Origin of the sequence: Tsukamurella pulmonis (genome assembly GCF_900103175.1) — a bacterium.
Classification (GTDB): domain Bacteria; phylum Actinomycetota; class Actinomycetes; order Mycobacteriales; family Mycobacteriaceae; genus Tsukamurella; species Tsukamurella pulmonis.
In genome coordinates this window covers 4111896-4333150 of sequence record NZ_FNLF01000002.1, presented here as the reverse complement: position 1 = coordinate 4333150, position 221255 = coordinate 4111896, and the positions used below count along the sequence as shown (strand labels likewise).

Annotated in this window: 233 protein-coding genes, 4 pseudogenes and 1 riboswitch (2 of these 238 cut by a window edge); of the genes and pseudogenes, 146 read left to right on the top strand and 91 right to left on the bottom strand. The window is 71.5% G+C overall.

Going from position 1 to position 221255, the window contains the following annotated elements:
* A protein-coding gene (locus BLQ62_RS21435) for a (Fe-S)-binding protein (RefSeq protein ID WP_082756192.1) crosses the window boundary here: on the bottom strand, positions 1–1477 show its 5' end (the start). Its footprint begins 1994 nt before the window's first position; 1477 of the gene's 3471 nt are visible here — the first part of the coding sequence; its start codon is at positions 1475–1477; its stop codon lies off the left edge, out of view.
* Positions 1478–1648: 171 nt separating this feature from the next.
* Here BLQ62_RS21435 and BLQ62_RS21430 point away from each other — a divergent pair, with 171 nt between their 5' ends.
* Together BLQ62_RS21430 and BLQ62_RS21425 are read left to right on the top strand one after the other, a co-directional pair.
* Complete coding sequence (locus tag BLQ62_RS21430; RefSeq protein WP_139184273.1) at positions 1649–2224, top strand: SanA/YdcF family protein; 576 nt, start codon at positions 1649–1651, stop codon at positions 2222–2224.
* A 43-nt stretch (positions 2225–2267) separates the two neighbouring features.
* Entirely contained in the window at positions 2268–2681 is a 414-nt protein-coding gene (locus BLQ62_RS21425) for a hypothetical protein (protein WP_068564108.1), read from the top strand.
* Between the two features lie 10 nt (positions 2682–2691).
* On the opposite strand, the gene BLQ62_RS21420 is transcribed toward BLQ62_RS21425, so the two are convergent.
* Both BLQ62_RS21420 and BLQ62_RS21415 read right to left on the bottom strand, forming a co-directional pair.
* Entirely contained in the window at positions 2692–3738 is a 1047-nt protein-coding gene (locus BLQ62_RS21420) for a DUF6670 family protein (RefSeq protein ID WP_068564110.1), read from the bottom strand.
* Positions 3735–4361 carry a TetR/AcrR family transcriptional regulator gene (locus tag BLQ62_RS21415; RefSeq protein WP_068564112.1) on the bottom strand — a complete coding sequence of 209 codons (627 nt, stop codon included), beginning with the start codon at positions 4359–4361 and terminating at the stop codon, positions 3735–3737. The genes BLQ62_RS21420 and BLQ62_RS21415 overlap by 4 nt, the downstream gene beginning before the upstream one ends.
* A gap of 453 nt (positions 4362–4814) precedes the next feature.
* Between BLQ62_RS21415 and BLQ62_RS21410 the strand changes: the two genes are divergently transcribed.
* Positions 4815–5309, top strand: a complete 495-nt coding sequence (locus tag BLQ62_RS21410) for an FBP domain-containing protein (RefSeq protein ID WP_068531101.1) — start codon at positions 4815–4817, stop codon at positions 5307–5309.
* 12 nt (positions 5310–5321) lie between these two features.
* Here the strand turns inward: BLQ62_RS21410 and BLQ62_RS21405 are convergent, their stop codons facing one another.
* Together BLQ62_RS21405 and BLQ62_RS21400 are read right to left on the bottom strand one after the other, a co-directional pair.
* Positions 5322–6578 carry an oxygenase MpaB family protein gene (locus BLQ62_RS21405; protein WP_231857526.1) on the bottom strand — a complete coding sequence of 419 codons (1257 nt, stop codon included), beginning with the start codon at positions 6576–6578 and terminating at the stop codon, positions 5322–5324.
* 65 nt (positions 6579–6643) lie between these two features.
* The gene (locus tag BLQ62_RS21400; RefSeq protein WP_068564114.1) at positions 6644–7513 is read right to left on the bottom strand and encodes an exodeoxyribonuclease III; all 870 of its coding nucleotides are present in this window, start codon (positions 7511–7513) and stop codon (positions 6644–6646) included.
* A gap of 59 nt (positions 7514–7572) precedes the next feature.
* Between BLQ62_RS21400 and BLQ62_RS21395 the strand changes: the two genes are divergently transcribed.
* The 3 genes from BLQ62_RS21395 to BLQ62_RS21385 all read left to right on the top strand — a co-directional run bounded on the left by BLQ62_RS21395 (position 7573) and on the right by BLQ62_RS21385 (position 9901).
* Positions 7573–8388: a phytoene/squalene synthase family protein gene (locus BLQ62_RS21395; RefSeq protein WP_068564116.1), complete on the top strand. Its 816-nt coding sequence runs from the start codon at positions 7573–7575 to the stop codon at positions 8386–8388.
* A 182-nt stretch (positions 8389–8570) separates the two neighbouring features.
* Positions 8571–9578: a hypothetical protein gene (locus BLQ62_RS21390; RefSeq protein WP_139184272.1), complete on the top strand. Its 1008-nt coding sequence runs from the start codon at positions 8571–8573 to the stop codon at positions 9576–9578.
* Positions 9575–9901 carry a PadR family transcriptional regulator gene (locus BLQ62_RS21385; protein ID WP_068564120.1) on the top strand — a complete coding sequence of 109 codons (327 nt, stop codon included), beginning with the start codon at positions 9575–9577 and terminating at the stop codon, positions 9899–9901. Before BLQ62_RS21390 ends, BLQ62_RS21385 begins: the two co-directional genes overlap by 4 nt.
* 259 nt (positions 9902–10160) lie before the next feature.
* On the opposite strand, the gene BLQ62_RS21380 is transcribed toward BLQ62_RS21385, so the two are convergent.
* The 4 genes from BLQ62_RS21380 to BLQ62_RS21365 are packed head-to-tail and all read right to left on the bottom strand — an operon-like array spanning position 10161 to position 13966.
* Complete coding sequence (locus tag BLQ62_RS21380) at positions 10161–11033, bottom strand: alpha/beta fold hydrolase (RefSeq protein WP_068564122.1); 873 nt, start codon at positions 11031–11033, stop codon at positions 10161–10163.
* Positions 11030–11926, bottom strand: a complete 897-nt coding sequence (locus tag BLQ62_RS21375) for an alpha/beta fold hydrolase (RefSeq protein WP_068531120.1) — start codon at positions 11924–11926, stop codon at positions 11030–11032. Before BLQ62_RS21375 ends, BLQ62_RS21380 begins: the two co-directional genes overlap by 4 nt.
* 10 nt (positions 11927–11936) lie before the next feature.
* Positions 11937–13073 (bottom strand): PDR/VanB family oxidoreductase, encoded by a 1137-nt coding sequence (locus BLQ62_RS21370; RefSeq protein WP_068531122.1) that lies wholly within the window; start codon positions 13071–13073, stop codon positions 11937–11939.
* Positions 13070–13966, bottom strand: coding sequence for a metal-dependent hydrolase (locus BLQ62_RS21365; protein WP_068531125.1), 897 nt, complete (start codon positions 13964–13966; stop codon positions 13070–13072). The genes BLQ62_RS21370 and BLQ62_RS21365 overlap by 4 nt, the downstream gene beginning before the upstream one ends.
* A gap of 156 nt (positions 13967–14122) precedes the next feature.
* Here BLQ62_RS21365 and BLQ62_RS21360 point away from each other — a divergent pair, with 156 nt between their 5' ends.
* The 5 genes and pseudogenes from BLQ62_RS21360 to BLQ62_RS21345 all read left to right on the top strand — a co-directional run bounded on the left by BLQ62_RS21360 (position 14123) and on the right by BLQ62_RS21345 (position 18473).
* Positions 14123–14461, top strand: a complete 339-nt coding sequence (locus BLQ62_RS21360; protein WP_170842928.1) for an ArsR/SmtB family transcription factor — start codon at positions 14123–14125, stop codon at positions 14459–14461.
* An 11-nt stretch (positions 14462–14472) separates the two neighbouring features.
* Positions 14473–14952 carry an SRPBCC family protein gene (locus tag BLQ62_RS21355; RefSeq protein WP_068531128.1) on the top strand — a complete coding sequence of 160 codons (480 nt, stop codon included), beginning with the start codon at positions 14473–14475 and terminating at the stop codon, positions 14950–14952.
* Between the two features lie 135 nt (positions 14953–15087).
* Positions 15088–15633, top strand: a pseudogene (locus BLQ62_RS24260) (3' terminal RNA ribose 2'-O-methyltransferase Hen1); the annotation flags it as partial.
* Between the two features lie 58 nt (positions 15634–15691).
* Positions 15692–16969 carry a hypothetical protein gene (locus BLQ62_RS24255; RefSeq protein ID WP_231857527.1) on the top strand — a complete coding sequence of 426 codons (1278 nt, stop codon included), beginning with the start codon at positions 15692–15694 and terminating at the stop codon, positions 16967–16969.
* Between the two features lie 160 nt (positions 16970–17129).
* Positions 17130–18473, top strand: a complete 1344-nt coding sequence (locus tag BLQ62_RS21345) for a DHA2 family efflux MFS transporter permease subunit (RefSeq protein ID WP_139184271.1) — start codon at positions 17130–17132, stop codon at positions 18471–18473.
* Positions 18474–18535: 62 nt separating this feature from the next.
* Here the strand turns inward: BLQ62_RS21345 and crtI are convergent, their stop codons facing one another.
* Positions 18536–20017: a phytoene desaturase family protein gene (crtI, locus tag BLQ62_RS21340; RefSeq protein WP_068564126.1), complete on the bottom strand. Its 1482-nt coding sequence runs from the start codon at positions 20015–20017 to the stop codon at positions 18536–18538.
* A 68-nt stretch (positions 20018–20085) separates the two neighbouring features.
* On the opposite strand from crtI, the gene BLQ62_RS21335 reads away from it, so the two are divergent.
* The 6 genes from BLQ62_RS21335 (at position 20086) to BLQ62_RS21310 (ending at position 29187) form a co-directional block, all read left to right on the top strand.
* Entirely contained in the window at positions 20086–22098 is a 2013-nt protein-coding gene (locus BLQ62_RS21335) for a heavy metal translocating P-type ATPase (protein ID WP_068531134.1), read from the top strand.
* Between the two features lie 191 nt (positions 22099–22289).
* Complete coding sequence (lon, locus tag BLQ62_RS21330; protein WP_068531137.1) at positions 22290–24620, top strand: endopeptidase La; 2331 nt, start codon at positions 22290–22292, stop codon at positions 24618–24620.
* Positions 24621–25122: 502 nt separating this feature from the next.
* Positions 25123–26976, top strand: a complete 1854-nt coding sequence (dnaK, locus tag BLQ62_RS21325; RefSeq protein WP_068564128.1) for a molecular chaperone DnaK — start codon at positions 25123–25125, stop codon at positions 26974–26976.
* The gene (grpE, locus tag BLQ62_RS21320) at positions 26976–27554 is read left to right on the top strand and encodes a nucleotide exchange factor GrpE (protein WP_068531142.1); all 579 of its coding nucleotides are present in this window, start codon (positions 26976–26978) and stop codon (positions 27552–27554) included. The genes dnaK and grpE overlap by 1 nt, the downstream gene beginning before the upstream one ends.
* 17 nt (positions 27555–27571) lie before the next feature.
* A complete protein-coding gene (gene dnaJ, locus BLQ62_RS21315; RefSeq protein ID WP_068531146.1) occupies positions 27572–28795 on the top strand; it encodes a molecular chaperone DnaJ in 1224 nt (407 codons plus the stop codon).
* Positions 28792–29187 carry a heat shock protein transcriptional repressor HspR gene (locus BLQ62_RS21310; RefSeq protein WP_068531149.1) on the top strand — a complete coding sequence of 132 codons (396 nt, stop codon included), beginning with the start codon at positions 28792–28794 and terminating at the stop codon, positions 29185–29187. Before dnaJ ends, BLQ62_RS21310 begins: the two co-directional genes overlap by 4 nt.
* 24 nt (positions 29188–29211) lie before the next feature.
* Here the strand turns inward: BLQ62_RS21310 and BLQ62_RS23570 are convergent, their stop codons facing one another.
* Positions 29212–30306, bottom strand: a complete 1095-nt coding sequence (locus tag BLQ62_RS23570; RefSeq protein ID WP_139184270.1) for an FAD-binding oxidoreductase — start codon at positions 30304–30306, stop codon at positions 29212–29214.
* 221 nt (positions 30307–30527) lie between these two features.
* Between BLQ62_RS23570 and BLQ62_RS21290 the strand changes: the two genes are divergently transcribed.
* The 4 genes from BLQ62_RS21290 to clpB all read left to right on the top strand — a co-directional run bounded on the left by BLQ62_RS21290 (position 30528) and on the right by clpB (position 35199).
* Positions 30528–31571: an SGNH/GDSL hydrolase family protein gene (locus BLQ62_RS21290; RefSeq protein ID WP_068564130.1), complete on the top strand. Its 1044-nt coding sequence runs from the start codon at positions 30528–30530 to the stop codon at positions 31569–31571.
* An 89-nt stretch (positions 31572–31660) separates the two neighbouring features.
* Positions 31661–32305 (top strand): SGNH/GDSL hydrolase family protein, encoded by a 645-nt coding sequence (locus BLQ62_RS21285; protein ID WP_160126295.1) that lies wholly within the window; start codon positions 31661–31663, stop codon positions 32303–32305.
* 70 nt (positions 32306–32375) lie between these two features.
* Complete coding sequence (locus tag BLQ62_RS23940; RefSeq protein ID WP_156483174.1) at positions 32376–32540, top strand: hypothetical protein; 165 nt, start codon at positions 32376–32378, stop codon at positions 32538–32540.
* A 106-nt stretch (positions 32541–32646) separates the two neighbouring features.
* Entirely contained in the window at positions 32647–35199 is a 2553-nt protein-coding gene (clpB, locus tag BLQ62_RS21280; protein WP_068564134.1) for an ATP-dependent chaperone ClpB, read from the top strand.
* A gap of 55 nt (positions 35200–35254) precedes the next feature.
* On the opposite strand, the gene BLQ62_RS21275 is transcribed toward clpB, so the two are convergent.
* Positions 35255–36715 carry an FAD-dependent oxidoreductase gene (locus BLQ62_RS21275; protein WP_068564135.1) on the bottom strand — a complete coding sequence of 487 codons (1461 nt, stop codon included), beginning with the start codon at positions 36713–36715 and terminating at the stop codon, positions 35255–35257.
* A 104-nt stretch (positions 36716–36819) separates the two neighbouring features.
* On the opposite strand from BLQ62_RS21275, the gene BLQ62_RS21270 reads away from it, so the two are divergent.
* Together BLQ62_RS21270 and BLQ62_RS21265 are read left to right on the top strand one after the other, a co-directional pair.
* The gene (locus BLQ62_RS21270; protein WP_068564137.1) at positions 36820–37848 is read left to right on the top strand and encodes an alpha/beta fold hydrolase; all 1029 of its coding nucleotides are present in this window, start codon (positions 36820–36822) and stop codon (positions 37846–37848) included.
* A complete protein-coding gene (locus tag BLQ62_RS21265; protein ID WP_068531169.1) occupies positions 37845–38219 on the top strand; it encodes a PPOX class F420-dependent oxidoreductase in 375 nt (124 codons plus the stop codon). The genes BLQ62_RS21270 and BLQ62_RS21265 overlap by 4 nt, the downstream gene beginning before the upstream one ends.
* A gap of 72 nt (positions 38220–38291) precedes the next feature.
* Here BLQ62_RS21265 and BLQ62_RS21260 read toward each other — a convergent pair whose 3' ends face one another.
* From BLQ62_RS21260 to BLQ62_RS21250, 3 genes are all read right to left on the bottom strand, one after another.
* Complete coding sequence (locus tag BLQ62_RS21260; protein ID WP_068531426.1) at positions 38292–39206, bottom strand: aminoglycoside phosphotransferase/kinase family protein; 915 nt, start codon at positions 39204–39206, stop codon at positions 38292–38294.
* 67 nt (positions 39207–39273) lie between these two features.
* Entirely contained in the window at positions 39274–39534 is a 261-nt protein-coding gene (locus BLQ62_RS21255; RefSeq protein WP_068531171.1) for a DUF202 domain-containing protein, read from the bottom strand.
* A complete protein-coding gene (locus BLQ62_RS21250) occupies positions 39531–39917 on the bottom strand; it encodes a YidH family protein (RefSeq protein ID WP_068531174.1) in 387 nt (128 codons plus the stop codon). The genes BLQ62_RS21255 and BLQ62_RS21250 overlap by 4 nt, the downstream gene beginning before the upstream one ends.
* A gap of 115 nt (positions 39918–40032) precedes the next feature.
* Here BLQ62_RS21250 and BLQ62_RS21245 point away from each other — a divergent pair, with 115 nt between their 5' ends.
* From BLQ62_RS21245 to BLQ62_RS24250, 7 genes are read left to right on the top strand one after another with little or no spacing between them, the layout of a single operon-like run.
* Positions 40033–40473, top strand: coding sequence for a hypothetical protein (locus tag BLQ62_RS21245; RefSeq protein WP_133298735.1), 441 nt, complete (start codon positions 40033–40035; stop codon positions 40471–40473).
* Positions 40474–40505: 32 nt separating this feature from the next.
* On the top strand, positions 40506–41201 hold the full coding sequence (locus BLQ62_RS21240) for a type III secretion system chaperone family protein (RefSeq protein WP_133298736.1): 696 nt from the start codon (positions 40506–40508) through the stop codon (positions 41199–41201).
* Positions 41198–41761: an orotate phosphoribosyltransferase gene (gene pyrE / locus BLQ62_RS21235; RefSeq protein WP_068531183.1), complete on the top strand. Its 564-nt coding sequence runs from the start codon at positions 41198–41200 to the stop codon at positions 41759–41761. Before BLQ62_RS21240 ends, pyrE begins: the two co-directional genes overlap by 4 nt.
* On the top strand, positions 41758–42453 hold the full coding sequence (locus tag BLQ62_RS21230; RefSeq protein WP_068531186.1) for a TrmH family RNA methyltransferase: 696 nt from the start codon (positions 41758–41760) through the stop codon (positions 42451–42453). Before pyrE ends, BLQ62_RS21230 begins: the two co-directional genes overlap by 4 nt.
* Before the next feature lie 57 nt (positions 42454–42510).
* On the top strand, positions 42511–43626 hold the full coding sequence (locus tag BLQ62_RS21225) for a glycoside hydrolase family 76 protein (protein ID WP_068564141.1): 1116 nt from the start codon (positions 42511–42513) through the stop codon (positions 43624–43626).
* A gap of 7 nt (positions 43627–43633) precedes the next feature.
* A complete protein-coding gene (locus BLQ62_RS21220) occupies positions 43634–44296 on the top strand; it encodes an alpha/beta fold hydrolase (RefSeq protein WP_231857528.1) in 663 nt (220 codons plus the stop codon).
* Entirely contained in the window at positions 44293–44478 is a 186-nt protein-coding gene (locus BLQ62_RS24250) for an alpha/beta fold hydrolase (RefSeq protein WP_231857529.1), read from the top strand. Before BLQ62_RS21220 ends, BLQ62_RS24250 begins: the two co-directional genes overlap by 4 nt.
* A 6-nt stretch (positions 44479–44484) precedes the next feature.
* Here BLQ62_RS24250 and BLQ62_RS21215 read toward each other — a convergent pair whose 3' ends face one another.
* Positions 44485–45018 (bottom strand): PadR family transcriptional regulator, encoded by a 534-nt coding sequence (locus BLQ62_RS21215; RefSeq protein WP_068564143.1) that lies wholly within the window; start codon positions 45016–45018, stop codon positions 44485–44487.
* A gap of 100 nt (positions 45019–45118) precedes the next feature.
* Here BLQ62_RS21215 and BLQ62_RS21210 point away from each other — a divergent pair, with 100 nt between their 5' ends.
* Positions 45119–45598: a sigma factor-like helix-turn-helix DNA-binding protein gene (locus BLQ62_RS21210; RefSeq protein WP_068564145.1), complete on the top strand. Its 480-nt coding sequence runs from the start codon at positions 45119–45121 to the stop codon at positions 45596–45598.
* Positions 45599–45674: 76 nt separating this feature from the next.
* Here BLQ62_RS21210 and BLQ62_RS21205 read toward each other — a convergent pair whose 3' ends face one another.
* Entirely contained in the window at positions 45675–46592 is a 918-nt protein-coding gene (locus BLQ62_RS21205) for an oxygenase MpaB family protein (protein ID WP_068564147.1), read from the bottom strand.
* A gap of 134 nt (positions 46593–46726) precedes the next feature.
* On the opposite strand from BLQ62_RS21205, the gene BLQ62_RS21200 reads away from it, so the two are divergent.
* Together BLQ62_RS21200 and BLQ62_RS21195 are read left to right on the top strand one after the other, a co-directional pair.
* A complete protein-coding gene (locus BLQ62_RS21200) occupies positions 46727–46960 on the top strand; it encodes a type II toxin-antitoxin system ParD family antitoxin (protein ID WP_068564149.1) in 234 nt (77 codons plus the stop codon).
* On the top strand, positions 46957–47247 hold the full coding sequence (locus tag BLQ62_RS21195) for a type II toxin-antitoxin system RelE/ParE family toxin (protein ID WP_068564151.1): 291 nt from the start codon (positions 46957–46959) through the stop codon (positions 47245–47247). The genes BLQ62_RS21200 and BLQ62_RS21195 overlap by 4 nt, the downstream gene beginning before the upstream one ends.
* Before the next feature lie 6 nt (positions 47248–47253).
* Here the strand turns inward: BLQ62_RS21195 and BLQ62_RS21190 are convergent.
* From BLQ62_RS21190 to BLQ62_RS21175, 4 genes and pseudogenes are all read right to left on the bottom strand, one after another.
* Positions 47254–48917 (bottom strand): annotated as a pseudogene (locus BLQ62_RS21190) (ABC-F family ATP-binding cassette domain-containing protein).
* 1 nt (position 48918) lies between these two features.
* Entirely contained in the window at positions 48919–49554 is a 636-nt protein-coding gene (locus BLQ62_RS21185; protein ID WP_170842927.1) for a DedA family protein, read from the bottom strand.
* An 8-nt stretch (positions 49555–49562) separates the two neighbouring features.
* Positions 49563–50258, bottom strand: coding sequence for a DedA family protein (locus BLQ62_RS21180; RefSeq protein ID WP_068564665.1), 696 nt, complete (start codon positions 50256–50258; stop codon positions 49563–49565).
* A 57-nt stretch (positions 50259–50315) separates the two neighbouring features.
* Positions 50316–52187 (bottom strand): Na+/H+ antiporter, encoded by a 1872-nt coding sequence (locus BLQ62_RS21175; RefSeq protein ID WP_068531214.1) that lies wholly within the window; start codon positions 52185–52187, stop codon positions 50316–50318.
* A gap of 49 nt (positions 52188–52236) precedes the next feature.
* Here BLQ62_RS21175 and fbaA point away from each other — a divergent pair, with 49 nt between their 5' ends.
* On the top strand, positions 52237–53265 hold the full coding sequence (fbaA, locus tag BLQ62_RS21170) for a class II fructose-bisphosphate aldolase (protein ID WP_068531217.1): 1029 nt from the start codon (positions 52237–52239) through the stop codon (positions 53263–53265).
* On the opposite strand, the gene BLQ62_RS21165 is transcribed toward fbaA, so the two are convergent.
* Both BLQ62_RS21165 and BLQ62_RS21160 read right to left on the bottom strand, forming a co-directional pair.
* Entirely contained in the window at positions 53266–53778 is a 513-nt protein-coding gene (locus BLQ62_RS21165; RefSeq protein WP_115391312.1) for a hypothetical protein, read from the bottom strand.
* The gene (locus tag BLQ62_RS21160) at positions 53775–56099 is read right to left on the bottom strand and encodes an Rv0361 family membrane protein (RefSeq protein WP_068564154.1); all 2325 of its coding nucleotides are present in this window, start codon (positions 56097–56099) and stop codon (positions 53775–53777) included. The genes BLQ62_RS21165 and BLQ62_RS21160 overlap by 4 nt, the downstream gene beginning before the upstream one ends.
* 98 nt (positions 56100–56197) lie before the next feature.
* Between BLQ62_RS21160 and BLQ62_RS21155 the strand changes: the two genes are divergently transcribed.
* A complete protein-coding gene (locus BLQ62_RS21155; RefSeq protein WP_068564156.1) occupies positions 56198–56617 on the top strand; it encodes a DUF3151 domain-containing protein in 420 nt (139 codons plus the stop codon).
* 34 nt (positions 56618–56651) lie between these two features.
* Complete coding sequence (locus tag BLQ62_RS21150) at positions 56652–57815, top strand: FUSC family protein (protein WP_231857531.1); 1164 nt, start codon at positions 56652–56654, stop codon at positions 57813–57815.
* Here BLQ62_RS21150 and BLQ62_RS21145 read toward each other — a convergent pair.
* Positions 57808–58443, bottom strand: a complete 636-nt coding sequence (locus tag BLQ62_RS21145; protein WP_068564157.1) for a hypothetical protein — start codon at positions 58441–58443, stop codon at positions 57808–57810. The genes BLQ62_RS21150 and BLQ62_RS21145 overlap by 8 nt on opposite strands.
* An 85-nt stretch (positions 58444–58528) precedes the next feature.
* Here BLQ62_RS21145 and BLQ62_RS21140 point away from each other — a divergent pair, with 85 nt between their 5' ends.
* The gene (locus tag BLQ62_RS21140) at positions 58529–59815 is read left to right on the top strand and encodes an adenylosuccinate synthase (protein WP_068564159.1); all 1287 of its coding nucleotides are present in this window, start codon (positions 58529–58531) and stop codon (positions 59813–59815) included.
* Positions 59816–59834: 19 nt separating this feature from the next.
* Here the strand turns inward: BLQ62_RS21140 and BLQ62_RS21135 are convergent, their stop codons facing one another.
* From BLQ62_RS21135 to BLQ62_RS21125, 3 genes are all read right to left on the bottom strand, one after another.
* Positions 59835–60281 carry a hypothetical protein gene (locus BLQ62_RS21135; protein ID WP_068531231.1) on the bottom strand — a complete coding sequence of 149 codons (447 nt, stop codon included), beginning with the start codon at positions 60279–60281 and terminating at the stop codon, positions 59835–59837.
* Positions 60282–60515: 234 nt separating this feature from the next.
* Positions 60516–61466: a PfkB family carbohydrate kinase gene (locus BLQ62_RS21130; RefSeq protein WP_068564160.1), complete on the bottom strand. Its 951-nt coding sequence runs from the start codon at positions 61464–61466 to the stop codon at positions 60516–60518.
* Position 61467: 1 nt separating this feature from the next.
* Positions 61468–62856 (bottom strand): sugar porter family MFS transporter, encoded by a 1389-nt coding sequence (locus BLQ62_RS21125; RefSeq protein ID WP_068531237.1) that lies wholly within the window; start codon positions 62854–62856, stop codon positions 61468–61470.
* Between the two features lie 129 nt (positions 62857–62985).
* Between BLQ62_RS21125 and purT the strand changes: the two genes are divergently transcribed.
* Entirely contained in the window at positions 62986–64839 is a 1854-nt protein-coding gene (gene purT / locus BLQ62_RS21120; protein ID WP_068564162.1) for a formate-dependent phosphoribosylglycinamide formyltransferase, read from the top strand.
* Between the two features lie 40 nt (positions 64840–64879).
* Here the strand turns inward: purT and BLQ62_RS21115 are convergent, their stop codons facing one another.
* From BLQ62_RS21115 to BLQ62_RS21100, 4 genes are all read right to left on the bottom strand, one after another.
* Positions 64880–65545 carry a hypothetical protein gene (locus BLQ62_RS21115; RefSeq protein WP_139184269.1) on the bottom strand — a complete coding sequence of 222 codons (666 nt, stop codon included), beginning with the start codon at positions 65543–65545 and terminating at the stop codon, positions 64880–64882.
* Positions 65542–65901, bottom strand: a complete 360-nt coding sequence (locus tag BLQ62_RS21110; RefSeq protein ID WP_068564666.1) for a PadR family transcriptional regulator — start codon at positions 65899–65901, stop codon at positions 65542–65544. The genes BLQ62_RS21115 and BLQ62_RS21110 overlap by 4 nt, the downstream gene beginning before the upstream one ends.
* 37 nt (positions 65902–65938) lie before the next feature.
* A complete protein-coding gene (gene erm / locus BLQ62_RS21105) occupies positions 65939–66709 on the bottom strand; it encodes a 23S ribosomal RNA methyltransferase Erm (protein WP_068564165.1) in 771 nt (256 codons plus the stop codon).
* Between the two features lie 206 nt (positions 66710–66915).
* Entirely contained in the window at positions 66916–67638 is a 723-nt protein-coding gene (locus tag BLQ62_RS21100) for a siderophore-interacting protein (protein ID WP_068564167.1), read from the bottom strand.
* A 133-nt stretch (positions 67639–67771) separates the two neighbouring features.
* On the opposite strand from BLQ62_RS21100, the gene BLQ62_RS21095 reads away from it, so the two are divergent.
* On the top strand, positions 67772–68164 hold the full coding sequence (locus tag BLQ62_RS21095) for a hypothetical protein (RefSeq protein ID WP_139184268.1): 393 nt from the start codon (positions 67772–67774) through the stop codon (positions 68162–68164).
* Between the two features lie 164 nt (positions 68165–68328).
* On the opposite strand, the gene BLQ62_RS21090 is transcribed toward BLQ62_RS21095, so the two are convergent.
* A complete protein-coding gene (locus BLQ62_RS21090) occupies positions 68329–69717 on the bottom strand; it encodes an FAD-dependent oxidoreductase (protein ID WP_068531265.1) in 1389 nt (462 codons plus the stop codon).
* 147 nt (positions 69718–69864) lie between these two features.
* Here BLQ62_RS21090 and BLQ62_RS21085 point away from each other — a divergent pair, with 147 nt between their 5' ends.
* From BLQ62_RS21085 to BLQ62_RS21070, 4 genes are read left to right on the top strand one after another with little or no spacing between them, the layout of a single operon-like run.
* Complete coding sequence (locus BLQ62_RS21085) at positions 69865–70332, top strand: Rv0361 family membrane protein (protein WP_068564170.1); 468 nt, start codon at positions 69865–69867, stop codon at positions 70330–70332.
* Positions 70329–70742, top strand: coding sequence for a rhodanese-like domain-containing protein (locus tag BLQ62_RS21080; protein ID WP_068531272.1), 414 nt, complete (start codon positions 70329–70331; stop codon positions 70740–70742). Before BLQ62_RS21085 ends, BLQ62_RS21080 begins: the two co-directional genes overlap by 4 nt.
* A 9-nt stretch (positions 70743–70751) precedes the next feature.
* The gene (locus BLQ62_RS21075; protein WP_068564172.1) at positions 70752–71957 is read left to right on the top strand and encodes an O-succinylhomoserine sulfhydrylase; all 1206 of its coding nucleotides are present in this window, start codon (positions 70752–70754) and stop codon (positions 71955–71957) included.
* A gap of 7 nt (positions 71958–71964) precedes the next feature.
* Positions 71965–72501: a GNAT family N-acetyltransferase gene (locus BLQ62_RS21070; RefSeq protein WP_068564174.1), complete on the top strand. Its 537-nt coding sequence runs from the start codon at positions 71965–71967 to the stop codon at positions 72499–72501.
* Between the two features lie 52 nt (positions 72502–72553).
* On the opposite strand, the gene BLQ62_RS21065 is transcribed toward BLQ62_RS21070, so the two are convergent.
* Positions 72554–73228 carry a copper homeostasis protein CutC gene (locus tag BLQ62_RS21065; RefSeq protein ID WP_068564176.1) on the bottom strand — a complete coding sequence of 225 codons (675 nt, stop codon included), beginning with the start codon at positions 73226–73228 and terminating at the stop codon, positions 72554–72556.
* Between the two features lie 288 nt (positions 73229–73516).
* Between BLQ62_RS21065 and BLQ62_RS21060 the strand changes: the two genes are divergently transcribed.
* The gene (locus BLQ62_RS21060) at positions 73517–74683 is read left to right on the top strand and encodes an RtcB family protein (protein WP_068564178.1); all 1167 of its coding nucleotides are present in this window, start codon (positions 73517–73519) and stop codon (positions 74681–74683) included.
* A gap of 53 nt (positions 74684–74736) precedes the next feature.
* Here the strand turns inward: BLQ62_RS21060 and BLQ62_RS21055 are convergent, their stop codons facing one another.
* On the bottom strand, positions 74737–75522 hold the full coding sequence (locus BLQ62_RS21055) for an HAD-IIA family hydrolase (protein ID WP_068531286.1): 786 nt from the start codon (positions 75520–75522) through the stop codon (positions 74737–74739).
* An 84-nt stretch (positions 75523–75606) separates the two neighbouring features.
* Positions 75607–75719, top strand: a riboswitch (SAM riboswitch).
* Positions 75720–75771: 52 nt separating this feature from the next.
* On the opposite strand from BLQ62_RS21055, the gene BLQ62_RS21050 reads away from it, so the two are divergent.
* From BLQ62_RS21050 to BLQ62_RS21025, 7 genes and pseudogenes are all read left to right on the top strand, one after another.
* Positions 75772–77055: an aminotransferase class V-fold PLP-dependent enzyme gene (locus BLQ62_RS21050; RefSeq protein WP_068564180.1), complete on the top strand. Its 1284-nt coding sequence runs from the start codon at positions 75772–75774 to the stop codon at positions 77053–77055.
* A gap of 14 nt (positions 77056–77069) precedes the next feature.
* The gene (locus BLQ62_RS21045) at positions 77070–77453 is read left to right on the top strand and encodes a hypothetical protein (RefSeq protein WP_068564182.1); all 384 of its coding nucleotides are present in this window, start codon (positions 77070–77072) and stop codon (positions 77451–77453) included.
* 34 nt (positions 77454–77487) lie between these two features.
* Positions 77488–77970: a YbaK/EbsC family protein gene (locus tag BLQ62_RS21040; RefSeq protein ID WP_068531299.1), complete on the top strand. Its 483-nt coding sequence runs from the start codon at positions 77488–77490 to the stop codon at positions 77968–77970.
* Positions 77971–78069: 99 nt separating this feature from the next.
* Positions 78070–78546 (top strand): MarR family winged helix-turn-helix transcriptional regulator, encoded by a 477-nt coding sequence (locus tag BLQ62_RS21035; RefSeq protein WP_068531302.1) that lies wholly within the window; start codon positions 78070–78072, stop codon positions 78544–78546.
* Positions 78543–80213 (top strand): annotated as a pseudogene (locus tag BLQ62_RS24245) (MDR family MFS transporter); the annotation flags it as partial. The gene BLQ62_RS21035 and the pseudogene BLQ62_RS24245, both read left to right, overlap by 4 nt.
* A gap of 54 nt (positions 80214–80267) precedes the next feature.
* On the top strand, positions 80268–81686 hold the full coding sequence (locus BLQ62_RS24240) for a tRNA-guanine transglycosylase (RefSeq protein WP_280138111.1): 1419 nt from the start codon (positions 80268–80270) through the stop codon (positions 81684–81686).
* 34 nt (positions 81687–81720) lie between these two features.
* Complete coding sequence (locus BLQ62_RS21025) at positions 81721–82395, top strand: hypothetical protein (RefSeq protein ID WP_068564184.1); 675 nt, start codon at positions 81721–81723, stop codon at positions 82393–82395.
* A gap of 88 nt (positions 82396–82483) precedes the next feature.
* Here BLQ62_RS21025 and BLQ62_RS21020 read toward each other — a convergent pair whose 3' ends face one another.
* Positions 82484–82987, bottom strand: a complete 504-nt coding sequence (locus tag BLQ62_RS21020) for an inorganic diphosphatase (protein ID WP_068531311.1) — start codon at positions 82985–82987, stop codon at positions 82484–82486.
* Positions 82988–83057: 70 nt separating this feature from the next.
* Here BLQ62_RS21020 and dacB point away from each other — a divergent pair, with 70 nt between their 5' ends.
* Genes dacB through BLQ62_RS20995 form a run of 5 tightly spaced genes read left to right on the top strand, consistent with a single transcriptional unit; the run spans position 83058 to position 88291 of the window.
* Positions 83058–84428, top strand: coding sequence for a D-alanyl-D-alanine carboxypeptidase/D-alanyl-D-alanine endopeptidase (gene dacB, locus BLQ62_RS21015; RefSeq protein WP_068564186.1), 1371 nt, complete (start codon positions 83058–83060; stop codon positions 84426–84428).
* Entirely contained in the window at positions 84419–85480 is a 1062-nt protein-coding gene (locus tag BLQ62_RS21010; RefSeq protein WP_331711103.1) for a zinc-dependent metalloprotease, read from the top strand. The genes dacB and BLQ62_RS21010 overlap by 10 nt, the downstream gene beginning before the upstream one ends.
* A complete protein-coding gene (tilS, locus tag BLQ62_RS21005; protein ID WP_068564188.1) occupies positions 85477–86415 on the top strand; it encodes a tRNA lysidine(34) synthetase TilS in 939 nt (312 codons plus the stop codon). Before BLQ62_RS21010 ends, tilS begins: the two co-directional genes overlap by 4 nt.
* Positions 86412–86984: a hypoxanthine phosphoribosyltransferase gene (hpt, locus tag BLQ62_RS21000; protein WP_068531442.1), complete on the top strand. Its 573-nt coding sequence runs from the start codon at positions 86412–86414 to the stop codon at positions 86982–86984. The genes tilS and hpt overlap by 4 nt, the downstream gene beginning before the upstream one ends.
* The gene (locus tag BLQ62_RS20995; RefSeq protein WP_068564190.1) at positions 86981–88291 is read left to right on the top strand and encodes an amidase; all 1311 of its coding nucleotides are present in this window, start codon (positions 86981–86983) and stop codon (positions 88289–88291) included. The genes hpt and BLQ62_RS20995 overlap by 4 nt, the downstream gene beginning before the upstream one ends.
* A 75-nt stretch (positions 88292–88366) precedes the next feature.
* Here BLQ62_RS20995 and BLQ62_RS20990 read toward each other — a convergent pair whose 3' ends face one another.
* Positions 88367–88948 carry a DUF2628 domain-containing protein gene (locus BLQ62_RS20990; protein WP_231857532.1) on the bottom strand — a complete coding sequence of 194 codons (582 nt, stop codon included), beginning with the start codon at positions 88946–88948 and terminating at the stop codon, positions 88367–88369.
* 159 nt (positions 88949–89107) lie between these two features.
* On the opposite strand from BLQ62_RS20990, the gene ftsH reads away from it, so the two are divergent.
* The 16 genes from ftsH to BLQ62_RS20910 all read left to right on the top strand — a co-directional run bounded on the left by ftsH (position 89108) and on the right by BLQ62_RS20910 (position 106354).
* Positions 89108–91561, top strand: a complete 2454-nt coding sequence (ftsH, locus tag BLQ62_RS20985) for an ATP-dependent zinc metalloprotease FtsH (RefSeq protein WP_068531323.1) — start codon at positions 89108–89110, stop codon at positions 91559–91561.
* Positions 91561–92157 (top strand): GTP cyclohydrolase I FolE, encoded by a 597-nt coding sequence (gene folE / locus BLQ62_RS20980; RefSeq protein ID WP_068531325.1) that lies wholly within the window; start codon positions 91561–91563, stop codon positions 92155–92157. The genes ftsH and folE overlap by 1 nt, the downstream gene beginning before the upstream one ends.
* A 26-nt stretch (positions 92158–92183) precedes the next feature.
* Positions 92184–92993, top strand: a complete 810-nt coding sequence (gene folP / locus BLQ62_RS20975; protein WP_068531450.1) for a dihydropteroate synthase — start codon at positions 92184–92186, stop codon at positions 92991–92993.
* Positions 92993–93373 (top strand): dihydroneopterin aldolase, encoded by a 381-nt coding sequence (gene folB, locus BLQ62_RS20970; protein WP_068531327.1) that lies wholly within the window; start codon positions 92993–92995, stop codon positions 93371–93373. The genes folP and folB overlap by 1 nt, the downstream gene beginning before the upstream one ends.
* Positions 93370–93858, top strand: a complete 489-nt coding sequence (folK, locus tag BLQ62_RS20965) for a 2-amino-4-hydroxy-6-hydroxymethyldihydropteridine diphosphokinase (RefSeq protein ID WP_068564192.1) — start codon at positions 93370–93372, stop codon at positions 93856–93858. Before folB ends, folK begins: the two co-directional genes overlap by 4 nt.
* A complete protein-coding gene (locus BLQ62_RS20960) occupies positions 93855–94382 on the top strand; it encodes a DUF3180 domain-containing protein (protein ID WP_068531332.1) in 528 nt (175 codons plus the stop codon). Before folK ends, BLQ62_RS20960 begins: the two co-directional genes overlap by 4 nt.
* Positions 94383–94487: 105 nt before the next feature.
* Positions 94488–95618 (top strand): DUF6779 domain-containing protein, encoded by a 1131-nt coding sequence (locus BLQ62_RS20955; RefSeq protein ID WP_068564194.1) that lies wholly within the window; start codon positions 94488–94490, stop codon positions 95616–95618.
* A gap of 110 nt (positions 95619–95728) precedes the next feature.
* Positions 95729–96691, top strand: coding sequence for a Rossmann-like and DUF2520 domain-containing protein (locus BLQ62_RS20950; RefSeq protein WP_082756198.1), 963 nt, complete (start codon positions 95729–95731; stop codon positions 96689–96691).
* Positions 96688–97581 carry a pantoate--beta-alanine ligase gene (gene panC / locus BLQ62_RS20945; protein WP_068564195.1) on the top strand — a complete coding sequence of 298 codons (894 nt, stop codon included), beginning with the start codon at positions 96688–96690 and terminating at the stop codon, positions 97579–97581. Before BLQ62_RS20950 ends, panC begins: the two co-directional genes overlap by 4 nt.
* Before the next feature lie 2 nt (positions 97582–97583).
* Positions 97584–97991 carry an aspartate 1-decarboxylase gene (panD, locus tag BLQ62_RS20940; protein WP_068564197.1) on the top strand — a complete coding sequence of 136 codons (408 nt, stop codon included), beginning with the start codon at positions 97584–97586 and terminating at the stop codon, positions 97989–97991.
* Positions 97991–98824 carry a type III pantothenate kinase gene (locus BLQ62_RS20935; protein WP_068564199.1) on the top strand — a complete coding sequence of 278 codons (834 nt, stop codon included), beginning with the start codon at positions 97991–97993 and terminating at the stop codon, positions 98822–98824. Before panD ends, BLQ62_RS20935 begins: the two co-directional genes overlap by 1 nt.
* 157 nt (positions 98825–98981) lie before the next feature.
* Positions 98982–99356 (top strand): rhodanese-like domain-containing protein, encoded by a 375-nt coding sequence (locus tag BLQ62_RS20930; protein ID WP_068531342.1) that lies wholly within the window; start codon positions 98982–98984, stop codon positions 99354–99356.
* 66 nt (positions 99357–99422) lie between these two features.
* The gene (gene lysS / locus BLQ62_RS20925) at positions 99423–101198 is read left to right on the top strand and encodes a lysine--tRNA ligase (protein ID WP_082756199.1); all 1776 of its coding nucleotides are present in this window, start codon (positions 99423–99425) and stop codon (positions 101196–101198) included.
* A 186-nt stretch (positions 101199–101384) separates the two neighbouring features.
* Positions 101385–101729 carry a histone-like nucleoid-structuring protein Lsr2 gene (locus tag BLQ62_RS20920; protein ID WP_068531344.1) on the top strand — a complete coding sequence of 115 codons (345 nt, stop codon included), beginning with the start codon at positions 101385–101387 and terminating at the stop codon, positions 101727–101729.
* A gap of 285 nt (positions 101730–102014) precedes the next feature.
* A complete protein-coding gene (locus tag BLQ62_RS20915) occupies positions 102015–104585 on the top strand; it encodes an ATP-dependent Clp protease ATP-binding subunit (RefSeq protein ID WP_068531346.1) in 2571 nt (856 codons plus the stop codon).
* Between the two features lie 98 nt (positions 104586–104683).
* Entirely contained in the window at positions 104684–106354 is a 1671-nt protein-coding gene (locus BLQ62_RS20910) for a serine/threonine-protein kinase (RefSeq protein ID WP_231857533.1), read from the top strand.
* On the opposite strand, the gene BLQ62_RS20905 is transcribed toward BLQ62_RS20910, so the two are convergent.
* On the bottom strand, positions 106334–107092 hold the full coding sequence (locus BLQ62_RS20905) for a potassium channel family protein (RefSeq protein WP_068564204.1): 759 nt from the start codon (positions 107090–107092) through the stop codon (positions 106334–106336). The two genes, BLQ62_RS20910 and BLQ62_RS20905, sit on opposite strands and share 21 nt — an antisense overlap.
* Positions 107093–107199: 107 nt before the next feature.
* Between BLQ62_RS20905 and BLQ62_RS20900 the strand changes: the two genes are divergently transcribed.
* From BLQ62_RS20900 to BLQ62_RS20885, 4 genes are all read left to right on the top strand, one after another.
* Positions 107200–107787 carry a hypothetical protein gene (locus tag BLQ62_RS20900; RefSeq protein WP_068531351.1) on the top strand — a complete coding sequence of 196 codons (588 nt, stop codon included), beginning with the start codon at positions 107200–107202 and terminating at the stop codon, positions 107785–107787.
* 51 nt (positions 107788–107838) lie between these two features.
* Positions 107839–108627 (top strand): phytanoyl-CoA dioxygenase family protein, encoded by a 789-nt coding sequence (locus tag BLQ62_RS20895; RefSeq protein WP_197467274.1) that lies wholly within the window; start codon positions 107839–107841, stop codon positions 108625–108627.
* Positions 108628–108754: 127 nt separating this feature from the next.
* Positions 108755–109306, top strand: a complete 552-nt coding sequence (hsaB, locus tag BLQ62_RS20890) for a 3-hydroxy-9,10-secoandrosta-1,3,5(10)-triene-9,17-dione monooxygenase reductase subunit (protein ID WP_068531355.1) — start codon at positions 108755–108757, stop codon at positions 109304–109306.
* A 42-nt stretch (positions 109307–109348) separates the two neighbouring features.
* Positions 109349–109900: a hypothetical protein gene (locus tag BLQ62_RS20885; protein ID WP_139184267.1), complete on the top strand. Its 552-nt coding sequence runs from the start codon at positions 109349–109351 to the stop codon at positions 109898–109900.
* A gap of 3 nt (positions 109901–109903) precedes the next feature.
* On the opposite strand, the gene BLQ62_RS20880 is transcribed toward BLQ62_RS20885, so the two are convergent.
* The gene (locus BLQ62_RS20880; RefSeq protein WP_231857535.1) at positions 109904–110173 is read right to left on the bottom strand and encodes a hypothetical protein; all 270 of its coding nucleotides are present in this window, start codon (positions 110171–110173) and stop codon (positions 109904–109906) included.
* 98 nt (positions 110174–110271) lie between these two features.
* Positions 110272–110607 (bottom strand): antibiotic biosynthesis monooxygenase family protein, encoded by a 336-nt coding sequence (locus tag BLQ62_RS20875; RefSeq protein ID WP_068531359.1) that lies wholly within the window; start codon positions 110605–110607, stop codon positions 110272–110274.
* Positions 110608–110660: 53 nt separating this feature from the next.
* On the opposite strand from BLQ62_RS20875, the gene BLQ62_RS20870 reads away from it, so the two are divergent.
* The 4 genes from BLQ62_RS20870 to BLQ62_RS20855 all read left to right on the top strand — a co-directional run bounded on the left by BLQ62_RS20870 (position 110661) and on the right by BLQ62_RS20855 (position 113774).
* A complete protein-coding gene (locus tag BLQ62_RS20870; protein WP_231857536.1) occupies positions 110661–111419 on the top strand; it encodes an alpha/beta fold hydrolase in 759 nt (252 codons plus the stop codon).
* Between the two features lie 2 nt (positions 111420–111421).
* Positions 111422–112213 carry a DNA-formamidopyrimidine glycosylase family protein gene (locus tag BLQ62_RS20865; RefSeq protein ID WP_068564210.1) on the top strand — a complete coding sequence of 264 codons (792 nt, stop codon included), beginning with the start codon at positions 111422–111424 and terminating at the stop codon, positions 112211–112213.
* 75 nt (positions 112214–112288) lie between these two features.
* Complete coding sequence (locus BLQ62_RS20860; RefSeq protein WP_068564212.1) at positions 112289–113221, top strand: SDR family oxidoreductase; 933 nt, start codon at positions 112289–112291, stop codon at positions 113219–113221.
* Complete coding sequence (locus BLQ62_RS20855; protein WP_068527494.1) at positions 113205–113774, top strand: TetR/AcrR family transcriptional regulator; 570 nt, start codon at positions 113205–113207, stop codon at positions 113772–113774. The genes BLQ62_RS20860 and BLQ62_RS20855 overlap by 17 nt, the downstream gene beginning before the upstream one ends.
* Before the next feature lie 6 nt (positions 113775–113780).
* Here the strand turns inward: BLQ62_RS20855 and BLQ62_RS20850 are convergent, their stop codons facing one another.
* Genes BLQ62_RS20850 through BLQ62_RS20835 form a run of 4 tightly spaced genes read right to left on the bottom strand, consistent with a single transcriptional unit; the run spans position 113781 to position 117228 of the window.
* Positions 113781–114488, bottom strand: coding sequence for a DsbA family oxidoreductase (locus BLQ62_RS20850; protein ID WP_068527497.1), 708 nt, complete (start codon positions 114486–114488; stop codon positions 113781–113783).
* A 41-nt stretch (positions 114489–114529) separates the two neighbouring features.
* Entirely contained in the window at positions 114530–115369 is an 840-nt protein-coding gene (locus tag BLQ62_RS20845; RefSeq protein ID WP_068527502.1) for an SDR family NAD(P)-dependent oxidoreductase, read from the bottom strand.
* Positions 115370–115379: 10 nt separating this feature from the next.
* Positions 115380–116309: an oxygenase MpaB family protein gene (locus BLQ62_RS20840; protein WP_068564214.1), complete on the bottom strand. Its 930-nt coding sequence runs from the start codon at positions 116307–116309 to the stop codon at positions 115380–115382.
* A 43-nt stretch (positions 116310–116352) separates the two neighbouring features.
* Positions 116353–117228: an HhH-GPD family protein gene (locus BLQ62_RS20835; RefSeq protein ID WP_068564216.1), complete on the bottom strand. Its 876-nt coding sequence runs from the start codon at positions 117226–117228 to the stop codon at positions 116353–116355.
* Positions 117229–117283: 55 nt separating this feature from the next.
* Between BLQ62_RS20835 and BLQ62_RS20830 the strand changes: the two genes are divergently transcribed.
* Together BLQ62_RS20830 and BLQ62_RS20825 are read left to right on the top strand one after the other, a co-directional pair.
* Entirely contained in the window at positions 117284–117937 is a 654-nt protein-coding gene (locus BLQ62_RS20830) for a carbonic anhydrase (RefSeq protein WP_068527507.1), read from the top strand.
* Between the two features lie 69 nt (positions 117938–118006).
* Entirely contained in the window at positions 118007–118801 is a 795-nt protein-coding gene (locus tag BLQ62_RS20825; protein WP_068527509.1) for a BsuPI-related putative proteinase inhibitor, read from the top strand.
* Positions 118802–118804: 3 nt separating this feature from the next.
* Here BLQ62_RS20825 and disA read toward each other — a convergent pair whose 3' ends face one another.
* From disA to BLQ62_RS20810, 3 genes are read right to left on the bottom strand one after another with little or no spacing between them, the layout of a single operon-like run.
* Positions 118805–119890 (bottom strand): DNA integrity scanning diadenylate cyclase DisA, encoded by a 1086-nt coding sequence (gene disA / locus BLQ62_RS20820; RefSeq protein WP_068527510.1) that lies wholly within the window; start codon positions 119888–119890, stop codon positions 118805–118807.
* Positions 119891–119899: 9 nt separating this feature from the next.
* Positions 119900–121297 (bottom strand): DNA repair protein RadA, encoded by a 1398-nt coding sequence (gene radA, locus BLQ62_RS20815; protein WP_068564219.1) that lies wholly within the window; start codon positions 121295–121297, stop codon positions 119900–119902.
* Positions 121298–121304: 7 nt separating this feature from the next.
* Positions 121305–121895: a copper chaperone PCu(A)C domain-containing protein gene (locus BLQ62_RS20810; RefSeq protein ID WP_068564221.1), complete on the bottom strand. Its 591-nt coding sequence runs from the start codon at positions 121893–121895 to the stop codon at positions 121305–121307.
* A 271-nt stretch (positions 121896–122166) separates the two neighbouring features.
* Here BLQ62_RS20810 and BLQ62_RS20805 point away from each other — a divergent pair, with 271 nt between their 5' ends.
* The 3 genes from BLQ62_RS20805 to ispF are packed head-to-tail and all read left to right on the top strand — an operon-like array spanning position 122167 to position 123784.
* A complete protein-coding gene (locus BLQ62_RS20805) occupies positions 122167–122655 on the top strand; it encodes a CarD family transcriptional regulator (protein WP_068527521.1) in 489 nt (162 codons plus the stop codon).
* Positions 122652–123308: a 2-C-methyl-D-erythritol 4-phosphate cytidylyltransferase gene (gene ispD, locus BLQ62_RS20800; RefSeq protein WP_082756201.1), complete on the top strand. Its 657-nt coding sequence runs from the start codon at positions 122652–122654 to the stop codon at positions 123306–123308. Before BLQ62_RS20805 ends, ispD begins: the two co-directional genes overlap by 4 nt.
* A 2-nt stretch (positions 123309–123310) precedes the next feature.
* Positions 123311–123784 carry a 2-C-methyl-D-erythritol 2,4-cyclodiphosphate synthase gene (ispF, locus tag BLQ62_RS20795; protein WP_068527525.1) on the top strand — a complete coding sequence of 158 codons (474 nt, stop codon included), beginning with the start codon at positions 123311–123313 and terminating at the stop codon, positions 123782–123784.
* A 122-nt stretch (positions 123785–123906) separates the two neighbouring features.
* Here the strand turns inward: ispF and rarD are convergent, their stop codons facing one another.
* Positions 123907–124830, bottom strand: coding sequence for an EamA family transporter RarD (gene rarD / locus BLQ62_RS20790; protein WP_082756202.1), 924 nt, complete (start codon positions 124828–124830; stop codon positions 123907–123909).
* A gap of 85 nt (positions 124831–124915) precedes the next feature.
* On the opposite strand from rarD, the gene cysS reads away from it, so the two are divergent.
* Genes cysS through BLQ62_RS20775 form a run of 3 tightly spaced genes read left to right on the top strand, consistent with a single transcriptional unit; the run spans position 124916 to position 127939 of the window.
* A complete protein-coding gene (gene cysS / locus BLQ62_RS20785; protein WP_068527528.1) occupies positions 124916–126322 on the top strand; it encodes a cysteine--tRNA ligase in 1407 nt (468 codons plus the stop codon).
* 11 nt (positions 126323–126333) lie between these two features.
* A complete protein-coding gene (gene rlmB / locus BLQ62_RS20780) occupies positions 126334–127302 on the top strand; it encodes a 23S rRNA (guanosine(2251)-2'-O)-methyltransferase RlmB (RefSeq protein ID WP_068564225.1) in 969 nt (322 codons plus the stop codon).
* Positions 127303–127327: 25 nt separating this feature from the next.
* Positions 127328–127939 carry a TetR/AcrR family transcriptional regulator gene (locus BLQ62_RS20775; protein WP_068527533.1) on the top strand — a complete coding sequence of 204 codons (612 nt, stop codon included), beginning with the start codon at positions 127328–127330 and terminating at the stop codon, positions 127937–127939.
* Between the two features lie 4 nt (positions 127940–127943).
* Here the strand turns inward: BLQ62_RS20775 and BLQ62_RS20770 are convergent, their stop codons facing one another.
* The 5 genes from BLQ62_RS20770 to BLQ62_RS20750 form a co-directional block, all read right to left on the bottom strand.
* Positions 127944–128702 carry a LamB/YcsF family protein gene (locus BLQ62_RS20770; RefSeq protein ID WP_068564230.1) on the bottom strand — a complete coding sequence of 253 codons (759 nt, stop codon included), beginning with the start codon at positions 128700–128702 and terminating at the stop codon, positions 127944–127946.
* The gene (locus tag BLQ62_RS20765) at positions 128699–129601 is read right to left on the bottom strand and encodes a metal ABC transporter permease (RefSeq protein WP_068564232.1); all 903 of its coding nucleotides are present in this window, start codon (positions 129599–129601) and stop codon (positions 128699–128701) included. The genes BLQ62_RS20770 and BLQ62_RS20765 overlap by 4 nt, the downstream gene beginning before the upstream one ends.
* Complete coding sequence (locus tag BLQ62_RS20760; RefSeq protein WP_068564234.1) at positions 129601–130377, bottom strand: metal ABC transporter ATP-binding protein; 777 nt, start codon at positions 130375–130377, stop codon at positions 129601–129603. The genes BLQ62_RS20765 and BLQ62_RS20760 overlap by 1 nt, the downstream gene beginning before the upstream one ends.
* A complete protein-coding gene (locus BLQ62_RS20755; protein WP_068564236.1) occupies positions 130374–131315 on the bottom strand; it encodes a metal ABC transporter solute-binding protein, Zn/Mn family in 942 nt (313 codons plus the stop codon). The genes BLQ62_RS20760 and BLQ62_RS20755 overlap by 4 nt, the downstream gene beginning before the upstream one ends.
* A gap of 102 nt (positions 131316–131417) precedes the next feature.
* A complete protein-coding gene (locus BLQ62_RS20750) occupies positions 131418–131828 on the bottom strand; it encodes a nuclear transport factor 2 family protein (protein WP_068564238.1) in 411 nt (136 codons plus the stop codon).
* Between the two features lie 70 nt (positions 131829–131898).
* Between BLQ62_RS20750 and BLQ62_RS20745 the strand changes: the two genes are divergently transcribed.
* Positions 131899–132459 carry a PadR family transcriptional regulator gene (locus tag BLQ62_RS20745; RefSeq protein ID WP_068564240.1) on the top strand — a complete coding sequence of 187 codons (561 nt, stop codon included), beginning with the start codon at positions 131899–131901 and terminating at the stop codon, positions 132457–132459.
* 278 nt (positions 132460–132737) lie between these two features.
* Here BLQ62_RS20745 and BLQ62_RS20740 read toward each other — a convergent pair whose 3' ends face one another.
* Positions 132738–133709, bottom strand: a complete 972-nt coding sequence (locus BLQ62_RS20740) for a pirin family protein (RefSeq protein WP_068564241.1) — start codon at positions 133707–133709, stop codon at positions 132738–132740.
* 125 nt (positions 133710–133834) lie between these two features.
* Here BLQ62_RS20740 and BLQ62_RS20735 point away from each other — a divergent pair, with 125 nt between their 5' ends.
* The 3 genes from BLQ62_RS20735 to BLQ62_RS20725 are packed head-to-tail and all read left to right on the top strand — an operon-like array spanning position 133835 to position 136569.
* Positions 133835–134677 (top strand): alpha/beta fold hydrolase, encoded by an 843-nt coding sequence (locus BLQ62_RS20735; protein ID WP_082756203.1) that lies wholly within the window; start codon positions 133835–133837, stop codon positions 134675–134677.
* A gap of 10 nt (positions 134678–134687) precedes the next feature.
* Positions 134688–136004, top strand: a complete 1317-nt coding sequence (gene mshA / locus BLQ62_RS20730; RefSeq protein ID WP_068564245.1) for a D-inositol-3-phosphate glycosyltransferase — start codon at positions 134688–134690, stop codon at positions 136002–136004.
* Positions 136005–136062: 58 nt separating this feature from the next.
* Positions 136063–136569 carry a type III secretion system chaperone family protein gene (locus BLQ62_RS20725; RefSeq protein WP_414929904.1) on the top strand — a complete coding sequence of 169 codons (507 nt, stop codon included), beginning with the start codon at positions 136063–136065 and terminating at the stop codon, positions 136567–136569.
* Here the strand turns inward: BLQ62_RS20725 and BLQ62_RS20720 are convergent.
* Positions 136517–138004 (bottom strand): MFS transporter, encoded by a 1488-nt coding sequence (locus tag BLQ62_RS20720; protein ID WP_068564247.1) that lies wholly within the window; start codon positions 138002–138004, stop codon positions 136517–136519. The two genes, BLQ62_RS20725 and BLQ62_RS20720, sit on opposite strands and share 53 nt — an antisense overlap.
* A 178-nt stretch (positions 138005–138182) precedes the next feature.
* Here BLQ62_RS20720 and BLQ62_RS20715 point away from each other — a divergent pair, with 178 nt between their 5' ends.
* Both BLQ62_RS20715 and nagB read left to right on the top strand, forming a co-directional pair.
* Positions 138183–138683: a hypothetical protein gene (locus tag BLQ62_RS20715; protein WP_068564250.1), complete on the top strand. Its 501-nt coding sequence runs from the start codon at positions 138183–138185 to the stop codon at positions 138681–138683.
* 66 nt (positions 138684–138749) lie between these two features.
* A complete protein-coding gene (gene nagB / locus BLQ62_RS20710) occupies positions 138750–139529 on the top strand; it encodes a glucosamine-6-phosphate deaminase (protein WP_068564673.1) in 780 nt (259 codons plus the stop codon).
* On the opposite strand, the gene BLQ62_RS20705 is transcribed toward nagB, so the two are convergent.
* On the bottom strand, positions 139526–140185 hold the full coding sequence (locus BLQ62_RS20705; RefSeq protein ID WP_082756204.1) for a TetR/AcrR family transcriptional regulator: 660 nt from the start codon (positions 140183–140185) through the stop codon (positions 139526–139528). The genes nagB and BLQ62_RS20705 overlap by 4 nt on opposite strands.
* 60 nt (positions 140186–140245) lie before the next feature.
* Between BLQ62_RS20705 and BLQ62_RS20700 the strand changes: the two genes are divergently transcribed.
* From BLQ62_RS20700 to BLQ62_RS20680, 5 genes are read left to right on the top strand one after another with little or no spacing between them, the layout of a single operon-like run.
* Positions 140246–141628 carry an MFS transporter gene (locus BLQ62_RS20700; RefSeq protein WP_068564251.1) on the top strand — a complete coding sequence of 461 codons (1383 nt, stop codon included), beginning with the start codon at positions 140246–140248 and terminating at the stop codon, positions 141626–141628.
* 9 nt (positions 141629–141637) lie between these two features.
* Positions 141638–142762 (top strand): YbfB/YjiJ family MFS transporter, encoded by a 1125-nt coding sequence (locus tag BLQ62_RS20695; protein ID WP_115391315.1) that lies wholly within the window; start codon positions 141638–141640, stop codon positions 142760–142762.
* A gap of 32 nt (positions 142763–142794) precedes the next feature.
* Positions 142795–143256, top strand: coding sequence for a VOC family protein (locus BLQ62_RS20690; RefSeq protein WP_068564253.1), 462 nt, complete (start codon positions 142795–142797; stop codon positions 143254–143256).
* On the top strand, positions 143253–143582 hold the full coding sequence (locus BLQ62_RS20685) for an ArsR/SmtB family transcription factor (protein WP_115391316.1): 330 nt from the start codon (positions 143253–143255) through the stop codon (positions 143580–143582). Before BLQ62_RS20690 ends, BLQ62_RS20685 begins: the two co-directional genes overlap by 4 nt.
* A complete protein-coding gene (locus BLQ62_RS20680) occupies positions 143579–144067 on the top strand; it encodes an SRPBCC domain-containing protein (RefSeq protein WP_068564255.1) in 489 nt (162 codons plus the stop codon). The genes BLQ62_RS20685 and BLQ62_RS20680 overlap by 4 nt, the downstream gene beginning before the upstream one ends.
* Before the next feature lie 11 nt (positions 144068–144078).
* Here BLQ62_RS20680 and BLQ62_RS20675 read toward each other — a convergent pair whose 3' ends face one another.
* The 4 genes from BLQ62_RS20675 to BLQ62_RS20660 all read right to left on the bottom strand — a co-directional run bounded on the left by BLQ62_RS20675 (position 144079) and on the right by BLQ62_RS20660 (position 146707).
* Entirely contained in the window at positions 144079–144480 is a 402-nt protein-coding gene (locus BLQ62_RS20675) for a hypothetical protein (RefSeq protein WP_068564257.1), read from the bottom strand.
* Positions 144481–144594: 114 nt separating this feature from the next.
* A complete protein-coding gene (locus tag BLQ62_RS20670; protein WP_068564259.1) occupies positions 144595–145578 on the bottom strand; it encodes an aldo/keto reductase in 984 nt (327 codons plus the stop codon).
* A gap of 1 nt (position 145579) precedes the next feature.
* The gene (locus BLQ62_RS20665; RefSeq protein ID WP_068564261.1) at positions 145580–146080 is read right to left on the bottom strand and encodes a MerR family transcriptional regulator; all 501 of its coding nucleotides are present in this window, start codon (positions 146078–146080) and stop codon (positions 145580–145582) included.
* A 45-nt stretch (positions 146081–146125) separates the two neighbouring features.
* A complete protein-coding gene (locus BLQ62_RS20660) occupies positions 146126–146707 on the bottom strand; it encodes a mycothiol transferase (protein WP_068564263.1) in 582 nt (193 codons plus the stop codon).
* Positions 146708–146844: 137 nt separating this feature from the next.
* On the opposite strand from BLQ62_RS20660, the gene BLQ62_RS20655 reads away from it, so the two are divergent.
* On the top strand, positions 146845–148614 hold the full coding sequence (locus BLQ62_RS20655) for an HNH endonuclease signature motif containing protein (protein WP_068564265.1): 1770 nt from the start codon (positions 146845–146847) through the stop codon (positions 148612–148614).
* Positions 148615–148648: 34 nt separating this feature from the next.
* Here BLQ62_RS20655 and BLQ62_RS20650 read toward each other — a convergent pair whose 3' ends face one another.
* On the bottom strand, positions 148649–149446 hold the full coding sequence (locus BLQ62_RS20650) for an ABC transporter ATP-binding protein (protein WP_068564267.1): 798 nt from the start codon (positions 149444–149446) through the stop codon (positions 148649–148651).
* Between the two features lie 36 nt (positions 149447–149482).
* Here BLQ62_RS20650 and BLQ62_RS20645 point away from each other — a divergent pair, with 36 nt between their 5' ends.
* Positions 149483–150241, top strand: coding sequence for a methyltransferase domain-containing protein (locus BLQ62_RS20645; protein ID WP_068564269.1), 759 nt, complete (start codon positions 149483–149485; stop codon positions 150239–150241).
* A 4-nt stretch (positions 150242–150245) separates the two neighbouring features.
* On the opposite strand, the gene BLQ62_RS20640 is transcribed toward BLQ62_RS20645, so the two are convergent.
* Positions 150246–151151 carry a LysR family transcriptional regulator gene (locus BLQ62_RS20640; RefSeq protein WP_068564271.1) on the bottom strand — a complete coding sequence of 302 codons (906 nt, stop codon included), beginning with the start codon at positions 151149–151151 and terminating at the stop codon, positions 150246–150248.
* A 70-nt stretch (positions 151152–151221) separates the two neighbouring features.
* Here BLQ62_RS20640 and BLQ62_RS20635 point away from each other — a divergent pair, with 70 nt between their 5' ends.
* A complete protein-coding gene (locus BLQ62_RS20635; RefSeq protein WP_068564273.1) occupies positions 151222–152448 on the top strand; it encodes an MFS transporter in 1227 nt (408 codons plus the stop codon).
* Positions 152449–152462: 14 nt separating this feature from the next.
* Positions 152463–153239 (top strand): LLM class F420-dependent oxidoreductase, encoded by a 777-nt coding sequence (locus BLQ62_RS20630; protein ID WP_068564274.1) that lies wholly within the window; start codon positions 152463–152465, stop codon positions 153237–153239.
* Here BLQ62_RS20630 and BLQ62_RS20625 read toward each other — a convergent pair.
* The 6 genes from BLQ62_RS20625 to BLQ62_RS20600 form a co-directional block, all read right to left on the bottom strand.
* On the bottom strand, positions 153205–154443 hold the full coding sequence (locus BLQ62_RS20625; protein WP_068564276.1) for a DUF418 domain-containing protein: 1239 nt from the start codon (positions 154441–154443) through the stop codon (positions 153205–153207). The two genes, BLQ62_RS20630 and BLQ62_RS20625, sit on opposite strands and share 35 nt — an antisense overlap.
* A 64-nt stretch (positions 154444–154507) precedes the next feature.
* Entirely contained in the window at positions 154508–155803 is a 1296-nt protein-coding gene (locus BLQ62_RS20620) for an FtsX-like permease family protein (protein ID WP_139184266.1), read from the bottom strand.
* On the bottom strand, positions 155800–156585 hold the full coding sequence (locus BLQ62_RS20615) for an ABC transporter ATP-binding protein (RefSeq protein ID WP_068564681.1): 786 nt from the start codon (positions 156583–156585) through the stop codon (positions 155800–155802). The genes BLQ62_RS20620 and BLQ62_RS20615 overlap by 4 nt, the downstream gene beginning before the upstream one ends.
* 114 nt (positions 156586–156699) lie before the next feature.
* Positions 156700–157338 carry a response regulator gene (locus BLQ62_RS20610; protein WP_068564280.1) on the bottom strand — a complete coding sequence of 213 codons (639 nt, stop codon included), beginning with the start codon at positions 157336–157338 and terminating at the stop codon, positions 156700–156702.
* Positions 157335–158585, bottom strand: a complete 1251-nt coding sequence (locus BLQ62_RS20605; RefSeq protein WP_068564283.1) for a sensor histidine kinase — start codon at positions 158583–158585, stop codon at positions 157335–157337. Before BLQ62_RS20605 ends, BLQ62_RS20610 begins: the two co-directional genes overlap by 4 nt.
* A gap of 62 nt (positions 158586–158647) precedes the next feature.
* Positions 158648–159499 (bottom strand): class I SAM-dependent methyltransferase, encoded by an 852-nt coding sequence (locus tag BLQ62_RS20600; RefSeq protein ID WP_068564285.1) that lies wholly within the window; start codon positions 159497–159499, stop codon positions 158648–158650.
* 136 nt (positions 159500–159635) lie between these two features.
* On the opposite strand from BLQ62_RS20600, the gene BLQ62_RS20595 reads away from it, so the two are divergent.
* From BLQ62_RS20595 to BLQ62_RS20570, 6 genes are all read left to right on the top strand, one after another.
* Positions 159636–160220 carry a TetR/AcrR family transcriptional regulator gene (locus tag BLQ62_RS20595; RefSeq protein WP_068564288.1) on the top strand — a complete coding sequence of 195 codons (585 nt, stop codon included), beginning with the start codon at positions 159636–159638 and terminating at the stop codon, positions 160218–160220.
* Entirely contained in the window at positions 160217–160963 is a 747-nt protein-coding gene (locus BLQ62_RS20590) for a phosphoglyceromutase (RefSeq protein WP_068527621.1), read from the top strand. The genes BLQ62_RS20595 and BLQ62_RS20590 overlap by 4 nt, the downstream gene beginning before the upstream one ends.
* Before the next feature lie 97 nt (positions 160964–161060).
* Positions 161061–161357 carry a GNAT family N-acetyltransferase gene (locus BLQ62_RS20585; RefSeq protein WP_068564290.1) on the top strand — a complete coding sequence of 99 codons (297 nt, stop codon included), beginning with the start codon at positions 161061–161063 and terminating at the stop codon, positions 161355–161357.
* A gap of 63 nt (positions 161358–161420) precedes the next feature.
* Positions 161421–162608 carry a sensor histidine kinase gene (locus BLQ62_RS20580; protein ID WP_068564292.1) on the top strand — a complete coding sequence of 396 codons (1188 nt, stop codon included), beginning with the start codon at positions 161421–161423 and terminating at the stop codon, positions 162606–162608.
* Positions 162605–163294: a response regulator transcription factor gene (locus BLQ62_RS20575; protein ID WP_068527631.1), complete on the top strand. Its 690-nt coding sequence runs from the start codon at positions 162605–162607 to the stop codon at positions 163292–163294. The genes BLQ62_RS20580 and BLQ62_RS20575 overlap by 4 nt, the downstream gene beginning before the upstream one ends.
* 58 nt (positions 163295–163352) lie before the next feature.
* Positions 163353–164369 carry an NAD-dependent epimerase/dehydratase family protein gene (locus BLQ62_RS20570; RefSeq protein ID WP_068564294.1) on the top strand — a complete coding sequence of 339 codons (1017 nt, stop codon included), beginning with the start codon at positions 163353–163355 and terminating at the stop codon, positions 164367–164369.
* 127 nt (positions 164370–164496) lie between these two features.
* Here the strand turns inward: BLQ62_RS20570 and BLQ62_RS20565 are convergent, their stop codons facing one another.
* Positions 164497–165312, bottom strand: a complete 816-nt coding sequence (locus BLQ62_RS20565) for a DUF3109 family protein (RefSeq protein WP_068564682.1) — start codon at positions 165310–165312, stop codon at positions 164497–164499.
* Between the two features lie 48 nt (positions 165313–165360).
* Here BLQ62_RS20565 and BLQ62_RS20560 point away from each other — a divergent pair, with 48 nt between their 5' ends.
* The 10 genes from BLQ62_RS20560 to BLQ62_RS20515 all read left to right on the top strand — a co-directional run bounded on the left by BLQ62_RS20560 (position 165361) and on the right by BLQ62_RS20515 (position 174310).
* Positions 165361–166320 carry a Ppx/GppA family phosphatase gene (locus tag BLQ62_RS20560; RefSeq protein WP_068527636.1) on the top strand — a complete coding sequence of 320 codons (960 nt, stop codon included), beginning with the start codon at positions 165361–165363 and terminating at the stop codon, positions 166318–166320.
* Positions 166321–166482: 162 nt separating this feature from the next.
* Complete coding sequence (locus tag BLQ62_RS20555; protein ID WP_068564296.1) at positions 166483–167736, top strand: hypothetical protein; 1254 nt, start codon at positions 166483–166485, stop codon at positions 167734–167736.
* Positions 167737–167750: 14 nt separating this feature from the next.
* Positions 167751–168596: a sugar phosphate isomerase/epimerase family protein gene (locus BLQ62_RS20550; protein ID WP_068527642.1), complete on the top strand. Its 846-nt coding sequence runs from the start codon at positions 167751–167753 to the stop codon at positions 168594–168596.
* Positions 168597–168639: 43 nt separating this feature from the next.
* Positions 168640–169467, top strand: a complete 828-nt coding sequence (locus BLQ62_RS20545; protein WP_068564298.1) for a thioesterase family protein — start codon at positions 168640–168642, stop codon at positions 169465–169467.
* A 16-nt stretch (positions 169468–169483) separates the two neighbouring features.
* Positions 169484–170293, top strand: coding sequence for a pyrroline-5-carboxylate reductase (gene proC / locus BLQ62_RS20540; protein ID WP_068564300.1), 810 nt, complete (start codon positions 169484–169486; stop codon positions 170291–170293).
* A 128-nt stretch (positions 170294–170421) separates the two neighbouring features.
* Positions 170422–170667: a helix-turn-helix domain-containing protein gene (locus tag BLQ62_RS20535; protein ID WP_068523814.1), complete on the top strand. Its 246-nt coding sequence runs from the start codon at positions 170422–170424 to the stop codon at positions 170665–170667.
* A 162-nt stretch (positions 170668–170829) separates the two neighbouring features.
* Positions 170830–170931 carry a 30S ribosomal protein bS22 gene (locus tag BLQ62_RS20530; protein WP_003402602.1) on the top strand — a complete coding sequence of 34 codons (102 nt, stop codon included), beginning with the start codon at positions 170830–170832 and terminating at the stop codon, positions 170929–170931.
* A gap of 75 nt (positions 170932–171006) precedes the next feature.
* The gene (locus BLQ62_RS20525) at positions 171007–172098 is read left to right on the top strand and encodes an NAD-dependent epimerase/dehydratase family protein (protein WP_068527651.1); all 1092 of its coding nucleotides are present in this window, start codon (positions 171007–171009) and stop codon (positions 172096–172098) included.
* Positions 172095–173162 (top strand): lysophospholipid acyltransferase family protein, encoded by a 1068-nt coding sequence (locus BLQ62_RS20520; RefSeq protein WP_068527654.1) that lies wholly within the window; start codon positions 172095–172097, stop codon positions 173160–173162. The genes BLQ62_RS20525 and BLQ62_RS20520 overlap by 4 nt, the downstream gene beginning before the upstream one ends.
* A gap of 224 nt (positions 173163–173386) precedes the next feature.
* Positions 173387–174310 (top strand): hypothetical protein, encoded by a 924-nt coding sequence (locus BLQ62_RS20515; protein ID WP_068564302.1) that lies wholly within the window; start codon positions 173387–173389, stop codon positions 174308–174310.
* 153 nt (positions 174311–174463) lie between these two features.
* Here the strand turns inward: BLQ62_RS20515 and BLQ62_RS20510 are convergent, their stop codons facing one another.
* Positions 174464–175351: an HAD family hydrolase gene (locus BLQ62_RS20510; RefSeq protein ID WP_114652720.1), complete on the bottom strand. Its 888-nt coding sequence runs from the start codon at positions 175349–175351 to the stop codon at positions 174464–174466.
* A 74-nt stretch (positions 175352–175425) separates the two neighbouring features.
* Here BLQ62_RS20510 and BLQ62_RS20505 point away from each other — a divergent pair, with 74 nt between their 5' ends.
* From BLQ62_RS20505 to BLQ62_RS20475, 7 genes are all read left to right on the top strand, one after another.
* Positions 175426–175683, top strand: coding sequence for a glutaredoxin family protein (locus tag BLQ62_RS20505; RefSeq protein WP_068527660.1), 258 nt, complete (start codon positions 175426–175428; stop codon positions 175681–175683).
* A 147-nt stretch (positions 175684–175830) separates the two neighbouring features.
* Positions 175831–177168, top strand: coding sequence for a glutamyl-tRNA reductase (locus tag BLQ62_RS20500; RefSeq protein WP_068527663.1), 1338 nt, complete (start codon positions 175831–175833; stop codon positions 177166–177168).
* 1 nt (position 177169) lies between these two features.
* A complete protein-coding gene (gene hemC / locus BLQ62_RS20495) occupies positions 177170–178111 on the top strand; it encodes a hydroxymethylbilane synthase (RefSeq protein ID WP_068527667.1) in 942 nt (313 codons plus the stop codon).
* A 26-nt stretch (positions 178112–178137) separates the two neighbouring features.
* The gene (locus BLQ62_RS20490; RefSeq protein WP_231857537.1) at positions 178138–179850 is read left to right on the top strand and encodes a bifunctional uroporphyrinogen-III C-methyltransferase/uroporphyrinogen-III synthase; all 1713 of its coding nucleotides are present in this window, start codon (positions 178138–178140) and stop codon (positions 179848–179850) included.
* Between the two features lie 37 nt (positions 179851–179887).
* Positions 179888–180880: a porphobilinogen synthase gene (hemB, locus tag BLQ62_RS20485; RefSeq protein WP_068527670.1), complete on the top strand. Its 993-nt coding sequence runs from the start codon at positions 179888–179890 to the stop codon at positions 180878–180880.
* 55 nt (positions 180881–180935) lie between these two features.
* Entirely contained in the window at positions 180936–181514 is a 579-nt protein-coding gene (locus BLQ62_RS20480) for a hypothetical protein (protein ID WP_139184265.1), read from the top strand.
* Positions 181511–181984: a DUF3093 family protein gene (locus BLQ62_RS20475; RefSeq protein WP_068527676.1), complete on the top strand. Its 474-nt coding sequence runs from the start codon at positions 181511–181513 to the stop codon at positions 181982–181984. Before BLQ62_RS20480 ends, BLQ62_RS20475 begins: the two co-directional genes overlap by 4 nt.
* 72 nt (positions 181985–182056) lie before the next feature.
* Here BLQ62_RS20475 and BLQ62_RS20470 read toward each other — a convergent pair whose 3' ends face one another.
* Both BLQ62_RS20470 and BLQ62_RS20465 read right to left on the bottom strand, forming a co-directional pair.
* On the bottom strand, positions 182057–182911 hold the full coding sequence (locus BLQ62_RS20470; RefSeq protein ID WP_068564306.1) for a type IV toxin-antitoxin system AbiEi family antitoxin domain-containing protein: 855 nt from the start codon (positions 182909–182911) through the stop codon (positions 182057–182059).
* 177 nt (positions 182912–183088) lie between these two features.
* Positions 183089–183565 carry an NUDIX hydrolase gene (locus tag BLQ62_RS20465; RefSeq protein ID WP_068564308.1) on the bottom strand — a complete coding sequence of 159 codons (477 nt, stop codon included), beginning with the start codon at positions 183563–183565 and terminating at the stop codon, positions 183089–183091.
* A 100-nt stretch (positions 183566–183665) separates the two neighbouring features.
* On the opposite strand from BLQ62_RS20465, the gene BLQ62_RS20460 reads away from it, so the two are divergent.
* The 4 genes and pseudogenes from BLQ62_RS20460 to BLQ62_RS20445 all read left to right on the top strand — a co-directional run bounded on the left by BLQ62_RS20460 (position 183666) and on the right by BLQ62_RS20445 (position 187508).
* Positions 183666–183872 (top strand): heavy-metal-associated domain-containing protein, encoded by a 207-nt coding sequence (locus BLQ62_RS20460; RefSeq protein WP_068527686.1) that lies wholly within the window; start codon positions 183666–183668, stop codon positions 183870–183872.
* A gap of 49 nt (positions 183873–183921) precedes the next feature.
* A pseudogene (locus tag BLQ62_RS20455) lies at positions 183922–184539 on the top strand (CYTH domain-containing protein); the annotation flags it as partial.
* A gap of 103 nt (positions 184540–184642) precedes the next feature.
* Complete coding sequence (locus BLQ62_RS20450; RefSeq protein WP_068564312.1) at positions 184643–186808, top strand: MMPL family transporter; 2166 nt, start codon at positions 184643–184645, stop codon at positions 186806–186808.
* Positions 186809–186812: 4 nt separating this feature from the next.
* A complete protein-coding gene (locus BLQ62_RS20445) occupies positions 186813–187508 on the top strand; it encodes a TetR/AcrR family transcriptional regulator (protein ID WP_068527695.1) in 696 nt (231 codons plus the stop codon).
* A 3-nt stretch (positions 187509–187511) separates the two neighbouring features.
* On the opposite strand, the gene BLQ62_RS20440 is transcribed toward BLQ62_RS20445, so the two are convergent.
* Together BLQ62_RS20440 and BLQ62_RS20435 are read right to left on the bottom strand one after the other, a co-directional pair.
* Positions 187512–189485: an acyl-CoA dehydrogenase family protein gene (locus BLQ62_RS20440; RefSeq protein ID WP_068564313.1), complete on the bottom strand. Its 1974-nt coding sequence runs from the start codon at positions 189483–189485 to the stop codon at positions 187512–187514.
* A gap of 51 nt (positions 189486–189536) precedes the next feature.
* A complete protein-coding gene (locus tag BLQ62_RS20435) occupies positions 189537–190163 on the bottom strand; it encodes a pyridoxamine 5'-phosphate oxidase family protein (RefSeq protein ID WP_068564315.1) in 627 nt (208 codons plus the stop codon).
* Positions 190164–190240: 77 nt separating this feature from the next.
* Here BLQ62_RS20435 and BLQ62_RS20430 point away from each other — a divergent pair, with 77 nt between their 5' ends.
* Positions 190241–191617 carry an aminotransferase-like domain-containing protein gene (locus tag BLQ62_RS20430; RefSeq protein ID WP_068564317.1) on the top strand — a complete coding sequence of 459 codons (1377 nt, stop codon included), beginning with the start codon at positions 190241–190243 and terminating at the stop codon, positions 191615–191617.
* 32 nt (positions 191618–191649) lie between these two features.
* Here the strand turns inward: BLQ62_RS20430 and BLQ62_RS20425 are convergent, their stop codons facing one another.
* Both BLQ62_RS20425 and BLQ62_RS20420 read right to left on the bottom strand, forming a co-directional pair.
* Positions 191650–192363 (bottom strand): response regulator, encoded by a 714-nt coding sequence (locus tag BLQ62_RS20425; RefSeq protein ID WP_212733347.1) that lies wholly within the window; start codon positions 192361–192363, stop codon positions 191650–191652.
* The gene (locus tag BLQ62_RS20420; protein ID WP_068564321.1) at positions 192321–193115 is read right to left on the bottom strand and encodes a sensor histidine kinase; all 795 of its coding nucleotides are present in this window, start codon (positions 193113–193115) and stop codon (positions 192321–192323) included. Before BLQ62_RS20420 ends, BLQ62_RS20425 begins: the two co-directional genes overlap by 43 nt.
* Before the next feature lie 218 nt (positions 193116–193333).
* Here BLQ62_RS20420 and BLQ62_RS20415 point away from each other — a divergent pair, with 218 nt between their 5' ends.
* From BLQ62_RS20415 to BLQ62_RS20405, 3 genes are read left to right on the top strand one after another with little or no spacing between them, the layout of a single operon-like run.
* Positions 193334–194032, top strand: a complete 699-nt coding sequence (locus BLQ62_RS20415; protein ID WP_082756212.1) for an ABC transporter ATP-binding protein — start codon at positions 193334–193336, stop codon at positions 194030–194032.
* Positions 194029–194766, top strand: coding sequence for an ABC transporter permease (locus BLQ62_RS20410; protein ID WP_068564323.1), 738 nt, complete (start codon positions 194029–194031; stop codon positions 194764–194766). The genes BLQ62_RS20415 and BLQ62_RS20410 overlap by 4 nt, the downstream gene beginning before the upstream one ends.
* Entirely contained in the window at positions 194763–195479 is a 717-nt protein-coding gene (locus BLQ62_RS20405; protein WP_068564325.1) for a hypothetical protein, read from the top strand. The genes BLQ62_RS20410 and BLQ62_RS20405 overlap by 4 nt, the downstream gene beginning before the upstream one ends.
* Positions 195480–195563: 84 nt before the next feature.
* Here the strand turns inward: BLQ62_RS20405 and BLQ62_RS20400 are convergent, their stop codons facing one another.
* Complete coding sequence (locus BLQ62_RS20400; RefSeq protein ID WP_068564327.1) at positions 195564–197060, bottom strand: carboxylesterase/lipase family protein; 1497 nt, start codon at positions 197058–197060, stop codon at positions 195564–195566.
* Positions 197057–198472: a WS/DGAT/MGAT family O-acyltransferase gene (locus BLQ62_RS20395; RefSeq protein WP_068564329.1), complete on the bottom strand. Its 1416-nt coding sequence runs from the start codon at positions 198470–198472 to the stop codon at positions 197057–197059. The genes BLQ62_RS20400 and BLQ62_RS20395 overlap by 4 nt, the downstream gene beginning before the upstream one ends.
* Positions 198473–198755: 283 nt before the next feature.
* Here BLQ62_RS20395 and hemL point away from each other — a divergent pair, with 283 nt between their 5' ends.
* From hemL to ccsB, 6 genes are read left to right on the top strand one after another with little or no spacing between them, the layout of a single operon-like run.
* Positions 198756–200060, top strand: a complete 1305-nt coding sequence (hemL, locus tag BLQ62_RS20390) for a glutamate-1-semialdehyde 2,1-aminomutase (protein ID WP_414929902.1) — start codon at positions 198756–198758, stop codon at positions 200058–200060.
* 9 nt (positions 200061–200069) lie between these two features.
* Entirely contained in the window at positions 200070–200711 is a 642-nt protein-coding gene (locus BLQ62_RS20385; RefSeq protein WP_068564331.1) for a histidine phosphatase family protein, read from the top strand.
* Positions 200708–201298: a TlpA family protein disulfide reductase gene (locus tag BLQ62_RS20380; RefSeq protein WP_068527713.1), complete on the top strand. Its 591-nt coding sequence runs from the start codon at positions 200708–200710 to the stop codon at positions 201296–201298. The genes BLQ62_RS20385 and BLQ62_RS20380 overlap by 4 nt, the downstream gene beginning before the upstream one ends.
* Positions 201298–202083 (top strand): cytochrome c biogenesis CcdA family protein, encoded by a 786-nt coding sequence (locus tag BLQ62_RS20375; protein ID WP_068527714.1) that lies wholly within the window; start codon positions 201298–201300, stop codon positions 202081–202083. Before BLQ62_RS20380 ends, BLQ62_RS20375 begins: the two co-directional genes overlap by 1 nt.
* Positions 202083–203675, top strand: a complete 1593-nt coding sequence (gene resB, locus BLQ62_RS20370; protein WP_068564333.1) for a cytochrome c biogenesis protein ResB — start codon at positions 202083–202085, stop codon at positions 203673–203675. Before BLQ62_RS20375 ends, resB begins: the two co-directional genes overlap by 1 nt.
* Positions 203676–203677: 2 nt before the next feature.
* Entirely contained in the window at positions 203678–204676 is a 999-nt protein-coding gene (ccsB, locus tag BLQ62_RS20365; RefSeq protein WP_068527721.1) for a c-type cytochrome biogenesis protein CcsB, read from the top strand.
* 82 nt (positions 204677–204758) lie between these two features.
* On the opposite strand, the gene BLQ62_RS20360 is transcribed toward ccsB, so the two are convergent.
* Positions 204759–204920 (bottom strand): BldC family transcriptional regulator, encoded by a 162-nt coding sequence (locus BLQ62_RS20360; RefSeq protein WP_074850913.1) that lies wholly within the window; start codon positions 204918–204920, stop codon positions 204759–204761.
* 176 nt (positions 204921–205096) lie between these two features.
* Here BLQ62_RS20360 and BLQ62_RS20355 point away from each other — a divergent pair, with 176 nt between their 5' ends.
* Positions 205097–205396 (top strand): DUF4229 domain-containing protein, encoded by a 300-nt coding sequence (locus BLQ62_RS20355; RefSeq protein ID WP_068530215.1) that lies wholly within the window; start codon positions 205097–205099, stop codon positions 205394–205396.
* Positions 205393–206499: an L-cysteine desulfhydrase Cds1 gene (gene cds1, locus BLQ62_RS20350; protein WP_068564338.1), complete on the top strand. Its 1107-nt coding sequence runs from the start codon at positions 205393–205395 to the stop codon at positions 206497–206499. The genes BLQ62_RS20355 and cds1 overlap by 4 nt, the downstream gene beginning before the upstream one ends.
* Positions 206500–206674: 175 nt before the next feature.
* On the opposite strand, the gene BLQ62_RS20345 is transcribed toward cds1, so the two are convergent.
* The 9 genes from BLQ62_RS20345 to BLQ62_RS20305 form a co-directional block, all read right to left on the bottom strand.
* Positions 206675–207226, bottom strand: coding sequence for a helix-turn-helix domain-containing protein (locus BLQ62_RS20345; RefSeq protein ID WP_068564340.1), 552 nt, complete (start codon positions 207224–207226; stop codon positions 206675–206677).
* 207 nt (positions 207227–207433) lie between these two features.
* On the bottom strand, positions 207434–208309 hold the full coding sequence (locus BLQ62_RS20340) for a 1,4-dihydroxy-2-naphthoate polyprenyltransferase (RefSeq protein ID WP_068564342.1): 876 nt from the start codon (positions 208307–208309) through the stop codon (positions 207434–207436).
* Between the two features lie 20 nt (positions 208310–208329).
* Positions 208330–210123 carry an acyl-CoA dehydrogenase gene (locus BLQ62_RS20335; RefSeq protein WP_082756215.1) on the bottom strand — a complete coding sequence of 598 codons (1794 nt, stop codon included), beginning with the start codon at positions 210121–210123 and terminating at the stop codon, positions 208330–208332.
* A 71-nt stretch (positions 210124–210194) separates the two neighbouring features.
* Entirely contained in the window at positions 210195–211340 is a 1146-nt protein-coding gene (locus tag BLQ62_RS20330; protein WP_068564344.1) for a DUF3089 domain-containing protein, read from the bottom strand.
* A gap of 34 nt (positions 211341–211374) precedes the next feature.
* On the bottom strand, positions 211375–212520 hold the full coding sequence (gene menE / locus BLQ62_RS20325; RefSeq protein WP_068564346.1) for an o-succinylbenzoate--CoA ligase: 1146 nt from the start codon (positions 212518–212520) through the stop codon (positions 211375–211377).
* A gap of 10 nt (positions 212521–212530) precedes the next feature.
* Entirely contained in the window at positions 212531–212881 is a 351-nt protein-coding gene (locus BLQ62_RS20320) for a DUF3349 domain-containing protein (protein WP_068564348.1), read from the bottom strand.
* Positions 212882–213025: 144 nt separating this feature from the next.
* Complete coding sequence (locus BLQ62_RS20315) at positions 213026–213337, bottom strand: DUF3349 domain-containing protein (protein ID WP_068527744.1); 312 nt, start codon at positions 213335–213337, stop codon at positions 213026–213028.
* A gap of 10 nt (positions 213338–213347) precedes the next feature.
* Positions 213348–213650, bottom strand: a complete 303-nt coding sequence (locus BLQ62_RS20310; protein WP_068527750.1) for a hypothetical protein — start codon at positions 213648–213650, stop codon at positions 213348–213350.
* Between the two features lie 3 nt (positions 213651–213653).
* A complete protein-coding gene (locus BLQ62_RS20305; RefSeq protein ID WP_068564350.1) occupies positions 213654–214913 on the bottom strand; it encodes an inorganic phosphate transporter in 1260 nt (419 codons plus the stop codon).
* Between the two features lie 218 nt (positions 214914–215131).
* Here BLQ62_RS20305 and BLQ62_RS20300 point away from each other — a divergent pair, with 218 nt between their 5' ends.
* The 3 genes from BLQ62_RS20300 to BLQ62_RS20290 all read left to right on the top strand — a co-directional run bounded on the left by BLQ62_RS20300 (position 215132) and on the right by BLQ62_RS20290 (position 217153).
* Positions 215132–216268, top strand: coding sequence for a BTAD domain-containing putative transcriptional regulator (locus BLQ62_RS20300; protein ID WP_068564352.1), 1137 nt, complete (start codon positions 215132–215134; stop codon positions 216266–216268).
* A gap of 1 nt (position 216269) precedes the next feature.
* Positions 216270–216722 carry a VOC family protein gene (locus BLQ62_RS20295; protein WP_068564353.1) on the top strand — a complete coding sequence of 151 codons (453 nt, stop codon included), beginning with the start codon at positions 216270–216272 and terminating at the stop codon, positions 216720–216722.
* An 86-nt stretch (positions 216723–216808) separates the two neighbouring features.
* A complete protein-coding gene (locus BLQ62_RS20290; RefSeq protein WP_068527762.1) occupies positions 216809–217153 on the top strand; it encodes a VOC family protein in 345 nt (114 codons plus the stop codon).
* A 45-nt stretch (positions 217154–217198) separates the two neighbouring features.
* Here BLQ62_RS20290 and BLQ62_RS20285 read toward each other — a convergent pair whose 3' ends face one another.
* The 3 genes from BLQ62_RS20285 to BLQ62_RS20275 all read right to left on the bottom strand — a co-directional run bounded on the left by BLQ62_RS20285 (position 217199) and on the right by BLQ62_RS20275 (position 218627).
* The gene (locus tag BLQ62_RS20285; protein ID WP_068564355.1) at positions 217199–217642 is read right to left on the bottom strand and encodes a hypothetical protein; all 444 of its coding nucleotides are present in this window, start codon (positions 217640–217642) and stop codon (positions 217199–217201) included.
* 91 nt (positions 217643–217733) lie between these two features.
* Complete coding sequence (locus tag BLQ62_RS20280) at positions 217734–218174, bottom strand: SRPBCC family protein (protein ID WP_068564356.1); 441 nt, start codon at positions 218172–218174, stop codon at positions 217734–217736.
* Between the two features lie 33 nt (positions 218175–218207).
* Positions 218208–218627: an HIT family protein gene (locus BLQ62_RS20275; protein WP_068527771.1), complete on the bottom strand. Its 420-nt coding sequence runs from the start codon at positions 218625–218627 to the stop codon at positions 218208–218210.
* A gap of 672 nt (positions 218628–219299) precedes the next feature.
* On the opposite strand from BLQ62_RS20275, the gene BLQ62_RS23560 reads away from it, so the two are divergent.
* Positions 219300–219707: a hypothetical protein gene (locus tag BLQ62_RS23560; protein WP_170842926.1), complete on the top strand. Its 408-nt coding sequence runs from the start codon at positions 219300–219302 to the stop codon at positions 219705–219707.
* 718 nt (positions 219708–220425) lie between these two features.
* Here BLQ62_RS23560 and BLQ62_RS20270 read toward each other — a convergent pair.
* A protein-coding gene (locus BLQ62_RS20270; RefSeq protein WP_068564358.1) for a 1,4-dihydroxy-2-naphthoyl-CoA synthase crosses the window boundary here: on the bottom strand, positions 220426–221255 show its 3' portion. It continues 97 nt past the right edge of the window; 830 of the gene's 927 nt are visible here — the last part of the coding sequence; its start codon lies off the right edge, out of view; the stop codon is at positions 220426–220428.

Below are 221255 nucleotides of genomic sequence, written 5' to 3'. Positions count from 1 at the left end.
ACTCGAAGCCCTCGAACGTCTCGACGTCCTGGCCGTAGACCGGGATCTCGATGTCCATCTCGTCGATCCAGGCGGTGCGCTGGCTGGCGCTCTGGCCCCAGGGGTTGCCCTTGTTCTCGAGGTTCTTGAACAGGCCCGCGAGCTCGTGCGGGAACTCCGACTCGATGAGCACCTGGTAGCGGCGCATATCGACGATGTGGTCGACGTGCTCGATGTCGACGGGGCACTGCTCCACGCACGCACCACAGGTGGTGCAGGACCACAGCACCTCGGGGTCGATGACGCCGCCCAGGGCGCCGTCCTCACCCGCGGGGCCGACGAGCGAGCGCTCGGCCTCGGCGCGGGCCTCGGCGGGGATCTTGTCCAGCTTGGCCTGGTCGATCTCGCCGTCCTTGCCGACGAGGCCGATCTCCTCGCCCGCCGGGTCGGTGCGGCCGCCGGCCAGCAGGTACGGCGCCTTGGCGTAACCGTGATCGCGCAGGCCCATGATGAGCAGCTTCGGGCTCAGCGGCTTGCCGGTGTTCCAGGCGGGGCACTGGCTCTGGCAGCGACCGCACTCGGTGCAGGTCGTGAAGTCCAGCCAGCCCTTCCAGGAGAAGTCCTCGATCTTGCCGGCGCCGAGGTTGTCGACGTCGGGGTCGGTGTTCTCCATGGTCAGCGCCTTGCCGTTGGAGACCATCTCCTTGGCGGCGCCCAGCGCGCGGCGGCTGCCCAGCTCGCGCTTGAAGTAGATGTTGAAGAAGGCCGAGAAGCGGTGCCACGCGACGCCCCAGGTGAGGTTGCTGCCCACCAGGATGAGGAACATGACGCCCGACATCAGCTTGATGAAGGCGAAGATCGTGACCATCGTGGGGCTCGCGGGGAGCAGCGTCGCGACCTGGCGGGTGAAGAAGTCGGTGACGGGGTCGGACTCGCCGTAGGTGGCGATCTTGCCGGCCTTCACCATGATCATGCCGATGCCCTCGAAGAAGACGATGGCCTCGATGGTGTACGCGGGCAGGAACTTGCTGCCGGCGAAGCGCGAGAACAGCGCGGGGTTGCGCGGGTGCTTGATCTGACGGATCACGATGAGCACGGTGATGCCGACCACGGTGCCGATGCCGAGCAGCTCGTCCATCAGGTGGTAGACCGGCCAGGAGCCGATGACCGGCCAGTGGAAGGCGGGGTCGAAGGTCTGCGGCAGCGCCTCGAACCAGAGGATCGCGCCCGCGAGGAAGCCGACCATGACGAACCAGTGGGCGATGCCCACGGTCCGGTTCTTGATCATCTTGGTGTGGGCGAGGAACTCGACCACGACCTCCGCGGCGCGGGGGATGAAGGGGAGCCACCGGTCCTTGGCGGACTGACCCTGCGCGATGATCCGCACCATGCGGAGTGCACCGCGGAAGAAGATCGCCCAGCCCAGCGCGAATGCGACCGCGCCGATCGTGCCGAGGGTGATGTTCAGCGGGGTGATGTCGGACTCGGCGGCGGCCATCAATGTCTGGTCCACGTCGTGCACCTTTCTGCCTCGCGGGCTGGGTAGCCACTCATGTTACTCGCCAGTAACATGAGTGCGAAACCACTGCGTCTGGCATAACGGTAGATCGCGGATCAGGGGGCCTTCGCGCGAAGGTTCACCTAACTACCTGCTGGGTAAGGTGTGTTCATGCGTTCCCTCGCCCCCGCGCACGCGCGCTCCGCCTCGCGGCTGCGCTCCGTCGTGACGGGCATCACGGGCGCCGGCCCCCTGTACTCGCCCGCGACGGCACCGCCCGCGCCCGTGGCGATCGCCTTCGGTGCGTCGGTGCGAGGCGGCCGCCCGGGCTCCTTCGTCGAGGGCCGGCTCGAGGCATCCCTGCAGCTCCTGCGACTGGGGAAGGTCGAGAAGATCCTCGTCTCCGGCAACGCGGGCGGCACGTCCGGCGACGAGATCGCCGTCATGACGGCGTGGCTCCGCGGGCGGGGCGTGCCGGATTCCTCCCTGCTCACCGACGGTGCCGGCTTCGACACCTACCTCTCCTGCCTGCGCGCGCGCGACGAGTTCGGTGTGGGGCGCGTCCTGCTCGTCTCCCAGGGCTTCCATGCCCGACGGGCCGCCGCCCTCGCCCGCCACCTCGGGCTCGACGCCGACGCCGTCCGCGCCGAGTGCGGCTGCACCCGTCGCGCCTGGGTCCGCAACCTCGCCCGCGAGTACGTGCTCTCCCGCCCCAAGGCCGCCCTGGACATCGCCCGCCGCCGCTGATCCACTCAATCGATTCGCGCGTGCACTTCGCTACATTGGTGGTATGTCGACTGTCCCGCAGGAGCCCGTCCCGCGCACGAGCTCGCGCGGCCGAGAGTTCGCCGGCAACGGCGCGCGGCTGGTGGGTTTCTGCGCGGTGCTCGTCGGGGGTGGCGCGGTCGGGTACTGGTCGTGGGGCCGCATGCACCTCGTCGCGATCGACGTCTGCGGCATCGGGGTCGGCGTCAGCGGCCGGATCGGGATCAACGTCGTCGGCCTGCTCTGGCTGGGCTGCTCCGTGATCCTCGGCGGCGCTGCGGGGGCGGGACTCGTGTACGGGTCGACGCGGAGGATGCGGCTGTTCGGCGCCGCGATGCTGGCGCTCCTCCTCGGCGGCACCCTGGCGCTCCAGCTCTGGAACGCCTCGTCCTTCGACTCCTACTGCGGCGGCCGGGACTGGGGTCCGCCGGGACGCTGACCGGCGACGGTCAGCCCCGGGTGTCGATCCACTCCAGGTACGCGCTGCCGGCGACGGGCTCGTCGCGGTAGCTGCCGATGTAGGTGTACGCGCCCACGTAGCCGCGCCCGTGGCCGTACCGCAGCGGGCTGTCGACGGAACCGTCGATGGTCAGCACCTCGGCGTCGCCGTCGCGGACCGTCCACCGGAGCAGGACGGGCACCGTCATCGCGCGGCCCCGGTCGTCGACGAGCTCGCGCGATTCGAGCACCTCCATCCGCACGTCCTCGTAGACCTCCGCCGGCTCGCCGAGGCGGCGCACGTGCGCGAGACGGCAGGCGGTGCGGCCGCGCGCGCGGACGTCGGTGAGCAGGATCTGCGTCTGCGGATCGATGTCGATGATCTGGTACGTGAAGAAGTCGATCGGCAGCTTGAGCGGGCCGGGCACGGGCCGGCGGGAGAGCGCCTGGTGGCTGCGGATCCGCGCGTACTCGAACGTGCCCACGCCCTCGACCCGGTCACCGTCGACGGTGCCGGTGTACGGCGCGAGCAGGCTGAGGTGGTCGTAGACCGGAGTCTTGACGAAGTACGAGACCTGTTCCTCGACTTCCAGTTCCAGGTCGACGTCGAATCCCGGGTAGCGGCCGCGCACCGTCACCCGGGGCAGGTCCACGTCGATAGCCAGCTCGTCGCCCCAACGCAACGCGGAACCGTCTGCGGCGAATGAGCATTCGGTCGAGGCGTCGTAGGCGCGGTAGAAGTGCTGATCGCCGTACGCGGTGGAGGAGAGCACGGTGGTGGTGTCGCGGGCGTCGGTGGCGGCCAGGTGATCCTGGTCGAAGAGCTCAGCCCCCGCCGCGCCGATCAGCGTCATCGTGTTCACGTAGCGATAGGGCTCGGGCAGATCGGGCACGAAGACGCCGAAGTGCGTGGTGGACCACACCTTCGACGTCGTGTGCGGGCGCAGGATCTCCGCCTGCTCGAACGGCCGCCGCGACGCCGCGATACGGCTGTCGAGCAGCGGCAGAGCGGTGTCAACGACGGCGCGGGACAGCAGGGTGGACACGAGGCGGCTCATGGCGTCTCCGTTTCGAGAGCGATCGGTGGGGCCGGGAACGAGAAGGCGGTGAGGATGCGGCCGGCGGTGGCGGAGACCTCCGCCGCGGACAGTGCGGGGTTCAGGCGCCACCAGTGCATGGCCGCCGAGACCATCGACTCCCAGATGAGGACGGCGGCGGCGCTGTCGCCGGGGTCAGTGAGCCCGGCGGTGCGCAGCACGTCGGCGACGGTGCGCGAGGACTGATCCCGCAGCCGGTGTCGTTGTGCGCGAGCCGATTCCCTCCCGATGCCGGCGGGGAGTGTCCGGTCGTACAACAGTGCCCAGTAGCCGGTTCGGCCCTCCAGGGCGGTGAACAGCGAGGTCAGGACCGCGCTCGCCGATCGGCTGAACAGCGAGACTCCCGGGGTCGACGGTGCGGGGGCGGCAGTCGCTGCGGCGACGGCGTCGAAGACGATCGGGCCGGCCTTCTCCACGCACGCGACGTACAGCTTCTCCTTGGAGCAGAAGTACGCCAGCACCAGCGCTTTCGATACGCCGGCGCGCGCGGCGATGGCGGTCAGCTGCGCCTGCGCGTACCCGACCGCACCGAACTCCTGTGCGGCGGCCTCGAGTATTGCCGCAGCGCGGATCGGGCGAGGCATTCCGCGGCTGCCCGAGCGGCCGGGTGTCATCGACGCTCGCACGTGCCCCCCTGTGCTGCTCCCGGCTCGGGCCGTGTGCCCGCGCGGATATGACTCGTCGGTCACATTAGGTCGTGGCCCAGGCGCGGTCAATGGGCGCGGCGCCCGTGTTGCACGACGAACGTCGTTCACCGACGCCCGAGGCGACCTGGGCCGAGCTCGCGCGCCGTTTCGAAACCGGGTGAATTCCGGCTCAGGCCGTGCCATATCGATCCTGACCCGAAAAACGCCTGGTTTCGGACCGGACCGGGCGCGTAGGGTGGGCCGCATGAACCGAGGAGGAGTGTCCGGCGCCCTGCGCCACGGCAGATGACCCCCGCCCCGCAGCCGATCCACCGGACCGGCTGCGTCGCTCTGCCCTCACACTCCACACCCCGCGTCCGATCGCGGGGCTCCTGAAAGACGGTTCACCTCATGGATCCCGTATCCCAGCAGCAGATCATCGACGCTTTCCGCGGCGCCACCAAGAGCGAGGTCAAGCGGGTCACGTTCCCGCCGGACTTCGACGACCTCGACTTCCCGAACCTCGAGTTCGTCGGCTGGCGCGACAAGAAGATCCCGCGCCGCGCCTACGTCGCCGTGCCCACCGAGGACGGGCTGGTGACGATCCTGCTCACCCAGGCCGAGACCAAGCCCAAGGCGAAGGCCATGTGCACCTGGTGCCGCGACGTCAACATCACCAGCCAGGCGGTGTTGTACTCGGTGCGACGCGGTGGCCCCGCCGGCCGCAAGGGCGACACCCTCGGCGTCCTCGTGTGCGAGGACTTCCGGTGCGCCGCGAACGCGCGCAAACTGCCGCCCGCGTTCCACAAGGGCACCGACGTCGAGCAGATCCGTGAGCAGAATCTCGCCGACCTGCGGCGCCGGGTGAACGGCTTCGTCGCCGAGGTGCTCAGCACGGAGGAGTAGCGACCGGCGCGATCACTTGTACAGCGGCTTACCGTAATTCGGGTTGTTGCCGGTGGGGATCTCGATGTTGATCGGGCGGAACTCGCCGAGGTACACGAGCTCCAGGGTGTTGGCGAGCTGATCGAACTGGTGGTAGATCTCCGGCGGCATGGCGGTCTGCGTGAGAACGCCCTCGCGGATCGCCACGTACGTCGGCCAGCCGGCCTCCAGCAACCCCTGCAGGATGGGCTGCCGGGGTAGCTGCATCCAGTCGGTCAGCTTGTCGCCCAGCGAGTACCGGGTGAAGGCCTCGAGCGCGGGGCGGGAGAGGATCGTGCCGTCGACGGACCGGCCCAGGTCCATCAGCATGCTCGCGATCTTCACCCCCTCGGGTGTCGGGCCCATGATCGAATCGAGGTCCACCTGTGCCTGCTTCTCGGCCTGGTCCCAGCTCGACGGGATGTAGGCGTCGTCGATGCCCAGCATGTGTCCGTTCACCTGCCACGAGTGCAGCAGGCCGTCCACCTCGTCCTGCGGCAGGTGAACGCCCCAGGTGCGCATGATCCGCATGCCCATGGTCGCCAGCGAGTGCCAGGTGACCATCATGTCGGCCTGCGAGATGGGCATGGGCTGCTTGTTCACCCGGCGCCAGTGCGGCGACTGCGGCAGTAGGTGCCGCACGGCGCTGTGGGTCAGTCGCACCTTGACCGCCGTCGTCGCCGCGCGCCCGCTCGGAGCGTAGGCGCCGACGGCGATCTGGTCGTAGACGAGCCGATAGGTCTTGGCGATGCGGTCCTTCATGTCCGCGCCGCCCGCCGACCAGTACACCGCCTGCGATTCGCGCGGGATCACCGACATCATCACGCCGCCCGAGAAGCCGATGATGACCGAGAGGTACAGGCTGCGGGAGGTGTAGAACTTGTCCGCGCCCTTCATCAACCGCCAGTCGATCCAGTCGGGGAGCCTGCGCGCCTCCTCGATGAAGTCCCGCACGTCGGCCGGCATCCCGGCGGGCACGGCCTGACTGTTCGTCTCCCACTGCGCGAGCGCACGGTTGACCTTGGCCGCATCGCCCCGTTCGAGCACCGACTTCATCAGTCGATCGCACTCGGGGTCCCAGGTCCGTTGCGGATCGGGCGTGCCGTCCGCGCGGATCCCCGGCGCCGCCGAGGCGAGGCCGGTGCCCAGCGTGCCGGCCAACGCCGCCACTCCGGCGCCCGCCGCGCCCACGCCCGCGGCGCGCAGCGCCGTCCGACGGGTGATCCCGCCCTGCTCCCCGATGCCGCCCACGCCCACTCCCTCTCGCCCGGTATCGGCGTAGGTTAGCGAGTGCGACGTTGCTATTGCAACAAACGTCAGTCTTTCGCCTGGGGCAGCTTCGCCCCCTTGGGGGAGACCCGCCCGGCGGAGGGCGGCGGCACCATCGGGCCGATGTCACCGTCGGGGGCGGTGTCCAGGTCGAGCATGACGGGAGCGTGATCCGACGGTCCCTTGCCCTTGCGCGCCAGCCGGTCGATCCAGGCCGCCGCGGTGCGGTCGGCGACCTCGCCGCTCGCGAGGATGAGGTCGATCCGCATGCCCAGGTTCTTGCTGAACATCCCGGCGCGGTAGTCCCAGTACGAGAAGACCTGCTCGTGCGGCCAGCGCTCGCGCACCACGTCCCGTAGGCCGAGGTCCTCGAGCGCCGCGATCGCCGCGCGCTCGGGCGCCGTGACGTGGGTGTGGCCGACGAACGCCGCCGGATCGAAGACGTCCTCGTCGGTGGGCGCGATGTTCATGTCACCGCAGACCAGCTGGGGAACGGAGTCGGCCTTGACCTGCTCGGTGAGCGCGGCCAGCCATTCGAGCTTGTAGGCGTAGTGGTCGGAGTCGATCTCGCGCCCGTTGGGCGTGTACAGCGAGTGCACGCGGATGCCGTTGCACACCGCGGAGACGGCCCGGCCCTCGACGGTTCCGTCGTAGGCGGGGGCGCCGGGGATGCCGACCACGACGTCCTGCAGGCCCACCTTCGAGAGCACGGCCGAGCCGTTCCACGCGGGCTGGCCGGCGGTGGCGAACTCGTAGCCGCGCTCGGTCAGGTCCGGTCCGACGAGGGTGGCGAAGGCGTCGTCGGTCATCTTCAGTTCCTGCAGGCAGACGACGTCCGGCCGGCGCGAGTCCAGCCATTCCAGCAGTCGTCCGTGCCGCTGCTTGACCGAGTTCACATTCCAGGTGGCGACGCGCATGCGTCCACCGTATCGGGGTGCCCTGACAGTGCCCGCCGGGCGGTCGGGACACTGGTGGCATGGATTCGAGCGAGCGATACCTGCATGCCGCGGTCGCGGCCTCCGCGGTGGTGATCCGCGAGTACTCGACGTCGTTCTCGCTCGCGGCCCGTCTGATGCCGCGCCGCGTCCGCGACCACATCACGTCGATCTACGGGCTCGTCCGCGTCGCCGACGAGGTCGTCGACGGTGCCTGCCCCACTGACCCGCGCGCCCACCTCGACGAGCTCGAGCGGACCGTCGAGCGTGCGATGGCAGACGGGTTCAGCGCGAACCTGGTGGTGCACGCCTTCGCGGCGACCGCCCGCGCCACGGGCTTCGGCACCGAGCTGACCAGGCCGTTCTTCGCCTCGATGCGCGCCGATCTCACGCCCGCCCCGCACACAGCGGACTCGCTCGCGGCCTACATCCACGGCTCGGCGGAGGTCGTCGGGCTGATGTGCCTGCGCGCCTATCTGGTGGGGGTCGCGGAGGCCGACTACGACCGCCTCGCGCCCGATGCCCTGCGCCTCGGCTCCGCCTTCCAGAAGGCCAATTTCCTGCGTGACCTCACCGACGACGAGCTGCGGCTCGGGCGCGCCTACCTGCCCGAGCTCACGCAGCGCGCCTTCGACGATGCCCTCGACGACGCCGCCGCCGACCTCGCCGCCGGGCGCGCCGGTATCGCGCGGCTGCCGCAGGATGTCCAGCGCGGCGTCCGGGTCGCCGCCGACCTGTATGCGGAGCTCCTGCGCCGCCTCCGTGCCGCCGGCCTCGACGGTGCGCGATCCGGTCGCGTGCGCGTCCCCACACCGGCGAAGATCCGTGTGGTGGCGCGGAGCGTGCGCGGCGACTGACTGCCGCCGGCAAGAGCCGTGCGTCCCGCGCATGGCCCCGTTCGTGCATGGAGCAGCCGTGCACGCCGATGTAGCCATGCGCGCCACGCATGACCGGCGATGCAGCTCTGCTGATTGACCATTGCCGATCGTCGACCTGCCTGGTATACCTAGGTAAGAATTCAACCTAGGTAGGAGTTGTGATGGCGCTGGACGACTGGCCCGAGCGGGATCGTCGGTGGGCGGCGCGCTACATCCTGTGCCTGGCGAAGGAGGGCGTCACGCTTGAGGCGAGCGACGCCCGGCAGTCCGAACTGATCGCCGCCGCCGAGGCGGCCGGGGCGCCCGCCGCCGATGTCTTCGGCGACCCCGACGAACTGGCCGCGGAAGACGCTAAGGACTTTGCCGACGCCGACGTGGTAGCGATGGCCGAAGACGGGTTCGGCCTGCGCGAAGCGTTGGCCTACGCAGGTGTCGCTCTTGTGTTTCTCGGAGCTATCGCGGGCGTCTTCGTCCTCGCGAAAGGTGCCACCGACCGTGTCGACATCACCGCGGGGCCGGTGGTGCTGATGGTCGGTATCGCTGTCGCGCTCGTCGCGGGGAGCGCCGCCTCGATGTTCTTCAGCACCGGCAGGCTCCGCGCCGCATGCGGGTGGGCAGCGGTCGCGGTCGTGGGCGTGCTCGTGGGCGGCTCGCAGGTGTCGTGGTCCGGGCGTCATGCCGTGCTCGTCGCAGGCGTCCCCAGGTGGTCGATCATTGCTGCGCTCCTGGTCCCCGGCCTCCTCTCAATTCTCCTTTCTCGAGCGATCCCCGAGCGGTCCTCGCAGGACGCATGGACCGACGAAGCGTGGTTCATCCGGTTCCGCGGCGTCCTCGTCTCGAAAGGAGTTCCGTCCGTCGCTGTTCGCGAGCACGAGCGGTCATTGCGGGAGGGACTGACCGGCACGTCCGCGTTCGCCGAGTACGGGCGCCCTGATGCGCTCGGCCATCGTCTGGCCGCCGAAGATCCGGCGGCAGCGGGGCGCCGAATCTGGTGGGGAGCGGTGGGCTGGTTCGCGTTCGCGCTCCTGCACGCGTCGTTCATTCCCGGTGAGACCGGTGCGTGGCTCGTCTTTCGGCTGGTGGTCACGGCCGGATTGGTCTGGCTCGGTGTGCGGAGCGCACTCCGAGCACGGCACGCGCAGTCGACTTCATCCAAGGCTGTCGCGTGAGTGCCGCCGCGTGGCAGCGGGCGACCTTGCCGCTCTTGATCTTCGGCGTCCTGGAGTCGGCGCCGCGACACGGGTACGGGATCTCGGCGGCGCTGGTCGACGCCGGCCTGCAGCCGATCAAGGGTGCGCAGCTGTATCCCGCGCTGGTGAAGATGGAGAACGACGGTCTCATCGCCGCGAGGTGGGAGCAGGGCGAATCCGGCCCCGCCCGCAAGGTCTACGAGCTCACCGACGCCGGCCGCACCGAAGTGGCGCGCCTCCGCGAGGAGTGGCGCGCGTTCACCGCGGCGGCTGCCGCGCTCGGAGCTGTGCCTGCCCGCTGAGCCGGCGCGACTCTCCTTCCCGCTAACGTTTCCGCTTCTTCCTATCGTTGCAACGGTATGAAGAAGCACAAAGGGGCTGAGGACTGCGGTCCGGCCTGGTGCAGTTGACGCACGTCGTGCGCGCGGCCTGCACCAGGGGGATGCGCGGGACGCATCGCCTGCGTCGGGAAAGTGCCTCTGAACTGCGAAAACGGAGGGTATGCGCGGAACGCATACCCTCCGTGAACGACCACGACCTCGCAGCGGAGGCGGCGATGAACTACTGCGACGCGGCCCGCGGCAGTTCGGCCACGGGATTCCGCTGCAGGAACGAGGTGATCAGCGCGGCGAACTCGCGCGTGCACTCGATCTGCGGCATGTGGCCGACCCCGGGGATCAGGTGGGTCTCGGCGTGCGGGATCAGCGTCCGCGCAGTGTCGAGGTGCCGGGGTGGCAGCACCTTGTCGCGGTCTCCCCACAGCACCAGCGTGGGCCGCGGCGTCGCGGCGATGGTGCGGTGCAAGTCGTCGCGCCACTCCTGGCGCACGCCGCCCAGCACCGAGCCCAGCGAATCCGCGGTCTTCCAGGCGGTCAGCCCGGCGTCGGTCTCGCGGGCGATCGCCATCGCGTGGTCGATCCGCGCGCGGGTGGCGTAGGACTTGTTCGCGAAGATCAGCCGCTCCTGGATGATCGCGGACGGCCGGCTCGCCGTGGTGGCGATCAGCTTGCCCAGGACGGGGATTCCGAGCAGGCGCAGCAGTGGAGTCACTTCCTTGCCGAAGCCGGCGGGATCGACGAGGGTCATCGTCGCGACGAGCTCGGGGCGCTGCGCGAGCAGCATCATCGTGACCGCGCCGCCCAGCGAGTTGCCGGCCACGTGCACCGGTTCGGTGATCTCCAACGCGTCCAGCAGCTCCGCCACGCCGCGGGCCAGGGCGGGCAACCCTGCGCCGTCGGGGTGTGGCGCCGACCAGCCGTAGCCGGACAGGTCGGGCGCGATCAGCCGGTACTCGCCCTCGAGCGCCTCGAAGGTCGCGTCCCAGTCCTCGAGGCTGCGCGTGATGCCGTGCAGCAGAAGCAGGGTGGGCAGCGTGTCGTCGCCCGACTCGCGCACGCGCACCCAGCGACCGCGCACGGGGATGCTGCGGATCATCGGTTGGCCTCGACCCACTCGAAGGTCGCCTCGGCCAGGGGGCCGGGGTTCTGCGCCACCACCCAGTGCCCGCCGGGCACCGAGACGTGCCGCGACTTCGGCGACTTCTCGAGCCCCGCCAGCTGCAGCGGCGGCGTCACGAACAGGTCACCCTCGGGCGTGATCACCTGCACGGGCACCGACGTGGTGGCGTCCGCCGGCTTCAGGAACGGCGCGGGCATGTTGGCGCGGTACAGGTTCAGGCCGTTGGTGAAGTCGCGGTCGCTGCGCGTGTAGCCCTCGGCGACCTTGCCGCCGGTGCCGCGCTTCTCCAGCGTCTCGATCAGCTTCTGGCCCCAGCCGCGCTTGTACAGCGAATCCGCCAGTCCCGGAACGAGGAAGAACGGGATGTACGTCGAACCCGCCGCCTGGCGCAGCCGCGCCGGCAGGTCCTTCGCGCTCCGCACCCCCTGCAGGTACTCGCCCGCGTGGTTGAGGTTCGGCCCGGACACCGAGGTGTACGAGGCGGTCTTGTCCGCCACCGCGGGATCGACGACGGCGTGCCAGCCCTGGATCGAGCCCCAGTCGTGGCCGATCAGGTGCACCTTCGAGCGATCGCCGCTGACCTCGCGCACCGCGTCGATCACCCGCGAGACGTCGGAGATGAGGCGGTCGAAGCGGTAGCCGGCCTTGCCCGCCGGTGCCTCCGACTCGCCCGCGCCGCGCACGTCGTAGGTGTAGACGTTCGCGCGACCGTCGAGCGCTGCGGCCACGCCGTCCCACACGTGGTGGTTGTCCGGGTAACCGTGGATGGCGAGCACGGTGGGCCGCGCCGCGTCGTGGTTGCCGTAGCGGAAGCCCGCCAGGGTGAGGCCGTCCGACGTGGTGACGTCGAACCGGTGCTGATCAGTCATGGTGTGGGCCTTAGAGATCGATGGTCAGGTGGTCGCCCGCGGCGCGCGAGACGCAGGTCAGCATCTGGCCCTGCTCCCGCTCGAAGGGCGTCAGGGTCTTATCGCGGTGGTCGACGGTGCCCTCGGTCACCGTCATCCGGCAGGTGCCGCAGAAGCCCTGCTTGCACGAGTACGGCGCGTCCGGGCGGGCCTTGAGGATCGCGGCCAGCAGCGTCTCGTCGGCGGCCACGTCCAGGGTCTGTCCGGACTGGGCCAGGGTGGCGGTGAACGGCTTACCGTCGACCACCGGCGGCGCGGAGAAGCGCTCGTAGTGCAGCTCCACATCGGTGCGGCCGATCAGGCCCACGCGCAGCGATTCGAGCATCGGGATCGGGCCGCACGCGTACAGCGCCGTCGGCCCGGGGGTCTCGCCGATGAGGACGTCGGCGGTCGGGATGCCGTGCTCGTCGTCGGTGCGGACCTCGACCTTGTCGCCGAAGCGCGCCACCTCGGCGATGAACGGGATCGTGTCGGTGGAGCGGCCGGTGTAGAGCATCGACCAGCTCAGGCCCAGGCGCTCGGCGGCGATCATCATCGGCAGGATCGGCGTGATGCCGATGCCGCCGGCGACGAAGCGCAGGTGCTCGGCCGCGGAGCCGTACCCGGGCACGGCCATGGGCATGCCGTTGCGGGGTCCCTTGACCGTCACCGTCGAACCGACCTGCAGGGTCTCGTGCACCTCGACGGAACCGCCTCCGCCGCCGGGGATCCGGCGCACCGCGATGCGGTAGGTCTCCGAGTCGGCGGGATCGCCGCACAGCGAGTACTCGCGCATGCGGCCGGAGGGCAGCAGTAGGTCCAGGTGCGCGCCGGGGGTCCAGCGGGGGAGCGGGGTGTCGTCGGCGGAGACGAAAGTCAGTGCGACGACGTCCTTGTCGTGCGCGACGATCTCCCGCGAGACCACCCGCAGGTCGCGGCTGGTGCTGGGCTCGGCCAGGTTGCGCGGCTTCATCAGGTGCGCGAAGGCCGGGATGGTCACGCCGAAGAAGGCGTTGGCGAAGCGCAGCAGCGGATCCCGCTTCCAGCGACCGTACAGGTGCGGAGGGATCTCGGTGACGGGCTCGCCCCAGGGCCGGAAGACCGACGGTGCCTTGCGGTCCCCGGTCATCCGTTCGCCGCCCGAGCCGCCGGCGACTTCGCGAGGTACGCCACGGCCTGCGCGGTCGATCCGATCGAGGCGGGATCGAAGCTGGGCTTGAAGTAGATCAGCGTGAACTTCACGACGTCACGCAGCTTGGGCAGGATGTTCTTGCGCGAGCCCTTGAGGTACTCCCACCACAGTCGCGGGTAGGAGTAGCTGAAGTTCGGGTCCTTGCGCAGCATGTACCCCGACGTGCGGTGCAGCGCCAGGATCAGGAAGACGATGCCGACGATCATCGCGCGACAGCGGTGGAAGTAGCTGGGGTCGAAGTAGTTCGCCACGTCGTGCGCGACGGAGCGGTGCTCGACCTCCTCGGCACCGTGCCAGCGGCAGATGTCCGCCATCGTGGGATCGACGTCGAAGTCGTCCCAGGCGTTGTTGAGTGCGAAGACCCCGAGGATCGCGGTGTAGTGCTCGACCGCGGCGATGAGCCAGAGGCGTTGCACCATGTCGTTGTACTGCGCGCGATCGGAGTGGTAGGTCCGCGGCGCGAGGATCTTGCGGAAGATGTACTCGAACTGCCGGGCGACGGGTGCGGTGTCGATGCCGCACCGCTCCAGGTACTCCGAGAGGGCCCGGTCGTGCGACTCGGCGTGCATGGCCTCCTGGCCGATGAAGCCGCGCATCGTGCGGGCCAGGTTCTCGTCCTTCACGAAGGGGAGTGCCTCGGTGTAGACCTCGCAGAACCAGCGCTCGCCCTCGGGCAGCACCGAGTGCAGGATGCTGCTGATGATGTCGCTGGCCACGGGCTCGCCGGGGATCCATTCGAGCGGGACGTTCTCCCAGTCGAACTCCACGTTGCGCGCGTGGATCTCGACCTCGGCGGGCTCGTGCTGCTGAGCCGATGTACGCGAACTCATGGTCCGACTCCTTCCACGGGGTGTCTTGACATTCAACACCCTGATGTCCAGTGTGCGCCACCGCGGGTGAGAGCGCTCGGGTCGAAACCTATCACTTTCGGCAGGTCGTGCCGAAGTCCTTGCGGCCCGGATGTGACGGCCGTAACGTACAACCTGATGGTTGTAGATGAACTGGCGCCCGACGAGGCCGATCGCCTCTTCCACGCCCTCGCGGATCGCACCCGGCGCGACATCGTCGTCCGGGTGATCGAGCGGGAGTGTTCCGTGTCGGAGCTCGCCCGCGGGTACGAGATGAGCTTCGCGGCGGTGCAGAAGCACGTGGCGGTGCTGGAGCGGGCGAGCCTGGTCGTCAAGACCCGGCGCGGCCGCGAGGTCATGGTCGGCCCGGACGTCGAGACCATCGCGCGCGGCAGCGCCCTGCTGCGCGCCTACGAGGAACTGTGGCGGGGGCGCGTCGCGCGCATGGACGCGCTGCTCGACCCGCCCGTCGACTGAGGAGGACCGTCATGCCCGTGCTCACGACCGGCGCCGATCGCGAGGCGCTCACCTTCACCCTCGAGGCCGAGTTCGCCGCCCCGCCGGAGCGGATCTGGCAACTCTGGGAGGACCCGCGGCTGCTGGAGAAGTGGTGGGGCCCGCCCACGTGGCCCGCGACCTTCGTTCGCCACGAGCTGCGCCCCGGCGGCGAGTCCCGCTACTACATGACCGGCCCGGACGGCACCAGGGCCGGCGGCTGGTTCGCGACGGTCTCCACCGACGCACCGTCGACCTTCACCTTCCGCGACGGCTTCGCGGGCGACGACGGCGAGCCGGTCGACCCGGAGGACTACTCCACGACCACCGTCGTCATCACGGCCGACGGCGCGCGCACCCACATGACCGTCACCGCCGCCCACCGCTCGCTCGAACAGCTCGAGCGCGTGCTGGAAATGGGTATGGCCGAGGGCATGACCGAGGCGATGAACCAGATCGACGCCCTGCTCTGACGCCTGCGCCGGATGGTGTTCGCTCAGCGGGCGCCGTCCGGCACAGAGCGGCCCCGGTCGGTGCCCCGGAGCCGAGCGAATGTGCTCCCCTGAATTTCGGTTGGTGACCGATGCGCTGTACCGCAGAATGACGGGGTGTATCTGACCGTCTCCACCACGCACGTACCGGCCACCGATCTGGGCTTCCTCCTGCACAAGCACCCCGACCGGGTGTAGGAGTTCGCCCAGCCCTTCGGCACGACCACCGTGTCCTACCCGGAGGCGAGCGAGACCCGCTGCACCGCGGCGCTCCTGCTGGAAGTGGATCCGATCGCGCTCGCGCGCCGCCGCCGGTCCAGCCCCGACTTCGCGCTCGCGCAGTACGTCAACGACCGTCCGTACGCGGCCACGTCGCTGCTCGCGGTGGCGCTCGCGGACGTCTTCCGCAGCGCGCGGGGCGGCCGCGGCGGGAGCCGCCAGGACGTCGCCGACCGCGCGATCCCGCTCGAGATCGAGATCCCGGTGCTGCCGTGCCGCGGCGGCCCGGACGTGGCCGCGCGGCTCTTCGGCCCGCTCGGCTGGACCGTCGAGGTGGAGAGCGCCCCGCTCGATGCGGAGATCACCGAGTGGGGCGATTCGCGGTACCTCCGGCTCCGCCTCACCGGCGACGTGCGGCTCGCCGACGCTCTCAACCACCTCTACGTCCTGCTTCCCGTACTCGACGAGTCGAAGCACTACTGGCAGGGGCCCGACGAGGTCCGTGCCCGCACAGTCGCAGTGGTACGCGCCGGCCCGGCCGGCGGTGGCGGCACCGTCGGACGACCGGGCCGACTCCGTGCTGCGGTACGACGACGTGGCCGGCACCCGCTGGCTGTCGACCCGCACGGCGGGCCGCGTGAAGGTCGAGGGCGAGAACGCGGCCGCGGCGCTCGAGGTGATGAGCCGGTTCGCCGTGGACCCGCGGTGGCTGGTGTACCTGCCGCCCACCATGTCACCGGCGTCGGTGGCGCGGGAGGACGGTTTCCTCGAGCACCCGGAGCGGGCGTTCGAGGACTTCGCGGGCTGGGGCGTGGAGCGGGTGATCTGCGAGGAGAAGCACATGGGATCGCGGGCCGTCGCGGTGCTCGCGCGCGATTCCGCCGCGGCGGCAAGGCGATTCGGCATCGCCGACGGGAGCACCGGCGCGGTGTACACGCGCACCGGCCGGGCGTTCTTCGACGACGTCGAGCCGCTGGTGGACCGCCTCCGGCGGGCCGTGGCCCCGCTGTTCGACCGGTTGGAGACCGACTGGCTCGCGCTGGACTGCGAGCTGCTGCCCTGGTCCGCGAAGGCCGGCGAGCTGATCCGGTCGCAGTACGCGTCCGTGGGCGCGGCGGCACGCGAGGCCTTCCCGGCCGCGCTCGCGGGGCTCGACGCCGCCGCGGCCCGCGGCCTCGAGGTGGCGGACCTCCGGGAGCGAACGGCCCGACGGGCGGTGAACGCGAACGCCTTCCGCGACGCCTACGCGCGGTACTACCGGCTGTCGGATGGGCTCGACGGGGTGACCGTCGCGCCCTTCCAGGTGCTGGCGGCGGAGGGGCGAGTGCTCGCCGAGGAGTCGCACGAGTGGCACCTGGCGGTGGTCGGCGAGCTCACCGACCCGTTCCTGACGCCGACGCGGCACCGCGTCGTCGACCTGGCCTCGGCGGCGGACCGGGCGGCGGCGACGCGGTGGTGGACCGAGCTCACGGACGCCGGCGGCGAGGGCATGGTGGTCAAGCCGCTGGGCGCCGCCGGCGCGGGCCGGAAGGTGCAGCCGGGCCTCAAGGTCCGCGGACGCGAGTACCTGCGCATCATTTACGGCCCGGACTACCTCGACTCGCTCGACGTGCTGCGCGACCGGAACCTCGGCCGCAAGCGCAAGATGGCGCTCGCCGAGCACGCTCTCGGCCGGGATGCGCTGGCGGCGTTCGTCGCGGGCGAGCCGCTGTGGCGGGTGCACCAGTCGGTGTTCGCGGTGCTCGCCTCGGAGTCGGAGCCGGTGGACCCGCGCCTGTAGGCGTGCGGCCCCGTCGCCGCGGCGGGGCCGGTAAACCGCTTGACCCGATGCGCAGGACGCGGGATAAGCTGTCGCTCATGATCTCTTGACGCGTGTCGGCGCGCTGTGCGGCGCCGACGGATGCCTCCCATCCTTGCCTCCCGTGTCAGGAGTCTCTTCCTTGCGTACCTCTACGCCCGTCACCACCCCCGTCTCCGCTGATCGGTGGCCCGCGCTGGGCGCGCTCGCCCTCGGCTACGTCATGATCCTGGTCGACGCGACGGCGCTGTCCGTCGTCACCGTCCGTCTCATGGAGGGTCTGCACACCGACGTTCGGTCGGTGCTGTGGGTCTCGTCCGCGTACCTCCTCGCCTTCGCCGTCCCGATGCTGCTGTGCGGCCGCCTCGGCGACCGCTTCGGGCACCGCCGGATGTACCTGCTCGGCCTCACCGTCTTCGTGCTCGCCTCCCTGGCCTGCGGTCTCGCGCCGACTCTCGGCGTGTTGGTGGCACTGCGCGTCGTCCAGGGGTTCGGCGCTGCGCTCATGACGCCGCAGGTCATGGCGATCATCACTCTCGTCTTCCCGATGGAGACCCGCGGCGCCGCCCTCGGCGTGTGGGGCGCGATCACCGGCATCGCGACGCTCGCCGGCCCGCTCCTCGGCGGCGTGCTCACCGAGTTCGCGAGCTGGCGGTGGGTGTTCTGGCTCAACGTCCCCGTCGGCCTCGCCGGCATCGTGATGACTCTGCGCTACGTGCCCCGATCGGTCACGACGTCGCGCCGCCTCGACCTGCCGGGATCCGTGCTGTCGGCGGCTGCGGTCCTCGGGCTGATCCTGGGCCTGCAGGAGTCGGGGCGACCCGGCGCGGCGCCGTGGCTGGCGCTGGCGGCGGGAGGAACGGGCACCGTCGTCTTCCTGGTGTGGCAGCGTCGGCGCGGCGACGGCGCACTGGTGCCGCTGCGGCTCTTCCGCATCCGCAGCTTCGCCGCGTCGTCGGGCGTCAACCTGCTCGCGGGCGCATGGGTCACCGCTTATGTCTTCCCGGCGACGCTGTACGCGCAGGCCCGGCACGGCGTCTCCCCGGGCGGCGCCGCGCTGCTGCTGGCGCCGACGGCCCTCGTGTCCGCTCTGCTCGCGCCACGAGTCGGACGTTCGCTGCGCAGGCGCGACCCGCGCGGCGTGCTGTCGACGGGGCTCGCCGTCTGCGGCCTCGGGCTCGGGCTGTTCGTCGTGGTCGTGGCTGCGGAGATGCCGCCCGGGTGGCTGGTCCTGCCGGCCTCCGTGGTCGGCGTGGGCAGCGCGATGATGTGGGGCCCGCTGTCCTTGCTCGCCACGTCCGAGCTGCCGCGCGACCTGGTCGGAGCCGGCGCGGGGGCCTTCAACACGGCGCGGCAGCTGGGCTCGGCGTTCGGTGCGGCCGCGGTCGCTGCGGTGCTCGCGCACGGCGCGCTGTCCGGGGCCCTGGCGCTCGCGGCGGGCATCTGCCTGGCCGCCCTGGCCGCCGCGGCGGCGCTGCGCTCGTGAAACCGGCCGAATTCTTCGTCACGAAGCCGAATCGTCCCTCGTGAACGAGAATTCGGCCGGTTTCACGAGGAACCGAGCGCCTGCGCCGCCAACCGGCCGGAGATCAATGCGGGCGGGACGCCGACACCGGGATGCGTCATCGACCCGGCCAGCACCGCGTTCTCGAGCCCCGGAACGCGCTGCGGGCGCCGCAGCGGGCCGGTCTGGGTGAGCGTGTGCGCCGCGGCGAACGGGGTGCCCGCGGACATCCCCTGTCGTGCCCAGTCCGCCGGCGTGTCCAGCCGTAGCACCTCGGCGGAGTCGATCCCGCGGTAGCCGCGGCCGGCCAGCGTCCGCAGTACGTCGCGCAGGTAGTCCCCGCCGATCGCGTCCCACTCCAGGGGCGCGGACTCCAGGTTGGGGCAGGGCGCGAGCACGCTCACCGGGCCGGGCTCGCCCGTGGTGATCGACGGTCGCGTGATCAGGAACGACGGGTCGCTCATGAGCCGCCCGCGGCCCCGCGTCGCGGTGATCTCGGCGAAGGTCCGCTCCCACGCGACACCGAAGTCCAGCGTGTGGTGCGCCTGCGTCGGCCAGTGCTCCTGCAGGTCCGGATCCACGTCGAGGTGCGCGACCACCGCCGACGGTGACAGCCGCACCCGCCGCGGCGCCCGTCCGCCCAGCGGAGCGATCAGTCGGTCGGTGATCGGGGCGTCCGCGGTCAGGACGACGCCGTCGAGCGCGAGCTGCCGCACGCCGTCCGCCGAGCGGGCCCGCAGGCCCGTCACGTGTCCGCGACGGCCGTCGAGGCCGAGGACCTCGTGCCCGAGCAGGACGGTGCCGCCGCCCCGCTCGACCTGTCGCGCCATCACCTCTGCGACCCGGCCCATGCCGGCGCGCGGGTACCAGACGCCCAGGCCGACGTCCATGTGCGAGATCACCGCGTACACCGCCCGCGCGGCCGACGGGGCGACGCCCGCGTAGAGCGCCTGGAAGGTGAGCATGCGGCGGGCGCGGACGTCGTCGACGCGGCGATCCACCTGGTGCTGCATCGAGCGCAGTGCGCCGAGCCGCACCAGCCGGCCCAACGCCGCGAGGTCGCGCGGGTTCGCGTACGAGCGCCACGCGGCATCGCCGCCGATGAACCGCTCGTAGGCCGCGTCGAACATCGCCTCCTGCCAGCGCATGTGCTCGTCCACGGCGAGGTCGTCCGGCACGTGCAGCACGCTCGGCGGCATTCCGTCGCGATCGGACCCACTCGTTCCGCTCCCGGCGTCGAGCGCAGGGAAGCGGCCCGCGTAGGCGGGCGTCACCGGGAGCAGGTCCAGCTCGTCGTCGGCGGCCGCCCGCTCGAGGCCGCCGGCCGCGAGCGCGTCGAAGACCAGCTCCGGCATGGTCAGCACGCTGGCGCCCGGATCGACGAGGTGCCCGCCCACGACGACGGTCCCGGCACGCCCGCCGACCTGCACCGACCGCTCCACGACCGTGACCCGATGGCCCGCGCCGAGTAGATGCAGCGCCGCCGACAGCCCGGACAGACCCGCCCCGATGATTCCGATGTGCACGGGATGAGTCTAGGAACTCCGTGGAACAACATATTGCAATGTATGCATATGTGACATACGCTCAGGCCATGAGCGCAGAACACGACCACGAATCCGGCCACTCGGCGCGGTGGGAGATCGGCTTCGCCATCGCCTCGGGCGTCACCTACACCGCGGGCATGATCGCCGAGTACGCCTTGAAGCTGCCCGACGTCGGCACCGCCCTCTTCCTCGCCACCTACTTCTTCGGCGGCTTCTTCACCATCCGCTCCGCGATCAAATCCACGCTGAACGGCAAGTTCGAGGTCGACTTCCTCATGCTGGTCGCGGCGATCGGCGCCGCCTCCATCGGACGGTTCGCCGAAGGCGCGGTGCTGCTGTTCCTGTTCAGCCTCGGCCACGCGCTGGAGGAGTTCGCGCTGGCCCGCGCGTCCAAGTCGATCGAAGCCCTCGCCGGCCTCGCGCCCCGCACCGCGCTGGTGCACGTCGGCGGACCGTCGACCACCGCGGGCGAGTACGTCGACCGGCAGGTGGAGGACGTCGCCGTCGGCGACCTCGTACTGATCCGCCCCAACGCGCGCGTCAGCTCCGACGGGGTGGTCGTCGACGGGCGCTCCGCGATCGACCAGAGCGCGGTCACCGGCGAGTCGATGCCGGTGGAGAAGGAGCCGCTCGACCCCGCCCGCACCGGCCGCGTCGCCGACGAGAACAAGGTCTTCGCGGGCACGGTCAACGGTTCCGGCGCGCTCGTCGTGGAGGTCACCGCGCTCGCCAAGGACTCGACGCTGAGCAAGGTCGTCGAGCTCGTCGCGTCCACCGACCAGGCGAAGTCGCCCACGCAGCGCTTCCTCGACAAGTTCCAGCGGATCTACGTCCCGGCGGTGATCGCCTTCGTCATCGGCGTCTTCGCTGTCGGCTTCTTCGCGCTCGGCAACCCCTTCGACGACGCCTTCTACCTCGCGATGGCGGTCCTCGTCGCCGCGAGCCCCTGCGCGCTCGCGCTCGCCACCCCGTCGGCCGTGCTGGCCGGCGTCGCGCGCGCCGCCCGCGCCGGCGTGCTGGTCAAGGGCGGCGCGCCGCTCGAGACGCTCGGCCGCGTCACGTCGATCGCCTTCGACAAGACCGGCACCCTGACCTGGGGCGAGCCGCGGGTCACCGACACCGTCGCCGCGCCCGGCGTCGAGCTCGACGAGCTGCTCGCGACCACGCTCGCCGTCGAGAAGCTCTCCGACCACCCCCTCGCGGCCGCCGTCGCCGAGGCCGTCGCCGCCCGCACGTCGACGGTGCTCGTCGCCTCCGACCTGCAGTCCGTCACCGGTCGCGGCATCCGCGCCCTGGTCGACGGGGACGGCGTCGAGATCGGCAACGAGCGCCTCTTCACCGACGCGGGCATCGCGCTCGAGGGCGCGGTCGCCGCGGACGTCGAGCGGCTGCAGGCCGCCGGCCGCACGCTGATGATCGTGCGCCGCGGCGGCCGGTTCCTCGGCGTGATCGGCGTGATGGACACGCCCCGCCGGGAGGCCGGCCAGGTACTCGACCGGCTGCGTGAAACCGGCATGTCCGACATCGTGATGATCTCCGGCGACCACCAGCAGGTGGCGGAGGCGGTGGGCCGCGAGGTCGGCGTCGACCGCGCGCTCGGCGGCCTGCTCCCGGAGGACAAGGTGACCCAGGTGCGCGGGCTCTCCGGCTCCGATGCCCGACGGTGCGCCATGGTCGGCGACGGCGTCAACGACGCGCCCGCGATGGCGCAGGCCGACGTCGGGATCGCCATGGGCGCCGCCGGTTCCGCCGTCGCGCTGGAGACCGCCGACGTCGCGCTGATGAGCGACGACCTGGGGCGCCTGCCCTTCGCAGTGCGGCTGAGCCGGCAGACCAGCCGGATCATCCGGCAGAACCTCATCGCCGCGCTCGGCATCGTCGTCTTCCTGGTGATCGTCACCTTCCTCGGGATGCCGATGGGGCCTGTGGTCTTCATCCACGAGGGCTCGACTCTGATCGTCGTGGCGAACGCCCTGCGGCTGCTGCGGTTCGAGGTGGGGAAGGAGCACGACGGGGTGGAGCACGAGGCGCGCCCGGCACGAGAGGCCGCCGTCGCTTGATCGACGCCAGACGTTCGGTCATTCGTCTTCACGATCGTGGGGACGGATGACCGAACTTCTCGTCCATGCCCCACCGTGTGGCGGGCGATCTGAAACCGGCTGTCGCGGTCGGCTTTCGCTGACGGCGAACGGCCGGAACAACCGGGCTAGGCGTCGACGTTGAGCGGGACAGACTGAACTTCGGAGGTCCCATGTCTGAGCAGATCTCACTGCCCGTTCTCTTCGTCCCCGATCTCGTGGTGCTCCCCGGCATGGTCGTGCCGATCACCCTCGACGACGCCGCGCAGGCCGCGGTCGACGCCGGCCGCAGCAGCGAGCGCGGCAAGCTCCTCATCGCCCCGCGCCTGGACGACCGCTACCCGACGCACGGCGTCGTGGCGTCGATCGTGCAGGTCGGGCGCGTGCCCGGCCAGTCCGAGTACGTCGCGGTGCTCCGCGGCGAGCAGCGCGCCCACATCGGTTCCGGCACCACCGGACCGGGTGCGGCGCTGTGGGTCGAGGTCGACCTGGTCGACGAGACTCCGGTCACCGAGCGCACCCGCGAGCTGGCCGCCGAGTACAAGAAGGTCGTGCTCGCGATGCTGCAGCGCCGCGAGGCGTGGCAGGTCATCGACGCCGTCAACAAGCTCACCGATCCCGCCGCGCTGGCGGACACGTCGGGCTACTCGTCGTGGCTGACGAACGAGCAGAAGCGCGAGCTGCTCGAGACCGCCGACGTCGACGCACGGCTGCAGCTGCTCGTCGACTGGACCGGTGCGCACCTCGCGGAGACCGAGGTGAGCGACAAGATCGCCTCCGACGTCCGCGACGGAATGGAGAAGCAGCAGAAGGAGTTCCTGCTCCGCCAACAGCTGGCCGCCATCCGCAAGGAGCTGGGCGAGGGGGAGCCCGAGGGCTCCGACGACTACCGTGCGCGCGTCGAGGCCGCCGACCTTCCGTCGACGGTCCGCGAGGCCGCGCTGCGCGAGGTGGGCAAGCTCGAGCGCGGCACCGACCAGAGCCCCGAGGCGGGCTGGATCCGCACCTGGCTCGACACCGTGCTCGACCTGCCGTGGAACGTCACGACCGAGGACTCGGACGATCTGCCCGGTGCGCGGGCGATCCTCGACGCAGACCATCACGGTCTCGAGGATGTGAAGGACCGCATCGTCGAGTACCTGGCCGTGCGGTCGCGCCGGTCGCAGCGCGGGATGTCGCTGGTCGGCGGACGCGGCTCGGGCGCCGTGATGGTGCTCGCCGGCCCTCCCGGCGTGGGCAAGACCTCGCTGGGCGAGTCCGTCGCCCGCGCGCTGGGGCGCAAGTTCGTGCGCGTGGCCCTCGGCGGCGTGCGTGACGAGGCGGAGATCCGCGGGCACCGGCGCACCTACGTCGGCGCGCTGCCGGGGCGGATCGTGCGCGCGATCGGCGAGGCCGGGTCGATGAATCCTGTTGTGCTGCTCGACGAGATCGACAAGGTGGGCTCCGACTACCGCGGCGATCCCGCGGCGGCGCTGCTCGAGGTGCTCGATCCCGCGCAGAACCACACCTTCCGCGATCACTACCTCGACCTCGATCTGGACCTGTCCGACGTGGTCTTCCTCGCGACGGCCAATGTGGTGGAGAACATCCCGTCGGCGCTGCTCGACCGCATGGAGCTGGTCACCCTCGACGGGTACACCGAGGACGACAAGGTCGCCATCGCCCGGGACTACCTGGTCCCGAGGCAGCGCGAGCGGGCGGCGCTGACCGCCGACGAGGTGACCGTCACCGACGAGGCGCTGCGCGAGATCGCCGCGAACTACACCCGCGAGCCGGGCGTGCGGCAGTTCGAGCGGCTGCTCGCCAAGGCGCTGCGCAAGGTCGCGGTGGAGCAGTCCTCCGGCGAGGCGGCCACCGTCGTGGGCGTCGACGACTTGCAGGGCTACCTGGGCCGGCCCCGGTTCACCCCGGAGACGGCCGAGCGGACCGAGGTGCCCGGTGTCGCAACGGGTCTGGCCGTGACGGGCATGGGCGGCGACGTCCTGTTCATCGAGGCGCTGCACACGCCCGGCGAGGGCGGGCCCGAGCTCAAGCTCACCGGCCAGCTCGGCGACGTGATGAAGGAGTCGGCGCAGATCGCCCTGTCGTACGTGCAGGCGCACGCCGCGGACTTCGGTATCGACGCCGATGCCCTCAACGGGACGGTGCACATCCACTTCCCGGCCGGCGCCGTCCCCAAGGACGGGCCGTCGGCGGGCGTCACGATGGTCACCGCGCTGGTGTCGATGCTGACGGGGCGGCGCGTGCGCAGTGACGTCGGCATGACCGGCGAGGTCACGCTGAACGGCCGGGTGCTGCCCATCGGCGGCGTCAAGCAGAAGCTGCTGGCCGCACAGCGCAACGGTCTGGCCACGGTGTTCATCCCGCAGCGCAACGAGCCCGACCTGGACGACGTCCCGGCCGAGGTGCTGGACGCGCTCGAGGTGAAGCCGATGGTCGACGTGGCGGAGATCGTCGCGCAGGCGCTCGAGCCGGTGACGGAGAGCGCTCAGGTCGCGGCCTAGCGGGTTCGACGGTGCGGGCGGGTCGCTTCGGCGGCCCGCCCGCTCGGCGTTTCACGTAAGAGAGACGGCGTCGGGCGGGGAGAGCCGGCGTGCGGGACGAGCTTTCTGCCCGGCGTGCCCGCGCGTGCTCGGCCGCGGTCAGCTCGACGCGGCTGCGAGCGCAGTGAGGAGGAATCCAGTCCACTCGCTGTCGGCGCCCTGCGGATCCGTGGAACTACCCAGTCGAACCCGGGGATTCCCCCGCGGTGCGGCGGGGCACCGTCGCGGGGGACGTACCGGATGTCACCGGCACCGTCAGGCGACGTGACCAGGGAGAACGAGCCTTGAGTGACACGCGCTCAACTTTTTCCCGAATCCGGGAACATTCCCGTCCGGTCGCCCGTTGGACATGACGTACTACTTGAGCGCAGCACACTCAATGAGGTAGAACGGAGTCGTTCGCCCCTTGAGTCGGGGGCGCTGAAGTCTGATCTGTAGCAGAACTATCAGGAGGCAAATCAATATGGGACGTGCAGTAGGCATCGACCTCGGCACCACCAACTCGTGCGTCGCTGTCCTCGAGGGCGGCGACCCGGTCGTGATCGCGAACGCCGAGGGCTCGCGGACCACCCCCTCGGTGGTGGCCTTCGCGCGCAACGGTGAGGTCCTGGTGGGTCAGCCCGCCAAGAATCAGGCCGTCACGAACGTCGACCGCACCATCCGCTCGGTCAAGCGCCACATCGGCACCGACTGGACGCAGAAGATCGACGACAAGGACTACACCAGCCAGGAGATCAGCGCCCGCACGCTGATGAAGCTCAAGCGCGACGCCGAGGCCTACCTGGGCGAGGACGTCACCGACGCCGTCGTCACGGTCCCCGCGTACTTCAACGACGCGCAGCGCCAGGCCACCAAGGAGGCCGGCCAGATCGCGGGCCTGAACGTGCTCCGCATCGTCAACGAGCCCACCGCCGCCGCGCTCGCGTACGGCCTGGACAAGGGCGAGAAGGAGCAGACCATCCTGGTCTTCGACCTCGGTGGCGGTACCTTCGACGTCTCGCTGCTGGAGATCGGCGACGGTGTCGTCGAGGTCCGCGCGACCTCGGGCGACAACGAGCTCGGCGGTGACGACTGGGATCAGCGCGTCGTCGACTGGCTCGTCGAGAAGTTCAAGGCGCAGCACGGCATCGACCTCACCAAGGACAAGATGGCCATGCAGCGTCTGCGCGAGGCCGCGGAGAAGGCGAAGATCGAGCTGAGCTCGGGCCAGAGCACCTCGATCAACCTGCCCTACATCACGGTCGACGCGGACAAGAACCCGCTCTTCCTGGATGAGAACCTCTCGCGCAGCGAGTTCCAGAAGATCACGGGCGACCTGCTCGAGCGCACCCGCAAGCCCTTCCAGGCGGTCATCAAGGACGCCGGCATCTCCGTGAGCGACATCGACCACGTCGTGCTCGTCGGTGGTTCCACCCGTATGCCCGCCGTGACCGAGCTGGTCAAGGAGCTCACCGGCGGCCAGGAGCCCAACAAGGGCGTCAACCCGGACGAGGTCGTCGCCGTCGGCGCCGCCCTGCAGGCCGGCGTGCTGCGCGGCGAGGTCAAGGACGTGCTGCTGCTCGACGTCACCCCGCTGTCCCTCGGCATCGAGACCAAGGGCGGCGTGATGACCAAGCTCATCGAGCGCAACACCACCATCCCCACCAAGCGGTCCGAGACCTTCACCACGGCCGACGACAACCAGCCGTCCGTGCAGATCCAGGTCTTCCAGGGCGAGCGTGAGATCGCCGCGCACAACAAGCTGCTCGGCAGCTTCGAGCTGACCGGCATCGCGCCGGCGCCGCGCGGCGTGCCGCAGATCGAGGTCACCTTCGACATCGACGCCAACGGCATCGTGCACGTGACCGCGAAGGACAAGGGCACGGGCAAGGAGAACACCATCAAGATCTCCGACGGCAGCGGTCTGTCGCAGGAGGAGATCGATCGGATGATCAAGGACGCCGAGGCGCACGCCTCGGAGGACAAGGCTCGCCGCGAGGAGGCGGAGACCCGCAACCAGGCCGAGTCGCTGGTCAACCAGACCGAGAAGTTCCTCAAGGAGAACGAGGACAAGGTCCCGGCCGAGAACAAGGAGAAGGTGGAGGCCGCCATCAAGGAGGCGAACGAGGCCCTGCAGGGCACCGACATCGCCGCCGTGAAGGCCGCCGTCGAGAAGCTCTCCACCGAGTCGCAGGAGCTGGGCCAGGCGCTGTACGCGCAGGCCGGTGCCGCTGAGGCCGGCGCTCCGGGGGCCGACGGTGCCGAGGCCGGCGCCCAGCAGGACGACGGCGTCGTGGACGCCGAGGTCGTCGACGAGGACACGAAGGACGCCAAGTAATGACGAGCCCCGAGAATCCGGTGGAGCCGGATGAGGTGAGCCCGGAGTCGGAGGTCGCGGCGGAGGATTCCGCCGCGGCCCCGGCCGGGCCGGACGACACGGCCGAAGCCGAGGTCGTCGAGGACGGGGCGTCGAGCAAGGAGGCGGAACTGACCGCCGATCTGCAGCGCGTCTCGGCCGAGTTCGCCAACTACCGCAAGCGCACGGCGCGCGACGTCGTGGACGCCCGCGCCGCGGGCAAGGCGTTCGTGGTGGGCGAGCTGCTGGTGGTCCTGGACGATCTGGACCGGGCGCGCAGCCACGGCGATCTCGAGGCCGGGCCGCTGAAGTCCGTGTCCGACAAGCTCGACGGCGTGCTCAAGGCCCTGGGCCTGGAGTCCTTCGGCGTGGAGGGCGACGAGTTCGACCCCGCCATCCACGAGGCCGTGCAGCATGAGGGCGACGGTGCCGATCCCGTTCTGGGAACGGTTCTGCGCCAGGGATATCAGATCGATGGCAAGGTGATCCGTAACGCGATGGTCGCCGTCAAGGATCGCCCGGCGGATGCACAGGGTGAATCCGCGCAGGACGAGACATAGAAAGGAGGTGATGCCCAGTGGCACAGAGGGAATGGGTTGAACAGGACTTCTACAAGGAGCTGGGCGTCAGCTCCAGTGCGAGTGCCGACGAGATCAAGAAGGCCTACCGCAAGCTGGCCCGTGAGCTGCATCCGGACGCCAATCCGGGCAACACGCAGGCCGAGGAGCGGTTCAAGCGGGTCTCCGAGGCGCACGCCGTGCTCTCCGATCCGGCCAAGCGCAAGGAGTACGACGAGACGCGGCGCCTGTTCGGCGGCGGTCGCTTCGGCTCCGGCGCCCCGGGTGGCGGCGGCTTCGGCGGTGGTGGCGGCTTCGGCAACACCGGCGGCGGTTCGGGCGGGTTCTCGTTCTCGGACATCTTCGACGGTGCGGCCGCCGGCAACGGTGGTGGTGGCGGCTTCGGGGACATCTTCGAGGGTCTGTTCAACCGTGGCGGCGCGGGACAGGGCCCCGGCCCGCAGCCCACGCGGCCGCGCCGCGGCAGCGACCTGGAGTCCGAGCTGACGCTCGGCTTCCGCGACGCCACGCTGGGCGTGACCACGCCGATCACGCTGACCTCGCCGTCCCCGTGCACCACCTGCCACGGGTCCGGCGCCAAGCCGGGCACCAGCCCGCGGGTGTGCCAGTCGTGCAACGGTTCCGGGCTCGTGAGCCGGAACCAGGGCGCGTTCAGCTTCTCCGAGCCGTGCCCGGACTGCCGCGGCAGCGGCTCGGTGATCGACGATCCCTGCACCGACTGCAACGGCACCGGCGTCACCGTGCGCACCCGCACGGTGAACGTGAAGATCCCGCCCGGCGTCAAGGACGGCCAGCGCATCCGCCTGGCCGGCCAGGGGCAGGCGGGGATGCGCGGGGCGCCCTCGGGCGACCTGTTCGTCACCGTGCACGTCAGCGCCGACGAGGTCTTCACCCGCAACGGCGACGACCTGCTCGTCACCCTGCCCGTCAGCTTCTCGGAGCTGGCGCTGGGCGCCACCGTCACCGTCCCCACGCTGGGACAGCCGGTGGGCGTGAAGATCCCGGCCGGCACCACCGACGGGCGCACCCTGCGGGTGCGCGGCCGCGGAGTGCCGAAGCGGGCGGGCGGTCACGGCGACCTGCTCGTCAAGGTGCAGGTCGCGGTGCCGGGCACGCTCGACGAGCGGGCCCAGGAGGCGCTGCGCGCCTACGCCGAGGCCGAGCGCGCCGCGGGCTTCGATCCGCGGAGCGGCTGGGCCGGAAGCGGTGCGGTGCAGCGATGAACGGCGACCAGCAGTTCCCCGACGATCCGGACGCCCACGTGTTCATGATCTCGGTGGCTGCGCAGCTCGCGGGGATGCATGCGCAGACCCTCCGCACGTACGACCGGCTCGGGCTCGTGACGCCCGAGCGGTCGGCGGGCGGGGGTCGGCGCTACTCCTCGCGCGACGTCGACCTGCTGCGCGAGGTGCAGCGCCTCTCGCAGGACGAGGGCGTCAACCTCGCCGGCATCAAGCGGATCATCGACCTGACGAACCAGGTCGACGCCCTGCAGCGCCGGGTCGAGGAACTCTCGGCGCAGGTCGAGAACGTCCGCCGCGGTGGCGAACTCGTGCATGTGCCGAAGTCCTCCGCCATGGTCGTCTGGCAGCCCCGTACGCGCCGCCGCCCCTGATCGGCGCGGCGCGCCCGCGAGGGTTCAGAGCGGGTCGTGCACCACGTCCTGCGGATCGGCGCCCCGCGCCACCGCGGCCTCGCGGGCGGCGCGCAGCAGGCCCTTCGGCCCCGCGATCAGCACCCGGTGTCCGGTGAGATCCAGGTCGGACATCGCATCGACCAGCGATCCGTGCCGCAGCGGCAGGGCGCGGTGGCCGGTGGCGGGCCGCTTGAGCCACCACGGATCCTGCCGCGCATCCGTCACCTGCGTCACCCGCAGCCACGGGTTCGTGGCCGCGAGCGGCGCCAGCGAATCCGAGTCGTAGAGCAACCCCGGCGATCGCGCCCCCACCAGGAGGTGCACGTCGGGGTTGTTCGCGTTCATGGCCATGGCCAGCAGGATCGACTTCATCGGGGCCAGGCCGGTGCCGCCGGCGATCATCGTGAGGGGACGGTCACCGTCGGGCCGCAGGAGCCCGTGGACCTGCCCGAACTTCCACACGTCGCCCGCGCGGGTCTCGCCGAAGACGGTGCTCGAGAGGTAGCCGCCCGGCACCGCGCGGATGTGGAACTCCAACTGCCCCTGCGTGTTCGGCGGCATCGCCAGCGACAGCGGGCGCCACATCCGCGGCATCTGCGGGATCTGGGTCTCGACGTACTGGCCGGGCCGGAACAGCAGGGGCTCATCGGCGACGAGCCGCACCACCGACAGGCCCGGGTGCGGCCGCAGCACGTCGACGACGGTGGCCGTGCGGAGGGCCGGCGTGGGATCGGAGTGGGCGCCGCCGCGCATGACCCCGGTGAGCAACTGCACGCCGTGTTCGAGCACCGCGGCGTCGTCCTCGTCGAGCCCGCCGTGGGGCTCGTACACCGCGTGCACCTCGGCCACGATCGCCGCCGACATCGTCGCGTAGTGCTCCTCGGTGACGCCGTACTTGCGGTGATCGCGTCCGAGCTGGGCCAGGAACTCGATCAGCTCGTCGTGCCCCTCGGTCTTGGGGATCGAGGTGAAGACGTGGTCGAGCACGCGCAGGAAGGTGGCGCGATGGCCCGCCATGTTCGCGGGGAAGAGATCGCGCAGGGACGGGTCCATCGCGAACAGTCGCGCGAAGAGCCCCTTGGTGAAGTCGTCGGCCACGGGCCTGAGATCGGCCGCGATCTGGGCAAGACCGTGCCGCGCGTGCGCACCCACTGCCGCTCTGCTCCCGCCTCGTCGAACCCTGCTTCGGACCGCTCCATGGTACGTCGCGTTGCGATGGCAGAGGGGACGCGGAACCCGCGGGTCGGTCGGCCGGGCCGGCGGGTGGTTCGAGTAGATTCCTCCTCGGAGCCCGCGGCATCGCGCCGCGGGTTCGTCCTGTGCATTCCGCGACCGTCGGCGTGCCGCCCGTGCTCCACCTCGATCCGAGAGAGGTCCGTCTGATGGTCGCCCCGCGGAACAGTCGCCACCTGCGTCGATGGGGGCTCGGGATCGCCCTGGGGGCGGGCATCGCCTGCGCACCGTTCGCGATCGCCGCGGCCTCCGCCGATCCCGGCACGGGCGCCGCGCAGCCCGGCGCCGCGATCCCCGTCGCGCACGCACAGTCGTCCGCGGGCGCACCCACTGTTGTGAAGCGCGTCGCCGCACCCGTTGTTGTGAAGCCCGCCGCCCGCGGGCCCGTCGCCGCCGAACGCGTCGCCGCCGCCCCCGGAACCGCGGTCGCCCAGACGCCTGCGCCCGCCGCCCGGCCGGCGCCCGCCGTCCGGCCGGCGCCTGCCACCCGGCCCGCCGCGATCCACCGCGCCGCGGCACCCGTCGCAGCGGTGCGGCCCGGCGTGCGCGTGGCCGAGGCCCGCCGCGCCGTCGCGCCCAAGCCCGCGCCCCGGGGCGGGACCCGCACCGACCGGCGCAGCGTCGTGGTGATCGGGGCCTCCGTCTCCTCGGGCAAGGCCGTCTCCGCGCCCGCCGCCTACCCGCGCCAGGTGGGCGCGATGTCCGGCCGCAACGTCTACGTCAGCGCCCGCGTGGGCGCCGGATACGCCGACGGTTCCATGGGCCGCCTCACGCGGGCGGCGGACCTGCCGGCGCGCAACCCGTCGCTGGTGGTGCTGCAGGCGGGCACCAACGACGTCGGTGCGTCGCCGACGGTGATCGCGGGCCAGGTCCGGCAGGTCGTCGGGACGGTGCGCCGACAGGCCCCGAACGCGAAGATCGCCGTGGTCACCGTCTTCCCGTCGATCCACCGCGGCACCGCGGCCCACGCCACGGATACGGCGATCATCGACGCCGCCCGCTCGGTGGACCCCGGCGTCGTCGTCATCTCGCCGCTCGACGAGGGCTGGACCTACCGCGCCGCGAGCGACGGGCACCCCGGCGCCGCGGCCCACGAGCGGCTCGCGGAGCGCATCGCAGGCATCGGCTGATCGCCGCACATCGACGTTTCCCCTGTTGCATCCGTGATGAAAGATCACGGAAGTTACTCATGTGACGAATGGTGTGTCAAGATGTCGGCATGAGCGTGTCGCGTTTCGGGGTATTGGCCGGAATCGGAGCCGTGGTGATCGCGTCGGTCGGGGCGGGCGCCGTCGCCGCCGAGCCCGCGTCCGCCCCGCGGGAGTCCGACGGCCGGCCCATCGTCGTGATCGGGGCCTCGATCTCGACGGGCTACGAGGTCGCCGGCGTCGTGGCCTACCCGCGGATGATCAGCGCCATCGAGCGCCGCTCGGTCTACCTCAGCGCCCGCAGCGGCGCGGGCTACGCCGACGGCTCCATCGCCGGGCTGACGCAGGCCGCGAAGCTGACTGAGCGCAACCCCGCACTCGTCGTGGTGCAGGCGGGCTCGAACGACGTGGGCGCGTCCACCTCCGCGATCGACACCCGCGCGCGACAGGTGATCACGACGGTGCGCCAGCAGGCGCCGAACGCCAGGATCGCGCTCATCACCGTCTTCCCGACGGTGCACGGCAGCGGCCCCGACGCCCGCGCCACCGAGGCCGCCATCGTGGGCGCCGCCCGCGCCGTCGATCCCTCGGTCTCCGTCATCTCCCCGCTCAGCGAGGGCTGGGTCTACGGATCGAGCAGTGACGGGCACCCCGACGCCGCGACCCACCAGAAGCTCGCCGAGCGCGTCGCGGCGCTCGCCGACGCCGCGGGGTAGAGCTGGGACCACCCCCGGAACGGGTGCGCGCGTCAGGGCGGAGGCCCCGCCCGCCGCATACGGTTCTCCCGTGAACCTCACCCGGCGGCGCACGGCCGCGACCCTGGCGGCCCTGATGGTCGTGCTCCCGGCGCCCGCCGTGGCCCACGCCGCCGTCGAGCTGCCGCTGTTCGGGCAGGGTGCGGCGCGCATGGTCGGGGCTGTGATGGCGGTCATGCATCTCCGAACGAGTTGAGCGGAACAGACTCAAGGTTCTGCGCGTTGAAGGACTCAGAAGGCATACTTGAGCGCAGATGGCTCAGGTTGCTTGAGAAGTGTTCGAGACGTCCAGGAGGAAGTACGTGGATTCGTTCCAGCCCACCACCAAGACGCAGGCCGCGCTGACCTCGGCCCTGCAGGCGGCGTCCGCCGCGGGGAACCCGGAGATCTCTCCGGCGCACCTGCTGGTGGCGCTGCTCGACCAGACCGACGGCATCGCCGCCCCGCTGCTCAAGGCGGTCGGCGTCGATCCCGTCACCGTGCGCAACCGTGCGCAGGAGAACGTGGACCGCAAGCCGAAGGCCAGCGGCTCCACCACCACGCCGCAGCTGAGCCGCGAGTCCATCGCGTCGATCAGTGAGGCGCAGAAGCTCGCCACCGAGATGGGCGATCAGTTCGTCTCGACCGAGCACGTGCTCTACGGGCTGTCGAAGGCCGGCGGCGAGGCCGCGCAGGTCCTCACCTCCGCGGGTGCGTCACCGGAGGCGATCCGCGAGGCCTTCACGGCCGTCCGCGGCAGCGCGAAGGTCACGTCGCAGGATCCCGAGGGCCAGTACCAGGCGCTCGAGAAGTACTCGACCGACCTCACCGCGCGGGCCCGCGAGGGCAAGCTCGACCCGGTCATCGGGCGCGACAACGAGATCCGTCGCGTCGTCCAGGTGCTGAGCCGTCGCACGAAGAACAACCCGGTGCTCATCGGCGAGCCCGGCGTCGGCAAGACGGCGATCGTGGAGGGCCTGGCCCAGCGCGTCGTCGACGGTGACGTGCCGGAGTCGTTGCGCGACAAGACCGTCGTCTCGCTCGACCTCGGCTCCATGGTCGCCGGCGCGAAGTACCGCGGCGAGTTCGAGGAGCGGCTCAAGGCCGTGCTCGACGAGATCAAGGCCAGCTCCGGGCAGATCATCACCTTCATCGACGAGTTGCACACCATCGTGGGCGCCGGCGCCACCGGCGATTCGGCGATGGACGCGGGCAACATGATCAAGCCGATGCTGGCGCGCGGCGAGCTGCGGCTCGTGGGCGCCACCACGCTCGACGAGTACCGCCAGTACATCGAGAAGGACGCCGCGCTCGAGCGCCGCTTCCAGCAGGTGCTGGTCGGCGAGCCGAGCGTGGAGGACACCGTCGGCATCCTGCGCGGCCTCAAGGAGCGCTACGAGGTGCACCACGGCGTGCGCATCACCGACTCCGCGCTGGTCGCCGCAGCGTCGCTGTCGGACCGCTACATCACCTCGCGCTTCCTGCCGGACAAGGCGATCGACCTCGTCGACGAGGCCGCCTCGCGCCTGCGGATGGAGATCGACTCGCGCCCCGAGGAGATCGACGCGGAGGAGCGGCTGGTCCGTCGCCTCGAGATCGAGGAGATGGCGCTGTCCAAGGAGTCCGACGACGCGTCGAAGGACCGCCTGGAGAAGCTGCGCGGCGAGCTCGCCGACCACAAGGAGAAGCTGGCCCAGCTCACCTCGCGCTGGCAGAACGAGAAGGGCGCCATCGATTCGGTGCGCTCGCTCAAGGAGCAGCTCGAGACGCTGAAGGGCGAGTCGGAGCGCGCCGAGCGCGACGGCGACCTCGGTAAGGCCGCGGAGCTGCGCTACGGGCAGATCCCCGCGCTGGAGAAGCAGCTCGACGAGGCCGTCGCCACGTCGGGTGCCGCCTCCGACGGCGAGGTCATGCTCAAGGAGGAGGTCGGCCCCGACGACGTGGCCGACGTGGTCTCCGCCTGGACCGGCGTCCCCGCCGGCCGCATGCTCGAGGGCGAGACGGCGAAGCTGCTGCGCATGGAGTCGGAGATCGGCAAGCGCGTCATCGGCCAGGAGGCCGCGGTCACCGCGGTCTCGGATGCGGTGCGCCGCACCCGCGCCGGCGTCGCGGACCCGAACCGGCCCACGGGCTCGTTCCTGTTCCTCGGCCCCACGGGCGTGGGTAAGACGGAGCTGGCGAAGGGCCTCGCGGAGTTCCTCTTCGACGACGAGCGCGCGATGGTGCGCATCGACATGTCCGAGTACGGCGAGAAGCACTCCGTCGCACGGCTCGTCGGCGCGCCTCCCGGGTACGTCGGCTACGAGGCCGGCGGCCAGCTGACCGAGGCCGTGCGGCGCCGCCCCTACACGGTGGTGCTGTTCGACGAGGTCGAGAAGGCGCACCCGGACGTCTTCGACGTGCTGCTGCAGGTGCTCGACGAGGGTCGCCTGACGGACGGTCAGGGCCGCACGGTGGACTTCCGCAACACCATCCTGATCCTCACGTCGAACCTCGGCGCGGGCGGCACGCCCGAGCAGGTGATGGCCGCGGTGCGCGCGAAGTTCAAGCCGGAGTTCATCAACCGGCTCGACGACGTGCTGATCTTCGATGCGCTGAGCTCGGACCAGCTGACCGGCATCGTCGACATCCAGCTCGACCAGCTGCGCAAGCGTCTGTCCCAGCGGCGGCTCGAGCTCGAGGTCTCCGACGAGGCCAAGGGCTGGCTCGCGGAGCGCGGTTTCGACCCGCTCTACGGCGCCCGGCCGCTGCGCCGCCTGGTGCAGCAGGCCATCGGCGACCAGCTCGCCAAGGCGCTGCTCGCGGGCGACGTCCGCGACGGCGACACGGTGAAGGTCACCCTCTCGCCCGACGGCGACCGGCTGATCATCGCCTAGTCCCACCCGACGAGAGCGGGCGCGACCACCACGGTCGCGCCCGCTTTCGTGTTTCTCACTCCGCGGTCAGCAGACCCTCGTGGAAGTCGGTGACCACCGCGTCGACGGTGCCGCGGGCGTCGTAGCGGTTCGTCCCGATCACGCCGGTGGCGCCGCGCTTGATCCAGCCGGAGGCGTACACGCCGGGCAGCGGCGCACCGTCGTCGCCCAGGACCCGCCCGTCGGCGTTGGGGATGACCCCGCCCGCCTCGTCGAAGGGCAGTCCGGGAACGGCGGTGCCGCGCAGGCCGATCGCCGCGAGCACCTGGCCGCAGTCGAGGCTCGACTCCGTGCCGTGGTCGTCGAAGGCGACGGACGCGCCGTCGTCGGTGGCGGTGATCGCCGTGGGCCGCGTGCCGAACCGCAGCACCACCCGGCGGCCTTCGGCCGGGCTCGTCCCGGCGAGGCCGCGCAGCAGCGCCAGCTTCTGCCGGACATAATGCGCCGCTTGCGGATCCGCGGGCTCGGCGTCGAGGTTCTCGAGGTCGGAGGGATCCACCACCACCGGCACCGCGCGGGCCAAGCCCACCAGCTCGGGCGCGGTGAAGGCGGCGTGGTCCGGTCCCCGTCGGGCGAGGACGACCACCTCCCGCACGTGCGAGGCGCGCAGGGCCTCGACGGCCTCGTCGGACATGTCCGTGCCGACGAAGACCTCGGGGTCGGCGGTGAGTACCCGCGCGACGTCGAGCGCGACGTTGCCGTTGCCCAGCACCACGACCCGCTCGTGGGACAGGTCGAAGCGGCGACCCGCGAGATCGGGATGGCCGTTGTACCAGGCCACGAAGTCGGCGGCGGCCGCGACGACCGGAAGGCCGCCGCCGGGCAGCGGCAGCGGCCGCCCGTGCAGCGCACCGACCGCGTAGATCACGGCGTGGTGCGTGCGGGCCAGCTCTTCGTGGGTGACGTCCTCGCCGACCGCCACCCCGAGGTGCACGCTGACGTCGTTGCGGCCCCGCGCGGCGGCGAACTGCTCCTGCACCTTCTTGGTGGACGCGTGGTCGGGGGCCACGCCGAAGCGCACCAGGCCGCCGGGTTCCGGCAGGCGCTCGTAGACGTCGATCTCGCACCGCACGTCGATGCGGTTCTGCAGTTCGCTCACCGCGTAGTGCCCCGCCGCGCCCGCGCCCACCACCGCGACCCGCAGCGTCTCGGCACCGTCGGGCGGGCGGCGCCGGCCGAGCTGCGGATCGGTGTAGGGGTGGTCCAGGTCGGCCGCCGAACCGACTGCCCGGTAGTAGTCGGCGTTGATCTCCTCGAAGGGCGCCATCTCCTCCGTGAGCTCGTAGTCCGTCGTGATCGCCGAGACCGGACAGGCGTCGATGCAGGCGCCGCAGTCGATGCACACGTCGGGATCGATGTAGAGCATCTCGGCGGTGGCGAAGCCGGGCTCCTCGGGCGTCGGGTGGATGCAGTCCACCGGGCACTCCGGCACGCACGAGGCGTCGTTGCAGCAGTTCTGGACGATCACGTGGGGCATGTCTCGATACTGTGCCGCCGACGGCGCGGGGGCAAGGGGCCCGCGCCGTGTGGATCAGGCCCGCTTCCTCCGCTCCCGGTGCCGCGACGTGTCAGGGTGGAGTCATGACGACCCTGACGCCGCACGTCGTGCGGACCGCTCGGCACACCACCTCCTACCTCGTCTCCGGCCCGGCCGACGGTCCGCTGCTGGTCTTCGTGCACGGCTGGCCCGAGCTGGGCCACACCTGGCGGCACCAGCTGCGGGCGCTCGGCGCCCTCGGCTTCCGGTGCGTCGCGCCGGACATGCGCGGCTACGGATCGTCGACGGTGCATCCCGAGAAGTCGGACTACCGGCGCGAGGAGGCCGTGACCGACATGCTGGAGCTGCTCGCCGGGCTCGGCCGGGAGAGTGCGATCTGGATCGGGCACGACTGGGGCGGGCCCGTGGTGTGGAACATCGCGACCCACCATCCCGAGGTCGTCGATGCCGTCGCCGCGCTCAACGTGCCGCACTTCCCGTCGGGCGGGCCGACGCCCTTCGACCTCATCGACCGCGACAAGTACCCCGCCGACGAGTACCCGTACGGCCAGTGGGACTACCAGGTGCACTACCTCAAGTCCTTCGACGAGGCCACCGCCCAGTTCGAGAGCGACCTGTCCGGCCTGGTCGCGGCGCTGTTCCGCAGCGGCGACCCGCGCCACCTCGAGGGCCCGGCGCCCACCGCGCTGGTCACCCGCAACGGCGGCTGGTTCGGCGGCGGCCCCGTTCCGCGGCTGCCGCTGGACCCGGCGGTGCTCACGCCCGAGGACCACGCCGTCTACGTCGCGGCCTTCGAGCGGAACGGCATGGCCGGCCCCAACTCCTGGTACGTCAACAGCCCCGCCGATGCCGAGTACGCGAAGACCGAGCTGAACGACGGCCGGATCGATGTGCCCGCGCTGTTCCTGCACGGCCGCTACGACGCGACGCTCGACACCGTGGGCACGCGCCTCGCCGAGCCCATGCGCGCGGCGTGCACCGACCTCACCGAGGTGATCGTCGACTCCGGGCACTGGATGGGGGAGGAGAAGCCCGCCGAGGTCAGCGCCGCGATCGCGGGCTGGATCGCCCGCAGCGTCCCCGCGTCCTACCCGGTTACGCTGGGGCTATGACCTCCGTCGCCGACGTCGCCGATGCCAAGTACGTCCTGCTGACCACCTTCCGCAAGGACGGCACCCCCGTCGCCACCCCGCTGTGGGCCGTCCGCGACGGCGCCGATCTCGTGGTGTGGACCGTCGCCGACTCCTGGAAGGTCAAGCGGCTGCGGCGCAACCCGTCGGTGCTGGTCCAGGCCTGCGACGCCCGCGGGAAGAAGACCACCGGCCCCGAGGTCGCCGGCACCGGCGAGATCGTCGACGGCGGCGAGGCCGGGTCGAAGATCGCGAAGAAGTACGGCGTGCTGGGCCGGCTCACCGTCACCGGGTCCAAGATCCGCCGCGGCGCGGGCGGCACCGTCGGGATCCGGGTGCGCGACGCCGCATGACGTCCGAAACCGCGCCGATTCTCGATCAGGATGGCGCATATCGATCCTGATCGAGAATCGGCCCGGTTTCGGTCAGCGCATACCGCGCCACTGCTCCACGACGGGCTGCAGGTAGCCGGCCAGCTCCGGCAGCTGCGGGACCAGGGCCAGCGCGGTGATCGCGCGCAGCATCCCGACGGCGTCCACGAACTCCAGCACGTCGGGGCGCAGGCCGCGGACACCGGCGGCGGCTGCGCCGCGGTCGTAGGCGGCCGCCAGCTCGGGCCCGAGCGTCGCCAGATCCCACTCGACGGGGCCGAGGGTGATCAGCTCGAAGTCCGCGTACCGCAGGCCGTCGACGCCGGTGAACATGTTGGCCGGCGGGCAGTCGCCGTGCACGGGCTGCAGCTCCACGCCCGGGAAGCGGGCCTCGAACGCGGCGCGGGAACGGACCGCCGGTGCGAGCCCGGCCCACTGCTCCCGAGCGCGGGCCACGTCCTCGGCGGGCAACAGGTCGGGGCGGCCGGCGAGGAGATCGAGATGCGCGTCGACGCCGTCCGGATCGGCCGTCGCGAGGAAGCCCAGTTCGCCCGGGTACTCGCGCAGCGCCGTGTGCAGGGCGGCGGTGCGTTCGGCGTTCGCCGCGTAGTCGGGCTCGGCGGCGGCCTCCTCGACGTACGCCCAGAAAGTCATCGAGAACCCGTCGCGCTGCACCGGCCGCGCCGGGACCAGCGGCGACGGCTCCAACACCGGCACCCCGCGTTCGGCGAGCCAGGCGGTCACCGCCAGCTCGTCGGACTGCCGGCGCGCGAGGGATGCGAGGGTCTCGGTCGCCGGCAGCACCGTCGGCATGCGGACCACGACGGGTGCCGGCTCCAGGCGCACCACCACGGAGAACAGGTCGTGCAGCACCGCCGCGTCGGTGACCTCGAGGCCCAGCTCCCGAGCTGCCGCGACAGCGGCGTCGACGGCGGAGGCGGTGCGGGCGGCGCGGGCGGCGTCGGTCATCTCGTTCACGCGGGCCATGATGTCCGATTCCTCGCGGGATGTCGAAGGAAATGCCGGGGCGCAGGACTCACGGCGCGACGGTGAGCAGACCGACCGCGGCGAGGGCCGCCGCCGCCAGGGCGAGCACCAGGTGCGCGAGCGGCGGGCGCAGCCGCAGCGTCGCGACGGCGGCGACGGCCACCACCAGGCACACGAGCGCCGCCGCGGGCCGCGCCTCGAGGGCGGCCCGCGCGACGATCGCGCAGGTCAGCACCAGCGCGACCGCGGTGCGCACGCGCGCGAGCCAGGTGCGCTCGGCCGCGAGCGTCGACGGTGCGGGCGTGCTCATGTCACCAGCAGCGAGACGGCCAGGACGATGCCGGCCAGCACGATCAGGGCGGACAGGACCAGCGTCGCGGGGGAGCCGCGCAGAGCGCGGCCGGTGCGCATCGAGCCCTCGACCCGGAGCCACCGGGCGAAGGCGTAGCCGGCCAGGGCGGCGGCGACGAGCAGTAGCAGCACGACGAGCGGCGTCCGCACCGGCGAGGGCACGACGTGCGGCGCGAAGGCCTCGAGGCCGACGGCCGCGGCGACCAGCCCGAGTGAGGTCCGGATCCATGCGAGGAAGGTCCGCTCGTTCGCCAAGGTGAACCGTGCGTCCGGCGCCTCACCATCGGTGAGGGCGCGCGGCGGCCAGAGTCGTCCCACGCCGACAACGCTAGCGGGGTGCATAGACATTCGCCCGCCGCATTCACAGGCCAGTCTCAGACACGGCGAATAGGTTCGCGCAGGATGCGCTGGACGGCGCGCAGGATGAAGTCGGAACGCACGCGAGGAGGTGGTCGCGGTGGGCGGAGGCGCTCGCGCCCGTGGCCCGTGGCCCGCGGTGATCCTGTGCCTGCTCGGTATCGGCGTCGTCGGTGCGGGCCTCGCGTATGCGCTGCACGTGTCCTCCGACCTGGGATCCCGCCGCATCCAGCCCGCGGCGCAGTCCGCCGGGGTCTCCGTGAGCGACCAGCGGTCCGTCGCGATCACCCCCGGTCGGGAGGTCATCGGCGCGGTCCTGTCCCTCGACGAGAAGGCGATCACGGTGCGCTCCGCGCCCGACGGCGGCACCGTCGTCCTGCGGACGGATACCGATACCCAGGTCACGACCACGCACGGCAATACGCTGTCCGATCTCGCGGTCGGCGACGTGGTCATCATCCAGGTGAGCACCGATGGGAAGTCGGCGCTCGCGATCTACGCCGGTCAGATCTCGGTCGCCGGTACGCCGTCCGTCGGGTGAATTCCCCGGTCGACGCGCTAGTGTAGGTGGCGATGTCGTACGTAGTGTTCCTGATCCTCGCGGTGGTCTGCGCGGCGCTGGCCGCCGCGCTCATCTGGTATGAGCGCAACCACTCGCCCGCCATGAACTCCGAGCGCGCCGATTGGGCCGCCGAGCGCGAGTTCGTCTACTCCGCGTCGGACCCGTCGCTGCACGACGAGTTCCACCGCGGCGGGATGGTCGTCGCCGGCGATCCCGCGATCGTCGACGTGGCCTTCGGCAGCTACTTCGGTGCCGCCGCCTACGTCTTCGACCTGGAGGGCGCCGCCACGATCGCGGCGGTGAGCCGGGGCGCCTCTTCGGGCGCACTGCTCGACCTGCGGCGCGAGGGCGCGCCGGCCCCCACCGAGCCCGGCATGGAGCCGCTCGGCGCCCTGGGCCCGCGGGTGCTCTACACCAACAACGCCGAGGTCGCGCGCCGCGTCGCCGACCGCCGGATGATCGGCTTCGCCGAGCAGGTGCCCGACTACATCGAGACGCTGTGGAACGAGGGCGAGTGGACGCTGGCGTCCATGACCGCCACCGGCGACCCCGATGACCTCGACGAGGCGCTCGAGGCCGTCCGCCGTTTCGGCGACCTGCTGCGCGTCCTCCCTCCCGAGGGCCACGCGCGCGTCGTCACGGCCGGCGGCCCCCGCGATCCGGGCCAGCCCGTGCCCGTCCGCTCCGGCAAGGAGTCCGGACGATGACCTCACCGCTCGGCGCCGTGCCGCTCGACTCCGTCGCGAAGGCCCGGCTGGCGGAGCTCGTCCGCGAGCTCGCCGTCGTGCACGGCAAGGTGACGCTCTCCAGCGGCATCGAGGCCGACTACTACGTCGACCTGCGGCGCGCGACGCTGCACCACGAGGCGGCGCCGCTGATCGGCGCGCTGCTGCGCGAGCTCACCGCCGACTGGGACTACGTCGCCGTCGGCGGCCTGACCCTCGGTGCCGATCCGGTCGCCACGGCGGTCATGCACGCGCCCGGCCGCCCCATCGACGCCTTCGTGGTCCGCAAGGCCGCCAAGGCGCACGGCATGCAGCGCCAGGTCGAGGGGCCCGACGTCGTGGGCAAGCGCGTGCTCGTCGTCGAGGACACGACCACCACCGGCAACTCGCCACTCACCGCCGTCCGCGCGCTGCGCGACGTCGGCGCCGAGGTCGTCGGCGTCGCCACCGTCGTCGATCGGGCCACCAGCGCGGCGGACGTGATCGCCGCCGAGGGGCTGGAGTACCGCTCGGTGCTCGGCCTCGCCGACCTGGGGCTGTGACGACCGAGCCCGGCCCCGACGACGGGCTCGGGCCGACCGAGTGGATCACGGGCGTGCCCGGACCGCACACCGTCGGGCTGGGGCCGTGGGCGCAGGAGCATCCCGGCGAGCCCGCCCCCACCGGCGCCCGCTACGACCCGGAACTGCTCGCCGAGGGCGACCGGCGCAACGTGGTCGACCCGTACCGGTACTGGACGCGGGAGGCGATCGTCGCCGATCTCGACGCCCGCCGCCATCCCTTCCACGTGGCCATCGAGAACCTCGGTCACGACGCCAACATCGGCACCGTCGTGCGCACCGCGAACGCCTTCGGGGCGCAGGCGGTGCACATCGTCGGGCGCAAGCGGTGGAACCGGCGCGGCGCCATGGTCACCGACCGCTACCAGCACCTGCACCACCACCCGGACACCGACGCGCTCGCCGCCTGGTGCGCCGAGCGCGACCTGCCCATCGTCGCCGTCGACAACCTGCCGGGCTCGGTGCCGCTGGAGCGCGCCGCACTGCCCCGACGGTGCCTGCTCCTGTTCGGGCAGGAGGGGCCGGGCGTCTCCGGCGACGCGCGGCACGTCGCGGGGTCGACGGTGTCGATCGCCCAGTTCGGCTCGACCCGCTCGATCAACGTGGGCGTGGCGGCCGGCATCGCGATGCACGCCTGGGTCCGCGAGCACGCGGACCTCGACACCGCCTGGTGACTGCCCGCTGACCTGCGGGGACGTGCACGTGTCGGCCACCCGTGATGTGATGTCACCATGAGTTCGGTCGAGTGGAATCAGCGCGCGGCCGCGGCGCAGGCCGCGGTCGTCGAGCGGCACCTCAAGCCCGTCTGGGGCATCCCCGGCACGCTGCTCGGCACGCCCGCCTACCCCGCGACGCGGCGCGAGGCCCTGTTCTTCAGCTGGAACTACTGGTGGCAGGCGCACCTGCTCGACGTGGCGGTGGACGCCTACGTCCGGGACGGCGCACCGTCCACGCGCAAGCTGGTGCTGCGCATCGCGCGCGGTCACCGGCTGCGCAACCTGCTGCGCGTGACCAATTCCTACTACGACGACATGGCCTGGATGGGGCTCGCGCTCGAGCGGGCGCAGCGGCACGCGGGGCTGAACGCGGACCGTCGGCTGCGGGTGCTGCGCGACGTGCTGTTCGACGCCTGGGTCCCCGAGGCCGGCGGCGGCATCACCTGGCGCACCAAGGGCCTGTTCCTCAACGCGCCCGCCAACGGCCCGGCCGGCATCTTCCTCGCTCGGATGGGCCGGTTCGAGCGGGCGGAGGAGACCTCGGACTGGCTCTACCGGCGGCTGCTCGACCTGGAGACCGGCCTCATCAACGACGGGGTCGACGGCGATTACGAGCATCCCGACGTCGGGAAGATCTACCCGGAGAAGTACTCCTACAACCAGGGCGTCACCATCGGGCTGGACACGGAGCTGTCCTCGGACCTCGCGCCCACGCACGCCGTGCGCGCCGCCGGCCTCATCGCCGCGGTCGCCGATCACATGACCGAGGGCGACGTGATCACCGGCGGCGACGGCGGCGACGGCGGCCTGTTCAACGGCATCCTCATCCGCTACCTCGCGCTCGCCGCCCGCGCGCTGCGCGGTCCGGGCGCCGAGGACGCCCGCTCGATGGCCTCGGACATCGTCTTCGCCTCCGCCGAGGCGGCGTGGCGCGGCGCCCGTGAGCTCGACGGGCGCGTGCTGTTCTCCGCGGACTGGACCCGCGACGCACGCATCCCCGGCACCGGTGACGCGCCCGCCTACTTCACCGGCGGCACCGTCCGCTCCAGCCAGACGCCCGAGCGCGACCTCTCCGTGCAGATCGGCGGCTGGATGGCCATGGAGGCCGCCGCCGCGCTGGCGCGGGGCTGAGGCCGTCGTGCGGGTCGTCCAGGTCGACGGTGCCGCCCTCGCGGTGGACGTCGTCGGCCCGGACGACGCCCCGGCGGTACTCCTCATCGCCGGCGGCGGCCAGTCGATGGACTGGTGGACGCCGGAGTTCTGCGCCCTGCTCGCCGCTGACGACCTGCGGGTGATCCGCTACGACCACCGGGACACCGGCGAATCCAGCGCCTCGCCGCCCGGTGCGCCGGACTACACCGGTGCCGACCTCGCCGCCGACCCGGTGCGGATCCTCGACGCCCTGGGCATCGACGCGGCGCACCTGGTCGGCATGTCCATGGGCGGCGGCATCGCGCAGGCGGTGGCGGTCGATGCGCCTTCGCGAGTGCGGACCCTGACGCTGATCGAGTCCAGTCCGGCGGGCGGCGAGCCGGGTCGCCCCCTGCCCGGCCCCGCACCGGCGGTGCGGGCGGGCTTCGCGGAGCCGCCGCCGGCGATCGACTGGTCGGACGAGGCCGCCGTCATCGACCACCGCGTGGCGATCGAGCGGCCCTACGTCGGGCCGAACGGTCTCGACGAGGATCGGACGCGGGCGATCGCGACGCGCGAGGTGCGTCGCACGCGGAACAGGGAAATCACTTCCTCGCCGAACCTGCGCCGCCCGTCGACCCCGCGGCCATCGCCGCCCCGACGCTGGTGATCCACAGCGCGGACGACCCGCTGTTCCCGCTCGCGCACGGCGAGGCCCTCGCGCGGATGATCCCCGGCGGGCGGTTGCTCGTGCTGCACGGACCGGGGCACGAGATCCCGCCACCGTCGACGTGGGACGCGGTGATCTCCGCGCTCCGCGCGCACGCCCTGCACGGGGGAGGGCTCGAGTAGGGCCCGCTACGGGGTGGGGCGGTCGCGCTCGCTCGCGAGGTACTCCGCTGCGGCGGTGGCCCATTCGATGTCGGTGCGGCTGTGCCGCAGGGCGTGGTCGATGGAGATCCGGTCGAACGCGGAGACGTTCTCGAGCTCGGGCAGCCCGTCGCGGACCGCGGTGAGGGCGGCGATGCGCTCCTGCGCATCGGCGATGACGGTCTCGAAGAACCGGTCCGCGACGGCGTCGTCGACCTCCGTGAGGAGGAAGGCCCGGAGGAGCTTGGTGTTGCGGGGCGGGGTGTCGATGACCGGGCGACTGATCCACTCCGTGAGGTCGGCGCGGCCGGCGTCGGTCGCGGAGTAGACCTTGCGCGAGCGCGGCCCAGTGTCGACGACCTCGATGAACCCGTCCTTCTCGAGCTTGCCCAGCTCGGTGTAGAGCTGGCTCTGCGTGGCCACCCAGAAGTTGCCGATCGACCGCTCGAACCGCCGCAGCAGGTCGTAGCCGCTGCCGGGCCGCTTGGAGAGCAGACCGAGCGCGGCGTAGCGGAGACTCATGGCCAGCAATCTAACATGTCATAATTGACATGTCAGAATAGGAAGGTAGTGTCACTCGCGAAGGGAGCCAGCTCGGGATCACCGACGACGGAGGGGCCTGATGGACTGGAGCGGTGTGTATTTCACCCGCATCGTGCGCGCGGCGCAGCGCGGCGACCAGCGCGCAGTCCGTGAGGTGCTGACGGTGATCCGCCCGCCGGTGGTGCGGTACTGCCGGGCCCGGGTGTCCGCGTCGGGTGGACGCGCGGACGAACTGGCGCGCGAGGTGTGCGGTGCGGTACTGGCGTCACTGCCCGGGTACCGGCTGCGAGATCAGCACTTCGCAACCTTCGTGTACCGCATCGCGGCCGACGCCGCGACGCGGTCGGGCGGGCGGGCCGGGGCGATCGGGGGATCGCCCGTCGACGGCCTGCCCGCCCGTCACCGCGAGATCCTCATCCTGCGCGTGGTCGTCGGCCTGTCCGCGGAGGAGGCGGGGGCCGTGCTCGGCTGCACGGCAGCCGCGATCCGGCTCGGTCAGCATCAGGCGCTCTCGGAGCTGCGTGCGCGCGTCGAGCAGCGAGGCGGGTGCGCTCGGTAACGGCGGTCGTGCGACGCACCCTTGCGCCGGCGCGCTCGGCCTCGTCTCTCGCCGGCCCTAACGGACCTCGCCGGTGCTAGCGGCCCTCGCCGGCGGTGGCCGGGCCGGCGGCGGTGCCGACGACGGGGTCGACGGCGGTGCTGCGGTGCACGGGGCACCCCGGGGCGAAGGTGCCCAGAGCTTCGGTGCGGAATCCGTTCGGGTAGCTGCGGATCCGGTGGTTGTTCCGCACCAGCGCGGGCGTGCGCCGCGACGGCAGGGCGGCGAGGAGGCGGGCGCGCAGCTTCATCGCACCGACGGAGAGCCGGCGCACGACGGGCCCCGGATCGTCGTAGTGGAAGGCGGCGAGCAGCGGCGGGTCCATGAGCGCCCGGCTGAAGACGCCGATCGCCGGGCGAACGGGCGCGAAGTAGAAGCTCTTGAGCAGGTCGAGGGTGGAGTCGGCGACGCGGCGGGCACCCTCGTCGAAGGCGAAGTGCTCGGCCTCGTAGCGGTCCATGTAGTCGGCGAACGCGTCGTAGTCGGCGGGGATGTCCGGGATCGCCATGTGCTTGCCCAGGGCCTGGTAGTAGCGGACCGTCGCGAGCTGCTCCGCCTCGGTGAGGTCGCGCCAGCCGTAGTCCGCGATCCAGCGGATCGGGACCACGACGAAGGTGCACAGCACGTACCGCATGTCGTCGTCGGAGATGTCGTACATCTTGTGCATCTGGTTGATCCGCCGGACGGCCGCCCTGCCCTCGGGGCTGGCGAAGCCCTTGAGCAGCGGCACCTCCAGCAGGAGCGCCGTGTCGTCGTAGCGCTTCTGCACGCGCTCGGTGAACTCGCCCGTGTCCGCCAGGAGGCGGCCGATGCTGGGCACGGCGTACGTGCGGAACAGCGCGAAGCTCAGCGCCTGGGTGATGTCCCACGGGAAGTCGTACGTCCCGAGGTTCCGCGAGATCTCGACGTAGTCGGTCTCCGGGTTCAGGCCGCGGTTGCGGTCGATCTTCTGCATGCCGTCTCCTCGGTGGGGTGAATCTCACTGTAAGTCGACTTATGCAGATGTGCAAGGGGTCACATGCAGGGGCTCGCCGGTGTTCCGGAACGACTCTGCGAGCGTCCGTTACCAATCATTGGTACCTTGCACTCATGGCGACGAACACGTCGATCAGCCTCGACGACCACATGACGGAGTTCCTCGCGCGCGAGGTCGCGACGGGCCGGTACCGGTCAGCGAGCGAAGTGGTGCGTGCCGGGCTCCGCATGCTCGAGGACCACGAGACCCGGATGGCGACACTTCGCGGCGCCCTCATCGAGGGCGAGGAGGGCGGAACGCCGGAGGCCTTCGACTTCGACGAATTCATCGCCGCCAAGAAGTCGTGACCGGCTATCGGCTCACTCCTGCCGCACGACGCGACCTCTCATCGATCTGGGACTACACGGAGGAGCGCTGGGGCGTCCGCCAGGCGGAGACTTACCTGGTCGAGATCCGCGCCGCGATCGAACGGATCGCTGAGGACCCCGATCGGGGTCGCGCATGTGACGACGTCCGCGAAGGTTACCGACGGTACGCCATGGGGAGCGATCTGATCTTCTACCGACCCCGCATCGACGGCGTGGACGTCGTCCGCGTCCTGCATCAGCGGATGGACCCCACGCGGCACCTCTGACGGGACTCAGGCCTCGGTCAGGGCACCGTCGGCCATGCGCCAGCGGCGCGTCGCGCGGACGGTGTCGAGCATCCGGCGGTCGTGCGTGACCAGGATGACGGTGCCGTCGAAGGACTCGACGGCCTGCTCGAGCTGCTCGATCGCGGGCAGATCGAGATGGTTCGTGGGCTCGTCGAGCACGAGCAGGTTCACCCCGCGGGCCTGCAGCAGCGCCAGCGCGGCGCGCGTGCGCTCGCCGGGGGAGAGCGACGAGGCGGGCCGCAGCACGGCGTCCCCGCGCAGTCCGAACTTCGCGAGCAGCGTCCGCACGTCGGCCGGCGGCGTGTCCGGCACCTCCGCGCAGAACGCGTCGAGCAGCGGACCGTCGGCGAGGAAGCGCCCGCGGGCCTGATCGACTTCGCCGATCTCGACCCCGGAGCCGAGCGCGACCGAGCCCGCGGACGGGGTGAGTCGTCCCAGCAACAACCCGAGGAGGGTGGACTTGCCGGCCCCGTTCGGGCCCGTGAGCAGGATCCGGTCGCCGTACTCGACGCTCACGGTCACCGGCCCGACGGTGAGCCCGGGGTACGCGACGGTGGCGCCCGTCGCCGTCACGACGACGGTGCCGCTGCGCGGGGCCGCGGCGATCGCCATCCGCAGTTCCCACTCCTTGCGCGGCTCGGCGACCACCTCGAGCCGCTCGATGGCCCGCTCGGTCTGCCGCGCCTTCGACGCCTGCTTCTCCGTCGACTCGAGCCGCGCCTTGCGGCCCGCCTTGTCGGGATCGGACCCGTTCTTCATCTTCCGGCGCGCGTTGCGCACGCCGTGCTCCATCCAGTTGCGCTGCATCTGCGCGCGGTCCTGCAGGTCGGAGAGCTTTCCGGCGTACTGCTCGTACTCCTCGCGGGCGTGCCGGCGCGCGACGTCCCGCTCCACGAGGTAGGCCTCGTAGCCGCCGCCGTAGACGCCGATCTGCTGCTGCGCGAGGTCGAGCTCGACGACGACGGTCACCGTCCGGGCGAGGAACTCGCGGTCGTGCGAGACCACGACGATCGCGGTCGGGGCGTCGGCGACGAAGCGCTCGAGCAGCTCCAGGCCGGCCAGGTCGAGGTCGTTGGTGGGCTCGTCGAGCAGCAGCACGTCGTAGCGCGAGGCCAGCACCGCCGCGAGGCCAGCACCGCCGCGAGGCCGGCGCGGGCGGCCTGCCCGCCGGAGAGTCCCGTCATCTCCGCGGCACCGTCGGGCAGCCCGACCTCCGCGAGGATGCTCTCGAGGCGCTGCTCGAGATCGGCGCCGCCGAGCGCGAGCCAGCGGTCGAGCGCGGGCGTGTAGTGGTCCTCGCCGGGATCGGTGGCCAGCGCCTCGGCGGCAGCGTCCATCGCGGCCTGCGCCGCCGCGACGCCGGTGCGCCGCGCGACGAACTGCGCCACGGTCTCGCCGGGCCGGCGCTCGTGCTCCTGCGCCAGGTAGCCCACCTCGGCGTCGGCGGGGGAGAGCTCGACGGTGCCGGTGACCTCGGGCCCGCCGTCGGCGCGGAGCCCGGCCAGGAGGGTCAGCAGCGTCGACTTGCCGGCCCCGTTGGCGCCCACCAGCCCCACCACGTCGCCCGGCGCGATCACCAGGTCGAGCCCGGAGAACAGGGTGCGGTCGGCGTAGGCGACGGACAGGTCGCGGGTCTGCAGGACGGTCACGTCAGTCTTCGAGGTCGACGGAGACGTTCGGTTTGGACATCTCGCGGCGGTAGCCGACGATCCCGACGATCGTGCCCACGACGAGCATGACGATCATGCCGCGCAGCGCCCAGTCCAGGACCCACTTGTAGTCCTCCAGCGCCGACGAGGCGTAGTACCCCACGAGCAGGAGGAACGGCGCCCAGATCAGCGAGCCGAGCACCGAGGCGAGGGTGAACTTCCGCTTGTCCATGCCGACCGCGCCCGCGACCAGCGGGCACAGCGTGCGCACCCACGGGATCCAGCGGGCGATGAGCACGGAGAAGAAGCCGTGCTTGTCCATCAGCTCCTTGACCCGGTGCAGGTTGTGCGCGTTGAGGTAGCGGCCGTCCTTCTTGGCGAGCACGTGATCGCCCATCTTCGCGCCGATCCCGTAGCCCACGTGGTTGCCGGCGATCGCAGCGAGGAAAGCGGCGAAGGCCAGCCCCCACACCGAGGCGGCGGAGTGGCCGGTGGTGGCCATCGCCAGCCCCGCGGTGAGCAGCAGTGAATCGCCGGGCAGGAACAGCCCGATGATGAAGGCGCACTCGCAGAAGACGAATCCGGCCACGACGAGCCAGATCATCACCGGCCCGGCGCTCTGGACGAATTCGAGCACGGGCGGGCCTACGCGCCGGTGTCGGCGCCGGTGTCGGCGGCGGCCTCGCGCCGCCCCGCGAGGTACTTCTTCACCACGCCCCACACGATGGGTAGCACCGAGACGAGCACGATGCCGATGAAGATCTTGTCGATGTTGTCGCGGACCCAGTCGATCTTGCCGAGCCAGACGCCCAGCAGGATGATGCCGTCGGCCCAGATCACGGCGCCGATGGCGTTCCACACGATGAACTTGATGTAGTTCATCTTGGCCGCGCCGGCGGCGATGGGGGCGAAGGTGCGCACGAAGGGCACGAAACGGGCGAGGATCAGCGTCGCGGGACCGTACTTCTCGAAGAACTCATGGGACTCGTCGAGGTACTTGGTCTTGAGGAAACGCGCGTCGGGCGAGAAGAACTTCTCCCCGCCGAACCGGCCGATGACGTACCCGACCTGCGATCCGAGGATCGCGGCGATGGGCGTGGCGATCAGGAGGACGGGCAGCGACATCGCCGAGCCGGTGTAGGTGGCTTCGCCGACCGCTGCGCCCGTTCCGGCGGCGGTCAGCAGCCCGGCGACGAACAGCAGCGAGTCACCGGGGAGGACGGGGAACAGCACTCCGGATTCGATGAACACCACCAGCAGCAGGCCCACCAGGGCGATGCCGCCGAAGGCGTTGAGGACGGCGACCGGGTCGGTGATGTCCTTGAGGGCGAACGCCTGCATGGTGGTCGAGGCGGCCAGAGTCAGGTCGTTGAGAGGCACCGAACCAGGATACCGGCTCTATTTCAACAGTTCGTCCACGTAGCACCAGCGCCACGACTCACCGGACTGGAAACTCCGGATCACCGGATGGTTGGTCTGCTCGTAGTGCGCCGTCGCATGCTTGCCCTCCGAGGAGTCGCAGCAGCCGACGTGTCCGCAGCTCAGGCACAGTCGCAGCGCGACCGGATCATGCCCCTCCGCCACGCACTCGAGGCAGGTCTCGCTGAGCGCCACCGGGTCGGCGACCTCGTCGGAGACCCGGATGTGGGCACACTCGTCCTGGGCCCACGGAGGAGTGAGGAGTTCGGCCACGGCGATCCTCTCACTGCGGACGGCGGACACCTCGAGCATCGCCTCTTCGACGTCGAAGGTGGAGAGCACCTGCTCGAGGACCTCGTGATCGCCCTGCCCCGCGTCGCGCATGCGCAGCACCTCGGCGCGTTCGGCGTCGATCATCTGCAGGCGGACGGCGCGCAGCTGCGCCGCGGGCGTGTTCGCCGCGTCCGGGCCGAGCCGCTCCCAGAACGCTCGCTCGCGGCTGATGGTGTGCTCGCGCACACCGTCGAGCACGGTGGCCGGGACGGTGTTCTCCGGGCTGGCGGCGATCTCGTCGAGGCGCGCGAGGCCCGCGTTGAGGGCGGCCCGCATGACGACGGCCTGCTGCAGGGCGTCGGTGCGTGCGTTGGGCCCCTGCACGCGGAGCAGCTTCGCCAGCGCGGGCAGCGTCGACCCCTGGATCAGGAGGCTGCCCGCCACCACGACCATCGCGGCGAAGACCAGGACCTCGCGGTCGGGGAAGTCGAACGGGAGGATGAACGCCGCCGCGAGCGTGACCACACCGCGCATGCCGGCCCAGGACAGCACGGCCGTCTCGCCCGGGCTCAGGCGCTCGCTCGCGTCGTCGACCTTGATCGCGATCAGCGCCGACGGGGCGCACCACACGATCCGCGCGAGGATCACGGTGAGCATCACGGCGACGCAGGTGGTGATGATCAGCGGCCAGCCGATGGGCGACTGGTCGGCGCCCTCGAAGATCGTGCGCATCTGCAGGCCGATCAACAGGAAGACGGCGTTCTCCAGGAGGAACTGGACGGTGTTCCAGTTGATGCGCGCCGACATCCGGCCGACGGCCGTCTGATCCGTGGGCGCCTTGTACGCGACGATGAGCCCCGCGACGACCGTCGCCACCACGCCCGAGGCGTGGATGTGCTCGGCGGGCAGGTAGGCGATCCACGGGCTGATCAGGCTGATGCCGGTGGTGAGCACCGGGTCGGTGAGCCGGCGCAGCGCGAACCGGATCAGCAGCGCGGCGAGGCCGCCGACGAGCACGCCGCCGATCGCGCTCAGCGCGAACGAGCCCAGGACCTGCCAGAAGCCGATGGTCCCCGCGACCGCGGCGATGGCCGTGCGGAGCAGCACGATCGACGTGGCGTCGTTGAACAGCGACTCGCCCTCGAGCAGCGTCGTGACCCGGCGCGGTAGGCCGATGCGGCGGCCCACGGCGGTCGCGGCCACGGCGTCCGGCGGCCCGACGATGGCGCCGAGCGCCAGGCCCGCGGCGAACGGGATGTCGAGCAGGTAGGAGGTCACCACGCCCACGGCGCCGGCGGTGAACAGCACCAGCCCGACCGACAGCATCCCGATCGGGCGGATGTTCTCCTTGAAGTCGACGAGCGAGGCCTTCGACGCAGCGGCGTAGAGCAGCGGCGGCAGGAGGCCGAGCAGCACCACGTCGGGGTTGAGCGGCACCTCGGGGACGGCCGGGATGAACGAGGCGCCGATACCGACCACCGTCAGCACCAGCGGCGCGGCCAGACCGAGACGGTCGCAGAAAGCACTGACCACGAGAACCGTGGCCACGAGGGCTACCAGCCCAACAGCGAGCTCCATGGGCGATAGTCTTGCACCTGGAAACGCCGAACCGCTCAGGAGGACAGACATGCCCATCGCAACCCCCGAGGCCTACCGGGAGATGCTGGACCGCGCTCGCGAGGGCGGTTACGCCTACCCGGCGATCAACTGCACGTCGAGCGAGACGATCAATGCCGCGATCAAGGGGTTCGCCGACGCGGGCAGTGACGGCATCATCCAGTTCTCGACGGGCGGTTCGGAGTTCGGTTCCGGCCTGGGCGTCAAGGACATGGTCGTCGGCGCGGTCGCGCTCGCCGAGTTCGCGCACGTCGTGGCGGCCCAGTACGACGTGACCGTCGCGCTGCACACCGACCACTGCCCGAAGGACAAGCTGGACACCTACGTGCGGCCGCTGCTCGCGATCTCGCAGGAGCGCGTCGACAACGGGCAGAACCCGCTGTTCCAGTCGCACATGTGGGACGGCTCGGCGGTGCCGCTGGAGGAGAACCTGGAGATCGCGCAGGAGCTGCTGGCCAAGTCGAAGGCCGCCAACATCATCCTGGAGATCGAGATCGGCGTGGTCGGCGGCGAGGAGGACGGCGTCGAGAACGAGATCAACGACAAGCTGTTCACCTCCGACGAGGACTTCGCGAAGACCGTCGACGCGCTGGGCACGGACGGTTACCTGCTGGCCGCCACGTTCGGCAACGTCCACGGCGTCTACAAGCCGGGCAACGTCAAGCTGCGCCCGACCGTCCTGCGCGACGGCCAGGCCGTGGCCGCGAAGAAGCTGGGCCTGCCCGAGGGCAGCAAGCCGTTCGAGTTCGTCTTCCACGGCGGTTCGGGTTCGCTCAAGAGCGAGATCGAGGAGTCGCTGAGCTACGGCGTGGTGAAGATGAACGTCGACACCGATACCCAGTACGCCTTCACCCGCCCCGTCGCGGGCCATATGTTCAGCAACTACGACGGCGTCCTGAAGATCGACGGCGAGGTCGGCAACAAGAAGACCTACGATCCGCGCGCCTACCTGAAGAAGGCCGAGACCTCGATGGCCGAGCGTGTCGTCGAGGCCTGCAACGACCTGCACTCCGCCGGCAAGTCGATCAGCGCGAAGTAGCTAGGCGAGGGCCAGTCCGAGCAGGACGGCCAGCACGAGCACGATCATGGCCGCGGCCGCCGCCCATTCCGGGCCGGTGAGCCGCGGCCGTGTGCGTTGCGGGGCCGGCGCTGCGGCGGGTGCGGCCGGGGCCTCCGGTGCCTGCGGAGCGGGGGCGGCCGGGGCCGCGGCGCGCGGCGGTGCGGGACGGGCCTGCGGTGCCCGCCGGGCCTGCGCCGCCCGCGCGGGCGGCGCGGCCGGACGGTGCGGGTGCGGGTGCGGGGTGTGCGGGCGCGGCGCCATCCGGTGCGGGGCCGCGGCCGGCGGCGTGGCCGACCGACGGGGCGGCGCCACCCGGCCCGCGCCGCGCGCGATCCGGTCGGTGCGGGGCGTGGGCGGGTCCGGGACCTCGGAGTACGCGAGCTTGGGCTCCGACGGTGCCGATCGCGCCCGGTCCGCCGCGGGCGCGGCCGGATCGGGGCGACCCGGGAGCCCGGGGTTGCGGAGCGTGGGCTCCTCCGACGGGCCGCTCATCGTCCGCCGACGCGGGTGCACACCTTCCAGGTGTCCGCGTCCTTCTCGAGGGTGAGCGTGTTGCGCACCTTCGCGCTCGGCTTGTTCGCGTAGTGCACCTCGACCTGGACCTCCGCCTTGTCGTCGCGCACGTCGATCGCCTGCAGCCCGTCGAGTTCGGGGAGCAGCCCGTCGGCCTTGGCGTTGCCGTGGACGCGCTGCCACTGCGCCTCGTCCATCCGGTCGTAGTACGCCTTGGCGCCGCCGCAGGTCTGCTGGCGCAGCGCGGCCAGATCGCCGCGGCCCACCGCGTCGATGAAGGAGGTGGTCGCGTTCGCGGCCTGCTGCCGCGGGTCCTGCGACGATTCCGAACTCGACTTGGGTACCAGCAGCGCGATCGCGGCGACGATGACCACCGCGATCACCGCGGCCGCGGCGATCCACAGCACGCGGCGGTTCTTGGGCGGAGCGTCGGCACCGTTCGCCGGCGCGAAGTAGGCCGGCGACTGCCGGGGCGCGATCTCCTGGGGCGCGGTCTCCGCCCAGGCGGGGTCGGGCGTCGCCGACGTCTCGGCCGGCGGCGTCGCGGTCCCGGGCGCGGTCTCGCCGGGCGCCGGCTCCGCCGGAGCGGACTTCGCCAGCGGCGCGAGGGGGAGCACCTCGGTCGCGGGGGTCGCGTCGGGCAGCTCGGTGTCGATCGTCGCCTGGTCCGGCCGCGCGACGGGGATCGCCGTGGTCTCGGCCTCGGTCTCCTCGGCGGTAGGAGTCTGGCTGTCGGCGGTGTCCTCCGCCTCCTCGTCCGGCGCGCTCTGCTCGGCGTCGTCCGTGGTCGCCTCGGCGTCCGGGGCGTCGGTCCGGACCGGTCCGACGGTGCGCAGCGGCGACGCCGCAGCGGCGCCCTCGGCCTCAGTGCCCTCGGCCTCGTCGGCTTCCGTTTCGGCGGCTTCGGCCGATGCATCGTCGGCCGGCTCGTCGTCGGCCTCGGCCGGCTCGCCGTCCTGGTCCGCGCCGTCGGCCGCTGCCGGTGCGGTGTCGTCCGCGTCATCGCCCGGGACGTCCTCATCGCCCTGGACATCCTCGGCGGCGCTGTCGTCGTCGGCGGCCGCGTCCTCCGCGTCCGTCTGCTCGTCCTCCGCGGGTGCGTCGCCGTGGGTCTCGGGCTCGTCGGCGTCGTCACCGTCGTCGGCCTGCGCCGCGTCGTCCGCGGTCGCGGCCGCGTCGGAGTCCGCGTCGGCGGCACCCGCCGCTGCCGCCACCGCCGCTACTCCGGCGGCACCGGTGATCCCCGCAGCGACGGCGCCTGCGCCCGCGGTGTCCTCCGCATCCGTCGCCTCGGCCTCGTTGTCAGCCTCGGCGGCGGCCTCGGCCTCGGCGGCGGGTTCGGGGTCTGTGGTCCCGTCCTCGACGTTGTCCGCGGCGGCGTCGGTGTCCGGCTCCGCGGTGTCCTCGGCATCGGAGTCGGCCAGGCCCTCGGCCTCGTCGGTCGTGTCGTCCGCCTCGTCGGACTCGGCGTCCGCGGTCTCCTCCGTGGTGTGCGGCACGGCGAAAGCGGTGGTCTCGGCGTCGCTGGGGCGCTGGACCACCGGGAGTACCTCGGTCTCGGCGTCGGCGCCCTCGGCGGCGGGGGAGGTGGTCACTACCGGCCCCACGGTGCGCAGCGGCGACGCCGCAGCCGCGGCCCCGGTCTCCGCGGCGTCGGTCTCGGCGGCGTCGGTCTCGGCGGCGTCGGTCTCGGCGGCCTCGGGCTCGCTCGGCTCCTCGTCGGAGTCCTCCTCCGCCGCAGCCGCCTCGTCGGAATCTTCCTCCGCCGCAGCCGCTTCGTCGGCGGTCTCCTCCGCGGCGGTCTCGTCCGCATCGGTCTCAGCGGAACCGGCATCGTCGTCCGGGGCGGACGCGTCGTCCTCGCCCTCGGCGTCCCCCTCGTCCTCGTCCTGCGCGGCCTTCTCGTCGACGAGCGCGCGACCGGCGGCGGGCAGCACCCGCGTCTCCGCGTCCGACGGCGAGGCGGGTGCCGACGACGAGTCGCCGGAGGACGGCGCACCGTCGACCGGGATGGCGGTGGTCTCGGCCTCGCCCGGCGTGGGGGTGGGCGCTGCGTCCTGGACGAGCTGCGCGAGGGAGTCCGACCGCGAGGGGGTCACGGCGTCGGCGGGGGCGCTGCCGAGCGAGCCGGCGGTGTCCTCGTGCTCGTGCAGCGGTGCCGCGGGCCACGACGCGAGGCGTCCGCGCAGGTCCCGCAGTCGCGACAGTGGTCCCCGGTGGTCATCCCGCGCCATCGCTTCCGCCATCCCCTCGATCGTGTTCGGTTCCTCCTCCGCGGCGGCGTGCCACACGCGGAACACCTGACACCCTAGCGGGCGCGCACCCGCGGGGACCGGCGCGTTGTCCGGCCGCGCACGTCCTTCCTCCTTCGCCCCGCACTGCGTGGGACACTGGACCGATGACGTCCTTCGGAGATCTCCTCAGCCCGCCCCCGGTCCTGCTCGACATCGACGAAGAGCCGGAACTGCAACTGAACCAGGGCCGCCCGGCGGCCGAGGTCGCCGCGGACACCCCCACCTCGTCGCTGGCGTGGGCCGTCCTGGCGGAGTCCGCGCTCGAGGCCGATCAGGCGGTCACCGCCTACGCCTACGCCCGCACCGGCTACCACCGCGGCCTGGACCAGCTGCGCCGCCAGGGCTGGCGCGGATTCGGCCCGGTGCCCTACAGCCACGAGAACAACCGCGGATTCCTGCGGGCCGTGGCCGCCCTCGCGCGCGCCGCGAAGTCGATCGGCGAAGAGGACGAGTACCTCCGCTGCCTGGACCTGTTGAACGACTGTGACCCCGAAGCCGCCGGCGCTCTCGGACTCGGCGCGTAGCCGCATCGTCCGGCGGCACAATGCGCTGCCGCAGGTGATCCAGAGCCGCACCAAGCGGCTCTGGAACACCAAACTGCCGATCCTGCAGTGCGCCGTCGCCGCCGGGGTCGCCTGGTACATCGCGAACGACGTGATCGGCCACGTCTCGCCGTTCTTCGCCCCGATCGCCGCGATCATCTCGCTCGGCCTGTCCCTGCAGCAGCGGCTGCGCCGCTCGCTCGAGCTGGTCGGCGGCGTCACCGTCGGGATCGGCGTGGGCGATCTGCTGATCTCGGTGATCGGCACCGGCCCGTGGCAGCTGGCCCTCGTGGTGGCGATCGCCATGGCCGTCGCCGTGCTCGCCGACCGCGGCCCGCTCGTGCCGATGCAGGCGGCCTCGTCGGCGGTGCTGGTGGCGACGCTGATCCCGCCCGGTTCGACGGGCGGCTGGACCCGCATGCTCGACGCGCTCATCGGCGGCCTCGTCGGTGTGGTGGTCGCCGCTCTCATCCCGAACAACCCCGCCCGCCGGCCCCGCAAGGACGCCGCGAAGGTGCTCGACACCATGCGCCGCGTCGTCGCGTCGGTCGCGGCGGGGCTGACCGACCGCGACATCTCCTCGCTCGAATGGGCCCTGGAGACGGCGCGCGCCACCCAGCCGGACCTCGATCAGCTCGCCAGTGACCTCGCCGGCGGCGTGGAGATCGCGCGGGTCTCCCCGCTGTTCTGGAGCGCGCGCGGGCGCATGGACCGGCTGCAGGCGATCGCGGACCCGCTCGACAACGCGGTGCGCAACGTGCGCGTGCTGGCCCGGCGCGCGCTCGCCTCGAACCAGGACGGCGAACGGATCGATCCGGCGCTGGTGCGGGAGGTGGGCAAGCTCGCCGACGTCTTCAAGATCATGCGCGACGTGGTGCTCGCCGAGCCGGGGACGCAGCCCGATCAGGCCGAGGCCGCGCGGGTGCTGCGCTCGGCCGCGCGGCGGGTCAACGCGCTGCCGCTGCACGATCAGATCTCCGAGGGCGAGTCGCTCAACGAGGTGATGATCTACGGGCAGCTGCGCTCGACGATCGTCGACCTCCTGCAGGTCGCGGGTCTCTCGCGCACCTCGGCCGTCGCGCAGATGCACGACGTGCCCCACCCCCGGCGTCCGCTGCCGGCGGAGCCGGCCGCGGAACCGACGGCCGATCCGGCGCCGAAGGCCGAAGGGCTCAGCTGATCAGCAGCCAGTCGTCGGTGTTGCGGTAGAACGTCGCGCGGGTCACCACGGTCGGGTCGGTGCGGCCGTCGCGGGTCACGACGAGTTCGAGCCCGCCGGTCTGCGCGGCGCGACCGGACAGCCACCGTCGGCGCATGCCCTTCGCGAGGCGGGCGCGGACCCCGGCCCCCTCGCCGGTCGGTTCGACGATGACGGCCTTCGCCTGCCCGGTGAAGAGCTTCTCCGAGTCGACGAAGGTCTCGCCGGTGAGCGGCCCGCCGTCGGGGCCGGTCACCTTCGCCTTGCCGACGAGGACGAAGCCGCGGTCGTCGCGGATCAGGGGCACCGCGCGCGGGGTGCCGGTGAGCGGATCGCCCGGCGGGTAGATGGCCGCGGCGTGCGAGTTCTCGGTGGGCGCGTAGGCCACCTCCACGTCGAGCCGCTCCGTTGCCATGAGCCGGGCGATCACCGCCGCCAGCAACTGATCGGGTCCCGCGACCACGATCCGCTTCGGGAACGTCAGCTTCTGCTTCAGTTCCGACTTCACGGAGTCGAGGTCGACGGTCACGGTCTCGAGGTCACGGAGGCTGCCCGGGATACGGACGTCGGGGGCGCGCACTACGACGGTGCTCTGGGTCACGGAGCTCACCGCACCTACTGTAAGGTTGCGGCACGGCTCGACGTTATCCAGGGGAATCCATCGAGGTGAGTTTCGGGCCGGAAGGAGATCGTCCATGCCTGCGATCGTGCTGATCGGCGCCCAGTGGGGCGATGAAGGTAAGGGAAAGGCCACCGATCTGCTGGGGGAGAAGCTCCAGTGGGTGGTGCGCTACCAGGGCGGCAACAACGCCGGCCACACCGTCGTCCTCCCGAACGGCGACAAATTCGCACTGCACCTCATCCCGTCGGGCATCCTGACCCCGGGCGTGAAGAACGTCATCGGCAACGGCGTCGTGGTGGACCCGTCGGTCCTGCTCGCCGAGCTCGACGGCCTCGAGGCGCGCGACGTCGACACGTCGAACCTGCTGCTCTCGGCCGACGCGCACCTGCTCATGCCGTATCACGTGGCGATCGACAAGGTCACCGAGCGCTTCCTCGGCAACAAGAAGATCGGCACCACCGGCCGGGGCATCGGCCCCTGCTACCAGGACAAGATCGCCCGCGTCGGCGTGCGTGCGCAGGACGTGCTGGACGAGTCGATCCTCACTCAGAAGGTCGAGGCGGCACTGGAGTTCAAGAACCAGGTGCTCACCAAGATCTACAACCGCCGCGCGCTCGACCCGCGCCAGGTGGTCGACGAGACGCTGGAGCTGGCGGAGAGCTTCAAGCACCGCATCGCCGACACCCGGCTCGAGCTCAACCTCGCGCTGGAGCGCGGTGAGACCGTGCTGCTGGAGGGCTCGCAGGGCACCCTGCTCGACGTCGACCACGGCACCTACCCGTACGTCACCTCGTCGAACCCCACGTCGGGCGGCGCATCGGTGGGCGCGGGCATCGGCCCCACCCGCATCACGACGGTGCTGGGCATTCTCAAGGCGTACACCACCCGCGTCGGCTCGGGCCCGTTCCCGACGGAGCTCTTCGACGAGTGGGGCGAGTACCTCGCCAAGCACGGCGGCGAGGTGGGCGTGACCACCGGCCGCGCGCGCCGCTGCGGCTGGTTCGACGCCGTGATCGCCCGCTACGCGACCCGCGTGAACGGCATCACCGACTACTTCCTCACCAAGCTGGACGTGCTCAGCTCCATCGAGAACGTGCCGATCTGCGTGGCCTACGAGATCGACGGCGTGCGGTACGACGAGATGCCGCCCAACCAGACCGATTTCCATCACGCGAAGCCGATCTTCGAGACGATGCCCGGCTGGTGGGAGGACATCTCCGGCTGCCGCACCTTCGAGGACCTGCCGAAGAACGCGCAGGACTACGTGCTGCGGCTCGAGGAGCTCTCGGGCGCGCACATCTCGTGCATCGGCGTCGGCCCCGGCCGCGACGAGACGATCGTCCGCCGCGCCATCGTCTGATCCGGGCCCGCCCGGTCGCTTAGGGGGCCGGCGCCGGCGTCGGGGTCGACGGTGTGCCGCTCGGGTCCGCCGTGGTGCGCCCCGCCGTCGGCTCCGACGGGTCCAGGCCCGGCGGACGCATCCGCTCCGCACGGCCGCCCTCGCGGTGCAGCTCGAAGAGGCGTGCCTGCGCGCCGTGCCCGCCCGGGCCCGTGCGCTCCATCGCGTGTCCGCCGCGGTGGTCGCCGAGCTCGGAGACCCAGTAGCCGGCGGTGAAGCTCACGCCGCTGAAGCCGATGAGCCCGAAGACGATCGCCCCGATCAGCAGCTTCCGCGACGGTCCACCCGACGGAGCCGCGGCTGGCGCGGGAGCTGCGGGCGGCGGCCCGGTCGGTGCCGCCTCGACGACGGGTGGGATCGGCGCGGTGGGCGGCTGCGCGGCGGCCGGTTGCGGGTCGGTGGGCTGCGGGTCGGTGGGCTCGGGCATCGGATTCTCGCTTCGGTCGGTGCGGTCACCGTGACCGCGCTGACTCCGACGATGTGCGCACTTCCTGCGGATCGGCTGGGAGCGCGCTGCCGAACACCCCCGGACCGGCCGGCTGCCCGCTCGTTCCACGGGCCTCAGCCGGGCCTTTCGTTCGTAGCACCCATGCGTCGCACGCATGGCCGGCCGCGACGGCGCGCACGGCCCTCGCGCATCCGACCGCGCGACCGGGCCTCGTCAGCGCAGCGTCGGGTCCTGCGCGCGGACGGCGGCGACCTCGTCCATCGACGGTGCGTAGGCCCCGGCGCGGCCGACGGTCAGCGCGGAGGTGATGACGGCGCGGTGCAGCGCGGGCTGCACGTCGCTCCACTGCGCGGCCCGGAGCCGTCGGGCGGCGTAGCGCGAGCCGAGGTACCCGGCGTCGAGCAGCCCGGACACGAGGCCGGCCATGAAGGAGTCGCCGGCGCCGACGGTGTCGCCCACCTCGACGGTCAGCTGGTCGACGTGCAGCATGTCCCGGTTCCCCGCGAGCAGCGCGTACGCGCCCCACGGCCCGCGGGTGAGCACCACCATCGCGGGCCCGGCAGCGATCCACCGGCGCATCACGTCCTCGACGGGCTCGCCGGGGTACAGCCATGCGACGTCCTCGTCGCTGGCCTTGACCACGTCGGCCATCGCGATCATCTCGGTCACCCGCGGCAGTACCTGCGCGGGCGTCCCCATCAGGGCGGGCCGGATGTTCGGGTCGTAGGAGACGGTGGCGTGCTCGCGGATTCGGGCGGCCACGTCGCGCACGCCGTCGGCGCCCGGGGCGAGCGTCGCGGCGAAGCTGCCGGTGTGCAGGTGGCCGTAGCGCTCCAGGGAGTCGACCGCCGGCACCTCCCAGGTGAGGTCGAATTCGTAGCTCGCGCGACCGTCCGCGTCGACGTGCGCGTACGCGAGCGGCGTGTTCGCGGCGCCGTCGGTGCCGGGCACCACCTCGACCCCGGCCCGCGTCGCCGTCTCGGCGATGCGCGCTCCCCGCACGTCGCGGCCCCACCAGGACAGGATCGACGTCGGATCGCCCAGCGCCGCCAGCCCGCACGCGACGTTGAACAGGCTCCCGCCCACGTGCTCACTCGGCTCGGCACCGTCGCGAAGCACGACGTCGACGAGGGCCTCGCCCAGGCACAGAGTGCGGTCGGTCATCTCAACGTCCCTTCGGCTCCGGGAGTTCGGAGCGGGTGCCGTCCGCGAGTCCCAGTCTGGATTCCATCTCCTCGAGCGGGATGCCCTTGGTCTCCGGCATCACCCGGATCACCCAGATCAGCTGACCGAGCATCGCCACGAAGAATATGGAGAAGGCTACGCCGCCGCCGAGCGCGCCGATGATGGGTGGGAAGGCGAAGGTGGTGATCGCCGCGAACACCCAGTGCGTGAAGCTGCCCAGCGCCTGGCCGCGGCCGCGGATGCGGTTGGGGAAGATCTCCGAGATGAACACCCAGATCACCGCGCCCTGGCCGAACGCGTGCGATGCGATGAAGACCATGAGCCCGACCAGCACCAGCACCGACGACGTCCCGTCGAAGCGGCCCTCGTAGACGAACATGACCACGGCGAGGAAGCCCAGCGAGAGCAGGTACCCGACGGATCCGACGAGCATCAGCCGACGCCGCCCCAGTCGATCGATCACGGTCAGCGCCGCCATCGTCGCGACCAGGTTCATCACGCCCACCGCGATCGACATCAGGTACGAGGCGTTGGTGCTGGCGCCGGCGTCCTCGATCACGCGCGGCGCGTAGTAGAGGATCGCGTTGATCCCGGAGAGCTGGTTGAAGAAGGCGATCGCGACGGCCAGCATGATCACCCTGCGGTGCCGCCGGGTGAAGAACTTCACGCCCTGCGCCTCGGACTCGGCGGCGAGCGATTCCTCGATCTCCGCCATCTGGGCGTTCGACTCCTCGATCGTCGCGCACAGCCGTTCGGAGACCGCCCGCGCCTCTGCGCTCCGACGGTGCGCCGCCAGCCACCGGGGCGTCTCGGGCACCGTCGCGAGCAGGACGAGGAAGAGCACCGACGGGACCACCATCACGCCGAGCATCCAGCGCCACGCGTGCGGCCCGTCGTCGACGGCGCGGATGACCGCGTTCGAGGCGTACGCGACGAGGATGCCGAGCACGATGTTGAACTGCACCAGCCCGACGAGCCGCCCGCGGTGCTTCGGCGGGGAGATCTCCGCGGTGTAGATCGGCGCGCACACGCTGGAGGCGCCGACTCCGAGGCCGCCGATGAACCGGAACAGCATGAGCAGCTCGACGTTCGGCGCGAACGCGGAGCCCAGCGCGCCCACCACGTACAGCACGCCGATGACGGTCAGCGCCTTCTTGCGGCCGAACCGGTCGGCGGGGCGCCCCGCGACCAGCGCGCCGATGATGGTGCCGATGAGCGCCGTCGTCACGACGAACCCCAGCGCGGCGTCGCCGAGCCCGAACCGGTCCTGGATCTGTTTCTCCGCGCCGGAGATGACGGCCGTGTCGAAGCCGAAGATGAGGCCGCCCAGTGACGCGACCACGGCGCTGCGGATCACCAGTGGTTTCATGCACCGAACATAGGCACCGCCCCGATGGGTCCGTGCGATAACGAACGAAACGCAGAGCAACGGCGACCGATCGGGCATCGTCGGGTCGGCAGCCGCACCGCGCGGCGCGGCGTTTGCCAGAATGGTGCCATGACGAACCTCAGCGAGACCGGCGGCAACCCCCGGATCGGCACGGCGCTCACCCCCGGTGCCACGAAGGCGCTGATGCTGGGTTCGGGCGAGCTGGGCAAGGAGGTGGTGATCGCCTTCCAGCGCCTCGGCGTCGAGACGATCGCCGTCGACCGGTACGCGAACGCGCCCGCGATGCAGGTCGCGCACCGTAGCCACGTCATCGACATGACCGACGCCGCCGAGGTCCGTCGCGTCATCGAGGAGGAGAAGCCCGACTTCGTCGTCCCCGAGATCGAGGCGCTCGCCACCGACGCCCTGGTCGCGATCGACGAGGAGGGCCTCGCCGAGGTCATCCCCACCGCGCGCGCCGTCTCCCTGACGATGAACCGCGAGGGCATCCGCAAGCTCGCCGCCGAGGAGCTGGGCCTGCCCTGCTCGCCGTACGGTTTCGCCTCCTCGCTCGACGAGGTGCGCGCCGCGGCCCGCGAGGTCGGCTTCCCGTGCGTGATCAAGCCGGTCATGTCGAGTTCGGGCAAGGGCCAATCGGTGGTGCGCTCGATCGAGGAGCTCGACGGTGCCTGGGAGTACGCCGTGGAGGGCGCCCGCGTCCGCAACGAGCGGGTCATCGTCGAGGGGTTCGTCGACTTCGACTACGAGATCACGCTGCTCACCGTGCGCGTCTACGACGCCGAGCGCGGCAAGGTCGTCACCCGCTTCTGCGAGCCCATCGGGCACCGGCAGTCCGACGGTGACTACGTCGAGTCCTGGCAGCCGCAGGCGATGAGCCAGGCCGCCTACGACGCCGCGACGTCGGTCGCGGGCCGCATCACCACCGCCCTCGGCGACGGCGGCACCGGCGGCCGCGGCGTCTTCGGGGTGGAGCTGTTCGTCAAGGGCGATGACGTCTACTTCTCCGAGGTCTCCCCGCGCCCGCACGACACCGGCCTGGTGACGCTGGGCTCGCAGCGGCTCTCCGAGTTCGAGCTGCACGCCCGCGCGATCCTCGGCCTGCCCGTGGACACCTCGCTGATGTCGCCCGCGGCGTCCGCGGTGATCTACGGCAGCAAGGACAGCAGCTCCGTCGCGTTCGACAGCGTGGGCCGCGCGCTCGACGTGCCCGAGAGCGACCTGCGCCTGTTCGGCAAGCCCGAGGGCTACGCCAAGCGACGGCTCGGCGTGGCGGTCGCGACCGCCGACACCGTCGAGGTGGCGCGGGCCAACGCCGCGGAGGCGGCGGCCCGGGTGGTCGTCGTCGACAGCGCCGACCCCCTCCAGCAGGGCGCGCCCGAGACCACCGCGGTGCCGATCCAGCGGCCGCAGCAGCCCGAGGACCTGTCCACCCGCGCCATGCCGGTGCAGCGCCCGGCGCAGCCCGGCCCGCCTCAGCCCGCTCCCGGCCAGCCCGGCTCCGGTCCGTCCGGCTCCGTTCCGTCCGGCTCCGGTCCGTCCGGTGCGGCCCAGCCCGCGCCGCAACAGGGGCCGGCGGGCCAGGCGCCCCAGGGACCGCCCGCGCAGCCCGCCCCGCAGGGACCGCCGCCGCGGCCCGCGCAACCCGCTCCCGGCCAGCAGCCGCCGGTGCCGCCCGCGCCCCCGACCGCGGCCTCGCCGGTCGTGCCGCCGCAGCAGGCCTCCCGGGTCTCGCCGCCCCCGTCGAGCCCGCCCCAGCAGGCCCCGGGCGAGCCCATCCCGCCGACGAGCATGCACCCCGTCGCCGCGCGCCGGCCCGCGCCGCCCCGCCCGATCCAGCCCGCCCCGCGGCCGGCCACCGGCGAGCACGCGACCCGTCCGAAGCCGCCGGCCGCGCCGGAGACGGAGGAGTACGACCACAACCCCGCCACCTCGATCAACCTGCCTCCCCAGCGACCCGAGTAGGAGTCGCCACGTGCGTCGTCGTGCGCGTGTGCCCGGTTGATCAGGTGGAGGCGATCTCGGGCCGGACGGCGAGGTATCGGGCGAGCGCGACCGTCGCGACGAGTCCGGCGACGACGATGCCCGCGACGGCGAGGAAGGTCGGCGTGGTCGTGGTGAATCCGCGTACCGAGGCCACGGCGACACCACCGATCGCGCACAGTGCCGCACCAGCGGGCAGGAGTAGCGCGAGGCGGCGCATCGTCGACGTGGCGTGCGGATCTTCGAAGCCGTGCAGGGCGGCGCCGACGCTGACCAGCGCGCACAGGTAGCCGAGTAGGGCGCCGGAGGCGTAGAAGGCGAGAGCGAAAGCCGGTCGGCCCGGATCCAGCGTGTCGGACCAGCCCCGGAAGGCGCCGTGGAGCGTGGCGAGGACGAGGGATGTTCCCGTGAGGATGCCGAGGATGGCGGCTGGGACGACCAGGGCGAGTCGAAGTGCGCGGCCGGACATCTCGCGCGCGTGTGCCCAGCTGCGGAGAGTGCGACGCGAATCGTCTCCGAGGATCGCGCTCGGTTCGACGCCGTCGGCTTGAGCGCCCGTCAGTTCGACCGACAGCTCCTCGTGCAACTGCTTTCGATCGCGACGGAGCACGCCTGCGCGCCGCCATGTCCGCTCCGCCGTGCGGTGTATCGCGCGATGCTCGGGCGTCGGTGCCATCGTCGTGGTCATGCGAACTCCGTTTCCGAGGGAATGGGGGCGCTGGACTGCAGTAATGCGGTGACGCTCGCTGCGACGTCGAGCCAGTCGGCGGTCCCCTGCGCGAGGGTTTCGGCTCCTGCCGGGCTCAGGGAGTAGTACTTGCGCGGCGGCCCCGAGGGCGAGGGGCGGACCTCGGTGGTGACGAGGCCCGCCTTCTCCAGCCGCGCGAGAAGCGGGTAGGTCGAGCCGCCGGAGACCTGCAGGTTCTGTTCGGCGAGCCGCTGGGTGAGCTCGTATCCGTAGACCGGTCTCTCGCGGAGGAGCGAGAGCATGCACAGATCGAGCACGCCGCGAAGGACGAGGCTGCGCCGTTCGACATCTCCCATGCTGAGCATGCTAGCTCCGGCTAGCTTGTTGAGCAACCTACCGTTCCGATGGTGGACCGAACCGCGCGAAGGCGTCCACCCAGTCCGCGGTGCGCAGGTCGCGGGGGAGTGCGGTGGCGCGCCCGACGGCCCACCGGCGCGCTTCCGCCCGACGGTGTCGCGGCGCGATCCCGGCGAGGATCTCGGGAATGCCGCGGCCGCGGCCGGTGAAGACCGCGTGCACGAATCCGGCGTACTCGCGCCGGCGCGCGAGCGGTACGAGGGGTTCGCTCCGACGCCTGATCGTGAGCAGTCCCGCGTCGACGGACGGGCGAGGTGCGAAGGCGGAGGCGGGGATTCGACGGGCGAGCCCGAACTCGTACCAGGACGACCACTGCGCGGTCATCATCGTGGAGCCGCCGATTCCGGCCCGTCGCCGCGCGACCTCCCACTGCACGATGAGGATGGCGTCGGTCCAGTGCGGTGCGTGCAGCAGCCTGCGCAGCACCGCCGTAGTGAGGTGGAACGGCAGATTCCCCACCACCGCATGCGGTCCGGCGGGCAGACGGTGCCGTAGGAAGTCGTCGTGCACCACCGTCGCCGCGGGAAGGCGACGGCGCAGGCGCCGGACGTGCTCGCCGTCGATCTCGACGGCGGTGAGCGGCCTGCCGAGGCGGAGCAGCGGCTCGGTCAATGCGCCTGCGCCGGGGCCGATCTCGACGATCGGCCCGCCGGTCCGGCGGGTGAGGTCGACCACCGCGTCGATCGCGGTGCGGTCGGTGAGGAAGTTCTGGCCGTGCTCATGACGGCCGCCACGGTGAGTGGGCATGAAGGGAGTTCTCCGGGTCGGGATCACCCGGGCAGCATGGGTCGCCGCCCAGCGGAAGGATGCTGGGGCGGTGAAGCCGAGAAGGCGTGGGAGGCTTCGCCGCCGCTAGATGCGGCCGCGATCCACTACTGCCGCCGCTGCTGCGGCTGCTGCCGAAGAACTCATGGGATGCACCCTAGGCCGTCCCGCGGCCGGGCGCCACGGAGTTATCCGCGCTGGAGCCAGTAGGCCTGCGACTTGATCCGGTCCTTCGTCAGGCCGAAGTCGCGCTTGGCGGCCTTGGTGATCTCGCGCGTCGCCTTGGTCTCGGCGGCGACGAAAAGAAATGCCTCCGAGGCGATCCCGGCGTCGATCACAGTGGAGACGAGCGTCGAGCCCCGGCCCTCGCGCGGCACCCAGGTGACGGTCTCGGACTGCACGGGCAGCTCCCGCTCCGCGTCGTGCTGGTACTCGAGGAACACCCGGCACGGCGCGGCGGCGGTGCCGAGGATGCTGTTGATGGCGGGGATCGAGGCGGCGTCCCCCACGAGCACGTACTCCGACGGTGCCGGATCCTCCGGGACCGTCAGGTCTGCGCCCATCATGGCCGCGGCGATCCGGTCGCCCGGCGCGGCGTCGAGCGCCCAGCGCGGTGCGGGACCGTCGTGCATGGCGAACTCGATGCTGAACTCCGAGCCCTCCGGCGCGACGATGGTGTAACCGCGCTGCACGAGCGTGCCCTCGTCCTCGTCGGTGGTGGCGGTGCCGCTCTTGGGCACCCACAGTCGCACCCACATGGTCGGGAACCACGGGTTCTCCTGCAGGAAGTCGCCACCGTCGAACCGGATGCGGTGGTAGTGCTCGTTGACGGCCTCCGTCCCGAGCACCGTGAACACGTAGTCGTCCGCCCGCATCGCCTTGAGGATCAGGCCGGTCACTCCTCTACCCATGCAGCTGAGGCTACCCTAAATAGTTGCGGCCGCCTACATACGTGGTGTGCGCCACCGACTCGTCCGCGTCGACGGCGGACGCGATCGGCCGACAATCCCATGTCGGTGCGCTCGGATACCTAGGATGTTGCGCATGCAGAATCGGACGAAGAGTGCCTCGCGCGGAATGTTCGCCGCGGTCGTCGTGGCCCTGTCGGTGCCGGGCCTCACGGGAGTCGGTGCAGCGGTGGCGGATCCGACGGAACGCGAGTGCCGGATGTTCGAGACCAAGCCCGGCCACGAGTGCAGGTTCGGCGAGTGGCGCGTCGACACCTCGCCGCCGCGCGCGGGGAAGTCCTGCTCGTTCGGGGAGAGTGCACGGAGCCGCGATCTGGAGTGCGTCGCCGGGCGGTGGCAGGAGGTGGAGGCCGACTCCTCCGCAGATCGTCGCGCGGGCGAACGGTGCACCACCGTCGGTGCGACGCGAGTCGGGGTCGGCGGAATGCTGACGTGCCGTCACGGCGCCCGCGGCTTCACCTGGGAGTGAACCGGCGCGTCCCGAATTTCGGGTTCTGCTTGCGTTCGCGGCAAGAGTTGGCCGCGCGGCTTCGTAGAACCCGACGTTCGGACCGCAATTGGAATCATCGTGAGCGAAAAGTGCCGCCGCCCCGAAAAATCGGGACGGCGGCACCGTCGTACTAGGGCTCGGGACTAGTCCTGCTGGACCTTGCCCGGCTCCGAGGCGGCGAGCATGTCGCCGCGCTCGACGACCTTCACGCGCTCGCGGCCCTCGGCCTCGCCCAGGCTGCGCTCGTGCTCGTCGAGGCGGTACCAGCCGTCCCAGGTGGTGTACGGGGTCTCGTGCTCGTCGAGCCAGTTCGTGACGCCCTCGGTGGACGGGTCCGACGGGGCGTTGAGCTTGCCCGCGTGGAAGTCCTCGAGCAGGCACGCGATGGTCTCGTTGGCGTCGCCCTTGGTGTGGCCGATGAGGCCGACGGGGCCGCGCTTGATCCAGCCCGTGGTGTACACACCCTGGATGTGCTGACCTGCGTCGATGACGCGGCCGGCCTCGTTCGGGATGACGCCGGCCTGGTCGTCGAAGGGGATCTCCGGCAGGTCGTTGGAGAGGTAGCCGACGGCGCGGTAGACGGCGCCGATCTCCCAGTCGGTGAACTTGCCCGTGCCGCGCACGTTGCCGGTGCCGTCGAGCTCGGTGCGCTCGGTGCGCAGGCCCGTGACCTTGCCGTTCTCGCCCAGGATCTCCACCGGCGACTCGAAGAGGTGGATGAACAGCTTGTGCGGGCGGTTGTTGGGCTCGCGGATCGCGTAGTTCTCGAGGATCGTGGCGACCTGGTCGGTGATCTTCGACTCGCGGCGGGCCTTGGCCGAGCCCTCGTCGTACTCGATGTCCTCGGGGCTCACCACGACCTCGATGGTCTGCGAGTGGTCGAGCTCCTTGAGCTCGAGCGGGGTGAACTTGACCTGCGCGGGACCGCGGCGGCCGAAGACGTGCACCTCCTTGGCCTTGTTGAGCTTGAGGCCCTCGTAGACGTTCGGCGGGATCTCCGTCGGGAGCAGCTCGTCGGCGGTCTTGGCCAGCACGCGTGCCACGTCGAGGCCGACGTTGCCGACGCCCAGGACGGCGACCTTCTCCTCGGTCAGCGGCCACTCGCGGGAGAAGTCCGGGTGCCCGTCATACCAGGCCACGAACTCGGCGGCGCCGTAGCTGCCGTCCAGGTCGATGCCGGGGATCTCCAGGTTGCGGTCCGCGACGGCGCCGGTGGAGAAGATCACCGCGTCGTAGTGGCGGCGCACGTCCTCGAGGGTGAAGTCCTTGCCGAAATCGAGGTTGCCGAGCAGGCGGACCTGCGGCTTGTCGAGCACCTTGTGCAGCGCGGTGATGATGCCCTTGATCCGCGGGTGATCAGGCGCGACGCCGTACCGGATCAGGCCGAACGGGGCGGGCATCTTCTCGAAGAGATCGATGCTGACGCCGGGGTCCTTCGCCTCGTCGGACTTCATGAGGGCGTCGGCCGCATAGATGCCTGCGGGGCCCGCGCCCACGATCGCGACGCGCAACGGGCGGTTCTGTTCGGTCATGTGAAGTCGGCTACCTTGTCTGCATACGCGGTTGAAGTTCCCCACCAGGTTAGTGCGGACTTATCAACTGTTCCTAGTGCGGGTGGCGGATTCCACCCCGCCCCAGGAACTGGAACGTGTTCTAGTAGCAGAGGGTAGAGACTTCTTATGAGCGCTGGCAAGACCCCCGCCGGACCGCCGCCCGAGCGCCGCACCACGGCCACCCCGTTCCTCATCGCGCTCGTGGTCGCCGTCCTGCTGATCGGCGGCGTCCTCACCTGGAACGCCATCCGCCCGTCCGACGAGCGGCTCAGCGATTCCGCCCAGGTGCAGGTCACCATCGGCCAGTACTACGGCGCCCTGAACAAGGGGCGCTACGCCGACCTCGTCGCCAACACCTGCGCCAAGGATCGCGCCGCCGCCGACTTCCCGAAGGAGGCCGGCTTCGCCGAGGCTCGCAAGGCCGTCGTCGAGCAGGAGGGCGAGGCGAAGCTCGACGAGAAGGGCGTGAAGAACCTCACCGTGAACGGCGACACGGCATCGGCCGAGCTCACCGTGCAGTACGAGAAGGCGCAGGAGCGCACCGAGCAGGCGAAGTTCGTCCGTGAGGACGGCAAGTGGAAGAAGTGCTCATGAGTTACGCCGGAGACCTGACGCCCCGCGAGGCCTGGGAGCTGCTGGAGCAGGACCCGTCCGCCGTTCTGGTGGACTGCCGCACCGAGGCCGAGTGGAACTACGTCGGCATCCCCGAGCTCTCGCAGGTCGGTCGCCATCCGGTGCTCGTGCAGTGGCAGCGCTACCCCGACGGTGCGCTCAACCCGTCGTTCGTCGACGAGCTCCGCGCCAAGGGCGTCACCGACGACGCGCCCGTCGTCTTCCTCTGCCGCTCCGGGCATCGCTCGATCGGCGCCGCGGAGGCGGCGACGGCGGCCGGCGTGGAGCGCGCCTACAACGTGCTCGACGGCTTCGAGGGCCCCGTCGACGCACTCGGACATCGGGGCGTCGCGGGCTGGCGCGCCGACGGCCTGCCCTGGCGGCAGTTCTAGGCTGGAGCCATGACGGAGTTCAGCCCCCTGCCCGACGGTCTGCAGCCCGAGACGTACGCCGTGCGCGGTGGAGTCCTGCGCACGAACTACGAGGAGACCTCCGAGGCGCTGTTCCTGAACTCGGGCTACACCTACGAGAGCGCCGAAGCCGCCGAGGCCGCCTTCAACGGTGACATCGACCGGTTCGTCTACTCGCGCTACGGCAACCCGACGGTGGCCATGTTCCAGGAGCGCCTGCGCCTCCTGGAGGGCGCCGAAGCCTGCTTCGCCACGGCCTCCGGCATGTCGGCCGTGTTCACCGCGCTCGGGGCGCTGCTCAAGGCCGGCGACCGGCTCGTCGCCGCCCGCTCGCTGTTCGGCTCCTGCTACGTGGTGTGCAACGAGATCCTGCCGCGCTGGGGCATCGAGACCGTCTTCGTCGACGGCGAGGACCTCGCGCAGTGGGAGTCGGCTCTGAGTGAGCCGACGCAGGCCGTCTTCTTCGAGACCCCCGCGAACCCGATGCAGGGCCTGGTCGACGTGCGGGCTGTGTCGGCGCTCGCCCACGCGGCCGGTGCCCAGGTGGTCCTCGACGCGGGCTTCACGCCTGTGGGCTACCAGGATTCGTTCGGCATGGGTGCCGACGTGATCGTGCACTCCTCCACCAAGACGATGGACGGGCAGGGGCGCGTCATGGGCGGCGCGATCCTCGGCCGCGAGGACTACATCGACGGTCCCGTGAAGCAGCTGATGCGGCACACCGGCCCGGCCATGGCGCCGTTCAACGCCTGGGTGCTGCTCAAGGCGCTCGAGACTCTCGACCTGCGGGCCGAGCGGGTGAGCGCCAACGCGCAGAAGGTCGCCGAGTTCCTCGACGCCGATCCGCGGGTGTCGAAGGTGCTCTTCCCCTTCCTGCCCTCGCACCCGCAGCACGAGCTGGCGAAGTCGCAGATGAAGGCGGGCGGCACCGTGATCACGTTGGAGCTGGCCGATTCGGATTCCGCGGCGGGCAAGGAGCGCGCCTTCCAGTTCCTCAACCGGTTGCAGGTCATCGACATCTCCAACAACTTCGGCGACGCCAAGTCGCTGATCACGCACCCCGCCACCACGACTCATCGGGCGACGGGGCCGGAGGGTCGCGCGAAGATCGGGCTCACCGATTCGATGCTGCGCCTATCCGTGGGGCTGGAGAACGTCGACGACCTCATCGCCGATCTCGACCGCGCCCTCGGCTGAGGCACGCGTGCCGGATCTCGACCTTGCCCGGCCGACGACCGGCGACGTGCGGTCCCTGCATGCGATCCTCGAAGATCCGCGGGTGTGGACGCACTATCCGAGCCTCAGGCACGCAGACGTCGGGCAGACACAGGATCTGCTCTCTCGGTGGATCGCGGCGTGGGACCGAGACGGATTGGGGCCGTGGATCGTCCGTGACAACGGTGCCGTGATCGGGTACGGCGGGTGTGATCTGCGCGGCGGTCCGAGCGGCCGGGCCTTCTGGAACCTGGGCTATCGCCTGGCGGCGGAAGTCCACGGGCGCGGCATCGCGACGGCGGTGGCGCGCCGGGGGATGGATGCCGTGTGGGAACGAGATCAAGGCACGCCGATCGTCGCGTACCTGGTGGAGCACAACGCCGCATCAGCGCGTGTGGCGGCCAAAGTCGGCCTGACGCGGGTCCATCGCGGACCGGATGCCGGCAATCCTGACCCGGCGGCGGTCCGGCTGGTGTACGCGGACCGCCCGCTGACCGCCGCGCAACTCGCTGCCGCGTTGGGCTGAGGACCCGGCTGCATCGCAGCCGGAATGTTCGGTCATTCGTCGTCACGATCGTTCAGACGGATGGCCGAACATCGATCGCCCGTCGCCAGCGGCGCACTTCCTCGGCCGACACAGCTGCGTCCCAGCCGCGCGGCCGCGCCGCGCTGCCGATGTGGAAGGCGTCCAGCCCTGCCGCCAGCAGCCGTGGGAGGTGATCGAGACGCAGCCCGCCACCCACGAGGTTGCGGTGCGGTCCTCGCTTCTCGGCGATCAGGGTCGCGATGCCGTCGTCGACCCCGGTTGCCGCGCCCGCCGTGAGGATCGTGTCCAGTCCGGGAAGGTCTGTGACGGCCGCGCGCAACGTGGCCCTGTCCGCGCAGTGATCGATCGCGCGATGGAACGTCCACGGGGAGCCGCCGATCGTGTCCACGATGCGCGCGACCGCCGGTAGGTCGACCGCCCCGGCGGGCGTGAGGAAGCCGAGCACGAACTCCTCCGCTCCCGCGGCGCGCAGGTCGGCCGTGCGCCGGATCAGCGCGTCGAGGCTCCCGGCGGCGAAACCGTCGGTGAGCCGGAGCATCACGCGGACCGGGATGTCCACGGCCGAGCGGACTTCAGCGACGCTGGCAGCAGAGGGGCTCAGTCCGTCGGCCGCCATGTCGGCGACCAACTCGACCCGATCCGCCCCACCCTCCTGCGCCGCGACCGCATCCCGTGCGTCCAGTGCGATGACTTCCAGTAGTGTCATCGGCCCACTTTAAGGTGCGGGAGTCGGCGCGCGGCGTCGGAGCGAGAAGGGAAGTACATGCGTCGGATGGCGCGGAAATCTCTGTACCGTGCCCGCTCCGTCGAATACGCTGCCCGACATGGATATGCGCAAGCTTCCCGAATCGCTGCGGCAGTACCACTGCCGTCGGTTCGGCATGCCCGCATAACCTGCGGCAACCCGGGCCGTCGCTCCACCGCCGGCCCGGTGCCCATGCGTCACACGCATGGCTGCTCGGACCGGTGACCATCACACCGAGACGAGAAAGACATGGAGAAGATCAGCAAGACCCTGGTCTCGTGGGCGTCCATCGTGGACGACAAGACCCGCGAGCAGGCGATCACCACGGCGAGAATGCCGTTCATCTACCCGCACATCGCGTTGATGCCAGACGCGCACCTCGGCAAGGGGGCGACCGTCGGCTCGGTCATCCCGAGCCTCGGCGCCGTCATCCCCGCGGCCGTCGGCGTCGACATCGGCTGCGGCATGATCGCGGTGCGTACACAGTTCACGAAGGATGATCTGCCGGAAGATCGTTCGACGGTCCGCGAGGCCATCGAGCGGGCGATCCCGCTCTCGCCCGGCCGCTACAACAAGAAGGTCGTGGCGACGGCGGAGCCGAGGATCGCGGAGCTGGAGGCGCTCGCCGAGCGGGCGGAGTTCGACCCGGCGAAGTACGCCGGGAACTGGAAGCTGCAGCTCGGCACCCTCGGCGGCGGTAACCACTTCATCGAGATCAGTCTCGACGAGGACGACACCGTCTGGGCCTTCCTGCACTCCGGCTCCCGTGGCGTGGGCAACAAGATCGCCCAGCACCACATCGCCGTTGCGACCCGCCTGTGCAAGCAGTGGTGGATCGAACTGCCGGATCCGGACCTGGCCTACCTCGTGGAGGGCACGCCCGAGTTCCGTCGGTACATCGCCGAGCTGAAGTGGGCGCAGCACTTCGCGCTGCTCAACCGTGAGGAGATGATGGACCGGGTGATCAGGCAGCTCGGCGAGTGGGTGGGAACGCCCGTCGCCGAGGCCGAGCGGATCAACTGCCACCACAACTTCACCCAGCGCGAGAAGCACTTCGGCAAGGAGGTGTGGGTGTCGAGGAAGGGTGCCATCGAGGCGACCGAGGGCAAGCTCGGCCTGATCCCGGGCTCGATGGGAACCGCCTCGTACATCGTCGAGGGCAAGGGGTTCGCCCCGTCGCTCAACAGCTCGCCGCACGGCGCGGGCAGGGAGTACTCCCGGTCCGCGGCGCGGAAGGCCTTCACACACGAGCAGCTGCAGGAGGCCATGGCGGGCATCGAGTTCCGCGACAGTCCCGACTTCATCGACGAGATCCCGCAGGCCTACAAGCCGATCGACCGAGTCATGGCCGATGCCGACGACCTGGTGACGGTGCGTGCCGTCCTGCGGCAGATCGTCAACGTCAAGGGGCAGTAGGTATTCGCAGGGTGCGGCACATCAAGCCGCACCCTGCGAGCCCGTACCGTGGCTCAGCCTGGGAACGGGTCTTCCGTGTGACCGACGAGGTCGGCGACGGAATCGATCGTGCGGGTGGGGCGGTACGGGAACGCGGTCACGGACTCGTGCGTGGAGATGCCGGTCAGCACCAGGATCGTGCGGAGACCGGCCTCCAGGCCGCACACGATGTCGGTGTCCATCCGGTCGCCGATCATGAGCGTGTCCGCGGAGTGCGCCCCCAGGGCGCGCAGCGCGGACCGCATCATCAGCGAGTTCGGCTTGCCCACGTAGTACGGCGAGCGGCCCGTGGCCTCGCGGATCAGGGCGGCCACGGCGCCGGTCGCGGGCAACAGCCCGTCGCGCGACGGGCCCGTCGCATCCGGGTTCGTGGCGATGAAGCGCGACCCGCGGTCGATCAGCCGGATCGCGGTGGTGATCGCCTCGAACGAGTAGGTGCGGGTCTCGCCGAGCACCACGTAGTCCGGATCGTTGTCGGTCAGCACGTAGCCCACGTCGTGCAGAGCGGTGGTCAGGCCGGACTCGCCGACCACGTACGCCGTGCCGTTCGGCCGCTGGTCCTGCAGGAATTTCGCGGTCGCCAGCGCCGAGGTCCAGATCCGTGATTCGGGGATGTCGAGGCCCGTCGCGACCAGGCGCGCGCGCAGGTCGCGGGGCGTGCGGGTCGAGTTGTTGGTGAGCACCATGTACGGCGTCCCCGCCGCCGTGAGCTCGGCGATGAAGGCGTCGGCGCCGGGGATCAGGTGCTCCTCGTGCACCAGGACGCCGTCCATGTCCATCAGGTACGTCCATTCGCTCATGCCCGCGAATCTACTCGCGCGGGTTTCGCGTCGCCGTGATTCGAACCTTGACGCCGACCGGCGCGAGCGTGCATTCTCGAGCCAGGTCATGAGTGCCAGTGACAAGCCCCGGCTCGCTGGTCGGCAACCCTCCTCCGCGGTGGGGTGCTCCGGGTGACGACCTGGCCGTGCCGAACCGTGCACGGCAAGCGCGGATTCGCGGCACTGCTCGATCGGTGCCGCGCGTCCTGATACCGAAGGACTTTTCTCATGAGCACTGCCACCACCGAGCGCACCGCCGTCTGCCTCACCCCCACCGTCCGCAGCGCCCCGCTCGCGATCGGCCCCCTGGCTGCCGTCACCGGTGCCGACGAATACGCCCCACTCAAGGACGGCGCGACAGTCCGCTACGCCAACTTCGACTACGCGGCGAGCGCCCCGGCCCTGCTCGAGGTGCAGGAGGTGGTGCAGGCGGCCCTGGGCGAGTACGCGAGCGTGCACCGCGGCGCCGGCCACCTCTCGCAGCGCTCCACCTCCCGCTACGAGCGGGCCCGCGAGATCGTCGCCGAGTTCGTGGGCGCCCGCGCCGACGACCACGTCATCTTCACCGGCAACACCACCGACTCGATCAACCTGCTCGCGGGCTGCGTGCCCGGCGAGGTCGTGGTCCTCGACTGCGAGCACCACGCGAACCTGCTGCCGTGGAAGAAGATCGGCGCGCGGGTGATCTCCGCGCCGCTGTCGATCGAGGGCACCCTGACGGCGCTGGAGAAGGAACTGAGCGAGCGGCCCGCCGCCCTGGTCAGCGTCACCGGCGCCTCCAACGTGACCGGCGAGATCCTGCCGATCCGCCGGCTGGCCGCCCTCGCGCACCGGCACGGCGCGCGCCTGGCCGTCGACGGGGCGCAGCTGGTCCCGCACCGTCGGATCTCCCTGCGCGAGAGCGGCGTCGACTACCTCGCCTTCTCCGGGCACAAGCTCTACGCGCCCTTCGGCTCCGGCGTGCTGGTCGGCCGCGCCGACTGGTTCGACGAGGCCGAGCCCGTGCGCTGCGGCGGCGGCGCCAGCTACGAGGTGATCGGTACGCCCGTCGCGAAGTCCGTCGAGGTGGCCTGGCACACCGGCCCCGCGCGGCACGAGGCCGGCTCGCCGAACGTGCTGGGCGCGGTCGCGATCGCCGCCGCGTGCGAGGCCGTCGAGCGCCTCGGCGAGGACGCGATCGCCCGGCACGAGCGCTTCCTCACCGACCTGCTGCTCCGCTCGCTGGAGCGCATCGACGGTGTCCGCACCCTCACCATCTGGGCCGACTCCACGGAACGGGTGGGCATCGTCGCCTTCACCGTCGCCGGCCGCGCGCCCCGCGAGGTCGCCGAGTTCCTCTCGTCGGAGTACGGGATCGGCGTGCGCGACGGGAAGTTCTGCGCCCATCCCGTCGTTCACCGATTGGGCTGCTACGACGGTGCCGTCCGCGCCAGCATCGGCCTCGGCACCGGCGAGAACGACGTGCGCCGCCTGGTGCGCGCCCTGGAAGACCTGTCCGCACGAGCGAAGTGACAACCGGAGGAACCATGACCGTCTCCCGCCCCGCCCTCGTGGTCACCGTCGACGGTGAGCCCGAGTCCGCGCACCTGACCCGGGTGCGCGCCGCCGATCTCCGTCTCGCGCAGCGCGAGCGGGGCTACCTGCGCGCCGAGGCCGAGCGCGCCGGGCGGGAGCCGGGGGCCGTGGCCCTCGAGGTCGACGTGGTGATCGACGAGCGCGCCGCCGACGCCCGCGCGAGCTACGCCCCGAACGGGGCGGTGGCGCAGGGCATCACGTACGTGGGCACCCCGTCGGGCCTGAAGTCGCTCATCGAGGACGTCTACGCCGCCGAGGTGGCGGACGCGATCGTGCTGCGCCCCGTGGGCGGGGCCCGCACCAAGGACCTCATCGCGACCCTGCTCGCGGCCTAGCCCGCGCGCTCGCGCGGCCGGGCATACTGGTCGCGTGACCGCGCAGTTCTCCTCCCGCACCGAGGCCGTTCGCGCCGCGCTCGCGGCGGCAGGGCACCCCGACACCATCCGGCACGTCCCCGACGGTGCCCGGACGGCCGCCGACGCGGCCGCGGCGCTCGGCTGCGAGGTGGGGGCGATCGCCAACAGCCTGGTCTTCCTGGCCGACGGTGCGCCGCTGCTCGTGCTCTCGAGCGGCCGGCACCGGGTGGACACCGCCGGCCTCGCGGAGCGACTCGGGTACGGCGCGATCACCCGGGCGACGCCGGACGACGTCGTGGCCGCGACCGGCCAGGTGATCGGCGGCGTCTCGCCCGTCGGCCACCCCGCGCCCCTGGTGATCGTCATCGACGAGTCGCTGCGCGCGTACCCGGATCTGTACGCCGCCGCCGGGACACACGACACGCTCTTCCGTACCGACTTCGAGGCGCTGGTGGCGCTGACGGGTGCCAGAATCGTCATGACATCGGCGGCATAGGCCGGTTCGCCCGAGTCGACTCGCAACGCTAATAGTTGTAGGGTGCACGTAGTTTTGCATGCCCGAACACCGCGCGGCGTGCGGACCTGCGGAGGCGTGATGACGGACGAGGAACGGGCCGACCGGATCGAGGGGATCGTCGGCGTGATCGCCGAGCTGACCCGGCTCAAGGAGCGCCACGCGGTGATGACCCGGCACGCGGTCGCTCCGGACGGCGTGGAGCTCGCCGCGTACACCGCACTCTTCGCCCTGGTCAAGGACGGTCCGATGCGCTCGTCCGTGCTCGCCGAGCAGATCCACACCGACCCGTCGACGGCGAGCCGGTACGTCAGCACGCTCACCGGCCTCGGCTACGCGGAGCGCACCGCCGACCCGTCCGACCGGCGCGCGGCGCTGGTGTCCGCCACCGACGAGGGCCGGGCGAAGGTCGACTTCATCCGGCAGCAGCGCAACGCGAAGCTGCGGCCGCTGATGGAGGAGTGGACCGACGAGGAGATCGACCAGTTCGTGGTCCTCGGCACCCGGGCGCTGCAGCAGTTCGAGCAGGCGCTCAAGCTGATGCGGGACGGCGAATGACCGCGGCGTCATTGGACCCGGTCGAGACCTCGGCCTCGGGGCTGACGCACAAGCAGATCCTCTACATCCTCTCCGGCCTGATGACCGGCATGTTCCTGGCCGCCCTGGACCAGACCATCGTCTCCACCGCCATCCGCACCATCGCCGACGACCTCAACGGCTACAAGCTGCAGGCCTGGGTCACCACCGCGTACCTGATCACGTCGACGATCGTCACCCCGCTCTACGGCAAGCTCTCCGACATCTACGGGCGCAAGCCCTTCTTCATGTTCGCCATCACCGTCTTCGTGATCGGCTCCCTGCTGTGCAGCACCTCGACGTCGATGTACGAACTCGCCGCGTTCCGCGCGGTCCAGGGCCTGGGCGCGGGCGGCCTGATGTCGCTGGCGCTGACCATCATCGGCGACATCGTGCCGCCCCGCGAGCGCGCCAAGTACCAGGGCTACTTCCTCGCCGTCTTCGGCACCAGCTCGGTGCTGGGCCCCGTGCTCGGCGGCGTCTTCTCCGGTGCGGATCAGATCCTCGGCATCGCCGGCTGGCGCTGGGTGTTCCTGGTGAACGTGCCGATCGGCATCGTCGCCCTCGCCGTCGTCTTCCGCGTGCTGCGCCTGCCGCACACCCGCCGCGAGGGTGTGCGCATCGACTGGTTCGGCGCCATCGCCCTCTCCGTCGGCCTCGTGCCGCTGCTCATCGTCGCCGAGCAGGGGCAGGAGTGGGGTTGGGGCTCGAGCCGTGCCATCGCCTGCTACGTCGTCGGCGGACTCGGCGTGCTCGCCTTCATCGCCATCGAGAAGATGATGGGCGAGGACGCGATCATCCCGCTGCGCATCTTCCGCAACCGGATCTTCGCGCAGGGCGTGCTCATCTCGATGGTCGTGGGCGCGGCCATGTTCGGCGGCATCTCCCTGCTCCCGCAGTACTTCCAGGTGGTGCGGGACGCGAGCCCGACGAAGGCCGGCTTCCTCATGCTGCCGATGGTGGCCGGGCTCATGCTCGGCTCGATCCTCGCGGGCCAGATGATCTCCCGGACCGGCCGCTACCGCGTGTTCCCGATCATCGGCGCGGTGCTGCTCACCGCCGGCATGTTCGCCCTGCACTACATCAGCGCCGACGTCGAGATCGGCTGGGTCATGGCCGGCGCCGCCGTGATCGGCTTCGGCCTCGGCAACCTCATGCAGCCGCTGACCCTCGCGCTGCAGAACATCCTGCCGCCGCGCGACATGGGCGTCTCCACCGCCGCCGCCACGTTCTTCCGGCAGATCGGCGGCACGCTGGGCGTCGCGGTGTTCCTCTCGGTGCTGTTCTCCCAGATGCCGAACAAGATGAGCACCCGGCTCTCCGACGCCGCGGCGGATCCGGAGTACACCGCTGCGCTGCAGCGCGCCGCCGCGGGCCACGACGGCCCCGCCGCGCAGGACTTCGCGGCCAAGCTCCTGCACGGCGATGCGAGCGCCGTCAGCGACGTCATGTCGGACACCTCCGCTCTGCAGACGCTCCCCGACACCCTCGTCCACCCGCTCAAGGCGGGTTTCGCGGACTCGATGGACGTCGTCTTCCTCGCCGTCACCGTGCTGGCCGCGATCGGCCTGGTCCTGGTGCTGTTCTGGAAGTCCGTGCCCCTGCGCACCGCGGCGGGCATCGAGGCGACGGCCCCGGATGGCGCCGACCCCGCATCACCTGCGACGATCGAGGCCGCTGAGATCAGCGCCGCCGCGGAGTCGGTGGCCGGCACCGTACCGACGGAGGAGACCGTGACCGAACCGCCCACCGGCCCCCTCGCGCCGCACCCTGCCGTGCCGCCCGCGCCCGCACCGTCGGGGCCCCGCGCGCGGCAACCGGTCGCCCCGCAGCCGCGCCGGCAACCGCCCGTCCCCGCCGCGCCGGTCCCGCCCTCGCGCTCCGAGATCGACGAGCTGCGGGAGCAGAACGCCACCCTCGCCGCCGAGCTCGCGGAGCTGCGTACCGGCTACCGGGCGATCGCCGGCAACACGCGCCTGCGCGCCGCCGGCACCACCGATGCGGTGCGGTTCACCGTCGAGGCCACCGGCGCCGGCGGCTCGCGCACCGGCCGGATGACGGTGCCGCGCGGCGAGATCGCCACGCCCGCGTACCTGCCCGTGGCCGGGCGCGGCGCCATCGCCGGCCTCACCCCGCGCGAGCTGACGGGGCTCGGGGCGCGCGCACTCGTCCTCGACCTACACGAGCTGTACCTGCAGCCCGGTGCCGACGTGATCGAGGGCGCGGGCGGGATCGGCACGGCCATGGCCTGGCAGGCCCCCACCATCGCCGACACCGGCGTCGGCGCGGTGCTCGAGCAGCGCAAGACGAAGGTCTCCGACGAGGGCATCGCCTTCCGCGGCCGCCTGGACGGCTCCCCGCACCGCTGGGACGCCGAGGAGGCGGTGCGCCTGGCCCACCGGATGGGCTTCGACGTCGCGTTCGCCCTCGCCGATCCCGCGGATCCCGCGCGGACCGAGCGTTGGGCGCGCCGCGCGCTCGCCGAGCACGCCTGGCAGACCGCCGACCGGCACGACGCCCTGTCGCTGTGGGCCGTGGTGACCGGGGGTGCGGATCCCGAGCGCCGACGGTCCGCCGCCCGCGCCCTGCGGCGCCTCGGCGAGGAGGACCGCCGGGCCGGCGGACTGGGCTTCGGCGGCTACCGGATCGAGGGCGTCGGCGCGCCCGCGGCCGACGCTGGCGCGCTGCGCGCCGCGATCGGCGAGCTCGATTCCGACCGGCCGCGTTACCTCGCCGGCATCACCGGCCCCGCGGATCTGCTGGCCGCGATCGAGGCCGGCGTCGACCTCGTCGACGGCACGGAGCCGGCGCGGGCGGCCGCCGAGGGCCGGGTCTACACCTCGACGGGTGTCCTCGATGTCACCGATCCCGCTCTGCGCGCGGACTTCCGCCCGCTCGACCCCGCGAAGGACCGGCCGGGCGGCGGCAATCGCGCCGACGACTTCACGCGCGCCTACGTGCACCACCTCTTCGTCGCCAACGAGGGGCTGGCGGTGACCCTGTGCGCCCTGCACAACGAGCACTTCTTCGTCTCGCTGGCCGCGGCGGCGCGGCGTGCGATCGCCGACGGGGCCTTCCCCGGCTTCGCGGCGGCCTTCCTCCGGGGGTTCGGTAAGGTCTAGCGCGATCCGGTACCCGATCGGCAGGAGAAAACCGTTGCGCCGCAGTGACACGAACCGTTCCCTGGGCCTGCTCGCGGCGGTCGCCGCGTCCGGCCTGTTGCTCACTGCCTGCGGCGGTGGCGGCGACGAGCCGTCGGCGCCGCCGTCGTCGGCGCCTCCCGTCGACGAAGCGAAGTTGCTCACGCAAGCCGACCTACCGGAGGGGTTCGCCCTTGCGACGGTGCCGCCCGACACCGCGTTCCAGTCGGCGATGCAGGCCTTCGGCCAAGTGCAGGCCGCGGAGATCACCCCGGCTACGTGCAAGGACAAGAACGTCGCTCTGCAGCAGGAGCTGCTCGAGACGATCAAGTATGGCGGGCAACAGACCGTGTCGCAGGGTGCGACCAATTACGGTGTCACGTTGCTTCCGAACTCGGCACGGCTGTCGGTATTCGAGGCGGCCGGGACGGGTGAGTGCAGCTCGCTGTCCTACGGCACCGTGCTCAAGCAGACGACGACGCGCGCCGCGCTTCCAGCAGATGTGGTCGGCGCCGATGGCTTCATTCTCGAGGCGACTCGAACCGGCGCTGGACAGACCGTGCGCTCGGCCTCCGCGTACTTCACCAAGAATGGGGTGCTCGCGATGGTGAGCGCCAACCCGAACCAGAGCGGTGCCGTTGACGAGCCGGTCTTCGAGGACCTGATCCGGCGGGTCGCCGGCAAGCTCTAGCGAGGGACAGGTCCGGAAGGGTCCGGAAACGACGGAAGCGGCGGTGAGGAATCCTCACCGCCGCTTCTTCCGTCGTGCGTGCCGGGCGTCAGTGCGCCTCGGAACCCGCCGTCTCGGCGCGGGCGATCGACCGGGCGATCTCCTCCTCGGCCTCCTTCTTGCCCACCCAGGACGAGCCCTTGACGAACTTGCCGGGCTCGAGGTCCTTGTAGTGCACGAAGAAGTGCTCGATGGCGTCCAGCTCGAACTTGTCGATGTCGCCGATGTCCTGGATGGAGTCCCAGCGGGGGTCGCCTGCCGGCACGACGAGGACCTTGTCGTCGCCGCCCTTCTCGTCCTCCATCTTGAACATGCCGATCGCGCGGCAGTCGACCAGCGATCCGGGGATCACCGACTCCTGCAGCAGGACCAGCGCGTCCAGCGGATCGCCGTCCTCGCCGAGGGTGTCCTCGATGTAGCCGTAGTCGGTGGGGTAGCCGAACGAGGTGTACAGGTAGCGGTCCAGCTTGAGGCGACCCGTCTTGTGGTCCACCTCGTACTTGTTCCGCGAGCCCTTGGCGATCTCGACGGTGACCTCGAATTCGACGCTCATTGTTTCCCTTCGCTCACGTCAACCATGCACGCTGAGGATACCCGTGTCGGGTTGCCGTTAGGGTGGTACGGTGCGACGCTCGCGAATCCGACGGACTCTGCTGCGCCTAACGATCACCGTGGTCGTGCTGGCGCTGGTCGTCGTCGGCACCGTCGCGGCGGCCCTCGGCTGGGGCGCCTACCGCGATCGGCAGGACCTCGCCGAGAAGGTGCCCCCGCGCCCCGCCGAACCGGCCTACCAGCCGGCGATCGCCGAGGTGACGCCGACGAACCCGCCGACCGCCGCCGGCGTGACGGCGCAGATCGCCGGGGCCCTGCGCAGCCCCGACCTGGGCGATTTCACCGGCGTGATCGCCGACGCCGGCACCGGACAGGTGCTGTGGCAGCGCGACGCCGCCCGCCCGCGCACGCCGGCCTCCACCACCAAGGTGCTCACGGCCGCGGCCGCGCTGCTGACGCTGCCCGCCGACAAGCGCATCACCACCACCGTCGTCGCGGGCGCGAGCCCGGGCGAGGCGGTCCTCGTCGGCGCGGGCGATCCGACGCTCCGCGCAGCAACGGCGTCCATCTTCACCGACGCCCCCAAGATCTCCGACCTGGCCACCCAGCTCCGCCGCGCCGGCACGCCGATCACCCGCATCGTGGTGGACACCTCGCTGTTCACCGGCACCGACTTCGCCCGCGGCTGGGAGCGGGCGGACATCGCCGGTGGCGACATCACCCCGCTGCAGTCGCTCATGGTCGACGCGGGCCGGATCCGCCCCGGCGAGGACTACTCGCCCCGCGTGAACGATCCCGCGCTCGCCGCCGGGCAGGCGCTGGCCTCCGCGCTCGGGCTCCCGCCCACGGCAGTCTCCTCGGGCACCGCGCCGCAGGGCGCCGCGCAGCTCGCCGCCGTCCGCAGCGCCCCGCTGACCACCCGCCTGCACGACGCGCTCGTGCACTCGGACAACGTGCTCGCCGAGTCGATCGGCCGGGAGGTCGCCCAGGCGGCCGGGCAGCCGCTGTCCTTCGACGGCTCCGCCCGCGCCGTGCTCGACACGCTCCGCACCGCCGGCTTCGACGTCGGCGGCGTGGAACTGTCCGACGTCGACGGCCTGTCGACCCTCAACCGCATCCCGGCGAAGGTGCTCGACGAGATCGTCACCGGCGCGGCGGGCACGGGCAAGCCGCAGTTGCGTCCGCTGCTCGACCTGCTGCCCGTCGGCGGGGCCACCGGCACCCTCGCCGACCGGTACGTCACCGTCAACCGTCCCGGCGCGGGTTTCGTGCGCGCCAAGACCGGCAGCCTCTCGGGCGTCTCCACGCTCGCCGGGTACGTCGCCGGGCGCGACGGTGCCGTGTTCACCTTCACGCTCATGTCCTCGGGTACGCCGGTCGACGTGGCCCGCCCCGCGATGGACGCCGTCACCGCCGCACTGCGCGGCTGCGGGTGCCGCTGATCGCCATGGCCGAGTCGAAGGCGGAACGCGCGCAGGTCGATTGGGCGTTGGCCGCCGCCGCGGGACGCCGCGTGGTGCGCGTCCTCGGCGACGGGCCCGCGACCACCGCGTACACGCGCGATCGCGCCGCCGTCGAGCTGGAAGAGGACGCCGTCGCCGCGGAGGAGCACGTCCGCGCCGTCACCGGACTCCTCACGCCCGGGGCGGTGCCGCCCGCGCGGACCGTCGACCGTTGCGAATGGGTTTCCGCCGCAGCCCGTTCCATGGAGTCGCTGATCGAGCCCGAAGATGCTCGCCACCCCGGCCTCGGCGCGCGCCTGGCCGGGGTGCAGGCCGGCGCCATGCTGGGCATGGTCTCCGGTTCCGTTCTGGGGCAGTACGACCCGTTCGGCGTCGAGGGCGGGGAGCTGCTGCTCGTGGTGCCCAACGTCCTCGCCGTCGAGCGAGCGCTGCACCTGCGCTCCGACGACTTCCGCATGTGGGTGTGCCTGCACGAGGTGACCCACCGCGTGCAGTTCGGTGCCAACCCGTGGCTGCGGGACTACATGCGGGACAACGTCGCCGCGCTCACCGGCACCACCGGGACCGGCTCCGTGGGCGATCTGCTCGCCCGCACCCAGAAGGCGCTCTCCGGCGGTGCCCGGCACCGCGGCGTGATCGGGGTGCTGGAGATCGCCGCCCCGCCCGAGCAGTTCGCCGCCGTCGAGCGGCTGCTCATGCTCGGCACCCTCCTCGAGGGGCACGCCGATCACGTGATGGATGCCGCCGGCCCCGCCGTGATCCCCTCCGTCGCGACCATCCGCGCGGCCTTCGACCGGCGGCGGGCGGCACCGTCGAACCCCTTCCAGCGCCTGCTGCGCGCCCTGATGGGCATGGACGCGAAGATCGCGCAGTACGTGCGCGGCAAGAAGTTCGTCGACGCGGTCGTCGCCGAGGTGGGCATGGAACGGTTCAACCGGATCTGGACCGGACCCGAGACGCTCCCGTTGCCCGACGAGCTCGACGACCCGTCGCGCTGGATCGCGCGGGTCCTGGGTCCCGCCGCGCCGTGAACCGGCCCGGCCCCGCGGCCCTGCGCGTGCGGCGGGCGGTGCAGGCGTGGGATCGCGCGCACGGCACGGGCGGGCCGGTGGCCGTGGCGCTCTCCGGCGGAGCCGACTCCCTCGCCCTGCTCACCGGCGTTCTGGCCGCGGGGCTCGACGCCGTCGCGCTGACCGTCGACCACGGCCTGCAGGACGGCTCCGCCGCCGTGGCCGAAGCCGCCGCCGCCGCCGCGCGCGAGGCCGGGGCGATGCGCACCGAGGTGCTGCGCGTCGCGGTCGAGGGTCCCGGCGGGCCCGAGGGCGCCGCCCGTGCCGCGCGGTACGCCGCCCTGGACGCCGCGCGGGGCCGACTGCCGGTGCTCCTCGGCCACACCCTCGACGATCAGGCGGAGACGGTTCTGCTGGGGCTCGGCCGCGGCAGCGGGGCGCGCTCACTGGCCGGGATGGCCGCGTGGGCCGCACCCTACGGGCGGCCCCTGCTGGGCGTGCGGCGCGCCGACACCCGGGCCGCGTGTGCGGAGCTCGGCCTCACCCCGTGGGAGGACCCCCACAACCTCGACCCGCGCTACACCCGGGTGCGGCTGCGCACCGAGGTGCTCCCGTTGCTCGAGGAGGTCCTGGGCGGGGGAGTGGCGGACTCCCTGGCCCGCACCGCCGCCTCCCTGCGCGCCGACAACGACGCCCTCGACGCCCTCGCGCCGGCACCGTCGGAGGCGGACCTGGAGGTCGAGGCGGTGGCGGGACTGCCTGCGGCCCTGCGCCTGCGGGCGCTGCGCACCTGGCTCGCCGGCCGCGGCGCGCGGGCGCTGACGGGCGCGCACCTCGTCGCCGTCGACGCCCTGGTCACGGACTGGCACGGGCAGGGACCGACCGCGATCCCGGGCGGAAGTGCGGGGCGGCGGCTGCAGGTGCATCGGACAGGTGGCATTCTGAGGGCGTGGTGAACGGCACGGGTGACTTGTACGCGGGAGACATCGCCTCGACGGTGCTCACGGAGGAACAGATCAAGGAGCGGACGGCCGAGCTGGCCGCCGAGATCGCGGAGCAGTACGGCGCCCAGGAGGGCGACTCGGACCTCCTGCTGATCACGGTGCTCAAGGGCGCGGTCATGTTCGTGACCGACCTGGCGCGGGCGCTGCCGGTGCCCACGCAGCTCGAGTTCATGGCGGTCTCGAGCTACGGCAGCTCCACCTCGAGCTCCGGCGTGGTGCGCATCCTCAAGGACCTCGACCGCGACATCGCCGGCCGCGACGTGCTCATCGTCGAGGACATCATCGACTCCGGCCTCACGCTGAGCTGGCTGCTGCGCAACCTCGCGACCCGCAACCCGCGCTCGCTCGAGGTCGTGACGCTGCTGCGCAAGCCCGACGCGGTGCGCGTGGATGTGGACGTCAAGTGGGTCGGCTTCGACATCCCCAACGAGTTCGTCGTCGGCTACGGCCTCGACTACGCCGAGCGCTACCGCGACCTGCCCTACATCGGCATCCTGGAGCCCAAGGTCTACAGCGAATGACGCTGCTCACCGCTGCCGCCACCGCGGACCGAGTGCGTTCGGGGCGGCTCACCGCCGTCGACGCGACTCGGCAGGCGCTGGCGCGCATCGGTGACGATGCGGTGCACGGCTGGCGCGTGGTGCGCCCCGAGGAGGCCCTCGCGGAGGCGGCGGCGATCGACGCCCGCCCGGACCGCTACTCCCTGCCGCTGGCCGGTGTGCCGATCGCGATCAAGGACAACGTCGCCGTCTCCGGCTACCGCGTGCTCGACGGGGTCTCCGAGGCCTGCGGTGCGGGACTGCCGATCGAGCAGAACGACCACCCCGTCGTGAAGCGGCTGCGGGCCGCGGGCGCCGTCGTGGTGGGGCTGACCCGGGTCCCGGAACTGTGCCTGTGGGCCATGACCGACGACGCCCGGGAAGTCGTGGGGAACCCGCACCGCCCAGGGCGCACCGCGGGCGGCAGCTCCGGCGGTAGCGCCGCCGTGGTCGCCGCCGGCCACGTCTCTCTCGCGCACGGCAACGACGGCCTCGGCTCGCTGCGCGGCCCCGCCGCGTGCACGGGGATCGTCGCGATCAAGCCCGGCCGCGGCGTCGTGCCCGCGCAGCTCGGGCCCACGAACTGGTTCGGCATGTCCGAGAACGGGCCGATGACGCGGACCGTCGAGGATGCGGCACTGGGCCTGTCGGTGCTCGCCGGGCGGCCGGAGCTCGCCGTCGTCGGCGACGGTGCCGGGCTGCGCGTGGGCCTGGGCCTCAACCGCCCGACGCCGGTGACCTTCACCTCCCGGTCGATCGTGCGGGCGGTGCGCAGCGCCGCCGAGCGGCTCGCCGAGAGCGGGCACACGGTCCGCGACGTCAAGGTCCCCTACCCGGCCTCGCCGCTGCCGCTGCTGGCGCGGTGGGTGGCCGCGGCGGCCTCCGACGCCGACGACATCGTCGCGCGCGGCGCGAATCCCTTTCTGCTGCAGGCCCGCACCCGGCGGCACGCGGCCCTCGGGCGGATCGCCGAGCGGCGCGGCCTCGTCCGGCCCGCCGACGCCGCGCGCCTCGAATCCGCGCTGGAGCGCTTCTTCGCGGCCGAGGGGGTGGACGTGCTGGTGACGCCCGCCCTGGCGCGTCGTCCCGCGCCGGCGCGGCCGTACGCGGAACTGCCGTGGGCGGCGAGCGCCATCCCGAGCCTGGCGTACGCGCCGTACCCCAGCCTGTGGAACCTCGTCGGCTGGCCCGCGATGACGGTGCCCTTCCTCGGCGAGGGCGTGCAGCTGATCGCCCGCCCCGGCGGCGAGGCCGACCTGCTCGCGCTGGCCGCGAAGATCGAGGTCTGACCCTCGGTCACGCCCGGCGCGGCCGTCGGGGTGGGCGGTGCGCGGTGGCGCTACGGCGCCGGGGCCCGGTGGGACTCAGCTCCGCTTGCGGAACAGGGGCATGCCCTCGAAGGGGTTCCAGCTGGTGCTGCCGCGCGCCGCGTGCAGGAAGTAGGCCCAGTTCGCGACGCTCTGGAAGATCAGGCCGCTGACGATGCCGTACGAGGCGGCCGGGAACGTGATGTTCAGCGCCACCTCGACCAGGCTGAGCAGGAAACCCACGATCATGGAGATCCCGAACAGGCTCAGGCCCTTGCGCCACGGGCCCTTGATCGCGAAGTAGATCGGGCCGAAGAAGAACGCGGGACCGTTGAAGCCGAGCCGGAAGCGCTCGCCGAAGGACAACTGCTTGAACGCCGCGGTCGCCTCGGGCGAGGACGCGGGCTGGCCGTAGCGGCCGAAGAACTCGAACCGGCTGCGCCAGCGCTCGTGCACGCCGGCCGGAAGCGGCGCCTGCCCGGGGAACGGCGCCTGCGCCCCGAACGGCGCCTGCTGGCCGTACGCCGGCTGCTGTCCCTGCGTGAACGGCGCCTGCTGCTGGCCCGGATACGGCGCCTGCCGGCCGTACGGGCTCTGCGGATCGGTCGGGTACTGGGGCGGAAGGCCGTTGTCGGTCACCGGAGCAGCATAAACGGTGCGAAACGGACGTTGTTCGCTCAGGGCGCACCCACGCGAACGGCCCGGCGTCGTTGCTGCACGGTAACCTGGGAAGTCGACCCAGCGCGGCCTGCCGCGCGCCGGAAGAAGAAGGACTGACGAGCCGCGAGGCGAAGCCATATGAAACGGAAATCACTCATCCGCACGCTGGCGATCATCGCCGCATTCGTCCTGCTCGTCTGGGCGTTCACCATGGTCGGCGGAGGCAACAAGGAGTACAAGCCGGTCTCCACCGGCCAGGTGATCAGCCAGCTCGAGGCCGGCAACGTCACCGACGTGCAGATCGACGATCGCGAGCAGACCCTTCGCGTCACCCTCGACAAGCCGATCGCGGGCACCGAGGACAAGAAGGTCTTCGCCAAGTACCCCGCCGGCACCTCCCGGGACATCCTCGGCGTGGTCCAGGACGCGAAGACGCCGGACGGCAAGGCGCTCGAGTCCTACACCACGAACGTGACGCAGGAATCGCCGTGGCTCTCCATGCTGCTGTTCACGCTGCTGCCGATCCTGCTGCTCGTCGGCCTGTTCTTCTTCCTCATGAACCGCATGCAGGGCGGCGGCCGCGGCGGCGTCATGGGCTTCGGCAAGAGCAAGGCCAAGCAGCTCACCAAGGACATGCCCAAGACCACGTTCTCGGACGTCGCGGGCGCGGACGAGGCGGTCGAGGAGCTCTACGAGATCAAGGACTTCCTGCAGAACCCGGCCCGCTACCAGGCCCTCGGCGCGAAGATCCCCAAGGGCGTGCTGCTCTACGGCCCGCCCGGAACGGGTAAGACGCTGCTCGCGCGCGCCGTCGCGGGCGAGGCGGGCGTGCCGTTCTTCACCATCTCCGGTTCCGACTTCGTCGAGATGTTCGTCGGCGTCGGCGCCTCCCGCGTGCGCGACCTGTTCGAGCAGGCCAAGGAGAACAGCCCCTGCATCATCTTCGTCGACGAGATCGACGCCGTCGGCCGCCAGCGCGGCGCCGGCCTCGGCGGCGGCCACGACGAGCGGGAGCAGACCCTCAACCAGCTGCTCGTCGAGATGGACGGCTTCGGCGACCGCCAGGGGATCATCCTGATCGCGGCCACCAACCGGCCCGACATCCTCGACCCGGCGCTGCTGCGCCCGGGCCGCTTCGACCGGCAGATCCCGGTGACCAACCCGGACATCGCCGGCCGTAAGGCGATCCTCAAGGTGCACTCGCAGGGCAAGCCGCTGGCGCCCGACGCCGATCTCGACGGCCTCGCCAAGCGGACCCCCGGCATGTCCGGCGCCGACCTCGCCAACGTCATCAACGAGGCCGCGCTGCTCACCGCCCGTGAGAACGGGCAGGTCATCACCGCGCCCACCCTCGAGGAGGCCGTGGACCGCGTGGTGGGCGGCCCGCGTCGCAAGAACCGGATCATCTCCGAGCTGGAGAAGAAGATCACCGCGTACCACGAGGGCGGGCACACCCTGGCCGCGTGGGCCACGGAGGGGCTCGACCCGGTCTACAAGGTGACGGTGCTCGCCCGCGGCCGCACCGGCGGCCATGCGCTCGCCGTGCCCGAGAACGACAAGGGCATGTACACCCGCAACGAGATGATCGGGCGGCTGATCTTCGCCATGGGCGGCCGCGCCGCGGAGGAGCTGGTCTTCGCCTCGCCCACGACGGGCGCGTCGAGCGACATCGACCAGGCCACCAAGATCGCCCGCGCCATGGTCACCGAGTACGGCATGAGCGCGCGCCTGGGCGCCGTGAAGTACGGCCAGGACGAGGGCGATCCGTTCCTCGGCCGCGGCATGGGCGGCGGGGCGCAGTACTCCGACGCCGTCGCGGCGCAGATCGACGAGGAGGTGCGCTCGCTGATCGAAGCCGCGCACAACGAGGCGTGGGCCATCCTCAACGAGTACCGCGACGTCCTCGACGTGCTGGCCGGTGAGCTGCTGGAGAAGGAGACGCTGGTCCGCAAGGATCTCGAGCGGATCTTCGAGTCCGTCGAGAAGCGGCCGCGGATCACCCAGTTCGACGACTTCGGCACCCGCATCCCGTCGACCAAGCCGCCGATCAAGACTCCGAAGGAGATCGCGATCGAGAACGGCGAGCCGTGGCCGCCGGTCGACGAGGAGGCCGAGCGCCGCAAGGTCGAGCTGGAGAAGGCGGCGGCCCAGGCCGCGCAGAACGGCCAGAACGGGCACGCGGGGCAGAACGGCCAGTGGGGCGCACCCGCTCCGGTCGGTGGGCCGTGGCCCGCGCCGGGCGCACCGTCGGGCTACGGCCAGCAGGGCCAGCCGCAGCCGGCCTACGGCCAGCCCGGCTACCAGTGGGGCGGCCAGCAGGCCTACCCCGGCCCGCAGTACCCCGCGCAGCCCGGCCCCTACGGCCAGCCGCAGGGCCAGTACGGCCAGGGCCAGGGGCAGTACGGGCAGCAGCCGCAGGGCAGCCGCCCCGACTACGGCGCCCCCGCGGGCTGGTCGGCCCCCGGCTGGCCCCCGCAGGGGCAGGCGCCCCAGGGCGGCGCTCCGGGACAGACCCAGCAGGGCCAGGGACCGCAGGCGACGGGCGAGCAGGGACCGGAGCAGTCCGGTACCGATCGATCGAGCGAGAGCTGATGGGGCGGAACAGCGGGGCGGCGATCGCCCCGTTCGACCACGAGCGCGCCGTCGCGGCGGTTCGTGAGCTGCTGATCGCGGTCGGCGAGGACCCGGATCGGGAGGGCCTGCAGAAGACCCCCGAGCGGGTCGCCCGGGCCTTCCGGGAGGTCTTCGGCGGGCTGCACGTGGACCCGGACACGGTGCTGGACACCACCTTCGGGGAGGACCACGACGAGCTCGTGCTGGTCAAGGACATCCCGATGTACTCGACCTGCGAGCACCACCTCGTCTCCTTCCACGGGGTCGCGCACGTCGGCTACCTGCCGGGGGAGAGCGGCCGCGTGACCGGCCTGAGCAAGCTGGCCCGCGTCGTGGATTTGTACGCCAAGCGGCCGCAGGTGCAGGAGCGGCTCACCGCGCAGATCGCCGATGCGCTGATGCGCAAGCTCGATCCGCGCGGTGTGATCGTGGTGATCGAGGCCGAGCACCTGTGCATGGCGATGCGGGGTATCCGCAAGCCGGGCGCGAGCACCACCACCTCGGCGGTGCGCGGGGCCTTCAAGGACAGTGCGACCTCGCGCGCCGAGGCGCTCGATCTGATCCTGCGCCGGTGACGACGGAGCCCGGCCGCACGCTCATCATGGGCGTCGTGAACGTGACCGCCGATTCCTTCTCGGACGGCGGTCGCTACCTCGATCCGGAGGCGGCCGTCGCGCGGGCGCGCGCCCTGGTCGCCGACGGTGCCGCCATCGTCGACGTGGGCGGGGAGTCCACCCGCCCCGGCGCGCACCGCGTTCCGGCCGAGACGGAGCGCGACCGCGTGGTCCCCGTCATCGCGGCGCTCGCCGCCGAGGGCGTCACGGTCTCCGTGGACACCATGCGCGCCTCCGTCGCCGCCGCGGCGCTCGAGGCCGGCGCATCCGTCGTCAACGACGTCTCCGGCGGTCGCGCCGATCCCGGCATGGCCCGCGTCGTCGCGGACTCCACGGCGCCGTGGATCCTCATGCACTGGCGCCCCTCGCCCGGCGCGCCGGGCCCGGTGTGGGCCGGCATCCACCACGAGATCACCGAGTACGACGACGTGGTCACCGAGGTGCGCGACGAGTTGCTGCACCAGGCGGACGCCGCCGTGGCCGCGGGCATCGCCGCCGAGCGGATCGTGCTCGACCCAGGCCTCGGCTTCGCCAAGAACGCGAGCCACAACTGGGCGCTGCTGCACGGACTGCCGACGCTGCAGGCGACGGGCCTGCGGATCCTCGTGGGCGCCTCGCGCAAGCGCTTCCTCGGCGAACTGTTGGGCGGCCGCGAACCCGCGGGCCGCGAAACGGCCACCGCGGCCGTCTCCGCACTCGCCGCCCAGGCGGGGGTGTGGGGCGTCCGCGTCCACGACGTGCGGTCGACGGCGGACGCCATCGCCGTGACCGAGGCCTGGCGGAAGGGCGGAGCCTGATGGCGGATCGGATCGAACTGACCGGCCTGCGCGTGCGCGGCCACCACGGAGTCTTCGAGCACGAGCGGCGCGACGGGCAGGAGTTCGTCATCGACCTCGTGCTGTGGCTCGATTCGCGGCCGGCGGCCGCCTCGGACGACCTGGCCGACACCGTCGACTACGGGGCGCTCGCGCAGCGCGCCCACGACATCGTCGCGGGGGAGCCGCGCAACCTCATCGAGACCGTCGCCGCGGAGATCGCCGACGCCGTCGTGGCGGACGAGAAGGTCTACGCCGTCGAGGTCACGGTGCACAAGCCCTCGGCTCCGATCCCGCTCACCTTCGCCGATGTCGCCGTCGTGGCCCGCCGCTCGCGCTCCGGCGCGCGGAGCCTGCCGTGAGCCGCGCCGTGCTCTCGCTGGGCGCCAACCTCGGCGCGGCGGACGCCGCCGTCCGCGCCGCGATCGAGGCCCTCGGCCCCGCGCTGGTCCGCGCCTCGGCGCTCTACCGCACCCCGCCGTGGGGCGGGGTCGAGCAGGACGACTTCGTCAACGCGACGGTGCTCGTCGACGATCCGGCCCGCGACGCCGCCGGCTGGCTCGCCTTCGCCCGCGAGCAGGAGGCCGCAGCGCAGCGCGTCCGCGAGATCCGCTGGGGCCCGCGGACTCTCGACGTCGACGTCATCGCCGTGTGGGAGGGCGGGGAGCCCGTACTCTCCGACGATCCCGAGCTGACCCTGCCGCACCCGCGCGCGCACGAGCGGGCCTTCGTGCTGCTGCCGTGGCTCGACGCCGACCCGGACGCGCAGCTGCCGGGGCACGGCTGCGTCGCCGACCTGCTGCGGGCCCTGCCCGCCGACGAGAGCGCGGAGGTGACCCGGCTGTGAGCGGACCGTCGAAGGACCCGAACCGGGACCCGGAGGAACCGGGCGGTCCCACCGTGCGCGCGACCGGCTGGATCGAGCTGGTCGTCATCGTGCTGGGTGTGGGCCTCGGCTCGTACCTGCTTGTGCGCAACGTCGTGCCGGTGGTGCCCGTCTGGGCCGGGGCGCTGCTCTACGGCGTCGCCGCGGCCGATCTCTATATCGCGCAGCTCGTGCGTTCCCGGCTGTCCCAGGGGCAGGTCGGGTGGGGACCGGGACGGATCCATCCCATCGCCGTCGCGCGCGCGGTGGCGCTGGCCAAGGCGTCGGCGTACCTCGGCGCGGTGGCGCTGGGCTTCTTCGGCGGCATGCTGGTCTTCCTGCTCACCGAGGGCGCCGGACTGACGGCCACCCACGCCGATCGTCCGGGCGCGTGGATCGGCGTCGCGGGCGCCCTGCTGCTCCTCGCGGCGGCGCTGTGGCTCGAGCGTTGCTGTCGCACACCCGACGATCCCGATGACCAGCCCGCCGACACATCGCCAGCCTGAGGAATACGACCTCAGGTAAAAGGTAAGGTCGCGGATATGACGCAACCACCGATCCCGAGTTCACGAAAGCGCGTCCCGCGACGTTCCTCGGGAGCGGGTCAGTGGATGCTCGGCGTCGTGATCCTGCTCGCGGTGGTGGGCACCGGCCTGTGGGTGTTCTCCGAGGATCGCCGGTGGGGCCTGGTCTCGCTGATCCTGCTGGTGTGGGGCCTGGTGATCGCCGCCTTCCTCATCGCGCGCTACTCGCGCGACCTGCGCGCCGCGGAGTCGAAGGAGAGCGGCCTCAAGACCGTCTACGGGCTGCAGCTCGAGCGCGAGATCAGCGCCCGCCGCGAGTACGAGCTGCAGGTCGAGCGCGACATCCGGGCCGAACTCAAGGGCGAGGCGAACGAGGAGCTCACCGCGCTCAAGGCCGAGGTGCTCGCGCTGCGCGCGAACCTCGAGGAGCTGCTGGGCCGCGATCTCGGGCCCTCGTACAGCGAGCTCTACGCCGCCGCCGAGCAGCGCGCCCTGGCCGCGCAGCGCGCCAAGTCGTCCGTCTTCGAGGACGACGACCGGTTCCGCGCCCAGCAGGACTTCGCCGGCGTACCGGAGCCGGACCCCGCCGTCGACGACTACTACGGCGCCGCCTCGGCCGCGTCCGTCGCCGACGAGTCGATCGACGAGGCGACGGTGACCGACGTCCCCGCCGCGCCCGTCCCGCCCACGCCACCGGCCGGCCCCGCCGGCGCGCACGGCGGACCGACCGGCCCCGCCGCGCCCGGCGCCGATCGCCCGCAGGAGGAGTCGCCGACCACCGTCTTCCACGTGGTCGCCGACGAGCCTTCGCCCGCGCCGTCCGCACCCGCGCCGTCCGCACCCGCGGCGGCCGCCGAGCCCGAGGCCCAGCCGGTTGACGTCGAGCACGTCGAGAACCCCGACGATCCGTTCGTGCCGCTCGCACCGCAGTCCGGCTACCGCTCCCCGCTGCCGCCCCGGCCGTACACGCCGGACGCCCCGGCGGCCCCGTACTCGCCGTTCGAGTCCGCGCCGCCGCAGGCCCCGCAGCAGAACAGCCCCTGGCAGGCGCAGCGGACCCCGCCGCAGCAGGCGCCCGAGGATCGGCAGGAACAGCAGGTCGAGCAGCCCGGCCACGCCGGCCAGCACACGTCCGGCAGCACCGTCGCGGACCTGATCGCGCGGATGAACGCCGACACCGAGCGTTCGAGCGGCGGCCGCCGCCGTAAGCCGGAGTGATGATCTAGCTCACACGCCGTTGCCCGCGCGACCTGCGCGGGCATAGCCTTCTGGTGACCGTCTGGTACCCGCGATGCGGGACTGGAACGACCCCTTGGAGGCGTACGCCCATGCCCGAGTTCTCGGACTCGACCGATGCCACGGACCCGCTGTCCGGCATCCCCAATCCCCCCGCTCCCGCGCGACTGTCCGTCGGCGTGATCTCCGCCGGCCGGGTCGGCACCGCACTGGGCGCCGCCCTCGAACGCGCCGGGCACATCGTGGCCGCCGTCGCCGCACCGTCGAGCATCTCCCGCGAGCGCGCCGCGCACCGCCTGCCCGAGGCCGCGGTGGGCGCACCGTCGGACATCGCCGCGAAGGCCGAACTGCTGATCCTGGCCGTGCCCGACACCGAGCTCCCCGCCCTGGTCGACGAGCTCGCCGCCCGGGTGAACCCGTCGGCGATCGTGCTGCACACCTCGGGCGCGCTCGGCGTCGGCGTGCTCGCGCCGCTCGCGCGGCTCGGCTGCACCACGATCGCCTTCCACCCCGCCATGACCTTCGTCGACGATCCGGACGACACCGCCCGGCTCGCCGACTGCTGCATCGGCATCACGGCCGCCGACGAGATCGGGCACGCCGTCGGTCAGGCGCTCGCGCTGGAGCTCGGTGCCGAGCCGGTGCGGGTGCCCGAAGCGGCCCGCCCGCTCTACCACGCGGCGCTCGCGCACGGCGCGAACCACCTGGTCGCGCTGGTCGACGACGCGGTGCTCGCGCTGCGCGCCGCGCTCGCCGGCGGGGTGGGGCTCGACGATTCCGAGTTCCTGGGCGGCGGACCACCCGGCTCCCTCGCCGAGCGCGTCCTCGCGCCGCTCGCCCGCGCCGCCCTCGAGAACGCCCTCGCCCGCGGACCGTCCGCCCTCACCGGGCCCGCCGCCCGCGGCGACGCCGCGGCCGTGACCCGCCACCTGGCCGCGCTCGACACCGTCGACCCCGCGATCACCGACGCCTACCGCGCCCAATCCCGGCGCGCGGCGGCCCAATCCGGAACCTCAGCCATGATCGATCCCGCCCTCGAGAAGGACAACCGATGAGTGCACCCACCCGCCCGTACACCCCCGGCCAGCTCACCGTGCACCACGACCCGGCGCAGCTGACCAAGGTGACGTCCGCCCTGAAGTCGACGGGCCGGCAGATCGCCTTCGTCCCGACCATGGGCGCGCTGCACAACGGCCACCTGGAGCTGGTGCACGCCGCCAAGCTGACCGGCGCCGTCGTCGTGGTCTCGATCTTCGTCAACCCGCTGCAGTTCGGCGCGGGCGAGGATCTCGACGCCTACCCCCGCACCCTCGACGCGGACGTCGAGAAGCTGCGCACCGCGGGCGTCGAGCTGGTCTTCGCGCCGTCGGCCGCCGACATGTACCCGAACGGCCCGCGCACCACCATCCAGCCCGGAGCCGCCGGGGACGGCCTCGAGGCCGACGGCCGGCCCACCCACTTCGCGGGCATGCTCACCGTGGTCGGCAAGCTGCTCAACATCGTGCGGCCGCACACCGCCTACTTCGGCGAGAAGGACTATCAGCAGCTCGTGCTGGTGCGGCAGATGGTCACCGACCTGAACATGGACGTCAAGATCGTCGGCGTCCCGACGGTCCGCGAGCCCGACGGCCTGGCGATGAGCTCGCGCAACGTCTACCTCTCCGGGGAGCACCGCGAGGCGGCGACCGCGCTGTCGGCGGCCCTGCTCGCCGGCGCCTACGCCGCGCAGGGCGGCGAGAGCGCCATCCTCGCCGCGGCGAACGAGGTGCTCGCCGCGCGCCCCGAGATCGACATCCAGTACCTGGAGCTGCGCGCACCCGACCTCGGTCCCGCGCCGGCGAAGGGCGACGGCCGGCTGCTGGTGGCCGCCAAGCTCGGGACGACCCGCCTGCTCGACAACGTGGGCATCGCCATCGGCACCGGGTTCCTCGAGGAGGCGGAGTAGTCATGCTGCGCACCATGATGACCAGCAAGATCCACCGCGCCACCGTGACGGAGGCGAACCTGCACTACGTCGGCTCGGTCACCGTCGACGCCGACCTGCTGGACGCCGCGAACCTCCTCGAGGGCGAGCAGGTCGCCATCGTCGATGTCACCAACGGCGCGCGCCTCGAGACCTACACGATCGCGGGGGAGCGGGGCAGCGGCGTCATCGGGATCAACGGTGCCGCCGCGCATCTGGTGAGCCCCGGCGACATCGTCATCCTCATCGCCTACGGCCAGCTGAACGAGGAGGAGCTGACGACCTACGCGCCCAGCGTCGTCTTCGTCGACGCGGACAACAAGCCCGTCGAGCTGACCGCGGACGCCGCGCACGTGCCGGACGGCTACGGCCTGGTCACGGGGCGCGTCTAGTGCTGCTGGCGATCGACGCCGGCAACACCGCGGTCACCGTCGGGCTGTTCGCCTCGGCGGAGGGCGAGGAACTGCTGGGCACCTGGCGGCTGCGCAGCGATCCGCGGATGACCTCGGACGAGCTGGCGCTCATCCTGAACGGCTTCCTCACCGGTGGCGGCTTCGACCCCGCGGCCGTGACCGGGGTCAGCGTGCTCTCGACGGTGCCCGAGCTGCTGCGTTCACTGCGGGCCGTGATGCCCCGCTACTACCCGGACGCCGCGCACGTGATCCTCGAACCCGGGGTGAAGACGGGCGTGCCGCTGCTGGTGGACAACCCGCGCGAGGTGGGCACCGACCGGGTGGCCAATGCCGCCGGCGCGTTCGAGCTGATCGGCCGGGACGCCGGGACGCCGTGCATCGTGGTGGATTTCGGCACGTCGACGCGGGTCGACGTGGTCAGCGCCAAGGGCGAGTTCCTCGGCGGCGCCATCGCCGCGGGCGTCGGCAGCGCGCTGGACGCGCTCGCCGAGCGGACCGTCGCGCTGCGCCGGGTCGAGCTCGCGGCGCCGCGCTCGGTGGTCGGGAAGAACACCGTCGAGGCGCTCCAGTCCGGCATCATCTACGGCTTCGCGGGCATGGTCGACGCCCTCGTGGGCCGGGCGCTCGAGGTGGTGCCCGGGGCCCGCGTGATCGCGACGGGCGGCTTCGACGAGGGCATCGCCGCCGAGTGCGGCACCGTCGGCGAACACCGCGCGGACCTGACATTGCAGGGCCTGCGGGCCGTGCACCTGCGCGAGAGCGCCAACCGGGCGCAGCGCGAGCGGCGTGCGCGGAATTCGTCTCACCTGTGATTCGAACTGTTGCCGGTCGCCGCACGGGGTGCTAATTTCGCTGTCATGAGCCAGGTGCGCAGCTGCATGGAGTGTTGTCGGGTCCGCTAGGAACCCGCCCCCTTCCGCTGCCCGGACGCGCCCACCGCGCGCTCCGCCTCCCTCCTGGAGACTCCCCATGCACCCCGTGCACTTCACCCCCGCCGCCGGCCAGATCGTCGTCGACGTCCGTGACCAGTCCGAGCGCAACCGCGACGGCATCCTGCCCGGCGCCGTCGCGCTCGACGCCGCGGCCGTCGCCGCCCGCCTCGTTCCCGGCCTGCCGACCAGCCTCGCCGCCGCCGGCCCCGACGCCCACTGGCTGCTGGTCAGCGGCAACGGCGCGACGGCCGCCGCCATCGCCACCCGCTTGCGCGACCGCGGCGTGCAGGCCTCGTCCGTCGACGGCGGCTTCCGCGCCCTGGCCCTCGGACTGGGCTCCGGCGCCGGGCGTGCGGGCGCCTCGCCCGCGTACGAGCGCGCGCTCGCGCAGTTCGCCGCGCACGAGGCCTGAGCGGTTCGACGGCCCGCTCCGGGCGCGCACCGTCCGCACCCGCGGACGTCGGTAAGATGACGGTCCGTGACGGAACGCAACGCTCCCCTGGACGACTGGGTCTCGCGACTCGCCGATGAGGCCGTGGCCTTCGCCGAGCGGAACGAGACGCCGGTGAAGGTGGCGTCGGGCATCTCCCCGTCGGGCCCGATCCACCTCGGCAATCTGCGTGAGGTGATGGTGCCGCACCTCGTCGCCGACGAGCTGCGCCGCCGTGGCCTGCAGGTCGAGCACATCATCTCCTGGGACGATTTCGACCGGTTCCGCAAGGTCCCGAACGTGCCCGGCGTCGACGATTCCTGGGCCGAGCACATCGGCAAGCCCCTCACGCGCGTCCCGGCCCCGCACGGTTCGGACGCGGAGAACTGGGCCGAGCATTTCCGCCGCGAATTGCAGGGTGCGCTCGAAGAACTCGGTGTCGAGTACCGCGGAATCAGCCAGACGCAGATGTACACCTCGGGTGCGTACATCGATCAGGTGCTGCACGCGATGGCGCAGCGGGGGCGCATTGATTCCATCCTGGAGCGTTATCGGACGCTCGATCGCGGCGATTCGACGCCCGTGCAGGAAAATGCGGAAGAAGTGGACGCGGACGCCGCCGAGGCGGCATCGGGAGCGGCGCAGGACGCCGACGGCTCGAGCGATTCCGGTTACTACCCGTACAAGCCCTACTGCTCCGCGTGCGGAACTGATTTCACCACCGTGACGGCGTACGACGACGAGTCGACCGAGCTCACTTATACGTGTCGGTGCGGCCACGGGGAGACCGTGATCCTGCGCGAGCACACCGACGGGAAGTTGGTGTGGAAGGTCGATTGGCCGATGCGCTGGGCCTTCGAGAAGATCACTTTCGAGCCGTCCGGCGTCGATCACCAATCGCCCGGCTCCTCGTTCGCCGTGGGCAAGGACGTCGCGCCGATCTTCGGGTGGAAGCGGCCGCTCGGCCCCATGTACGCCTTCGTGGGCATCCGGGGCATGGCCAAGATGTCGTCGTCGAAGGGCGGCGTCCCGACCGCCGCGATCGCGCTGCGCTACCTCGAGCCGCCGCTGCTGCGCTGGCTCTACGGCCGCAAGAAGCCGAACCAGTCCTTCGACGTGGCGCTCGACGGCGAACTGCCCCGCACCTACGACGAGTGGGACGCGCTGGTGCGCAAGACGGGCGGCGACAAGGCGCAGCCCGGCGACATCGCCGCGCACGCCCGCGCCGCATCCGTGCTGGACACGGCGTCGGGGCGGGTGCGGGAGCTGCCGCTCACGCCGCGGCCCATGCCGTACAAGACGCTGGCCTCCGTCGTCGACATCACCACCGGCGACGACGAGCAGACGCTGCGCATCCTCGCGGCGCTCGAGCCCGACCGGCCGCTGACGGAACTGGAGCCGCTGCGCCCCCGCCTCGACCGGGCCAGCGCCTGGGTCGCCGAGCAGATGCCGGCCGACGAGCGGACCGTGGTGCGCGCCCAGCCGGACGCCGAGCTGCTGGCCTCGCTCACCGACGAGCAGCGCGAGGGGCTGCGGCTGCTGCTCGAGGGCTCGGGTACGCCCGCGCCCGCGGGCCTCGGCCGGCTCGAGGACGACTGGACGCTGGCGGGCATCACCCACCAGGTGTACGGCGTCGCGAAGGTCCAGCGCGGCCTCGGTGCGGATCAGATCGTCAAGGGCGATAAGGAACTGGCCGCGGCGCAACGCGCATTCTTCGTTCTGCTCTACCGCTTGCTGGTGAGCAGCGATACCGGCCCGCGCCTGCCCACGCTGTTGCTCGCCATCGGCGTCGATCGCGTGCGTTCCCTGCTCACTCCGGCGTAGTTCCGCGGATTCGGCGAATTACCGCCGAATAGCGTGTTTCGTCCGAAGTTCCGGCGCCCGTCAATCGATGATCGTTACCCGATCGCGACCTCATTCAGTGCGATCGAATCGAAATAATCGCATTGCTGTGTATACACTCGATTTCGAACGACGCATTGGACGATTAATCGAGAAGGGGCCAAAACTATGGCGCGCAAGGTCACCGTTACGCTGGTCGACGACGTGGACGATACGCAGACCGCTGACGAGACCGTGGAATTCGGGCTGGACGGGGTCACCTACGAGATCGATCTCTCGTCCAAGAACGCCGAGAAGCTGCGCAGCTCCCTCGAGGAGTGGGTCGCCAATGCCCGGCGCGCCGGCGGCCGCAAGCGCGGCACGCGCTCGCTGTCCGCGCCCCGCGGCCGGACGCCGATCGACCGCTCGCAGAGCGCCGCGATCCGCGAGTGGGCCCGCAAGTCCGGCATGAAGGTCAACGACCGCGGCCGCATCAGCCAGGACGTGATCGACGCCTACAACGAGGCGAACTGACGCACCGACGAATCCACCCCGGCGCCCTCGGCGCCGGGGTGAGTCGTCTCCGGGGCCGTTTCGCTCACGGCGGAACGGGAATCAATCCGCCACGACGGCGCGTTTGACCTGGTGTATCAGGATCGGAAAGACGGACGGAGCGGCCCGCGGGCCCCGCAGGCGGGGCACTGCCGACACCATCGTCCACCGCTCCGAACTACAGTGAGAAGACGTTGATGCAGACGGCTATCTGCGGGCCCGGCCTCGGCCGGTCCCCGAAGTAACCGGGATGTGAGGAAAATGGCCATGTTCGAGAGGTTCACCGACCGCGCTCGTCGCGTCGTCGTCCTGGCGCAAGAAGAAGCCAGGATGCTCAATCACAACTACATCGGCACCGAGCACATCCTCCTGGGCCTGATCCACGAGGGTGAGGGTGTGGCGGCCAAGGCGCTCGAGTCGCTGGGCATCTCCCTGGAGGGAGTGCGCAGCCAGGTCGAGGAGATCATCGGGCAGGGCCAGCAGGCCCCGTCGGGCCACATCCCCTTCACGCCGCGTGCCAAGAAGGTCCTCGAGCTCTCGCTGCGCGAGGCGCTGCAGCTGGGCCACAACTACATCGGTACCGAGCACATCCTGCTCGGCCTGATCCGCGAGGGCGAGGGCGTCGCCGCCCAGGTCCTGGTGAAGCTGGGCGCCGATCTCAACCGCGTCCGGCAGCAGGTCATCCAGCTGCTCTCGGGGTACCAGGGCAAGGAGGGCGGCGGTGAGCCGGCCGGTGCCGGTGCCCGCACGAGCGGCGGGGGCGAGGCGGGCACTCCGTCGACCTCCCTGGTCCTGGACCAGTTCGGCCGGAACCTGACCGCCGCGGCGGCCCAGGGCAAGTTGGACCCGGTCATCGGCCGGTCCAAGGAGATCGAGCGCATCATGCAGGTGCTCTCGCGGCGCACCAAGAACAACCCGGTGCTGATCGGCGAGCCCGGCGTGGGCAAGACCGCCGTGGTCGAGGGCCTGGCGCAGGCCATCGTCAACGGCAACGTGCCGGAGACCCTCAAGGACAAGCAGCTGTACACGCTGGACCTGGGCTCCCTGGTGGCCGGCTCGCGTTACCGCGGTGACTTCGAGGAGCGCCTGCGCAAGGTGCTCAAGGAGATCGACACCCGCGGCGACATCATCCTGTTCATCGACGAGCTGCACACGCTCGTCGGCGCGGGTGCCGCCGAGGGCGCGATCGACGCCGCCTCGATCCTCAAGCCGAAGCTGGCCCGCGGTGAGCTGCAGACCATCGGCGCCACCACGCTCGACGAGTACCGCAAGTACATCGAGAAGGACGCCGCCCTGGAGCGCCGCTTCCAGCCCGTCCAGGTGGGCGAGCCGAGCGTCGAGCACGCCATCGAGATCCTCAAGGGCCTGCGCGACCGGTACGAGGCGCACCACCGCATCTCCATCACGGACAGCGCGCTGGTCGCCGCCGCCACCCTGGCGGACCGGTACATCAACGACCGCTTCCTGCCGGACAAGGCGATCGACCTCATCGACGAGGCGGGCGCGCGCATGCGCATCCGCCGGATGACCGCGCCGCCGGACCTGCGTGCCTTCGACGACAAGATCGCCGATGCGCGCCGGGAGAAGGAGTCGGCGATCGACGAGCAGGACTTCGAGAAGGCCGCGTCGCTGCGCGACAAGGAGAAGCAGCTCATCGGTGAGCGCGCCGAGCGTGAGAAGCAGTGGCGCGCCGGTGATCTCGATGTCGTGGCCGAGGTCGACGACGAGCAGATCGCCGAGGTCCTGGGCAACTGGACCGGTATCCCGGTGTTCAAGCTCACCGAGGAGGAGACCACCCGTCTGCTCCGCATGGAGGACGAGCTGCACAAGCGGATCATCGGCCAGGAGGACGCCGTCAAGGCGGTCTCGAAGGCGATCCGCCGTACGCGTGCCGGCCTGAAGGACCCCAAGCGCCCGTCGGGCTCGTTCATCTTCGCCGGCCCGTCCGGTGTCGGTAAGACCGAGCTGTCGAAGGCGCTGGCGAACTTCCTGTTCGGCGAGGACGACGCGCTCATCCAGATCGACATGGGCGAGTTCCACGACCGCTTCACCGCCTCGCGCCTGTTCGGCGCCCCTCCCGGGTACGTCGGGTACGAGGAGGGCGGCCAGCTCACCGAGAAGGTGCGCCGCAAGCCGTTCTCGGTGGTGCTGTTCGACGAGATCGAGAAGGCGCACAGCGAGATCTACAACACGCTGCTGCAGGTGCTCGAGGACGGTCGCCTGACCGACGGCCAGGGCCGCACCGTCGACTTCAAGAACACGGTGCTGATCTTCACGTCGAACCTCGGTACCGGCGACATCTCCAAGGCGGTGGGCCTCGGCTTCACCTCCGGGGATTCCGACGGTGCCAACTACGACCGGATGAAGCAGAAGGTCAACGACGAGCTCAAGAAGCACTTCCGGCCCGAGTTCCTCAACCGCATCGACGACATCGTCGTCTTCCACCAGCTCACGCAGGACCAGATCATCGAGATGGTCGACCTGATGCTGAACCGGGTGGGCACCGCGCTGAAGAACAAGGACATGGGGCTCGAGGTCAGCGATCAGGCCAAGGCGCTGCTCGCCAAGCGCGGCTTCGACCCGGTCCTCGGTGCGCGGCCCCTGCGCCGCACCATCCAGCGGGAGATCGAGGACGCGCTGTCCGAGAAGATCCTGTTCGGTGAGATCGCCGCGGGCCAGATCGTCGACGTCGACGTCGAGGGCTGGGACGGCGAGAGCAAGGGCGAGGACGCGAAGTTCACCTTCGCCGGTAAGGCCAAGCCCGCGATCGACCTGGAGAAGTCCGACGACTCGGTGCCCGCGCTCGCGGGCGAGAAGTCCTCGGGCGAGACCGCCTAGGTAGACCCGCCGGGAGAAACCCGCACGAGGGGCCGCCATCCGCACCGGATGGCGGCCCCTTTGGCATAGCATCGACGCATTCGACACGAGGGGGAGTCGTGGCGTTGCAGCCTGGGTCGGTCTTTGCCGGATACGTGATCGAGCGCCTGCTCGGTTCCGGGGGAATGGGGGAGGTGTACGTCGCGCGACATCCGCGCCTGCCGCGCTCCGACGCGCTCAAGGTGCTGTCGGCGGAGCTGTCGGGCGATCCGATGTTCCGGCGGCGGTTCGAGCAGGAGGCCGACGTGGTCGCCGGTCTGCGGCACCGGGGGATCGTCACGGTGCACGACCGGGGCGAATCCGCCGGACGGCTGTGGATCGCGCTCGAGCTCGTCGAGGGGACCGACGCCCGCGCCGCCGCGTGGCGCGCCGGCATGTCCGTGCAGGACGTGGGCGCCGTCATCGGGCCCGTGGCCGAGGCGCTCGACTACGCGGGCGCGCGCGGCCTGGTGCACCGGGACGTCAAGCCCGCGAACATCCTCATCGCCCGGGACCGGCGGGTGGTGCTCACCGACTTCGGCATCGTCAGCCAGCGGGAGGCGGACGCGCGACTGACCGGGACCGGACTGATGATCGGGACGGTGCACTACATGTCGCCCGAGCAGGCGCAGGGAGCACGGGTCGATACGCGGTCGGATCAGTACTCGCTGGCCGCGACGGCCTTCGACCTGCTCTGCGGCGCGCCGCCGTTCGCGAGCAGCAACGTGGGCGCGGTGATCGTCGGGCACGCGACCCGTCCCGTGCCGAGCGTCCGCGCCGTCCGGCCGGACCTGCATCCCGACGTCGACCGGGTGCTGGGGCGCGCGCTGGCGAAGGCTCCGGAGGACCGGTACCCGAGCAGCGTCGCCTTCGCCTCCGACCTCGTCGCCGCGCTCTCGCGCACCGTCGCCGCTCCGACGGTGCGCTCGCCGTACGCGGCGCCCTACGTGCCCTCGTACGGTCCCGACGGGGCGGGAGCCGCGGCGCGGGACGGCGGACCGCTGCCGCGCACCGCCGTCGAGACGCGGCCGGGCCCGTCTCCGGAATTCCACGGCGGTCCGTACGCGGACGGGGGCGCGGTGCTGCTCGCGCCGCCCGGCTTCGCGCACCTGCCCGGCCCGTTGCCGCCGCTGGGCCCCGGCGGCCCGGTGGACAAGGGCCGCACCCGGCGGCGGTGGGCGTTCTTCCTGGCGCTCGCCACCGTGGTGCTGTACCTCGCGGCCGGGCTGACGACGCTGGCCGCGGGGAAGGGGAGCGGAATCGGAACGGCGGCAGAGGTCTTCTCGACACTCGCCGCTGTCGGCTACTTCGCGGCGACGATCCTGAACATCCGCTTCGGCGGATGGGGCCGCCCGGTGGGGGTGGGGGTCCTCTGGGCGGTGACCTTCCTGCTCCCGTTGACCCTCGTGGCGGTGACGATCGGGGTGGGTGCGGACATCCGCGCGACCCTCGCCGTCGTCGTTGTCTTCGCCGCCGTGAATCCCGCTGTCCTGTCGGCGATCTGGGTGGTGGGTTCGGCACGCACGAAGGTGCTCGTCGCGCTGCCGTTCGCCGTTCTCGTGGGCACGCTGGCCCTGTTCGGCGCGGTCGTGGCGACGACCGGCGACGGCGGCGCCCTCGCGGGAGTGGAGACGGTGATCGTCCTGGCGACGCCGATCGCCATCCTGCTGACGGTGCTGATCACGCGCATCGTCGAGGCACGGGAGGCGCGTTCGCGGGTGCCGGTGCCGTCAGGCCCCGTCGGGTGGTGACGGGGCCGCGTCGCGGGCGTCGGGCGCCGGGCCGCGGAGGGCGGCGATCTCCGTGCGCAGGGCGCGCACCTCGGCGGTGAGTTCGTCGACCTCGCGATCGGTGTTCAGGGCCCGCGCGTCGGCGGCCTTGAGCTGGTCGACCACCCAACTGGTGGCGGTGCCGATCACGAAGCTGATCAGGCCGATCCCGACCACCATGAGCAGCAGTGCGACGATGCGGCCCTCGGTCGTCACGGGGTAGACGTCGCCGTAGCCCACGGTGGTGACGGTGACCGCCGCCCACCACAGGGCGTCGCCGTAGCCGGTGACCTTCGTGTCCGGGGCGCCGCGCTCGGCGTCGAGGAAGGCGAGGCTGCAGAGGAAGACGACCAGGACCGACGTGGTGCCGACGAAGACGGCGAGGCGTGCCCGGGTCAGTCGCGCGCGGTGCAGGCCGCCGATGAGCAGTGGCGCCGCCCGCAGTGCCCGCAGCGGACGGAACGGCGGCAGCGCGATCGCGAGCAGATCGATCGGGTGGGTGCGCACGAACCGCCAGCGATCCGTGGAGAGCCGCACCCGGATCAGGTAGTCGGCGACGAACGCCGCCCAGATCGCGATGTCGCTCCAGTCCACGAGGCGCCGCACGAGGGGCGTCGGGGCCACGTCGAGCACCTGCACCGCGTACACGGCGAGGAAGCCGAGGGCGAGGGCGATCATCAACGGATTCGTCCGGCGTTCCCAGACCTGCCTGCGCGTCACCGGCGAAAGGTACTCCGGGACGGCGGGTCTGCGCGGGAGAACCCGCCGCGCGCCCGGCGAGATTTTGCAATAACATCGCTCCATCGGATGAGGACGGGTGGTGGGCGGTGCACTGGAAGGTGCGACGGTGCGCGGCGTGGCTGGCCCTCGCGCTCTGCTCGGTGACGGTTCTCGCCACCATGGGCATCCTCGTCGACGAGGACGACCTCGGCGGCTCCCTCTTCCTCGTGGGCGTGCTCCTGTACGTCGTCGCGGCGCTGCTGCACTGCCGGCGGCGCCGGCGGCTGCTCCCGCTCGTGGCGGGCTTCGGTGCAGGCTTCACGGTGATGCTGGTGGTGATCCTGGTGGCGATCGCCCTGGGCCCGCACCAGTCCGGTCCGGGCGACCACTGGGGGTGGCGCGACGCCGCACTGGGGATCGGGATGACCCTGACGTTGTCCTTCGGAACGCTGAACTGGTGCCTCGGCACGGACTCGCTGCGGCGGGCCGCGCGGTGGACCATGATCCCGCTGATCAGTGGCACCGTCGCGAGCGTCTTCCCGGTGCCGGTGATCCACGACAACGCGGCGGCGGTCGCGATGGTCGCGGTGCTCCTGGCCGTGGTGCTCTGCGACGCCTTCCCCGCGCCGGCGCCGCCCCCGGCCGTGTCGGTCGATGCCGGTGAGCCCGGCGGGTCCGATGCCCTGGTCCGGTGAGGCGCGGGAAACCGGTGGCGGCCGGGCGATGCGCGGTGTCACGCTGGGATCGTGGTGACCGACGAGCAGGTGGAGGACTTCGTCCGGGACGGCTTCGTCGCCGTCCGCGGCGCGTTCAGCGGGGCGACGGCGGCCGCGGCGCGCGACGTGCTGTGGGAGGAACTCGCGTCCTACGGACTGGACCGGGACGACCCGTCGACCTGGGACCGGCCGGTGATCCGCCTGGGCGAGCACGACGAGGCCCCGTTCCGGGAGGCCGCCGCATCGCCGCTGCTGGCGGAGGCGGCGGACCGGCTGGCCGGGCCCGGCGGGTGGGTGCCGCGGGTGTCGCTGGGCACGTTCCCCGTGCGCTTCCCGTGCGAGGACGGCCCGGGCGACGACGGCTGGCACCTCGATCCGAGCTTCCCCGGCGACCAGCCGGAGGCCTTCCTGCACTGGCGGATCAACGTGCGCAGCAAGGGCCGTGCGCTGCTCATGCTGTTCCTGTTCTCCGACATCGGCGTCGACGACGCCCCGACCCGGCTGCGCGTGGGCTCGCACCGCGCGATGGCGCCGCTGCTGCGGCCCTACGGCGAGGAGGGGGCCGAGATGGGTGCTCTCATCCCGGAGTTCGCGCAGACCGCGCACCTGCCCGAGGCGGTCGTCACCGGCGCGGCCGGCGACGTCTACCTCTGTCACCCGTTCCTCGTGCACGCCTCGCAGGCGCTGCCGCCCGGGCCCGGGCGGGGCGCGCGGTTCCTCGCGCAGCCCGCGCTGCTGGGGCCGCCCGTCGACCTGGACCGCCCGGACACGGAGCTCACCCCGGTCGCGCGGGCGATCGCACTGGGCTGCCGCGGGTAAGGATCACGCCGAGCGCATCGGTGGCGCGGGGCGTCGGCCGTGCGCAGGCTCGGTGCACCCGGCTGCGCGGCGTGCCGGGCGGTGGTGGGGCGCGCACCGTCGGGAACCCCGGGAGTAGGTTGGCAGCATGACCGAGGCCGGATTCGACCAGCGCACGTTCCGACATGTGATGGGGCAGTTCTGCACCGGCGTCACGATCATCGCGACGTCGAACGCCGAGGAGAAGCCGGTCGGCTTCGCGTGCCAGTCCTTCGCCGCGCTGTCGCTGGATCCGCCGCTGGTGTTGTTCTGCCCGATGAAGACCTCCCGTACGTGGAAGCACATCGAGGCGTCGGGGAAGTTCGCGGTCTCCGTGCTGGGGCAGGAGCAGGAGTCGGTGAGCGCCGCGTTCGGGCGATCGGTGGACGACAAGTTCGACGGGCTGCGGTGGACCCCGTCGCCGCTGGGCAACCCGACCATCGACGGCTCGCTGACGTGGATGGACTGCACGCTCGAGAACGTGCTCGACGGCGGCGATCACCACATCGCGATCGGACGGGTGCACCACCTCGGCGACGTCGACGACGCGAAGCCGTTGCTGTTCTACCGCGGCGCCTACCTCTCCACGAACCACCCGCAGCAGCATCCGGCGGCCAGCCTGGAGTCGTTCCTCACGTGGGACTCGGGCGCCTGGCTCTGAGCCGTCTCCGACGGAAATGCGATATATGCAATCATGGATCTCATGAACGCATACCTCTCGCGCACGCTCGTCGCTTCCGTCGCCACCGTCGCCGCGGCCACCGCTGCGGTCGCCCCCGCCGCGGCCGCTCCCGGCCGGGTCGGTACCGGCCCGCTCACGTACGCCGCCTCGGCGCTGCCCGGCTGGTCGGTCAAGGCCCCCGCCCCGGACGGCACCGTGCTCGCCGTGGCAAAGCTGCCGGGGAAGAACTGGGCGTCGATGGTCGAGATCGGCCCCACCGGGGTGGCCGGCCGCAGCGCGTCCGACGTCGCACGGGCGATCGCGGAGTCCGCGCCGACCGCGAGCGGCTACGAGGGCCACGGGGCCCGCGTCGTGGGCCTGCAGGTGACGCCCACGACGATCTCCGGTGTGCCGGCGGCGCGCGCCGTCGCCACCGTGCAGGTCGACGGTGCGCCCGTGGCCGGCGATCGTTACCGGGTGGTCGTCGTGGATACGAAGCCGCAGACCTACTTCGTCACCGCCGTGCCCGCCGAGGCCCCGGACCGCACCGCGCAGGCCGGTGCCGCGGAGGCGAGCCTCGTCGCCGCCCGGTAGCCGCTACTGCCCGTAGGAGTGGCGCAGGTCGGCGAAGACCAGGGTGCTCACCCGCCGGGCGAGATGGCGGGTGTGCTCCGGGCCCGGCAGCGGTTCGGCCGCGTACAGCACCCAGCGCACGTCCGTGCCGCCGTCGCCGTGATCGAGGGTGAAGACCACGCGCAGATCGGGGCGGTCGGGCCACAGGGACGACCACTCGACACGGCCGGGCTCGTCGACGGCGAGCACGGCCGGAGCGACCTCGTCGTCCTGCAGGTGCAGCCAGGGGCGCACCGCACGGGGAACGGGAGAGGCGAGGTCCGCGCACACGAAACGCGGCGGCGCAGGGAGGTTCTTGCGACGCTCGGCGATCTGGTGCGACGCGTGCGGCGCTACTGCGCGCCCTTGGCGGCGACGTCGAGGACGACCTCGAACTCGAGCAGGTCGGCGCCCGAGGCGACCGGCTTGCGGCCCTCGCCGCCGTTGGGATCCCGCTGGCCCGCGTGCGCCTCGCGCGCCGGGCCGTCGCGCCACGCGGCGAACGCCTCCTCGGACTCCCACTGCGTGACCACGAAGTAGCGGTCGTCGCCCTTGACCGGGCGCAGCAGCTGGAAGCCGAGGAAACCGGGCGAGTTCTCCACGGCGTGCGCGCGTGCCGCGAACCGCTTCTCGAGCTCGGGGCCCGCACCCTCGGGGATGTGGATGGCGTTGATCTTCACTACCGACATGACCCGACGATACCGCCGCGCGAACCGGTAGGTTGGGCCGCGTGGATGAGTGTGTGGGCCTGAGAGATTGGGGCGGCCGCGAGGGGGCGGGCCCGATCGTGCTGTTGCACGGCCTCATGGGCCGCGGGCGCACGTGGCGCCGGCAGATCCCGTGGCTGCGCCGGTACGGCCGCGTCTTCACCTTCGACGCCGAATTCCACCGCGGCCCCGGCTTTCCCGTGCCGCCCGACGACATCACCACCGAGCGTTTCGTGACCGACGTCGCCGAGATCCTCACGTGCCTCGATCAGGGACCGGCCACGCTGATCGGTCACTCGATGGGCGGCCTGCACGCCTGGTGCACCGCTGCCGAATACCCCGAACTGGTGCGCGCCCTCGTCGTGGAGGACATGTCGCCCGAGTTCACCGGGCAGTCCACCGACACCTGGGCGCCGTGGTTCGCGAGCTGGCCCGAGCGGTTCGCCTCGCAGGCCGAGTGCGAGGCGTTGTTCGGCCCCGTCGCCGGGCGCTACTTCTACGAGGCCTTCGACGACGGCGCCCTGCACGGCGACATCGACGTCTTCCGCGCCATCGCCGATCACTGGGGCCCGCGCGATCATTGGTCGCAGTGGCGCGCCGTGCAGGCGCCCACCCTGCTCGTCGAGGCCGAGTTCACCGTCGTGCCGCCCGGCGTGGGGGAGCGGATGGTCCGGTCGTACACGGGCCCCGACCTGCGGTACCTCAAGGTCGACGGTGCCGGCCACCTCGTCCACGACGACGCACCGGGCGTGTACCGCGGCGCCGTCGAGGCGTTCCTCGCCGGTCTGGACTGACGGTGCCCGAGGGCGACACCGTGCACAACCTGGCGGACCGGCTGCGGCCGGCGCTGGCGGGAAAGGTGCTCACCGCCTGCGACATCCGCGTGCCGCGGTACGCCACCGTCGACCTGACGGGGCGCACCGTCGAGTCGGTGACCGCACGCGGGAAGCACCTGCTCATGGCGGTCGGCGGCGTCGTGCTCCACAGTCATCTGAAGATGGAGGGTGAGTGGCACGTGTACCGCCCCGGCGAGCGGTGGCGTCGCCCGGCGCACACGGCCCGCGCGGTGCTCGCCGTCGACGGTGCGCAGATCGTCGGGTTCTCCTTGGGCACGTGTGAGATCCTCACGCGCGCCGAGGCGGAGGCGGCGCTCGCGCACCTCGGGCCGGATCCGCTCGGGCCCGACTGGGACGCCGACCGCGCCGCGGCGAACCTCGCGGCCGAGCCCGCGCGGCCCGTCGGGCATGCGCTGCTGGACCAGCGCAACCTCGCCGGCGTGGGCAACGTCTACCGCAACGAGCTCTGCTTCCTGCACGGTGCGCACCCCGCGACGCCGGTCGGGGAGGCCGGGGACATGCGCGGCTGGGCGGACGATGCCGCGCGGTTGCTGCGCGCCAACCTCGGGCGCTCGCGCAGGGTGACGACGGGCGTGGACCGGAACGGCCTGCGCGCCTTCGTCTACGGCCGTGCGCGGCGTCCCTGCCTGCGCTGCGGGACGACGATCGTCGCGGGCGCGCTCGGCGGAGCGGGCGAGGCGGAACGCGCGATCTGGTGGTGTCCGCGGTGCCAAGAGACACCATCTAACTAACTGGTTGGTTGACAATCGGGACGTCATGGGCCTAGTCTTCTAACTAACCAGTTAGTTGAATCTAAGGAGAACGCGATGTACCAGGTCAGTGATCAGGCGGGGAAGACCTTCGTCGTCACCGGAGCCAACAGTGGCACCGGCAAGGAGGCCACCACGCGGCTCGCCGCGGCCGGCGCCACCGTCGTCATGGCGGTCCGCACTCCCGAGAAAGGGGAGGCCGCCCGGCAGGATATCCTCGCTCGCGTGCCCGGCGCGGACCTCGTGGTCAGGCGGCTCGACCTCGCGGACCTGGCGTCCGTGCGGGCCTTCGCCGGCGGCATCGTCGCCGACGGTGTCGCGGTCGACGTGCTCGTCAACAACGCGGGCGTCATGACGCCGCCGCAGCGGATGGAGACCGCGGACGGCTTCGAGCTCCAGCTCGGATCGAACTTCTTGGGCCCGTTCGCGCTCACCAATCTGCTGCTACCGGTGCTGCTCCGGTCGGCGGCGCCCCGCGTGACCACGATGAGCTCGGGCATGGCGAACTTCGGCCGCATCGACTTCGACGATCCGCAGTCGGAACGCAAGTACAGCCCGACGCGCGCCTACGGGCAGTCGAAGCTCGCCGACCTCCTGATGGCGAACCATCTCGCCGCCGAGAGCGAGCGCCGCGGTTGGGGTCTGCTGAGCGACGCCGCGCACCCCGGTTACACCCACACCAACCTCCAGACCGCCGGCGCCAGCTTGGGCGGCGAGCAGCGCGAATCGGTGATGACCCGGTTCGCGGGCCGGTTCCTGCCCTCGCAGCAGCCGGAGCAGGGCGCTGAGCCCCTGCTCATGGCCGCGACCGATCCGTCCGCGCGCAACGGGGAGTACTACGGCCCGCAGGGCCGGTTCGCACTGGTCGGACCTCCCGGCGTCGCGAACCGCAATGCCCGCATGCGGGACGCCGGCGTCGCCGCGAAGCTGTGGCGCTACGCTGCGGACGTGACCGGAACCGACCTACCGAGCGATGCCGCCCGCGGCTAAGCAGCAGCGGGACGCCGCTGCGACCAAGGCGCGCCTGCTGGAAGCCGCGACCGTCGAGTTCGCCGAGCACGGGCTCGCCGGTGCGCGCGTCGACCGGATCGCCGCGGCCGCCGAGGCCAACAAGCAGCTGATCTATGCCTACTTCGGCAACAAGCGGCAACTCTTCGACGCCGTCATCGAGGGCCGCGTCGCGGAGCTGCTCGAGACGGTGCCGTTCACCCCGCACGACCTGCCGGGCTACGCGGTGCGGCTGCGATCGTTCAACCGCCGACATCCCGAGCTCATGCGCCTGGTCCTGTGGCACACGCTCGAATGCCCGGGTGCGCTGGCACTCACCCGGTTCGCCGCGGAATCCAACGACGGCAAGGTCGCTGCGCTGCAGAAGGCGCAATCGGAGGGCGTGGTGACGTCGGTGATGCCCGCGCCTGCCCTACTGGTGCAGCTCCTCGCACTGATCCACGGCGACCTGCTCACCGGCGGCGACGAGCTCTCATCCGCCGCGGTGGACGACGAGGCGCTGGCCGCGGCCGTGGAGCGGCTCGTCGCGCCGTGACGCCGCTCAGTCCCGCGGCGGCAGCTCGCATCCGTCGGGACCGCAGGCCTCGGCGTCCTCGTCGCCGATGACGGTGAGCGGCGCCTCGCCCCGGGCTCGGGTGAGCGCCTCGGTGAAGACCTCGGCCGGCTGCGCGCCCGAGACGGCGTACTTGCCGTCGAAGACGAAGAAGGGGACGCCGCCGATGCCGATGCGCTTCGCGGTCTCCTCGTCGGCGCGGACGGCGTCCGCGTACGCCGTCGGATCGTCGAGCACCGCGCGGGCGGCGGCACCGTCGAACCCGGCGGACTCGGCGATGGCGACGAGGCGGTCGCGGCTGCCGAAGGCGGGCTCGGGCTCGGCGAAGTTCGCCGCGTAGAGCGCGTCGAGCAGCGCCTCCTGGCGGCCGAGTTCGAGCGCCCAGTGCAGGAGACGGTGCATGTCGAAGCTGTTGCCGCTGTCGCGCCCGTCGACCTGGTAGGGCAGGCCGAGCTGCTGCGCCTGGGCGCCGAGGCCGCGCTCGTTGGCGGCGGCCTGCGCCTCGCTGATGCCGTACTTGGCCGCGATCCGCGGGACCACGGGCTCCGAAGCGCCGGCGGTGGGGTCCAGCTCGAAGGAGCGGTGGATCACCTCGACCTGGTCCCGCTGCGGGAACGCCGCGAGGGCCTCCTCGAAGCGGGCCTTGCCGATGTAGCAGAAGGGGCAGTTGATATCGGTCCAGACGTCCACGCGCATGAGCGGTTCAACGCGCGCGGACGCCGGACGATTCCCCGGGTTCAGACCGCGTACGTGACGCCCGTCAGCTTCTCCGAGACGTCCCAGAGCTCGGCCCACTTGGCCTTGTCCTTGGAGGTCTTGGTGGTCGGGCACTTGCCGACGGGGCCGCGGGACTGGAAGAGCTGGGTGGGGCCCCACCACGGGTGCGGATCGAGATCGCGGTCGGTGGCGGCCAGCACCAGCGACTCCGCGGCCTTCTCCGGCGGGTTCGACAGCAGGCTCACCGTGGGGACCAGGACCTTGTCCAGCGGGGTCTCCGTGCGGGCGAACAGGCCGGTCGGCGAGACGCCCGGGTGCACGTAGTAGGCCTTCTTGTCCGAGCCGGCGGCCTCGAAACGGCGCTGCAGCTCGCGCGCGAACATCATGTTCGCGAGCTTGCTCTGGCCGTACGCCTCGGTGCGCAGGTACTTGCGGTGCTCGTAGTTCGGATCGTCCATGCGCCAGCGGAAGTTCTGCCGGTGGGCGACCGAGGAGACCGCCACGACGCGGTCCGTGATGCGGTCCAGCAGCAGGCCGGTGAGGGCGAAGTGGCCGAGGTGGTTGACGCCGAACTGCATCTCGAAGCCCTGCTTGGTGCGCGTGAGCGGCACGTACATCAGGCCCGCGTTGTTGATCAGGACGTCGACCTCGCCGGTGCGATCGGCGAAGGACCGCACCGAATCCAGGTCCGCGAGGTCCAACTGCTCCACGACGACGTCGCCGTCGATGCCGTCGGCGATCCGCTGGGCGCCGGCGACGTCGCGGCAGGCCATCACGACCTTCCCGCCCGTCTCGGCCAGCCGCCGCGTCACGACCTCGCCGAGGCCTCCGTTCGCGCCGGTCACTACGTAGGTGGTCATGCCAGCCAGCCTACGAGGCGGGCGCGGAGCGCGCCGCGCGGCCGTAGCGCTCCCGCGCCTGCGCCGGGGTGACGGTGCCGGCGGGCTCGTCGCGCTGGGCGAAGTGCCTGCGCAGGATGTCGCCCGTCGTCGGGGCGACGAGGCGGCCGAGCCGGACGGTCCCGGCCGCGTGCTGCGCGGTCGCGGCGCGCACGGCGAGCCGCACGGCCACGGGGTAAGCCGCGTCGACGACGCGGAGCTGGTCGAAGCCGCCCACGGTGCGCATCCATCGGGGCAGGGTGGCGACGGTGGCGGGCGCGATCAGCTCGCTCCCCAGGCGCAGGCGCACCCCGCGGTCGCGCGTGCGCAGCAGGTAGTGCATCCCGGTGCGGGCCCGCTCGGTGAGGGCGAGGGTCGGCCGGACGCGGTCGAAGTAGGCGCGCACCTCCTCGCGCGAGGTGGGCACCTCGGCGCGGTCGCAGGTCTGCAGTTCCGCAGCGACGACGCAGTCGCGCCAGTACTGCGCCTCATCCTCGGGGGAGAGCGGGCCGGGGCCGAACATCTCGTAGCACTTGAGGACCGAGTGCCAGCCGGTGACGTGGATCCACAGCTGGGACGCCGGGTTGTTCGCGCTGTACCGCCTACCGGTGACCGGCTCGATCCCGGTCGCCCTGCGATGCACGTCCATGAGGTGCTCGGACGCCTCGATCGCCGTGCGCGAGTCCGCCGTCGCGACGAGGAGGAAGTAGGCGAGCGTGCGGTCGAGCCGGCCGAACGGATCGGTGTAGATCCCGGCGGAGTCCGCGACCGCGGCGGTGAGGTTCGGGTCGAAGTGCTCCAGCACCACCGAGCGCTGGAATCCGATGAGGGCCGTGGGCGCGGCCCACACCTTCCACGTGGGCGAGTCCGGGCCGAAGAATCCCTGGTCGGTGACGCGCAGGGGACCTTGTGAGAGCTTCATGTCCCGAACCTATCACCAATTCCTACATATGTGTAGAAAAGTTTCACGCCTCGCCGGCCAGCGCGAACCGGCCGTCGGCGGTCTGCTCGATCAGGCCGTCCACCAGCAGCGAGTCGAGCGCCCGGTCGCGCTGCGCCCGGTCGCGCTCCCACGCCAGATCGAGCGCGGCGCGGGGGACGGCACCGTCGGCACCGCGAAGCACGTCGAGCAGCCTGCCGCGCGCCTGCCGATCGGTGCCCTCGTACTTCTGCACCTTCCGCGGCGCGACGGTGCCCGCCGGCGCCCCGGCCGCGAGCCAGGCGCATTCGGCGTGCAGCGGGCACTCGCCGCAGCGGGGCGAGCGCGCGGTGCACACCAGCGCGCCGAGCTCCATCAGCCCGGCCGAGAGTCGCGGACGGCGCTGCGCGGGAACGGAATCCAATGCGGCCGTCGCCGCGGCCAGGTCGCGCTTGGCCGACGGTGCCGCCGCGTCCGACTCCCCGGCCGCGGCGCGGGCCAGCACCCGCCGCACGTTGATGTCCACCACCGGGACGTCCTGGCCGAAGGCGAAGCAGGCCACGGCGCGGGCCGTGTAATCGCCCACCCCGGGGAGCGAGAGCAACTCGTCCACGTCCGAGGGGACGGCACCGTCGAACCGCTCGACGAGCGCCTGCGCGCACGCGTGCAGGCGCATCGCCCGGCGCGGGTAGCCGAGCTTGCCCCACGCGCGCACGGCGTCGGCGCCGGTGGCGGCGGCCAGGTCGGCGGGGGTCGGCCAGCGCTGCATCCAGGCGCGCCAGACGGGCTCGACCCGGACCACCGGCGTCTGCTGCAGCATCACCTCGCTGACCAGGATCGCCCACGGCCCGGCGTCCGGGTCGCGCCACGGCAGGTCGCGTTCGGCCGCGTCGAACCAGGCGAGGACCGGTGTGAAATCCATCGCGGTTGCGGGGTCTACGTCGCGGGAAACATGCACGCAGAGCATTATCGGTTGTATGCCTACTTCGACTCCCCCGGGCGCCTGGCGCGCCCTCCGTGAAGGAAACCGCCGGTTCGTCGAGGGGACGCCCCAGCACCCGAACCAGGGCGCCAGCCGCGTGGCCGAGCTCGCCGCGGGGCAGCAGCCCACCGCGGTGCTGTTCGGGTGCGGCGACTCCCGCGTCGCCGCCGAGGTGATCTTCGATCAGGGCCTCGGCGACATGTTCGTCGTGCGCACCGCCGGTCACATCATCGACGCCGCGGTGCTCGGGTCGATCGAGTACGCCATCGAGGTGCTCAAGGTTCCGCTGATCGCGATCCTCGGCCACGACAGCTGCGGCGCCGTCGCGGCCACCGTCAACTCGATCGACACCGGCACCATGCCCCCCGGCTACATCCGCGACATCGTCGAGCGGCTCACGCCGTCGGTGCTCGCGGGCCGTCGCGAGGGCCTGACGGACGTCAACGACATCACCGCGCAGCACGTGGAGGAGACGGGACGCCTGCTCCGGGAGCGTTCGCGGATCATCGACCAGGGTGTCGAGGAGGGCCGCGTGGCCATCGTCGGCCTCACCTACGAGCTGGCCGAGGGCAAGGTGCACCTGCGCAGCGCGGTCGGCGATATCGGTGAGGCCGCCACCTCGCCGTTCCAGGCCGTCCGCCCGGAGTGATCGACACCGATTCGTGACACGCCGCCGCAGGTCAGCGGCGTGAGGCCGGGGAAACGCTACCGTTGAAGCGTGCTTGAGCCCCATGGACCCCTGCCGCCCGAGATCTACTGGCGCCGCCGCGTGCTGGCCGCCGGCTTGGCGCTGTTCGCGGTGATCGTCGTGGTGCTCCTGATCGTCTTCATCGGAGGCGGCAAGGACTCGTCGGAGAACGCGGCCGCCGCGTCGTCGAGCACCCCGGCCACCACGACGGGCCTGCCGCCCTCGCAGGCACCCGACAGTGCCGACCCCTCCGCCGGGAACAACGGCGGCGGAGCGGGCGGCGCCGGCGGCTCCGGTGCTCCGCAGTCGGGAGCCCCGCAGTCGGGTGCGGCCTCGGCGAGTTCCTCGGGCGGCGGCGTGCCCACGCCCGGCGCGGTCGTCGCCGGTGGGCCCTGCCCCGACGCGAACATCTCCGTCGTCGTCGGGGCCGACAAGGCCACCTACACGCTCGGCGAGCAGCCCACCTTCGAGGCGACGGTGACCAACGCCGGCTCGGTGCCCTGCTCGCGCGACATCGGCACCGGCCAGCAGCAGCTGATCGTGCTCACGCTCGACGGCTCCAAGCAGCTGTGGTCGAACTTCGACTGCACGTTCCAGCCGGAGATCAAGAACGAGGTGCTCCAGCCCGGCCAGCAGCTGCGCTACAAGCTGCAGTGGGCCGGCACCACCTCCGCGCCCGGCTGCCAGGCCCAGCGCGTACCCGTCGCGCCCGGCGCCTACCAGATCGTCGCGCAGCTCGGCGCCAAGCGCAGCGCGCCCGTGACCTTCAACATCGTGCGCCCCGCGCCACCGGCCGCCCCGGACGAGGGCACCGGCGGCAACTAGCGCTCAGAAGCGCTCGACCGAGGCCTCGGCGAGGCGGGAGAGACCCTCGCGGGCCTGCCGCGCACCGTCGGACCCGATGCCCGGCACGGCCTGCAGATCCGCGGCCGAGGCGGCGAGCAGCGTCTGCAGCGAGCCGAACGTGCCCACCAGCGCCTCCACCTGCGAGGGGCGCAGCCGCGGCACCGAGCCGAGCAGGCGATGGCCCCGCGGGGAGACCGGCTCGTCCTGCGCCTCGACGGTGCCGGAGAAGCCCAGCGCCGCGGCGACGGTGGTGGCGGCCAGGAGATCGGCGTCGGAGAGCGCGTCGATGCGGCCCACGGCGTCGGGCACCGCGTCGGTGTCTGCCAGGTAGTCGCGCAGCACCGGCTCACGCAGCGAGATCGACTCGCCCAGCAGATCCTCGAGCTGCAGCGCGATCTGCCGGCCCGACGTGCCGAGTTCCAGCACGTGCTGCTCGATCTCGACGGCGAGGCGCCGCACCAGCTCCAGCCGCTGCACCACCTGGGTGACCTCGCGGACGGTGACCACGTCCTCGATCTCCGCGCGGGAGAGATGGGTGAGCACCTCGTCGAGCCGGTGCGCGTACCGCTCGAGCGTGGCGATCGCGAGGTTGGCGCGCGAGAGGATGGGCGCCGCGTCGTCCACGAGGTGCCGCACGCCGCCGACGTAGGCGTGCACGATCGCCATCGACGCGGACACGGAGATCACCGGGAAACCGGTCTGGATCGCGGCCCGCTCGGCGGAGCGGTGCCGCGTGCCCGACTCGTGCGTGGGGATCGCGGGATCGGGCATGAGCTGCACGTTCGCGCGCACAATCCGGGTGCCGTCCGTGGAGAGCACCACCGCGCCGTCCATCTTCGCGAGCTCCCGCAGCCGGGTGGGCGCGAACTCCACGTCCAGGTGGAAGCCGCCGTCGCAGATCTTCTCGACGGCCTCGTCGTACCCGAGCACGACGAGCGCGCCGGTGCGCCCGCGGAGGATCCGCTCGATGCCGTCGCGCAGGCCGGTTCCGGGTGCCACCCGGATCACGGTGTCGCGCAACGGCGCGTTCCCGGCGAACGCACGGCCGCCGAGATTGCTGTGGTCCATGGGCTAAGGCTAACGCCCGCGCTTGGATTCGGTCAGAGCGCCCAACCGCAGCGCATCGGCGACGGTGGCGGCCTCGCCGACGTGGATGCCGTCGACGGCCAGCTTCTGCCCGTCGGGCGAGGGCGGCACGATGGCGTGGGTGAAGCCCAGGCGCGCCGCCTCCGCGAGGCGCCGCTCCAGGCCGGTGACGCGCCGCACCTCGCCGGCCAGGCCCACCTCGCCCAGCACCACGGTGTTCGGGCGCAGCGCCTTCTCGACCGCACCGGACGCCACGGCCAGCGCCAGCGCCAGGTCGGCGGCGGGCTCGGTGATCTTCATGCCGCCGACGGTCGCCGCGTAGACGTCCTTCTGCGGCAGGTTCTCGATCCCGCCGTGCTTGGCCAGGACGGCCAGGATCATCGCCACCCGCGCGGAATCCAGGCCCGAGACCGCCCGCCGCGGGGACGGGAGGGGAGTGGGCGTGACGAGCGCCTGCAGCTCGCCCAGCAGGGGCCGCTTGCCGTCGAGGCCGACGGTGACCGCGGTCCCGGCCGCGGCCTGATCGCGGTGGTGCAGGAACAGGCCCGACGGGTCCGTGACCTCGACGATGCCGGTCTCGCGCTGCTCGAAGCAGCCCACCTCGTCGGAGGCGCCGAAGCGGTTCTTGATGCCGCGCACCATGCGCAGCGTGGAGTGTTTGTCGCCCTCGAAGCTGAGCACCACGTCGACCAGGTGCTCCAGGGAGCGCGGGCCGGCGACGGCGCCGTCCTTGGTGACGTGGCCGACGAGCACGACCGCGATCCCCGAGGCCTTGGCCAGCGAGGTGAGGGTGGCCGTGATCGCGCGGACCTGGGTGACGCCGCCGTGCACCCCGTCGACCCCGGACGCCGTGAGCGTCTGCACCGAGTCGACCACCATGAGGGTGGGGGAGATCTGCTCGACGTGGCCGAGCACCGTGCCGAGATCGGACTCCGCCGCGAGGTAGAGCCGGTCGTCGAGCGCGCCGGTGCGCTCGGCCCGCAGCCGCACCTGGCCGGCGGACTCCTCGCCCGTGACGTACAGGGCCTTCCCGCGGCCCGTCGTGGCCCAGCGGTGCACGACCTCGAGCAGCAGCGTGGACTTGCCGACGCCGGGCTCGCCGGCCAGCAGGATCACCGAGCCGGGGACGATGCCGCCGCCGAGCACGCGGTCGAGCTCGCCGATGCCGACGGGCAGCGCGCGCGTCGAGTTCGGGTCGATCTTGGTGATCGGGACCGCGCGGGTCTTCGGGAGGGTGAGCCCCACGTTCGCGGCGACGCCGGTGGCGGCACGCGCGGGGACGCCCTCCTCCATCGTGGACCAGGCGCCGCACGACGGGCAGCGGCCGACCCACTTGGCCACGGTGTGGCTGCACTCGGTGCAGGTGTACTGCACCTTGGCTTTCGCCATGGAGGGCCTAGTGGCCGCCGGAGCCCTCACCCGCACCGTGCTCACCGGCGGTGGGGGTGATGCCCGCGGCCGATGCCGGCGCGGCGCCCGCGTCGATCGGAACGTCGATCGGCAGGGAGCCGGCCTTCTCCAGGTGGAACCAGAGCTTGTTGGTCAGGCCCGGACGCCAGTTCGCATCGACGGGCACGGAGACGGTCAGGCGGGTGACGCCCGAGGCCTTGGTGTCACTGCCCGCAGGGGCGGTGCCGTAGAGCGAGCCGTTGGGCGCGAGGGTGGTGTCGCCGCTGATCGTGGCGAAGCGGCCCTTCTCGTCCGAGATGCCCTTGAGCTTGTCGCCCTGGTGCGCGTTCAGGTTGGTCACCACGAACGCGAGCTTGCCTTGGCTGCCCGCCACCGGGAACAGCACGTGGACGTCCGTGAGGGCGATCTTCTGATCGACGAAGGTCTGGTTGGCGCCGTTGATCGCGGCCACCTGATTGGCGGTCTGCGAGATCTGGCCCGCGCCGCAGGCGGACACCGAGAGCAGGGCGCCGGCGGCGAGCAGGGCACCCGCGACGGTGGTGGCGGTGCGGCGGGTCGAGACGGTGCGTGCGGACACGGTTCCTCCAGTTTCCTCCCCGTGCGCGGCGACACCCGCGTGCGGACGGTGCTGAGTCTGTCACCACGCAGCGTAGTAGAAGGCGGGTCGGGCCGTGCCGCCGGGCGGCAACTACTACGCGGCATCGTTGTCCGCGCCCGTCGCCCGAACCTGCGGAGAACACCCGAGAACCCGTTTGTCAAGCCGAGCAGGACGCCTGACCTGCGACGTTGCCGAGCAGCCCGAAAAGGCCCCGTGTTATCCTGGTCATATCGAAAGGGGCAAGGATCAGATGATTTTCAAGGTCGGAGACACCGTTGTCTACCCCCATCACGGTGCCGCACTGATCGAAGCGATCGAGATCAAGACCATCGGTGGCCGTGAGCGCGAGTACCTCGTCCTCAAGGTCGCACAAGGTGATCTGACGGTCAAGGTTCCCGCTGAGAACGCCGAGGTCGTCGGCGTTCGTGACGTGGTCGGCCAGGAGGGCCTGGACAAGGTCTTCCAGGTGCTGCGCGCGCCGCACACCGAGGAGCCCACGAACTGGTCGCGCCGGTACAAGGCGAACCTCGAGAAGCTCGCATCGGGCGATGTGAACAAGGTGGCCGAGGTCGTGCGCGACCTGTGGCGTCGCGAGCAGGACCGCGGCCTGTCGGCGGGTGAGAAGCGCATGCTGACCAAGGCCCGCCAGATCCTGGTGGGCGAGCTGGCGCTGGCCGAGTCCACCGATGATCAGAAGGCCGAGTCGCTGCTCGACGAGGTTCTGGCGGCGGCCTCCTGACCGTCGTTGCGCTGGTCCCCGCCGCTGGGCAGGGGACACGCCTGGGGCTCGACGTCCCCAAGGCCTTCGTGACTCTGAAGGACCGTTCACTGCTCGAAAGGGCAGTGGACGGTCTTTTCGCGTCCGGTGTCGTCGACGAGGTCGTCGTCATGGTCCCGTCGGACATGGTGGACGGTGCCCGCGCCCTCGTCCCGCGGGCGCGGGTCGTCGTGGGCGGGGCCGAGCGCACCGATTCCGTACGGGCCGGGCTCGCCGCCGCGGGAGACGCCGAGCTGGTGCTGGTGCACGACGCCGCGCGACCGATGACCCCGCCCGCGATGATCGTGCGGGTGGTCGACGCCCTGCGCGCCGGGGCATCCGCGGTGATCCCGGTGCTGCCCGTCGCCGACACCGTCAAGCGGGTCGACGCCGACGGTGCGGTGCTCGCCACCGTCGACCGCGCGGACCTGCGCGCCGTGCAGACGCCGCAGGGGTTCACCGCCGCGTCGCTGCGCACCGCCTACGACGCCGCACCCGGCGAGCTCGCCACCGACGACGCCGGCCTCGTCGAGCGGGCCGGCGGCACCGTCGTGACCGTCGCGGGCGATCCGCTCGCGATGAAGATCACCACCGCCTTCGACCTGCGCGTCGCGCAGGCGCTGATCGAGGAGTAGAGATGATCGTTCCCCGCGTCGGCATCGGCACCGACGTCCATCCGTTCGAGCCGGGGCGCGAGTGCTGGATGCTCGGGCTCCTCTTCGACGGTGACGGCTGCTCCGGCCATTCCGACGGGGACGTCGCCGTCCACGCGCTGTGCGACGCCCTGCTCTCCGCCGGCGGCCTGGGCGACCTCGGCACCGTCTTCGGCGTGGGCCGCTCGGACAACGTCGGCATCACGGGCGCGCAGATGCTGACCCACGTGCGGTCGCTGCTGTCCGGGGCGGGCTTGTCGGTCGGCAACGCCGCGGTGCAGTTGATCGGCAACCGGCCCAAGGTCGGGCCGCGGCGCGCCGAGGCGCAGGAGGTGCTGAGCGAGCTGCTCGGCGCCCCGGTCTCCGTCTCCGCCACCACGACCGACGGCCTCGGCCTCACCGGTCGCGGCGAGGGCGTCGCCGCCATGGCGACCGCGCTGGTCTACGCCGAGGGCTAGGTCGCGCCGGCGCGGGGCGCCGGTTCCCGTCGGGCGGGCAGCGTGTCGATCTCCTAGGTCATGCACCGCGCGCATGGCTTCGCGGAACACCTCGCGACACCTCGGGAGTGCTGCCGCGGAAGCTACGCGGCCAGCCGGCCGGCCCGCGCGCGACGCAGCGTCACCACGGTGTCGACCGTCAGCAGGATCAGCGCGATCCAGACGATGCCGAAGCCGATCCACCGCTCGGGGGAGACGTGCTCGCCCAGGAAGAGCACCGCGCACAGCAGCTGCATGATCGGCGTCGCGAACTGGATCAACCCGACGGTCACGAGCGGGATCCGGCGCGCGGCGGCGGCGAAGAGCAGCAGCGGCACCGCGGTCGCCACCCCGGCGAAGGCCAGCAGCGCGGCGTGGCCGGCGCCGTGGCGTGCGAAGTCGAGCCCGCCGCCCCACGTCGCGATGCCCACGAGCACCGCCGCGGCGATCGGCGCGAGGATCGCTGTCTCCAGCGTCAGGCCCTGCAGCGCGTTCAGGTGCACGCCGACCTTGTTCTTCACCAGCCCGTACAGGCCGAAGGAGAAGGCCAGCGCCAGCGCCGTCACGGGGAACGTCCCGGCCACCACCGCGAGGTAGACGAACGCGAGGACGCCGATGCCGACGGCCACCCACTGCAGCGGCCGCAGCCGCTCGCGCAGCACCACGACACCGAGCGCCACCGTGACCAGCGGGTTGAGGAAGTAGCCGAGCGCCGCGTCCGACGTGTGGCCCGACGTGACCGCCACGATGTAGACGATCCAGTTGGTGGAGATGAGCAGCGCGGCGATCGCCACGCCGGCCAGCAGGCGCGGCTGCCGCAGCACCGGCCGGATCCAGGCCAGATCGCGCAGGATGACCAGCGCGGCCCCGCACAGCACGAGCGTCCACAGGATGCGGTGCGCCAGGATCTCCCACGCTCCGGTGGGCTTGAGCGCATCGAAGTAGAGCGGGAACAGGCCCCAGAGCAGGTACGCGGCGACGCCCATGGCGGTGCCTCGGGTCACCTCGGAGACGTCGCGTTCGGCCACCGAATGATCCTACTTTTCCGGGCGCGCACCGTCGAAGCCCCTGACCTGCGAGGTGCACGCGCCCCGACCCGTAGAATCAGTCCACGTGACGCTGCGCCTTTACGACTCCCTGGCCCGCGAGGTCCGCGACTTCGTGCCCCTCATCGAGGGCAAGGCGGGCATCTATCTCTGTGGCGCGACGGTGCAGGGCGTCCCGCACATCGGCCACATCCGCAGCGGCGTCGCGTTCGACGTGCTGCGCCGCTGGCTGCTCGCGAAGGGCATGGACGTGGCGTTCGTCCGCAACGTCACCGACATCGACGACAAGATCCTGCGCAAGGCCGCCGAGGCGGGCCGGCCGTGGTGGGAGTGGGCCGCGACGCACGAGCGCGAGTTCAGCCGCGCCTACGACGCGCTGGGCGTGCTGCCGCCGTCCGCGGAGCCGCGCGCGACGGGCTTCATCACGCAGATGATCACCTACATGGAGCGGATGATCGAGCGCGGTCACGCCTACGCGGCACCGTCGGGCGAGGGCACCGACGTGTACTTCGCGGTCCGCTCACTGCCGAACTACGGGGAGCTGAGCCGGCAGAAGGTCGACGACGTGCAGCAGGGCGAGACCCTCGCCGAGGGCAAGCGCGATCCGCTCGACTTCACGCTGTGGAAGGCCGCGAAGCCGGGGGAGCCGAGCTGGCCCTCCCCGTGGGGCGACGGCCGCCCGGGCTGGCACCTCGAGTGCTCCGCGATGGCCACGAGCTATCTCGGCCCGCAGTTCGACATCCACTGCGGCGGCATGGATCTGGTCTTCCCGCACCACGAGAACGAGATCGCGGAGGCGCACGGCGCCGGCGATCCGTTCGCCAACTACTGGCTGCACAACGGCTGGGTCACCATGTCCGGCGAGAAGATGAGCAAGTCGCTCGGCAACGTGGTCTCCATCCCGAACCTGCTCACCCAGGTGCGCGCCGTCGAACTGCGCTACTACCTCGGTTCGGCGCACTACCGCTCCATGCAGGAGTTCTCGCCGGGCGCGCTCGCCGAGGCCGCGACCGCGTACGGGCGGATCGAGGCCTTCGTGCAGCGGACCGTCGAGCGGGCGGGCGACGTGCCGATCGGGGAGTGGACGCCCGGTTTCGCTGCCGCGCTCGACGACGATCTCGGCGTACCGTCGGCGTTGGCGGAGGTGCACGGCACCGTCCGGGCCGGGAACGCGGCGCTCGAGTCGGGGGATCTCGACGAGGCGCGGCGGCTGGCCGGTGCGGTGCGCGCCATGACGGCGATCCTCGGCGTCGATCCGCTGGACCCGCACTGGATCACGGAGAACGCCGCGGACGGCCAGGCCATGGACGCCCTCGGCGTGCTGGTGCAGGCCGAGCTGGAGCGGCGCGCCGCCGCCCGCGCGGAGAAGAACTGGGCGGAGGCCGACGCGTCGCGCGACCGGCTGCACGCCGCCGGCATCGAGGTGACCGACGGGGCCGACGGCTCCGCCTGGACCCTGAAGACGAACAAGTAGGAGGCGGACTCATGGCAGGCAATTCGCAGCGCCGCGGCGCGGTCCGCAAGGCGGGCACCAAGAAGGGGCAGGTCCAGGGCTCGGGCGGCGTCCGTCGCCGCGGGCTCGAGGGGCGCGGCGCGACGCCGGCCGCCAAGGACCGCCCGTACCACCCCGCGCACAAGAAGGCGCGCGCCGCGGCGAAGGCGGCGGCGAACCCGCAGCGCCGCCCGGCGAAGGTCGCCGGCCGCCCGTCCGAGGACGGCCCCGAGTACGTCCTCGGTCGCAACCCCGTCGTCGAGTGCCTGCGCGCGGGCGTCCCCGCGACGGCCCTCTACGTGGCGATCGGCTCGCAGAACGACGAGCGGCTCACCGAGTCCGTGCAGATCGCCGCCGACACCGGCATCGCGATCCTCGAGGTGCAGAAGGGCGAGCTGGACCGGCTCAGCGACAACGGCCTGCACCAGGGCGTCGCGCTGCAGATCCCGCCGTACCAGTACGCGCACCCCGAGGACCTGCTCACCCGCGCGCAGGACCGGGGCGAGGCGCCGCTCATCGTCGCGCTCGACAACATCACCGATCCCCGCAACCTGGGCGCCGTGATCCGGTCGACGGCCGCGTTCGGGGGGCACGGCGTGGTCATCCCGGGCCGACGGTCCGCCGCCGTCACCGCCGTCACCTGGCGCACGTCCGCGGGCGCCGCGGCGCGGCTGCCCGTCGCGCAGGCGCCGAACCTCAACCGCGCGCTCGCCGACTACGCGGCGGCGGGCCTGCAGGTCGTGGGCCTCGATGCGGGCGGCGACGTGGACCTCGACGACTACCGCGCCGACACCGGCGTCGTCGTGGTCGTCGGTTCCGAGGGCAAGGGCCTCTCGCGCCTGGTGCGGGAGAACTGCGACTCGATCCTGTCGATCCCGATCGCCTCGTCGGTGGAGTCGCTCAACGCCTCCGTCGCGGCGGGTGTGGTGCTGGCGGAGTTCGCCCGACAGCGTCGGCAGTAAAGAAGGCATGCGTTAGTCTGAACCGATGGGGTCCCTGGAGGAGCGGCAGGAGCACCGACGCCGAGTGATGCTCGACGCCGGCGTTGCGCTCCTCGGTGGGCCCGACGCCGGTGCGCTCGGCGTGCGCGCCGTCTGCCGGTCCACGGGGATCACCGAGCGCTACTTCTACGAGGCGTTCGGCACGAGGGACGGCTTCGCGCACGCCGTCTACAACGACATCGCCCACCGCACCCAGGAGGTGCTGGAACGGAGCGTCCGGCGGGCCTACGAGGCGGCCGAAGCCGCGGACACACCGGTCACCGCCGCCGCCGTCGCGGAGGCGGCGGTCTCCGGGTTCGTCGAGTTCGTCGTCGACCGGCCCGACGTCGGGCGGATCCTCTTCCTCGCTCCCCACCGCGAACCGGCACTCGCGGAACAGGGCTTGGTGAGCATGCCCGCGTTCTTCGACGTCGTCGCCGCCGCCCTGCCGAACACCGTCGACGCGACCACCCGCCTGCTCGTCGCCATGGGGCTCGTGGGCGCGCTGACCACCCTCTTCACCGAGTTCATCGCCGGCCGGCTGGACGTGAGCCGGGAGCGGCTCGTCGAGCACTGCGTGCGCCTGATCGCCACCGCGCCGGACCGCTTCGCGGACTGAGCGGCTACCCCGCGAACCGCGCGATCGTGACCCCGGCGCCGTCGAGCACGGTGCGCAGGCGCTGCGCGACGGCGACGGCGGACGGGTTGTCGCCGTGCACGCACACCGAATCGGGCGCGAGCTCCACCTCGGTGCCGTCGATCGCCTCGACGGTGCCGTCGCCGACCATGCGCAGCACGCGCGCCGCGATCTCGTCGGGGTCGTGCAGTACCGCGCCCTCGCGGGAGCGGGGGACGAGCGCACCGTCGGGCAGGTAGGCGCGGTCGGCAAAGGCCTCGCGCACCACCGCGAGCCCGCGCTCGGCGGCGATCCGGAGGAACGCGGAGCCGGGGAGGCCCAGCACCGGGAGGTCCGGTGCGGCGGCGAGCACGCCCTCGACGACGGCGGCGGCCTGCGCCTCGTCGGCGACGATGCGGTTGTAGAGCGCGCCGTGTGGTTTGACGTAGTCGACGGTGCCGCGGACGCTCCTCGCGATCGCCTGCAGCGCGCCGATCTGATAGATCACGTCCGCGGTGAGGTCCGCCGCGGGGACGTCCATGGACCGGCGGCCGAAGCCGCGCAGGTCCGCGTAGCCGACCTGGGCGCCGATCGCGACGCCCTTCGCCACCGCCGCCGCGCAGGTCTCCCGCAGGGTGGTCGGGTCGCCGGCGTGGAAGCCGCACGCGACGTTGGCCGAGGTCACCACGTCGAGCAGGGCGTCGTCGTCGCCGAGTCGCCAGGCGCCGTAGGACTCGCCGCAGTCGGCGTTGAGATCGATTCTCACGACCTCGACGGTACTGCGTGCACGCAGTCGTGCGCGGGGGTGTCGACCGGGGCGACGGTGCCGCGGCGGCCGCGCTGCCCGAGGAGGCGGCAGACCATGTAGATCAGGAACGAGATCGACGTGACGAAGACCGACACCGGGAGCGCCGGCGCCAGCGAGAGGATGATCCCGCCGACGGCGGAGACCAGCGCGAAGATCAGCGAGAGCACCGTCGCCTTGCCCGGCGAACTGGTGACCCGTGCGGCCGCGGCGGCGGGGGTGATGAGCAGGCTCATCACCAGCAGCGCGCCGACGATCTGCACGCCCTGCGCCGCGGCGGCGCCCACGAGCATCGCGAAGACCACCGACAGCGTCTTCACCGGAACGCCGTGCGCGGCGGCCACATCGGGATCGGTGGAGAGGAACAGCAGCGGCCGGTAGATGAACGCGAGGATCAGCAGCACCACGACGGTGGTGATCGCCATCAGCGTCACGCCGCTGAGCCCCACGGCGACGATCTGGCCGGTGAGCAGCGCGAAGGCGGTGCCCTGCCGGCCCTCGTGCAGCGCCAGGAACAGCACCGAGAGGCCGAGGCCGAAGGCCATGATGACGCCGATCACCGAGTCCCGCTCGCGGGCGTACACGCCGAGCAGACCGAAGAGCAGGCCCGCGACGAGCGCGCCGAGCAGCGCACCCGAGCCCACGCTCCACCCCATGAGCAGGGCGAAGGCAGCACCGGTGAGCGAGAGCTCGGACGTGCCGTGCACGCTGAAGGCCATCTGCCGCGAGACGATGAGCGGGCCCATTACTCCGGCCAGCACGCCGAGCAGCGCCGCGGCGAGCAGCGCCTGCTGCACGAAGGGCTGCTGCAGCAGCTCCCAGGTGAGGGAGAAGTTCGTCAGGTTCTCGAGCCGGTCCATCAGTGATCGCCTCCCACCACGACGAGCCGGTCGCGCACGTGCAGCACGTCGACGGGGGTGCGGTACAGGGCGCTCAGCCGCTCGGAGGTCATCACCTCGGCGGTCGGCCCCACCTCGAACCGCCCGTCGACCAGGTAGAGGACGCGGTCGCAGTACGGCAGCACGGGGTTGATCTCGTGCGTCACGAACAGCACGGCGGTGGCGTGCTCGCGGCGCCGGCGCTCGATGAGCGAGACGGCCAACTGCTGGTTACCGGGGTCCAGGGACAGGAGCGGTTCGTCGCAGAGCAGGATCGTCGGATCGGACGCCAGCGCCTGCGCGACGCGCAGCCGCTGCTGCTCACCGCCGGAGAGGGAGCCGATGGGGGCGTCGGCGAAGGCCTCGGCGTCCACCTGCCGCAGGGCGGCGTCGACGGCGGACCGTCGGGCCGCGCGGTTGCGCAGGCCCAGGCCCCAGGAGGCACCGTCGAAGCCGAGGCCGACGAGGTCGCGTCCGCGCAGGGGCACGGCACCGTCGAGCGCCCGCTGCTGCGGGATGTACCCGAACCGGCCGTTGACCTCCACGGTGCCGGCGGACAGGTGGTTCTGGCCGAGCAGGACGCGCAGCAGGGAGGTCTTGCCGGCGCCGTTGGGGCCGAGCACGGCGACGAACTCGCCGGGCGCGATGTCGAGGTCCAGGCCGTCCCAGAGCGTGCGGTCGCCGAAGCGCAGCGCGGCATCGCGCACGGAGATGACGGGCGCGCCGTTCGACGGTGCGCCGGCCGGGGCCGCGCTCACGGGCGCGGCGCGAGCGCGGAGGCGAGGCGCTGCACGTTCTCGGCCTGCCACGCGACGTAGTCGTCGACGCCCTCCGGCAGGGACTCGGTCACCCGCACCACGGGCACACCGGCGGTCTCGGCCGTCTTCGCCAGCGCGCTGGTCACGGGGCTCTCGGTCTGCGAGTTGAGCACGACGGCCCGCACCTGCTTGTCGCTGACCAGCGCGTTCGCGGCGGCGATGTCGGCGGGCGCCGGGTCGGTGCCCGATTCGATGGCAGCGGTGTACCGGGCGGGCGCGACGTCGGTCAGGCCCGCGAGGGTGAGCAGGTAGCCGGCGACCGGCTCGGTCGCGGCGATCTTGGCGCCGGGGTTGGCCTGACCGATGGCGCGGGCCTGCCCGATGACACCGTCGAGCCGGGTCCCGAACTCCCGCGCGCGGCTCTCGTAGCCCTCGCGGTGCGCGGTGTCCTTCTCGGAGAGCGCCTGCGCGACGGCGGTGGCGACCTTCTGCATGGTGGGCAGGTCGTAGAAGACGTGCTCGTTCTCGTGCGCGTGGTCGTGCTCGTTCGCATCGCCGTGCTCGGCGGCGGTCGTGCCGGACTGCACCGCGACCGCGTCGACCTTCGCCGCGGCGGTCCCCTCGGCGGCCTGCTCCATGTACGCGTCGTAGTGGCCGCCGTTGAAGACCAGCACCGCGGCCTTCTTCACCTTGAGCGTGTCCTGCGCGGACGGCTCGAATTCGTGCGGATCGCCGGTCGGGTTCGCGAACAGCGAGGTCACCGTGGCATCGCCGCCCGCGACGGCCTGCGCGATCGCGCCGTAGACGTCCGTCGACGCCACGACCGAGGGCTTGCCGTCGCCCGACTCCGCCTCCGACGCCTGCCCGCACGCGGTGAGGGCGAGGGCCGCGACGGCGACGGCACCGGCGACCCGGGCGAGACGAAGACGGTTGCGCACGACGGAGCTCCTGACGACAGAATGGGAATCGTTGTCATTTAGAGTAGGGCGACCGCGATCCTCTGTCGAATAGGTGAATGCGCATGTATCAGCGCATCCGCCTCAGGCCCCGGCGGCCTCGGCCTGGGCGGTCGTGGTGGCCTCCTCGGCGATCGCGGCGAACTGCGCGCCCATCGCGGCGGCGAGGGCCTGCGCGGCGGAGAGCGGGCGGACCATGACCATGAAGTCGTCGATCTTGCCCTCGGCGTTGACGTGGATGAAGTCGCAGCCGGTGATCTTCTTCCCGTCGACGGCCGCCTCGAAGACGAGCGCGTGGTCGTCGCCGTCGTTGATCTCGCGCACGTAGCGGAAGTCCTCGAAGACGCGCAGCACGCCGCGCAGGATCGCGGCGGTGATGTGCCGGCCCTCGTAGGGCTTGAAGGCGACGGGGCTGGTGAAGGTCACGTCGTCGGCGAGCAGGCCGTCGAAGGCCTCGCCGTCGCGGGCCTCGACGGCGGCACGGAACTCACGCATGGCATCTCCTAGTGAACTAGTTGAATAGGTATGCGCGAGTATAGGCAACTAATTGACTAGATTGGAAGGCATGGCGCTGCGGCACGCGATCGAATCGACCCTCCTCGTGCTGGGGGAGGCCTCCGGCTACGACCTGTCCAAGGAGTTCGACGGTGCCCGCGCCAACTTCTGGGTCGCGACGCCGCAGCAGCTCTACCGCGAGCTCGAGCGCATGGAGTCCGCCGCGGTGATCGTCGCGCGGACCGTCGAGCAGGAGAAGCGGCCGACCAAGCGCGTCTTCCGGCTCACCGACGCCGGCCGCGCCGAGCTCGCTGCCTTCACCACGACGAGTCCGCGCGCCACCGCGATCCGCGACGAACTCATGGTGATGGTGCAGGCCGTGGAGGTGGGGGACCCGGCGGCGGTGTGGGAGGCCGTGCGCGCGCACCGCGAGGCCTCCGCCGCCAAGCTCGACTACTACGAGCGGATCGAGCGCACCTGGCTCGGCGGGCGCACCCGCGACGAACTGCTCGCCGACCCGCACCTCGGCGGGCCCTACCTGACCCTGCTGCGCGGGCTGTCCTTCGAGCGGGAGAACGTCGACTGGTGCGATCTCGCCCTTCCGGTGCTGCGCGCCCGCGCCGGCCGGTAACGCCGCGCCCCAGTTTCGGGTTCTGCTGCCGTCGGACGTCGAATTCCGCGTCGAGGGGCCGCAGAACCCGACGTTCGGGAGGCGATCGGCGCATATTCCGGACGCAGTTCGGAGCGGCGGGATCGATCGCGACCTATGCGGTGGCGATCGTCGGGTAATGCGCGATGGCTCTGATCGCCCTCCCGCTGATCCGTCGCTGAGTACCCGGAGATTTCGCGTTCTACGGGCACTCGAGGCCGAATCCGGCCTCGAGTGCCCGCAGATCGCCGAATTCTCGATCAGCGCACGACGTGCGGCATGAGGGCGTCGGGCGGGATCACGCCGAACTTGCCGGCGTTGTAGTCCTCGAGCGCCTGGATCAGCTCGGCCTTGCTGTTCATCACGAACGGGCCGTACTGCGCGACGGTCTCGCGGATCGGCCGGCCGCCCAGGATCAGCACCTCCATCGCGGGACGGTGCGAATCCTGCGAGGAGTCGGCGGCCACGGTGATCCGGTCGCCGGGGCCGAGCTGCGCGAGCTGGCCCTGGCGGATCGGATGCCCCGCCGGCCCGACGGTGCCCTTACCGCTCAGCACGTAGACCAGCGCGTTGAAGTCGCGGTTCCACGGCAGCGACGCCTCGGCGCCGGGCGCGACGGTCGCGTGCACGAAGTTGATCGGCGTGCGGGTGGAGCCGGGGCCGGCGTGCCCGTCGACCTCGCCGGCGACGATGCGGATCAGCGCGCCGCCGTCGGGCGTGGTGACCAGCTTCGTCTGGCCGCCCTCGAGATTCTGGTAGGCGGGGGTGGTGAACTTCTCCGCGGCGGGCAGGTTCACCCACAGCTGGATGCCGTGGAAGGTGCCGCCGGACTCGACGAGCTCCGCGGGCGGGGTCTCGATGTGCAGGATGCCGGAGCCGGCGGTCATCCACTGGGTGGCGCCGTCGGTGATGATGCCGCCGCCGCCGTGGCTGTCCTGGTGCTGGAACAGGCCGTCGATCATGTAGGTCACGGTCTCGAAGCCGCGGTGCGGGTGCCAGTTGGTGCCCTTGGGCTCGCCGGGCTCGTACTCGACCTCGCCCATCTGATCCATGTGGATGAACGGGTCGAGATCGCGCGGGTGCACGCCGGCGAAGGCGCGGACCACGGGGAAGCCCTCGCCCTCGTGGCCGCGGGGTCCGGTCGTGATCCTCCGCACCGGGCGGTCGGTGTCCGACGGTGCCGGCGCGGCGATGCGGGGCAGGGTCAAGGTGTCTGCGGTGACGGCGGGCATGTCGTCCTCCTCGGGTGGCTGGTGACGCTGACACTACCATCAACCGGACCGTGGTCCGATTAATTCCGCCAGGGTCGGCCCGCCGTGCGAGGCCGCCCGCGAGGCGTGGCGGTTATGGTCGGACGGTGACTCGTACTGTGGGATTGGCCGTCTCGAGCGACGGCACGGAGATCTTCTACGCCGACTACGCGGAGGGGGCGGACCCGGCGAAGCCGGCGATCCTGCTCGTCCACGGCTGGTCCGCGAGCTCGGACTCGTGGGGCGCGCCGTTCATCGACGAGCTGACGGCCGCGGGGCACCGCGTGGTGGCGGTGGACAACCGCGGCCACGGCCGCAGCTCCGTGCCCGACGCCTTCACCACGCAGGCCTTCGCCGACGACCTCGCCGCGGTCCGCCGCGACCTGGACCTCGGCGAGATCATCCCCGTCGGCTGGTCCTACGGCGGCCTGATCATCGCCGATCACCTCGCGACGTACGGCACCGAGAACATCGCCGCGGTCGGCCTCATCGGCGCGATCACCTCGATCGGCGGCACCAAGGAGGGGCAGTTCCCCGGCGGTGTCACCGGCGCGTCGATGAACGAGGCTCTGCCGGCCGCGCTGTCGGCGCACCCCGGCAAGGCGATCACGGCGCTGGCGAAGCTGCGGATGCTGCCGCACGGCTTCGATCAGGACGCGCTGGGCCCTGTCGCCCAGCAGCAGTTCGGCATCGCGCTCGCGACGCCCCCGGCCGTGCGCGGCGGGCTGTTCCGGCGCACCGTCGACCACGATGCGGACCTGGCGCACTGGACCTTCCCCGTCCTGGTCCAGCACGGGAAGGACGACGAGGTGGTGGCCCCGTCGACCGCGGAGCATCACGCGCAGGTCCTGCCGAACGCGACGCTGTCCTGGTGGGACGGCGGCGGGCACGCGCCGTTCGTCGTGGACCCCGCCCGCAGCGCCCGGGAGCTCCTGGCGCTCCGGGGTTAAGCTGGACGGCGTGCCTACTGGGAAGTCCGCGGCCCCCGTGCCGCGCCGGATCGCGGTGCTGTCGGTGCACACGTCGCCGCTGGCCCAGCCCGGTACGGGCGATGCGGGCGGGATGAACGTCTACATCTGGCAGACCTCGCTGGAACTGGCGAAACGCGGCATCGAGGTGGAGATCTTCACCCGGGCCACGCAGTCGACGGATCAGTCGATCGTCGAGGCGGCGCCGGGAGTGCGGGTGCGCAACATCGTCGCGGGGCCGTTCGAGGGGCTCGACAAGACGGATCTGCCCGCGCAGCTGTGCGCCTTCGCCGCCGGCGTGCAGCGCGCCGAGGCCCGCGAGGAGCCCGGCTACTTCGACCTCATCCACTCCCACTACTGGCTCTCCGGCCAGGTCGGCTGGCTCGCGCGCGACCGCTGGGGTGTGCCGCTCGTGCACACGGCGCACACCCTCGCCGCGGTGAAGAACAACGCCCTCGCCGTCGGTGACACCGCGGAGCCGCAGGCCCGCATCATCGGCGAGCAGCAGGTCTCCGACGAGGCCGATCGCCTCATCGTCAACACCGAGGTCGAGGCGGGGCAGCTGGCCGCGATCCACGACGTCGCGCCGGACCGCATCGACGTGGTCTACCCGGGCGCCGACCTGCATACCTACACCCCGGGCGACGGTGCCCCCGCCCGCCGCGAGCTCGGCATCGCCGACGACGAGATCGTGCTCACTTTCGTCGGCCGCATCCAGCCGCACAAGGCGCCGGACCTGCTCCTGCGGGCCGCGGCGCCCCTGATCCACGCCCATCCCGACCGGCGCATCCGCGTGCTGGTGGTCGGCGGGCCGTCGGGTACGGGGCTCGAGCGCCCCGATGCGCTGATCGCACTGGCCCGCGAGCTCGGCATCGAGCACGCCGTCACGTTCTCGCCGCCGCGCCCGCCGGCGGGCCTCGCGGAGGTCTACCGCGCGTCCGACGTGGTGGTCGTCCCCAGCTACTCCGAGTCGTTCGGGCTCGTCGCCGTCGAGGCGCAGGCCTGCGGCACGCCCGTGGTGGCGGCGAAGGTCGGTGGCCTGTCGGTCGCCGTCGCCGACGGTGTCTCCGGTCGCCTCATCGACGGGCACGACCCGGCGGTCTGGGCCGCCGTCCTCGACGACCTCACCGCGGATCCGCAGCTGCGGCAACGGCTTTCCGACGGTGCCGCCGCTCACGCCCGGCAGTTCTCCTGGGCGCGGACGGCCGACGGCCTGCTGCAGAGCTACGCCCGGGCCATCGAAGCGCGACAGGCGGCGGCGCAGACGGTGCGCCGTCGGCGCAGGAGGAGTGTCGGAGTCCGCGCGTGAGCGCGGCGGCGATCGGCGGGGCGCCCACACCCCGCGGGAACGGAGTGGTGAGATGACGATGACCCCGGAGCAGATCGAGAAGGCGCTCACCGAGCGGGAACTGGAGTTCACCCGCAAGGAGGAGGTGGGCAAGGACGACGCCCACTTCGTCATCGAGTTGCCGGGTGAGAAGAAGCTCAAGACCACGACCCTGCTCACGCTGGGGACGCACGGCGCGCGCGTCGAGGCCTTCGTCTGCCGGCACGTGGACGAGAACTTCGAGGGCGTGTACCGCTATCTGCTGCAGCGCAATCGGCGCCTGTACGGCGTCGCGTACACCCTCGACAAGGCGGGCGACATCTACCTCACCGGCCGGTTCGCCGAGCTGACCGAGGACGAACTGGACCGGATCCTGGGGCAGGTGCTCGAGGCCGCCGACGGCGACTTCAACACCCTGCTGGAGCTCGGCTTCTCCACCGCGATCCGCCGCGAGTTCGACTGGCGCGTCTCTCGCGGCGAACCGCTGTGGAATCTCAAGCCTTTCGAGCACTTACTGCCGGACTTTCCGGAGCTTCCGGAACGCTGACCGCATCGTCGGCCTCGGGGCGCGAGCGCGGGATGGCCAGGGCCACCACGGCGGCGACGGCGGCGACGACGCCGGCGATCACGAAGGTGCTGGTGAACGCGGACTCCGCGGGCAGTTCCACGGCGCGCGGGGTGCCCGCTCCGAGGGTGATCGTGGTGCGGGTGAGCACCGTCGCCATCACGGCGGAGGCGACCGCGGTGCCCATCGAGCGCATGAGCGAGTTGAGGCCGTTCGCGGCGGCGGACTCCGTCTCGGGGACGTTGCCCATGATGAGCGCGGGCATCGCCGAATAGGCCACGCCCACACCGCCGAAGACGATCATCGAGCCGAGCGACATCTTCCACGTCGCGTCGGTGAGGCCGAGCAGCGCGAAGTAGCCGGCGGCCGACATGGTGGCGCCGATCGCGAGCGTCAGCCGCGCACCGATCCGCTTGGTGAGTAGGGCGGAGACGGGGGAGAGGGCCATCATCACCAGGCCGCCCGGGACCATCCACAGGCCGGCGTTGAGCATGGTGAGCCCGAGCCCGAAGCCGGTGGCCTCGGGGATCTGCAGCAGTTGCGGCATGGTGAGCATGAGCGAGAACATCGCGAAGCCGACCATGATCGAGGCGAGGTTGGTCAGCAGGATCGGGCGACGTGCCGAGATCCGCAGGTCCACCAGCGATTCCGGGGTGCGCAGCTCCCACCAGCCCCACGCGATGAGCACGAGGACGCCACCGACGGCGCAGCCGATCGTGGCCGCCGAGGTCCAGCCCCAGCTCTGTCCCTTGGTGATCGAGAGCAGGACGGAGACCAGGCCCGCGCTGAGCCCGACGGTGCCGACCACGTCGAACTTCCCGGGGCTGAGGTTCGGTGATTCGGGAACCACCACGTACACCAGGCCGAGGGTGATCACGCCGAGCGCGAGCGAGAACCAGAACAGCGTGTGGTAGTCGAAGTGCTCGGAGATGTAGGCGCCGAACGGGATGCCGATCGCGCCGCCCACGCCGAGCATCGCCGACATGAGCGCGACCGCGCCCGGGATCTTGCGCGCGTGCAGCTCGTCGCGCATGAGCGAGATACCCACGGGCACCAGGCCCATCGCGAAGCCCTGGAACGAGCGGCCCACGACGGTGACCAGCAGCGTGTGCGAGAGCGCGCAGATCAGCGAGCCCGCGATGAGGCTGAGCAGGCTGGTGAGCAGGATCAGGCGCTTGCCGTACATGTCGCCGAGGCGGCCGGCGATGGGCATCGCGACCGAGGAGGCGAGCAGCGTCGAGGTGATGACCCACGAGGCGTTGTCGGCCGTGGTGTCGAGCAGGTGCGGCAGCTGGCCGACGAGCGGCACCACCAGCGACTGCATGAGGGAGGCGAGGAGTCCGCCGAGGCACAGGACGGCGATGAGGAGGCCGTCCGACGGAGCCTCGGCGCGGGTCTTTCGGAGCATGTCTGTCATGTCGCCGACCGTAGTTGCAGAATACAACTCAAGCAACCGGATGCGGCGCGCATCACGCTGACCCCGCCCGCTGTGACGTGCGTTAATGTGGTGGTGTGAACCATCCGGAATCGGGCTTTTCGCCCCGTCGAGCCCCGCACTCCGGGCGGGTTGCGAACCCCTGCTCGGGTGTGCCGGCGTGAGCGCCGCCACCAGGATCCGCGTCGGCGCGGCGATGGTGCTCGCGGCCGTCGTGGTCCCGATCCTGCTGGTCCTGGTCTTCACCCTGCCGCAGTTCCGGCTCGACGCGCAGATCGTCCCGCTCGACGGTGCGCCGCACGCCGTCGTGCTGCCGGCCGACGCGGAGTACGCGGTCCTCGCGGCCACGCGGACGAAGGACGGCGCACCGTCGTGCACGCTGACCGGACCGGACGGCGCGCCGATCGCGCTGCGCGAGGTGTCCGGCGGCGTGACGGTCGAGAACCGGATGGTGCTGCGGGTCTTCGACACGGGGAGCGGGGCGGTCACGGCGACGTGTCCGCCGACGCCCGGCTACACCGACGTCGCGCTGGGGAAGCGGCCCGATATGACGCGCCTGCTCGGCGGCATCTTCGGTGCGTTCGGCTTCGCGCTGCTGGTCGGCGGCCCGGGCCTGGTGCTGCTCATCGGCGGCCTGCGGGGACGCGCGCAGCCCGCCTGAATTTGGTTATAACCAGTTTGCCTGATCTGCGGGTACTCGCCGTGCGCACCCTCTAGGATGGGGCGCATGGAAATCGTGATCCGCCCGACTCCCGCCGACGTCGCCACCACCGCCGCCGACGTCGTGGCAGACCACGTGCGCCGCGGCCCCGCGGTCCTGGGGCTGGCCACCGGCTCCACTCCGCTGGCCACGTACCAGGAGCTCATCCGCCGTCATCGCGACGAGGGGCTCAGCTTCGCCGATTGCGTCTCCTTCAACCTCGATGAGTACGTCGGCCTGCCGAAGGGGCACCCCGAGAGCTACCGCGAGGTGATCCGCAAGGAGTTCACCGCGCACGTCGACCTCCCCGACGCCAAGGTCGAGGGACCGGACGGCACCGCCGCGGACATCGCCGCCGAGGCGCAGCGCTACGAGGACGCGATCAAGGCCGCCGGTGGCGTCGACGTCCAGCTGCTCGGCATCGGCACCGACGGGCACATCGGCTTCAACGAGCCCGTCTCCTCGCTCGCCTCGCGCACCCGGATCAAGACGCTGACCACGCAGACCCGCGAGGACAACGCGCGGTTCTTCGCGTCCATCGACGAGGTGCCCATCCACGTGCTCACCCAGGGGCTCGGCACGATCTCCGAGGCGCGGCACCTGCTGCTGCTCGCCACCGGTGAGGGCAAGGCCGAGGCCATCGCCGCGACCGTCGAGGGGCCGGTCGCCGCGATCAACCCCGCGTCGGTGCTCCAGTTCCACCCGCACGTCACCGTCGTCGTCGACGAGGCCGCCGCGTCGCGCCTGCGCCTGAAGGACTACTACGTGCACGTGCTCGCCAACAAGCCGGCGAACCAGCCGTTCTAGGCGTCCTCGGGGCCGAACAGGCCCGACATCAGGGCCTCGAGGCTCGCGGTGAAATCCTCGACGGTGGAAGGCGTTCCGTCGAGTTCCGCGGCGGCGCGCAGGTTCGGCACGGCGTCGCCGGGTAGGGCGTCGACGAGTTCGTCCATACGCGCGTGGGTCAGGGGCGTGCCCTCCGCGCGCTGGCGCAGGTGCGAGAGCACGCTCCCGAGTGTGAGGCTCCACAGGGCGCGGTACGCCGCGAGTGCGGCGGCGCGGTCGCCGGTGAGCCGGTACCCGGCGCCCATCACGGCGTCGGTGAGCAGGAGCGCGCCGCGGCCGATGCGTTGCGGCCGGATCAGTGCCTCCGGCACCCACGGGTGCGCAGTCAGCGACGTGTAGAGCGTCGTCATCGCCTCCCGGATGCAGGCGCGCGGCTCGTCGGGGAACTCGATCGCCGCGTAGGGCTCCGCGATCGCGTCGAGTGCGAGCGCGAGCAGGGTCTCCTTGTCGTCGACGTGCCGGTAGAGCGCCATGGTGGTCACTCCCAGATCGCCCGCCAGCGACTTCATCGTCAGCCCGTCGACGCCGGCCTCGTCGAGCACGGTCAGCGCCCGCTCGACGATCCGTTTCCGCGTGATGCTGGGCGGGCGGCCGCGACGCGGCGTGATCTGACGCATCCCCCCATTCTGGCGGAGCGTCCTTGTGTCCGCTCGCGACTGAGGCTACCCTCCCTAATTATGTTACTCGATACACAAAAAGTTCCGGTGCGGGCGGCGCTGCTCCTCGCCGGGCTGTCCCAGTTCCTCGTCGCCTTCGACGCCTCCGTCACCAACGTCGCGCTGCGGGCCATTCGCGACGACGTGCACTTCACCCCGCAGGGCCTGTCCTGGGTCGTGAACGCCTACGCGATCGTCTTCGGCGGCCTGCTGCTGCTCGCCGGGCGGCTCTCGGACCGCTTCGGGCCCCGCGCCCTGCTCCGTTTCGGCTTCGCACTGTTCACCGTCGCCTCGCTCGGCGCCTACCTGTGCCAGGAGCCGTGGCAGGTGATCGTGGTCCGGGTGCTGCAGGGCGTGGGCGCCGCGGCCATCGCGCCCGCCGCGATCACCTCGGTGGCACTGACGTTCCACGAGCCCGCGCAACGCGCGAAGGGGTTCGCCGCCATCGCGATCGGCGCCTCCGTGGGCGGCGCCGTCGGCGTGGTCCTGTCCGGCGTGCTCACCGACGCCTTCGGCTGGCGGACCGTCATCGCCTGCGGCGCTCTGGTTTCCGCGATCGGACTCGCCCTCACCTACGCCGCTCCCGGGCCGGTGCCGGGGGCGGACCGTCGCACCGACTGGGCGGGTGGGGTGCTCGCCACCGCGGGCCTGACGGTGCTGGCGTACGGGATCGTCGCCGCCACCGACAACGGCTGGGGCAGTGCCCGCACGCTCGGATGGTTCGCCGTGGCCGCGGTACTGCTGGCGGTCTTCGTGGCGGCCGAACGGCGAACGGCGGTGCCGCTGGTGGACTTCCGCGTGCTCGGACAGCGCGAGGTGCTGGTCCCGTGCCTGGTCTTCGCCTTCGTGGTGGCCGGCCAGTTCGGTGCGTTCTACTTCGTCTCGCTGTATCTGCAGATGGGCCTGGGCTATTCGGCCACCAAGACCGGACTGATGTTCCTGCCCTTCTCCTTCGGCATCATCGTCGCGGTGCAGCTCGCAACGCGCCTGGTATCGAAGATCGGCGCCCGCGCCGTGGTGGCGATCGGCACGGCGCTGGCCACCGTCGGATTCCTGCTGTTCGCACCGTTGCCGGCCGACGGCGACTTCCTCACCGCGGTGCTGCTCCCGTCGCTGGTGACCTCGGTGGGCATCGGCCTGGTCTTCCTGCCGCTGCCGAACATCGCGACGGCGGCGGTCGCACCGTCGGCGGCGGGCATGGTCTCGGGCGTGCTCAACACCTTCCGCCAGGTCGGCGGGGCCCTGGGCCTGGCGATCCTGGTCACCGTCGCCGCGGCGCTGGGCGGCGACGGCGGCGTGTTCCCCGGCTACCGCGCGGCCCTGCTGGTCAGCGCCGGCCTGGTGGCGGCGGCCTTCGCCATCTCCCTGCTCCTCCCCGCGAAGCAGCGCGAGGCGGCTCGTTAGAATCGCGTAGTGACTACGCGGCAGCTCGGTTTCGGTGCACTGGCCGGGCTCGCGGCCGCGATGGGATTGGGGCGGTTCGTCTACACGCCGATCCTCCCGCTCATGCAGGAGCAGACCGGCATGTCGCCGAGCTCCACCGCGATCGTCGCCACGTTCAACTACCTCGGCTACTTCCTCGGCGCGCTGGCGCTCGCGATCTGGCCGCGCCTGGCCCGCAGCACGCTGTTGCTGCGGGCCTCGCTGCTCGCGCTGGTCGCCAGCGAGGTCGCGATGGTGCTCGCCGTGAACGTGCCGCTGTGGTCGGTGGTGCGCCTGATCGCGGGGCTCGCCAGCGCGGTGGTCTTCGTCTACTGCGCGAACGCGGTCGCGGGGACCGCCGCCGCCGGGATCGCCTTCTGCGGCGTCGGCGTCGGCATCGCCGCGTCGGGACTGCTCGTGGTCGGGCTGGGCGAGGTGGTGGGCTGGCGCGCCCTGTGGTGGGTGTCCGCCCTGGCGACGGCGCTGTTCGGCCTCTTCGCGTGGCGGCTCCCGCCCGGTGCCGCGACCGCCGCGCCGCGCTCCGACGGTGCCGCCCCGCCCCGGCCCGGCATCGCCGGCTGGGCGCTCGGGACCAGCTACTTCCTCGAGGGCGTCGGCTACATCGTGCTCGGCACGTTCCTGGTGGCCGCGGTCGCGGCGGGCGGCGAGTCCTGGGAGGGCCCGGCGGCGTGGGTGATCGTCGGCCTCGCCGCCGCGATCTCGCCGCTGCTCTGGGCGCGCCTGCGCCGGTTCCGCTCCGCCGAGAGCCTGCTGGTGATCGCGCTGCTGCTGCAGGTCGTCTCCGCGGTGCTGCCCGCCCTGGTCCGCGGACCCGCGGCCGCCGCCGTCTCGGCGGTGCTGTTCGGCGGCACCTTCATCGGCGCGGTGATGCTGTCGATGGAGGCGGGCGCGCGGATCGGCATCCCGCGGTCCGCCGCCGTGCTCACCGCGGCCTACGGCATCGGTCAGATCGTGGGCCCGCTGGTCGTCGCGCCGATGCTCGGGGACGGCTACGACGCCGCCTTCCTCACCGCGGGCGGCGTCCTGGTCGCCGCGGCCGTCCTGGCCGCAGTCGCGCGGTGGACCGCTCCCGATCGGGCGGCCGCGAGGGCTTGACTATTTTCCAAAATGGGAAATAATTGCGAGGTATGGATGACAACAACCTCGCAGCAGCAGTGATCTACCGTGACGCCCCGACCGCCCTGGAGTGGCTCGAGAAGGCGTTCGCGTTCGAGACGACGATGGCGATCGATCCGCCGCCGGACCAGCCGACGATGGGCCACTACGAGATGGACTGCGGCGGCGGTCGGATCATGGTCGGCTCGGAGTGGAGCGACTCCGCGAGGAGCCCCGCCAGCGTCGGCGGCGTGAACACCCAGTCGCTCCACATCCAACTCGACGGCGACATCGACGCGCATTGCGAACGGGCGCGCGCCGCCGGTGCGACGATCGTCCAGGAGCCGGAGGACCAGTTCTACGGCGACCGCACCTACCGGGCGGCCGACCTCGACGGCCACGTGTGGACCTTCGCGCAGCACCTCCGTGACGTCAGTCGATCCGAGGCGGAGGCCGCCATCGGTACGTCGATCCGGGCGAAGAACTGGTCGTGACGGCGCCCCAGCTGGACGCGACCCTCGCCGCGCTGTCGGATCCGGTGCGGCGCCGCGTCGTCGAACTCCTCGCGGACGGGCCCCGCCGGCCGGGGGAACTCGCGGAGGAGACCGGGGCCAGCCCGTCGACGCTGAGCAAGCACCTGCGCGTGCTGCGCACGTCCGGGCTGGTGACCGAGGAGCACCCCGCGCACGATGCGCGCGTGCGGATCTACACGCTGCGCTCGGCGCCGATGGCCGAGCTGCGCGGCTGGCTCGAGGCCGCCGAACGCGGCTGGGCGCAGCAGCTCACGGCCTTCCAGGATCTGCTCGCGGAGGAATCGTGACGCCGCCCGACGCCTCTCGTGTGCTGGTCGCGCTCCGCGTGCCCGCGACGCCGGAGCGGGCCTTCGCGACCTTCACCGACCGGATCGACGACTGGTGGGTGCACAACGGGCTGTTCCAATTCACCCGCGGCCGCACCGGCACGATGGTCTTCGAGACCGGGCCGTCCGGCCGGCTGGTGGAGCGGTACGACGACGGCACCGAGTTCGTGATCGGCACCGTGCACGCCTGGGACCCGCCGCACGGCTTCGTGATCGGCTGGCGCCAAGCCGGATTCACGCCGGACCAGGACACCGAGCTGCACGTGTCCTTCGCCGCGGTGCAGGCCGAACCGCCGTCCACCCGCGTGACGGTCCAGCACTTCGGCTGGGACACCATCCCGCCGGAGAACGCGGCGCGGCACGGCTTCCCGCTCCCCGTCTTCTCGCTCCGGTTCGCGCAGTGGTGGCGGGACCAGCTTGCGGGCCTCGCCGGTCGCGCCGGCTGAGCAGCGGCGCGTCAGGACGGCGCGAAGCCGAGTGTGGCGGGTACGCCCTTCGCGCGCGGCGCGGTGTAGTAGACGGTCACCGTCTGCCCCGGGAGCACGCGCACGGGCAGGTAGAGCCAGGTGAAGGTGGCCTTGTCCGTGTTACAGGCAACGCGCAGCAGTCGATCGCCCGCCTCCACCGTCAGCGTGTTCGTTCGCCACATCGTCATCACCGGCCACTGCTTGACCAGGCCGTCCACGGTGGCCCAGACCTCCGGGCCGTTGAATTCCAGCCAGGGGATCAGGTCGAGCGGGTTGCGGGTCCAGAAGAAGTCGACGATCCGATCGACGGTGTCAAACCGCTGCCAGAAGCCCTGCCGGCCGCGCCGGCAGTGAAGCACGATCTGTCCCGTCGCGCGCTGCGTCTCCTTCATCACGTGTGGATGCATCGGCCTCTCCCGGATTCCCGCAGGGCACCTCCCTGCTGACATCCACGATCAACCGAAACCCTTGGTGGCGCCTTGTCGGACGGTTGGTTCGCGCGCTGATCAGCGCTGCTGCAGCGTGCGCTGCGGCAGGCGACTGCCGACGGCGGAGAGCTCCGTCAGTTCGGCGAGCTGCGCCCCGCTGAGCGTGACGTCCGCGGCGCCGAGGTTGTCCGCGAGGTGCTTGCGGCGCGTGGTGCCGGGGATCGGGACGATGTCGTCCCCCTGCGCCAGCACCCACGCGAGCGCGACCTGGGCGGCGGTCACCGTCGAACCGGACGACGAGAGCTCGGCCGCGACGGCGTCGATCCGGTCGACGAGCCGCAGGTTCGCCTCCAGGTTCTCGCCCTGCCAGCGGGGGATCGAGTTCCGGAAGTCGTTCCCGTCCAACGCCGCCGCCACGGCCTTGCGGTCGGCGGTGAGCAGGCCCCGGCCGAGCGGGCTGAAGGGCACCAGGCCGGCGCCGACCTCGCGGGCGGCCTGCAGCGGACCGTCTTCGACGTCCCGGGTGAAGATCGAGAACTCGGACTGCAGCGCCGCGATCGGGTGCACGGCGGCGGCCCGCCGGATGTCGTCGGCCCTCGCCTCCGACAGGCCCAGCGCCCGCACCTTCCCGGCCGCGACCTGCTCCGCCATCGCGCCCACGGTCTCCTCGACGGGGACCTGCGGGTCGACGCGGTGCAGGTAGTACAGATCGATCACGTCCACGCCGAGCCGGCGCAGCGAGGCGTCGACACAACCCGCGACGCGCTCCGGACGACCGTCGATGCCGATCGGCCGCTGGTTCTCGTCGTTGACGAAGCCGAACTTGGTGGCGAGCACGATCCGCTCGCGATTCGCCCGCACGAACGGGCCGAGGAACTCCTCGTTGGCGCCGTTGCCGTACATGTCGGCGGTGTCGAAGAGCGTGACGCCGGCGTCGAGCGCCGCGTCCAGGGTGGCGCGGGACTCGTCGAGGTCGGGGGTGCCGTAGGCGTGGCTCATGCCCATGCAGCCGAGGCCGAGGGCGGAGACGCGCAGGTCACCGAGGGTGCGGGTGGGGAGCATGTCAGTCCTCCTGGGAGTGGGATTCGAAGGCGTCGGCGGTCTCGCCGGCGCAGGTGCCGAGCTCGCCGCCGTAGGTGGCGATCTTGTAGTCGATCACCGCGAGCGAGTACTGCAGTTCCTCGATCTGCGCGACGGTCCGCGCGCGGTGCGCCGTGAGCAGCGCGAGCCGGGCCGGCACGGTGGCCTCCCCGCCGTCGACGAGGTGCACGTACTCGGTGATGTCGGCGATCGGCATGCCCGAGAGGCGCAGCCGCGTCAGGAAGATGACGCGGGCGATCGCCTCGGGCCCGTACCGGCGGTGCCCGGCGCCGTCCCGGTCGACGGTGACGAGTCCGATCCGTTCGTAGTAGCGCAGCGTGTGGCCGGTGATGCCCACCAGCTCCGCCAGTTCGGCGACGGTGAGCGGTCCCTCCTGTGCGGGCCCCGCGAGGATCGCGGCGGCGTTGGGCAACGGCCCGCGCGAGCGGACGATGGCGGCGAGTTCATCGGTGTGTGCGACCACGTGAGCAACGCTAGGCCTTCGAGCGCACTCGAAGTCAACCGGAAATCACGCGGGCGGCGTCCAGGGCCGGACGTAGCCCAGGTCGCCCAGTCCCTCCGCGGCGGCGATGAGCGGATGACCGGTGGCGCCGTCGATCTGCTCGCGGATGATGTCGGCGTGGCCGGCGTGGCGGGCGACCTCCTCGATGACGTGCAGCAGTATCCAGCGCACCGTCCACCCCGTGAAGCCTTCGGGGAACCACGGCGCCGGCCGCGTGGGGGCCACCGCGTCGAGATCGGCCGAGTCCGCGACGGCGAGCACGCGCGCCGCGGCGGCGTCGTGGGCGGCGAGCAGCGACGCGAGCGTCTCGTCCGCGCCGAGCAGGAAGTCGTCGCCCTCGGCCATCGCGTCGAGCCGCGGATCGTGGAACGCTTCCGGTGCCGCCTCGGCACGCGCGGACCAGGCGTCCACGGTGAGCGCGACGTGCTTGAGCAGCCCGCCGATGCTGAGCGTGCTGCGGGTGGGTGCGAGTCGGATCTGCTCCTCGGTGAGGCCGAAGGCGGTGTGGCGCAGGCCGTCGAGCTGCTGGGTGAGGAAGCCGCGAAGGCCGGCGCGCTCCGTCTCGGCCGGGGGTGCCATGAACGGCATGAAGAACTCCTGACGGGGTCGGGTACGGCTCCAGTCAACCGCAGGCCACTGACAAGAATCATCAGGTTGCGATGTCACCGTAGAAAGACGGTGTCAAGACCTATCATCGTTCGATTTCTCTCCATAAAATGGAAAGCATGAGCTACTCGGACGACGCATTCACTCTGGGCCGGCGGGTGTCCACGCCGCTGCCCCCGGTGTTCGACGGTGCGGTGTCCGGGTTGAGCGCGGCGGGCGCCGTGGCGCGCCTTCGGGGTCTGACGGTGGAGCAGAACCGGTTGGAGGCGGAGCGGTCGGCAGTGCTGACCAGGCTCTACCAGCTGCGGGACGACGCGCGGCAGGTGCGTGCGGAATCCTCCCGCCGCTTCGTCGACGACTGGGACGAGTTGGTCGCGGAGGTCGGTGCCGCGCTGGGCACCGGCCGCACGGCCGCGGGCTCGGCGGTGCATCGCGGGCTGGATCTACGGGAACGCTGCCCGCGTCTGTTCGATCTGTTCGCCACCGGTGCCGTCAGTCCGACGCTGGTGCGCGAGGTGCTGCGGTCGTCGGCGGCGGTTCTGGACGAGCGGATCGTGCGAGCCTTCGACGAGCGGATCACCGGCTGGCTCACGGCCCGCAGTGGGCAGTCGCTCACGGTGCGGGCAGTCGCGGACGCGGCGAAGTCGGTCCTCGTCGGGCTCGATCCCGCGGCCGCACGCGAGACGCCGCCGTCGGAGCCGCGTGAGCGGATCGAGTTCCACGCGCGCGCCGACGGTCTGGTCGATCTCGAGGCCGTAATGCCGACGGATCAGGCACTGCGCCTGGCAGCCGCCGTGACTCCGGTCGCCCAGTCGGTGTGCCGGGCCGACGGCCGCACGCTGGGGCAGCGGCAGGTCGCCGCACTCGTCGCTCTCGCCGAGGGCTACGAGACGCTCGGCTGTCGGTGCGGCGCGGAGTCGTGCGAGCTGCGGGAGGCCCGGCCCCGCAGCGGCGCAGCGTCGCAGGAGATCGCCGCCCTGGCGGTGATCGTCCTCAACGAAACCGACCTGCCCGGTCCCGCGCACCTCCCCGATCCCGCGCACAAGGCCGGGCCCGCGCACAAGGCCGAGCCCGCACCCGACCCCGCACCCGCACCCGACCCCGCATCCGAGCCCGCGACCGCGGCGCACGACGTGGATCGCGGCGGTGGCGGCGCGGTGATCCTCACGGCGGAGCCCGGGATCACCGGCCCGGTCGCCGTCGAGCGGGCGCGCGATATGATCGCCCGTGCCCGGACGCAGTGGCGGGTCCTCGGCCGCCGCGACCCCGCCACCGGTGCGGTCCATGTCCGCGGCGCCGGCGGGTACCGGCCCACCTGGTACCAACTGCTGGTCATGCGCCTGACCTACCCCACCTGCGTCTTCCCCGGCTGCAGCACGCCGGCGGATCGCTGCCAGGCCGACCACGTCGCCGAGTACGACCACGACGATCCCTCTCAGGGCGGGGCGACCACCGTGGCCGGCCGCGACGCACCCGGAAACCTGGTGCCCCTGTGCGGCTTCCATCACCGCATCAAGACGGAGACCGGCTGGATCTCCGACGTTCTCCCTGACGGCACCGTCGAGTGGCGGCACCCCGCCGGTGGAATCCACACCGTCCCGCCCGGCGCGTCCCGGGCGCTGCTGCCCGGACTCGAACGGATCATCTGGGACGCCCCCGACCCCGGCCCGGCGGCACCGAAGAACCCCGACGGCCTGGCGTCCGCCGCCAAGCGCCGTGCCAAGGCCCGTCGTGCCCTCCGCGCTCGGAACAGGCTGTTGCGCCACGAACGCCGCGACCGGCGGAGGGCGGACGCCGAGGCCCGGGCCCGGGAACGCGAACGCGCCGCCGCCGAAGCCGCGGGCGAAACCTACGACGCCACAGCGCCGCTGTCGCCCCCGCCCTTCTGAGGACGGGGCGGCGGAACCGCGGCACCGGTGCGGCCTACGACCGCGCCGTCCAGCGGCCGTCCTGCCGGGTGATGCTGATCGGGTGATCGAAGGCGTGGCTGATCGCCTCGGTGGTGAGCACGTCGTCGACCGCCCCCGCCGCCGTGATGCGCCCGTCCCGGATGAGGACAGCGTGCGTGGTGGTGGTCGGGATCTCCTCGAGGTGATGGGTCACGAGGATCGAGGCGAGCTCGGGGTGGGCGCGCCGCGCACCGTCGACCGTGGTCAGCAGGCGCTCGCGGGCGGCGAGATCGAGCCCCGTCGCCGGCTCGTCGAGCAGGAGCAGGGCGGGGTCGCCCATCAGGGCGCGCGCGATGAGGGCGCGCCCGCGCTCGCCCTGCGAGAGTGTCGGCCACCGCGATTCGATGTGGCGCGACATCCCGAGGGTCTCGACGAGCGCCTCCGCGCGGGAGCGCTGCGCCTCGGTGGGCGCCCAGCGGGGCGGGAACTCCGGCGTGTTGGTCACGCCCGTGATCACCACGTCGCGCACCGTCAGCGGCTCGTCCAGGCGGTGCCGCGGGTTGACGTGCCCGATGTGGGTGCGCAGCTCGCGCATGTCCACCCGGCCGAGGCGCTTGCCCAGCACGTCGACGGTGCTGCGGGTGGGGTGGGTGACGGCGCCGCACAGCCCCAGCAGCGTGGACTTGCCGGCGCCGTTCGCGCCCAGGAGTACCCAGTGCTCGCCTCGGCGTACGGTGAGGGAGACGTCGTCGAGGAGGGCACGGCCGGTGCGGATCAGGTCCACGTGGTCGATGTTCAACACGTGCGGCGCACTCGTCGCGGTTTCGGTCACTGTCCACCTCTCCTCCGGAATTGATTGGATGATTGTATGACTTCGTCCCGATGGGATCCATCCCAGTACCTCCGTTTCGGCGACGAGCGCACGCGACCGTTCCTCGATCTGCTCGCGCGCATCCCCGGCGGGGCCCGCACCGTCGTCGATCTGGGCTGCGGCCCGGGCAACGACGTCGCGCCCCTGCGCGCCCGCTGGCCGGAGGCGACGATCCACGGCGTCGACTCCAGCGCGGAGATGATCGAGCGCGCCCGCGCCGAGGTCGCCGACCCGCGCACGAGCTTCGAGATCGGCGACGCCGCCGCCTGGCGTCCCGCGGGCGAGCGGCCCGACGTGATCGTCTCCAACGCGATGTACCAGTGGGTCGACCGGCACATCGATCTGCTGCCCGCCGCCGCCGACGGTGCCGCCCACGCCTTCGCGTTCCAGGTGCCGGGCAATCAGGACGCCCCCTCGCACGCGCTGCTGTGGCGCCTGGCGGCGGAGCACGGCGTCACCGACTTCCGCCGCATCGACGTCCGCGCCCCGGCCGAATACCTTGCGGCGCTGCTGCGACCGGGGTGGGAGGTGGACGTCTGGGAGAGCACCTACCTGCACGTGCTGCAGGGCGAGGATGCGGTCTTCGAGTGGATCTCCGGCACCGGCGCCCGGCCCGTGCTCGCGCGGCTCCACGGTGCCGAGCGCGAGGACTTCGTCACCCGGTACAAGGCGGAGCTGAACATCGCCTATCCGCCACAGGATTTCGGGACGGTGCTCCCGTTCCGCCGCATCTTCGCCGTCGCGGTTCGACGGTGAGCGGTCACTCCGCCTGCGCGAGCGCGTAATCCCGGAAGGCGCGCACCGCGCGGGGGAGCGCCGTGTCGGGGCGCCAGATGAGCCCCACCTCCCGCGTGGGCGCCGGCCCCGACATGGGGACCAGCACCATTCCGGGTGGCCAGAGCGGATCCTGGTCGACGGGTAGCAGCGCGACCCCGAGCCCCGCCGCCACGAGGCCCGCGACGGTGAACGACTCGGACGATTCGAAGGCGATCCGCGGTCGGAAACCCGCAGCGGCGCAGCGCTCCTCGAGGATGCGACGCAGGCCGAACTCGGGGTGCATCGTGATGAAGTCCGCGTCCGCGGCCTCCGACAGGTGCACGGACGCCCGGCCCGCCAGCGGATGCCCGGCGGGCACCGCGAGGGCCAGCCGTTGCACGGCGAGCAGGCCGAAGGCGACGGCGCTCGTGGCCGGCCGCGGCGAGACGATGGCGAGGTCCGCCTCGTCGGCGAGGACCCGCTCGGTCACGGTGCCGGCGGCGAACTGCGAGAGCGCGAAGCTCACCCGCGGCTCGCGCTCGCGGAACCCGGAGACCAGTCGCGGCACGAGCGCGACCCCGAAGGAGTGCAGGAACGACAGCCGGATGGTGCCCTGCGACGGGCTCCGCAGGTCGGCGATCTGCGCGCGGGCGGCCTCCAACTCGGCGTGCGCGCGCCGCGCGTGGTCGAGGTAGATCTCGCCGCTCGCGTTGAGCACCAGGCGCCCGTGCCGGCGGTCGAACAGGGGCGCACCGAGGTCCGCCTCCAGGCGCGCGAGGGTGCGCGAGAGCGTGGGCTGGGTGATCCGCAGCGCGGCCGCGGCGTCGGTCATGTGGGCGGTCTCGGCCAGCGTGATGAACCGCACGAGATCGTCCGAGGCGCTCGATCCGGGCCTGCCATCTGCGGTCATGCGTTGTTTCTATCAAGATTTGATGATCAATGCATTTCACACATCGACGATCGGGGAGCACGGTGAACCCATGAGCGCCACCGTCGACAGCCCCCGGACCGCGCCGCTGCGCGCGGGGACGCCCGCGTACCGTCGCACCACCCTGGCCCTGTTCGTGGCGGGCCTGACCACCTTCGGCTCGATGTACTCGACGCAGGCGGTGCTCCCGGAGCTGACCCGCGTCTTCGGCGCGGCCCCCGCGGTCTCGGCGCTCGCGGTCTCGGTGACCACGGGCCTGCTCGCCCTCGCCATCATCCCCGTCAGCGCGCTCTCGGAGCGCTTCGGCCGGACCCGGGTGATGACGGTGTCCGCGGTCGCCGCCGTCGTCCTCGGCCTGCTCATCCCGCTCGCGCCCACGCTGCCCGTGCTGCTCGTCCTGCGCGCGCTGCAGGGGATCGCGCTGGCCGGCGTCCCCGCGGTGGCCATGGCCTACCTCGCGGAGGAGGTCGACGGGCGCGACCTCGGCGGAGCGATGGGCCGCTACATCGCGGGCACCACCATCGGCGGGCTGCTCGGCCGCGTGGTGACGGCCGTCGGCCTCGACGTGCTGCCGTGGCGCGGCGCCATGGAGCTGTTCGCGATCGCCGCGGCCGTGCTCACCGTCGTGATGATCCGCACCCTGCCCCCGTCGCGCTTCCACGAGCCCGTCCCGGTCTCGGTGCGAACCACGGTGCGCGGCATGCTCGGTCACCTGCGCCGGCCGGAGCTCGCGACGCTCTTCGTGCTCGCCTTCCTACTGATGGGCGGCTTCGTCAGCGTCTACAACTTCCTCGGCTTCCGGCTGCTCGCCGAGCCCTTCGCACTCGCGCCCGCCGTGGTGGGACTGGTCTTCCTCATCTACCTCGCGGGCACCTGGTCCTCGGGGCGGGCCGGCCGGCTCGCCGACCGGATCGGGCGACGGCGCGTGCTGCTCGGCTCCGTCACGACGATGGGCGCCGGCCTGCTCGTCACGCTGCCGGACTCGACCCCCGCCGTGCTCGCGGGCATGGTGGTCTTCACCGCGGGCTTCTTCGCGGCGCACAGCGTCGCCAGCGGGTGGGTCGGCCTGCTCGCGACCGAGCACCGCGCCGAGGCCTCCTCCGGGTACCTGTTCTGCTACTACGCCGGCTCGTCGGTGCTCGGGGCATCCGGCGGCGCCGCCTTCGCCGCGCTCGGGTGGGCCGGGCTGGTGGTCGCGGTCTCGGTCGCCGTCGTCGCGGCGTTCGCGCTGGTCGTGGTGGTGCTTCCCGGTTCGGCCAGCGCGCCGGCGGAGCGCTGAGTAGCGTCGACGGCATGCGCATCGGAGTCCAACTTCAGCCCCAGCACTTCACCGAGTACCAGCAGCTGCGCGACGCCGTCGCCACGCTCGAGGACCTGGGCGTGGACGTGGTCTACAACTGGGACCACTTCTTCCCGCTCTCCGGCGACCCGGACGGCACGCACCTCGAGTGCTGGACGATGCTCGCCGCCTGGGCGGAGCAGACCTCCCGCATCGAGTTCGGCGCGCTGGTCACCTGCAACAGCTACCGCAACCCGGACCTGCTCGCCGACATGGCGCGCACCGTCGACCACATCTCGAACGGGCGCCTGATCCTGGGGATCGGCTCCGGTTGGTTCCAGCGCGACTACGACGAGTACGGCTACGAGTTCGGCACCGCCGGCTCGCGTCTCGACGACCTCGGCGCGGCGCTGCCGCGCATCACCGAGCGCTGGAGCAAGCTCAATCCCGCTCCCACCCGGGACATCCCGATCCTCATCGGCGGTGGCGGCGAGAAGAAGACGCTGCCGCTGGTCGCGCAGTACGCCTCGGTGTGGCACTACTTCGTGGACCTCGAGACCTACCGGCACAAGGCCGGCGTGCTCGCGCGCGCCTGCGAGCGCATCGGCCGCGACCCGAAGGACATCGCCCACAACGTCGCCATCCCGCGCGGGATGGGGGCCGACGGTGCGCTGGCCTTCGTCGATCAGCTGACCGCCGAGGGCGTCACCGAGTTCACCGCCGAGCTCGCGGCCCCGGAGTTCGACTACACCGTCATCAAGGCCCTCCTGCGCCGGCGCGACGCACAGTAGGCGCGGCGTCGCCGTCGCCCGCCGGCGCGCTCGGCCGCGGGCGGATCAGGAGCGTCGCGCGGTGCACCAGCGTTTCGAGCGGGCCTCGCCGCATCCGCCTCGTCCACGCGAGGGCGAAGACCACGAGTGCGGCGATCAATAGCACGAAGTACGTCCACAGCGACATGCCGCCGAGCGTGATCGCCTCCTCTCCCTCGAAGCGCATCGGCGGGAGTACCGCCAGGATCACGATGTGCAGGCAGTAGACGGTCAGCGCCATCGTCCCGGTGGCGATCAGCGGGCGCAGCGCCAGCCGCCCCCAGCGGCGTTCGCTGAGCGCGGTGAGGCCACCGAGGACCACCAGCGCGACGCCGATCGACCCGATGATCTCGAACGGCGTCCCCGAATGGGCGTTCGCGAGGGTCAGGTTCCACCACGACGTGGTCGTCGCCGCGCCGAACGACGGCGCGCTGAGCATCTGCTCGGCCGAGAGCCCCGAGCCCGCGAGGATCGGCTCCAGCACCGCCACCAGGCGCTCGCGCCCGCCGAGCACCGTCTGGACGAACCACGAGCCGCCGAAGCCTGCGGCGACGAGGGCCGCCCCGGCGGTGACCAGCCGGATCGGTGGCGTCGTTCCCGCGCCCCGGCGGCCGAGCGCCATCCCGGCCAGGACGAACGGCGTCCACGTCAGCGCGGGGTAGGCGCCGGTGAGCAGGAGCATCGTCAGCGCCCCGCCGGCGTCGCCGACGGAGAGCCACGACGGGGAACCACCGAATTCGTTGATCTCCATGTGCGACCGGATCGCGAACGAGGCGACCGGCCCGGCCACGGCGGTCGCGGCGGCGAGCGCCGCGAGAGCCGGGGCCCGCAGCCGCAGCAGCGGCAGGCACAACAGGAAGTACAGCGCGTAGTAGCAGAGGATCACCATCACCGACGTGCCCAGCGTCGCCAGGGTCAGGCCGAGCACCAGCAGGATCGCGGCGCGCACCCCGATCCGTCGCCGCGTCGTGGTCAGGTCGGCGGGCGGATGCGTTCCCCCGGACAACAGCGCCAGCGAGACGCCCGCGAGCACGGCGAACAGGGCGGCCGAGCGACCCTGGGCGAGGTCGAGCAGCCAGGTCGGACCGGTCGTGGGGTGGACGTGGACCAGGCACATGCCGAGCACGGCCAGGCCGCGGGCCGCGTCGACACCGAGCAGCCGGCCGGTGGTCGCGGGGGCGCTCATGCGCGGATCGTTTCGATCGGCGAGACCGCGGCGGCGCGACGCGCCGGGGTGATCGCGCTGGCGATCACCAGGCCCGCGGCGGCGACGATCGTGACGCGAGCGCGTTCCACGGCACGAACAGCACGTCGCCGGCGAACGGGATCAGTGCGCGCGCGCCGGCGGAGCCGATGACGACGCCGAGGACGATGCCGCACGTGACCGCCGCGCCCGCGATGGCCAGCGACTCGAAGACGGTGGTGCGGTAGACGTCGGTCCGGCGCAGTCCCAGCACGCGCAGCATGCCGATCTCGCGGCGGCGCTGCTCCACCCCGGCCGACATCACGCTCACATAGCCGATCGCGCTGATCACGGCGCTGATCACGGTGACGCCGATCAGCACGATGGTGGTCATGTCGATGAACCGCGCCACCTCGGGGTAGTCCTGCGCGGAGATCTCGCTCGCCAGAGCGGTTTTGACCGCCGTCGCGCCGGTGGCCAGCGTGATCACGAGCGTGACGCCCGTGAGGATGCCGATGGTCGAGCGGGTGGTGCGGTCGCGGTAGGCGTGGGCGTTGCTGCGCGCGACCGCCGCGGGGGCGGAGCGGCCGAAGAGCGCACCGATCCCGGCGACCACGAAGGGGAGCAGCACGGGGGCCCCGACGAGCACGCCGAGCGAGAGCAGGACCGCGCCGAGCGCGGCGAGCAGGATGCCGCTGCTGGACCCGCGCAGTGAGCCGAAGGCGGGGTAGAGCAGGGCGATCGCGCCGACGCCGAGCAGGACTGCGGCGCCGACCGTTCGGGTCGCCGTCGTCGAGGCGGCCGGAGCGGCGTGCTCGTCGGCGGCGGAAAGCGCCGATGCGGGGCTGACCGCGAGCACGGTGCGGCTCGCCGAGCGCGCCGCGAGGGCGGCGACGGCGATCGTGGCGAGCACGACCAGGGGAGTGAAACGGTCCGTGGCCCAGAAGCTCTCGTGTGGGATCGTGCCCCGGCTCACGAGGCGTCCGCGCACCCCGATCGCGAGGCAGCCGCCGGCGGCGGCACCCAGCAGCGCGGCGGCGGAGGCGACCGTGAGCACTTCGGTGACCAGTCGCCGCCGCAGCAGAGCGGACCGCGCCCCGAGCAGCCGCAGCAGCGCGATGTGCGGACGGATCCCGACGACGACGGTGCTCACGCCCGTGGAGATGACGATGGCGCTGACGTAGAGAGCCATCCCGATCAGCAGCGCTGAGAGGGTCAGCGCGATGGTGGCTCCCGCGGCGCCGCCGGCCGCGGCGAGCACGCCCGCGGCGACGACGAGCGCGACCCCGTACGCGGCGCTGAGACCCGAGACCAGCCCGACGGCGCGCAGGTCCCGGCGCGCGGTCAACCGTGGCGCCGTCACCGTGCGCCGCCTTCCAGCTCGACCATCATCGCCGCGATCCGGCCGGCGGGCATCGGCGCGTAGTCGCCCACGACCCGTCCGTCCGCGACCACCAGGATGCGATCGGCGTAGGACGCGGCGACCGGATCGTGGGTCACCATCACCACGGTCTGCCGGTACTGCGCGCACGCGGCCTTGAGGATGCTGAGAACCTCACGGCTGGTGCGGGTGTCGAGCGAGCCGGTCGGCTCGTCGGCGAAGATCACCTGCGGCCGCGCCGCCATCGCGCGGGCGATCGCGACCCGCTGCTGCTGCCCGCCGGACATGGCGCCGGGACGGCGGTGCAGCAGTCCCGTGATGCCCAGCGTCTCCGCGAGGTAGTCGATCCAGCCGGCGTCCTCGCCGGTGATGCGCGCCCCGCGCAGCAGGTAGGGCAGCTCGATGTTCTCCCGCGCCGTCATCGACTGCACGAGGTTGAACGCCTGGAAGATGAAACCCGCTGTGGCGCTGCGCAGGTCCGCCAGGGCATCGTCGGGCAGGGCCGTGATGGCGGCGCCGGCCAGGTGCACCTCGCCGTGCGTCGGCCGGTCGAGCCCGGCCGCGAGATTGAGCAGGGTGGACTTGCCGGAGCCCGACGGCCCCATCACGGCGGTGAAGCCACCGGGCGCGATGGTGAGATCCACGGCGTCGAGCGCGACGACGGTGGCGTCGCCGGAGCCGTAGGACTTGGTGACGCCGGCGAGGGCGACCACCGGGACGGAGCGGGGCGGGGCGAGGGTGCCGGAGGCGTGATCAGGATGCATGCCCCCATCGTCGGGGGCCGACGGTGCCGGATCGTCCGCCGCAGGGACCATCGTCGTACTCCGCAAGGAGGACATCGTGCGGTCGAGCGCTGGGGGACTACCCCGACGCGTGGCTCAGCGGAGCCCGTGCCGGTGGGCGTAGACGACGAGCTGAACCCGGTCGCGGAGGCCGAGTTTGGTGAGCACGCGGGAGATGTGGGTCTTGACGGTGGTCTCGGCGAGGAACTCCGACGCGGCGATCTCGGCGTTCGACAGGCCTTCGGCGGCGCGCAGGAAGATCTGCTGCTCGCGCTCGGTGAGACGATCGAACTCCGCTGGGCGCGTGCGCTCCGGGGCGCGTTCGGTACGCGAGAACAGGCTCCGGGCCGCGGACGCCGCGACCACCGTGTTGCCCGCCGCGACGTCGCGGATCGCGGCCAGCACGAACTGCGGCTGCGACTCCTTGAGCAGGAACCCGGCCGCCCCGGCCTCCATCGCGCGCGCGACCGCCTCGTCGTGGTCGAAGGTGGTGAGCATGACGATCGCGGGCGGGTCCGGCTCGGCCATGATGCGGGTCGTCGCGTCGATGCCGTCGATGTTCGGCATCCGCACGTCCATCAGGAGGACGTGCGGGCGCTGCTCGCGCACCAGCGCACGGGCTTCGACGCCGTCCGCGGCCTCCCCGACGTGCGCCATGTCGGGCTGGCTGTCGATGAGCATCGCCAGGCCGCTGCGGAACATCGCCTGATCGTCGACCACGGCCACCCGGATCATGACGTTTCCTCCTGCTCGGTGTGCTCGGTGTGCTCGGGGGGCTCGGCGGGCCGGTCCGGCACGGTCACGACGGCGCGCCACCGTCCGGCGTCGGCCGACGCCTCCAGGCTGCCCCCGACCTCGGCGAGCGCTTCCCGCAGGCCGACGAGGCCGTTGCCGCCGCGCGGGAACGACGACGGCGCGGCGGCGATCGTGTTGGCGACGGTGACCGTCGTGCGACCCTCGGACCGCTCGTGCACGAGGGTGATCGGTTCGGCGTCGTCGCCGTGCTTGGCGGCGTTGATGATCAGCTCGGGCAGGGCCCGGGTGGCGTCGGTGCGGTGCACCCAGTCGGGGAGCGGGGGCGCGCCGGCACCGTCGAACCGGATGACGCACCCCGACTCGGTGAGCCGGCCGACGAGGTCCTCGAGGTCCTGCGCGGCGGCGTCGCGCGTGGACGGCGCGCCGTCCCCGGTGCGCAACCGCCCCAAGAGGATGCGGACGTCGGCGAGGGCGTCGCGGGCGATGTCGCCGATGGTCTCGAGCGCCGCGCCGGCCCGGGCGGGGTCGGTGTGCTGGATGTAGCGGGCGCCCTGGGACTGCATCACGATCACCGCGAGGGAATGCGCGACCACGTCGTGCATCTCGCGGGCGAGGCGGTTGCGCTCGCGCTCCTGCTCGAGCAGTCGATCGGCCCACACCTGCTCGGCGCGCGCGGCGCGGACCTCGGCGGCCGCCGTGCGCTGCCGCTGCACCAGGCCGATGACGTAACCGATGAGGCACACCATCGCCGCGGCGACGGCGACGAACCCGATCACGCTCCACAGCTCGCCGGGGGCGCGGACGAACTCGGGCCACGCCATCCGGACCACCCACAGAGCTCCGGTGAGGCCGCCCGCCGCGATGCCGATCGCACCCACGGTGCGCCACAGGCGCTCCCGGGATGCGCCGAGAGTGGCGAAGACCACGGTGTAGCCGATCACGACCGCGATGGGGCCGGCGGGGCGGGCCGCGACGAACAGGCCGCCCGCCGCGATCGCCAGCACCGTCGCGGTGGCGATCGATGCGTTGCGCAGGAGCACCGCCGCGGCGAGCGCGGCCACGGCGATCCAGAACGCGGGGGACTCCCACCCGCTCGCGCCGAGGTCGTCGAACTGCAGCGCGCCGCAGGCGAACACCACGACGGCCCACAGCACGTCGCGCACCCGCACGCCGCTCGCACGCACCCGGGCGCGCAGCGTCACCGGCTCCGCTCGCTCGTTCCCCACATCGCCAGACTATCGGCCGCGCCCGTGGGCGCGCCGCGCGCGCGGCGGCCGGGGCGAGTGGATCAGGGGGCGGGCGTGAGGGTCACGACGGCGCTGTACGGCGCGTCGCCGGGGGCGCGCGGATCCGGTTGTGGCGCTGCGGCGAGGCGACGCGCGTCGGGGGTGTCGAGGCGGCCCAGTGCGACCGCGGCCGGGAAGATCGGCTCGATCCGCTCGGCGCACCAGCCGCGCCGCTCGAAGTGGGCCACCCCGTCGGCCGGGAGGAAGCGCCACGGCGCCGACCGCAGCAGGCCTCGATTGCGTTCGGCCACCAGCGAACCCACGCCCGCCGTGCTGAGGTCGAAGCACCAGCGGTCGACTCCCGCGGCCAGCAGGTCGGCCGCGAGCGCATCCGCCTCGTCGGGCGAGAGGTACATGATCAGGCCCTCCGCGAGCACCAGCGTCCGGCGCCCCCGCAGGCCGTCGAGGACCGTCGTGACACGGCCCGCGGCCAGGTCGAGCGGCACGCGCCGCACCCGGCAGCGGGGCGTCTCGCCGGCGAGCGCCGCGTCCTTCTCGGCGATCAGTGCCGGCAGGTCGACTTCGATCCACTCGAGCTCGGCGGGCAGATCCAGCCGGTACGGGCGCACGTCCAGCCCGGCCCCCAGGTTGACGACCGTCTCGACGCCCGCGTCGACGGCGTCCCGGACGGCCCGGTCGAGGAGCACCGTGCGGGCCACCAGGTACCAGCCGTCGCCACCCGCGGAGGCCGGTTCCGCGGCGGCGCGCGCGGCGATCTCGCGCCCGCGGGCCCCGGCCAGGCGGGCCGCGAGACGGTCGTGGAACAGCGCGTCCGGTCGCGCGGATTCGACGGCGCGCTGGTGCGCGACCCAGCGCGCGGTGTCGTCGACGGCGCGGACTCCGACATCGGTCATGACCCTCCCCTATCCTCTATGAAAGTAGAGTCTCTATAGTTGTAGAGGAAGGCGGAGGTGTGCGCAATTCCCTGCGGTTCCGGCGACGACGACCAGCCGTTTCGCCGCGGAAACCGCAGAAGACGCGAGGGGGAGCATGGACGAGCGACGGACGGCGATCTGCGAGGCGGCACTCGATCTCGCGGCCGAGGGCGGGAACCGGGCGGTGACGCACGGCGCCGTCGACCGGCGGCTCGATCTGCCCAAGGGGTCCACGTCGTACTACTTCCGCACCCGCTCCGACCTGCTCCGTGGCGCGATCGGGCACCTCGCCGTCCGCTCCCGCGCCGCCTTCGACCGGGCCGCGCCCGAGGCCGTCGATCTCGAGACGGCGGCCACGGTGATGGCCGCACAACTCGACCTGCTCCTGGGTGGGCGCCGGCGCGACGCGCTCGCCCGCTACGCCTTCGCTCCCGACGCCGCGACGGAGGATCTCGCGGAACCCCTCGCGACCTGCTTGTTCTCGGTGCCGCTCGCCACCGGGCTGTTCGCCGCACTCGGCGCGGCGGAGCCGGACGAGGCGGCGCGCGACCTCGTCAGCCTGATGGAGGGCCTGCTCTTCGACCGGCTGTACGGCGCCCGGTCGCTCGGCGGCCTCGTCGCCGCCACGGAGCGCAGCCGCGCGGACCTGCGCGGTCCCCTCCGGCGCTTCCTCGCCTCCCGACTAAACTCCGTGCCATGACCTACGGCACTCTGATCCTGCTCCGTCACGGCGAGAGCGAGTGGAACGCGTCCAACCAGTTCACCGGCTGGGTCGATGTGGCGCTGACGGAGAAGGGCCGCGGCGAGGCCGTCCGCGGCGGCGAGCTGCTCAAGGAGGCCGGCCTGCTGCCGGACGTCCTGTACACCTCGCTACTGCGTCGCGCGATCACCACGGCGAACCTCGCCCTGGACGCCGCCGATCGGCACTGGATCCCGGTGGTCCGCGACTGGCGCCTCAACGAGCGGCACTACGGCGCGCTGCAGGGCCTGAACAAGGCGGAGACCAAGGACAAGTACGGCGACGAGCAGTTCATGCTGTGGCGCCGCAGCTACGACACCCCGCCGCCCGCGATCGACCCGGCCGGCGAGTACAGCCAGACCGAGGATCCGCGCTACGCGCACCTGCCGCAGGTGCCGCTCACCGAGTGCCTGCTCGACGTGGTCAAGCGCTTCGTGCCCTACTACCAGGCCGTCATCGAGCCGCAGCTCGCGCAGGGCAAGACGGTGCTGGTGGCCGCGCACGGCAACTCGCTGCGCGCGCTCGTCAAGCACCTCGACGGCATCTCCGACGCCGACATCGCGCAGCTCAACATTCCCACCGGCATCCCGCTGACCTACACCTTCGCCGAGGACGGCACCGTCGCCAACCCCGGCGGCACCTACCTCGACCCCGAGGCCGCCGCCGCGGGCGCCGCTGCGGTCGCCAACCAGGGCGGGAAGTAGCACTCAGACCACACGAGGGGCGGTACCGAGGAAATCGGTACCGCCCCTTAAGTCTTTCCTCAGGCTCCGGGGCGGCCGAGGCGATAGGTTGGACGACATGGCTGACGTGTCTGTGACCAATTCTCCGGAGCAGGAGCGCTACCTGCTCACCGTCGACGGGGAGCAGGCCGGTTACCTCGACTACGTGGACGAGGTGGACGTCCGGCTGCTCACGCACACCGTCGTGGACGCCGAGTACGGCGGCAACGGCTACGCGGCCGTGCTGACCAAGGCGGCTCTCGATGACGTCAAGGAGTCCGGGAAGAAGGCGCGCGCCGTCTGCTCCTATGTGGCGAGCTACGTCGCGAAGCACCCCGAGTACGCCGCCGTTGTCGAGGACGCCGCCGAGCGGTAACCCGTTGTTCACCAGTCGTTCCCGATGTGAAGAAACGTAGGCGGACGTGGGTACACTGACCGCGTGACTGTGGCCCTCTGTGTGGTGTCCGCCCTGGTGGGCGCCCTCATCGGATGGTTCGCGCGGCGCGTGCGGCAGCGGGTCATCACCGCCGCCCCGACCGGTCCCACCCGGCTGACGGTGGCCGAGCTCAACCGCGCGGTGATCCGCGAGTCGCCCACCGGCCTCGTGGTGGTCGACCGGTTCCGTGACGTCATCACCTCGAACGCCCGCGCCGAGGAGTTCTCCCTCGTGCGCGAACAGCTCCTCGACGACCGCGTCTGGGAGGCCGCCTCCCGCGTCCTCGAGACGGGGATGCCCGCCACCGTCGAACTGACGGTCGCGCGCCGCTCCGACCGGGCGAGCATCGCGGTGCGCTGCCGGGTCGAGCTGATCCAGGGGATCGAGCCCGACGAGCAGTACGCCGTGGTCTACGCCGACGACGACACCGAGAACCAGCGCATGGAGGCCACCCGCCGCGATTTCGTGGCGAACGTCTCCCATGAACTCAAGACGCCCGTCGGCGCGATCGGCCTGCTGGCGGAAGCGCTGCTGGAATCCGACGACGATCCGGACGCGGTGCGGCACTTCGGCTCCCGCGTCCTCGTCGAGTCGACCCGGATGGGCAACATGGTCAACGAGCTGATCGCGCTCTCGCGGCTGCAGGGCGCCGAGAAGCTGCCCGACCTCGGCAGCGTCGAGGTCGACGACGTGGTCGGCGAGGCCGTGGCCCGGGCCCAGGTGGCCGCGGAGGCGCACAACATCGAGCTCATCGTCGACGCCCCCTCCGGCGTGGAGATCCGCGGCGACGACACCCTGCTGCTCACGGCGCTGTCGAACCTCATCTCCAACGCGATCGCCTACTCGCCGCAGAACACCCAGGTCTCGATCAGCCGCCGCAGGCGGACGGTCGACGGCACGGCGTCGATCGAGATCGCGGTGACCGACCGGGGCATCGGCATCGCCCCCGAAGACCAGGAGCGCGTCTTCGAGCGCTTCTTCCGCGTCGACAAGGCGCGGTCCCGGATGACCGGCGGTACCGGACTCGGTCTCGCCATCGTCAAACACGTCGCCGCGAACCACGGCGGCACCATTAGGCTCTGGAGCAAACCGGGCATGGGTTCGACCTTCACGCTGGTGCTGCCGGCGCCGGTCGACCCGGGTGCGGAACCTGCAGAGCGCGATGACCACAGTGAGGATGTAGTGCGGTGACACACGTACTGATCGTCGAGGACGAGGAGTCGCTGGCCGACCCCCTCGCGTTCCTGCTCCGCAAGGAGGGGTTCGAGACCACCGTCGTGACCGATGGGGCCGAGGCGCTGCGGCACTTCGACTCCGCCGGGGCCGACATCGTCCTGCTCGACCTGATGCTGCCCGGCATGAGCGGCACCGACGTGTGCAAGCAGCTGCGCGCCCGCTCGTCCGTGCCGGTCATCATGGTGACCGCGCGCGACAGCGAGATCGACAAGGTCGTGGGCCTCGAGCTGGGCGCCGACGACTACGTCACCAAGCCGTACTCGGCGCGCGAGCTCATCGCCCGCATCCGCGCGGTGCTGCGCCGCGGCGCCGACACCGCCGCCGCGGACGGCCTGGACGACGGGGTGCTCGAGGGCGGCCCCGTGCGGATGGACGTCGAGCGGCACGTCGTGACCGTCGCCGGCGAGGCCGTGACCCTGCCGCTCAAGGAGTTCGACCTGCTCGAGTACCTGCTGCGCAACAGCGGCCGCGTGCTCACCCGCGGGCAGCTCATCGACCGGGTCTGGGGCGCCGACTACGTGGGCGACACCAAGACCCTCGACGTGCACGTCAAGCGCCTGCGCAGCAAGATCGAGGCCGACCCCGCCAACCCGAAGCACCTGGTCACCGTCCGCGGGCTGGGCTACAAGCTGGAGCCGTAGACACTGCTGTGAGCAGCGCCGGCTCGCGCGGAGCCGCCGGCCGGTGCAGCGTGTGGGTATGAGACTGCTCGTACTCGGCGGCACGGCCTTCTTGTCCCGCGAGGTGGCGGTCGCCGCGCTGTGGGCCGGTCACGAGGTGGTCTGCGCAGCGCGGGGCGCATCCGGGTGCGTGCCGGACGGTGCACAGCTCGTCCGGTGGGACCGATCCTCTGGGCCGGTTCCGTCCGCACTGTCCGACGGTGCTTTCGACGCCGTCGTGGACGTGGCCGGAACGCCGACATGGGTACGGTCGGCCGTCGCGGCGCTGCCCGCCGCGCACTGGGTGTTCGTCTCCACTATCAGCGTGTACGCAGATTCTGCGACGCCGGGCGGAACACCCGCGACACTGCCCCTCCTGAACGCCGCCGAGACGGACCTCGACCCGATCTCGAGCGCGGAGGCGTACGGCGCGACGAAGGTGGCGTGCGAGGCCATCGTGCGGGCCCGGTACCCCGGCGCGGTGGTGGTGCGGCCGGGCCTGATCGTGGGCCCCGGCGACCCGACGGGGCGGTTCTCCTACTGGCCGGCGCGACTCGCACCGCTGGCCGACGGTGACCGCGTGCTCGCACCCGGCGCTCCTGATGCGCGGGTCCAAGTGATCGACGTGCGGGACCTGGCGCAGTGGCTCGTCCTCCTCGCGGAGCGGCGCACCGCAGGAACCTTCGACGCGGTCGCCGCCGCGACGCCGATGCGGGCGTTCCTCGATCAGACGGCAGCCGGCGTCGGAGTGGCGCCGAAATGGTGCTGGGCGACCGATGACTTCCTATCCGGCCACGGAGTCCAACCGTGGACGGGACCGCGCTCGCTCCCGCTGTGGCTGCCGCGGCCCGCCTACGGCGGCATGCTCGATCACGACGCGTCGTTCTCCGCGGCCGCGGGGCTGCGGGCCCGGAGCCTGGTGGACACCGCGCGGGACACGGCTGCATGGCTCCGTGGGAACCCCGCGGCCGTGGTGACGGGAATCTCGCGGGACGAGGAGAGGGACCTGCTCGACGGGCTGTGCGGGTCCGTTGCCGGGCGCGCGCCGTCCGAGTAGATGGCGGCCGGTGCGGCTATCCCCAGGTAGGTAGCAGCCGATTCAGACGTTCTGCCAGGAAGGCTTCTGGGGTAATGCTGGTAAGTCCGGCGGGGAGCCGTGGTGGCCTGACGCCGTCCGCGTCGGATCAGAGCTCGACGTACTTCATGTCGAAGCTCTGCCGCTCGGTGGCGGCGGCGGTGGCGGGGTGTACGGCGACCAGGCGGTCCTTGCGCGCCTCGCACTCGCGGGCCAGCGCGGCGTAGGCCTGCTCGCCGAGCATCTCCGTCAACTCCGGGGCATAGCTCTGCCACACCTGCTGCGCGCCGACGTGCGCCTCCGGCGAGCCCGAGCAGTACCACTGCAGGTCCAGGCCGCCCGCGCCCCACCCGCGCCGGTCGTACTCGCCGATGGTCGTGCGCAGGATCTGCTCGCCGTCGGGCCGCTCGATCCACTCCTGGGTGCGCCGGACGGGCAGCTGCCAGCACACGTCGGGCTTGACGGTGAGCGGCTCCACGCCGGTCCGCAGCGCCATGGCGTGCAGCGCGCAGCCCTCGCCGCCGGGGAAGCCCGGCCGGTTGAGGAAGATGCAGGCGCCCTCGTAGCGGCGGGTGCGCAGGGCCGGCTCGTCGTCGAGGTCGTCCTCCTCGAGGTAGCCCTTCGTACCGAGCCCCTTGCCGCGGAACTGCCAGTCGGCGTCCGTGAGCTTCGCCACGGCCTTCTTGAGCCGCTTCTTGTCGTCCTTGTCCGAGAGGAAGGCGCCGTGGCTGCAGCAGCCGTCGGTCTCGCGGCCCGGCTCGATCCCGTGGCAGGACGCCGTGCCGAACATGCAGGTCCAATGCGAGAGCAGCCACGTCATGTCCGCGGCGATCAGGTGCTGCGGATCCGCGGGATCCGCGAACTCCAGCCACTCCCGCGGGAAGTCCAACGGGACCTCCGGGACGGGACGTCGCAGGCCGGGCATCGGAAGGTCGGTCACAGGGGCCACCGTAGTCGGGTCTAGATTGGCGGGGTGAGATTGGGAGTCCTCGACATCGGGTCCAATACGGTGCATCTCCTCGTGGTCGATGCCCACTGGGGCGCGCATCCGACACCGATGAGCTCGACCAAGGCCACGCTGCGGCTGGCCGAGAAGATCGAACCCAGCGGCCGGCTCAGCCAGGCCGGCGAGGACGCGCTCGTGGAGTCCGTCGAGGAGTTCACGAAGATCGCACGTAGCTCCGGCTGCTCCGAGGTCATGGCCTTCGCCACCTCCGCGGTCCGCGACGCCAGCAACACCGACACGGTGCTCGCCCACGTCAAGCAGGCCACCGGCGTCGACGTCGAGGTGCTCTCCGGCGTGGACGAGTCGCGTCTCACAGCGCTCGCGGTGCGCCGCTGGTACGGCTGGAGCGTCGGCCGCGTGCTCAACATCGACATCGGCGGCGGCTCCCTGGAGCTGAGCAACGGCGTCGACGAGGAGCCGGACGTCGCGCTCTCGCTGCCGCTGGGCGCGGGCCGGCTCACCCGCGAGTGGCTGCCCGACGACCCGCCCGGCCGCCGTCGCGTGGGCATGCTGCGCGACTGGCTCGACGCCGAGATCGCCCCCGCCGCCGCCCGACTCGAGGCCGCGGGCACGCCCGACCTCGTGGCGGGCACGTCGAAGACGATGCGCACGCTCGCGCGCCTGACCGGTGCGGCACCGTCCTCCGCGGGACCGCGCGTCAAGCGCACCCTGACGGCCAGCGGACTGCGCCAGCTGATCGCGTTCATCAGCCGGATGACGGCGGCCGACCGCAAGGAGCTCGAGGGGCTGAGCTCCGATCGTGCGGGCCAGATCGTGGCCGGCGCGCTGGTCGCGGAGGCCGCGATGCGGGCGATGAACGTCGAGGCGCTCGACATCTGCCCGTGGGCGCTGCGCGAGGGCGTGATCCTGCGCTACCTCGACACCCAGGCCGGTTTCACGCCGGAGAACGGCGCGAAGTCCCATTAAGGGCACGAAGTAACATCGTGTGCCGCCGCGTGTGCCGTCACGGTAGTGCCGCGGTGTACCAGTAGAATCTGCGAGAAGACCACACAGGCGTGGGTGGCGGTTGTGACAATTCCGGCACGCGCGCGGCCCACGAGGCCGACGAGCCACAGGACGGTGACGTGCATGAGCGAGGAGCGAAGGATTTCGCTGGCGGAGCTGCTCGCCAGGGAAGGTGGGACCGCACCCGCACCCACGGGCGGACGCCGGCGGCGCCACCGCGGGGGCGAGAACTCGATCACCGTCGCCGAGCTGACCGGTGAGATCCCGGTCGTCCGCGATGACCAGCCCGCGCCGGGCTCCGACCCCGCGGCGCAGGCCGCCGCCCCGGCGGAGCCCGCCGCGCCGGAGGCCGGTGGCGCGCCCGAGCAGGCCACCGCCGCGCAGGCGCCGCAGCAGCCCGCCCCGGAGCACCGGACCCCGGCCCCCGAGGCCGTCGAGCCGGAGGTCGTCGAGCCCGAGATCGTCGAGCCGCCGGCGCCCGCCGCCGAGCAGGCCGGCTCCGAGCAGTCCGACGACGAGCCGATCACCTCGTCGTTCCTCGCCGCCGCCGTGGCCGACCCCGGCCTCGCCGAGGCCCCGGAGCCCGCCGAGCAGGCGCAGGTCGAGCAGGCACCGGCGGAGCCCGAGGCTCCGGCCGAGCGCGAGCCCCGGCGCTCCGGCCTGCTCCGCTGGAACCGCGGCGCGAGCGCCGAGCCGGCGCAGCCCGAGGCCGACACCGCGCCCGCGCAGGACGACGCGCAGGACGCGCCGGCCGAGGCCCCGCAGGAGGCCGCCGCGCAGGCCGAGGACGGCACCGACTACGCGTGGTCGCGGTGGGATCAGGCCGAGACGCCGATCATGGCGACCGCCGACTTCAACACCGCGCAGGTCCGCGAGCGGCAGTCCCGCTTCGCCGACGCGCCGGCGGACGACACCGTCGACGTGGCGCCGGTCGCCGTGCCGGACGGCGAGGGTGAGGCACCGTCGACCCCCGATACCGCTGCGCTGAGCGCCCAGCAGATCGGCGAGGCGCGCACCGAGGAGCCCTCCGGCTTCCTGGCCAAGAAGACCGACGCGGATGCCGACGACGCCGGCGAGGACGCCGCCGAGAAGTCCGGCGGCACCGGGCGCGGCTGGCTCGTGCTGGCCGCCGAGGTCGTGCTCGGCCTCGCGGCGGGTGCCGGCCTGTTCTACGGCTTCTTCAAGCTGTGGAACTGGGGCGGCGGCAAGGCGACGATCGCGCTGACCGTCGTGCTGGCGTTCATCGTGATCATCGGCATCGTGACCTTCACGCACTACCTGCGCAAGACCACCGACTACCTGACGCTGGGGCTCGCGCTGTTCGTGGGCCTGGTGATCACCTTCGGCCCGCTGCTGATGGCGCTCGGCTCGAACTGAGTACCCTCGGCGGGGTGAGCGGGATCGCGGTCGGACTGTCGACGGCCTCGGTCTACCCCGAGAAGCTCGAGGACGCCTTCCGGTACGCCGCCGAGACCGGCTACGACGGTGTCGAGCTCATGGTCTGGCACGAGACCGCCAGCCAGGACATCGCGAACGTCGCCGGGCTGTCGATGCGCTACGACGTGCCGGTGCTCTCCGTGCACGCGCCGTGCCTGCTGATCAGCCAGCGCGTGTGGGGTCCGGACCCGCTGGCCAAGCTCGGCCGCGCGGTGACGGCGGCGGAGGACCTGGGCGCCGACACCGTCGTGGTGCACCCGCCGTTCCGGTGGCAGCGGCGCTACGCCGAGCACTTCGTCGACCTGGTCCACGAGCTCGAGGACGGCAGTCACGTCGCGGTCGCGGTGGAGAACATGTTCCCGCTGCGGTTCGACGTGCTGCGGCGCAACGAGTCCGTCGAGCGGCTGAGGCGGCGCGGCAACCCGGGCGCCGCGGTCTCCGCGTTCTCCCCGTCGATCGACCCGACGGACGTCGGCTACGCGCACTACACGTTGGACCTCTCGCACACCGCCACCGCCGGCGTGGACGCGCTCGCGCTCATGGACCGCATGGGCGACGGGCTGCGGCACCTGCACCTGACGGACGGCCTCGGTGCCGCCGTCGACGAGCACCTCGTGCCCGGTCACGGCACCCAGCCGGCCGCGGAGGTGTGCCGGCGGCTCGCGACCTCCGGCTTCGACGGGCACGTGATCCTCGAGATCGCGACGGGCTCGGCGAAGACGCCCGAGGAGCGGCGTGCCATGCTCACGGAGGCGCTGGAATTCGCGCGGGAGCACCTGCGCGCCGACCCGGCAGCCTGACGTCGAGCACCCGCGCGGGTGCCCCGGTAAGGAGAGCGCACAGATGGCTTTGTTCGCGGATCTGGTGTCCGTCACGAAGGCCCCCGGCGGGTACACCGCCGAGATCGACCCCACATGGACGGTGGGCAGCAAGGTGCACGGCGGTGCGCTGCTCGCCGTCGTCGCGGCGGCGGCGCGGGCCGCCTACCGCGACGACGGGGGAGACCCGGACGTCGAGCCCGTGGTGATCTCCGCGGAGTACCTCGGCGCCCCCGACGCCGGCCCTCTCGAGCTGCGCACCGACGTGCGCAAGCGCGGCCGCACCACCTCGTTCGTCAACGTCGAGGCCGTGCAGGGCGAGCGCGTCTACGTCCAGGCGGCCGTGACGCTGGCCCGCCGCGACGAGGGCGAGGAGCGCTACGCCGAGCCGACGCCGCTCGACGCGATGCCGCCGACCCCGCCGCCCACCGCGCTGGCCTGGGATCCCGAGCACCCCGCGGCCAAGATCTTCAAGGTCGGCCGCGTGGCCGAGGTGCACTACGACGCCGACACCCTGCCGGTGATCGAGGGCCGCATCGGCGCCGCCGAGACCCGCGGCTGGGTGCGGCTGCGCGAGGAGCCCCTGTCCGGGCTGTTCGCGCTGCTCGCCACCGACATCTCGCTGCCCGTGGTCGCCAACCTCGGCGGCGTCGGCTGGGCGCCGACGATCACGCTGACCGCGTCGGTGCGCCGCGAGCCCGTGAACGGCTGGCTGCGCTTCCGCGCGTCCGCGCCCGTCGTCGGGCAGCGGTGGTTCGAGGAGGACCACGTGCTGGTCGACGAGTCCGGGCACGTCGTCGCGACGTCCCGGCAGCTGGCGATGATGCCGGCCCCCAAGCCCGAGAAGAACTGATCGAGGAGGCACTGACATGGATGGTCGTATCGCGCTGATCGGCGGCGGACGGATCGGGGAGGCCCTGCTCGGCGGCCTCGTGGCGGCCGGGCACGCCCCGTCGGCGCTCACGGTGGCGGAGCCCAACGCGGGCCGCGGCGGGGAGCTCGCGGAGCGCTACGGGGTGTCGACGGTGACCACCGTCGCGGAGGCGGTCGACGGGGCCGATCTCGTGGTGATCGCCGTCAAGCCCGACGTGGTCTCCGCGATCCTGCCCGACGTGGCCTCCGCGCTGCAGCCGGGCGCCGTCGTCGCCTCGGTCGCGGCGGGTGTCCCCACGGGGGTCTACGAGGCCGCTCTGCCCGACGGGACGCCCGTCGTGCGGGTCATGCCCAACACGGCGATGCTCGTCGGGAAGTCGATGAGCGGGATCGCGGGCGGGCGCGACGCCGGCGAGCCGCACGTGGCGCTCGTGCGCGAGGTGATGGAGGCGGTAGGGCAGACCCTCGTCGTGCCGGAGTCCAAGCTCGACGCGCTCACCGCACTGTCGGGCTCCGGGCCCGCCTACGCCTTTCTCGTCGCCGAGGCGATGATCGACGCGGGGGTCGATCTGGGGCTCACGCGCGACCAGGCGAGCACCCTCGCGACGCACACGATCGCGGGCGCGGGTGCACTAATGGTTGAGACTTCCTCGTCCCCCGTCGAGCTCCGGGCGGCGGTGACTTCGCCGGGCGGAACGACGGCGGCGGCGATCCGCGAGCTGGAGAAAAACGGCCTGCGACCTGCGTTTTATGCGGCGACCCGGGCGTGTGCGGAGCGTTCGGCCGAGCTCGGGAAGCTCGCGTAGAACCTTCGTTTAGCTCACTCCCGTCGCATTATTCCCATTGGTACCGCTAAGCTGCTCGAAGCACGTGCGTGTCAGGTCCGCCGGAGGGGAAGCCGGCGGCGCGACATGTGCCGGAGGTTAGGGATTACATGGCGTCTGCAAACAAGAACACCAAGCCCGCCGAGATCGGTGCCGGAGCCCAGGCTCCCCAGGCAGCCGGCTCGTCGTTCCTGACGGTGGCCGAGGTCGCCACCCTCATGCGGGTGTCGAAGATGACGGTCTACCGCCTGGTGCACAACGGGGAGCTCCCCGCGGTGCGCGTGGGCCGGTCCTTCCGGGTCCACGAGAAGGCCGTCCACGACTACCTGCAGACCTCGTTCTTCGACGCGGGCTAGGCCCGCCCGGAGGACGTCAGTCGCGGCCGCGGCACGGGCGGATTTCGCCTGGGCCGTCGCGCCGGGTAAAGTAGAAGCCTGCTGCGTGGACGCGGGGGCTTCATCCGTACCCGGCCGCCGCGCACCGAACATGGCAATTCGATAGAGAGACGTGAGGAACCCATGGGTTCAGTGATCAAGAAGCGCCGCAAGCGCATGTCGAAGAAGAAGCACCGCAAGCTGCTCCGTCGCACTCGCGTGCAGCGTAGGAAACTCGGCAAGTAGGCCTTCTGGTCACACTTTCGCAAGAGCCCGCCCAGGACATGGGCGGGCTCTCGTGTTTCCCGATACCCTGCAGTAATGAGTGAGTCGGTCGTCAGCGCGCCGCGCGTCGTCATGGTGACGGGGGCCTCCACGTTCGTGGGCGGCTACCTCGTGCGCCGGCTCGCGCAGCGTCCGGACATCGAGCGCGTGATCGGCGTGGACGCCGTCCCGCCCACCAAGACGATGCACCGCCGGATGGAGCCGGCCGAGTTCATCCGCGTCGACTACCGCAGCCACATCTTCGGCAAGATCATGGCCACCAACGAGGTCGACACGGTGGTCCACTGCTCCACCTCGGTCACCGACAACCACTTCCCGTCCGCGTCCACCAAGGACGCCATCGTCTTCGGCTCCATGCGGGTCTTCGCCGCGTGCCAGAAGTCGGAGACGGTCAAGCGGGTCGTCATGCGCTCGTCCACCCAGGTCTACGGCTCGCGCTCGCGCAATCCCGCCCTGATCACCGAGGACCTCGGCGGCGGCTCCGCCGCGATCGGCCACCCGCGCGATCTCCTCGACGCGGAGGCCTACGCCCGCAGCATGGCCCGTCGCCGCACCGATCTGGACCTGACGATCCTGCGCCTGGCACCGATCCTCGGCCCCAACATCGAGACCCTGCTCGGCTCGCTGTTCGAGCGCCCCGTCGTGCCCTCGATCGTGGGCCGCGACGCCCGCCTGCAACTGCTGCACGAGGACGACGCCCTCGGTGCGCTCGAGCACGCCGTGGTGGCGGGCAGGCCGGGCACCTACAACATCGCCGGCGACGGTGCCATCTCCATGTCGCAGGCCATCCGCCTGTCCGGCCGGGTACCGCTGCCCGTCGTGGGGCCCGCGTTCGGGCCGGCCGTCGCCGCGATCCGCGGCCGCGGCCGAGGTCAGACGGACCGGGTGCAGCTCGCCTACCTGCGGTTCGGCAACGCCTTCGACACCACCCGGATGCGGCGCGAGTTCGGCTTCGAACCGCGTCTGAGCACGCGGCAGGTCATGGAGGACACCGCCCGCCACGGTCGCGCAGAACCTACAATCGGTGTGGATTCCTTCGTGGGCGTCGAGCAGCGGGTCGCCTCGCTCGCCCGGCGGTTCGCGGGAATCGGTTCTTCAGGACGGCACGGCTGGACGGTAGATCTATGACCAACCCATCAGGCTCTCAGCACGCGAAGGTGCTGCAGTTGCCCGTGTCCATCGACACCGCGCGCACCGAGGGGCGCGAGCGCGCCCAGCAGCGGCACCCGTCCGCGCTGACCGGCACGCCGGCATCGTCGGCCCCGCGCCGCGAGGCCACGGTGCACGCCCTCAACCCCGACTACATCGCCGCCGCCCAGCCGGGGGAGCCCGGTCCGGGCTGGCGCGAGCGCGCCGCGGAATCGGTGGTCGACGGTGCCGCCTTCGTCCGCGAGCGCCTCACCGGCGACTACGACATCGACCCGTTCGGCTTCGATCCGCACCTGACCGACGCGGTCTTCCTGCCGGCGCTGCGGCCCGTCTACGACAAGTGGTTCCGCGTGGACACCACCGGCGCCGAGAATCTCCCCGTCGAGGGCGGCGCGCTGCTGGTGGCGAACCACTCCGGCGTCATCCCGCTCGACGGGCTCATGTCCGCCGTCGCGGTGCACGACAACCATCCCGAGCAGCGGCATCTGCGGCTGCTCGCCGCCGATCTGGCCTTCGAGTACCCGTTCATCGGCGAGGTCGCGCGCAAGCTGGGCGCCACCGTCGCCTGCAACGCCGACGCCGAGGCGCTGCTCACCCGCGGTGAGCTCGTCGCCGTGTGGCCCGAGGGCTTCAAGGGCATCGGCAAGCTCTACCGCGACCGGTACAAGCTGCAGCGCTTCGGGCGCGGCGGTTTCGTGACGGCCGCGATCCGCGCGCAGGTGCCGATCATCCCCGTGTCGATCGTGGGCGCGGAGGAGACCTACCCGATGCTCGCCGACGTCAAGCCCGTCGCGCGGCTGCTCGGCCTGCCCTACGCGCCGATCACGCCGCTGTTCCCGTGGCTGGGCCCGCTGGGCATGGTGCCGCTGCCGTCCAAGTGGCACATCGAGTTCGGCGAGCCCATCGCCACCGACCGCTTCACCGAGGCCGACGCCGACGACCCGATGGTGGTCTTCGAGCTCACCGACAACGTCCGCGAGACCATCCAGCAGTCGCTCTACCGCATCCTCGCGCGCCGGAAGAACATCTTCCAGGACTTCTAGCCCGACGGTTGCGTCCTCGGGCCCGACGGTGCCTTCGCCTGCCGGCAGCCGCCGTCCGGGCGGACCGCGGTCCACAGATCGGTCCTACTTCTTCATAGCGCTGCAGCGTTATGAAGAAGCGGAACCGATAGCGGGAGGCCGGAGAGTCGGGGAACCGCATCGGGATTCCCACCGTTGAGCCAGAATGCAGTGGACGGCGTGGGGGCGCCGACGGGGGTGTTCATATGGCGGACGACGAGCCGGTCGAGTTCCGGCATCGCGAGGAACTGGTGGCGCTGGGGGCGACGGACCGGCAGATCCGCTTCTGGCAGCAGAAGAACGCGGTGACCCGCGTGTGGCGCGGGGCCTACCACCTGGGGGCGAGGCTTCCGCCGTGGGACGAGTTGCGGATCAGCGCGCTGGCGGCGGCGCAGCGATCGGGGGACTCCGTGGTGCTCAGTCATGCGGCGGCTGCGGCGGTGTTGGGCATGAAGGTGCTGAACTCCGACTGGCAGACCGTCGATTTCACGTGTGACGGCGCGCGTGGCGGGACGAAGCGCGGGCGCCGACGGCTGCACGTGCGGCGGCTCGACGCGGAGGACGTCGTCGTGGTCGACGGAGTGACGGTGACGTCGATCGCGCGAACGGCGCTCGACCTCGCGCTGGCCGGCGACTTCGTGGCGGCCGTCTGCGCGCTGGACGCGGCGTTGCGGATGGGTGTCACGCGGGAGGAGCTGGAGGCGGCGATCGACCGGCTCGGCCGGCGGCGTGGTGCCGCGAATCTACTCGCAGCGATGGGGGAGGCGTCGCCGCTGTCGGAATCGGTCGGCGAATCCCGCAGCAGGGCGCTGATGCTGAAATGGCCCGAGATCCCGCGCCCGGAGCTGCAGCGGGAATTCTTCAACGAGGCGGGCGCGCTCGAGGCGCGCGTCGACTTCCTGTGGGCCGAACGCGTGGTGGGCGAGTTCGACGGCAAGGGCAAGCAGAGGGACGGCTTCACCTCGGAGCGGCGGATTCAACGCGACAGCCTGCTGATGGGGCGGAATCTGTACCCGACGCACTGGGACTGGAACGACTGCGAAGAGCCGGATCGTCTCCGGAACAAGCTCCACGACGCCCTCAATCCGTTCGGGCTGCTCCTCGACGGCTCCTCTCGCTATCGGTCCTGACTCTTCATAACGCTGCAACGCTATGAAGAAGCGGGATCGATCTGTGGACTGTGGTCCGCGCCGCGCGACGGCCGTCGGAGGGTGCGGCACCGTCGGGCCCGGGCGACGAGACGAGAGCGCCGGGGCGGGGACGGCACCGTCGGGCCCGAGGATCTAGTCGTCGCTGAAGTGCTTGATCAGCGCGGCGGCGCCGCCGATCGCGGCGCCCACGCCGATGGCCGTGGGGACGCCGATCTTGGCGGCCTTGCGGCCGGTGCGGTAGTCGCGGATCTCCCAGCCCCGCACCCGCGCGACGTCGCGCAGGTCCGAATCGGGGTTGATCGCGACGGCCGTGCCCACCAGGGAGAGCATCGGCACGTCGTTGTGCGAATCGCTGTACGCGGTGCAGCGCTTGAGGTTCAGGCCCTCGCGGATCGCCAGCGACCGGACGGCGTGCGCCTTGCCCAGGCCGTGCAGGATGTCGCCGACCAGCTTGCCGGTGAACACCCCGTCCTGCGATTCGGCGACGGTGCCCAGCGCGCCGGTGAGGCCGAGCCGGTCGGCGATGGTCTGCGCCAGCTCGACGGGGGTGGCCGTCACCAGCCACACCTGCTGGCCGGCGTCGAGGTGCATCTGCGCGAGCGCGCGGGTGCCCGGCCAGATCTTGTCGGCGATGATCTCGTCGTAGATCTCCTCGCCGACGGCCTTCAGCTCCTCGGTGGAGCGGCCCGCGATGAAGGAGAGCGCCTTCTCCCGGCCGGCGGCCACGTCGTCGCTGTTCTCCTTGCCCGTGAGCCGGAACTTGGCCTGTGCCCACGCCGCGGAGGCGAGGTCGGAGTAGGAGAAGTAGTTGCGCGCGGCGAGGCCGCGGGCGAAGTGCACGATCGACGCGCCCTGCACCATCGTGTTGTCGACGTCGAAGAACGCGGCCGCGGTGAGATCCGGCGGCACCTGCCCGTCCTCGCGGCCCTCCTTCTCGAGCAGCAGCGAGTGAGCGGCGTCCGCGCTCGCTTCGCCCGCCGCACTCTGCCGACGTTCGTCGGCGTTGGCCTGGTCGGACAAGGGCACCTCCCCGCTCGCGTGATTCCCCTCAACCTTAGCGGCGCGCGCCGACACCGGGGTGGGACACTCGGCACATGGCCGTGATCACTCTGCTCACCAGGGAGGGGTGCGGGATGTGCGCCCGCGCCCACGACGAGCTCACCGCGCTCGTCGCCGAACTCCACGCCGCCGAGCGCACCGTCGAGTACCGGCAACTGGACGTCGACGCGCCCGGTAACACCGAGTACCGGGGCGAGTACGGCGACATGCTGCCCGTGGTCCTGCTCGACGGGGAGCAGCACAGCTACTGGGAAGCGGACATTCCGCAGCTGCGGGCGGATATCCTGGGCTGAACGACCCTGACGGGTGACAGCCGTCGCCTGCGCGGGTGAGGTGAGGCTGTGCGCGTTTTCCCATTTCAGGGGATGCGGGGTACCGTGCCTTAACGGGAAACTACGGACTGTAGTTCACCCGTCAAGATCTTCGAAGGAGCAGCGAGGGTGTCGGTTCTGCTGTTCGGCGCGTCGCACCGCAGCGCGCCGGTGTCGGTTCTCGAGAAACTGGCGATCACCGAGACCGATCGTCCCAAGGTGCTGGCGCAGCTCATGGAGTCGCCCCACATCGACGAGGTCATGGTCGTCACCACCTGCAACCGCGTCGAGATCTACGCCGTCGTCGAGGCCTTCCACCCCGCTCTGGAAGCCGTCTCCGACGTCCTGAGCGCCCGCTCCGGGCTCACCATCAACGATCTGAGCAAGCACGCCTTCGTGCGCTACTCCGAGGCCGCCGTCCAGCACCTGTTCTCCGTGGCCTCGGGCCTGGATTCCATGGTCGTGGGCGAGCAGCAGATCCTCGGGCAGATCCGCGGCGCCTACGCCGCCTCCGACGAGCACCAGGTCGCCGGCCGCGTGGTCCACGACCTCGCGCAGCGCGCCCTGCACGTGGGCAAGCGCGTGCACACCGACACCGGCATCGACAAGGCCGGCGCCTCCGTCGTCTCCGTCGCCCTCGACCGCGCCCAGGAGATCCTCGGCGCGCAGGGCGGCTCGCTGCGGCGCGCCGTCGTCGTCGGCGCGGGCGCCATGGGCGGCCTCGGCGTCGCGCACCTCGCCCGCGCGGGCGCGACCGACGTCACCGTCGCCAACCGCACCCAGGACAAGGCGCAGCGGCTCGCGCAGGCCGCCCTCGACGCCGGGGTCGACGGTGCGCGGTCCGTCCCGATGGACGGCGTGGTCGCCGCCCTCGCCGACGCCGACGTGCTCATCGCCTGCACCGGCGCCGTCGGCAGCGTCGTCAGCCTCGCCGACGTGCACTCCGCGCTGGCGCAGCGGACCGTCGACACCGATCTCGTGGTGTGCGATCTGGGCCTGCCCCGCGACGTCGACCCGGCCGTGGCGGGGCTGCCGGGCGTCACCGTCATCGATATCGACGCGCTCTCGCGCGAGCCGGGCACGCAGGCCGCCGAGGAGGACGCGGAGAAGGCGCGCCGCATCGTCTCCGACGAGCTCGCCGAGTACCTCTCCGCGCAGCGCTCCGCCGAGGTCACCCCGACGGTGACGGCGCTGCGGCGCCGTGCCGCCGAGGTGGTGGAAGCCGAACTGCTGCGCCTGGATTCACGTCTTCCGAGCCTCGAGGGCACGGACCGCGACGAGGTGGCGCAGACGGTGCGCCGCGTCGTCGACAAGCTCCTGCACGCCCCGACGGTGCGCGTCAAGCAACTGGCCGCCACCCCGGGGGGCGACTCCTACGCGGAGGCGCTGCGCGAGCTCTTCGAACTCAAGCCCGGCGCCACGGGCGCCGTCTCCGCGACCGAAGGATCCGACGACCGAAGTGTCTGAAGTGACCACGCACTCCCTCCCGAACCCGATCCGCATCGGCACCCGCGGCTCGTTGCTGGCCACCACCCAGGCCGGCACCGTGCGCGACGCGCTGATCGCGGCGGGCCACCCCGCCGAGCTCGTCATCGTGACCACGCCGGGCGATCTGAGCGCCGCGCCGGTCGAGACGATCGGCGTCGGCGTCTTCACCTCCGCGCTGCGCGATGCGCTGGCGAACGACGAGGTCGACGTGGCCGTGCACTCCTTCAAGGACCTGCCGACCGCGCCCGACGAGCGCCTGTCCATGCCCGCCGTGCCGCCCCGCGAGGACGCCCGCGACGCGCTCGTGGCGCGCGACGGACTGGTGCTGGGGGAGCTGCCGGCGGGGTCCGTGATCGGCACCTCGAGCCCGCGGCGGGCCAGCCAGCTTACTGCACTGGGTCTGGGTTTGGAAATCCGCCCCCTACGAGGCAACCTTGACTCTCGGTTACGCAAAGTAGCGGACGGTGAACTCGACGCGATCGTGGTCGCCCTCGCCGGACTCAAGCGGATCGGTCGCCACAACGAGGTGACGGAGGCGCTCGACCCGGTGCAGATGCTGCCGGCGCCCGCGCAGGGCGCACTCGCAGTGGAGTGCCGACGCGACGATGCGGAACTGCATTCCGTGCTCTCCGGCCTGGACGATCCGGTCACGCGTGCGGCGGTCACCGCCGAGCGCGCCCTCCTCGCCGAGCTGGAAGCCGGATGTACCGCGCCCGTCGGTGCGATCGCGGAAGTCGTCGAGTCCCTCGACGACGACGGTCGGATCTTCGAGGAGCTGTCGTTGCGCGGCATCGCGCTGGCGGCGGACGGCTCCGACTCGGTCCGGGCCTCCGTGGTCGGTCCGGTGGGCGAGGCCGGCGCGTTGGGCATCGCGCTGGCACGGGAGCTGCTCGACCTGGGCGCACGCGACCTGCTCGCGTAGCACCCGCAACTACTGGGAGCCGATACATGAGCCGCACTGCACAGTCCGCGAAGGCCGACACGGCAGCCGACACCGACACGGTGTCCACCCGCGTCGCCGCGAAGACCACCAAGCCCGCCCGAGGCCGGGCGGTGGCACCGGGCCGCATCACCTTCGTGGGATCCGGTCCGGGCGATCCGGGGCTGCTGACCCTGCGTGCTGAGCAGACTATCGCGGGCGCCCGGACGGTCTACACCGACCCCGACGTTCCGCAGACCGTCCTCGACATGGTGGGCACCGCGCTCCCGGCCGAGCCGATCGAGGACGCCGCCGACGCGGCGGACGCGGCCCCGGCGAAGGGCCGCAAGGGCGAGCCCGCCGTGCGCAACCCCGCCAGCGTCGCGCCCGCACTCGGCGAGCCCGCCGAGGTCGCCAAGACCCTGCTCGCGCAGGCCCGCCACGGGCACGACGTGGTGCGCCTCGTCGCCGGCGACCCGCTGTCCTCCGACGCCGTGCTGGCCGAGGTCAACGCCGTCGCCCGCACGCAGATCGCCTTCGAGATCGTCCCGGGCCTCGCGCCCGCGACCGCCGTCCCCACCTACGCCGGCATGGCGCTGGGCTCGGCGCACACCGAGGCCGACGTGCGCGGCGAGGTCGACTGGGCGGCGCTGGCCGCGGCCCCGTCGCCCCTGGTGCTGAGCGCCACCGCCGAGCACCTCGCCGACACCGCCTCCGCGCTGGTCGAGAACGGCCTCGCGCCGCAGACCCCGGTCGCCGTCACCGCGCAGGGCTCGACCTGCAAGCAGAAGACCGTCGAGGCCACCCTCGCCACGCTCAACGAGGCCGGGGCGGGCCTGCCCGGGCCGCTCGTGGTCACCGTCGGCAAGGTGGTGGGCCAGCGCAACAAGCTCTCCTGGTGGGAGTCGCGCGCGCTGTACGGCTGGACCGTGCTCGTGCCCCGCACCAAGGACCAGGCCGCCGAGATGTCGAACCGGCTGCGCGCCCACGGGTCCATCCCCATGGAGGTCCCGACCATCGCGGTCGAGCCGCCCCGCAGCCCCGCCCAGATGGAGCGCGCGGTCAAGGGCCTCGTCGACGGCCGCTACCAGTGGGTGGTCTTCACCTCCACGAACGCCGTGCGCGCCGTGTGGGAGAAGTTCATCGAGTTCGGCCTGGACGCCCGCGCCTTCTCCGGCGTGAAGATCGCCTGCGTCGGCGAGCAGACCGCCGCCAAGGTCCGCGCCTTCGGCATCGAGCCGGAGCTGCTGCCCACGGGCGAGCAGTCCAGCCTCGGCATGCTCGAGGTCTTCCCGCCCTTCGACGACGTCTTCGACCCGGTCAACCGGGTCCTGCTGCCGCGCGCCGACATCGCCACCGAGACCCTCGCCGAGGGCCTGCGCGACCGCGGCTGGGAGATCGACGACGTGACCGCGTACCGCACGGTGCGCGCCGCGCCGCCGCCCGCCTCGACCCGCGAGATGATCAAGTCCGGCGACTTCGACGCGGTCTGCTTCACCTCCAGCTCGACGGTGCGCAACCTGGTCGGCATCGCCGGCAAGCCGCACGCCCGCACCATCGTCGCGTGCATCGGCCCGAAGACGGCCGAGACCGCGATCGAGTTCGGCCTGCGGGTGGACGTGCAGCCGGAGACCGCGTCGGTGGAGGACCTCGTCGAGGCCCTGGCCGCGCACGCCTCCCGGCTGCGCGCGGAGGGCGCCCTGCCCCCGCCGCGGAAGAAGCCGCGCCGCTCGCGGAGCTGATGCGGCCCGCTCCCTGCGCCGTCCGTAGGCTGGAAGTATGAGTTTTCCTCACGTCCGTCCCCGCCGGCTGCGTACCACGCCGGCCGTCCGCCGCCTCGTCGCCGAGGTCTCGGTGGAGCCGCGGCAGCTCGTGCTGCCGATGTTCGTGCGCGACGGGATCGACTCCCCGCTGGAGATCTCGTCGATGCCGGGCGTGTTCCAGCACACCGTCGACTCGCTGCGGGCCGCGGCCGAGGAGGCGGTCCGGGAGGGCGTCGGCGGGCTCATGCTCTTCGGTGTCCCCGACGACGCCGACAAGGACGCCGAGGGCAGCGCGTCGTGGAATCCCGACGGGGTGCTCAACCGCGGCCTGCGTGCCCTGCGTGAGGACCTGGGCGATGCCACGGTGATCATGGCCGACACCTGCCTGGACGAGTTCACCTCGCACGGGCACTGCGGCGTGCTCGACGCGCACGGCCGGGTGGACAACGACGCCACGCTGGAGCGGTACGCCCGCATGGGCGTCGCGCAGGCGGACGCCGGGGCGCACATGCTCGGACCGTCGGGGATGATGGACGGACAGATCGGTGTGCTGCGCTCCGCGCTGGATTCCGCTGGGCACCAGGACGTCTCACTGCTCGCGTACACCGCGAAGTACGCATCGCCGTTCTACGGGCCGTTCCGCGAGGCCGTCGGCTCGTCGTTGCAGGGCGACCGGCGGACGTACCAGCAGGACGCCGCGAACCGCCGGGAGTCGCTGCGCGAGTTGGATCTCGACCTCGACGAGGGCGCCGACATCGTGATGGTCAAGCCCGCGATGAGCTACCTCGACGTGCTCGCCGACATCGCGGCCGCCTCGCCGGTGCCCGTCGCGGCGTACCAGATCTCGGGGGAGTACTCGATGATCACCGCCGCGGCGCAGAACGGCTGGATCGACCGGGACGCCGCGATCCGCGAGTCGCTGCTGTCGATCCGTCGCGCGGGCGCGGACATCGTGCTGACCTACTGGGCCACCGAGGCCGCACAGTGGTTGAACAGGGGAACGTGGTGAACGCACGTCGCCTCCACGGCGATTCGGCACGCGGTCGGGCAGAAGGAGCGCAGTGGTGAACATGCAGCACCAGGGCCCCGTGTGGCCCGGGCCCGGCCCGCAGCCACCCACGTGGCCCGCGCCGCCGCCCGTCCCCAAGCCCGAGCGCGGCCCCCGGCCCGACGACGTGAAGCTCTCCGTGCAGTTGTGGATCTTCGTCATCATCACCTCGGCGATCTCCCGACTCGCGCAGGCCTTCTCCACCCGCGGCTCCGACGAGTCGCGCGAGCAGTACACGATGCTCAAGGAGAGCGACAGCTCGTTCGCGAAGTCGTCGGTCGAGCAGTTCAAGACCTTCGAGCAGTACGACACGACCATGTTCGTCATGGCCATCGCGACGGTGGTCATCGGTGTCGTGGTGGCCTCCGTCCTCGTGTACTTCCTGTGGCGCGGCCAGTCCTGGGCCCGCCTGGTGCTGCAGTTCGTCGCGGCCTTCGTCCTGGTGCAGGGCGTGTTCGCCTTCACCACCGGCAACGCCACGATCGCGGTGCCCGCGATTCTCGCGGCGGTCGCCGTGGTGGGCGCGATGATCACCGCCAACAGCCGCGAGTCGATGGAGTACTTCAAGCCGGGTTCCACGGCGGCCGGCCGGTGAGCCCGCTGTACGCGGAGCGGGGCCTGTCCCGTGTCTGGCTGCTGCTCGTGCCCGCCGCGACGGTCGCGATGATCCTCACCCAGTGGCTGCTCGCCGGCCGCACCTCCGACTGGTGGATCTGGGTGCTCCTGGGCCTGGCGACGCAGGGCTTCGTGTGGCTGCAGGTCACCGCCGGCCGGACCCACGTCTCGATGGCGCTGACCGCCGAGGAACTGCGTTGCGGCGAGGAGACGATCCCCGTCGCCGAGATCGCCCGGATCCTGCCGGGCAAGGCGCCCGATCACCCGCGCAAGGCGAAGCCGGAGGACTTCCCCGCGTGGTCGTCGGCGCGCGCGATGGGGCGGCTCAAGACGGTGCCGCGCCGCCGCTACGGCATGGGCCTGCAACTGGCCGACGGCTCGACCGTGCAGGCCTGGGCCCGCAACGACTACGCCCTGCGCGCCGCCCTCGAGCCCCTGCTCACCCGCTAGCGGCTCCCGAGTTTCGGGTTCTGCGGGGCCTCGCGGCCGGATTCGGCACCCGACGCCTCCGGGACCCGACGTTCAGAATCGCGTGCGTCCGCGGTGCCGGCCACTGCGCACGATCGCCAGGATGTCGCCGTACACCGCGTCCCAGTCGAAGAGCACGTCGGCGTAGTCCAGGCGCAGAACCCGGTAGTCGCCGATGACCGCCGCGCGGTCGCGACGGTAGTCGGCTCTGCGCTGCGCGCCGCTGTGATGGCTCGCGCTGTCGCACTCGATGATGAGCTTGTCGCCGACGAGCAGGTCGACGCGGCCGACGCCCCGGACCATCACCTGGCTGCGCACGCGGATGCCGGCGCACACGAGGCGGTAGCGGACCAGCGACTCCGTCCCGGAGCCCGCGAGCGGATCCACCAGCCCGAGAACGCGCAGCACGCGCTGCGGTGCGCCGTCGAAGACCTCGGCCAGCACGTCGACGGTGTACGGGTGGGGCATACGCAACGTCGAGTCGAGCACCGCGACGAGTTGTTCGGCGCTCACGCAGTTCGCCGCGCACTGCAGAGCGATCGGGAGCGGATCGACGGCCCGCGCCGGCGTGCGCAATGGCCGGTGCCCGCGGCACGAGCGCGCCGGTCGGAGCGTGACCGGCCTGTGCTCCGGCCACCGCAGATGCGTCCGCCGCTCACCCGGCGGTACCCACACGCCCGGGGTGTACTCGAGCGCCGAGACGCAGGTGACCGCGGCGCCGGAGCGGACCGCGGCGACGACCGCGGGGTCAGCGGTGGCGGTGGCGTACCAGCCGCGGCGCACGGGTGCGAGAGTCCCGTGCCGGCGCAGGGCGTCGATCTCGGCCGGGTCCGCGCCGATCCGCAGCAGGTGGCGCCGGGAGAGCACGCCGCCGTTCTCCGCCGCGGCGATCGGGATCAGTGGGTCCATGCCGTCGATCCTGCTTCGCGGCACCGTCCGTCGGCCCGCGCCGGAGGGCCGCCTGTGGAGAAAACAGGTTATGTACGCGAAGTTGTGGAGGAAGCAGCTCCCGAACGTCGGGTTCTCCTGCCCTACGCAGGCGATTCATGCCGCCGACGCCGGCAGGACCCGATTTTCGCGACGCGGTCAGAGCCAGGCGGGGTGGGTGTCACCGCGCAGGGCGGCGAGGCCGCGGTGCACGCGCTCGGTCTGCCGGACGGACATGGCCGGCAGGGCGTCGGGGCGGAACCAGGCGATCTCGAGGGATTCGTCGTCGGCGACGTGCGCCTCGCCGGAGACGTAGCGGCACAGGAACAGGAGCGTGAGGTACTGCGCCGCATCGCCGTTCGGATAGCGGACGGGCTCGTCGGTGCGGACCGCCAGCAGGTCCAGCACCTGCGCCTCGACGCCCGCCTCCTCCCGGATCTCGCGGACGATCGCCGCCGCGGGCTGCTCCCCGGGTTCGAGGATGCCGGCGATCGACGCCCACTCGCCGGTGTCGGCGCGGCGACCGAGCAGGACCTCGCCCGCGTCGTTCACCACCACGGCGGCGACGCCGGGCAGCCACAACAGATCGGTGCCGACCTTCTCTCGGATGCTGCGCACGTACTCGGGGATGGGCATGGCACCCAGCCTAGCGTCTTAATACCCCCAGGGGGTATGGTGAAGTGGACGGTGCGCGCGACCATGGAGGTCATCGGCCGTCCGAGAGAAGGAGTGGGAAATGGCAGTGGAGAGCACTTACACCGTGACCGGCATGACCTGCGGGCACTGCGCGTCCTCGGTGCGCGAGGAGATCTCGGAGATCGGCGGCGTCACCGGCGTCGACGTGAACGTCGAGACCGGCGCGGTCACCGTCTCCAGCGAGGCCGAGCTGACCCGTGACGCCGTGGAGGCCGCCGTCAAGGAGGCCGGCTACACGCTGGTCTGAGCGGTCCCGCCTCGCGCGGATCGCCGTCCCGACCGGTTACGGTGGGGACATGTCTGAGCAGGGTTTCGGGGACTTCGAGTTCGAGCGCAAGTTCTTCGTGCGCGAGGTCCCCGAAGCCGCTGCGCTCGACCCCGCTCCGACGCTGATCGTCCAGGCCTACCTGTTCGCCGCCGACGGCTACGCCGTGCGCGTGCGGGTGCAGGGGCCGGCGCCGTCGGAGCTGATCGACGATCCCGGTGCGCTCGTCGACGCCCTCGACGGTGTGACCACCGGGACCATGACGGCCAAGGGACCTGCCGTGAGCGGCACCCGCTACGAGGCCGAGCGCGAGCTCGACGCGCTCGTCGCCGGGCAGATCGTCCGCCGCGCCGAACACGTCGTCGCCAAGGTGCGCTACTCTATGTGGCTCGGCGAGGACGGCTGGGTCATCGACGAATTCCTCGGCGGCAACGCCCCGCTCGTGATGGCGGAGGTCGAACGCGGCGGCCCCGTCGTCGACCTCGCCATCCCCGATTTCTGTGCCACCGAGGTCTCCGAGGACGACCGCTTCCGCAACGAGTACCTCGCGCACGTCCCCTTCGGCGGCTGGTCCGAGGCCTACACGCGAGAGCTCGCGCTGCTCGGCCCGCGCTTCGTGCACACGCTGGGCGAGAACCGCCTCGGCGGCGTCTCAACCTCCGCGCCGGAACACCTCCTCCCCTGGGCGGTTGACGCGCCTTGTAATAACGCTGTTAACTTAACGTCGTTATTACAACTGGAAGGGACGCCCGATGATCGACGCACTCACCCGCTTCGTCGCGCGCCGCGCGAAGGCCGTGCTGCTGCTGGCCGTGATCCTGCTGGCGGGTCTGGGCCTCGCGGGCGCCGGTGTCGCCGACAAACTGCAGGCCGGCGGCTACGTCGATCCGCAGGCCGAGGCGATGCAGACCTACGATCGCATGGCAGACGACTTCGACCGCGGCGGCCTGCCGCTGGTGCTGGCCGTCTCGGTGCCGCCGGGCCAGGAGGTCTCGGCGGGCGACTACGGCCGCCGCCTGGTCGAGCGCCTGCGCGCCGATGACCGCGTCGAGAGCGTCGTGGACGGGTTCAGCACCCCCACGCCGATGCTGCTCAGCGAGGACAAGCGCACCGCGCTCATCGTGGCGGCGATCGCCGGCGGCGAATCGCAGGCGCCGCTCAACGCGAAGGCCATCGTCGGCGACCTGCCGCAGCCGCCGCCGTCGGTCACGATGACGCCGGGCGGCCAGGCCTACAGCTACGCGCAGATCAACGATCAGTCCTCGCGCGACCTGCTGATCGCCGAGGCCGTCGCCATCCCCATCACCTTCCTCGTGCTGGTGTGGGTCTTCGGCGGCCTGGTCGCCGCGGCGATCCCGGTGCTCATCGGCATCGCCGCGATCATCGCGACCACCGGCATCCTGCGCGCCTTCACCACGTTCACGGACGTCTCGATCTTCGCGCTCAACCTCACCACCGCGATGGGGCTCGCGCTCGCGATCGACTACACGCTGCTCGTGATCTCGCGCTACCGCGAGGAGGTGGCGGCGGGGAGTGATCGCCCGGAAGCCCTGCGCCGCACCATGAACACCGCCGGGCGTACCGTGCTCTTCTCGGCGATCATCGTCGGCCTCTCGCTGGCGGCGATGGCGATCTTCCCGATGTACTTCCTGCGCTCCTTCGCCTACGCCGGTGTCGCGGTGGTGGTCTTCGCCGCGCTCGCCACGCTGATCCTCACGCCGGCGATCCTCACCGTGCTCGGCGACCGCGTCGACGCCCTGAAGATCGGCCGCCGCCGCGCCGAGCCCGCCCCGCAGGAGAGCCTGTTCTACCGCTTCACCCGCGGCGTGCTGCGCCGCGCGGTGCCCATCGGGCTCGCCCTGATCGCGCTCCTGCTGATCCTCGGAACCCCGTTCCTGAGCATCCATTTCGGCTTCCCCGACGACCGGGTGCTGCCGGCCTCGTCGAGCTCGCACCAGGTGGGCGACACCATCCGCTCCGATTTCACCGAGGACGCCGCGGGACAGGTCAGCGTGGTGCTCACCGAGTCCACGGACGACGGTGCCGTGGCCGACTACGCCACCCGCCTGTCGACGGTCGAGGAGACCGGCACCGTCGTCGCGCCGACGGGCACCTACCTCGCGGGGCAGCGGGTGGCCGACGGTGACCCGACCGCCCGGGCGGCGAACGGCACAGTGCTGCTGCTGGTCTCGTCGAAGCTCGACCCGCTCTCGCAGGACGCCTCGGACCAGCTCGACCGGCTGCACGAGACGCCCGCGCCCGCACCCGCGAGCTTCGGCGGCTCGGCGCAGCTCAACCGGGACTCGGTCGAGTCGATCCTCGACACCCTGCCGACCGTGCTCATCGTGATCGCGGTGACTACGTTCATCCTGCTGTTCCTGCTCACGGGCAGCCTGGTGCTTCCGCTGAAAGCCCTGGTGATGAACGTGATCTCGCTCTCGGCGGTGTTCGGCGCGCTCGTCGCGATCTTCCAGTGGGGCTGGCTCGGCGGCCTCGACACCACAGTGACCGGCGCGATCATCGCGAACATGCCGGTGCTGATGTTCTGCATCGCCTTCGGCCTGTCGATGGACTACGAGGTCTTCCTGCTCTCCCGGATCAAGGAGTTCTGGGACCATTCGGAGACCAAGGACCACGCCGCCAACGACGAGGCCGTCGCGATGGGCATCACCCGCACCGGCCGGGTGGTGACCGCCGCGGCGCTGCTGATGGCGATCGTGTTCGCCGCCATCGGATTCGCGGGCGTCTCGTTCATGAAGATGTTCGGCGTGGGAATGATGATCGCAGTGCTGCTGGACGCCACCCTGATCCGCATGCTGCTGGTCCCCGCGTTCATGCGGGTGGCAGGGGTGTGGAACTGGTGGGCGCCCGCGCCGATGAAACGGCTGTACGACCGCGTCGGTCTGCGAGAATCGTAGGGCTATGGAACAGGGGAGACGACGGCGCAACAAGCGCGGCGACGGAGAGCGGCTGGCCGCCGAGATCCTCGACGCCGCCACCGATCTGCTGATCGAGACCGGCAGCGCCGAGGCGGTCTCGATCCGCGGGGTGGCGCAGCGCGCCGGGGTGACGCCGCCGTCCATCTACCTGCACTACCCCGATAAGAACGCGCTGCTCACCGCCGTCGTCGCCCGCTACCTCGGCCAGCTCGACGACGCCCTGACCGAAGCCGAGGCGGGTGCGCCGGACCCGCTCGACGCGGCGCGGGCGCAGGGGCTGGCCTTCGTGCGCTTCGCGCTCGCCACGCCCGAGCTGTACCGGCTCGCGGTGATGACCCCGTCGGACTACGCCTCCGACGTGGACGTCGTGCTCGGCACCGCGGCGTTCGCGCACCTCGAGCAGAACGTGCGCGAGCTGCAGGCGGTGGGCTACTACCCGCCGGGTGACCCGCGGCCGATCGCGCTGCGGATGCTCACGGTGGTGCACGGAGTGGCCTCGCTGCTCGTGGCCAAGCCGTTCCTGCCGTGGGGCGACCCGATGGAGTACGCCGACACCGTGATCGCCGGCGCCTGCCTCGGGATCGCCCTCACCGCGGGCCTGCCCGAGCCGCCCGACGGTGCCGCCGCCCTCGCGCTGGTCCGGCGGGTGCGCGAGGCACTACCGCCGGAGCAGCGCTGAGGGTCAGCGGACCGCGACGCTGTTGGCCGGGTCGAGCATCGGGACATCGAGCGCGGCGGCGGGGACGCCGAAGGCGTCGACCAGCGAGTCTGCCAGCGGGCGGGCCTTGCCGCACAGCTCGTTGACGCCGCGACGGATCGCCTTGGCGCGCTCCACCGAGACGTGCCGGTGCATGAGGTACCAGCCCAGGTCGCGCTCGAGCAGCGAGTAGACGTACAGGTTGCGCATGAGCTTGAGGGCGTCGCGCGTCGCGCGGTCCTTCACGTCGGTGATCACATCGACGAAGGCCTCCAGCACGATCCGCTCGATGTGCGCCTCGCCCACCTTGATCAGGTGGTCCTGCGTCTCGGTGAACACCTCCAGGGCGTCCTCATCGGGCTCCTTCGCGCGGCGCATGCGGGCGGCTGCGGTGCGCAGCAGGTGGTCCTCGCGGTTGCGCAGCAGCCGCAGCTGGGTGCCGGGGTGCGTGAGCTCGCTCTCCTCGGTGTCCTCGTTCGAGTCGTCGAGCAGCGTCTGCACCACCTGGCGGGCGGCGGTCTTCTCCAGCACCACGTCGCGGGCCATCTCGGCCACGAAACGCACCCAGCCCACGGCGTCGAGGCCCTGGACGTCGCCGGCGTACGCGGTCAGCTGCTCCTTGGCGACCAGCTGGGTGAGCACGAGGTTGTCGCCCTCGAAGGTGGTGAAGACGTCGATGTCGCCGCGCAGCAGCGGAAGCCGGTTCTCCGAGAGGTAGCCGGCGCCGCCGCAGGCCTCGCGGGCCGCGCTGATCGCGTCGGAGGCCAGTCGGGTGTGGCCGGCCTTGATCGCCGCGGCCTTGCCCTCGATCTCGCGGGCGTAGGCGGGGTCGACGGCGTCGGGGTCGCCGGTCTGCAGCTCGTGCAGCTCGGCGGTGAGCTCGTTCTGCGCGAGGGCGAAGGCGTAGGCCCGCGCCACCAGCGGCAGCAGGCGGCGCTGGTGGGTGCGGTAGTCCAGCAGCAGCAGCTCGTCCTCGCCGCCCGGCGCGTCGAACTGGCGGCGCACCAGGGCGTACTTGGTGGCCAGCGTGATGCCCAGGCGGCCGGCGGCACCCGCCGCGGCGCCCACGGTGACGCGGCCGCGGATCAGCGTGCCGAGCATGGTGAAGAAGCGCTTGTTGTCGGATTCGATGGGGCTGGAGTAGGTCCCGTCCTCCTCCACGTCGGCGTAGCGGTTGAGCAGCTCGCGCCGCGGGATGCGCACATGATCGAAGACGATGCGGCCGTTGTCCACGCCGGGCAGGCCGCCCTTGTAGCCGCAGTCGGAGGTGGTGACGCCGGGCAGGTCGTCGCCGTTCTCGTCGCGGATCGGCACCACGAAGCAGTGCACACCGCGGCCCGTCGGCTCCTCGCCGGGGCCGCCGGTGATGAGCTGCGCGAAGACCGACGCCCAGCGCGCGTGCTTCCCGGCGCCGCCGATGTAGTCCTTGCGGGCGCTGGAGGTGGGGGAGTGGATCTCGAACTCGTCGGTCTCCGGCAGGTACGTGGCGGTGGTCTCGAGCTCCTGCACGTTGGAGCCGTGGCCGGTCTCGGTCATGGCGAAGCAGCCGAGCACGTCGAGGTCGATGAGGCCCTTGACGTACGTGTCGTGGTGGTACTGCGTGCCCAGGTTCTCGACCGCGCCGCCGAACAGGCCCCACTGGACGCCCGCCTTGACCATGAGCGAGAGATCACCGTAGCCGAGGGTCTCGATCGCGGTGACCGCGGCGCCCACGTCGCCCGTGCCGCCGTGCTCGGTCTTGAAACCGTCGGCCGGGAAGCCGAGCGGCACCATCGCCTTCATCTGCCCCAGCATGAGCTCGCGGTACTCGTCCAGGCTCAGCCCGGCCTGGGGTACCACGTTCCCCTCCTGGATCTGCTCGCGCACGACGTCCCTCGTGGCGGCCCACCGGCCGTCGAGGATGGCGCGCAGCGCTGCGGTCAGTTCGGGCGACGATGCCGGCGAGGTGGGATCACTCATGGCCTCAACCGTACCCAGCACGGGCGATTCATGCCGGTTCCGAGAGCGGAATCACGAGCACGTCGCGGGATCGCCGGCCCGCAGCGCCGCGCGGACCGACGCGGGGACGGGGAGGTCCTGGCCGGGGGACGGCTCGACGCGCGCGTAGCCCGTGCGCAGCGGCAGCACGCCGGACCATCCGCCCTCGCTCGACGACGCTCCGCCGTTGCGCGCCTTGACGATCCAGTTGTCCGCGACGATCGGCAGGGTCAGCACGACGGTCGCCGCGAGCTCCTTGCGGGTGTTGCGGCGCAGCTCCGTGCTGCGGCCCGGCAGCAGCGCGTCGACGAAGGCGTCCAGCAGCTCCTCCGCGTCGGCCGACACGGACTCGAGCACCCCGCGCAGCACCGCGGAGCGGTAGTTCATCGAGTGGTCGAAGGCCGTGTCGGCCACGACGAGGGCGTCGAGGTGGGTGATGGTCAGCGTGACCGGGGCGCCCGCGGCGACGTGCCGCAGGGCACCGGCCCCCGTCGAACCGTGCAGGACGATGCGCTCGCCGATCCGCGCGTAGGCGATCGGGATCGACCAGGGCAGGCCGTCGCGCACCGTCGAGAGCACGGCGACGACGCCCTCGTCCAGGACCTCGTCGAGGAGGCGGCGGTCGCCGCCGCGGTCGGGGTAGCGGGTGAGTGTGTCCATACGTTCAGTGTCCGCGAATACTGGAACCTGTAGAAGATCCACAACGATCTCATTCTGAGAACCACTATTCTGGGACGGTGCCCCGCCCACCCGCGTCGCTGCCCGACTTCTGGGCCACCCGCGCCGGTGCGCCGCTGGCCAGCGCCGGCATCGTCGAGGCCGTCCTGGACGGGCTCGACCGCGGCGCCCTGCACCCCGGCGACGTGCTGCCGTCCTCGCGCGTCCTCGCCGCCGGGCTCGGCGTCGCGCGCAACACCGTGGTCGCCGCCTACGACACACTCGCCGCGATGGGCATCACGACCGCGGTGCCCGGCAGCGGCACCCGGATCGCGCCGGGCACGGACCGCTTCGCGCACGCGCTGCACGCCGCGCCCGCACCCCGACGTGCGGCGACGGCACCGTCGGACCCGCGGGTGGTGAGCCTGGAGCCGGGCGTCCCCGACGTCGCCCTCATCGACGAGCGCCGGTGGCGCCGCTCCTGGCGGCACGCCACCGCGCTCGCGCCCACCGCGTCGGCCGCGCCGCACGTCGCCGCCCTGCAGGAGGCCCTCGCCGTGCACCTGCGGCGGCGCCGGGCCGTCCGTGCCGCCCCCGAGGACCTGCGCCTGTTCCCCGGCGTCAACCCGGCCCTGACGGCGATCGCCGGGCACGTCGGCGGGCCGATCGCGGTGGAGACGCCCGGGTACCGCCGCGCCTTCGACGCCTTCCGCGCCACCGGCCGCGAGGTCCTCGGCGTGCCCGTGGACGCCGAGGGCCTGCTCGTCGCGCGCCTGCCCCGCCGACGGTGCCTGGTCTACACGACCCCGGCGCACCAGTACCCCACGGGCGTGCGCCTGTCGATGGAGCGCAGGCTCGCCCTCGTCGACTGGGCGCGGGCGACGGGGAGCGTGATCGTGGAGGACGACTACGACGGCGAGTTCTCCTACGACGTCGCCCCGCTGCCCGCCCTGCAGACGCTCGCACCCGATCACGTCGTCTACCTCGGCACCGCCTCGAAGGCGCTGAGCCCGCAACTGCGGCTCGCGTGGGCGGCGATCCCGCCGGTGCTGCGCGGGCTCCCGCACGCGGGGCACGGATCGAGTGCGGGCGTCGACGGGACGGCCGCGTCGATGCTCGCCCACTTCCTCACGTCGGGGGCCTGGGACGCCCATGTCGCGCGGGCGGCCCGCACCTACGGCGCGCGCCGCGCCGCGGTCCGGCGGGCACTCGCGCGGCACCTGCCCGACGCGCTCGTCCTCGGCGCCGACGCCGGGCTGCACCTGACCGTCGATCTGGGATCGGAGACGGCGCTCGCCGCCGCGGTAGCGGCGCTGGGCCGCAACGACTACCGCGTCTCCACGCTCGCCGGCCACGCGCTGACCGACGGCGACGTCGCCGACACGGCGATGCTGCTGTCCTACGCGCTGATCCCCGAGACCCGCGCGGACGCGATCATCGCGCTGATGCGGAGCTGAAATCATTCGACTCCGCGGCGCAGGCGGTGGCTCTACGTGATTCCCGCGCGGAACGCTGCAATGACGAGCTGAGCTCGATCGCGAGCCGAGAGCTTCCGCAGTAGATGTGTGATGTGAGTCTTCACGGTCTTCACGGAGATGTGCAGACAGGCCGCTATCTCGTGATTCGATTGCCCCCTCGCTATCAGCGTGAGCACATCGACCTCTCGGGGCGTCAAGTCGGGCGGCGTGTTGTGCGATGTCTCGCGGCGACGGAGATATCCGTCGATGATCCTGGATTGGACGGACGGTGAATACCGCGCGCGCCCGCCCATGCTTTCGTGGATCGCCGCGATGACCTCAGCCGGGAGTGCGTCCTTGAGGAGAAAACCTGAAACCCCGGCTCGGAGTGCTCGGTCCACGTACTCCTCCATGTCGTACATGGTCAGCACGATCACCAGGGGAGGTGCGGTATCGAACGGCATCGAGAGAATCTTCTCCGTAGCTTCGAGGCCGTCCATGTCGGGCATCTGCACGTCCATGAGTACGACATCGGGACTGAGGGCGGCCGCCATCGAGACCGCCTCACGCCCCGATCCGCACTGGCCAACGACCACCATGTCGGCATGTCGAGATACGTAGTCCGCGAGAGTCTCTCGGAGTAGTTCTTGATCGTCGGCGATGAGGACGGACACCGTGGACCTGCCGATTCTCCCGGAAGTCGTCACGCCGACTCGCTCTCCGACCGGTCGCGTCGCGGTATCCACGCCGCCAGGGTCGAGCCTTCGTCGCAGTGGTCGAATGTCAGCACTCCGTGAACGTTCGCGATCCGGGTCTCCAGGCTCGATAAGCCGGACCCGCTCCCAGGTGCAGGCACCCAACCGGGAACCGCCCCGCTATCTCGGACCTCGACTGCGAGGCCGCCTGCTGCGCTGTCATCGACATGCACCTCAGCGCGACAGGGGCCGCAATGCCGAGCGGCGTTGGACAGACCTTCGCCGACTACTGCGTGAATCATCTCTGCGACCTCGGGGGTGATGCGGCTTCCGAGGTTCTTGGTGACGGCGACATGCATGCCTGCCGCGCGCGAATTCGACACCAGCGCTTCTAAATCGACTGACCCACGTGGTGCCTCGCCGTCGCCGCGCAGCAGCAGGAGCATCTCGCGCAGCTGAGCGATCGTGGTCCGCGCGCTCGATTCGATCGCGGCCAGCGCCCGGCGCTGCGTGTCCGATCCACGGTCGCGGTCCACAGCCGCACGCATGAGTATCAGTGCGAGACTGTTCGACACGCCGTCGTGCAGCTCGCGGGCGATTCTGATCTGCTCGGCTCTTCGTGCTTCGTGAGCAGACCACGCTGCCAATCGCGCCTCGAAGTCGACACGCATCTGCTTTGCGCGCCACCAGGTCCAGATGGCGACGGCCACCGCTAGGGTCACCATGGACGATGCTGCGAGCCGCGCGTACGGCATAGCCACCCCGAACGCCATAGCGATTCCCAGCAGGCTCAGCACCGCCACGACGCCCGGTGCCCAAGAGCCTGAGCGCCACCGAGGTCGGTTCGTGGCGTTCATCTGCCCAAGGTAGCAGCGGCGCGACACTCCGGCATCTGCGCGAGCGACGAATTCAGACCACGGTCCGATGCCGATGCGCTGATTGCAGACCGTGGCCGGATGCAGGAGCCGGACGCACGCTATTGACTGGAGGGCGTTGTGTTCCGCGTTCGAGGGGGTTGCGCATGATTTCGATCGATCGAGTGACGAAGGTTCGTCGCGGTTCCAAGGTGCTGAGCGATGTCAGTTTCGAAGCAAGGTCCGGGAGGGTTACCGGCTTTGTGGGTCCCAACGGCGCCGGAAAAACGACGACATTGCGTATTCTTCTCGGGTTGGACTTCGCTGACGGTGGGAACGCGACGTTCAACGGGCTCCGCTACGGAGACGTGACGAATCCTCTGCGCAAGATCGGCGCAGTTCTCGACGGATCGGGAGCGAACAGAACCCGGACTGCTCACGCTCATCTGCGGTGGGTCGCCGCTTCGGCCGGAGTGGATTCGGGGCGTATTCAGGAAGTACTCGAGCTCGCCGGGATAGCGAATGCAGCACAGCGGCGCGTCGGAACGTTCTCTCTGGGGATGAGCCGGAGACTGGGGATCGCTGCGGCGTTGATCGGCGATCCGGAGGTGCTCATCCTGGACGAGCCGATCAACGGGCTCGATCCAGAAGGCATTCGATGGGTGAGAAACTTCCTAAGAAAGCGAGCTGACGAAGGACGCACCGTACTTCTGTCGAGTCACATGATGCGTGAACTTGCAGAAACGGTTGACGACATAGTGATTATTAACGATGGTCGGATAGTTGATTCTGGGTCGCTGCGACAAGTCGTCGGTGATCACGGGAGTCTCGAAGAGGCGTTCTTCGCGCGGATCGGAGAGCGATGAATCTCGGTGCGGCGGCGCGCGCCACGCGTGCAGAACTGCTCAAACTGGCGTCGCTGCCCGCCGTGTGGGCAGGCTCGGTGTTGGCGCTTGTGGTGGCACCGGTGGTCACGTACATCAGTGCCCCGTCTTCCTCGTCGCCCAACCGCGATCTCGGGTATCAAGAGCTGGCCTTCGGAGTGGTGGGAGCGATTGTCGTCGGCGTCGTCGCTGTGAGCAGTGAGTACAGCTCTGAAGGTGACAACGGCGACACCAGCCAGATATCGACGACGCTCGCGGCTCAGCCGAACCGCTATGCGGTGTTCGTTGCGAAGGGCATCGCTGTGGCGGTGTTGGTGGCGCTGCTCGCCGTGGTCTCGAGCCTGGTGACCCTGACTGTCGCCTCGACGGTGTCGCCCGCATTCGAAGGCGGCGCTCCCGGGAGGGTGCTCGGCGTCGTCGTGTACTGGATCCTGATGGCGGAGCTCGCCTGTGTGATCACGTGGATAACCCGGAACGGCGTGCTTCCGCTGATCGTTCTCGTGCTGAACACATCGGTGGTGACGGTGACCTATTTACTCTCGAGGATCGTTGCCGCGGGGAGCTTCTTTCCTGACATGGCGGGTATGCGAATGTTCCTGCGCGACGTTGATTCGAAGGTGGCGCTGTCTCCGGCCGCGGGTGGTGCAGTGATGGCTGCCTGGGTCGTCGTCATCGGGGTGGTGGCGGTTTCAGTGTTCGCGAGGAGAGACGCATGAGCGAGTTCGGGCGGTCGTTGCACTCTGAGCGCATCAAGGCGGCGAGCCTGCCTGCTGTGCCGATGGCCTCCCTGGCGATCCTGGCGGTCGGCGCAATACTCTCCATTGCGTTCGCTGTGTCTCGGGGTGGCGATGACCAGATGACTGCTCTCGACATTGGCCTGGCTCCCATCGGGTACATCCAGGCAGGGTTCGTGGCAATCGGAACATTGCTGGTGACGAGTGAGTTCTCCGGCGGACAGCTCGCTACCTCTCTCGCTGGAGTTCCGCGTCGCGTCACGTTCTGTTCGACGAAATTGGTTGTCGTCGGTTCGGTCGGTGTGGCGGTGGGGGTCGTTGCGGTCGCTGTGAGCGTGCTGGTCGCGGTGTTGTCCGGCGCGACGGCAGTCGGGCTGGTGCGCGGAGTTTCGTGGGGGTTAGGGGGAGCGATCTATCTGGCGAGCATTTGTCTCATCTCCGCGTCGGTGGCGCTTCTGATGCGGCGCACCTTGCCGACGCTGTGTGTGGTGTTGGTGTACTACTTCATCGTGGGGCCGTTGGTCCGTGATCGGTACTCCATCGCTCAGTTCCTGCCGGACTCCGCCGGATACTCCATTGCTTTTCCTGGTCGTTCTACGTCAGAGATCACGTTGGGTGCGCTCGTGCTCGCGGCGTGGTGCGTAGGGATCGCGTTCCTGGGCGTCTGGAGGTTTCGGCGGACCGATGCGCGGTGATGTGATCGTGTACGTCAGCCGCGCGGCTTCGCGGTGACCGTGGGGCTTGAAGTTCCTCTGATCCCCAGACCCGCGCGGACGCGATCATCGCGCTGATGCGGAGCTGAATTCCTCCCAGGCCCTGCGGATCTCGGGGGAGGGGTCGTAGACGACGCGATTGCGGTCGTCGATCACCAGCGTCGCGCGGGAGGTGCCGTTGTACGTCGGCCACTCGCTCGCGGGATGGCCGGTGCGGGCGAAGGTGATCCAGTCGCGCTGCATCCCGTCGGAGACGCGCATGGCGACGCGTCGATCGCCCAGCGCGCCGAGCACCCACCCCGTGGTGCCGTGGTAGACGCCGAAGACCGCCATCAGCTCGCTCGCGTGCGTGGCGCCGTATCCCAACAGGTCCAACGTCTTCGGGGCGAAGTCGTAACGGTAGAAGTACGTGGGCGCGTGCTTGGCGTGCGCCTGCGCGATCCGCAGCGACGGCGCCCAGAACATGAAGTCGCCGATGATCCGGTTGAGCGAGGCCACGCCGGGGAACCCCGGGTACGCGGCGGTCAGCGGCGCGAAGCGCTGGGGATCGGCGCCGAGGGTGTGCGCGGCCCGATCCGCTGTGGGCTTGCCCATGCCGGGCATCTTCGTGAACAGCGTGGCCTCGGCGCGGTTGGTGCCGATGATGAGCGGCACGTTCGCGCCTCGTCCGGCGGCGATCGCGACCTCGGGATCCTCCGGCAGGAAGTCACCGTCGACCGTGGGGCCGTACGGGATGACCCCGAGCTGCTCCCGGTTCAGCTCGCCCATCAGGCGATTGCCGGCGCGGCCCAGATCCTCCGAGGTCGCCTCGTCGATCTTCTCCGGCCCGCCGAGCACCTCGACGAAGCGTTTGCCCCACCCGCGGGCGGTGACCGCGTCGACCGTGAGGCCGGGCGCGGAGCTCTGCGCGATGGCGCGATGGAACAGGCCGTGGGCGGCGGGCGTGGCGAGCAGGGTCGTCACGGCGTTGCCGCCCGCGCTCTCGCCGAAGATCGTGACGTTGCCCGGATCGCCGCCGAAGACGGCGATGTTGCGCTGCACCCACTGCAGGGCCGTGACCTGATCGCGCAGGCCGAGGTTGCCGTCGAGCGGGCGTTCGTCGGTGGAGAACTCGGTCAGGTCCAGGTAGCCCAGCGCGCCGAGCCGGTAGTTGATCGAGACGAAGACGACGTCGCCGCGCTCGACGAGCGAATTGCCGTAGTACAGCGGGGTCGCCGAGCTGCCCATCAGGTAGGCGCCGCCGTGCAGGAAGACCATCACCGGGCGCGGAGCGGTCGCCGGGCCGGCGGGGGCGACCACGTTGAGCGTGAGCGAGTCCTCGCTGGTGGGCTGGTACTCGCGGAACCCGACGAGGGTGTACTTCTTGTTCTGCGGTGCGGCGGCACTGAATTCGGTGGCCGCGCGCACGCCGTCCCACGGCTCGACCGGCTGCGGGGCGCGGTAGCGCAGCGGCCCGACGGGCGGCTGCGCGTACGGGATGCCGCGGTAGGCGTGCACCGTCCCCTGATCGCGTCCGGCGATCTCGCCGCTGTCGATACGCACCCGCGGGCCGTCGGTCGTCATCGCTCTTCGCTCTCCTCGTCCACCGCCGCGACCAGCGCCGCGATGTCGCGCTCGAAGGCGCGCACGATGGGCCACGGATCGGGCACCTGCTTCTTGCAGGCGATCACACCGATGTTCAGTGTGCCCTCCTGTGAGAAGACCGTCACGTTGAGGCCCGCGCCGTGGAAGACCGGGCCGAGCGGGTACATCGAGTGGATGCGTGCGCCCAGGAAGTAGAGCGGGATGTCCGGGCCGGGCACGTTGGAGATCACCAGGTTGTAGACCACCGGATGCAGCTCGGGCAGGTTCTTGTCGCCGTAGATCCGCGCGCCCACCTGCATGATGGACGCCGGCGCGAACTGCGCCCATGAGCGCAGCAGGTTGTCGTCGAGCTCGCCGTGGTGCTCCTTGCTCGTCGCGACCCGCTCGCGGATCGCCTCCAGCCGCGCGACGGGGCCGTCGACATCGGTGGTCATCCGGGTGAACATGCCCGTGACCTTGTTGGTGCCCTCGGTGAGGGTCGCGCCGATCTCGGCCTCGTGCACGGAGACGGGGATCATCGCGACCAGCGGCTGCCCGGGGAGCTCGCCGCGGTCGTGCAGGAACTCGCGCATCGCGCCGGAGCAGGCCGCGAGCACCACGTCGTTGACCTTGACGCCGAAGTGGTCCTTGACCTTCTTCACGTCGGCGAGCGGCACCGCGGCGAACGCGATGGAGCGGTGGCCGGTGATCGAGCTGTTGAGCGAGGTGCGGGGCGCGCTGAACGGTGCGGGCATCGCGGCGCCGCGGCGCGAGCGGGTCCACCAGCGGACGGGCACCGGGAGGGTGCGCGGCAGGAGCGAGACCAGCGACAGCGGCCGCAGTAGGACGTTCTTGGCGCCGTCGGCGGCGAGCGCCAGCAGCGGCGCCCCGCCGGTCGACTTGTCCACCATCGACGGGTCGAGCGCGGGCGGCTCCGGGGTCAGCGAGCACAGCTGGGCCATCAGGCCCGCGCCGGTCACCCCGTCGACGCCCGCGTGGTGCATGCGCATCATGATCGCGATCCGGCCGTCGGCGAGGCCCTCGATGACCCACATCTCCCACAGCGGCTTGCTGCGGTCCAGCGCCTGGCCGGCGATGTGCGCGCACAACTCCGCGAGCTCCTGCTCGCCGCCGGGCGCGGGGACCGCGATGCGGTGCACGTGCGCCTCGATGTCGAAGGACTCGTCCTCCACCCACACCGGGTGATCCAGATTCGCGACGGAGTCGTGCAGCTTGCGCCGGAACGCCGGCATCGCGGTGATCCGCCGCGCGAGCTCACTGCGCAGGTCCTCGAACCGGTACCCGCCCTCGACGGTGCCGGGGTCCAGCTCCAGGATGCCGCTCACGTGCATCAGCTGGGAGCGGGACTCGAGGTACAGGAACGAGGCGTCCAATCCGCTGAGGCGTTCCATGGCTCTACTCCTACCGTGCGCGGCGCGGCCCCGGAAGTGGAACCTGTTCCACTATAGAGGGGGTGGGAGGCGGTGACGCACGGTCGGCGAGGTTATGCGTCCCGTGCATACCCTGTGGCGTTGATAAGACGCTCTGACCTGGGATGAGTGGAGGTATGCGCGAGACGCACACCCTGCAGCAGGAGGTGGGGTCCCCCTGATCGGGCGCGGCGATCCGGGGTCCGGCGGCGGTCTCCTACACCCTGTAGTTGACGATTTGCACCGGCCTGGGACACTGGAGGTCGTGAGTTCTCCCCAGACCCAGGCCAGTGCGGCCCTGTTCGATCGCGCCGCCCGCTCCATCCCCGGCGGGGTGAACTCCCCGGTACGCGCCTTCTCGGCCGTCGGCGGCACCCCGCGCTTCATCACCAGCGCCACGGGCTCGCAGCTCACCGACGCCGACGGCAACACCTACGTCGACCTCGTCTCCAGCTGGGGCCCGATGATCCTGGGCCACGCCCACCCCGCCGTGGTCGAGGCCGTGCAGCGCGCCGCCGGCACGGGCCTGAGCTTCGGCGCTCCCACCGAGGCGGAGATCGCGCTCGCCGAGGAGATCATCGCCCGCGTCGCCCCCGTCGAGCGGGTGCGCCTGGTCAACTCCGGCACCGAGGCCACCATGAGCGCGGTGCGCCTGGCCCGCGGCGTCACCGGTCGCGCCAAGATCATCAAGTTCGCCGGCTGTTACCACGGCCACGTCGACGCGCTGCTCGCCGACGCCGGTTCCGGCGTCGCGACCCTGGGCCTGCCCACGAGCCCCGGCGTGACCGGCGCGCAGGCGCAGGACACGCTCGTCCTGCCCTACAACGACCTCGACGCGGTGCGCGCGACCTTCGCCCAGTACCCCGGGCAGATCGCCGCCGTCATCACCGAGGCCGCCGCCGGCAACATGGGTGCCGTCCCGCCGCTCCCGGGCTTCAACGAGGGCCTGCGCGAGATCACCCGGGCCGACGGTGCCCTCCTCATCCTCGACGAGGTCATGACGGGCTTCCGCGTGAGCAAGGCCGGCTGGTACGGCCTCGACCCCGTGGACGCCGACCTGTTCACCTTCGGCAAGGTCATGTCGGGCGGGCTCCCGGCCGCGGCGTTCGGCGGATCGGCCGAGGTCATGGGGCATCTCGCCCCGCTCGGCCCCGTCTACCAGGCCGGCACGCTGTCGGGGAACCCCGTCGCCGTCGCGGCGGGCCTCGCGACGCTGCAGCACGCGACCGACGAGGTGTACGCCAAGCTCAACGCCAACTCGATCCGCCTCGGCGGGCTCATCGGCGACGCGCTCACCGCGGAGGGCGTGCGGCACCACGTCCAGTACGCGGGCAACCTGGTCTCCGTCTTCTTCACCGACGGACCCGTCACCGACTACGCGCAGGCCAAGGCCGCCGAGACCTTCCGCTTCGCGCCGTTCTTCCACGCCCTGCTCGAGCAGGGGGTCTACCCGCCGCCCAGCGCCTTCGAGGCCTGGTTCGTCTCCGCCGCGCTCAGCGACGACGATTTCGCATCCATCGAGGCGGCACTGCCCGCCGCCGCCCGCGCGGCCGCCGCGGCGACAGAATAGAAGGCCCCGATGACCGCTCACCCCGAGACGACGATCGTGCACGTCATGCGGCACGGCGAGGTGCACAACCCCGACGGCATCCTCTACGGCCGCCTGCCCGGGTTCCGCCTGTCCGAGAAGGGCCGGGCCCAGGCGCAGACGGTGGCCGACGCGCTCGCCGACCACGACGTCACCGCCGTCTTCGCCTCGCCGCTGCAGCGCGCCCAGGAGACCGCGACCCCCATCGCCGCCTCGCACGGGCTGCCGATCATCACCGACGAGGAGCTCATCGAGGCGGGCAATCGGTTCGAGGGCCTCAAGGTGGCCGTCGGCGACGGCGCCCTGCGCCAGCCCAAGCACTGGGCCAAGCTGCGCGATCCCTTCACCCCGTCGTGGGGCGAGCCCTACCTGCAGATCGCGCACCGCATGGTCGGCGTCGTCGACATCGCCCGCGAGCGGGCCCGCGGCCACGAGGCCGTGCTGGTCAGCCATCAGCTGCCCGTCGTGACCCTGCGCCGCCACCTCGAGGGCAAGCGCCTCTGGCACGATCCGCGCAACCGGCAGTGCTCCCTCGCTTCGCTCACCAGCCTCGTCTACGACGGCGACGAGCTCGTGGACATCGTGTACTCCGAGCCGGCGGGCGCCACCGACCCGCTGGTGCGCGGCGCGTGAGGCCCGCCCGCCGCGTCGCCGCGCTGCTCGTGGCCGGCGCGGTCGCCTTCGGCGCCTCGGGGTGCGTCCAACTCTCCGACCAGGCCGCCAAGGGCGGCGTGATCGCCCCCGGCGGCAAGGTCCGGCAGTTCTACGAGCCCGGGCAGCGCAGCACCGTCGAGAACCTGTCCGGCCGCAGCGTGACCGACGAGAACACCACCATCACCCTCGCCGACTACGCGGGCAAGGTCGTGGTCATCAACGTCTGGGGCAGCTGGTGCGCGCCGTGCCGCATCGAATCGCCCGAACTGGAGCGGACTTTCGTCGCCACGAAGGACCGGGGCGTGCAGTTCCTCGGCATCAACGTGCGCGAGACCGCCGGCGACGACGCGGCCCGCGACTTCATCGGCTCGCAGGGCCTGACCTACCCGTCGATCTACGACCCGCCGGGCAAGACCCTGCTGGCCATCGGTGAGCAGTACCCGACCACCGTCGTGCCGATGACCTTCGTGCTCGACCGGCAGCACCGCGTGGCCGCCTCCTACCTCACGACCGTCGGCGAGAAGGAACTCACCGACACCATCGACAAGGTGCTGGGGGAGGGCTGATGGGAGAGGCCTTCGCCACCGCGGCCGTCTCGGGCCCGCTGCTGCTCGCGCTCGGCGCGTGCCTGCTCGCGGGGCTCGTCTCGTTCGCGTCGCCGTGCATCGTCCCGCTCGTCCCGGGCTACCTGTCCTACCTCGCCGGGCTCGTCGGGGCCGAGGCGCCGGCCGCCACCGTCGACGAGGCGAAGGCGGGCGTGCGCGCCGGGCGCTGGCGCGTCATGGGCGCGGCGATCCTGTTCGTCGCCGGCTTCACCGCCGTCTTCCTGCTGATGACGATGTCGGTCTTCGGGCTCGCCACGTCGATCCGGCTCAACGCCGAGACGCTCATGCGGATCGGCGGCGTGATCACCATCGTCATGGGCCTGGCCTTCATCGGCCTGGTCCCGATGCTCGAGCGCGACGTGCGGTTCGCGCCGCGGCAGTGGACCACCCTCGCCGGCGCGCCGCTGCTCGGCGGTGTCTTCGCGCTGGGCTGGACCCCGTGCATCGGACCCACGCTCGCCGGGATCCTGTCGATCGTGGTGGGCACCGACGCCGAGCCCGCCCGCGGCGCGGTCCTCATCGTCGCCTACTGCGCCGGGCTGGGCCTGCCGTTCATCGTCCTGGCCCTCGGGTCGACGGTGGCCGTCCGCGCCGTCGGGTGGCTGCGCCGCAACTCGCGCCGCATCCAGATCTTCGGCGGCGTGCTGATGATCGTGGTCGGCGTCGCGCTGGTCACCGGGTACTGGGCCGAGTTCATCGACCTGGTGCGCCGCCTGTTCGTCTCCAACACGGTGATGCCGATCTGATGACTACTCCTGTCAAGCAATCCCTCCCGCGCCGCGCCCTCGCCGCGGTCCGCAACACGTGGCGCTCGCTCACGTCGATGAAGACCGCGCTGGTGCTGCTGTTCCTGCTCGCCGTCGCGGCCATGCCCGGCGCGCTGCTGCCGCAGCGCGACGTCGACTCGGCCGCCACCGCGAAGTGGATCGACGATCACGGCACTCTCGGTGAACTCCTGGACAAGCTGCAGTTCTTCGGCGTCTTCAAATCGGTGTGGTTCACCGCGATCTACGCGCTGCTGTTCGTCTCCCTCGTCGGCTGCATCGTGCCCCGCTGCTTCGAGCACTTCCGCGCCCTGCGCACGCCGCCCGTCGCCACCCCGCGCAACCTGTCGCGCCTGCCGCGGCACACCACCCGCGAGAGCGACCAGGACCCCGAGGCCGCGGCGCAGACGGTGCTGGGCGGCCTGCGCGGCTGGCGAAAGATCAGCCGCACGGGGGGCAGGGGCGAGGCGGAAGGCGCCGTCACCGTCTCCGCCGAGAAGGGCTACCTGCGCGAGGCCGGCAACCTGGTCTTCCACATCTCGCTGGTGGGGATACTCATCGCGATCGGCGTGGGCCAGCAGTTCTCCTACGAGGGTTCGCGCATCGTGATCGCCGGCGACGAGGGTTTCTGCAACACCTCGTCGAACTACGACAACTTCCGCGCCGGCAACCTCGTCGACGGGACCGGGCTCGCGCCCTTCTGCCTCAAGGCCGACGAGGTGCAGGCCACGTTCCTGCCGAACGCGCAGCCGGACATGTTCCGGACGATGGCCTCGTACCAGGACCGTGAGGGCCTGCGCGACGGCACCTGGAAGAACTACGCCATCGAGGTCAACAAGCCGCTCCGCATGGAGGGCGTGCGCGTCTACATGCTGGGCCACGGCTACGCGGGCACCTTCTCGGTGACCTACCCGAACGGCGCCGTGCGGAAGCAGACCATGCAGTTCGCGCCGCAGGACAAGATCAACTTCCTCTCCTCGGGCGCGCTGCGCTTCGACCCGCCGGCCGATCTGTACCGGACCGAGGACGAGCGTCGCACCAAGCAGATCGGGATCGAGGGGCTGCTCGCCCCCACCAAGCAGCTCGACGGGACGCTGCTCACCTCCCGCTTCCCCGCGCCGAACGATCCGGCCGTCGCCGTGGACATCTACCAGGGCGACACGGGCCTGGACACCGGCAAGCCGCAGAACATCTTCTCGCTCAGCCGCGATCAGATCGACTCGAAGCGGCTGGAGAAGAAGGCGCGCGTGAACCTGTCGGTGGGCCAATCCACGACTCTCGAGGACGGCACCCAGGTGCGCTTCGACGGCGTGACGAACTTCGCGGCCCTGCAGGTGAGCCACAACCCGGCGCAGAACTGGACCCTGATCTTCGCGATCGGCATGCTGGGCGGGCTCATCGTCTCGCTCACCGTCAAGCGGCGGCGGGTGTTCGTGCGGCTGACCCCGCGCGAGGGCGGCGGTACCGTGATGGAGATCGCCGGACTGGCGCGCACCGACCAGGCCGGATGGACCGAGGACTTCGAAGCACTGGCCGACCGCCTGGTCGGTCCCGACGGTGAGAAAGTGGCGTGAGCATGGGAACCGAGACGAACGTCGACCTGGCGAACTTCGCCGACGTGCTGTTCACCAGCGCCACCGGGATCTACGCGCTCGCGCTGGTCCTGATGGTCATCGAGCTCGCGACGTCGCGGGTGGACGCCACGGCCGCGCGCGACCGCAAGCGCGAGCTCGTCGCCGCCGGGGGCGGCCCGATCGCCACCGACTCCACCCCGGGCCGGGTCGTCGACGACGGGCCCCGCCGCTCGAAGTCCGAACGGATCGGCCGCATGGGCTACGCGCTCGTGGTGGCGGGACTGCTCGTGCACGTCACCTCGATCGTGCTGCGCGGCGTCGCCACCGGCCGCATGCCCTGGGGCAACATGTACGAGTTCATGTCCATCATGTGCGCGGGCGCGGTCCTGGCCTCGCTGGTGCTGCTGCGCAAGCCCGAGGCCCGGCCGATCCTCGGCTTCGTGCTGGTCCCGATCCTGATCTTCATGTTCGTCGCGGAGGGCGTGCTGTACACCACGGCCGGCCCGGTGGTGCCCTCGCTGAAGTCGTACTGGCTCGCGATCCACGTCTCGATCGTCTCGATCGGTGCCGGCATCTTCCTGGTCTCCGGCGTCGCCAGCCTGCTGTATCTGATCCGCCGCCGGTTCGAGCTGCCCGACGGCTCCGTGAGCGTCACCTCCGGCATCGGCGGCCGGCTGCTGCAGGCCATTCCGAACACGCAGGTGCTCGACCGCGTGGCGTACGGCACCGTGATCGTCGCCTTCCCGCTGTTCAGCGCGGGCGTCATCTGCGGCGCGGTCTGGGCCGAGGCGGCGTGGGGCCGGCCGTGGGGCTGGGACCCGAAGGAGACCACCTCGTTCATCGCCTGGGTCCTCTACGCGGCGTACCTGCATGCGCGGGCGACGTCGGTGTGGCGCAAGGCCGCGCCCTACCTGAACATCCTCGGCTTCGCGGTGATCGTCTTCAACCTGTTCATCATCAACTACTTCGCGACGGGCAGCCTGCACTCCTACGCCGGCTGAGTCCGCGCAGGAACGTCGCGTACGGAAAAGGGCGCCGCCCCACCGATCATCTCGGTGGGGCGGCGCCCTTGTCCGACCGTGCCTAGGCCGTCGTGTTCTGGTTCAGGAGAGCAAAGACCTCCGACGCGCGGAAGCGACGGTGCCCGCCGGGCGTCCGGACGGAGCCGAGCAGGCCCGCGCCGGCCCACCGGGTGACCGTCTTCGGGTTCACGTTGAACAGTGCAGCCACCTGGCCTGGGGTCATGAGGCGCTCGGGCTGACGGGGCGCAGCGGCCCGCGGGTCCGCTGCGCGCTGGGCGAGGTTCGGATGTGCGGTGGTCATGATGCCCAGTATGCAGCGATTTGCCCGAGTACTCGAACCTCTATCCGAGTGCCAAGAATTGGTAAAGTCGTATTTCGGACGAGGGTAGGCTCGTGTTCATGACCGATACGAGTACCGCGAAGCGGACCCTCGCGCGCGCCCTTGTTTTGTATACGGCGTTCCGCCTGGGGCTGGTCGTCGTCGTGTTCGCCCTGCTCTACGGAATCGGCATGCTCTTCCTCGACGAGGTGCCCCCGATCCCGGTGTTCCTGTTCGCGCTCGTGATCTCCCTGCCGCTGTCGATGGTGCTCGGCAAGAAGCTGCGCACGAGCGTGAACGAGAGCGCGGCGGTGATCGACGAGGCCCGCAAGGAGAAGCGCGACGACTTCCGCCGGCGCCTGCAGGGCGTGGACGAATGACGGTGGTCTGCGACCGGTCCTCGGACCGGTCGTGGGTCGACAACGCCGTGCGCCTCATCGAGGCCGACGCGCGGCGCAGCGCCGATACGCACCTGCTGCGCTTCCCGCTGGGGGAGTGGGCGCACGGTGCGGGCGTTCCGGGGATCGACCTGTATCTCAAGGACGAGACCACGCACATCACGGGCAGCCTGAAGCACCGTCTGGCCCGGTCCCTGTTCCTGTACTCCCTGTGCAACGGCTGGGTGCGCGAGGGCACCACGGTGATCGAGGCGTCGTCGGGCTCGACCGCCGTCTCCGAGGCCTACTTCGCCAAGCTGCTCGGACTGCCCTTCGTCGCGGTGATGACGCGGAGCACCTCGCCCGCCAAGGTCGCGCTCATCGAGCGTGAGGGCGGCACCTGCCACTTCGTGGACCGCGCGGACGAGGTCTACACCGAGGCCGCGCGCCTGGCCCGCGACAGCGGCGGCCATTACATGGATCAGTTCACCCACGCCGAGCGCGCGACGGACTGGCGCGGCAACAACAACATCGCCGAGTCGATCTTCTCGCAGCTCTCGCTCGAGGAGCACCCGGAGCCGGCGTGGATCGTGGTCGGCGCCGGCACCGGCGGCACCTCGGCGACCATCGGCCGCTACATCCGCTACCGCCGGCATGCGACGCGGCTGTGCGTCGTCGACCCCGAGAACTCCAGCTTCCTGCCGGGCTTCGAGTCCGCCGACTGCACGGTGGAGACGGGACAGTCGTCGCGCATCGAGGGCATCGGCCGCCCGCGCGTGGAGCCCTCGTTCATCCCGGACATCGTCGACCGCATGGTGGGCGTGCCCGATGCGGGCTCGATCGCCGCGGCCCGCATCGCCTCCGCGCTGCTCGGCCGCCGCGTGGGCGGCTCCACCGGCACCAACCTGTGGGGCGCCTTCGGGGTGATCGCGGAGATGGTGCGGCAGGGGCGCTCGGGCAGCGTCGTCACCCTGCTCGCCGACGGCGGCGATCGCTACCTCGACACCTACTTCGACGACGCCTGGGTCGAGTCCAAGGGCTTCGACCTCCTCCCGCCCACGCTCACCGTCGAGCGCTTCCTCGCCGACGGGACCTGGCGGGAGTAGGCCGCACCTCGGGTCCGGGGGCTCCGGACCGGGCGAGCCGGGCCGGGGCGTGTAGTCGGTTCGGAAGGCCATGCGCGCCACGCATGGCTTGAATCCTCCCTGTTCAGTGGCGGTTTTCGTGCGATCGGGCCATGCGTCGGATGCATGGCCCGATGGGAGAGCGCTCGTGCGCACATCAGACGCGGGCGAGGAACGCGGCCGCCTCGGTGGGCGGCTCGGAAAGGTGCAGTAGCTCGATGCGTTCGAGGCGCGTCACCCGCACCATCACCGTCTCCAGGCCGGGGAGCAGCGGACCGCTGTTGGTCACGAGTGCGAACGAGGCGTCGCCGGCACGGACCGCCGCCACCGGATCTTCGACGACGATCGGCTCCACTGTGGGAGTGTTGTCGCGGTTCCACAGGGCGACGGTGTCCTCGAGGCGGGCGGGGACCGGCAGGTCCGCGCGGTGGGCGAGGCGGAACGCTGCGGGGCGGTTCGCGCCGAGCGCCCGCAGCTCGTCGAAACCGCCGACGATGCACTCGATCAGGGTGATCGCGGACCGTGCGCCCGTGGTCGGATGCGCGCCTTCCGCGGTGCGCCGAAACAGGGGGAAGCCCACGAGCTCCTCCGTCTTCGCCACCGACCGCGTGACCGTCGACTGCGCGACGCCGTGCGCCCGGGCCGCCTCGCTGATGCTGTGCGTGCGGGCCACCGTCGCCACCACCCGCAAACGTTCGATGTCCGACATGCCGGGACGGTACCGCCGCCCACTGACGAGAATGGTGGCGATGGCGGCGGCGGTCTCCCTGCGGATGGCAGGCCATGCGTCCCACGCATGGACTCGAAGCCGAAAATGTGCTTTGAACTGCGATTATCGAGGGTATGCGCGGCGCGCATGGCTCGCCCGATCGACTACGTGATCAGGTCGCGCGCGTACCAGTGCGGATCGGGAGCGTTACGCGCCCAGGAACAGGCCGATCGCGGCGCCGATGGACCAGACGAGCATGGCGAGGCCGGTCTGGGCGAGAGCGGGGATCAGGGCCGGGCCCTGGCCGCCGCGGAGCACCGGCAGCGCGGCGCGCACGGCGAGCGGCGCGGAGGCGAGGGAGAGCAGCGCCCACGGGGTGGCGACGGCCGCGAGGGCCAGGCCCAGCACCGTCGGCACGGCGACGAGGACGGCGAACAGCACGCGGGTGCGGGAGTCCCCGAGCCGGACGGCGAGGGTGATCTTGCCGGACTCGCGGTCGGTGGGGATGTCGCGCAGGTTGTTGGCGACGAGCACCGCCGAGCTGTAGGAGCCCACGGCGCAGGCCGCGAGAGCGCCGGCCACGTCCACCCGCCCGGCCTGCACGAACTCGGTGCCCAGCACCGCGACGAGGCCGAAGAAGACGAACACCGCGATCTCGCCGAAGCCCAGGTATCCGTACGGCTTGGAGCCGCCGGTGTAGAACCAGGCCCCGGCCACGCACGCCAGGCCGACGAGGATCAGCCACGGCGCCGAGGTCAGCGACAGCGCGATACCCGCGATGCCGCCGATCCCGAAGCACGCGAAGGCGGCCCGCTTCACGGCGGCGGGGGAGGCGAGCCCGGAGCCGACGAGCCGCAGCGGCCCGACGCGGTCGTCGTCGGTGCCGCGGATCCCGTCGGAGTAGTCGTTGGCGAAGTTGACGCCGATGATCAGCGACAACGACACCACCAGCGCAAGCAGCGCCTTCCACCAGACCGCCTCACCGAGGAAGCCCGCGGCCCCCGTGCCCGCGATCACCGGGGCGATCGCGTTCGGGAGCGTACGGGGCCGGGCCCCTTCGAGCCACTGCGCTGCGGTTGCCATGCACCCAGCCTATGCAGTCGCTACAGGACGGAGGTGTCCAGGTCGAGCGTGGTGCGATCGAGCTTCGCGAGCAGGTCGAACTCGGTGTGCGCCTTCGGCAGCTCGTAGACGAAGAAGTACTGCGTGGCCGCCCGCTTGCCGCGGTAGAAGGCCTCCGACTGCGCGGTGCCGTCCTCGCGGTAGGTCGCCAGCGCCTGATCGAGCCACAGCCACGCCACCACGACGTGGCCGAGGCCGTCGAGGTAGGAGGTGGCGTTCGCCAGCGAGAGCGACGGATCGCCAGACCCGCCGAGCGTCATCGTGACCTCGACGGCCCGCTGCGACGCCGCCCGCAGCGCCGCGGCGTGCGCCGCCAGTTCCTCGTGCTTCTCCGCGCGCGCCGCCGTCGCCTCGATCCGCCCGAGCAGCGCACCGAACGCGGCGCCGCCGTGCTGCGGCACCTTGCGGCCCAGCAGGTCCAGGCCGTGGATCGCCTTGGCGCCCTCGTGGATCGCGTTGAGCCGGTTGTCCCGGTAGAGCTGCTCGACGTTGAACTCGCGCGTGTAGCCGTAGCCGCCGTGGATCTGGAGCGCGTAGTCGTTGGCGCGGGTGGCCCACTCGCTGGGCCAGCTCTTGATGATCGGGGTCAGCAGGTCGAGCAGCTGCGCCGCCGCGGTCCGCTCCTCCTCCGACGGTGCCGTCGCGGCGTCGTCGACCAGGCGCGCCCCGAAGAGCGCGAGCGCCAGCCCACCCTCGACGTAGCTCTTCTGCGCGAGGAGCATCCGGCGCACGTCGGGGTGCTCGATGATCGGGACCTGCGGCCCCGTCGGCGCGGTGACCGGCCGACCCTGCACGCGGGTCTTGGCGTACTCCAGCGACTGCAGGTAGCCCGTGTAGCCGATCGCCGACGAGGCGAGGCCGACGGCGACGCGCGCCTCGTTCATCATCTGGAACATCTGCACGAGGCCGCGGTTCTCCGCGCCGACCAGGTAGCCGGTCGCACCGTCGAGCGAGAGCAGGCAGTTGGTGGTGCCCTTGTTGCCCATCTTGTGGTTCAGGCTCACCAGGTTCACGGCGTTGCGCTCGCCCACCGACTGATCGTCGTTCACCAGGTACTTCGGCACGATGAACAGCGAGATGCCCTTGACGCCGTCCGGCGCGCCGGGGACCTTCGCGAGCACCAGGTGCACGATGTTCTCTGTCATCTCGTGGTCGCCGCCGGTGATCCACATCTTCGTACCGGTGATGGCGTAGCTGCCGTCCTCGCGGGGCTCGGCCTTCGCGCTGATGTCGGCGAGCGCGGAACCGGCGTCGGGCTCCGAGAGGCACATGGTGCCGGTGAAGCGGCCCTCGATCATCGGCTCGAGGAAGAGGCGCTTCTGCTCGTCGGTGCCGAAGGAGCGGATCACGTTGCCGTTGCCCAGGGTCAGGCCCGAGTAGACGGTGGTGGAGACGTTCGCGGCCTGCATCCACGCGAACGCGGCCTTGCTGATCAGCGACGGCAGGCCGATGCCGCCCTCCTCGGCGGGCAGCTCGGCGAAGGTGAACCCGGCCTCGTTGATCGCGTCGAGCCCGGCCTTGGTCTCCGGCAGCGTCTTCGCGGTGCCGTCCGGCTGGATCGTCGGCTCGTTCGCGTCGGCGAGCTTGTAGTGGTTCGACAGCTTCTGCACCGCGATGTCGGCGGCCAGGTCGAGAGCGGCGTCGAAGGTCTCCTTCGAATGATCCGCGAAGGCGTCGCGCTTGGTCAGCTCCTCCGCGTTCAGCCACTCGTAGAGCAGGAAGTCGACGTCGCGGGGGCTGAGCAGCGGGGTCTGCGCTGCGATGTTCTGCTTCACGGGGGCATCCTAGGTTTCCGTTCGGGCATCGGTCCAGACGGAATTCTACACGGTTGTAGCTTTTGCTCGGCTCACCTGGCTCGCCACGCCGCGGACTGCTGTGCCGCGATCGACACCAGCCGGTCCAGGCCGAAGTTCATGTCCAGCAGATGCGTACTGAACAGTGGCAACTCGTTGATCGCCTGCGGCACCGTCATGCTGATGCGGTACATGCTGTGGCGGTTGACGTCCTCGCAGCGGCCCACGCCCCGTCCCTTGCTGACCGTCCACGTGCTCGCCGACGTCGGCATCCCGTCCGGAAAGGTGGTGTAGTCCATGAGCACCGAGATGATCCCGAAGGAGAACGGCGCGCTCGGCACGGTCACGCCCACCGGGCCCCGCTCCCCGGACAGCGGTGCGGGATCGGTGCAGGCGATGTGCTTCCCGGCGCCGAAGGGCAGCTCCATGGTGTGCGAGAGCAGGTCGAGATCGGTGTTGCCGAACAGGGAGAGCACGGGCGGCACGATGTCGGTGGAATACGCGACGACGCAGCCGAACTCGCCGCGACGGGTGCACAGCGGGATGTTCGCGAAGTCGCCTCCGGTCGTGCTGCCCGCGGCCGTGGTGACGTTGCCGCCCAGCAGGAAGGCGCCCACCAGGCGGTCGCGAACCGCCGGGTCGCGGTCGATCTCGTCGCGGATCAGCTTGCGCAGCATCATCGTTCCCTGCGAGTGCCCGATCAGCACCACGCCGCGCCCGCCGTTGTCCCGGGCCAGGTACTCGCGCCAGGCGGTGCGCACCGACTCATAGGCGGTGTCGATCACCGGCTTGAGGTGCAGTGTCGCGGTGGTCGTCAGCCCGAGCACGGTGATCTGCGGGTAGACCGGTGCGAAGACCCGGCACATCGATCCGAACCGCGCCGCCTGGAAACGGGCGATCGAATCCACTTCCGGCATCCGCACCGGATTGGCGTTGAAGGCCACCTGATTGGTCACCGTCGGATAGACGTAGAAACAGTCGACGGCCTTCTCGGCGTCGGTCACCCTCCGTGCCGGAGTGGTCTTCCCGGTGCCGAGGTCGGTGGTATCGGTGGGCAGGGTGCACGGGTTCGCGGTGCCCGGCCGGCACATCCACGTGGTCGACGGTGCGCCTTGCGCGGCTCCGGCGGCGAGTGCCGCGCCGAGCGCGAGGGTGGTCGATATCGCTGCCAGTCGTCCGAGGGTGCGCCGCCAGGTCATGCGCCGACCATATACCGGAGGTTTTGGAATTCTCTCAGTATTCGGTGAATCGGTCGGCGAGCGCGCGACGGTCGATCTTGCCCGGCCCGCGCCGCGGCAGCTCGTCGACGAGGTACAGCGCCCGCGGGGCCGCCGTCCGGTCCAGCTCGGCCTCCACGGCGGCCCGCAGCAGCTCGACGGTGACCTCCGCCCCCGGCACGGCCACGACCGCAGCGGCCACCCGCTGGCCGAGCCGCGCGTCGGGCTGCGCGAAGACGGCCACCTCCGCGATCCCTGGCACCCGGGCGAGGACGGCCTCCACGACCTGGGGAAGCACCGTCAGGCCGCCGGTCGAGACGGCCTCGTCGAGGCGGCCCGTGACCGCGAGGACGCCGTCGTCGCTGAGCGTGCCCGCGTCGTCGGTGCGGAAGTGCCCCGGCTCGGCGAACGCGGGATGCGCGGGCAGGTTCCGGTAGCCGAGGGCCACCGTCGGGCCGCCCAGGACGATCCGCTGCTCCGGGCCGTCCAGGCGGACCTCGACGCCGGGCAGCGGCGCACCGTCGTACACGCAGCCGCCGGCGGTCTCGGACATGCCGTACGTGCGGACCATCGGGATCCCGGCGGCGAGCGCGGCCTCGCGGACCGGCGCGGGGCAGGCGGCGCCGCCGATGAGCACCCCGTCGAACCGGGCGAGCGCCGCCGTCGCGGCGGGGTCGGCGAGGACCTTGACGAGCTGGGTCGGGACCAGGGAGACGTACCGACGGTCCGCGGTCATCGCGGCGAAGCCGGTGGCGAGGGAGGCGGGATCGAAGCCGCGCGAGACGTCGAGGCCCACCGGGGCGTGCCCGGAGGCGAGGGAGCGCAGCATCACCTGCACTCCCGCGACGTGGTGCGGCGGCATCGCGAGCAGCCACTGCCCGGGCCCGCCCAGCCGCGCGTGCGTGCCGGCGGCGCTGGCCTGCAGGTTGGCGCGGGTGAGCATCGCGCCCTTGGGGGTGCCCGTGGTGCCGGAGGTGGCAACGACCAGCGCCGCGCGCTCGTCGATCGGGGTGCCCGCGGCCAGGGCGTCCGCCAGGCGCGCCGCCTCGCGCGGATCGCGGGCGGGGACGGGCAACCACGCCGGCGCGGTGCCCTCCAGGAGGGCCGTGAGCTGCGGCAGCGCCGATTCGACGGTGTCGATCGGCAGCGTCTGTAGGTTCACCCGGTCGAGGTTACTGCGCGTCCCGGCGGTGGAAGTCGGGGTCGAGCGGGGCGTCGCTGAAGGGCCAGCCCTTGCGCTCGAGGCGCTCGCGGACGCGGGTGATGTCCTTCTCGAGCGGCATTTCGTGGGTGTGGCCGCTGATGGCGACGCCGGCGTCCACGCGCGTGATGGGCTCGACGCCCTCCGGGGTCAGCTGCACATCGTTGATCAGCTCGCGGGTGACCTCCTTGACCTCGTCCTTGGTCAGCTGGCGGTCGAGCAGGGCGAGCAGGGGCTGGTAGTCGTTGGTGGGGACGCCGTCGGGGTAGCCGGCGCGCAGCCAATCGACGATCCTCGCGATGAAGCCCTGGCTGGAGCTCATCGGCGATCACCTCCCAGTGCGGGCGCCCCGGCGGGGCGCGGATGGTGCGGACGATAGGGAAGGGCCCCCTATCCCGTCGCGGTCCTACCGCACACAGGATAGAGGGCCGACTTCGCCTCGTGAACAGTGCAGAAGCGAACTATCTCAGCTGGTGAAACCGGTGAGGGGCCAGCCGCCCGCGGCCAGCTTGCCGGCGACCTGACGCAGGTCGTCCTCGCTCGGCTCGGTCTGGGTGACCTTGGCGATCGCCGCCTCGATCTCCTCGCGGTGCACCTCGTCGGGACGGGCGGCGAGCAGGCGCCCGATGACCGCGTCGACCTCGGTCTCGGTGAGCTGGCGCTGCAGCAGCGCCAGCAGGGGGAAGTAGTCCTTCGGGGGCACGCCCTCGGGGTAGCCCGCGCGGAGCCAGTCGAGGACCTGGGTGAGGACGTTGTCCTGCGTGTTCTCGGTGGTCATTCGCCTACTCCTACTTCTTCTTCTCGAACCACGGGTAGATGTTCTCGAAGGTCAGCTCGTACTTGAAGCCCGAGGCGACGATCATCGCGATGCCCAACAGCACGGCGGCGACGACGATGACGAAGGCGATCGCCGCGAGGACGTTGCCGAGCGGGTTCGGGGGGCGGACGGAGCCGTCCTCCGTCTCGTGGCCGTTGCCGATGGCGAGACCGCGGACACCGACGGCGAACAGGGCGGGCAGGCCGGCGCCGAGGATGAGGCCCACGAGGAGCACCTTCCAGACCGCGCTGAGGGCGAGGGAGATGGTTTCCATGTCTTAGACCTTCGCAATCTTCTCGTCGGCGGTCGGCGCGACCGCGTTGGTCTCGTCGTCCCACTCGGCGTTGACGTTGTTGGAGTCGACCTTCTGCTGCTGCGCGCGCCAGTACATGTAGCCCGACAACGCGCAGAGGATGGCGAAGGCGACCAGCGGGCCGGCCAGGCCGGGGACCTTCGCGGCGACGAACCACATGACGGCACCGACCAGGGCGGCGGCCGGCAGCGTGATCAGCCAGGCGGCGACCATGCGAACAGCGACGTTCCAGCGCACCTTGGCTCCCGGCTTGCCGACGCCCGAGCCGAGGATCGAGCCGGTGGCGACGTGGGTGGTCGAGAGCGCGAAGCCGAGGTGGCTCGAGGTCAGGATGATCGTGGCCGACGAGGCCTCGGCCGCCATGCCCTGCGGCGAGCTGATCTCGATCAGGCCCTTGCCGAGGGTGCGGATGATGCGCCAGCCGCCCAGGAAGGTGCCGAGCGCGATCGCGGCGGCGGCGGAGAACTTCACCCAGAGCGGGACGCCGTGCGTGTCGTCCCAGAACAGCAGGCTGCCGCTCGCCTCGGGGGTGCCGGCGCTGTAGCCGATGAGGGCGAGGGTGATCACGCCCATGGTCTTCTGCGCGTCGTTGGTGCCGTGCGCCAGCGAGACGAGCGAGGCGGTGCCGATCTGGCCCCAGCGGAAGCCCTCCTCGGTGAACCGCTCGGCGACACCGGCGACGATCTTGAAGATGAGGAACGTGCCGGCCGCGGCCACGAGGCCCGCGACGACCGGGGCGAACAGCGCCGGGAGGACCACCTTGCCGATGACACCGTCGAGCTTGCCGTGGCCGATCCAGACCACGCCGCTCAGGCCGAGCGCGGCGATGGCGGCACCGATCATGCCGCCGAACAGTGCGTGCGAGCTGGAGCTCGGCAGGCCGAGCAGCCAGGTCAGCAGGTTCCACACGATGCCGCCGATGAGGCCGGCGAGCACGATGATGAGCAGCGCGCGCCCGTGGTTCTCGGTGAACTGCTCCTTGGGGGAGCCGTCCTTGTTCTGGATCTTGATCACCGCGTTGGTGACGGTGAGAGCGACCTCGACGGACAGGAAGGCGCCGACCAGGTTCAGGATCGCCGAGAGGCTGACGGCCGTCTTCGGCTTCAGGGCGCCGGTCGCGATGGACGTCGCCATCGCATTGCCCGTGTCGTGGAAGCCGTTGGTGAAGTCGAAGGCGAGCGCCGTCACAATCACCAACAGCAGGATGATGAGTTCGCTGTTCATGATGAAAATAGTGAGGCCGGAGGGCGCGTTCCACCAAACGGGTGAGACGTGTACGACATCCTCCTGACCTGCAGGTTCATGATCCTCCGACCATCGTTCACCAGATGTTCATTCAGGACGCTCTCAGAATCCCCCGGACAGAGTGGATTTGTCCGGAGTTTGCAGGTGCGTTGTTCGGCGCCGAAGGGTTGTGCGATCGCCCCGACTACTATTTGCGCATGGCGTCTTTGGATATCCGCGTGCTGGGGCAGGTCTCGCTCTCCGTGGACGGCGCACCCAACGAGGTCTCGGGCGTCAAGCCGCGTTCCGTGCTCGCGCTGCTGGTGATGAACCGCGGGCGCGCCGTCACCGTCGACTCGCTCAGCGAGCAGGTCTGGGACGGCAATCCGCCGGCCTCGGCCCGTGCCAGCCTGCAGGTCTTCGTCAGCGGATTGCGCAAGGCGCTGCGCGGACCCGCCGGTTCCGGGCTCGACGCGCTGCTGGTCACGTCCGGCTCGACGTACCGCCTCGACCTCGAACCCGAGCAGTCCGACGTCGGCCGGTTCGACGCCGCCCGTCGACGGGGCGCCGAGCTCGCCGCCGCCGGCCGGTACGACCAGGCCTCGCTGGCGTTCGCGACGGCCCTCTCGGAGTTCCGCGGCGACGCCGTCGCGGATCTGCGGGGGCTGCAGTTCGCCGACAACTTCGCCATCGGCATGGCCGAGGAGCGGGCGGCCGTGCAGTCGGCCATGTACGACTCCGAGATCGCGGCCGGCCGCGCCGCCTCCGTCATCGGCGAGCTGCGGCGCCTCGTCTCCGAGCATCCGCTGCAGGAGCCGCTGTGGGGCCAGCTCATCACAGCGCTCTACGTGACGGGCCGCCAGGCCGACGCCCTCGAGGCCGCGCGCGAACTGCGGCGCACCCTCGCCGACGAGCTCGGCGCCGATCCGACGCCCGCCCTCGTCGAGTTGGAGGGCAAGGTGCTGCGGCAGGAGCAACTCGCGTTCGCGGCGGCGCGCCCCGCGGCGCAGCCCGGCGACGCCCGCGCCTTCGAGAAGACGGAGACCGACGTCACCGTCGACGGTGCCGGTCCGCGCGGCACCCTCACCGCGCCCGACGGCACGGAGCACCCCGTGCACGGCGAGGTGCGGCTCGGACGCCTGCCCGACAACGACATCAGCATCGACGACACCAAGGTCTCCCGCGAGCACGCCGTCATCACCGGCAGTGTGAGCGGCTTCGCCGTACGGGATCTGCAGTCCTCCAACGGGACCTACGTCGGAGAGCGTCGCGTCGTCGGCCAGCACCCGCTCTCCGACGGTGACGAGCTCACCCTCGGCCGCACGACGTACGTCTTCCGGGTGATCGAGGAATAGCGTGCAGCCCAACGCCTTCTACCACGTCGCCTTCGCCGTCCCGGATCTCGACGCGGCGATGGTGACGTTCGCTGAAGCCGTGGGGATTCGCTGGCATGAGCCGCGGACGGCGAGGCTCCGGGACTGGACCTATCGCATCGTGTTCAGCACCGCGGAGCCGCGGATCGAACTGATCGAGGGCCCGGCCGGAAGTCCGTGGGACGTCAGCGCATCGGGCCCGCGATTCGACCACCTCGGGTACTGGACGGAGTCGCTGGATTCGACCGTGGACCGGTGGAACGCGTGTGACGGCCTGCGGCTCGCCTACGACGGACGCGAGGACGGCCGCCCCTTCGCCTATTTCGCAGCGGACGCGCTCGGCATCCGCTTCGAGGCAGTCGACGAGACGCGGCGCGCGGCCGTTGACGCCGACTGGCCGGCCGACGACGCGGCCGCGGACGTTCTCGAGCGATAGTCGCGCCGGCCTCGGTGCGTTTCTGCGATCGGGCATCGGCGTGTCGTCGCAGAGACGCACCGAAGATCGAGCGCTACCGTGAGCGGATGATCAACGGGGCGCATATCATCCACTACTCCGCCGACGCGGACGCCGACCGCGCGTTCCTGCGCGACGTACTCGGCGTCGACGGGGTGGACGCCGGGCAGGGCTGGCTCATCCTGCCGCTGCCCGCGTCCGAGATCGCGGTGCATCCCACGGACGGCCCGCCGAAGCAGGAGCTGTATCTGATGTGCGACGACGTCGAGGCCGAAGTGACGGCCCTGCGGGCCAAGGGCGTCGAAACGGCGCCGATCACCGATCAGGGCTGGGGCCTGCTCACGTCGCTGGCGCTCCCGGGCGGCGGCGCGATCGGCCTGTACCAGCCGCGCCATCGGCGCGCCCACGGCTGACGTCGGCGTTGCTGCACCGCCGTTGTCCGGGGCGATTCAGGCGGTTCAGGCGGAGTAGTGCGCGACGGCCTTGCCGATGGTGCCCGGCCCGCCGACCGTGAACGTCACCTTCTTCTCGCCGATCAGCGTGGTGAAGGAGCCGTCCGGCCGGGCCTTGACCTCGCCGCCGTAGCGCTTGCCGTCGTTCCACCAGCTCAGCGTGCGAGTGGCGATGGTCGCGCGAAGCGCGGGGTTGTCGACGCAGGGCGCGTTCGGACCGCCGAGTGCGCCCTTGATGCAGTCGGGGCGCACGGTGATCCAGCCCTTCGCGTCGATGGTGCCGGTGTAGTGGACAGTCGGGAAGGGCATCGGGTCGGCGAATCCGGGGGTGGTGACCCAACCGTCGAATCGGACGACGGTGTCGGCGTTCGCAGCGGCGGGCAGCCCGCCCAGCGCGAGTGCGGCGCACGTGCCGGCGACCAGGGCCGTGCGGGTGGTGCGTGCGGTCATGTGATCAGTGCTCCTCGGTGTCGAAGGTGCGTCGTCGCTGACACCCGGAGTATCGGTCGCCCCGAAGGGATTCGTTACCGAAGGCAGGGAATTATTCGCCTGCGGCGAGGATCTCGCTCAGGAGGTCGAGGTCCTTCGTCATCGCGGACCGCATCGCCCGGGCCATGGCCGGCGCTGCGACGCGGGCGAAGCCGCTGGGCGTGCCGCGGTTCCGCAGGCGCATGAGCGTGCCGTCGGGCACGGGCTCCCAGGTGTACGTGGTCTCCATGGGGAAGGGGCCGTCGGCGGTGCGCATCACCATCCGCTCACCGGTGACGAGTTCGGTCACCTCGTAGGTGTACGAGAGCGGGCGGCCGAGGAAGCGCGCCTCGAAATCCATCCGCGAGCCGATCCGCACCGGAGGCTCCGTCCGCCAGGCGACGGAGCGGATGTTGCCGTACCAGCGCGGCGCGTTCGACGGGTCACCCGCGAACTGCGCGACTCGCTCGCGCGCAACGGGAATCACGCGCTCGACCACCACATCGACGTCCATGCGAGCACGATACGCGGGTGGTCGCGCGGGGCGTCAGTCCGGAAGGGCCGCGCGCAGGAGGGCGGCGGCATCGTCGGACGAGCGGGGCCCGCGGCGCAGGACCCGGCCGAGCACGGCCCGCTTGTCTCCCGCGAACCGCGGAATCATGTGCAGGTGAACGTGGTCGACCGTCTGGAAGGCGGCGCGGCCGTCATTGAGCGCGAGGTTGACGCCGTCCGCGCGGAGGCCTCCCTCGCGCGCGGCCCGTGCCAGACGGTGCCCGAGCGCGAACATCCGCTCGCCGAGGACGCCGTCGAGGTCGCGGAGGCCGGCCGCATGCGCGCGCGGTACGACGAGTGTGTGCCCTCGCGTGAGCGGCCGGGCGTCCAGGAAGGCGACGAGATCGTCGGTCTCGTGCACCACGGCCGCCGGCGCCTCGCCCGCGACGATCGCGCAGAAGATGCAGCTCTGCATGCGGTCAGGCTACGCGGCGGACCCGTTGAGGCCTCGACTCAGGACGGGCGGTGCCGGTGTGGAGATCGTGTGATAGATGCGTGTAGCGGGTTCCGTGCGCGGCGTGGGCGGCTCTACCGTCGGAGAGTGACGCAGCCGCCCAGTCAGGACGCAACCTGGCCGAGCTAACCTCTGGGGGAAAAGGAAACTGGACTAAGGAACTTCACAAGCCAAAGTCCGACACCACATACATTGTCGACGGCGGAAAGTTCATTTACAGCACAGACTCTAAGGGTCGCGTAACCGGAACCCGAGGACTCCTCTCCGGTCTCAACAAGTCTGATCGCAACGGCCATCAGTAGTTAATTTCCGGTGGTGGCGACCGTCTGCCTGGCGACCAAGGTGGACACCTCTGGGGCGCGCAATTCGGAGGCCCAGGAGAAGGAATCAACATCACTGCAATGAAGAAAGGACTCAGCCAAGCAGGCAAAGATTCCTTCCGTCAAATTGAACGGCAATAGGCGAAGCAAATCGCCGGCGGAAACCCGGTCGATGCTACAATCAAACTTGCCTACAAGGGAGACTCAGTACGACCCTCCTCGTGCGTGGTCTCCTGGATTAACGAATCCGGAAACACAGTCACCCGCCGACTCTTCAACTAGCAAAGTAAGGTGCGATATGGACTCGGAAAAGGTGTCTTCCCTGCAGGAGCAGGCCGCGCGAAGCTTGTTCGAGGCTGTAAACTCGTTGGACGAATGGCGGGGCGCGGAGTTTATATTCGAAATCGTCGGCGGGTGTGCCAGTGAGGCGACACTAGTGGACGGTGATCCTAATATCGTCTCTGCTCCGATAGATATCGGCGGGTGGTTGTATGAACTGCGCGCCGAGATGGCGACTCCGAGCGGACCATGGTTCACCTGTACGCTATCCTTAACACCATCGGGCGAGTTTGGCTACAATTTCGACTACGATACAGAGCCGAAGTGGGACGGCGGCCCTATGCCGTCCGACGACGAGTACGAGCGTGATCTACAGGAGTTTCCGCGTTCTCAGGAAGATGTTCCTGAATGGTTCCCCAGCAACCTTTCCGAAAGGTCTTGAAATGAGTATTGACGCTAGCGTTCGGCGGGGACTTGCCGGGGGGTGATTGCAACGGTAGTGGGTTCAGCGCTGGCGGCGGGCGCAGTTTCCGCCGATCCAGGGCGTATCGCAGCCGGGCCCTTGTCGATGCCGCGAGCGGCGCTGGCAGGGGTGGAACGTCTCTGGTCCCGATGCAGAGAGCACGACAGCTGCCTCGGTGAAGCTACCGGGAAAGAACTGGGCATCGGTCTCGAGCTTGGGATCACGGGAGCTGACGGTCGGACAAGCGAGGATGTGGCGCGGTCGATTGTGCTCAACGCGCCGAATACATCGGGTTACGCGAAGAATAAGGCTCGCGCCGTGGGCTTGGTTGTCACTCCGACCAACATCTCCGGCGTCCCGGCGTCCCGGCGACCCGTGCTACAGCGAGCATCGAGGTGCAGGGGGCTCCTGTAGGGCGCGGACCGGTTCCATGTGGTTGTCGTGAACACCAAGCCGCAGACGTACTTCGTTTCAGCTGTCCCGTTTGATGCCGCGGATCGCATCGCGCAGGCCAACGCGGCGGAGTCAGGGCTCATCGCGAATCGCTAGAAACCCCAGATCGAACCCGGGCGCCGAAATGTGAAGTGGTGCCCGGGTTCGATGGCCCCGCTCGGCCGCCAGCGCTCACGAAGGCGGCTCTGTCGCCTGGTGCGGACCAGCTGTGGACTGGGGGCTGATTCACCCCGCCTGACGCGGTCTAGTAGTAGTACGGGAACGGGGACCAGTCGGGAGCGCGTTTCTCCAGGAACGAATCTCGGCCCTCCACGGCCTCGTCGGTCATGTAGGCCAACCGCGTGGCTTCGCCGGCAAAGAGCTGCTGCCCCACGAGCCCGTCGTCGGGGAGGTTGAAGGCGTACTTCAGCATGCGCTGCGCCTGCGGGCTCTTGCCGAGGATCTTCGCGGTCCACTCCAGCGCGACGTTCTCCAGCTCAGCGTGATCCACGACCCGGTTCACCGCGCCCATGCGGTGCATGTCCTCGGCGCTGTACACATCGCCGAGGAAGAAGATCTCGCGCGCGAACTTGTTGCCCACCTGCTTGGCCAGGTAGGCGCTGCCGTATCCGGCGTCGAAGCTGCCCACATCGGCGTCGGTCTGCTTGAACTTCGCGTGCTCGCGCGAGGCCAGCGTCAGGTCGCAGGTCACGTGCAGCGAGTGCCCGCCGCCCGCGGCCCAGCCGTTGACCAGCGCGATCACCACCTTCGGCATGAACCGGATGAGGCGCTGCACCTCCAGGATGTGCAGGCGGCCGCCCTCGGCCTTCACCCGCGCCTCGTCGACGCCGTCCGCGGTCGCGGCCTCGACGTCGGAGTCGTGGCTCGTCGCGTACTGGTAGCCGGAGCGGCCGCGGATGCGCTGATCGCCGCCCGAGCAGAACGACCACACGCCGTCCTTCGGCGCCGGGCCGTTGCCGGTGAGCAGCACCGCGCCGACGTCGGCGGACCGTCGCGCGTGATCGAGTGCGCGGTACAGCTCGTCGACGGTGTGCGGGCGGAACGCGTTGCGCACCTCCGGCCGGTCGAACGCCA

Excerpts from the sequence above, each read along its gene's own strand:
- BLQ62_RS21430 (WP_139184273.1), top strand. The coding sequence starts at position 1,649 with ATGCGTTCCCTCGCCCCCGCGCACGCGCGCTCCGCCTCGCGGCTGCGC.
- BLQ62_RS21425 (WP_068564108.1), top strand. The coding sequence starts at position 2,268 with ATGTCGACTGTCCCGCAGGAGCCCGTCCCGCGCACGAGCTCGCGCGGC.
- BLQ62_RS21420 (WP_068564110.1), bottom strand. The coding sequence starts at position 3,738 with ATGAGCCGCCTCGTGTCCACCCTGCTGTCCCGCGCCGTCGTTGACACC.
- BLQ62_RS21415 (WP_068564112.1), bottom strand. The coding sequence starts at position 4,361 with ATGCCTCGCCCGATCCGCGCTGCGGCAATACTCGAGGCCGCCGCACAG.
- BLQ62_RS21410 (WP_068531101.1), top strand. The coding sequence starts at position 4,815 with ATGGATCCCGTATCCCAGCAGCAGATCATCGACGCTTTCCGCGGCGCC.
- BLQ62_RS21400 (WP_068564114.1), bottom strand. The coding sequence starts at position 7,513 with ATGCGCGTCGCCACCTGGAATGTGAACTCGGTCAAGCAGCGGCACGGA.
- BLQ62_RS21395 (WP_068564116.1), top strand. The coding sequence starts at position 7,573 with ATGGATTCGAGCGAGCGATACCTGCATGCCGCGGTCGCGGCCTCCGCG.
- BLQ62_RS21390 (WP_139184272.1), top strand. The coding sequence starts at position 8,571 with ATGGCGCTGGACGACTGGCCCGAGCGGGATCGTCGGTGGGCGGCGCGC.
- BLQ62_RS21380 (WP_068564122.1), bottom strand. The coding sequence starts at position 11,033 with ATGATCCGCAGCATCCCCGTGCGCGGTCGCTGGGTGCGCGTGCGCGAG.
- BLQ62_RS21375 (WP_068531120.1), bottom strand. The coding sequence starts at position 11,926 with ATGACTGATCAGCACCGGTTCGACGTCACCACGTCGGACGGCCTCACC.
- BLQ62_RS21370 (WP_068531122.1), bottom strand. The coding sequence starts at position 13,073 with ATGACCGGGGACCGCAAGGCACCGTCGGTCTTCCGGCCCTGGGGCGAG.
- BLQ62_RS21365 (WP_068531125.1), bottom strand. The coding sequence starts at position 13,966 with ATGAGTTCGCGTACATCGGCTCAGCAGCACGAGCCCGCCGAGGTCGAG.
- BLQ62_RS21360 (WP_170842928.1), top strand. The coding sequence starts at position 14,123 with ATGGTTGTAGATGAACTGGCGCCCGACGAGGCCGATCGCCTCTTCCAC.
- BLQ62_RS21355 (WP_068531128.1), top strand. The coding sequence starts at position 14,473 with ATGCCCGTGCTCACGACCGGCGCCGATCGCGAGGCGCTCACCTTCACC.
- BLQ62_RS21335 (WP_068531134.1), top strand. The coding sequence starts at position 20,086 with ATGAGCGCAGAACACGACCACGAATCCGGCCACTCGGCGCGGTGGGAG.
- lon (WP_068531137.1), top strand. The coding sequence starts at position 22,290 with ATGTCTGAGCAGATCTCACTGCCCGTTCTCTTCGTCCCCGATCTCGTG.
- dnaK (WP_068564128.1), top strand. The coding sequence starts at position 25,123 with ATGGGACGTGCAGTAGGCATCGACCTCGGCACCACCAACTCGTGCGTC.
- grpE (WP_068531142.1), top strand. The coding sequence starts at position 26,976 with ATGACGAGCCCCGAGAATCCGGTGGAGCCGGATGAGGTGAGCCCGGAG.
- BLQ62_RS21310 (WP_068531149.1), top strand. The coding sequence starts at position 28,792 with ATGAACGGCGACCAGCAGTTCCCCGACGATCCGGACGCCCACGTGTTC.
- BLQ62_RS21285 (WP_160126295.1), top strand. The coding sequence starts at position 31,661 with ATGAGCGTGTCGCGTTTCGGGGTATTGGCCGGAATCGGAGCCGTGGTG.
- BLQ62_RS21275 (WP_068564135.1), bottom strand. The coding sequence starts at position 36,715 with ATGCCCCACGTGATCGTCCAGAACTGCTGCAACGACGCCTCGTGCGTG.
- BLQ62_RS21270 (WP_068564137.1), top strand. The coding sequence starts at position 36,820 with ATGACGACCCTGACGCCGCACGTCGTGCGGACCGCTCGGCACACCACC.
- BLQ62_RS21265 (WP_068531169.1), top strand. The coding sequence starts at position 37,845 with ATGACCTCCGTCGCCGACGTCGCCGATGCCAAGTACGTCCTGCTGACC.
- BLQ62_RS21260 (WP_068531426.1), bottom strand. The coding sequence starts at position 39,206 with ATGACCGACGCCGCCCGCGCCGCCCGCACCGCCTCCGCCGTCGACGCC.
- BLQ62_RS21255 (WP_068531171.1), bottom strand. The coding sequence starts at position 39,534 with ATGAGCACGCCCGCACCGTCGACGCTCGCGGCCGAGCGCACCTGGCTC.
- BLQ62_RS21250 (WP_068531174.1), bottom strand. The coding sequence starts at position 39,917 with ATGCACCCCGCTAGCGTTGTCGGCGTGGGACGACTCTGGCCGCCGCGC.
- BLQ62_RS21240 (WP_133298736.1), top strand. The coding sequence starts at position 40,506 with ATGTCGTACGTAGTGTTCCTGATCCTCGCGGTGGTCTGCGCGGCGCTG.
- pyrE (WP_068531183.1), top strand. The coding sequence starts at position 41,198 with ATGACCTCACCGCTCGGCGCCGTGCCGCTCGACTCCGTCGCGAAGGCC.
- BLQ62_RS21225 (WP_068564141.1), top strand. The coding sequence starts at position 42,511 with ATGAGTTCGGTCGAGTGGAATCAGCGCGCGGCCGCGGCGCAGGCCGCG.
- BLQ62_RS21215 (WP_068564143.1), bottom strand. The coding sequence starts at position 45,018 with ATGAGTCTCCGCTACGCCGCGCTCGGTCTGCTCTCCAAGCGGCCCGGC.
- BLQ62_RS21210 (WP_068564145.1), top strand. The coding sequence starts at position 45,119 with ATGGACTGGAGCGGTGTGTATTTCACCCGCATCGTGCGCGCGGCGCAG.
- BLQ62_RS21205 (WP_068564147.1), bottom strand. The coding sequence starts at position 46,592 with ATGCAGAAGATCGACCGCAACCGCGGCCTGAACCCGGAGACCGACTAC.
- BLQ62_RS21200 (WP_068564149.1), top strand. The coding sequence starts at position 46,727 with ATGGCGACGAACACGTCGATCAGCCTCGACGACCACATGACGGAGTTC.
- BLQ62_RS21180 (WP_068564665.1), bottom strand. The coding sequence starts at position 50,258 with ATGCAGGCGTTCGCCCTCAAGGACATCACCGACCCGGTCGCCGTCCTC.
- BLQ62_RS21175 (WP_068531214.1), bottom strand. The coding sequence starts at position 52,187 with ATGGAGCTCGCTGTTGGGCTGGTAGCCCTCGTGGCCACGGTTCTCGTG.
- fbaA (WP_068531217.1), top strand. The coding sequence starts at position 52,237 with ATGCCCATCGCAACCCCCGAGGCCTACCGGGAGATGCTGGACCGCGCT.
- BLQ62_RS21165 (WP_115391312.1), bottom strand. The coding sequence starts at position 53,778 with ATGAGCGGCCCGTCGGAGGAGCCCACGCTCCGCAACCCCGGGCTCCCG.
- BLQ62_RS21155 (WP_068564156.1), top strand. The coding sequence starts at position 56,198 with ATGACGTCCTTCGGAGATCTCCTCAGCCCGCCCCCGGTCCTGCTCGAC.
- BLQ62_RS21140 (WP_068564159.1), top strand. The coding sequence starts at position 58,529 with ATGCCTGCGATCGTGCTGATCGGCGCCCAGTGGGGCGATGAAGGTAAG.
- BLQ62_RS21135 (WP_068531231.1), bottom strand. The coding sequence starts at position 60,281 with ATGCCCGAGCCCACCGACCCGCAGCCCACCGACCCGCAACCGGCCGCC.
- BLQ62_RS21130 (WP_068564160.1), bottom strand. The coding sequence starts at position 61,466 with ATGACCGACCGCACTCTGTGCCTGGGCGAGGCCCTCGTCGACGTCGTG.
- BLQ62_RS21125 (WP_068531237.1), bottom strand. The coding sequence starts at position 62,856 with ATGAAACCACTGGTGATCCGCAGCGCCGTGGTCGCGTCACTGGGCGGC.
- purT (WP_068564162.1), top strand. The coding sequence starts at position 62,986 with ATGACGAACCTCAGCGAGACCGGCGGCAACCCCCGGATCGGCACGGCG.
- BLQ62_RS21115 (WP_139184269.1), bottom strand. The coding sequence starts at position 65,545 with ATGACCACGACGATGGCACCGACGCCCGAGCATCGCGCGATACACCGC.
- BLQ62_RS21110 (WP_068564666.1), bottom strand. The coding sequence starts at position 65,901 with ATGGGAGATGTCGAACGGCGCAGCCTCGTCCTTCGCGGCGTGCTCGAT.
- erm (WP_068564165.1), bottom strand. The coding sequence starts at position 66,709 with ATGCCCACTCACCGTGGCGGCCGTCATGAGCACGGCCAGAACTTCCTC.
- BLQ62_RS21100 (WP_068564167.1), bottom strand. The coding sequence starts at position 67,638 with ATGGGTAGAGGAGTGACCGGCCTGATCCTCAAGGCGATGCGGGCGGAC.
- BLQ62_RS21095 (WP_139184268.1), top strand. The coding sequence starts at position 67,772 with ATGCAGAATCGGACGAAGAGTGCCTCGCGCGGAATGTTCGCCGCGGTC.
- BLQ62_RS21090 (WP_068531265.1), bottom strand. The coding sequence starts at position 69,717 with ATGACCGAACAGAACCGCCCGTTGCGCGTCGCGATCGTGGGCGCGGGC.
- BLQ62_RS21085 (WP_068564170.1), top strand. The coding sequence starts at position 69,865 with ATGAGCGCTGGCAAGACCCCCGCCGGACCGCCGCCCGAGCGCCGCACC.
- BLQ62_RS21080 (WP_068531272.1), top strand. The coding sequence starts at position 70,329 with ATGAGTTACGCCGGAGACCTGACGCCCCGCGAGGCCTGGGAGCTGCTG.
- BLQ62_RS21075 (WP_068564172.1), top strand. The coding sequence starts at position 70,752 with ATGACGGAGTTCAGCCCCCTGCCCGACGGTCTGCAGCCCGAGACGTAC.
- BLQ62_RS21065 (WP_068564176.1), bottom strand. The coding sequence starts at position 73,228 with ATGACACTACTGGAAGTCATCGCACTGGACGCACGGGATGCGGTCGCG.
- BLQ62_RS21060 (WP_068564178.1), top strand. The coding sequence starts at position 73,517 with ATGGAGAAGATCAGCAAGACCCTGGTCTCGTGGGCGTCCATCGTGGAC.
- BLQ62_RS21055 (WP_068531286.1), bottom strand. The coding sequence starts at position 75,522 with ATGAGCGAATGGACGTACCTGATGGACATGGACGGCGTCCTGGTGCAC.
- BLQ62_RS21050 (WP_068564180.1), top strand. The coding sequence starts at position 75,772 with ATGAGCACTGCCACCACCGAGCGCACCGCCGTCTGCCTCACCCCCACC.
- BLQ62_RS21045 (WP_068564182.1), top strand. The coding sequence starts at position 77,070 with ATGACCGTCTCCCGCCCCGCCCTCGTGGTCACCGTCGACGGTGAGCCC.
- BLQ62_RS21035 (WP_068531302.1), top strand. The coding sequence starts at position 78,070 with ATGACGGACGAGGAACGGGCCGACCGGATCGAGGGGATCGTCGGCGTG.
- BLQ62_RS21020 (WP_068531311.1), bottom strand. The coding sequence starts at position 82,987 with ATGAGCGTCGAATTCGAGGTCACCGTCGAGATCGCCAAGGGCTCGCGG.
- BLQ62_RS20995 (WP_068564190.1), top strand. The coding sequence starts at position 86,981 with ATGACGCTGCTCACCGCTGCCGCCACCGCGGACCGAGTGCGTTCGGGG.
- ftsH (WP_068531323.1), top strand. The coding sequence starts at position 89,108 with ATGAAACGGAAATCACTCATCCGCACGCTGGCGATCATCGCCGCATTC.
- folE (WP_068531325.1), top strand. The coding sequence starts at position 91,561 with ATGGGGCGGAACAGCGGGGCGGCGATCGCCCCGTTCGACCACGAGCGC.
- folP (WP_068531450.1), top strand. The coding sequence starts at position 92,184 with ATGGGCGTCGTGAACGTGACCGCCGATTCCTTCTCGGACGGCGGTCGC.
- folB (WP_068531327.1), top strand. The coding sequence starts at position 92,993 with ATGGCGGATCGGATCGAACTGACCGGCCTGCGCGTGCGCGGCCACCAC.
- BLQ62_RS20955 (WP_068564194.1), top strand. The coding sequence starts at position 94,488 with ATGCTCGGCGTCGTGATCCTGCTCGCGGTGGTGGGCACCGGCCTGTGG.
- BLQ62_RS20950 (WP_082756198.1), top strand. The coding sequence starts at position 95,729 with ATGCCCGAGTTCTCGGACTCGACCGATGCCACGGACCCGCTGTCCGGC.
- panC (WP_068564195.1), top strand. The coding sequence starts at position 96,688 with ATGAGTGCACCCACCCGCCCGTACACCCCCGGCCAGCTCACCGTGCAC.
- panD (WP_068564197.1), top strand. The coding sequence starts at position 97,584 with ATGCTGCGCACCATGATGACCAGCAAGATCCACCGCGCCACCGTGACG.
- BLQ62_RS20930 (WP_068531342.1), top strand. The coding sequence starts at position 98,982 with ATGCACCCCGTGCACTTCACCCCCGCCGCCGGCCAGATCGTCGTCGAC.
- BLQ62_RS20920 (WP_068531344.1), top strand. The coding sequence starts at position 101,385 with ATGGCGCGCAAGGTCACCGTTACGCTGGTCGACGACGTGGACGATACG.
- BLQ62_RS20915 (WP_068531346.1), top strand. The coding sequence starts at position 102,015 with ATGTTCGAGAGGTTCACCGACCGCGCTCGTCGCGTCGTCGTCCTGGCG.
- hsaB (WP_068531355.1), top strand. The coding sequence starts at position 108,755 with ATGACCGAGGCCGGATTCGACCAGCGCACGTTCCGACATGTGATGGGG.
- BLQ62_RS20885 (WP_139184267.1), top strand. The coding sequence starts at position 109,349 with ATGAACGCATACCTCTCGCGCACGCTCGTCGCTTCCGTCGCCACCGTC.
- BLQ62_RS20875 (WP_068531359.1), bottom strand. The coding sequence starts at position 110,607 with ATGTCGGTAGTGAAGATCAACGCCATCCACATCCCCGAGGGTGCGGGC.
- BLQ62_RS20860 (WP_068564212.1), top strand. The coding sequence starts at position 112,289 with ATGTACCAGGTCAGTGATCAGGCGGGGAAGACCTTCGTCGTCACCGGA.
- BLQ62_RS20855 (WP_068527494.1), top strand. The coding sequence starts at position 113,205 with ATGCCGCCCGCGGCTAAGCAGCAGCGGGACGCCGCTGCGACCAAGGCG.
- BLQ62_RS20850 (WP_068527497.1), bottom strand. The coding sequence starts at position 114,488 with ATGCGCGTGGACGTCTGGACCGATATCAACTGCCCCTTCTGCTACATC.
- BLQ62_RS20845 (WP_068527502.1), bottom strand. The coding sequence starts at position 115,369 with ATGACCACCTACGTAGTGACCGGCGCGAACGGAGGCCTCGGCGAGGTC.
- BLQ62_RS20840 (WP_068564214.1), bottom strand. The coding sequence starts at position 116,309 with ATGAAGCTCTCACAAGGTCCCCTGCGCGTCACCGACCAGGGATTCTTC.
- BLQ62_RS20835 (WP_068564216.1), bottom strand. The coding sequence starts at position 117,228 with ATGGATTTCACACCGGTCCTCGCCTGGTTCGACGCGGCCGAACGCGAC.
- BLQ62_RS20830 (WP_068527507.1), top strand. The coding sequence starts at position 117,284 with ATGCCTACTTCGACTCCCCCGGGCGCCTGGCGCGCCCTCCGTGAAGGA.
- disA (WP_068527510.1), bottom strand. The coding sequence starts at position 119,890 with ATGGACCACAGCAATCTCGGCGGCCGTGCGTTCGCCGGGAACGCGCCG.
- radA (WP_068564219.1), bottom strand. The coding sequence starts at position 121,297 with ATGGCGAAAGCCAAGGTGCAGTACACCTGCACCGAGTGCAGCCACACC.
- BLQ62_RS20805 (WP_068527521.1), top strand. The coding sequence starts at position 122,167 with ATGATTTTCAAGGTCGGAGACACCGTTGTCTACCCCCATCACGGTGCC.
- ispF (WP_068527525.1), top strand. The coding sequence starts at position 123,311 with ATGATCGTTCCCCGCGTCGGCATCGGCACCGACGTCCATCCGTTCGAG.
- rlmB (WP_068564225.1), top strand. The coding sequence starts at position 126,334 with ATGGCAGGCAATTCGCAGCGCCGCGGCGCGGTCCGCAAGGCGGGCACC.
- BLQ62_RS20775 (WP_068527533.1), top strand. The coding sequence starts at position 127,328 with ATGGGGTCCCTGGAGGAGCGGCAGGAGCACCGACGCCGAGTGATGCTC.
- BLQ62_RS20765 (WP_068564232.1), bottom strand. The coding sequence starts at position 129,601 with ATGGACCGGCTCGAGAACCTGACGAACTTCTCCCTCACCTGGGAGCTG.
- BLQ62_RS20750 (WP_068564238.1), bottom strand. The coding sequence starts at position 131,828 with ATGCGTGAGTTCCGTGCCGCCGTCGAGGCCCGCGACGGCGAGGCCTTC.
- BLQ62_RS20745 (WP_068564240.1), top strand. The coding sequence starts at position 131,899 with ATGGCGCTGCGGCACGCGATCGAATCGACCCTCCTCGTGCTGGGGGAG.
- BLQ62_RS20740 (WP_068564241.1), bottom strand. The coding sequence starts at position 133,709 with ATGCCCGCCGTCACCGCAGACACCTTGACCCTGCCCCGCATCGCCGCG.
- BLQ62_RS20725 (WP_414929904.1), top strand. The coding sequence starts at position 136,063 with ATGACCCCGGAGCAGATCGAGAAGGCGCTCACCGAGCGGGAACTGGAG.
- BLQ62_RS20720 (WP_068564247.1), bottom strand. The coding sequence starts at position 138,004 with ATGACAGACATGCTCCGAAAGACCCGCGCCGAGGCTCCGTCGGACGGC.
- nagB (WP_068564673.1), top strand. The coding sequence starts at position 138,750 with ATGGAAATCGTGATCCGCCCGACTCCCGCCGACGTCGCCACCACCGCC.
- BLQ62_RS20705 (WP_082756204.1), bottom strand. The coding sequence starts at position 140,185 with ATGCGTCAGATCACGCCGCGTCGCGGCCGCCCGCCCAGCATCACGCGG.
- BLQ62_RS20700 (WP_068564251.1), top strand. The coding sequence starts at position 140,246 with ATGTTACTCGATACACAAAAAGTTCCGGTGCGGGCGGCGCTGCTCCTC.
- BLQ62_RS20690 (WP_068564253.1), top strand. The coding sequence starts at position 142,795 with ATGGATGACAACAACCTCGCAGCAGCAGTGATCTACCGTGACGCCCCG.
- BLQ62_RS20675 (WP_068564257.1), bottom strand. The coding sequence starts at position 144,480 with ATGAAGGAGACGCAGCGCGCGACGGGACAGATCGTGCTTCACTGCCGG.
- BLQ62_RS20670 (WP_068564259.1), bottom strand. The coding sequence starts at position 145,578 with ATGCTCCCCACCCGCACCCTCGGTGACCTGCGCGTCTCCGCCCTCGGC.
- BLQ62_RS20660 (WP_068564263.1), bottom strand. The coding sequence starts at position 146,707 with ATGCCGTTCATGGCACCCCCGGCCGAGACGGAGCGCGCCGGCCTTCGC.
- BLQ62_RS20655 (WP_068564265.1), top strand. The coding sequence starts at position 146,845 with ATGAGCTACTCGGACGACGCATTCACTCTGGGCCGGCGGGTGTCCACG.
- BLQ62_RS20645 (WP_068564269.1), top strand. The coding sequence starts at position 149,483 with ATGACTTCGTCCCGATGGGATCCATCCCAGTACCTCCGTTTCGGCGAC.
- BLQ62_RS20640 (WP_068564271.1), bottom strand. The coding sequence starts at position 151,151 with ATGACCGCAGATGGCAGGCCCGGATCGAGCGCCTCGGACGATCTCGTG.
- BLQ62_RS20635 (WP_068564273.1), top strand. The coding sequence starts at position 151,222 with ATGAGCGCCACCGTCGACAGCCCCCGGACCGCGCCGCTGCGCGCGGGG.
- BLQ62_RS20630 (WP_068564274.1), top strand. The coding sequence starts at position 152,463 with ATGCGCATCGGAGTCCAACTTCAGCCCCAGCACTTCACCGAGTACCAG.
- BLQ62_RS20625 (WP_068564276.1), bottom strand. The coding sequence starts at position 154,443 with ATGAGCGCCCCCGCGACCACCGGCCGGCTGCTCGGTGTCGACGCGGCC.
- BLQ62_RS20615 (WP_068564681.1), bottom strand. The coding sequence starts at position 156,585 with ATGCATCCTGATCACGCCTCCGGCACCCTCGCCCCGCCCCGCTCCGTC.
- BLQ62_RS20610 (WP_068564280.1), bottom strand. The coding sequence starts at position 157,338 with ATGATCCGGGTGGCCGTGGTCGACGATCAGGCGATGTTCCGCAGCGGC.
- BLQ62_RS20600 (WP_068564285.1), bottom strand. The coding sequence starts at position 159,499 with ATGACCGATGTCGGAGTCCGCGCCGTCGACGACACCGCGCGCTGGGTC.
- BLQ62_RS20595 (WP_068564288.1), top strand. The coding sequence starts at position 159,636 with ATGGACGAGCGACGGACGGCGATCTGCGAGGCGGCACTCGATCTCGCG.
- BLQ62_RS20590 (WP_068527621.1), top strand. The coding sequence starts at position 160,217 with ATGACCTACGGCACTCTGATCCTGCTCCGTCACGGCGAGAGCGAGTGG.
- BLQ62_RS20585 (WP_068564290.1), top strand. The coding sequence starts at position 161,061 with ATGGCTGACGTGTCTGTGACCAATTCTCCGGAGCAGGAGCGCTACCTG.
- BLQ62_RS20570 (WP_068564294.1), top strand. The coding sequence starts at position 163,353 with ATGAGACTGCTCGTACTCGGCGGCACGGCCTTCTTGTCCCGCGAGGTG.
- BLQ62_RS20565 (WP_068564682.1), bottom strand. The coding sequence starts at position 165,312 with ATGCCCGGCCTGCGACGTCCCGTCCCGGAGGTCCCGTTGGACTTCCCG.
- BLQ62_RS20555 (WP_068564296.1), top strand. The coding sequence starts at position 166,483 with ATGAGCGAGGAGCGAAGGATTTCGCTGGCGGAGCTGCTCGCCAGGGAA.
- BLQ62_RS20545 (WP_068564298.1), top strand. The coding sequence starts at position 168,640 with ATGGCTTTGTTCGCGGATCTGGTGTCCGTCACGAAGGCCCCCGGCGGG.
- proC (WP_068564300.1), top strand. The coding sequence starts at position 169,484 with ATGGATGGTCGTATCGCGCTGATCGGCGGCGGACGGATCGGGGAGGCC.
- BLQ62_RS20535 (WP_068523814.1), top strand. The coding sequence starts at position 170,422 with ATGGCGTCTGCAAACAAGAACACCAAGCCCGCCGAGATCGGTGCCGGA.
- BLQ62_RS20530 (WP_003402602.1), top strand. The coding sequence starts at position 170,830 with ATGGGTTCAGTGATCAAGAAGCGCCGCAAGCGCATGTCGAAGAAGAAG.
- BLQ62_RS20525 (WP_068527651.1), top strand. The coding sequence starts at position 171,007 with ATGAGTGAGTCGGTCGTCAGCGCGCCGCGCGTCGTCATGGTGACGGGG.
- BLQ62_RS20520 (WP_068527654.1), top strand. The coding sequence starts at position 172,095 with ATGACCAACCCATCAGGCTCTCAGCACGCGAAGGTGCTGCAGTTGCCC.
- BLQ62_RS20515 (WP_068564302.1), top strand. The coding sequence starts at position 173,387 with ATGGCGGACGACGAGCCGGTCGAGTTCCGGCATCGCGAGGAACTGGTG.
- BLQ62_RS20505 (WP_068527660.1), top strand. The coding sequence starts at position 175,426 with ATGGCCGTGATCACTCTGCTCACCAGGGAGGGGTGCGGGATGTGCGCC.
- BLQ62_RS20490 (WP_231857537.1), top strand. The coding sequence starts at position 178,138 with ATGAGCCGCACTGCACAGTCCGCGAAGGCCGACACGGCAGCCGACACC.
- hemB (WP_068527670.1), top strand. The coding sequence starts at position 179,888 with ATGAGTTTTCCTCACGTCCGTCCCCGCCGGCTGCGTACCACGCCGGCC.
- BLQ62_RS20470 (WP_068564306.1), bottom strand. The coding sequence starts at position 182,911 with ATGGACCCACTGATCCCGATCGCCGCGGCGGAGAACGGCGGCGTGCTC.
- BLQ62_RS20465 (WP_068564308.1), bottom strand. The coding sequence starts at position 183,565 with ATGCCCATCCCCGAGTACGTGCGCAGCATCCGAGAGAAGGTCGGCACC.
- BLQ62_RS20460 (WP_068527686.1), top strand. The coding sequence starts at position 183,666 with ATGGCAGTGGAGAGCACTTACACCGTGACCGGCATGACCTGCGGGCAC.
- BLQ62_RS20450 (WP_068564312.1), top strand. The coding sequence starts at position 184,643 with ATGATCGACGCACTCACCCGCTTCGTCGCGCGCCGCGCGAAGGCCGTG.
- BLQ62_RS20445 (WP_068527695.1), top strand. The coding sequence starts at position 186,813 with ATGGAACAGGGGAGACGACGGCGCAACAAGCGCGGCGACGGAGAGCGG.
- BLQ62_RS20440 (WP_068564313.1), bottom strand. The coding sequence starts at position 189,485 with ATGAGTGATCCCACCTCGCCGGCATCGTCGCCCGAACTGACCGCAGCG.
- BLQ62_RS20435 (WP_068564315.1), bottom strand. The coding sequence starts at position 190,163 with ATGGACACACTCACCCGCTACCCCGACCGCGGCGGCGACCGCCGCCTC.
- BLQ62_RS20415 (WP_082756212.1), top strand. The coding sequence starts at position 193,334 with ATGATTTCGATCGATCGAGTGACGAAGGTTCGTCGCGGTTCCAAGGTG.
- BLQ62_RS20410 (WP_068564323.1), top strand. The coding sequence starts at position 194,029 with ATGAATCTCGGTGCGGCGGCGCGCGCCACGCGTGCAGAACTGCTCAAA.
- BLQ62_RS20405 (WP_068564325.1), top strand. The coding sequence starts at position 194,763 with ATGAGCGAGTTCGGGCGGTCGTTGCACTCTGAGCGCATCAAGGCGGCG.
- BLQ62_RS20400 (WP_068564327.1), bottom strand. The coding sequence starts at position 197,060 with ATGACGACCGACGGCCCGCGGGTGCGTATCGACAGCGGCGAGATCGCC.
- BLQ62_RS20395 (WP_068564329.1), bottom strand. The coding sequence starts at position 198,472 with ATGGAACGCCTCAGCGGATTGGACGCCTCGTTCCTGTACCTCGAGTCC.
- BLQ62_RS20385 (WP_068564331.1), top strand. The coding sequence starts at position 200,070 with ATGACCGCTCACCCCGAGACGACGATCGTGCACGTCATGCGGCACGGC.
- BLQ62_RS20375 (WP_068527714.1), top strand. The coding sequence starts at position 201,298 with ATGGGAGAGGCCTTCGCCACCGCGGCCGTCTCGGGCCCGCTGCTGCTC.
- resB (WP_068564333.1), top strand. The coding sequence starts at position 202,083 with ATGACTACTCCTGTCAAGCAATCCCTCCCGCGCCGCGCCCTCGCCGCG.
- ccsB (WP_068527721.1), top strand. The coding sequence starts at position 203,678 with ATGGGAACCGAGACGAACGTCGACCTGGCGAACTTCGCCGACGTGCTG.
- BLQ62_RS20360 (WP_074850913.1), bottom strand. The coding sequence starts at position 204,920 with ATGACCCCAGGCCAGGTGGCTGCACTGTTCAACGTGAACCCGAAGACG.
- BLQ62_RS20355 (WP_068530215.1), top strand. The coding sequence starts at position 205,097 with ATGACCGATACGAGTACCGCGAAGCGGACCCTCGCGCGCGCCCTTGTT.
- cds1 (WP_068564338.1), top strand. The coding sequence starts at position 205,393 with ATGACGGTGGTCTGCGACCGGTCCTCGGACCGGTCGTGGGTCGACAAC.
- BLQ62_RS20345 (WP_068564340.1), bottom strand. The coding sequence starts at position 207,226 with ATGTCGGACATCGAACGTTTGCGGGTGGTGGCGACGGTGGCCCGCACG.
- BLQ62_RS20340 (WP_068564342.1), bottom strand. The coding sequence starts at position 208,309 with ATGGCAACCGCAGCGCAGTGGCTCGAAGGGGCCCGGCCCCGTACGCTC.
- BLQ62_RS20330 (WP_068564344.1), bottom strand. The coding sequence starts at position 211,340 with ATGACCTGGCGGCGCACCCTCGGACGACTGGCAGCGATATCGACCACC.
- BLQ62_RS20320 (WP_068564348.1), bottom strand. The coding sequence starts at position 212,881 with ATGAGCTCCAGCCAGGGCTTCATCGCGAGGATCGTCGATTGGCTGCGC.
- BLQ62_RS20315 (WP_068527744.1), bottom strand. The coding sequence starts at position 213,337 with ATGACCACCGAGAACACGCAGGACAACGTCCTCACCCAGGTCCTCGAC.
- BLQ62_RS20310 (WP_068527750.1), bottom strand. The coding sequence starts at position 213,650 with ATGGAAACCATCTCCCTCGCCCTCAGCGCGGTCTGGAAGGTGCTCCTC.
- BLQ62_RS20305 (WP_068564350.1), bottom strand. The coding sequence starts at position 214,913 with ATGAACAGCGAACTCATCATCCTGCTGTTGGTGATTGTGACGGCGCTC.
- BLQ62_RS20300 (WP_068564352.1), top strand. The coding sequence starts at position 215,132 with ATGGCGTCTTTGGATATCCGCGTGCTGGGGCAGGTCTCGCTCTCCGTG.
- BLQ62_RS20290 (WP_068527762.1), top strand. The coding sequence starts at position 216,809 with ATGATCAACGGGGCGCATATCATCCACTACTCCGCCGACGCGGACGCC.
- BLQ62_RS20285 (WP_068564355.1), bottom strand. The coding sequence starts at position 217,642 with ATGACCGCACGCACCACCCGCACGGCCCTGGTCGCCGGCACGTGCGCC.
- BLQ62_RS20280 (WP_068564356.1), bottom strand. The coding sequence starts at position 218,174 with ATGGACGTCGATGTGGTGGTCGAGCGCGTGATTCCCGTTGCGCGCGAG.
- BLQ62_RS20275 (WP_068527771.1), bottom strand. The coding sequence starts at position 218,627 with ATGCAGAGCTGCATCTTCTGCGCGATCGTCGCGGGCGAGGCGCCGGCG.